At 72.1% G+C, this 230,686-nt stretch carries 197 protein-coding genes and 5 tRNA genes (2 of these 202 running past the window's edge); 135 read left to right on the top strand and 67 right to left on the bottom strand.

What is annotated here, in order from left to right; translation table 11 throughout:
• Window positions 1-494: the 5' portion of a hypothetical protein gene (locus tag DEJ43_RS12405; RefSeq protein WP_015033707.1), read on the bottom strand. The gene continues 151 nt to the left of window position 1, outside the view; 494 of the gene's 645 nt are visible here — the first part of the coding sequence; the start codon lies at window positions 492-494; its stop codon lies beyond the left edge, outside the window.
• 220 nt (window positions 495-714) lie between these two features.
• Between DEJ43_RS12405 and DEJ43_RS12400 the strand changes: the two genes are divergently transcribed.
• Window positions 715-1,416: a 2-phosphosulfolactate phosphatase gene (locus tag DEJ43_RS12400; RefSeq protein ID WP_015033706.1), complete on the top strand. Its 702-nt coding sequence runs from the start codon at window positions 715-717 to the stop codon at window positions 1,414-1,416.
• 4 nt (window positions 1,417-1,420) lie between these two features.
• Window positions 1,421-1,585 (top strand): 50S ribosomal protein L33, encoded by a 165-nt coding sequence (gene rpmG / locus DEJ43_RS12395; protein ID WP_015033705.1) that lies wholly within the window; start codon window positions 1,421-1,423, stop codon window positions 1,583-1,585.
• 115 nt (window positions 1,586-1,700) lie between these two features.
• On the opposite strand, the gene DEJ43_RS12390 is transcribed toward rpmG, so the two are convergent.
• A complete protein-coding gene (locus tag DEJ43_RS12390; RefSeq protein WP_106433709.1) occupies window positions 1,701-2,954 on the bottom strand; it encodes an MFS transporter in 1,254 nt (417 codons plus the stop codon).
• A 103-nt stretch (window positions 2,955-3,057) separates the two neighbouring features.
• Window positions 3,058-3,639 carry a hypothetical protein gene (locus DEJ43_RS12385; RefSeq protein ID WP_015033703.1) on the bottom strand — a complete coding sequence of 194 codons (582 nt, stop codon included), beginning with the start codon at window positions 3,637-3,639 and terminating at the stop codon, window positions 3,058-3,060.
• Between the two features lie 346 nt (window positions 3,640-3,985).
• Between DEJ43_RS12385 and DEJ43_RS12375 the strand changes: the two genes are divergently transcribed.
• Entirely contained in the window at window positions 3,986-4,582 is a 597-nt protein-coding gene (locus DEJ43_RS12375; RefSeq protein ID WP_041662408.1) for a hypothetical protein, read from the top strand.
• 223 nt (window positions 4,583-4,805) lie between these two features.
• Here DEJ43_RS12375 and DEJ43_RS38525 read toward each other — a convergent pair whose 3' ends face one another.
• Window positions 4,806-5,039 (bottom strand): DUF4265 domain-containing protein, encoded by a 234-nt coding sequence (locus DEJ43_RS38525; protein ID WP_250637962.1) that lies wholly within the window; start codon window positions 5,037-5,039, stop codon window positions 4,806-4,808.
• Entirely contained in the window at window positions 5,029-5,175 is a 147-nt protein-coding gene (locus DEJ43_RS38520) for a hypothetical protein (protein ID WP_202490750.1), read from the bottom strand. The genes DEJ43_RS38525 and DEJ43_RS38520 overlap by 11 nt, the downstream gene beginning before the upstream one ends.
• Window positions 5,176-5,348: 173 nt before the next feature.
• On the opposite strand from DEJ43_RS38520, the gene DEJ43_RS12365 reads away from it, so the two are divergent.
• The gene (locus DEJ43_RS12365; protein ID WP_015033698.1) at window positions 5,349-6,134 is read left to right on the top strand and encodes a hypothetical protein; all 786 of its coding nucleotides are present in this window, start codon (window positions 5,349-5,351) and stop codon (window positions 6,132-6,134) included.
• Between the two features lie 76 nt (window positions 6,135-6,210).
• Here DEJ43_RS12365 and DEJ43_RS12360 read toward each other — a convergent pair whose 3' ends face one another.
• Together DEJ43_RS12360 and DEJ43_RS12355 are read right to left on the bottom strand one after the other, a co-directional pair.
• Entirely contained in the window at window positions 6,211-6,555 is a 345-nt protein-coding gene (locus tag DEJ43_RS12360; protein WP_015033697.1) for a hypothetical protein, read from the bottom strand.
• Between the two features lie 35 nt (window positions 6,556-6,590).
• On the bottom strand, window positions 6,591-7,184 hold the full coding sequence (locus DEJ43_RS12355; protein WP_015033696.1) for a hypothetical protein: 594 nt from the start codon (window positions 7,182-7,184) through the stop codon (window positions 6,591-6,593).
• Window positions 7,185-7,919: 735 nt separating this feature from the next.
• On the opposite strand from DEJ43_RS12355, the gene DEJ43_RS12350 reads away from it, so the two are divergent.
• The 3 genes from DEJ43_RS12350 (at window position 7,920) to DEJ43_RS12340 (ending at window position 10,444) form a co-directional block, all read left to right on the top strand.
• Window positions 7,920-9,323, top strand: a complete 1,404-nt coding sequence (locus DEJ43_RS12350; protein ID WP_145953703.1) for a hypothetical protein — start codon at window positions 7,920-7,922, stop codon at window positions 9,321-9,323.
• Between the two features lie 96 nt (window positions 9,324-9,419).
• Entirely contained in the window at window positions 9,420-9,863 is a 444-nt protein-coding gene (locus tag DEJ43_RS12345) for a GntR family transcriptional regulator (protein ID WP_041662406.1), read from the top strand.
• Window positions 9,864-9,874: 11 nt separating this feature from the next.
• Window positions 9,875-10,444, top strand: coding sequence for an HD domain-containing protein (locus tag DEJ43_RS12340; protein ID WP_186102822.1), 570 nt, complete (start codon window positions 9,875-9,877; stop codon window positions 10,442-10,444).
• On the opposite strand, the gene DEJ43_RS12335 is transcribed toward DEJ43_RS12340, so the two are convergent.
• Entirely contained in the window at window positions 10,432-10,905 is a 474-nt protein-coding gene (locus tag DEJ43_RS12335; RefSeq protein WP_015033692.1) for an NUDIX domain-containing protein, read from the bottom strand. The two genes, DEJ43_RS12340 and DEJ43_RS12335, sit on opposite strands and share 13 nt — an antisense overlap.
• On the bottom strand, window positions 10,902-11,672 hold the full coding sequence (locus tag DEJ43_RS12330; protein ID WP_015033691.1) for a helix-turn-helix domain-containing protein: 771 nt from the start codon (window positions 11,670-11,672) through the stop codon (window positions 10,902-10,904). Before DEJ43_RS12330 ends, DEJ43_RS12335 begins: the two co-directional genes overlap by 4 nt.
• A gap of 651 nt (window positions 11,673-12,323) precedes the next feature.
• On the opposite strand from DEJ43_RS12330, the gene DEJ43_RS12325 reads away from it, so the two are divergent.
• From DEJ43_RS12325 to DEJ43_RS12265, 13 genes are all read left to right on the top strand, one after another.
• On the top strand, window positions 12,324-12,590 hold the full coding sequence (locus tag DEJ43_RS12325) for a DUF6284 family protein (protein ID WP_015033689.1): 267 nt from the start codon (window positions 12,324-12,326) through the stop codon (window positions 12,588-12,590).
• The gene (locus DEJ43_RS12320) at window positions 12,587-12,925 is read left to right on the top strand and encodes a hypothetical protein (protein WP_015033688.1); all 339 of its coding nucleotides are present in this window, start codon (window positions 12,587-12,589) and stop codon (window positions 12,923-12,925) included. The genes DEJ43_RS12325 and DEJ43_RS12320 overlap by 4 nt, the downstream gene beginning before the upstream one ends.
• The gene (locus DEJ43_RS12315) at window positions 12,922-13,893 is read left to right on the top strand and encodes a hypothetical protein (RefSeq protein ID WP_015033687.1); all 972 of its coding nucleotides are present in this window, start codon (window positions 12,922-12,924) and stop codon (window positions 13,891-13,893) included. The genes DEJ43_RS12320 and DEJ43_RS12315 overlap by 4 nt, the downstream gene beginning before the upstream one ends.
• A complete protein-coding gene (locus DEJ43_RS12310; RefSeq protein WP_015033686.1) occupies window positions 13,890-14,219 on the top strand; it encodes an RRQRL motif-containing zinc-binding protein in 330 nt (109 codons plus the stop codon). Before DEJ43_RS12315 ends, DEJ43_RS12310 begins: the two co-directional genes overlap by 4 nt.
• A 14-nt stretch (window positions 14,220-14,233) precedes the next feature.
• Complete coding sequence (locus tag DEJ43_RS12305) at window positions 14,234-14,467, top strand: hypothetical protein (RefSeq protein ID WP_015033685.1); 234 nt, start codon at window positions 14,234-14,236, stop codon at window positions 14,465-14,467.
• Window positions 14,464-16,047, top strand: a complete 1,584-nt coding sequence (locus DEJ43_RS38065; RefSeq protein WP_015033684.1) for a hypothetical protein — start codon at window positions 14,464-14,466, stop codon at window positions 16,045-16,047. Before DEJ43_RS12305 ends, DEJ43_RS38065 begins: the two co-directional genes overlap by 4 nt.
• The gene (locus DEJ43_RS12295) at window positions 16,047-18,176 is read left to right on the top strand and encodes a hypothetical protein (protein ID WP_071891293.1); all 2,130 of its coding nucleotides are present in this window, start codon (window positions 16,047-16,049) and stop codon (window positions 18,174-18,176) included. Before DEJ43_RS38065 ends, DEJ43_RS12295 begins: the two co-directional genes overlap by 1 nt.
• Before the next feature lie 211 nt (window positions 18,177-18,387).
• Window positions 18,388-18,891, top strand: coding sequence for a hypothetical protein (locus tag DEJ43_RS12290; protein ID WP_015033682.1), 504 nt, complete (start codon window positions 18,388-18,390; stop codon window positions 18,889-18,891).
• Window positions 18,892-18,902: 11 nt separating this feature from the next.
• Window positions 18,903-19,307 carry a RapZ C-terminal domain-containing protein gene (locus DEJ43_RS12285; RefSeq protein ID WP_015033681.1) on the top strand — a complete coding sequence of 135 codons (405 nt, stop codon included), beginning with the start codon at window positions 18,903-18,905 and terminating at the stop codon, window positions 19,305-19,307.
• An 86-nt stretch (window positions 19,308-19,393) separates the two neighbouring features.
• Window positions 19,394-20,359 (top strand): bifunctional DNA primase/polymerase, encoded by a 966-nt coding sequence (locus tag DEJ43_RS12280; RefSeq protein WP_015033680.1) that lies wholly within the window; start codon window positions 19,394-19,396, stop codon window positions 20,357-20,359.
• Window positions 20,360-20,540: 181 nt separating this feature from the next.
• Window positions 20,541-21,734: a DUF3631 domain-containing protein gene (locus DEJ43_RS12275; protein ID WP_015033679.1), complete on the top strand. Its 1,194-nt coding sequence runs from the start codon at window positions 20,541-20,543 to the stop codon at window positions 21,732-21,734.
• A 185-nt stretch (window positions 21,735-21,919) separates the two neighbouring features.
• A complete protein-coding gene (locus DEJ43_RS12270) occupies window positions 21,920-22,117 on the top strand; it encodes a helix-turn-helix transcriptional regulator (RefSeq protein WP_015033678.1) in 198 nt (65 codons plus the stop codon).
• On the top strand, window positions 22,117-23,517 hold the full coding sequence (locus DEJ43_RS12265; protein WP_015033677.1) for a tyrosine-type recombinase/integrase: 1,401 nt from the start codon (window positions 22,117-22,119) through the stop codon (window positions 23,515-23,517). Before DEJ43_RS12270 ends, DEJ43_RS12265 begins: the two co-directional genes overlap by 1 nt.
• Before the next feature lie 168 nt (window positions 23,518-23,685).
• Here DEJ43_RS12265 and DEJ43_RS12260 read toward each other — a convergent pair.
• A tRNA-Arg gene (locus DEJ43_RS12260) sits at window positions 23,686-23,758 on the bottom strand.
• A 302-nt stretch (window positions 23,759-24,060) separates the two neighbouring features.
• Here DEJ43_RS12260 and DEJ43_RS12255 point away from each other — a divergent pair.
• The 4 genes from DEJ43_RS12255 to DEJ43_RS12240 all read left to right on the top strand — a co-directional run bounded on the left by DEJ43_RS12255 (window position 24,061) and on the right by DEJ43_RS12240 (window position 30,019).
• Window positions 24,061-25,686, top strand: coding sequence for a dynamin family protein (locus tag DEJ43_RS12255; protein ID WP_041662405.1), 1,626 nt, complete (start codon window positions 24,061-24,063; stop codon window positions 25,684-25,686).
• A gap of 4 nt (window positions 25,687-25,690) precedes the next feature.
• Window positions 25,691-27,547 carry a GTPase gene (locus DEJ43_RS12250; protein ID WP_015033675.1) on the top strand — a complete coding sequence of 619 codons (1,857 nt, stop codon included), beginning with the start codon at window positions 25,691-25,693 and terminating at the stop codon, window positions 27,545-27,547.
• A gap of 223 nt (window positions 27,548-27,770) precedes the next feature.
• Window positions 27,771-28,325, top strand: coding sequence for a single-stranded DNA-binding protein (locus tag DEJ43_RS12245; protein ID WP_015033674.1), 555 nt, complete (start codon window positions 27,771-27,773; stop codon window positions 28,323-28,325).
• A gap of 224 nt (window positions 28,326-28,549) precedes the next feature.
• Window positions 28,550-30,019 carry a Cys-Gln thioester bond-forming surface protein gene (locus DEJ43_RS12240; protein WP_015033673.1) on the top strand — a complete coding sequence of 490 codons (1,470 nt, stop codon included), beginning with the start codon at window positions 28,550-28,552 and terminating at the stop codon, window positions 30,017-30,019.
• Between the two features lie 177 nt (window positions 30,020-30,196).
• On the opposite strand, the gene DEJ43_RS12235 is transcribed toward DEJ43_RS12240, so the two are convergent.
• The gene (locus DEJ43_RS12235) at window positions 30,197-30,772 is read right to left on the bottom strand and encodes a hypothetical protein (protein ID WP_015033672.1); all 576 of its coding nucleotides are present in this window, start codon (window positions 30,770-30,772) and stop codon (window positions 30,197-30,199) included.
• A 72-nt stretch (window positions 30,773-30,844) separates the two neighbouring features.
• On the opposite strand from DEJ43_RS12235, the gene DEJ43_RS12230 reads away from it, so the two are divergent.
• The 3 genes from DEJ43_RS12230 (at window position 30,845) to DEJ43_RS12220 (ending at window position 32,274) form a co-directional block, all read left to right on the top strand.
• Window positions 30,845-31,168: a hypothetical protein gene (locus DEJ43_RS12230; RefSeq protein WP_145953702.1), complete on the top strand. Its 324-nt coding sequence runs from the start codon at window positions 30,845-30,847 to the stop codon at window positions 31,166-31,168.
• A gap of 196 nt (window positions 31,169-31,364) precedes the next feature.
• Window positions 31,365-31,673 (top strand): hypothetical protein, encoded by a 309-nt coding sequence (locus DEJ43_RS12225; protein ID WP_015033670.1) that lies wholly within the window; start codon window positions 31,365-31,367, stop codon window positions 31,671-31,673.
• 355 nt (window positions 31,674-32,028) lie between these two features.
• Complete coding sequence (locus DEJ43_RS12220) at window positions 32,029-32,274, top strand: hypothetical protein (RefSeq protein WP_041663874.1); 246 nt, start codon at window positions 32,029-32,031, stop codon at window positions 32,272-32,274.
• 202 nt (window positions 32,275-32,476) lie between these two features.
• Here DEJ43_RS12220 and DEJ43_RS12215 read toward each other — a convergent pair whose 3' ends face one another.
• Window positions 32,477-33,664, bottom strand: a complete 1,188-nt coding sequence (locus tag DEJ43_RS12215) for an alpha/beta fold hydrolase (protein WP_015033668.1) — start codon at window positions 33,662-33,664, stop codon at window positions 32,477-32,479.
• A gap of 391 nt (window positions 33,665-34,055) precedes the next feature.
• Here DEJ43_RS12215 and DEJ43_RS12210 point away from each other — a divergent pair, with 391 nt between their 5' ends.
• The 4 genes from DEJ43_RS12210 (at window position 34,056) to DEJ43_RS12195 (ending at window position 37,321) form a co-directional block, all read left to right on the top strand.
• A complete protein-coding gene (locus tag DEJ43_RS12210; RefSeq protein ID WP_181399426.1) occupies window positions 34,056-34,346 on the top strand; it encodes an Imm32 family immunity protein in 291 nt (96 codons plus the stop codon).
• 214 nt (window positions 34,347-34,560) lie between these two features.
• Window positions 34,561-36,225 carry an energy-dependent translational throttle protein EttA gene (gene ettA / locus DEJ43_RS12205; RefSeq protein WP_041662404.1) on the top strand — a complete coding sequence of 555 codons (1,665 nt, stop codon included), beginning with the start codon at window positions 34,561-34,563 and terminating at the stop codon, window positions 36,223-36,225.
• Window positions 36,226-36,227: 2 nt separating this feature from the next.
• Window positions 36,228-36,650, top strand: a complete 423-nt coding sequence (locus tag DEJ43_RS12200; RefSeq protein WP_015033665.1) for an acyl-CoA thioesterase — start codon at window positions 36,228-36,230, stop codon at window positions 36,648-36,650.
• Window positions 36,647-37,321 (top strand): DUF8185 domain-containing protein, encoded by a 675-nt coding sequence (locus tag DEJ43_RS12195; RefSeq protein WP_015033664.1) that lies wholly within the window; start codon window positions 36,647-36,649, stop codon window positions 37,319-37,321. The genes DEJ43_RS12200 and DEJ43_RS12195 overlap by 4 nt, the downstream gene beginning before the upstream one ends.
• 129 nt (window positions 37,322-37,450) lie before the next feature.
• Here DEJ43_RS12195 and DEJ43_RS12190 read toward each other — a convergent pair whose 3' ends face one another.
• The 5 genes from DEJ43_RS12190 to DEJ43_RS12170 all read right to left on the bottom strand — a co-directional run bounded on the left by DEJ43_RS12190 (window position 37,451) and on the right by DEJ43_RS12170 (window position 46,113).
• Window positions 37,451-38,233 (bottom strand): hypothetical protein, encoded by a 783-nt coding sequence (locus DEJ43_RS12190; RefSeq protein ID WP_015033663.1) that lies wholly within the window; start codon window positions 38,231-38,233, stop codon window positions 37,451-37,453.
• Window positions 38,234-38,283: 50 nt separating this feature from the next.
• The gene (locus DEJ43_RS12185; RefSeq protein ID WP_015033662.1) at window positions 38,284-39,270 is read right to left on the bottom strand and encodes an ABC transporter ATP-binding protein; all 987 of its coding nucleotides are present in this window, start codon (window positions 39,268-39,270) and stop codon (window positions 38,284-38,286) included.
• Window positions 39,267-42,104 carry an FtsX-like permease family protein gene (locus tag DEJ43_RS12180; protein ID WP_041662402.1) on the bottom strand — a complete coding sequence of 946 codons (2,838 nt, stop codon included), beginning with the start codon at window positions 42,102-42,104 and terminating at the stop codon, window positions 39,267-39,269. Before DEJ43_RS12180 ends, DEJ43_RS12185 begins: the two co-directional genes overlap by 4 nt.
• Window positions 42,105-42,142: 38 nt before the next feature.
• Window positions 42,143-45,490: an ABC transporter permease gene (locus tag DEJ43_RS12175; RefSeq protein ID WP_015033660.1), complete on the bottom strand. Its 3,348-nt coding sequence runs from the start codon at window positions 45,488-45,490 to the stop codon at window positions 42,143-42,145.
• A 218-nt stretch (window positions 45,491-45,708) separates the two neighbouring features.
• Entirely contained in the window at window positions 45,709-46,113 is a 405-nt protein-coding gene (locus DEJ43_RS12170) for a globin (protein ID WP_015033659.1), read from the bottom strand.
• A gap of 85 nt (window positions 46,114-46,198) precedes the next feature.
• Between DEJ43_RS12170 and DEJ43_RS12165 the strand changes: the two genes are divergently transcribed.
• The gene (locus tag DEJ43_RS12165) at window positions 46,199-47,152 is read left to right on the top strand and encodes a methyltransferase domain-containing protein (RefSeq protein WP_015033658.1); all 954 of its coding nucleotides are present in this window, start codon (window positions 46,199-46,201) and stop codon (window positions 47,150-47,152) included.
• A gap of 50 nt (window positions 47,153-47,202) precedes the next feature.
• On the opposite strand, the gene DEJ43_RS12160 is transcribed toward DEJ43_RS12165, so the two are convergent.
• The 14 genes from DEJ43_RS12160 to DEJ43_RS12095 form a co-directional block, all read right to left on the bottom strand.
• Window positions 47,203-48,540: an FHA domain-containing protein gene (locus tag DEJ43_RS12160; RefSeq protein WP_041662401.1), complete on the bottom strand. Its 1,338-nt coding sequence runs from the start codon at window positions 48,538-48,540 to the stop codon at window positions 47,203-47,205.
• Between the two features lie 41 nt (window positions 48,541-48,581).
• Window positions 48,582-49,910 carry a vWA domain-containing protein gene (locus tag DEJ43_RS12155; RefSeq protein ID WP_015033656.1) on the bottom strand — a complete coding sequence of 443 codons (1,329 nt, stop codon included), beginning with the start codon at window positions 49,908-49,910 and terminating at the stop codon, window positions 48,582-48,584.
• Between the two features lie 53 nt (window positions 49,911-49,963).
• On the bottom strand, window positions 49,964-51,517 hold the full coding sequence (locus tag DEJ43_RS12150) for a PP2C family protein-serine/threonine phosphatase (RefSeq protein WP_041662400.1): 1,554 nt from the start codon (window positions 51,515-51,517) through the stop codon (window positions 49,964-49,966).
• 2 nt (window positions 51,518-51,519) lie between these two features.
• Window positions 51,520-54,063, bottom strand: a complete 2,544-nt coding sequence (locus tag DEJ43_RS12145) for a serine/threonine-protein kinase (RefSeq protein ID WP_071891290.1) — start codon at window positions 54,061-54,063, stop codon at window positions 51,520-51,522.
• A gap of 59 nt (window positions 54,064-54,122) precedes the next feature.
• Complete coding sequence (locus DEJ43_RS12140) at window positions 54,123-55,400, bottom strand: coiled-coil domain-containing protein (RefSeq protein ID WP_015033653.1); 1,278 nt, start codon at window positions 55,398-55,400, stop codon at window positions 54,123-54,125.
• A 54-nt stretch (window positions 55,401-55,454) separates the two neighbouring features.
• A complete protein-coding gene (locus DEJ43_RS12135; RefSeq protein WP_051025868.1) occupies window positions 55,455-56,492 on the bottom strand; it encodes a glutamate ABC transporter substrate-binding protein in 1,038 nt (345 codons plus the stop codon).
• A gap of 11 nt (window positions 56,493-56,503) precedes the next feature.
• The gene (locus DEJ43_RS12130) at window positions 56,504-57,931 is read right to left on the bottom strand and encodes a hypothetical protein (protein ID WP_015033651.1); all 1,428 of its coding nucleotides are present in this window, start codon (window positions 57,929-57,931) and stop codon (window positions 56,504-56,506) included.
• Window positions 57,932-58,193: 262 nt separating this feature from the next.
• Window positions 58,194-59,183: an N-acetylglucosamine kinase gene (locus DEJ43_RS12125; protein WP_015033650.1), complete on the bottom strand. Its 990-nt coding sequence runs from the start codon at window positions 59,181-59,183 to the stop codon at window positions 58,194-58,196.
• Complete coding sequence (locus tag DEJ43_RS12120) at window positions 59,174-60,439, bottom strand: 6-phospho-beta-glucosidase (protein ID WP_015033649.1); 1,266 nt, start codon at window positions 60,437-60,439, stop codon at window positions 59,174-59,176. Before DEJ43_RS12120 ends, DEJ43_RS12125 begins: the two co-directional genes overlap by 10 nt.
• 8 nt (window positions 60,440-60,447) lie before the next feature.
• Complete coding sequence (locus DEJ43_RS12115) at window positions 60,448-61,344, bottom strand: carbohydrate ABC transporter permease (protein WP_015033648.1); 897 nt, start codon at window positions 61,342-61,344, stop codon at window positions 60,448-60,450.
• Window positions 61,345-61,347: 3 nt separating this feature from the next.
• Complete coding sequence (locus DEJ43_RS12110) at window positions 61,348-62,346, bottom strand: carbohydrate ABC transporter permease (RefSeq protein ID WP_015033647.1); 999 nt, start codon at window positions 62,344-62,346, stop codon at window positions 61,348-61,350.
• A gap of 16 nt (window positions 62,347-62,362) precedes the next feature.
• Window positions 62,363-63,709 (bottom strand): ABC transporter substrate-binding protein, encoded by a 1,347-nt coding sequence (locus tag DEJ43_RS12105; RefSeq protein WP_015033646.1) that lies wholly within the window; start codon window positions 63,707-63,709, stop codon window positions 62,363-62,365.
• Between the two features lie 67 nt (window positions 63,710-63,776).
• Window positions 63,777-64,991 carry an ROK family transcriptional regulator gene (locus DEJ43_RS12100; RefSeq protein ID WP_015033645.1) on the bottom strand — a complete coding sequence of 405 codons (1,215 nt, stop codon included), beginning with the start codon at window positions 64,989-64,991 and terminating at the stop codon, window positions 63,777-63,779.
• Window positions 64,992-65,277: 286 nt separating this feature from the next.
• Complete coding sequence (locus DEJ43_RS12095; protein ID WP_051025867.1) at window positions 65,278-66,357, bottom strand: mechanosensitive ion channel family protein; 1,080 nt, start codon at window positions 66,355-66,357, stop codon at window positions 65,278-65,280.
• Between the two features lie 238 nt (window positions 66,358-66,595).
• Between DEJ43_RS12095 and DEJ43_RS12090 the strand changes: the two genes are divergently transcribed.
• Window positions 66,596-67,159: an HNH endonuclease gene (locus tag DEJ43_RS12090; RefSeq protein WP_015033643.1), complete on the top strand. Its 564-nt coding sequence runs from the start codon at window positions 66,596-66,598 to the stop codon at window positions 67,157-67,159.
• 59 nt (window positions 67,160-67,218) lie between these two features.
• On the opposite strand, the gene DEJ43_RS12085 is transcribed toward DEJ43_RS12090, so the two are convergent.
• Entirely contained in the window at window positions 67,219-70,422 is a 3,204-nt protein-coding gene (locus DEJ43_RS12085) for a glycoside hydrolase family 84 protein (RefSeq protein ID WP_106433840.1), read from the bottom strand.
• Between the two features lie 273 nt (window positions 70,423-70,695).
• On the opposite strand from DEJ43_RS12085, the gene DEJ43_RS12080 reads away from it, so the two are divergent.
• Genes DEJ43_RS12080 through DEJ43_RS12070 form a run of 3 tightly spaced genes read left to right on the top strand, consistent with a single transcriptional unit; the run spans window position 70,696 to window position 73,257 of the window.
• Entirely contained in the window at window positions 70,696-70,887 is a 192-nt protein-coding gene (locus DEJ43_RS12080; protein WP_015033641.1) for a hypothetical protein, read from the top strand.
• Window position 70,888: 1 nt separating this feature from the next.
• The gene (gene malQ, locus DEJ43_RS12075; protein ID WP_015033640.1) at window positions 70,889-73,009 is read left to right on the top strand and encodes a 4-alpha-glucanotransferase; all 2,121 of its coding nucleotides are present in this window, start codon (window positions 70,889-70,891) and stop codon (window positions 73,007-73,009) included.
• A 20-nt stretch (window positions 73,010-73,029) separates the two neighbouring features.
• A complete protein-coding gene (locus DEJ43_RS12070) occupies window positions 73,030-73,257 on the top strand; it encodes a hypothetical protein (protein ID WP_015033639.1) in 228 nt (75 codons plus the stop codon).
• Between the two features lie 102 nt (window positions 73,258-73,359).
• On the opposite strand, the gene DEJ43_RS12065 is transcribed toward DEJ43_RS12070, so the two are convergent.
• Window positions 73,360-73,872, bottom strand: a complete 513-nt coding sequence (locus DEJ43_RS12065; RefSeq protein ID WP_015033638.1) for a MarR family winged helix-turn-helix transcriptional regulator — start codon at window positions 73,870-73,872, stop codon at window positions 73,360-73,362.
• Between the two features lie 144 nt (window positions 73,873-74,016).
• Here DEJ43_RS12065 and DEJ43_RS12060 point away from each other — a divergent pair, with 144 nt between their 5' ends.
• The 5 genes from DEJ43_RS12060 (at window position 74,017) to DEJ43_RS12040 (ending at window position 79,940) form a co-directional block, all read left to right on the top strand.
• Window positions 74,017-74,979, top strand: a complete 963-nt coding sequence (locus DEJ43_RS12060; RefSeq protein ID WP_015033637.1) for an EamA family transporter — start codon at window positions 74,017-74,019, stop codon at window positions 74,977-74,979.
• 5 nt (window positions 74,980-74,984) lie between these two features.
• Window positions 74,985-75,968, top strand: coding sequence for a DMT family transporter (locus DEJ43_RS12055; RefSeq protein ID WP_041662396.1), 984 nt, complete (start codon window positions 74,985-74,987; stop codon window positions 75,966-75,968).
• A gap of 10 nt (window positions 75,969-75,978) precedes the next feature.
• Window positions 75,979-76,899, top strand: coding sequence for a LysR family transcriptional regulator (locus tag DEJ43_RS12050; protein WP_015033635.1), 921 nt, complete (start codon window positions 75,979-75,981; stop codon window positions 76,897-76,899).
• A gap of 59 nt (window positions 76,900-76,958) precedes the next feature.
• A complete protein-coding gene (alc, locus tag DEJ43_RS12045; RefSeq protein ID WP_015033634.1) occupies window positions 76,959-78,092 on the top strand; it encodes an allantoicase in 1,134 nt (377 codons plus the stop codon).
• A gap of 129 nt (window positions 78,093-78,221) precedes the next feature.
• Entirely contained in the window at window positions 78,222-79,940 is a 1,719-nt protein-coding gene (locus DEJ43_RS12040; protein ID WP_015033633.1) for an FG-GAP repeat domain-containing protein, read from the top strand.
• Window positions 79,941-80,015: 75 nt separating this feature from the next.
• Here DEJ43_RS12040 and pepN (DEJ43_RS12035) read toward each other — a convergent pair whose 3' ends face one another.
• From pepN (DEJ43_RS12035) to DEJ43_RS12020, 4 genes are all read right to left on the bottom strand, one after another.
• On the bottom strand, window positions 80,016-82,598 hold the full coding sequence (pepN, locus tag DEJ43_RS12035) for an aminopeptidase N (protein WP_041662395.1): 2,583 nt from the start codon (window positions 82,596-82,598) through the stop codon (window positions 80,016-80,018).
• Between the two features lie 138 nt (window positions 82,599-82,736).
• Window positions 82,737-83,756 carry an aspartate-semialdehyde dehydrogenase gene (locus tag DEJ43_RS12030; protein WP_015033631.1) on the bottom strand — a complete coding sequence of 340 codons (1,020 nt, stop codon included), beginning with the start codon at window positions 83,754-83,756 and terminating at the stop codon, window positions 82,737-82,739.
• A gap of 165 nt (window positions 83,757-83,921) precedes the next feature.
• On the bottom strand, window positions 83,922-87,242 hold the full coding sequence (locus tag DEJ43_RS12025) for a S8 family serine peptidase (RefSeq protein WP_015033630.1): 3,321 nt from the start codon (window positions 87,240-87,242) through the stop codon (window positions 83,922-83,924).
• Window positions 87,243-87,434: 192 nt separating this feature from the next.
• Entirely contained in the window at window positions 87,435-87,977 is a 543-nt protein-coding gene (locus tag DEJ43_RS12020; protein WP_015033629.1) for a CGNR zinc finger domain-containing protein, read from the bottom strand.
• Between the two features lie 131 nt (window positions 87,978-88,108).
• On the opposite strand from DEJ43_RS12020, the gene DEJ43_RS12015 reads away from it, so the two are divergent.
• From DEJ43_RS12015 to DEJ43_RS11995, 5 genes are all read left to right on the top strand, one after another.
• Entirely contained in the window at window positions 88,109-88,564 is a 456-nt protein-coding gene (locus tag DEJ43_RS12015; RefSeq protein WP_015033628.1) for a VOC family protein, read from the top strand.
• A gap of 35 nt (window positions 88,565-88,599) precedes the next feature.
• Window positions 88,600-89,514 carry a PNPOx family protein gene (locus DEJ43_RS12010; RefSeq protein WP_015033627.1) on the top strand — a complete coding sequence of 305 codons (915 nt, stop codon included), beginning with the start codon at window positions 88,600-88,602 and terminating at the stop codon, window positions 89,512-89,514.
• A gap of 37 nt (window positions 89,515-89,551) precedes the next feature.
• Window positions 89,552-90,100, top strand: coding sequence for an HPP family protein (locus tag DEJ43_RS12005; protein ID WP_015033626.1), 549 nt, complete (start codon window positions 89,552-89,554; stop codon window positions 90,098-90,100).
• 9 nt (window positions 90,101-90,109) lie between these two features.
• Window positions 90,110-90,577, top strand: coding sequence for an NUDIX hydrolase (locus DEJ43_RS12000; protein ID WP_015033625.1), 468 nt, complete (start codon window positions 90,110-90,112; stop codon window positions 90,575-90,577).
• Window positions 90,578-90,693: 116 nt separating this feature from the next.
• Window positions 90,694-91,839, top strand: a complete 1,146-nt coding sequence (locus DEJ43_RS11995; RefSeq protein WP_015033624.1) for a serine hydrolase domain-containing protein — start codon at window positions 90,694-90,696, stop codon at window positions 91,837-91,839.
• A 4-nt stretch (window positions 91,840-91,843) separates the two neighbouring features.
• Here the strand turns inward: DEJ43_RS11995 and DEJ43_RS11990 are convergent, their stop codons facing one another.
• Both DEJ43_RS11990 and pepN (DEJ43_RS11985) read right to left on the bottom strand, forming a co-directional pair.
• A complete protein-coding gene (locus tag DEJ43_RS11990; protein ID WP_071891287.1) occupies window positions 91,844-92,848 on the bottom strand; it encodes a hypothetical protein in 1,005 nt (334 codons plus the stop codon).
• Between the two features lie 175 nt (window positions 92,849-93,023).
• Window positions 93,024-95,573 carry an aminopeptidase N gene (gene pepN, locus DEJ43_RS11985; RefSeq protein ID WP_015033621.1) on the bottom strand — a complete coding sequence of 850 codons (2,550 nt, stop codon included), beginning with the start codon at window positions 95,571-95,573 and terminating at the stop codon, window positions 93,024-93,026.
• A gap of 147 nt (window positions 95,574-95,720) precedes the next feature.
• Here pepN (DEJ43_RS11985) and DEJ43_RS11980 point away from each other — a divergent pair, with 147 nt between their 5' ends.
• A complete protein-coding gene (locus DEJ43_RS11980) occupies window positions 95,721-96,353 on the top strand; it encodes a mycothiol-dependent nitroreductase Rv2466c family protein (RefSeq protein WP_015033620.1) in 633 nt (210 codons plus the stop codon).
• A 115-nt stretch (window positions 96,354-96,468) separates the two neighbouring features.
• Here DEJ43_RS11980 and DEJ43_RS11975 read toward each other — a convergent pair whose 3' ends face one another.
• The 3 genes from DEJ43_RS11975 to DEJ43_RS11965 all read right to left on the bottom strand — a co-directional run bounded on the left by DEJ43_RS11975 (window position 96,469) and on the right by DEJ43_RS11965 (window position 100,210).
• Window positions 96,469-97,113 (bottom strand): superoxide dismutase, encoded by a 645-nt coding sequence (locus DEJ43_RS11975; RefSeq protein WP_015033619.1) that lies wholly within the window; start codon window positions 97,111-97,113, stop codon window positions 96,469-96,471.
• Between the two features lie 176 nt (window positions 97,114-97,289).
• Entirely contained in the window at window positions 97,290-98,708 is a 1,419-nt protein-coding gene (locus DEJ43_RS11970; protein WP_041662393.1) for an amino acid permease, read from the bottom strand.
• Window positions 98,709-98,824: 116 nt separating this feature from the next.
• Window positions 98,825-100,210, bottom strand: a complete 1,386-nt coding sequence (locus tag DEJ43_RS11965) for an amino acid permease (RefSeq protein WP_041662392.1) — start codon at window positions 100,208-100,210, stop codon at window positions 98,825-98,827.
• A gap of 263 nt (window positions 100,211-100,473) precedes the next feature.
• Between DEJ43_RS11965 and DEJ43_RS11960 the strand changes: the two genes are divergently transcribed.
• A complete protein-coding gene (locus DEJ43_RS11960; protein WP_015033616.1) occupies window positions 100,474-101,067 on the top strand; it encodes a biotin transporter BioY in 594 nt (197 codons plus the stop codon).
• A gap of 77 nt (window positions 101,068-101,144) precedes the next feature.
• Here DEJ43_RS11960 and DEJ43_RS11955 read toward each other — a convergent pair whose 3' ends face one another.
• Window positions 101,145-102,602 (bottom strand): amino acid permease, encoded by a 1,458-nt coding sequence (locus DEJ43_RS11955; RefSeq protein ID WP_015033615.1) that lies wholly within the window; start codon window positions 102,600-102,602, stop codon window positions 101,145-101,147.
• Window positions 102,603-102,799: 197 nt separating this feature from the next.
• Here DEJ43_RS11955 and DEJ43_RS11950 point away from each other — a divergent pair, with 197 nt between their 5' ends.
• Window positions 102,800-103,294 carry a ribose-5-phosphate isomerase gene (locus tag DEJ43_RS11950; RefSeq protein WP_015033614.1) on the top strand — a complete coding sequence of 165 codons (495 nt, stop codon included), beginning with the start codon at window positions 102,800-102,802 and terminating at the stop codon, window positions 103,292-103,294.
• Complete coding sequence (locus DEJ43_RS11945) at window positions 103,294-104,103, top strand: Fpg/Nei family DNA glycosylase (RefSeq protein WP_015033613.1); 810 nt, start codon at window positions 103,294-103,296, stop codon at window positions 104,101-104,103. Before DEJ43_RS11950 ends, DEJ43_RS11945 begins: the two co-directional genes overlap by 1 nt.
• Window positions 104,104-104,113: 10 nt before the next feature.
• Here the strand turns inward: DEJ43_RS11945 and DEJ43_RS11940 are convergent, their stop codons facing one another.
• Window positions 104,114-105,343, bottom strand: a complete 1,230-nt coding sequence (locus DEJ43_RS11940; protein ID WP_041662391.1) for a GNAT family N-acetyltransferase — start codon at window positions 105,341-105,343, stop codon at window positions 104,114-104,116.
• Between the two features lie 107 nt (window positions 105,344-105,450).
• On the opposite strand from DEJ43_RS11940, the gene DEJ43_RS11935 reads away from it, so the two are divergent.
• Together DEJ43_RS11935 and DEJ43_RS11930 are read left to right on the top strand one after the other, a co-directional pair.
• Window positions 105,451-106,596, top strand: coding sequence for a PP2C family protein-serine/threonine phosphatase (locus DEJ43_RS11935; protein ID WP_015033611.1), 1,146 nt, complete (start codon window positions 105,451-105,453; stop codon window positions 106,594-106,596).
• A 156-nt stretch (window positions 106,597-106,752) separates the two neighbouring features.
• Window positions 106,753-106,947 carry a hypothetical protein gene (locus DEJ43_RS11930; RefSeq protein ID WP_015033610.1) on the top strand — a complete coding sequence of 65 codons (195 nt, stop codon included), beginning with the start codon at window positions 106,753-106,755 and terminating at the stop codon, window positions 106,945-106,947.
• Window positions 106,948-107,013: 66 nt separating this feature from the next.
• On the opposite strand, the gene DEJ43_RS11925 is transcribed toward DEJ43_RS11930, so the two are convergent.
• Window positions 107,014-107,087 (bottom strand) — tRNA-Gly (locus tag DEJ43_RS11925).
• A 132-nt stretch (window positions 107,088-107,219) separates the two neighbouring features.
• On the opposite strand from DEJ43_RS11925, the gene DEJ43_RS11920 reads away from it, so the two are divergent.
• The 5 genes from DEJ43_RS11920 (at window position 107,220) to clpX (ending at window position 111,889) form a co-directional block, all read left to right on the top strand.
• A tRNA-Pro gene (locus tag DEJ43_RS11920) sits at window positions 107,220-107,296 on the top strand.
• Window positions 107,297-107,467: 171 nt separating this feature from the next.
• Window positions 107,468-108,853 carry a trigger factor gene (gene tig, locus DEJ43_RS11915; protein WP_015033608.1) on the top strand — a complete coding sequence of 462 codons (1,386 nt, stop codon included), beginning with the start codon at window positions 107,468-107,470 and terminating at the stop codon, window positions 108,851-108,853.
• 240 nt (window positions 108,854-109,093) lie between these two features.
• Window positions 109,094-109,711: an ATP-dependent Clp protease proteolytic subunit gene (locus DEJ43_RS11910; protein WP_015033607.1), complete on the top strand. Its 618-nt coding sequence runs from the start codon at window positions 109,094-109,096 to the stop codon at window positions 109,709-109,711.
• A gap of 63 nt (window positions 109,712-109,774) precedes the next feature.
• On the top strand, window positions 109,775-110,437 hold the full coding sequence (locus tag DEJ43_RS11905; protein ID WP_041663865.1) for an ATP-dependent Clp protease proteolytic subunit: 663 nt from the start codon (window positions 109,775-109,777) through the stop codon (window positions 110,435-110,437).
• A gap of 168 nt (window positions 110,438-110,605) precedes the next feature.
• Entirely contained in the window at window positions 110,606-111,889 is a 1,284-nt protein-coding gene (gene clpX / locus DEJ43_RS11900) for an ATP-dependent Clp protease ATP-binding subunit ClpX (protein ID WP_015033605.1), read from the top strand.
• Between the two features lie 65 nt (window positions 111,890-111,954).
• Here the strand turns inward: clpX and DEJ43_RS11895 are convergent, their stop codons facing one another.
• Window positions 111,955-112,917 (bottom strand): hypothetical protein, encoded by a 963-nt coding sequence (locus tag DEJ43_RS11895; protein WP_015033604.1) that lies wholly within the window; start codon window positions 112,915-112,917, stop codon window positions 111,955-111,957.
• Window positions 112,918-113,055: 138 nt separating this feature from the next.
• Between DEJ43_RS11895 and DEJ43_RS11890 the strand changes: the two genes are divergently transcribed.
• A complete protein-coding gene (locus tag DEJ43_RS11890) occupies window positions 113,056-115,683 on the top strand; it encodes a valine--tRNA ligase (RefSeq protein WP_015033603.1) in 2,628 nt (875 codons plus the stop codon).
• Between the two features lie 58 nt (window positions 115,684-115,741).
• Here the strand turns inward: DEJ43_RS11890 and DEJ43_RS11885 are convergent, their stop codons facing one another.
• From DEJ43_RS11885 to DEJ43_RS11870, 4 genes are all read right to left on the bottom strand, one after another.
• Window positions 115,742-117,088 (bottom strand): XrtP-associated glycosyltransferase, encoded by a 1,347-nt coding sequence (locus DEJ43_RS11885; RefSeq protein WP_015033602.1) that lies wholly within the window; start codon window positions 117,086-117,088, stop codon window positions 115,742-115,744.
• Window positions 117,089-117,102: 14 nt separating this feature from the next.
• Window positions 117,103-118,278, bottom strand: coding sequence for a non-hydrolyzing UDP-N-acetylglucosamine 2-epimerase (gene wecB / locus DEJ43_RS11880; protein ID WP_051026051.1), 1,176 nt, complete (start codon window positions 118,276-118,278; stop codon window positions 117,103-117,105).
• A gap of 149 nt (window positions 118,279-118,427) precedes the next feature.
• On the bottom strand, window positions 118,428-119,132 hold the full coding sequence (locus tag DEJ43_RS11875; protein WP_015033600.1) for a response regulator transcription factor: 705 nt from the start codon (window positions 119,130-119,132) through the stop codon (window positions 118,428-118,430).
• Window positions 119,129-120,256 carry a sensor histidine kinase gene (locus DEJ43_RS11870; RefSeq protein ID WP_015033599.1) on the bottom strand — a complete coding sequence of 376 codons (1,128 nt, stop codon included), beginning with the start codon at window positions 120,254-120,256 and terminating at the stop codon, window positions 119,129-119,131. Before DEJ43_RS11870 ends, DEJ43_RS11875 begins: the two co-directional genes overlap by 4 nt.
• A 102-nt stretch (window positions 120,257-120,358) precedes the next feature.
• Between DEJ43_RS11870 and DEJ43_RS11865 the strand changes: the two genes are divergently transcribed.
• Complete coding sequence (locus DEJ43_RS11865) at window positions 120,359-121,498, top strand: sensor histidine kinase (protein WP_015033598.1); 1,140 nt, start codon at window positions 120,359-120,361, stop codon at window positions 121,496-121,498.
• Window position 121,499: 1 nt separating this feature from the next.
• Here DEJ43_RS11865 and DEJ43_RS11860 read toward each other — a convergent pair whose 3' ends face one another.
• A complete protein-coding gene (locus DEJ43_RS11860) occupies window positions 121,500-122,522 on the bottom strand; it encodes a rod shape-determining protein (RefSeq protein WP_015033597.1) in 1,023 nt (340 codons plus the stop codon).
• A gap of 100 nt (window positions 122,523-122,622) precedes the next feature.
• Between DEJ43_RS11860 and folC the strand changes: the two genes are divergently transcribed.
• From folC to galE, 20 genes are all read left to right on the top strand, one after another.
• On the top strand, window positions 122,623-124,125 hold the full coding sequence (gene folC, locus DEJ43_RS11855) for a bifunctional tetrahydrofolate synthase/dihydrofolate synthase (protein ID WP_015033596.1): 1,503 nt from the start codon (window positions 122,623-122,625) through the stop codon (window positions 124,123-124,125).
• 5 nt (window positions 124,126-124,130) lie between these two features.
• On the top strand, window positions 124,131-124,496 hold the full coding sequence (locus DEJ43_RS11850) for a DUF4233 domain-containing protein (RefSeq protein WP_015033595.1): 366 nt from the start codon (window positions 124,131-124,133) through the stop codon (window positions 124,494-124,496).
• Window positions 124,497-124,562: 66 nt separating this feature from the next.
• Window positions 124,563-124,976: a nucleoside-diphosphate kinase gene (gene ndk / locus DEJ43_RS11845; protein WP_015033594.1), complete on the top strand. Its 414-nt coding sequence runs from the start codon at window positions 124,563-124,565 to the stop codon at window positions 124,974-124,976.
• Window positions 124,977-125,228: 252 nt separating this feature from the next.
• The gene (locus DEJ43_RS11840; RefSeq protein ID WP_015033593.1) at window positions 125,229-126,248 is read left to right on the top strand and encodes a rod shape-determining protein; all 1,020 of its coding nucleotides are present in this window, start codon (window positions 125,229-125,231) and stop codon (window positions 126,246-126,248) included.
• A 78-nt stretch (window positions 126,249-126,326) separates the two neighbouring features.
• The gene (mreC, locus tag DEJ43_RS11835) at window positions 126,327-127,337 is read left to right on the top strand and encodes a rod shape-determining protein MreC (RefSeq protein ID WP_015033592.1); all 1,011 of its coding nucleotides are present in this window, start codon (window positions 126,327-126,329) and stop codon (window positions 127,335-127,337) included.
• Entirely contained in the window at window positions 127,334-128,002 is a 669-nt protein-coding gene (gene mreD / locus DEJ43_RS11830; RefSeq protein ID WP_015033591.1) for a rod shape-determining protein MreD, read from the top strand. Before mreC ends, mreD begins: the two co-directional genes overlap by 4 nt.
• Window positions 128,003-128,021: 19 nt before the next feature.
• Window positions 128,022-130,247, top strand: a complete 2,226-nt coding sequence (gene mrdA, locus DEJ43_RS11825; protein WP_015033590.1) for a penicillin-binding protein 2 — start codon at window positions 128,022-128,024, stop codon at window positions 130,245-130,247.
• A 4-nt stretch (window positions 130,248-130,251) separates the two neighbouring features.
• Window positions 130,252-131,451 carry a rod shape-determining protein RodA gene (rodA, locus tag DEJ43_RS11820; RefSeq protein WP_015033589.1) on the top strand — a complete coding sequence of 400 codons (1,200 nt, stop codon included), beginning with the start codon at window positions 130,252-130,254 and terminating at the stop codon, window positions 131,449-131,451.
• Between the two features lie 42 nt (window positions 131,452-131,493).
• On the top strand, window positions 131,494-133,011 hold the full coding sequence (locus DEJ43_RS11815) for a CYTH and CHAD domain-containing protein (RefSeq protein WP_015033588.1): 1,518 nt from the start codon (window positions 131,494-131,496) through the stop codon (window positions 133,009-133,011).
• 52 nt (window positions 133,012-133,063) lie between these two features.
• The gene (locus DEJ43_RS11810; protein ID WP_015033587.1) at window positions 133,064-134,995 is read left to right on the top strand and encodes a TIGR03960 family B12-binding radical SAM protein; all 1,932 of its coding nucleotides are present in this window, start codon (window positions 133,064-133,066) and stop codon (window positions 134,993-134,995) included.
• Between the two features lie 61 nt (window positions 134,996-135,056).
• Window positions 135,057-135,719 (top strand): hypothetical protein, encoded by a 663-nt coding sequence (locus DEJ43_RS11805; RefSeq protein WP_015033586.1) that lies wholly within the window; start codon window positions 135,057-135,059, stop codon window positions 135,717-135,719.
• A 229-nt stretch (window positions 135,720-135,948) separates the two neighbouring features.
• Entirely contained in the window at window positions 135,949-136,740 is a 792-nt protein-coding gene (locus DEJ43_RS11800; protein ID WP_041662388.1) for a TIGR03936 family radical SAM-associated protein, read from the top strand.
• A 233-nt stretch (window positions 136,741-136,973) separates the two neighbouring features.
• A complete protein-coding gene (locus DEJ43_RS11795; protein WP_071891283.1) occupies window positions 136,974-140,849 on the top strand; it encodes an Rne/Rng family ribonuclease in 3,876 nt (1,291 codons plus the stop codon).
• Window positions 140,850-141,090: 241 nt separating this feature from the next.
• A complete protein-coding gene (gene rplU / locus DEJ43_RS11790) occupies window positions 141,091-141,411 on the top strand; it encodes a 50S ribosomal protein L21 (protein ID WP_015033583.1) in 321 nt (106 codons plus the stop codon).
• 13 nt (window positions 141,412-141,424) lie between these two features.
• Window positions 141,425-141,679, top strand: a complete 255-nt coding sequence (gene rpmA / locus DEJ43_RS11785; protein ID WP_015033582.1) for a 50S ribosomal protein L27 — start codon at window positions 141,425-141,427, stop codon at window positions 141,677-141,679.
• Between the two features lie 105 nt (window positions 141,680-141,784).
• Window positions 141,785-143,224 (top strand): GTPase ObgE, encoded by a 1,440-nt coding sequence (obgE, locus tag DEJ43_RS11780; protein WP_015033581.1) that lies wholly within the window; start codon window positions 141,785-141,787, stop codon window positions 143,222-143,224.
• Window positions 143,225-143,389: 165 nt separating this feature from the next.
• Window positions 143,390-145,063 carry a glycosyltransferase family 2 protein gene (locus DEJ43_RS11775; protein WP_015033580.1) on the top strand — a complete coding sequence of 558 codons (1,674 nt, stop codon included), beginning with the start codon at window positions 143,390-143,392 and terminating at the stop codon, window positions 145,061-145,063.
• Window positions 145,064-145,271: 208 nt separating this feature from the next.
• Window positions 145,272-148,055: a CDP-glycerol:glycerophosphate glycerophosphotransferase gene (locus DEJ43_RS11770; protein WP_041662385.1), complete on the top strand. Its 2,784-nt coding sequence runs from the start codon at window positions 145,272-145,274 to the stop codon at window positions 148,053-148,055.
• Window positions 148,048-149,202, top strand: a complete 1,155-nt coding sequence (locus DEJ43_RS11765) for a glycosyltransferase (RefSeq protein WP_015033578.1) — start codon at window positions 148,048-148,050, stop codon at window positions 149,200-149,202. The genes DEJ43_RS11770 and DEJ43_RS11765 overlap by 8 nt, the downstream gene beginning before the upstream one ends.
• A 99-nt stretch (window positions 149,203-149,301) precedes the next feature.
• The gene (galE, locus tag DEJ43_RS11760; protein ID WP_015033577.1) at window positions 149,302-150,285 is read left to right on the top strand and encodes a UDP-glucose 4-epimerase GalE; all 984 of its coding nucleotides are present in this window, start codon (window positions 149,302-149,304) and stop codon (window positions 150,283-150,285) included.
• A 125-nt stretch (window positions 150,286-150,410) separates the two neighbouring features.
• On the opposite strand, the gene DEJ43_RS11755 is transcribed toward galE, so the two are convergent.
• Entirely contained in the window at window positions 150,411-151,964 is a 1,554-nt protein-coding gene (locus DEJ43_RS11755) for a DUF6056 family protein (protein WP_015033576.1), read from the bottom strand.
• Window positions 151,965-152,203: 239 nt separating this feature from the next.
• Between DEJ43_RS11755 and DEJ43_RS11750 the strand changes: the two genes are divergently transcribed.
• From DEJ43_RS11750 to DEJ43_RS11720, 7 genes are all read left to right on the top strand, one after another.
• Window positions 152,204-153,199: a glycosyltransferase family 2 protein gene (locus DEJ43_RS11750; RefSeq protein ID WP_015033575.1), complete on the top strand. Its 996-nt coding sequence runs from the start codon at window positions 152,204-152,206 to the stop codon at window positions 153,197-153,199.
• Entirely contained in the window at window positions 153,199-153,666 is a 468-nt protein-coding gene (locus DEJ43_RS11745; protein WP_015033574.1) for a GtrA family protein, read from the top strand. Before DEJ43_RS11750 ends, DEJ43_RS11745 begins: the two co-directional genes overlap by 1 nt.
• A gap of 87 nt (window positions 153,667-153,753) precedes the next feature.
• A complete protein-coding gene (gene proB, locus DEJ43_RS11740; RefSeq protein WP_051026049.1) occupies window positions 153,754-154,890 on the top strand; it encodes a glutamate 5-kinase in 1,137 nt (378 codons plus the stop codon).
• 157 nt (window positions 154,891-155,047) lie between these two features.
• Window positions 155,048-155,569, top strand: coding sequence for a hypothetical protein (locus DEJ43_RS11735; RefSeq protein WP_015033572.1), 522 nt, complete (start codon window positions 155,048-155,050; stop codon window positions 155,567-155,569).
• Window positions 155,570-155,735: 166 nt separating this feature from the next.
• Window positions 155,736-157,019: a glutamate-5-semialdehyde dehydrogenase gene (locus DEJ43_RS11730; RefSeq protein WP_015033571.1), complete on the top strand. Its 1,284-nt coding sequence runs from the start codon at window positions 155,736-155,738 to the stop codon at window positions 157,017-157,019.
• Window positions 157,020-157,125: 106 nt separating this feature from the next.
• Window positions 157,126-157,686 (top strand): SCO2584 family spore wall biosynthesis protein, encoded by a 561-nt coding sequence (locus DEJ43_RS11725; RefSeq protein ID WP_041662384.1) that lies wholly within the window; start codon window positions 157,126-157,128, stop codon window positions 157,684-157,686.
• A 90-nt stretch (window positions 157,687-157,776) separates the two neighbouring features.
• Complete coding sequence (locus DEJ43_RS11720) at window positions 157,777-158,862, top strand: SCO2583 family membrane protein (protein WP_015033569.1); 1,086 nt, start codon at window positions 157,777-157,779, stop codon at window positions 158,860-158,862.
• Here the strand turns inward: DEJ43_RS11720 and DEJ43_RS11715 are convergent.
• Window positions 158,847-159,977, bottom strand: coding sequence for a M48 family metallopeptidase (locus tag DEJ43_RS11715; RefSeq protein WP_015033568.1), 1,131 nt, complete (start codon window positions 159,975-159,977; stop codon window positions 158,847-158,849). The genes DEJ43_RS11720 and DEJ43_RS11715 overlap by 16 nt on opposite strands.
• 128 nt (window positions 159,978-160,105) lie before the next feature.
• Here DEJ43_RS11715 and DEJ43_RS11710 point away from each other — a divergent pair, with 128 nt between their 5' ends.
• The 7 genes from DEJ43_RS11710 to DEJ43_RS11685 all read left to right on the top strand — a co-directional run bounded on the left by DEJ43_RS11710 (window position 160,106) and on the right by DEJ43_RS11685 (window position 164,375).
• Window positions 160,106-160,345, top strand: a complete 240-nt coding sequence (locus DEJ43_RS11710; protein ID WP_015033567.1) for a hypothetical protein — start codon at window positions 160,106-160,108, stop codon at window positions 160,343-160,345.
• Window positions 160,346-160,428: 83 nt separating this feature from the next.
• Window positions 160,429-160,590 (top strand): hypothetical protein, encoded by a 162-nt coding sequence (locus DEJ43_RS37425; RefSeq protein WP_015033566.1) that lies wholly within the window; start codon window positions 160,429-160,431, stop codon window positions 160,588-160,590.
• Between the two features lie 51 nt (window positions 160,591-160,641).
• Window positions 160,642-161,262 (top strand): nicotinate-nucleotide adenylyltransferase, encoded by a 621-nt coding sequence (gene nadD, locus DEJ43_RS11705; RefSeq protein WP_051025864.1) that lies wholly within the window; start codon window positions 160,642-160,644, stop codon window positions 161,260-161,262.
• Window positions 161,263-161,281: 19 nt separating this feature from the next.
• Entirely contained in the window at window positions 161,282-163,006 is a 1,725-nt protein-coding gene (locus DEJ43_RS11700; protein WP_015033564.1) for an LCP family protein, read from the top strand.
• 83 nt (window positions 163,007-163,089) lie between these two features.
• Complete coding sequence (gene rsfS, locus DEJ43_RS11695) at window positions 163,090-163,557, top strand: ribosome silencing factor (protein WP_041663860.1); 468 nt, start codon at window positions 163,090-163,092, stop codon at window positions 163,555-163,557.
• Complete coding sequence (locus DEJ43_RS11690) at window positions 163,554-164,207, top strand: histidine phosphatase family protein (protein ID WP_015033562.1); 654 nt, start codon at window positions 163,554-163,556, stop codon at window positions 164,205-164,207. Before rsfS ends, DEJ43_RS11690 begins: the two co-directional genes overlap by 4 nt.
• Window positions 164,208-164,302: 95 nt before the next feature.
• Window positions 164,303-164,375 (top strand) — tRNA-Ala (locus DEJ43_RS11685).
• A 59-nt stretch (window positions 164,376-164,434) separates the two neighbouring features.
• Here the strand turns inward: DEJ43_RS11685 and DEJ43_RS11680 are convergent.
• On the bottom strand, window positions 164,435-165,298 hold the full coding sequence (locus tag DEJ43_RS11680) for a helix-turn-helix transcriptional regulator (protein WP_015033561.1): 864 nt from the start codon (window positions 165,296-165,298) through the stop codon (window positions 164,435-164,437).
• A gap of 101 nt (window positions 165,299-165,399) precedes the next feature.
• Between DEJ43_RS11680 and DEJ43_RS11675 the strand changes: the two genes are divergently transcribed.
• Both DEJ43_RS11675 and DEJ43_RS11670 read left to right on the top strand, forming a co-directional pair.
• A complete protein-coding gene (locus DEJ43_RS11675; protein ID WP_015033560.1) occupies window positions 165,400-166,833 on the top strand; it encodes an MFS transporter in 1,434 nt (477 codons plus the stop codon).
• A gap of 137 nt (window positions 166,834-166,970) precedes the next feature.
• Window positions 166,971-167,204, top strand: coding sequence for a hypothetical protein (locus DEJ43_RS11670; protein WP_015033559.1), 234 nt, complete (start codon window positions 166,971-166,973; stop codon window positions 167,202-167,204).
• Here DEJ43_RS11670 and DEJ43_RS11665 read toward each other — a convergent pair.
• A complete protein-coding gene (locus DEJ43_RS11665) occupies window positions 167,183-168,523 on the bottom strand; it encodes a glycosyltransferase 87 family protein (RefSeq protein ID WP_015033558.1) in 1,341 nt (446 codons plus the stop codon). The two genes, DEJ43_RS11670 and DEJ43_RS11665, sit on opposite strands and share 22 nt — an antisense overlap.
• 124 nt (window positions 168,524-168,647) lie before the next feature.
• Here DEJ43_RS11665 and DEJ43_RS11660 point away from each other — a divergent pair.
• The 10 genes from DEJ43_RS11660 to DEJ43_RS11615 all read left to right on the top strand — a co-directional run bounded on the left by DEJ43_RS11660 (window position 168,648) and on the right by DEJ43_RS11615 (window position 181,405).
• A tRNA-Ala gene (locus DEJ43_RS11660) sits at window positions 168,648-168,720 on the top strand.
• A 252-nt stretch (window positions 168,721-168,972) separates the two neighbouring features.
• On the top strand, window positions 168,973-171,858 hold the full coding sequence (gene leuS, locus DEJ43_RS11655; RefSeq protein ID WP_015033557.1) for a leucine--tRNA ligase: 2,886 nt from the start codon (window positions 168,973-168,975) through the stop codon (window positions 171,856-171,858).
• A 135-nt stretch (window positions 171,859-171,993) separates the two neighbouring features.
• Entirely contained in the window at window positions 171,994-172,740 is a 747-nt protein-coding gene (locus tag DEJ43_RS11650; protein ID WP_041662380.1) for a hypothetical protein, read from the top strand.
• A 79-nt stretch (window positions 172,741-172,819) separates the two neighbouring features.
• The gene (locus DEJ43_RS11645) at window positions 172,820-173,665 is read left to right on the top strand and encodes a DegV family protein (RefSeq protein WP_015033555.1); all 846 of its coding nucleotides are present in this window, start codon (window positions 172,820-172,822) and stop codon (window positions 173,663-173,665) included.
• Between the two features lie 109 nt (window positions 173,666-173,774).
• Window positions 173,775-174,803, top strand: coding sequence for a ComEA family DNA-binding protein (locus tag DEJ43_RS11640; RefSeq protein WP_069202198.1), 1,029 nt, complete (start codon window positions 173,775-173,777; stop codon window positions 174,801-174,803).
• A gap of 149 nt (window positions 174,804-174,952) precedes the next feature.
• Window positions 174,953-177,562, top strand: a complete 2,610-nt coding sequence (locus tag DEJ43_RS11635) for a ComEC/Rec2 family competence protein (protein ID WP_078508874.1) — start codon at window positions 174,953-174,955, stop codon at window positions 177,560-177,562.
• 57 nt (window positions 177,563-177,619) lie between these two features.
• A complete protein-coding gene (locus DEJ43_RS11630; protein WP_015033552.1) occupies window positions 177,620-178,243 on the top strand; it encodes a winged helix-turn-helix domain-containing protein in 624 nt (207 codons plus the stop codon).
• Window positions 178,244-178,248: 5 nt separating this feature from the next.
• Window positions 178,249-179,511 (top strand): MFS transporter, encoded by a 1,263-nt coding sequence (locus DEJ43_RS11625; protein ID WP_233447944.1) that lies wholly within the window; start codon window positions 178,249-178,251, stop codon window positions 179,509-179,511.
• A gap of 38 nt (window positions 179,512-179,549) precedes the next feature.
• Window positions 179,550-180,395 (top strand): arylamine N-acetyltransferase family protein, encoded by an 846-nt coding sequence (locus DEJ43_RS11620; RefSeq protein ID WP_015033550.1) that lies wholly within the window; start codon window positions 179,550-179,552, stop codon window positions 180,393-180,395.
• 119 nt (window positions 180,396-180,514) lie between these two features.
• Window positions 180,515-181,405, top strand: coding sequence for a YceI family protein (locus DEJ43_RS11615; protein WP_015033549.1), 891 nt, complete (start codon window positions 180,515-180,517; stop codon window positions 181,403-181,405).
• Window positions 181,406-181,458: 53 nt separating this feature from the next.
• Here DEJ43_RS11615 and DEJ43_RS11610 read toward each other — a convergent pair whose 3' ends face one another.
• On the bottom strand, window positions 181,459-181,719 hold the full coding sequence (locus tag DEJ43_RS11610; RefSeq protein WP_202490746.1) for a hypothetical protein: 261 nt from the start codon (window positions 181,717-181,719) through the stop codon (window positions 181,459-181,461).
• Between the two features lie 58 nt (window positions 181,720-181,777).
• Between DEJ43_RS11610 and holA the strand changes: the two genes are divergently transcribed.
• On the top strand, window positions 181,778-182,767 hold the full coding sequence (holA, locus tag DEJ43_RS11605; protein ID WP_015033547.1) for a DNA polymerase III subunit delta: 990 nt from the start codon (window positions 181,778-181,780) through the stop codon (window positions 182,765-182,767).
• 1,232 nt (window positions 182,768-183,999) lie between these two features.
• On the opposite strand, the gene rpsT is transcribed toward holA, so the two are convergent.
• Window positions 184,000-184,266, bottom strand: a complete 267-nt coding sequence (gene rpsT / locus DEJ43_RS11600) for a 30S ribosomal protein S20 (RefSeq protein ID WP_030317512.1) — start codon at window positions 184,264-184,266, stop codon at window positions 184,000-184,002.
• A 182-nt stretch (window positions 184,267-184,448) separates the two neighbouring features.
• Here rpsT and lepA point away from each other — a divergent pair, with 182 nt between their 5' ends.
• From lepA to hemW, 3 genes are all read left to right on the top strand, one after another.
• Complete coding sequence (gene lepA, locus DEJ43_RS11595; protein ID WP_015033545.1) at window positions 184,449-186,314, top strand: translation elongation factor 4; 1,866 nt, start codon at window positions 184,449-184,451, stop codon at window positions 186,312-186,314.
• A gap of 195 nt (window positions 186,315-186,509) precedes the next feature.
• The gene (locus DEJ43_RS11590; protein ID WP_015033544.1) at window positions 186,510-188,387 is read left to right on the top strand and encodes an AMP-dependent synthetase/ligase; all 1,878 of its coding nucleotides are present in this window, start codon (window positions 186,510-186,512) and stop codon (window positions 188,385-188,387) included.
• Window positions 188,388-188,477: 90 nt separating this feature from the next.
• Window positions 188,478-189,710: a radical SAM family heme chaperone HemW gene (hemW, locus tag DEJ43_RS11585; RefSeq protein WP_015033543.1), complete on the top strand. Its 1,233-nt coding sequence runs from the start codon at window positions 188,478-188,480 to the stop codon at window positions 189,708-189,710.
• A 145-nt stretch (window positions 189,711-189,855) separates the two neighbouring features.
• Here hemW and fxsT read toward each other — a convergent pair whose 3' ends face one another.
• From fxsT to DEJ43_RS11570, 3 genes are all read right to left on the bottom strand, one after another.
• Window positions 189,856-193,974, bottom strand: coding sequence for an FxSxx-COOH system tetratricopeptide repeat protein (fxsT, locus tag DEJ43_RS11580; protein WP_015033542.1), 4,119 nt, complete (start codon window positions 193,972-193,974; stop codon window positions 189,856-189,858).
• A 273-nt stretch (window positions 193,975-194,247) separates the two neighbouring features.
• Window positions 194,248-195,048, bottom strand: a complete 801-nt coding sequence (locus tag DEJ43_RS11575; RefSeq protein ID WP_015033540.1) for a DUF3097 domain-containing protein — start codon at window positions 195,046-195,048, stop codon at window positions 194,248-194,250.
• Between the two features lie 10 nt (window positions 195,049-195,058).
• Window positions 195,059-195,787: an MBL fold metallo-hydrolase gene (locus DEJ43_RS11570; protein ID WP_015033539.1), complete on the bottom strand. Its 729-nt coding sequence runs from the start codon at window positions 195,785-195,787 to the stop codon at window positions 195,059-195,061.
• A gap of 150 nt (window positions 195,788-195,937) precedes the next feature.
• Between DEJ43_RS11570 and hrcA the strand changes: the two genes are divergently transcribed.
• The 9 genes from hrcA (at window position 195,938) to DEJ43_RS11525 (ending at window position 204,933) form a co-directional block, all read left to right on the top strand.
• On the top strand, window positions 195,938-196,957 hold the full coding sequence (gene hrcA / locus DEJ43_RS11565; protein ID WP_015033538.1) for a heat-inducible transcriptional repressor HrcA: 1,020 nt from the start codon (window positions 195,938-195,940) through the stop codon (window positions 196,955-196,957).
• Window positions 196,958-198,094, top strand: coding sequence for a molecular chaperone DnaJ (gene dnaJ / locus DEJ43_RS11560; protein WP_015033537.1), 1,137 nt, complete (start codon window positions 196,958-196,960; stop codon window positions 198,092-198,094). It abuts the gene before it with no gap.
• Between the two features lie 134 nt (window positions 198,095-198,228).
• Window positions 198,229-199,308, top strand: a complete 1,080-nt coding sequence (locus tag DEJ43_RS11555; protein WP_015033536.1) for a nitronate monooxygenase — start codon at window positions 198,229-198,231, stop codon at window positions 199,306-199,308.
• Window positions 199,305-200,048 carry a 16S rRNA (uracil(1498)-N(3))-methyltransferase gene (locus DEJ43_RS11550; protein ID WP_015033535.1) on the top strand — a complete coding sequence of 248 codons (744 nt, stop codon included), beginning with the start codon at window positions 199,305-199,307 and terminating at the stop codon, window positions 200,046-200,048. Before DEJ43_RS11555 ends, DEJ43_RS11550 begins: the two co-directional genes overlap by 4 nt.
• Before the next feature lie 118 nt (window positions 200,049-200,166).
• A complete protein-coding gene (locus tag DEJ43_RS11545; protein ID WP_041662375.1) occupies window positions 200,167-201,483 on the top strand; it encodes an ATP-binding protein in 1,317 nt (438 codons plus the stop codon).
• Entirely contained in the window at window positions 201,480-202,574 is a 1,095-nt protein-coding gene (locus DEJ43_RS11540) for a tetratricopeptide repeat protein (RefSeq protein WP_015033533.1), read from the top strand. The genes DEJ43_RS11545 and DEJ43_RS11540 overlap by 4 nt, the downstream gene beginning before the upstream one ends.
• A gap of 80 nt (window positions 202,575-202,654) precedes the next feature.
• Window positions 202,655-203,014 carry a histidine triad nucleotide-binding protein gene (locus tag DEJ43_RS11535; RefSeq protein ID WP_041662374.1) on the top strand — a complete coding sequence of 120 codons (360 nt, stop codon included), beginning with the start codon at window positions 202,655-202,657 and terminating at the stop codon, window positions 203,012-203,014.
• A 12-nt stretch (window positions 203,015-203,026) separates the two neighbouring features.
• Window positions 203,027-203,932 (top strand): ribonuclease Z, encoded by a 906-nt coding sequence (locus DEJ43_RS11530; protein ID WP_015033531.1) that lies wholly within the window; start codon window positions 203,027-203,029, stop codon window positions 203,930-203,932.
• A 2-nt stretch (window positions 203,933-203,934) separates the two neighbouring features.
• A complete protein-coding gene (locus tag DEJ43_RS11525; protein ID WP_041662373.1) occupies window positions 203,935-204,933 on the top strand; it encodes an adenosine deaminase in 999 nt (332 codons plus the stop codon).
• Window positions 204,934-204,975: 42 nt separating this feature from the next.
• Here DEJ43_RS11525 and DEJ43_RS11520 read toward each other — a convergent pair whose 3' ends face one another.
• On the bottom strand, window positions 204,976-206,304 hold the full coding sequence (locus tag DEJ43_RS11520) for an MFS transporter (RefSeq protein WP_015033529.1): 1,329 nt from the start codon (window positions 206,302-206,304) through the stop codon (window positions 204,976-204,978).
• 278 nt (window positions 206,305-206,582) lie between these two features.
• On the opposite strand from DEJ43_RS11520, the gene DEJ43_RS11515 reads away from it, so the two are divergent.
• From DEJ43_RS11515 to DEJ43_RS11495, 5 genes are all read left to right on the top strand, one after another.
• Window positions 206,583-207,701: a carbohydrate kinase family protein gene (locus DEJ43_RS11515; protein WP_015033528.1), complete on the top strand. Its 1,119-nt coding sequence runs from the start codon at window positions 206,583-206,585 to the stop codon at window positions 207,699-207,701.
• A 164-nt stretch (window positions 207,702-207,865) separates the two neighbouring features.
• The gene (locus tag DEJ43_RS11510; protein ID WP_041662371.1) at window positions 207,866-208,906 is read left to right on the top strand and encodes a PhoH family protein; all 1,041 of its coding nucleotides are present in this window, start codon (window positions 207,866-207,868) and stop codon (window positions 208,904-208,906) included.
• A gap of 22 nt (window positions 208,907-208,928) precedes the next feature.
• Complete coding sequence (gene ybeY, locus DEJ43_RS11505; protein ID WP_015033526.1) at window positions 208,929-209,426, top strand: rRNA maturation RNase YbeY; 498 nt, start codon at window positions 208,929-208,931, stop codon at window positions 209,424-209,426.
• Between the two features lie 5 nt (window positions 209,427-209,431).
• A complete protein-coding gene (locus DEJ43_RS11500) occupies window positions 209,432-210,727 on the top strand; it encodes a hemolysin family protein (RefSeq protein WP_015033525.1) in 1,296 nt (431 codons plus the stop codon).
• Window positions 210,724-211,077: an MmcQ/YjbR family DNA-binding protein gene (locus DEJ43_RS11495; RefSeq protein WP_015033524.1), complete on the top strand. Its 354-nt coding sequence runs from the start codon at window positions 210,724-210,726 to the stop codon at window positions 211,075-211,077. The genes DEJ43_RS11500 and DEJ43_RS11495 overlap by 4 nt, the downstream gene beginning before the upstream one ends.
• 1 nt (window position 211,078) lies before the next feature.
• Here DEJ43_RS11495 and DEJ43_RS11490 read toward each other — a convergent pair whose 3' ends face one another.
• Window positions 211,079-212,482 (bottom strand): MFS transporter, encoded by a 1,404-nt coding sequence (locus DEJ43_RS11490; protein WP_015033523.1) that lies wholly within the window; start codon window positions 212,480-212,482, stop codon window positions 211,079-211,081.
• A 211-nt stretch (window positions 212,483-212,693) separates the two neighbouring features.
• Here DEJ43_RS11490 and DEJ43_RS11485 point away from each other — a divergent pair, with 211 nt between their 5' ends.
• The 6 genes from DEJ43_RS11485 (at window position 212,694) to era (ending at window position 218,180) form a co-directional block, all read left to right on the top strand.
• The gene (locus DEJ43_RS11485) at window positions 212,694-213,515 is read left to right on the top strand and encodes a helix-turn-helix transcriptional regulator (protein WP_086024681.1); all 822 of its coding nucleotides are present in this window, start codon (window positions 212,694-212,696) and stop codon (window positions 213,513-213,515) included.
• A 27-nt stretch (window positions 213,516-213,542) separates the two neighbouring features.
• Window positions 213,543-213,905: a cytidine/deoxycytidylate deaminase family protein gene (locus DEJ43_RS11480; RefSeq protein WP_015033521.1), complete on the top strand. Its 363-nt coding sequence runs from the start codon at window positions 213,543-213,545 to the stop codon at window positions 213,903-213,905.
• 222 nt (window positions 213,906-214,127) lie between these two features.
• Entirely contained in the window at window positions 214,128-214,607 is a 480-nt protein-coding gene (locus DEJ43_RS11475) for a hypothetical protein (RefSeq protein ID WP_015033520.1), read from the top strand.
• Between the two features lie 202 nt (window positions 214,608-214,809).
• On the top strand, window positions 214,810-216,141 hold the full coding sequence (locus DEJ43_RS11470) for a hypothetical protein (RefSeq protein ID WP_015033519.1): 1,332 nt from the start codon (window positions 214,810-214,812) through the stop codon (window positions 216,139-216,141).
• A 62-nt stretch (window positions 216,142-216,203) separates the two neighbouring features.
• On the top strand, window positions 216,204-217,208 hold the full coding sequence (locus tag DEJ43_RS11465; RefSeq protein ID WP_051025863.1) for a WxL protein peptidoglycan domain-containing protein: 1,005 nt from the start codon (window positions 216,204-216,206) through the stop codon (window positions 217,206-217,208).
• A gap of 21 nt (window positions 217,209-217,229) precedes the next feature.
• The gene (gene era, locus DEJ43_RS11460; RefSeq protein WP_015033517.1) at window positions 217,230-218,180 is read left to right on the top strand and encodes a GTPase Era; all 951 of its coding nucleotides are present in this window, start codon (window positions 217,230-217,232) and stop codon (window positions 218,178-218,180) included.
• A gap of 19 nt (window positions 218,181-218,199) precedes the next feature.
• On the opposite strand, the gene DEJ43_RS11455 is transcribed toward era, so the two are convergent.
• Both DEJ43_RS11455 and DEJ43_RS11450 read right to left on the bottom strand, forming a co-directional pair.
• Window positions 218,200-218,466, bottom strand: coding sequence for a protealysin inhibitor emfourin (locus tag DEJ43_RS11455; RefSeq protein WP_015033516.1), 267 nt, complete (start codon window positions 218,464-218,466; stop codon window positions 218,200-218,202).
• 21 nt (window positions 218,467-218,487) lie between these two features.
• Window positions 218,488-219,546, bottom strand: coding sequence for a M4 family metallopeptidase (locus tag DEJ43_RS11450; protein ID WP_015033515.1), 1,059 nt, complete (start codon window positions 219,544-219,546; stop codon window positions 218,488-218,490).
• 293 nt (window positions 219,547-219,839) lie between these two features.
• On the opposite strand from DEJ43_RS11450, the gene leuA reads away from it, so the two are divergent.
• The 3 genes from leuA to DEJ43_RS11435 all read left to right on the top strand — a co-directional run bounded on the left by leuA (window position 219,840) and on the right by DEJ43_RS11435 (window position 223,996).
• Entirely contained in the window at window positions 219,840-221,612 is a 1,773-nt protein-coding gene (gene leuA / locus DEJ43_RS11445; protein WP_015033513.1) for a 2-isopropylmalate synthase, read from the top strand.
• 229 nt (window positions 221,613-221,841) lie between these two features.
• Entirely contained in the window at window positions 221,842-223,182 is a 1,341-nt protein-coding gene (locus DEJ43_RS11440) for a choice-of-anchor A family protein (RefSeq protein WP_041662369.1), read from the top strand.
• Window positions 223,183-223,303: 121 nt separating this feature from the next.
• Window positions 223,304-223,996 carry a TerB family tellurite resistance protein gene (locus DEJ43_RS11435; protein ID WP_015033511.1) on the top strand — a complete coding sequence of 231 codons (693 nt, stop codon included), beginning with the start codon at window positions 223,304-223,306 and terminating at the stop codon, window positions 223,994-223,996.
• A gap of 12 nt (window positions 223,997-224,008) precedes the next feature.
• Here DEJ43_RS11435 and DEJ43_RS11430 read toward each other — a convergent pair whose 3' ends face one another.
• The 3 genes from DEJ43_RS11430 to DEJ43_RS11420 form a co-directional block, all read right to left on the bottom strand.
• Complete coding sequence (locus tag DEJ43_RS11430; protein WP_015033510.1) at window positions 224,009-225,379, bottom strand: FAD-binding oxidoreductase; 1,371 nt, start codon at window positions 225,377-225,379, stop codon at window positions 224,009-224,011.
• Between the two features lie 79 nt (window positions 225,380-225,458).
• Complete coding sequence (locus DEJ43_RS11425) at window positions 225,459-227,255, bottom strand: LuxR family transcriptional regulator (protein WP_015033509.1); 1,797 nt, start codon at window positions 227,253-227,255, stop codon at window positions 225,459-225,461.
• Window positions 227,256-227,347: 92 nt separating this feature from the next.
• Window positions 227,348-228,718, bottom strand: a complete 1,371-nt coding sequence (locus tag DEJ43_RS11420) for an FAD-dependent oxidoreductase (RefSeq protein WP_015033508.1) — start codon at window positions 228,716-228,718, stop codon at window positions 227,348-227,350.
• 254 nt (window positions 228,719-228,972) lie between these two features.
• Between DEJ43_RS11420 and DEJ43_RS11415 the strand changes: the two genes are divergently transcribed.
• From DEJ43_RS11415 to recO, 3 genes are all read left to right on the top strand, one after another.
• Window positions 228,973-229,278, top strand: a complete 306-nt coding sequence (locus DEJ43_RS11415; protein WP_015033507.1) for a hypothetical protein — start codon at window positions 228,973-228,975, stop codon at window positions 229,276-229,278.
• 463 nt (window positions 229,279-229,741) lie between these two features.
• Complete coding sequence (locus tag DEJ43_RS11410; protein WP_015033506.1) at window positions 229,742-229,957, top strand: hypothetical protein; 216 nt, start codon at window positions 229,742-229,744, stop codon at window positions 229,955-229,957.
• Window positions 229,958-230,048: 91 nt separating this feature from the next.
• Window positions 230,049-230,686, top strand: the 5' portion of a protein-coding gene (gene recO, locus DEJ43_RS11405) for a DNA repair protein RecO (protein WP_015033505.1). 112 nt of this gene lie beyond the right edge of the window; the window shows 638 of its 750 coding nt (coding positions 1-638); the start codon lies at window positions 230,049-230,051; the stop codon falls past the right edge of the window.

The following is a 230,686-nucleotide window of genomic DNA, read 5'->3' as shown; positions in this document are numbered from 1 at the left end:
AGGGACCGCTCGTCGAAGTACGGGCGCAGCTCCGGCCAGACGGCCTGCGCCTCACGGCAGAAGATGCCGGCGCCGACGGGCCCGATCCGGGGCACCTCGCGGAGGAGCCCGCGCAGGGCGTCCGGATCGCCCGCGGCCTCCTCGCGGAGCTGCCGCAGGTCACCCCGGTAGCGGTCGAGGACGAGCCGCGCGCCCTCGCCGAGGGCGGTGGCCGTGCTCTCGTCGTACCGGACGTAATGGGCCCGCCCGAGGGCGTCCACCCGTTGTTGCCACGAGGAGTCCGCCATGGCGGAGGGGGTCCGCAGCCCGTCGGAGAAGAGTTCGCGGGCGGCGGCGGTGGCGATGTCGGCCCGGATGCGGACGGAGCAGAGGACGGTCAGGACGAGCAGCTGGTAGAGCGGGGCGGGCTTGTCGTGCAGCACGATCCCCGCCTCGTCGGCGTACGTCCGGCCGTGCTCCCGCAGCAGCCGGCCGATCACTGCGTCGGTGTCCATGGGCGGTCCTGGGGGCTCCGGGTTTCCGGGGGCGCTCGCGGCGCGGGCATCGGCGACCGCGCGCCTCGTACGCGAGGCGCCCCGCGTACGAGGGGCGCCTTCCCGCCCGCCCACGGACCATGCACGCGGTGCGTACGGGACATGCTCCGGATCGACCTACTCCGCGTGACGTGGGTCACTCTCCCGTGGCCGCGGTCCGGACGGGCGTGATCATGACCGTATGGACGCCCGATTCCTCGGCACAGCCGAAGTCACCCGACACGCAGACCTCGCCGAAGCCCCCGCCGTGGCGGTCGTGGTCGACGTCATGCGCGCCTTCACCGTGGCCGCCTGGGCCTTCGCCCAGGGGGCGGAGAAGATCGTGCTCGCCGAGTCGCTGGACGAGGCGCTGGCGCTCAAGGCCCGCCACCCGGACTGGGTGACGCTCAAGGACGGCCCGGCGGCGCCCGGGTTCGACGCCGTCAACTCACCCGGCCTGCTGCGGTCCGTCGACCTCCGTGGCAGGACCGTCGTGCAGAAGACCACGGCGGGAACCGTGGGGGCCCTCGCGGTCAAGGAGGCGGGGCTCGTCCTGTGCGCGAGCTTCGTGGTGGCGGAGGCGACGGCCCGCGTGCTGCGGACCCGCGGCGGCGAACCCGTCACGTTCGTGGTGACCGGCGAGGACGGGCGGGCCGACGAGGACCTGGCGTGCGCCCAGTACATAGCCCGCCGGGCGGCGGGGGAGGAGGCGGACGCGGGCGAGTTCCTCCGCCGCGCCGCCGGGTCGCGCGCCGCCGCCGAGCTGACGGAGGGGATACGGCAAGGGACCCACCCCGACGACGTCGAGCTCTGCCTTGAGCTGGACCGTTTCCCCTTCGCCATGGCGGCGGCCCTGGAGGGCCCGAGCAGCCTAATGGTAATGAAAACCATTCCGGTACACTGACGTCATGGCACGCAACGAACTCCGCCCCGTCATCAAGCTCCGCTCCACCGAGGGCACGGGCTTCACCTACGTCACCCGCAAGAACCGGCGCAACGACCCGGACCGTCTGGTGCTGCGCAAGTACGACCCGATGGCCGGCCGCCACGTCGACTTCCGAGAAGAGCGCTGAGACCGCGCACCGCGCACCACCCCGGCGGGGAGGCACGTCTCGCCGGGGTCCGGCAGCCACTCGCCGCGGGCGGCTGCCACCCACCCCCGGGTCAGCCGGCGGCGGCCGCCTCCGCTCAGGCGGCGGCCGCCTCCGCGACGACTGCCTGCCCCGGCCGGGTCCGTACGCCCCAACGGGCGAGGGCGGGGCCGGCGGCGCCCACCGCCGCGAAGAAGACGGCGAGGAGCAGCCAGCCCGTCACGCCGAGGCCGAGCACCACCGTGGTGAGGATCGCGGGGGCGACGGCCTGACCCGCGCTGAACCCGAGGCCGAGGAGACCCTGGTACTGGCCCTGGGCGTGGTCGGGGGCGAGGCCGAAACCGAGGGCGAAGCCGGCGGAGGACTCCCAGATCTCCCCGAGGCTGTGGACGAAGATCGCCGCGATGAGGAGCCCCGCCGCCGACCACACCGGGGTGTACGCGGCGAGCGCCATCATCGGACAGCTGACGAGGAAGAGCAGCCCGGCGGTGCGGAACGCCCTGCCGCCGTCGTGCGGAGTCTCGATGCGGGAACCGATCCGGGTCTGCAGGAGGACACAGAAGGCGGCGTTGACGGCGAACACCGCGGCCGCGGTCCACCGCGGCGCCTCGGTGTGCTGGGCGATCCAGATCGGCAGGAGCAGGGACACCGTGGAGTACTGCAGCCCCATGGCCCCGTAGAGGGCGGTGAACACCAGGTACGGCCGGTCGGCGAACGCGGGCAGGCGACGCTCGCGCGGGGGTGCTTTCAGTACGGGGTAGTGCGGCAGCAGGAGAAGAAGGGCCGCGCACAGGGCGAAGCTCGCCGCGTTGCCCAGGATGAGCGTGACGTAGGCACCGCGGGTGCCCGCCGCCAACGCGAGCCCGGACCCGACGGTCCCGAGCACCACGCCCAGATTGACGAAGGTCCGCAACTTCGCCCGGAACGCCGCCGGACGCTCGCCCCCGACCCGGGCCACCAGCGCGCCCGAGGCCGCCCCGCCGACAGCGGCGGCGACCTGGTCGACCGTGGCGACGACCGTGAACGCGAGCCAGCTCTCGACGAGGACGAGCGCCGCCATCGACACCGCCTGAACGACGAGGGCCCCCATCATGACCGCGCGCGCCCCGCGCCGGTCGGCGAGATGCCCACCCGGAATCCCGGCGGAAAGCCCGACGAGCCCGGCAATGGTCAGCGCCGCACCGACATGAGCGGCGGGCAGGCCCACGATCAAGGTGAAGTACATCGCCGACGCGGCGTTGAACAACCCGTTGCCGACCCGATTGACAAAACTGGCAGCAACAAGCACCCGCTCGGGCCCACTGCCCCCCACCACACCCGCTATCCGCCCACCCAACCCGCCCTCGACCATGCCGAGCAGGCTAACAAGGCAGTGGGAAGCGCCCTGGCAAGGGAGTTGGCGAGACCGCCCAGCCACCACGGGGAGATGTCTCGACACTCGATCCCGGGCAACATCAGAACGGTTCGAAGCTCGGCTGGAACGGCCCGATCTCTCCGCGTTCCACCAGCTCGTTCAGGTCTTCCGGCTCAAGGAACTCCAAGGCGGCCGGGTCGATTCCATGGTGCGGGTCGACATCGCGCAGTTGCCGGACGAAGGAAACCACAAAGTGGGTGAACGATCCGTCGAAGACGTGGGGGTCCGCCCCGTTGATGTTGGTGACCACCTTCCAATGGTCCGGGTCCGGGTCGCACGGCCAGAAGAAGTGCTCATCGCCGGAGTAGTCGTATCCCCACGAGATGAGCCCGCCCGGCTCGGGGTGGAACCGGAAGGGGTACGCGCCCGGGTCGCGTCGCCACGACTGCCCGAACGACTCGCTGATCTGCTGCATCCGCGCGAGCAGCGGACTGGACCCTCGGGGGTGGAAGACCACCAGCTCTCCGCTGATCACCCCGGTGCCATAGGCGTCAAGGAACTTCTTGAAGTCGCCGGGCAGCGCCGAACCGACGTAGTCCTCGACCTCGGTCCAGTCGCCGGGGGACAGCTCTCGTGCCGGCGGCGGCCCGAACAGCTGCACCAGCTCGTCCCATGCGGTCATCCGCCCCACCTGCCTGTTCGTCCGTTGCCGGCGGCAAACCTATTCATCCCCGGTCGCGCCGATCAAGGGTGGGGTGGGCTGGTGCTCCTTGGTGTCTGCGACGCCCGTCATCGGTGACGCCGTTGAGGGCGATGTACCCGCCGTCCCCGCGCTCACGGGGATGGTCTGCTTCACCTTGGCCAGCTGCCGTGCCGGCAAGAGGCGGCCGTCGAGCAGGGCGGGGATACCCCCCAACGCGGGTGCGGGCGTGGGGTCCCATGGACACGCCGTACGACGTGAAGTTCTGGAAGACCTCTGTGGGCGAGGGAAGACGAAGACCACGCAACTCGTCCGGTACAAGCAGGCCATGGCCAACCCCGCGAACAGCGAGATCCGGGGCGGGGAGATCGTGACCAACGGGCGGAACAACGCCGTCTACGTGGCAGTCCATGATGGCGATGACGGGCACGCCCCGCTCGACGCGGTAGGTCCCCTGAGAACGAGGAAGACCATGGCCACGGAACGGAACATCCGGACGAACTTCGCCTTCTATCCACCCGAGGGGAACGGAGGAGCCTGGCACGCCACGCTGGACTCCCTGGAGCGGGCGCTGCGCGAGGCGTTTCCCGACCCCACCATCGGGCACCGCCGTTCCAGCGTTCACGAGACGACGGTGCTGGACTTCGAGGTCGAGCTGGCGCCGGACGTGTGGCTGGACGGCACCGCGGCCATCACCGAGCCCGACTACGCCTACATCACCCTCACCGACGCGACGGCGGGCGAAGCCGGCACCTTCGCCGTCTGGCTGCGCGACTCCTTCGCTCCGGCACCCGACCTCGTCCGCTTCGCCAGCAGCCTCGCCATGACGAACGGCGAGGACACCCCCTCGCCCCTACCAACCGAAGGCGACCACAAGTCCATCGGCGACCTCCTACGCCGCCACCTCGAGCAGTTCGACCACTGACCGGGACCACCACCAACAGCCGACTGGGTGACGCTACTTCCCGTCCGTCTGATCGGCCGACGGAATGTAAAACCGCAGTGCCACAGGCCCGGACACCTCCCGCCGAGCCCAGGATCGGGGCCCGGCTCGAAGAGGCGGCCCGGCGGATGCAACGCAGACCGCTCTGCCTCCGCCCGGACGGGACTTCTGCTGGCACTGTCGGCTGGTGACCGGAGCGCGCATCTCATCGGGTCCGTGCTGTCCGCCAGGCGTCGGTGATGCAGCCCTCTTCCATGTCCCACCACTCTTGGGCCACGCCGTGATCGAGGAGCCGCTGGACCTTTGCGAGGTCTACCTCCGGCGGCACATCCAGAGCGACCATGCCGAACCGCTCGATCCCCTCTCCGCCCACTCCCAGTTCCGCGAAGGCGTTCAGAACGCTTTGCCGCGCCGCGCTAGATCCCTTGTCACACAGCACGAGCAGCCGGATCGGCGTTCTGCGACGGCGATACCACCTGGCCCGGCCGGTGAACGCCGTCCTCGTCGGGGTGGGTGGTGAGGACGTCTCCGCACGCCACGCCGCGTACGAACCAAGGAGTGTTGTCGAGTCGCACGGTGCCATCGCCCCGGTCGAAAGCCCACAGACTCTCTACTGAGGCGGGCGGCCAATCACCGTCCGTCTCAAGGCGGAAGTGCACCTTCACATGTCCGAATTCGGCCGCGTCATCCGGTCAGGACGCACGATCTCGCCGGTTCGGACCCATGCGGCCCGTGCTTGAATCGGCGAATGATCGAATGGCGCTTGCCGAGGTACGGGCGCGGGCCGTACGACGAGGTCCCGCCCGTTCTCGAGCGGGTTCTGCGATCGCCGTCCCACGATGAGGAAGCGTGGCGGGAACTCTGGCATCTCTTGGCCACCGAGGGGCTCACCGTCTCGGCCGCGAGCTTTGCCGCGCTCCCGCATCTGCGGGATATCGCCCGCGCCGGAGAGACGACCGCCGGGGACCGGGCGTTGGACCTGGCCGGTGCAATCATGGCGGGAGTCCATCAGGACCACGGCGCCGACGATCTCATCAGGACCTTGGCTCCGGTGATCGTCGAACTGAAACGGATGGTTTCCCGGCGCCTCAACGACAATGACCTGTCGGCGACGACCGCGATGGCCCTCTTCCGCGCTCATCTCGCAATCGCCGGGGCGAGCGTGTGGAGCCTGGCCGAGTTCGACTTCGAAGACGGCTTCTACGGGGTCGGCTGCCCTCACTGCCACCTCAGCGTCACCGTCGCGATCGGTATCTACGGCCGCTACTCGGCCCATCGCGACTGGGACCAGGGAGACATCCGCCGCCGCCCGCTCCAGCAAGCCGACCCGAGCGATCTCGACGGCTTGGCCGCATGGATGCACGAAACAGCCTGTGGCCTCGGCTTTGTCCAGTTGGCTGAGGGAATCACCTGGCTGTTCGGCCGCGCCGAATGCCCCGAATGCGCGAGCACTTTCGTCATCGGTGACCAGTACGCGGCCGAGAACGAACCCCACCACTCACCTGACGGGCCCGTACCTGCTGGAGGCTGGTGACGGTTTTCCTTGTACGCGAGCTATCCCTCGTCAGGTGACAGACGCGATCCCTCACCACCGACGGACACGCGGGCTGTCAGGAGTTGGCTTGGCGGACTCCCGTGCAGGCCAGGACGACGCTGGCATCGTCGGTGAGGAAGAGCATGAAGGCCCAGGTTCTGTCGCGCGTGGAGATGCAGCCGAGTCGCAGCGGCGCGGTGCCGTACCGGGTGAGGATGTCGACGGTGGCTGACAGGGCGAGTGTCTCGGTGCCCCGTCTCCTCGCGCGCCGGAGGCGAGCGGCGTAGATGCCGGCAAGTTGCTGAGCGGGGACGTTGCCGTCCCAGATGACGAAGTCGCCTCCGCCGAGAAGCACTGCCTTCGCTGGTTCGCAGGCTGTGGTCTGTCCGTTGAGCATCTCGGCCAGGGCTGCCCGGTTCATACTCCCCTTCCCGCCCCTGGGTGTCGGAGCCGCGCTCAGTTGTCGTAGTGGAGCTGCCGGCGGGTCCAGAGAGTGAGGTCGCTGCTGGTGGCGACGGCCAGGGTAAGCCCGGAGGGCGAGAATCCGGCGGTGCGAAGTTCTGAGTGCTCCGAGTGGAAGACGTGCCACCATGCCTCTCCTGCTGGGCCTTTGTGGGCCCCACCGTCTGCGGAGAGGATGACGCGGTCGTGGGGCCACTCTGGGCTGACGACGTCCAGGGTCCAGCCGTCGGGGGTGGTGCTGTGGAGGCCGCCGCCGAAGATGCCGGCGATGCGGACCTGGGTGCCTTCGATCGGGCCGAGACCGGGGCAGGCGAGGTCTGGGTGGGCGTCGGGGGTGCTGGTGTCGGGGTGGGGGTCCCGGTCGCGGGCGATCTTCTCGCCGGTGACCGTGTCGAAGAGCCCGTGGCCGTCGCTGGAGACGACCATGACGAGGTCGTGCCCGCTGTCGGGGTGGACGGCGAAGCCGATGCCGAGCAGGCCGCCGATGGGGGTTCCGCGGTCACGTACCGGCTGCCATGGCTCCGGGGCCGACATGACGGGGGCGGCGAGGTAGCGCTCGCGCAGCTTCTGCTGGTACTCCGTGATCAACGCGTCTCCTCGGTGAGATTCACGTCGAGGGTCTCTCGCACAGCGGCCCAGGTCGACTCATATTCATGCCGGGCGCTCGCGGTAGGGCCGTCGAAGTCTTGGCACCCGTGCGGACTGCCCCCCCTGCGAGGACTCCATACTTCCGCCCGTCCCGCCCTGCCCGGCCGCACGACCTGACCGCCGTCCGCGCCACCCGTGGTAGTCCGCAGAGAGCCCCGCGAGGTCCTCGGTGACCGGGATGACCAGGGCGAAGCGGGGCTCGGCTAGGGCTTCGCCATCGGTGTTCACCCGCCGCGGGACGTGGATGTGCGGGCCCTCGACCCGCCCCCCCCAGCCACCCCGCCCCCACTCCCGGACCTTCCCTTTCCTGGCCGAAAACCACCCCCGACCAGCAAAAAGACCCTCCCGAAGGAGGGTCGTTCTCGGAGCGCCCCCGGCAGGACTCGAACCTGCGGCCAAGTGCTTAGAAGAGACCGGGCCGCACGGCTTGGCGCGGCGCGCTGACCTGCGGCTTCCCCCTGTTCGCGGGCGGCGCCGGTGATCTCTTCTCGTGTATTTACCGGAGGCTTCGATTCCGTTCTCTAGTTGGGCATGGCTCGTTCGACTCGGGGATGAGAGCTTCATGCTTCCAGTCGGCCGGCCTTGTGCCTCAGTCGGCCAACTTGCCTCACGCCATGGGCACATGACCCCTGGGGTGATGCCGTACATGCATCGGCTGAGGGTGAGGCGGAAGGCATGAAAATCTTCAAAACGGTGGCCCTTGCTGAGGCGAGCAGCGACACTACGGTCATGCTGAAACTCTCTGTCTGGCGAGCCAACCTTGATGCAGAGCAGGCCGATAAGTTCTGGATGATAGTCCATGCCCTTCCGGCCTCCTATGTGCGTGCCCTTGCTTCTTCCAGAGAGGCTATGGCGAGCGCTCTTGGCCTCTCATCGCCGGGAGAGGTATCAATAGGCCCTGATCAACTTGGTCGCGTCACTTCTATCTCTAAGGCAGAGATCTTTAGAAGAGGTGGCGAGGTTTTTATCCTCGCATTTCGGAGGCGTCGAGATCAATCTCGCACGTGGGTCCTGGGTGAAGACTTGGAGGCAACCGAAGAGGTGATTCCTTCAGCTCCAGGGCACCTCTACCTCTACGCCCTCTCTGGAGCGCGAGGAATTCCCGACGTTTCCGAGTTTATTGATGCCGTAGAAGGTGCCTGTGGGGCATCCCTGAAGAAATGGGAGTTTCAAGCTAGGCAATTTATGGAGCTGAAGCAGGAGGGTAGGCAGGAGTCTCTAGAGATTACCTCTGCGAAAGTTTCCGCCTCGCAGCTCCTCGCGGAAAAGCAGTCGCGTGTTCTTGCGACCCTTATCAAGTCTGCGCCTGGCGGGCTGATTCTTGCGGATATCGAGAAGCAGCTGAAGCGTGACAAGGTGGACGATGTTGATGGGCATTTGACAGCCCTTCAGGAGTGCGGCCTGATCAGCTCTGAGTATGCGGTTGTCTGTGCGAAGAATCAGCAACAGATGGCCAGATTTGCTGATGCTGAGATTGTTCGGGAGATGTCCCAGAAAGGGGTTCGTTGTGGCTGCGGGCGAAAATTGGAGGATGAGCGTATAGAGGAGGCAGTCGCTATCACAGACCTCGGTAGAGAGTTGCTAGATAAGAGCACGTGGATGTCGGTCCTACTTACTGAAGAACTTCGCAACTTGGGGGTCCCGGAGGATCGAATCATGATGGAATACTCTACCGGCGGTGACGAGATGGACTGCATTGCGGATATCAATGGAGAGGTGATTCTGTTTGAGTTGAAGGATAAAGAATTTAGCCTTCGCGAGGCGTACTCATTCGCTGCGAAGGTCGGCTTGGTGCAGCCTAGGCACCCGGTGATTGTGACCACAGAGAAGGTAGGGGGGGATGCTAAAGAGCATTTCCAGAAGGCTGAAGTTGCTGGCAGGCGTAGCCAAGTTAGGCGGCATCCGCAAGGAACCTTGCCCACTCTCTTTATTGAAGGAATGGAGAATCTCCGCCCGCAGCTGGAGGAGCTTGCTTCGTCGGTTCACAGGGGTTACGCCGTGCAGGTTTTGCGGGAAGTGATGCCTTTGGCATTCATCTCGCCAGCGCACGTGCTCGATGGAATCGTAATGGAACCTTAGGATGGCAGGCACGGCTACCAAGTGGGTAGGTGATGCTCTCTTCGCCGGCGCCTCATGCGACCCTGGCAGCAGTCAATGCTCTCGGAAGGAGGTGCCGTGCCGGAGGCCAGCCCGCGCGGAACCTATCTGATCATCGCTGCCGCGCTGCGGAAGGACATCGAGAAAGGCTCTCACGGGGACGCGCTGCCGTCCGAGGCTGCTCTCATGCGGAAGCATGACGTCTCCCGGAACACCATCCGGCGTGCGCTCAAGACCCTGGAGGCCGAGAGGCTGATCACCTCCGTTCCAGGGACGGGATGGCGGATCTCGGCCCGGCTCATCCGACCGCTCGTCGACCGCATGACTGACTTGATCAAGGAAGATGTATTGGCGGTGGGCGACGCCTACCCGTCGGAAATGAAGCTGTGCGCGCGGTTCGGAGTCTCCCGCACGGCGGTACGGCGCGCCCTTGCTCAGATGGAGGGGACCGGGCTGCTCGCCACCGTCCACGGCAAGGGCCGAACCGTTCGCGCCCTCCCGATCGACCCGGAGGAGTCCTAGCCTTGGCACTCATGGGGCTTACCGAGTGGGCGTACGCGCTCTCCGAAACGATGTTGTCCGAGCAGTTGCCGCGCCGCTGGTCGCACTCCCTCGGCGTTGCCAAGCGGGCCCGGTCCCTCAGCCCGATCCTCGGTGCCGACGCCGAACTGCTGGAAGCCGCGGCCGTTCTTCACGACGTCGGCTATTCCCCCACCATCGCCGCCACGGGCTTCCACCCGCTCGACGGGGCACGGTTCCTTCGTGACCAGGAAGGGGCCGACGAGCGGGTCGTCCGGCTCGTGGCCCATCACTCCTGCGCGCTCCTGGAAGCCGAGGAGCGCGGGCTTCGGCGTGAGCTGGAGACCGAGTTCGAGTTGGAGCGGCCTGAGCTGGTGGACGCGCTCATCGTGTCCGACATGACGACGACGCCGACCGGCGAGCACACGACGCCGGCGGCCCGGCTGGACGAGATCGTTCAGCGGTACGGACCGAACACCATCGTGGGCCGGTTCATCCAGCGGGCTGCGCCGGAGATCCATGCCGCCAACGAGCGGGTGGAACGGCGGATGGCCTCAGCCGCCGCCGGCGCTCAGCCGATGTAGGGCTCCCGGCCCGACTCGTCCAGGCCGTGCCGGATGCGCAGCCGCATGGACGGGTGGATGTCCAAGTCGTCGAGGTCCGCTGGGTCAACCCAGCGGACCTCTTTCGATTCGCTGCTCGTGCGGAGGGAGCCACCGACCGGGTGGGCTCGGAAGCAGATCGAGAACTGCTGTCGGACCTCGCCGTCGTCGTACGCGAGGACGTGTTCAGGGTCGGTGTAGAGCCCGACGATGCTCTCCACCTCTACCTCGATCCCGGTCTCCTCCACGACCTCGCGCACGGCCGTATCGCCGATGCGCTCGCCGATGTCGTGGCCACCCCCGGGCAGCGCCCACAGGCCGTTGTCGGTCTTGTGGATCAGCAGTAGCCGCCCGTCACCGTCACGCACGACGACCGTGACCGAAGGCACCACCGAGTTAGCCCTGGGAGCCTTCGGGTCGCGGAAGTAGTCGATCCGGCTCATGCGTCTGAACCTCCGAGGTCCGTGGGCGAGGAGATACGCCGGGCGCTCTCCCAGACCCGCTCGACGCTCTCAGCGTAGGCGTCGAACAGCTCGCCCCCGGGGACGCGCTGGATGTGGAGCACCGGAGCCATGTACGCGCCCACGCCGTACAGGTGGCCGTTTGCGAGCATCTCGTCGTCAGCCCGATAGATGGAGTTGTAGAGCGTGGTGGCGTGGAGCCGGAACTCGACGCCCGGCAGCCCGAATAACGGCGCGTAGTTGATCAGCGCGTTGCGAATCTTGCTCGCCATCGCACCACCGATGCCTTCGTCGGTTCCACGGACGGCGACGGCCGCCGAGTCGGGGTCCCCGAGCATGAAGCGGACCGGGACGCCGGCCGCCGACTTCTCCTTGACCACCTGGTGGAAGGCCGCGTCCTCGGTGAGCCAGAACCCTGAGTACACGAGGACGTCGAACTGCCGCGTCGCCCCCGCGTAGAGCTGCGGCCAGAGCCGATTCGGTACGACGGATCGGTGTGGGTAGAGCTTGACCAGTTCCGCGCCACCCGCTTCGGTGACCTCGGCCGACGTCCGCTCCTCCGGCCACAGGTACGACATCTCACGCTGGAGGAGCGAGGCCGCGGCGTACTTGAAGCGGCGGTACGGCTGACGCTTGGGCTCGTTGATCCAGCGCTCCACCGTCTTGGCGGAGATCCCGAGCCGCTCCGCGACCTGATCTAGGGTCAGGCCGCTCTCGATGATGGCGCCGCGCAGCCGTTCATTGGCCATGTCGTGCTCTCCCCCCAGCGGGACGACTTGGGACGACTTTCACCGTAGCGAGTCGTCTCGGAGCCGTACATCCACGGAGTCCAGCGTCTGCCCTGTTCAGGCCACGCTTGAGGCATCAAGCGGAGCGGACTCGCGAAGCCCCAAAGAACCAAGGGACTTGACGATGCGAATCCTCCTCCCCATGATGAGGAACAGGTAACACATGTACCTCATCGGATTCCGGTCCGGTGAGGGGTGCTGCCCACGAGCAGAGGGCGGGGACGCTGCAATCCCGCTAAAGGCCAGGTGGAACAGGGTTTCGGCCCGTACTGGCGAGGTGGCCCGGCGACCGCGAGCAACGGCCGGAGAGTGGGGACACGGGTCCCCCTTGCAGTGCTTGTTCTCGTCCAGCCGACCTGAGGGGGTCTCGATGTACCGACGAAGTACCTGGGCGCCGCTCGTGCTGGACCGGCACGCCGGCCGCGCCCACCGCGTCTCCTGACCTCCGCAGCTCACGGCTGCGGCCGGTTGCCTCCCCTGCCCGTCCTGCCCCGTTCGCGGGTTCCGTACGGGCGGGGTTGAGGGGAGCCGGATGGTTCCAACGGCGAGAGGCCCCGGTGCTGGAACACCGGGGCCTCGTTCGGGCCGTTCCTCTCAGGAAGGAACACACCCATGCAGTCCATCATCACACTCCCTGTGACCAGCGCGGCTCTGTCGTTCGACGGTGAGCCGTCGGACGCTGAGCTGGACGCGATCGAGACCGAGATGCCGCTCGTCCTGGCGGACGTCGAGCTGCTCGACGCGGTGATCAAGACGCTGGACCGTCCGGTGAGCAAGCTGGACGAGCGGCGGATCCGACGGGCCCGCAACCGGGTCGTGGCGGCCCGCCGGGGCCTCACCAACCGCGTCACCGCCGTGCAGTCGGGCGGTGCGGCGTGAGGGCCCGGACGCTGGCGGACCTGTCCGCCCCGCTGCTCGCGCTGCGGCTGCTCGGCGCGGAGTTCGGGCACCTGCCGGCGCCGACGGTGGAGGTCTCGCCGATCTACCCGGAGCGGCTGGAGCTGACGTTCCACGACGACTTCGCCGCCTTCGAGGCGTGGCGCGAGGCGCTGAACATCGCCCCCAAGTCGGTCGTTCACCGTGTTCAGTGCGACGGCCGGACCGGCGTCCTGCGCGTTCACGCGACGTTCGCCGGGGCCCAGTTGCAGTTGACCGGCTTCGCGAACGTCCCGGCCGTTGAGCCGGTTCTGGCGGGTTCGGGGGTCGGGTCGTGAACGGTGTTCAGATCCGTTCAGCGGAGCGTGCTCTGTCGGTCGGTACGTGGCTGATCGTGTCCGGAGCGATGCTCTACTCGGTGCTGACCGTCACCCCGCTCATGCGGGCCCACACCCCTGAGGACTGGCGGTGGACGGCGCCGATTCTGCCGCTGGTGGTGGACGCGGCGGTCGTCATCGTGGTCCGTCTCGACTCGGTCCTGGCCCGGCTCGGCGGGCACGGCGGCCGGTGGCCCATCGCGCTGCGGTGGATGACCGGGATCATGACGCTGGCCCTGAACGTCGCCGACTCCGCCTTGAAGAAGGACCTGGTCGGGGTGGCGGTTCACGCGGTGGCGCCGCTGCTGCTGATCGTCACGGCCGAGACCGGCCTGGCCTACCGCCGCGCCATCACGGACGCGCTCACCGCCCTGCAGGAGCGTGAACGCACCGAGCGGGCCGAGCGCGAGCGGGCCGCCGCTGAGCGGGCTGACGCGGCCGTACAGCGGGTTCGCGAGGAGCGGGAGTTCGAGGCCCGGATGGCGCGTGAACAGCGTGAGCACGAAGCGTCCCTGGCCCGTGAACAGACTGAGCGGGCCGAGGCCGCCGAGAGGGCGGAGCGGGCCGAGCATGAACGCCGTGAACACGAGCGTGAACAGCAGCGGCTGGAGCGTGAACGCCGTGAACGCGAGGCTGCCGCGCGGGCCGAGAAGGACCGTCGGGAGCGCGAGGAGCGGGCCCGTCGTGAACAGCGTGAGCAGGCCGAGCGCGCCGAGCGTGAACGCGCCGCGCTCCTGGCCGCCGGTCCTGCGCCGGTGAAGCAGGGTGAGGAGCAGGCCCGTAAGACGGTGGCTGCCGCCTTCCACGCCAACGTTCCGGTGCGGCAGGCGGCCGAGTTGTGCGGCTGGTCGGTGGGCTGGGTCTCCACCCGCTACCAGGAACTCCGCGACCAGGCCCCGGCCCGGCCGCTTGAGGGAGCCGCGCAGTGATCCCCGTCTACCGCTGGCGTCTCGCCCCCGAGGGTCTGGCCACCTTCCGGCAGCTGCGCGCCCTGGGGCTGCGGCCGGGTGGTCAGCCGGTCGTGGCCCAGGTCGAACGCCCCCGCCGTCGGCGCGGCCCGCTGGTCGCCTTCCTCTACCGGATCGACCTCGCCCTTCCCGTCCGGCCGATGACTCCGGCCCGGCGGGCGGCCCTCGCCAAGGCGAACGTGGCCCGGCAGATCTGCCCCACCTGCAGGCGGGATGCCGGGTATCGCATCCCGCCCTCGCTCGGCATGTGTGTCCCGTGTGCGGACGCCCCTCAACTCGCTGCTTGACCTGGAGGTTCACCATGCACAGCAACACCCCGCAGGGCACGCACGTGTATGTGCTGACCCTGGAGAACCAGCGGAAGAGCGCGTGCACCCTCTCCGGCACCTACACCCCGCCGCCCGGGGCCACCCGGTGGGACGTCCTCAGCCAGCTTCGGTTCGACGCGGTGCGCCAGTACCCGTCGATGGAGAGCGCGATCGTCCTGTACTTCGCCCTGGAGGCCAACCGCCTGGACCAGGGGGTGACCCCGTGACGGACATCAGCACCAAGCCCGTCACCCTCCCCTCCACCCCGCTTTCGGCTGCTCCGCTCACGCCGGCCGCGACCTCGCCTGCCGCGTCGTCGGCGGTGCAGGAAGCCCCCGTGGTGGAGCACACGGCGGGTGGGTGGCCGGTGGTGCCGCTGGCCACGACCGGCGCGAACAGCGCGGTGTCCGGTCTGGCCGCCGCCGCGCTGGCCGGCGGCCCGGCCGGTATCGCCACGGCGGTGGCCGGTCTGGCGGTCGTCGGCGGCACGGTCCTGGCCCGCCGCGCGGTCCGTAACCGCAGCGCCAGGACCACCGCCCGCGCCGGAACCACGACCATGCCCACGCCCCGGACCGCCCGACAGAACACCAGCGGCACCCGGAGCGCGAGCGGCATGGGCGCGAAGCGGGGCGGCTCCGGCTCCCCGTCGCGGTCCGGCAAGCCGTCCCTGGGCAAGGGCCGGTCCTCCGGTTCGACCGCGTCGGGTGCCTCCTCGGCCCGTACGGGTCGGCCGTCGGGGCGTCTGGGGCAGGTGAAAGCGCTGCGGCAGGCGGCAAGCATCTCGGCGCCGACCCGGGCCGAGCGCCGCGCCCAGACCACGGCGGCGCGTCGGCTCGCCGCCGACACCCGCCGCAACACCCCCTCCACTCGCCTCACCAGTGGGGGCATTGGTGACCGTGCCGGGCGGGACTCTGGCCGGCCGGGTCCGAAGGGCCGGGGTGCCGGTGCGGGGCTGGGTGGCCGGGTGCGGGCCGGTCGTGACGCTGCCGTGCAGCGGGCGCGAGCGGTGCGTGACCGGCAGGCCGCGAAGGCGGTGGAAGCTTCCCGCGGGAAGGTCCGCGCCGCCGCCACCGCGAAGCAGGCCCGCGCAGCCAAGCGCGCCGTACGCAAGGAAGCCCGACGGCAGCTGTGGCGGTCCGCGCTGCGCAAGCAGGGCCGTCGTCTGGCCGCCGCGCTCCTCGCGGCCCCGGTCGGGGCGCTCGGCATGCTGACCACCCCGCTCGGCCGCAAGCTCGGCATCGCCGCGCTCCAGCATCCCGGGCGCCGCCTCTACCGGCGGCTCATGCGCACGGCCGAGGAGCAGCAGGCCGTCCGTGATGCCGCGATCCGCGAGCGGCGTCAGGCCGCTGAAGCGGCGATCGACGCCGAACTGGCCGACGCCGCCCCGCAGATCGGCGGGACGGCCGAACGCCCCTTCCACCTCACCCCTGCTTCCCCTACCGCGCCTGTGGAGGTTGTGAACGTGTCCGGTTTTAAGTTCGAGGAGGCCGCCGCCGAGATGGAGAACGCGGCCCGCACCTACGAGCCCGACAACGCCATGGAGATCCTCGCCATGGTCGAGAACCTCCCCGACGCCCTCACCAGCGTCGCGAACACCTTCCGCATCCTCGCCGAGCGCTCCGACTCCGAGTTCCCGCTGGAGAAGGACATCGCCGCCGCGTTCGACGAGATCTACGGCGCGCTGATGCGCGCGGTCGACTCCTCCGGCGACCTCGGTCCGCTGTTCCAGCAGGTCCACGAGCACGACATCGCCCGCCACACCGACCCCCGCAACGGCCCCGAGGCCGAGAAGGGCTGGAACGTCTGATGAAGCCCACCACCGACACCCGCGCGTCGGGGCCGGTGTGGGACTGGGCGGCCGGTCACGGACCCGTGACCGGCGCCCTGTCCGCCACCACCGGAGCCCTCGCCCTGGCCACCACCGGCGCCGCCACCGGCATGCCCCCGAGCTGGGCGCTGGCCGTCGGTGCGGCCGGCGCGATCGGTCACACCGTCTCCACCCTCCGCGAACGCCTCTCAGCCCGCACCCTCACCCTGCGCGCCTCCTCCTGGCTCCTCGGGGCGGGGTGGACGACGTGGGCGATGGCCACGGGCCCGCTGACGTGGACGGCGATCGGCTCGCTGGCCGTCCTCGGCGTCGGGATCGGCACGGCCGCCCGCTCCACCGCCCTGTTCGAGGACGCCCGCGAGCTGGAGCTGATCGCGATCGCCGACCGGCAGGTCGACGCCGCCATCCAGGCCGAACGCCGCACCCTCGCCGCCGAGTGGGTCGAGCGCGTCCAGCGGGTCTGCGGCGTCACGGTGACGGTGCTGGCGATCGAGAAGTGGCCCACCGCGACCGGCTTCACGATCGACGCCGAACTCCCCGGCGCCACCACCTACGACCAGATCGCCAAAGACTCCGCCCGTCTCTCCGCCGACGCCCGGCTCCCGCACGGCTGCACGGTGGCCGCCACCCCTGGCATCCACCAGGGCCGGGTTCTCATCGACGTCTCCACCGTCAACGTCCTGGAAGGCGAGGTCGGCTACCCGGCCGACTACTCGCCGCTGTCGATCAACACCGGTATCCCGTGGGGCATCCGCTCGGACGGCCGCGAGGTCCCCGTGTTCCTGCGCGAGCAGTGCGCGCTGGTCGTCGGTCCGACCGGCTCGGGCAAGACGAACTTCTCCCACACCGTCCTCGCCGGGTTCGCCCGTGCCACTGACGTCCTGACCTGGGTCATCGACCTGAACGCCGGTTCCGCCGGCCTGCCCTGGGTCCGCCCCGCCCTCGCCGCGTCCGGCGCGGACGGGGGGTCGGGGCAGGGGACGCGGCCGGGGATCGACTGGCTCGCCGCCACCTACGACGAGGCCATGCTGATGCTGGAGACGGCCGTGAAGGTCGGCAAGCACCGCAAGGTCGCCTACCAGGACCTCATGGCCCGCGCGAACACCGATCTCCTCCCGGTGTCGGCGCAGATCCCGCAGATCATGATCGTGGTCGATGAGGGCGCCGAGATCCTCGCCAGCAACGACCCGGCCATGCGGAAACTCGCCGCGAAGATCCTGGAAGTGATCCGGCTCCTGCGGTCCATGGGCCTGCGGACCGTCCTGACCGCGCTCGGCGCCACCGGCTCCGTGCTTGGCAACCTGATGATCCGCCGCGAGGCCAAGGCCCGCGTCTGCCTGACCGGCGGCGAAGTCGAAGGCATGGACCTGTCGAAGATCTTCCCCGGCGCGAGGGGACTGCGGGTCGACCAGGCCCCCTACAAGGGCGCCGGGTTCATCGGCACCCCCGAGTCCGCCCCGGCCCTGTTCAAGTCCTGGCGGATCAAGCCCCACCAGATCGCCGACATCGTCACCGCCACCTCCCCGCTCCACCCCCGGCTCGACGAGCCGTCCGCGAAGGCCGCCGGGCCGGACTACGCCCGCCGCTGGGACGCCGCCCGCACCGCCTGGATGCACGACACCCTCACCACCAAGACGGACCACCGCCCCGTGAACGGGACCACGGCCGAGGGCCCGGCCCGCTCGGGCGGACTGAACCTGTCCGCGCTCCGCGACACCCCCACCCCGGCGACCCCGGCGCCGACCGATGAGGATGCGCTCGCGGCCGAGTTCATGGCCCAGATCGACGCCCAGTTCGGCACCACCCCCGAACCCTCCCCGCGCAGCGGGCCGGACGAGGAGCGGCCCGCCGGGCTGAACCTGTCCGCGTTCCGGATCGAGCGCGAGGACAACGAAGCCCGTCAGGCCGCACTCGCCCTGCTGCTCGCCGCCGGACCGGAGGGGACCGGGGCGTCCGCGATCGCCCGCGCCCTCACCGACGCCCACGGCACGACCCGGCAGACCGTCGTCGGCTGGCTCAAGACCTGGACCGAGGAGGGCATCGCGGTCCGCGTCGGCACCGGCACCAAGACCCGCTACGTCCACCACCGCCACACCCCCGGAACCTGAGCCATGGCGCCTGTCGCGCATTCGTGCCGGGAAAGGCCCTGGGCGGCCTGCTGAGGGTCGAATCTGGCTTGTGACCTGCAAGGCGACAAGCGACAAGACAAGACAAGCGACAAGCCGTACGACAAGTCAGACGACAAGCGACACGACAAGCAAGGCACCGGCCGGACCCCCGCACGCGGGGCCCGGCCGCCGTCGTTGAAGGGACCGCGTTGTGCACTCCGAGACCCCGTACGAGATCACCCCCGCCACCCGCTACGGCGACCTGTACTACCGCCCGGCCACCGTCCGGCAGCCGGTGATCCTGCCCGCCGACATCCCGCCCGGCGTCGACTGGGTCACCCTCCCGGGCGGCGTCCGCACTCTCGCCTACACCCAGCCCACCCCCACGCCGCAGATTCCGGTTACAGCCGCGCAGCCGATCCCGGCGTGGGCGAAGACCACCGCCCTGCTCGCGCCCACGGTCGGCGGCGGGATCGCCGCCGCCGGCATCGGACTCTCCTACGCCGCCCCGGGACTCATCGCCATGAGCCACGCCCTCTGGTCCGCCGCCGCCCTCGTCGTCGCCGCCGTCATCGCCGTCCCCGTCCTCCTGCGCACCGCCCGCCGCGCCGTCACCGGCGCCGACAGCGGGGGCAGGTCGACGACGCACATCACGCAGAACATCACCGCGACCGGCCTGTTCGGCCGCGCCAACGGCACCATCAACCACCACTAGGAGCCCACCCGATGGCCAGCATCCGGATCACCTCCTACGGCACCGGACACCACGACGACCCCACCGCCCACGACCCCGTCGTCGTCGACACCACCACCCTGCACAACCCGCCCGACGACCCCAACGTCCGCGCCGCCCTCACCCAGCTCACCGGCCGGCACCCCGACGTCGCCGCCTACGTCCTGGCCACCCCCGGCGCCCACGACGTCCTCGACGCCGCCCGCCGCGCCGTCGAGCAGCGCATCGCGAGGGGCGAGCAGCACATCGACGTCCACGTCCACTGCTACGGCGGCCGCCACCGCTCCGTCGCCGTCGCCGAACTCCTCGCCGCCGACCTCTCCGCCCTCGACGACTACGTCCACACCCACCACCGCCACATCAACCACCCGATCCTCCCCACCCGCACCCCCGCGTAGCAGCAGGAAGGGCGGCCCCCGTCTCGCCAAAGTCCGGGGCCGCCCTCATCTCCCAGTCCATCAACAGACCTGTGGAGGTCTCCAGCATGACCCAACCCGCCCCCTTCGGGCGAGAGGACAGTGGCCCGCCCGCCATCGACCTGCCGGGCTTGGGCCTCCTCGCCCATGCCGTCGCCGCCGCCGAACGCGGCTGGCACGTCTTCCCTCTCCGCCCCCACGACAAGCGGCCCGCCGGTCACTCCACCGCCCGCTGCCCCGCCACCGGCAGGTGCACGGCCGGCCACAAGACGCCCGAGCAGCGGGCCACCACCGACGTCGACCTCCTCGCCGCCGCGTGGACGCACGCCCCGTACAACATCGGCATCGCCACCGGCCCGAGCGGGCTGCTCGTGGTCGACCTCGACACCCTCAAGCCGACAGACGAAGAAGGAACGCCTGACGGCGTGACCACCTTTGAGGCGCTCTGCGAGCGCGCCGGACAGGCCGTCCCCCTCACCCACCGGGTGCGGACCGCGCGCGGAGGGCAGCACCTGTACTTCACCCAGCCCACCGGGCACCGGCTCGGCAACACCGCCGGACGGCTCGGCAAGCACATCGACACCCGGGGCTGGGGCGGATACGTCGTCGCCCCCGGCTCCACCACGGCGGACGGCGCGTACGAGGTCCTCGACAGCCGCCCCCCGGCGCCGCTGCCCCCATGGATCCTGGACGCCCTCACCGCCCGCCCCCAGCCCGCCCAGACGGCCACGGTGCCCCCGGCGCCGCTGACCGTCCGGGCCTCCCGGTACGCCGCCGCCGCGCTGCGCAACGAGGTCGGCAACGTCGCGCGCGCCGCCGACGGCACCCGCAACGCCACCCTGCTCGCCGCTGCACGGGCCCTGGGGCGGCTGGTCGCGTCCGGCGACCTCACCCGCCAGGAAGTTCAGGAGGCTCTTAGTAGGGCGGCGGCGGGCAACGCCACGCAGTCCCAGCGCTACTACGACGACGTCATCGCCCGTGGTCTCGATTGGTCGATCGCCCACAACCCCGCCGGCACCCGGGGTGCGGCATGAACCGCCACCTCCCCCCGCCTCCTAAGAGCCAACCGGCTCCGCGATCGCCCATGGCCGCCGAACCGCCTTCGCTCCGGACGGCGTTGGGCGCCCGAAGGGTCGTCGCCGAAGGCGTCCTCATTGGCTCTGACCCGCGCCCTGCCCACTGCCTCCACCCGCTCCTGACCCAAGGGGAAGCCGCATGACCCAGCAGCCCATCGACGGCGCCGCCCTGCTCGCCGAAGTCGAGGCCTTCCACCGCCGGTTCAACGTCTTCCCCCGCGAGGCCGTCTACGTCGCCGTCGCCCTGTGGGACGCCCACGCCCACCTCCTCGACGCCTTCGACTCCACGCCCCGGCTCGCGTTCCTCTCCCCGGAGCCCGGCTCCGGCAAGTCCCGCGCCCTGGAGGTCGTCGAGACCCTCGTGCCCCGGCCGATGCTGGCGGTGAACGCGCGGGCCGCCGCCCTGTTCCGGTCGGTCTCCGACCCGGCCGGACGGCCCACGATCCTCTTCGACGAGATCGACACCGTCTTCGGCCCCAAGGCCGGAGACAACGAGGAACTCCGCGGCTTCCTCAACGCCGGCCACCGCCGCTCCGGCGTCACCTACCGCTGCATCGGCGACGGCGGCAACCAGACCGTCGTGGAGTTCCCCTCCTACACCGCCGTCGCCGTCGCCGGACTCGGCGGACTGCCCGACACCATCACCACCCGCTCCGTCATCATCCGCATGCGCCGCCGCGCCCGAAACGAGCACGTCGAACCCTTCCGCGCCCGCCTGCACGAGGCCGAGGGCAACGCCCTGCGCGACCGGCTCGCCGAGTGGGCCGACCAGGTCCGCGAGGACATCGCCGGACGGTGGCCCGAGATGCCCGAGGGCGTCACCGACCGGCCCGCCGACGTGTGGGAGCCCCTGCTGTCCGTCGCGGACGCCGCCGGGGGCGACTGGCCCGAGCGAGCCCGCGCCGCGTGCGTCGAGCTGGTCAACGCCGCCCGCGCCGACGACAAGGGCTCGATCGGCATCCGCCTGCTCACCGACCTCCGCGACCACGTCATGGTGGGCATCGACCGACTGCCCACCGTCGCCGTCCTCGACCGGCTCTGCTCCCTCGACGAAGCGCCCTGGGCCGACATGGCCGGGCGTCCGCTCGACTCCCGGGGACTGGCCAAGATGCTGGGGGAGTACATGACCAGCGACAACACCCCGGTCAAGGCCCGCAACATCAAGACCGCCGGATCCGTCCTCAAGGGCTACTACGCCGCCGATCTCCAGGACGCGTGGGACCGCTACTGCCCCCCACCCCTCCTGAGGGCCGCTACTTCCGCTACCTCCGCTACCCCGCAGGTCAGCGAGCCGGAAACGGTAGCGGAAGGGCTCTTCGCGTCCGCTACCTGAGCGCTACCCCGCTACCGGCCCCGCGCTCCCAAAGCCGGGGCCGGTAGCGGATCCATCCGCTACCGCTACCTCCATCCGCTACCTCGATCATGCCCCTGACCAGGGCGGTAGCGGAGGTAGCGGAGGTAGCGGACCTGACAGGAAGGGGCCCGGGGCCCCGCTCCACCGCGATGAGGAGTCCGGTCATGGCCAGCACGCTCAAGACCCGCGCGATGCTCACCGTCCCCGAACTGTGCGACGAACTCGGTATCACCCGCTCCACCTTCTACGACTGGCGCCAGAAGCAGCGGGCTCCCCGCTGCATCAAGCTCCCGAACGGCAACCTCCGCGTGCGCCGCATCGACCTTGAGATCTGGCTGGACGAGCACGAGGACGCTGCTTGATGGACACGACGTACGACGTGAAGTTCTGGAAGACCTCCGTGTACGAGGGCAAGACGAAGACCACGTACACGGTCCGCTGGGAGCTGGAGGGGAAGGAGTGGCGGAAGCCGTTCGCCAAGAGCGCTCTCGCCGACTCCTTCCGCGCGGGGCTCGTCTCCGCAGCCAGCAAGGGGGAGGCCTTCAGCCTGTCCTCCGGTCTGCCCGTCTCGCACATGTCCCGGGCGGCCGGCATGAAGTGGTACGACTTCGCGATCCAGTTCGTGGACCAGCTCTGGGAGCGGACGTCCGCGAACAACCGACGGAACGTGGCCAAGGCGCTCACGCCCGTCACGATCGCCTTGCTCCGGTCTCAGCCGACGACCTTCAAGGGGGTCGACGTGCGCCGGGCGCTCCGCGAGTACGCCTTCAACACCAAGCGACGGAGCGAGGCCCCGCCCGAGGTCGCGGTGATCCTGCGCTGGGTGCAGCGCAACTCGCTCTCCATGGCCGCCTGGGAGGACGAGGGCCACGTGGAGACGGCGCTCAGGGCAGCCGCGGTGAAGCTGGACGGTACGCCGGTGGCCGCCAGCTCCGCCCGGCGGACGAAGCGCGTGCTGAACGTCCTCTTCGAGTACGCGCTCAAGAAGAAGGTGCTCAAGGAGAACCCGCTCCCGAAGGGGAAGGGATCCGCCACAACGGCGGCCAAGACCTCCTCCACAGTCGACAAGCGGTCGCTGCTCAACCAGGAGCAGGCCGCCGCGCTGCTCGGCTGGATCCACGCCCGCCCTCGCGGCGGCCGGCGGCTGCACACCTTCTTCGCCGTGATGTACTACGCCGGCGCCCGCCCGGAAGAGGTCGTCGCGATCGATGTCGGCGACGTGCGGCTGCCCGACGCGGAGGCCGACGACCAGTGGGGAGAGTTGCTGCTCCACACCGCGCACCCGGAGGTCGGGAAGCAGTGGACGACCACGGGGGAGGTGCGCGAACAGCGGGGGCTCAAGGGGCGGGCCGCCGACGACACGCGCACGGTGCCCTGCCGCCCCGCCCTCACGCGGATTCTTCGGGCTCATATCGAGAAGGAGGGGCTGAAGCCTGGAGATCTCCTGATGAAGGGAGAGAAAGGCGGGGATCTCGCCGGGTCGGTGATCCGGCGCGCGTGGCGGCGGGCCCGAAAGGAAGTGCTAACCCCCTACGAATTCGGGACCCCGCTCGGCCGCCGCGTCTACGACCTTCGCCACACCTGCCTGACGAACTGGCTCAACGCCGGCGTCCCGGCCGCGACCGTCGCCGAGTGGGCAGGCAACAGCGTCCCCGTCCTGCTCGCCACCTACGCCCGGTGCATCGACGGGCAGCTTGACGACCTCAAGCACCGCATCGAGCAGGCGGGGGAGCTGCCGGACCCGGCCGCCGACCGGGGCTGAAAACTTCTCCGCGTATTCTCCGCAGCCACCCGCAGAAACCCGGAACCAGCCGGACACAGCCGGACGCACCCAGACACCCCCGCAGGGCGCGTCCGGCCGCTCCACCGTCCACTCGAAACCGCCCCTGAGCAGCAAAAAGACCCCTCCCGAAGGAGGGGCCTCGCTGTGCGCCCCCGGCAGGACTCGAACCTGCGGCCAAGTGCTTAGAAGGCACCTGCTCTATCCACTGAGCTACGGGGGCCGGGTGGTGGCCGTGTGGCCAGGAGCCCCTTGTGGGTGGGGTGTGGCCTGCCGGGACAAGGATAGGGCTCCGATCGCCTTGGCCCGGTTGCTTCACCTGCGTGGCACGATGTGGAGGTTCGGTGAAGCGGAACGATAATCGCAGGCAGGTGCGATTCGCGCAGCGCTTTTCGCGTCGCTCGGGGCGGGTGTTGTGCACTCGTTATGCCTGAGGTTCCGGCCACCGCCCTTCTCTTCGGCGCGCAGGGCCGCAATAGGCTTCAAAAACACTCATAAATTGGGCATTCTTCGCATGTGGTGACCTTGGACGAACGGCCTCAGCTGATCGACGCACTCTCCGCCCTGCGCGACCGTGTCGCCGCCGTGCGTCTCCCCCTCCCCCTCCCGGACACGCCACGCGCCCGGCAGACCAGAGCCGAGTTGCTCGCCCAGCTCGACGACTATCTGGTGCCCCGGCTGAAAGATCCCGACGCCCCGCTCCTCGCCGTCGTCGGCGGCTCCACCGGAGCCGGCAAGTCCACGCTCGTCAACTCCCTTGTCGGGCGGCGCGTCAGCGAGTCCGGTGTGCTCCGGCCCACCACCCGCACCCCCGTACTCGTCTGCCACCCCGAGGACCACCACTGGTTCGCCGGGATGCGGGTCCTCCCGCAGCTCACCCGTGTCTGGCTGCCCCAGGCCGACGACGAACACGCCGACGACGCCCCGCCCCCCGAGGAGAACGCGCTCCGCGTGGAGACCGCCGCCTCCATGCCCCGCGGCCTCGCCCTCCTCGACGCGCCCGACATCGACTCCCTCGTCGTCGAGAACCGGCTCCTCGCCGCCGAATTGATCTGCGCCGCCGACATCTGGGTGATGGTCACCACCGCCTCGCGGTACGCCGACGCCGTGCCCTGGCATCTGCTCCGTACCGCCAAGGAGTACGACGCCACCCTCGTCACCGTCCTCGACCGCGTCCCCCACCAGGTCATCGGCGAGGTCTCCCGCCAGTACGAGGCCCTGCTCGACAAGGCCGGCCTCGGGGACGTGCCCCGCTTCACCATCCCCGAACTCCCCGAGTCCGCCGACGGCGGCAGCGGACTGCTCCCCGACTCGGCCGTCGCCGCCCTCCGCGGCTGGCTCGCCCACCGGGCCGAGGACCCCGCCGCCCGGCAGCAGGCCGCCGACCGCACCGCCACCGGCGTCATCGACTCCCTCGACACCCGGCTCCCCGAGCTGGCCGCGGCCGTCGCCGCGCAGTACGCCGCCGCCGTCCGGCTCGGCGGTGTCGTCGAGGCCGCGTACGGCGAGCAGGGCAAGCGGGTCCGCGAGCAGCTCGGCCGCGGCGCCGTCCTCGCCGGCGACGCCCGCACCCGCTGGCGCGCCTACCCCCGCGACAGCACCGCCGACGAACTCCTCGACGCCCTCGCCGAGTCCCTCGCCGCGCTCCTCCACTGCGCCGCCTCCGCCGCCGAGGAGCGCGTCCGGGACGCCTGGCGCCGCGAACCAGCCGCCGAGGCCCTCGGCCCCGACCGGGCAGGCCCCGCCCGGGCCGGCGGCGACCGCGACATGGCCGAGCGGATCGGCGTGGAGGTACGGCGCTGGCGCCGCGTCCTCGAAGAACTGGCCGAGGAGGAGGTACGTACCGTCGAGCGGCCCTCCGCCCCTCGCACGGCCGCTCCCGAGGCCGACACCGTCGCCGCCCTGCTCGCCGCCGCCCTCCTCGGCGGCCGGCGCACCCGGGCCGCCGGCGAACGCCTCGCCGAACTCCTCGGCGCCCAGGCCGCCCTGCGTCTGCGCGACAAGGGCGGCGAACTGGTCCTCTCGTACGTCGACCGTGTCCTGCACGCCGAGCGCGACCGGCGCCTCGCGCCCCTCGACGCCCTCGACGTGACCCCCGAGCCGCAGGCGGAGCTGATCGCCGCGCTCTCCGTACTGCAGAAGGAGAAGTGACGTCGTGGTGGATGTGGACGTGGAAGCGGGCGGGGGCCGGGGCGGGGGCGGCGAGGACGGGCGCGAAGCCCGCTGGGACGACGGGCTGATCGCGCGGCGGGCCGCCAAGCGAGCCGCCACCACCGGCGCGCAGCCCGGCCCGAAGGACGGGGAGGCGAAGGGCGAAGAGGCGGAGGAGGAGGACACGCTGCCACCCCTCGGCGGGCACTACAGCGGCCCCCTCCGCGGCCGCCTCGACGCCCTCCACGAACTCGTCGGGCTCTCCCGTACGCGGGTCGAGAGCGAGGCCCTCGCCGAAGCCGGGCGCGTCCTCGACGAGGCCGCCGCACGGCAGCGGCTCTCCTCCCGGCACACCGTCATCGCGATCGCCGGCGCCACCGGCAGCGGCAAGTCCACCCTCTTCAACGCCCTGGCCGGCGTCCCCGTCTCCGAGACCGGCCTGCGCCGCCCCACCACCTCCGCGCCCATCGCGCTCAGCTGGTCCGAAGGTGCCGCCGGACTCCTCGACCGGCTCGCCGTGCCCGGGCGGCTGCGCCGCAAGCCCCTCGCAGGCGGCGCGGCCGACACCGGCCTCCAGGGGCTCGTCCTCATCGACCTCCCCGACCACGACTCGGCGGTCACCGCCCACCGCGACCAGGTCGACCGGGTCCTCGGGCTCGTCGACGGCGTCATCTGGGTCGTCGACCCCGAGAAGTACGCCGACGCGGCCCTCCACGAGCGCTACCTGCGCCCCCTCGCCGGGCACGCCGAGGTCACCTTCGTCGTCCTCAACCAGATCGACCGCCTCGGCACGGAGGCCGCCGACCTCGTCCTCGACGACCTGCGCCGGCTCCTCGACGAGGACGGCGTGGCACTCGGCGAGCACGGCGAACCCGGCGCCACCGTCCTCGCCGTCTCCGCGCTCACCGGCGACGGCGTACCCGAACTCCGCGACATGATCGCCGGATTCGTCCAGGAACGCACCGCTCCCGAACGCCGGCTCGCCGCCGACGTCGACGCCGCCGCCGCCCGGCTGCGCCCCGCCTACCTCGCCGACGGACGGGCCGGCCTCGACGAACGGGCCCGCGACGCCTTCACCGACCGGCTCGCGGTCGCCGTCGGCGCCCAGGCCGCGGGCGAGGCCGCCGAACGGGTCTGGCGGCGGGGCGCCATCCGCGCCTGCGGAACCCCCTGGCTACGGCTCTACCGCTGGTACGAGCGGCTGCGCGCGCACGGCTCCACCGACCCGCACCTCGACAGCCCCGTCGAGGACGAACTGACGGCCCGCCAACGCGTCGAGCAGGCCGTGCGGATCGTCGCCGACGAGGCCTCCCGCGGGCTGCCGACCCCCTGGGCGCAGGCCGTGCGCGAGGCCGCCGCGCGGGGGGCGGAGGGGCTGCCCGAGGCGCTCGACGAGCTGACGGTCACCCTCGGCGACCCGGCGGCCCGGCCGCCACGGCCCGCCTGGTGGCCCGCGGCGGTCCTCGCCCAGGTGGTGATGACGCTCCTGCAGATCTTCGGCGCGCTGTGGCTGGTGGGCCAGATCGTCGGCGTCGTGGAACCGGGGCTGCTCCCACCGGTCCTCGTGATGGTCGGCGGGATCGTCGGCGGTCCGCTCGTCGAATGGGCCTGCGAGGGGGCGGTGAAGGGGCCTGCCAAGCGGTACGGGCAGGAGGCCGAACGCCGCCTGCGGGAAGCGGCGGCGGCCTGCGGCCGGGCCCGGGTCCTCGACCCGGTGGCGGCGGAACTGGTGCGCTACCGCGAGGTGCGCGAGCAGTACGCGACGGTGGTGGGCAGCCGCCCGTCGACGCGGATTGTCGGCGGCGGCCGCGGGGGTGCGGGGCGGCTGGGGGCGACGCGGACGGGGGTACGGGGCAGGTAGCCGGCCTCGCACCTCCGGTACGGGGCAGGTTGCCCCCCCGGCTGTCTCTTTGGCCTCCGTCTCCCCACTCCCAACTCCCCCTCCGGTTCACCCTCCCGGGTGGGGGAGTTGTCCACATTTCCCTCCCCGTCCACAGCCCCCGGCGGGATCTTCACCGCGGTCCCACGATGGTGAGCGACCGGAGAAGAGACAGCAGGGTGAACACAGGGTGGGGGACCGGAGCATGAACGACACGACCGTGACGCTCGTCGGCAACGTGGCGACGGCGGTGGAGTACCGGGACACGGCCACGGGAGGGGTGGCGAGGTTCCGTTTCGCGGTGACGGCGCGGCGCTGGGACCGTGAGAAGGAGCTGTGGACCGACGGGCCGACCAGCTTTTACACGGTGTCCGCCTGGCGTTCGCTCGGCGCCAACCTGGCGGCCTCGGTGTCCGTCGGGGAACCGCTCGTGGTGCACGGACGGTTGAGGGTCCGTGAGGACGAGCGGGACGGGCAGCGCAAGACCTTCGTGGACGTGGCCGCGCTCGCCGTGGGCCATGATCTGAGCCGGGGTACGGCCGCCTTCCGGCGGTCGGTACGGACGGAGCCCAGGTCAGAGGCCCTTTCGGGCCATGGAGCGGCGCCCGGCGGGCCGTTCGGACCGGAGCACGGGCAGGAGCGCGGGGCGGGGTCGGAGCGGGCGCCGGTGCTCGGTCCCGCACCGGAGCGGGACCCGTGGGCGGACGCGGCGGCGGACGCCGTGGCGGGGGAGGCAACTCGGTTGGTGACCGTGTCCTGACCTTGCGTTGTGTGGATTTGTCGACCAACTCGCCCTGCATGATAACGATTCCGAGTCGGAATGGTTATCGGACCGTATGGCAGGGCACCGGGGGGTTCCGCATCCCTAGGATTCCCGGGTACTCATGTGGCACGTGAGCCCATCGGGTCTGTGAATCTGCTGGCGTGCGCTCCCCCCACGCGAATCGACGTGTTCGCGGAGCGACTCGCCCGGAGGGGAAAGCAATGTATTCAGTTCGTGGGCGAGGCGCTGCTCGTCTCGCCGCAGCCACCCTGGTCTCGGGGCTCGTCGCCGCCAGTGCGATAGCCGTCGCGGGTCCGGCCTCGGCCGAAGAGGCACCGGGGGGCAACGGCGGAGCCACCGCCACGCTGGGCCAGCTGAAGATCGCCGCCAAGGTGACCATCACCGAGAAGGTCCCGAACCAGGAGAAGCCCTGGGTCTACGAGGAGGACGGCGGCCTCTTCGAGATGAAGGTCGAGAACGGGGGGCGACTGCAGACCTACTGCATCGACTTCCGGACCGGCGCTCGTGAGGGCAAGAAGTACAAGGAGGTCGGCTGGGGAGAGTCGTCCCTCCACAACAACCCTGACGCGGGCAAGATCCTCTGGATCCTCGAGAACTCCTTCCCGAACGTCTCGGTCTCCGCGCTCGCGGAGAAGGCCCACGTCAAGGGTCTGAGCAAGGAGACCGCGGCCGCCGCCACGCAGGCCGCGATCTGGCGCTACTCGGACAAGGTCGACGCCACGCCGGTCAACAAGCAGGCCGCCAAGGTGACCGAGTACCTCTTCAACAGCGCCACGAAGGTGGAGGAGCCCAAGGCCTCCCTCAGCCTCTCCCCGGCCGCCGTCTCGGGCAAGGCGGGAGACCGCCTCGGCCCGATCAAGGTCGGCACCAACCCCGGCGCCAAGGCCGCCCTGTCCGTGGTTCCGGGCGCCCCGGCCGGCATCGGTGTCGTCGACAAGGACGGCAAGGCGGTCACCAAGGCCGGCGACGGTGACGAGATCTTCGTCGACGTCCCGGCCGGCACCGCCGACGGCACGGCCCAGGTCAAGGCCGAGGTCTCCACGAAGGTCCCGCTCGGCCGCGCCTTCGTCAGCATCAAGGGCAAGAGCCAGACCATGATCCTGGCCGGCTCCAGCGACTCCACCGTCACCGCCCTGTCCACCGCCACGTGGGCGAAGAAGGGTGCCGTCCCGGCCGTCACGGTCGCCAAGGACTGCGCCAAGGGCGGCCTCGAGGTCATCGCGTCCAACAAGGGTGACGAGCCCTGGACCTTCGACCTGAAGGGCACCTCGCACACCGTCGCCCCGGGCGAGACGAAGACCATCCCGGTCCCGCTCGCCGAGGACGAGGCGTACAAGTTCACCATCACCGGCCCGAACGGCTTCGAGCAGACCTTCGAGGGCGTCCTGGACTGCAAGACGGCCACCCCCGGCCCGAAGCCGTCCGAGACCCCCACCACGGAGCCCTCGACGGAGCCCTCGCCGTCGACCCCCGGTGCCACGACCGGTGACACCACGGGCGGCACGACCGGCTCCACCACCGGCGGCTCCACCACGACCGGTGGCGGCGACCTCGCCGAGACCGGCAGCTCCAACGCCACCCCGATGATCGCCGGCATCGCCGCCGCGCTCGTCGTGATCGGCGGCGGCGCGGTGTTCTTCCTCCGCAAGAAGAAGACCGCCGGCCACTGAGCCCAGGCCCCCGGTGCCGGCCCCGCCGGCACCGGGACACCGCCTGAGCCCACAGGGTGATCCGCGTCACACCGGACACGCCCCGTGACCCCCGCACGACCCCGGACCGCACCAGCGTCCGGGGTCGTCGCACGTCCGGGCCCCTGTTTCCGCCCGGGGGTGGCGTGGGGAGAGCTGTCAGGTCCCGACTGCCAGCCGTTCACCGGCGCTGTCCCCGACACCCAGGTCAGCGCGCATCACACCCCGCATGGTCTCCCATTGCTCCCATAGCCGAACGAACTCGGTCCTTATGTCGTCAAAGGATCCATCGGGGTCGGGATTCCCTTCCTCCAGGCACATGGTCCGCCGGTAGACCTCGGACAGCGCCGTCGTCATCTCATCCAACTCGGCTAGAACTGCTGCGGACGCGATGAGCTGAGCCTCAGCGAAGACTGAGTGGTGATCGCGTCGGGCTTCTTCGAGCACCTCCCGGGCCTCCGGCGTGACAACTCCCTTGTGCACGGTCCACAGGAAGTTCATGAGATGCGTCCAATAGCGCCGGAACGACGCATTGACCTGCATGTAGCTCTCACGCCGTCGGTTCAGTTCGGCCACCTGCTGCTCGCGGCGCCAGTGGGCTGCAGCGACCTGCTGTTGGCGCTCGAACTGTTCCGATTGAACCCGGCCTAGCAGGCGCTGCGACAGGACGGATGCGATGAGCGTGCCTGTCACACCGACCACCGCAGCGGCTAACCCGATGAGTGCGCTTCCCATGGAACCCCCTGACTGACCGTGAGAGACATCGGTGGCATCCTGCCCGCCGTGCGCGATTGGTACTGTCCGGCCGTGACGTTGACTGACCTAAGGGATGGCTTTCGCGATGATGACCAGCGGCGGTGCGTCCAAGCCGTGGTTCACAGCCGCCTCGCGGACGACCGGGAGCCGCAGGAGTGCCGCTACCTGATGCGCTTCTGGTGGCAGCTGAGCATGCCGTACCAGGAAGTTTCGCTTGAGGAACTGCGCCAGAACGTCGGCAGGCAGAAGCTGGACGCGCTCTTGGAACTGATCAGCGCCATCCGGTCCTCCCACGATGAGATCGATGCCTGGCTTGCCGCTGCACAGCAAGCCTTCCCAGTGATTCAGGACCGCGGCTTCAACTTGAACGTTTGACGGGGCGGATGTCGAGTCGGGTGCCCCAGCGGAGACGGCGGGAGGAGTGGTCGCCAGCAGACGACCCTTCATCAGCGGGAAAGCTGCTAGCGAGAGGCTGTTCTGTGCTCTCATACGGCGAGCCTCAACCGTAGCCAAACGAAGGCGGTCCCTACGTCCGCAGCCACGACGGCCAGCACCTCCTGGAGCGGTCCGTATGACGATGCCGAAGCCGCTGAGTGAGTCCGAGAACGTCTACGACTTCCTGGAGCGGGTCCGCCGCAATGGCTCCCTTCCCTCCCTGGGCCGGGCGGGAGAGATCGAGCGCGAAGCCGAGACCACCAACACGCCAGCCATTGAGCTGTTCTTCGCCTTGCTTGATCAGTTCCGAAGCGAGCCCAGCCAGCCGAGCGGTGAGAGTACTTCTACTTCATCAAGGCACCCCCCGCGCACGGCGCGGCGCGCGGCCCGTCCCTGTGCTCCTGTCTACGCTCCGCTCCAGCCCGAGCGCCGTCCGCACGCCTGACAGCTCGGGTTGATAGGCGGCAGAAGCAGGCCTTCAAGCACGGCAATCGTCACATGGCACGCGTAGCCACGAGCGTTGCCGACTGCGGCCGGGACGGGCGACCCAAAGACGGCCAGCGGCGAGGGAGGAGTGGCCTCTTGCGCATGGCCGACCGACTGCCGGGCCTGAGTAGGGCGGGGCGCCGTGCCCCCGCCGTCACGGATGCCGGGAGCGTGAGGCGACCGCAGCTCCGGGGAGGGGCAGGCGGGGAGCAGCTGCTGCCGCGAAGTGGTGCCAGCCGGTGTGGTCGCTCAGCGTCGGTGCGGGCCTCGCTGTGGTTGAGGAGCGCGTCGTCAACATCGCGTACCGTGACCGCGTGGACGAAGAGCCGGTGCTCATCAAGCTCACACGCGGCCAGGCGTTCGTCCTGTCCGACTGGCTCTACGAGGTCACGATCGAGTCCGGCAAGCTCGTGCCCGACCGCGCGGTCTGGTCTGCGATCGATGCAATCTCAAGGCCCCTGGAAACGACGCTGCCTGAAGTCTTCATGCCGGACTATCTCGGTCGCCTGGACCAGACACGGCAACGTTTGCTCCATGCCATGGGTGGTGGCGAGGGGTAGACCAGAGCTGGTCACGGCTGCCGTCCGGCGATGGCATCAGCGGCTGACACCAACGAGTGCGAATCTCGGCGATCGACGCCGAGCCTCAGCGGCAGGCCAGACGACATGCGGATCACGTTGGGCGAGGTCCCAGAGTCCCCATGATCGGCCCGATCAGGATGAGGGCGAATTGCAAACCTTGTTCGCCGGCGTGCATGCCTTCCTAGGTTGCTTTCCCGTATTCGACCTTGGCGACCTCGGGCCAGATCAATTCAGGGACTGAATGGGCTTCCCAGACTTTGGGGTCATGAGTACTTGCATGGTCGTAAAATATTGAGAGCGGTTCCAGCTCTTCGATGCGCGAATCTGTAAATCTTTGCCTAACCTTCTGACCCCAAGGACCATGCACGATGGCGTCCGCAAGAAGTGCAACATCCCACTTGAGTCGCAGAGATTTGCAGAAACCAACATTTGACCACTCGGGATCATATTGGCGGGCAGGCGTACTGAGTAGTATCACGGCGTCCGCCTCAACCCCATACTGGGTTGCGTAAAGAATCACAGCACCACCGTAGCTGTGGCCAATCAATGCGTCATATCTCCTAACCCCCTTTTCTTTTATTGACCATTCCGCAAAACGCCGAGCTGCCGTCCTGCGGTCACGGTCGCGAATTGATCCACTCCAGTCCCAGGGGCTGTGATCATTGTAGATATTAGGCTTGGGTCCATCCAGGAGGTATTGGTGAAATTCGCCACCCCGCCGCCACCAGTCATTCGAGTAGGCGGCAGTGCCATGAACGATAAAAGAGACGCTCGGCACGCCGAGCTGCTTCGGAGCCGCTCCCGCCATAGACGGTGGAGGTGTGATCCCCGTCGCGGCTACACCCAGCTCACGGACCCCTGGGTCACTGCTAGCCCCTGCCGAGCCTAGAATAGACGAAATAGCTTGAGTCTCGATTCCGGTGACATGGAAGCGTGTTTCTTCTTCTTGAGTGAGTGGCAGCAGGGAAATGGCAGCCGCAGTACGCACTGCGGGGTTTCTGTGCCGAAGGCAAGATCTGAGCAAGGCGAGCGCTGCCGGGATATCTTGGTCCTTGGTGGCGTCCCACAATTTTCGGGAGCTTGCGGCAATATCAGCCGGGGAAGCCGATTTATCCCTAAGGTGCAGGTAGTCAAGCAGATATGCGCTTTCCTGTAGGGCTGTCGCCACTTCATTGATGGAGTCCACCTTAAGATGCGGCAATTCCATCATCTCGGCTTCCTCGGCGATATCGTCCAGAGTGGAAGCTCCACCATTCACTTGGATACCTAGGCCCAACAGGCGACCCGCGAACGTCCAGATTGCCGGAGGGTTATCCTCAAGGAAGGGATCGTACCCTCGTGCTGGCTCTGTAATCAGGGAGAGCACCACCGCGAACCTCCAGTGGGGACTAGTCTCAGTCTAAGCCTGGAGGTGGTTGGATGCGCGCGGGGATTAGGGGCTGAGCGTTCACCACCCCTGAATCAGGTCGAAGCTGGGTGCGACCTCTCTGAACGCGTCCTCGGAACGTGAGGTCGACGGGGTGGACGTGATTCCAAGGGATTCTGGGCGACCGCAGGGGGCGGTGTACCCGGCGGGAATCAGCCGGGCAGCCTCTGTTCCACGTCACCACCGAGTCAGGCCAAGCAACGCCTACCGCGAGATGCGACCAATTCGTGGACGGACAAGGCTCGGCGTCCCCCTCGTGGACTCCGCCCTGAGCAGACTTCTGATCCACACGGGGCCTCCGGAGTCGTGTGCGGTCGGCGTCATCATGGGCGGTATGAACCCTGAATCCAGTAGTGCCCCGACGGAGAGCACCCACGTCACAGTCGTGGCGAAGGGTGCCGGGCTGGTCTTCACGTGGGACGCGGACGCGCGGATCGAGGTGCGGGACCTCGGGGGCGAGGTTGTCATCGAGGCGAACGCGGCCGGCCTCCGGACGCTGGCTGGGCATCTGCTGGTGCTGGCCGGTGATGGCGTCCCCGATGGGGCTCACCTCCACCTCGAAGACAGCAACGGGCTGGAGGACGGGTCCGTCGGCTTGGTGCTGGAGCGTAGCGACGCGGAGTAGTGCTGCCGGCGTGCGGGCTGCCGGGCGGCCGTCGCTGGGCCGTGGGAGGGGGCTCAGGGGTGACCGCTGGCGACCAACGGTGACAGGTCGGCTACGAGGGTGATCCGGGAACGTGCAGGTCAGCGGGCTCCCCGCCTACTGGTTCGCACCCGGGGGTGGCGGTCAGGCAAGATGGGGTGTATCTGCCCACTCACTCTTTGCCGGACGGTTTCTCTTGGCTGAGTACATCTACACGATGCGCAAGGCGCGCAAGGCGCACGGCGACAAGGTCATCCTCGATGACGTGACGCTGAGCTTCCTGCCGGGCGCGAAGATCGGTGTGGTCGGCCCGAACGGTGCCGGTAAGTCCACCGTTCTGAAGATCATGGCGGGCCTCGAGCAGCCGTCCAACGGTGACGCGTTCCTGTCGCCCGGCTTCACCGTCGGCATGCTCCTCCAGGAGCCGCCGCTCGACGAGTCGAAGACCGTCCTGGAGAACGTGCAGGACGGCGCCGCCGAGATCATGGGGAAGCTGAAGCGCTTCAACGAGGTCGCGGAGCTCATGGCGACCGACTACTCGGACGCGCTCATGGAGGAGATGGGCAAGCTCCAGGAGGACCTGGACCACGCCAACGCCTGGGACCTCGACGCCCAGCTGGAGCAGGCCATGGACGCCCTGGGCTGCCCGCCCGGCGACTGGCCCGTCACCAACCTCTCCGGTGGTGAGAAGCGCCGCGTCGCGCTCTGCAAGCTCCTCCTCGAGGCGCCCGACCTGCTCCTCCTCGACGAGCCCACCAACCACCTGGACGCCGAGTCCGTGCAGTGGCTGGAGCAGCACCTCGCCAAGTACCCCGGCACCGTCGTCGCCGTCACCCACGACCGGTACTTCCTCGACAACGTCGCCGAGTGGATCCTGGAGCTCGACCGCGGTCGCGCCCACCCGTACGAGGGCAACTACTCCACCTACCTCGACACCAAGGCCACCCGCCTCAAGGTCGAGGGCCAGAAGGACGCCAAGCGTGCGAAGCGTCTGAAGGAGGAGCTGGAGTGGGTGCGGTCCAACGCCAAGGGGCGTCAGGCCAAGTCCAAGGCCCGTCTCGCGCGCTACGAGGAGATGGCGGCCGAGGCCGACAAGATGCGGAAGCTGGACTTCGAGGAGATCCAGATCCCGCCGGGCCCGCGTCTGGGCTCCATCGTCGTCGAGGTCGAGAACCTCTCGAAGGCCTTCGGCGACAAGGTCCTCATCGACGACCTCTCCTTCACGCTGCCGCGTAACGGCATCGTCGGCGTCATCGGCCCGAACGGCGCCGGCAAGACCACGCTCTTCAAGATGATCCAGGGTCTGGAGACCCCGGACTCCGGCTCCATCAAGGTCGGCGAGACCGTCAAGATCTCGTACGTCGACCAGAGCCGCTCCAACATCGACCCGAAGAAGACGCTGTGGGCCGTCGTCTCCGACGAGCTCGACTACATCAACGTCGGTCACGTCGAGATGCCCTCCCGCGCGTACGTCTCCGCGTTCGGCTTCAAGGGCCCGGACCAGCAGAAGCCGGCCGGCGTGCTCTCCGGCGGTGAGCGCAACCGCCTGAACCTCGCGCTCACCCTCAAGCAGGGCGGCAACCTGCTGCTCCTCGACGAGCCGACCAACGACCTCGACGTCGAGACCCTGTCCTCCCTGGAGAACGCGCTCCTCGAGTTCCCGGGCGCCGCGGTGGTCGTCTCCCACGACCGCTGGTTCCTGGACCGGGTGGCCACCCACATCCTCGCGTACGAGGGTGAGTCGAAGTGGTTCTGGTTCGAGGGCAACTTCGAGTCGTACGAGAAGAACAAGGTCGAGCGGCTCGGCCCGGACGCGGCCCGTCCGCACCGTGCCACGTACAAGAAGCTGACCCGAGGCTGAGCGTGCGCCACATCTACAGCTGTCCCCTGCGCTGGTCGGACATGGACGCCTTCGGGCACGTCAACAACGTCGTCTTTCTGCGGTACCTGGAAGAGGCGCGGATCGACTTCATGTTCCGGCTGGCGCCGGGGGACGGTTCCCCTTCGTTCTCCGGCGGGTCCGTCGTGGCCCGGCACGAGATCGACTACGTGCGACCGCTGGTCCACCGGCACGCCCCGGTGACCGTGGAGTCCTGGGTGACGAAGATAGGCGCGGCGTCGCTGACGATCGCGTACGAGATCAAGGACCCGGACGTGACCTACGTACGGGCCTCGACGGTCGTCGTCCCGTTCGACTTGGAGGAGCAGCGGCCCCGGCGGATCTCCGCCGAGGAGCGCGCCTTCCTGGAGGAGTACGTCGACGACGGGATGACGTCCGCCGCATGACCGTGCTCGCGCCGCTGCACTTCGCCGACGCCCGGGAGGCGGCGGCCCTCGCCGCCTTCCTGACCCGGCTCGTCCACTACGACCGGGCCGCCGCCGTCCGCCTCCAGGCGGGCGGCGGGGCGCTGGCCGTGTTCGGCCGGCCGGCCTCCTTCGAGGTGCTGGCCGTCCGAACGGCCCGCCTCGTCGACGACGTCGAGCTCGACGTCACCGTCTCCGCCGGTGAACTCCTCGAAGGCATCGAGGAGTCGGCGGGGAAGGCCGTCGTCCCCGACTCCGTGACCGGGCCCCCGTGGACCGGTGTCCTCCCGCCGCGCTCCGGCTGGCGGCCCGTCGCCGGGCTGCCTGACGCCGCCGGGATGCGGGGCGCGGTCGCCGCCGCCGTCGCCGAATTCCGCTCGCGCGACGAGGAGTTGCCCGAGGAGCGGCGCACCAGGAGCGAGCGCGACCGCATCGGGCGCGAGATCTGGTCCCGGACCCTCGGCACCACCGGACTGCCGCTGCGAGCCGTGCACGCCGCCCAGTCCCTGGGCTTCCTGCCGCCCGTCGCGACGGACGCCCCGGTCGCCCTGTTCGCCTCCGGGTCCTGGCTGCGCCTCCGTACGCCCTACGGCTCCATCGCCCTCCGCACGGCCCCCCTCACGCTGACCGTCACCCCTGGGACCCACGGGTGACCCTGGGGGCCGATAGATGACCCTGGGGATCCGCGGATGACCTCCGCCACCCCCGGGACCCCCGGGACCCTCGGATGACCCCCGGCCGGCGACCATCGGCCCGCGCCTGGGTCGCCGCCCGCGCCTGGGTCACCAGCCGCGCCTGGGTCGCCGGCCCCCGCTAGGTCGCCGCCCGCGCCTGAGCCACCACCCCCGCCCACGCCCCCGCACCGACCACCCCTCCTCACCGCCCGCCCCGCGGCCCCCGCCCGGCGGGCGGCGGCTCGACGGGCCGTGGCGGGCCTCCCGTTCCTCGCGCTCTCGGCGTTCCCGGCGCGCCTGGCGGTCCGCTCTGCTGAAGCGCCACGCCCCGGCCGTCGCCGCCGCGAGCAGCGGTGCCGCCAGGAGCGCCGGGCGCCAGGGGGACGTGGAGCCCTCCACCGCCGGGCCCACCCGGCGGCGTGGGTCGTAGGCCACCCGTACGGTCCCGCCGTCCGGGGCGACCCGGCGGTCCTCCGCGAGGGTGGCCGGGTATCCGCCGGGGCAGCGCAGGGTGTGGTGGTGCAGGGTCTTCTCGGCGCCGCCCTCGCCGAACGACTCCCGGGTCTCGGCCCAGACCCGTACGACCACGCAGTCGGCGACCGCGCTTCGGCCGGCCGACTGGTCGGCGGAGGCCACCGCGAGCAGCAGCCCGCCGGTGAGCGCGAGCGCGCCCCAGAAGCCCACGACGCCGTCGACGAGCAGGTAGTACGCCACTGCCGCGACGAGGATCGCCGCCGCGCCGACGGCGACCGCGACCGGGGTGGACGGCGCGGCCGGGGACCCGAAGCACCAGACCGCCCAGGCGTAGACCGCCACCGTGCAGGCGGCGGGCAGGATCGTGGCCGTCCACTTTCCCGTACGCGTCGAACTCCCCGTATCCGTGGCCGACATGGACATCACCCCCTGGCCGTGGGGACGTCCGGCGCGCGGTGTTCGGTTGCTCAGCGCTCGGCGTCGTCCGGCCACACCCCGATGTGGTCCTGTTCGAGCTCCAGGGCCACCCGGTGTTCCATGCCCAGCGCCTCGGTGTACTCGGCGGGGAGCTGGAGCCGGCCGGCGCGGTCGAGCATCGCGTACTCGCGGGCCACCAGGGACTCCTTGCCCTGGTCGTCGACCTCGGTGCGGCGCAGCACCTCGGAGGAGGTGCGGCCGTCGCGGATGGCGACCGTGCGGCGGACCTCGGTGGCGACGGCCTGGTCGTGGGTGACGATCACGATCGTCGTGCCGAGTTCCTCGTTGGCGCGGCGGAAGGCCGCGAAGACCTGCTCGCCGGTGGCGGAGTCCAGCTCGCCGGTCGGCTCGTCGGCGAGGAGCACGGCGGGGTTGTTGGCGAGGGCGACGGCGATGGCCACCCGCTGCTGCTGGCCGCCGGAGAGCTGGTGGGGCCGCCGGTCGCGGATCTCCGCGATGCCGAGCATCGCGAGGAGTTCCTCGGCCCGCTCGGTCTTCTGCTTGGCGCGGCCTTTCAACTGCATGGGCAGGGCCACGTTCTGGGCGGCCGTCAGGTAGGGGAGGAGGTTGCGGGCGGTCTGCTGCCAGACGAAGCCGACGACCTCGCGGCGGTAGCGGAGCCGGGCCTTGCCGTCCATGGCGAGCAGGTCGCAGCCCGCGACGCGGGCCGCGCCGGCGGTCGGCACGTCCAGGCCCGCGAGGATGTTCATCAGCGTCGACTTGCCCGAGCCGGACGCGCCGACCAGGGCCATCAACTCGCCTTCCTTGACGAGGAGGTCGAGCCCCTGGAGGGCCTGCACCTCCACCCCGTCGGTGGTGAAGATCCGGACGAGCCGGTCGCAGGCGATGAGCGCGTCATGGCCGTACGAGGGCCGGTCGCGGTGCGCGGTCACGCGCCGCTCCAGCTCCTCCAGGGTGGTGGGGCCTGCGGCGGGCCCCGCCGCGGCGGCCCGGCTCGACGTGTCGGTCTTCGTCATCGTGCGTCTCCTGCCCTGAGTTCCTTGATCGAGCCCCTGCGCCCCGCCCACCAGGCCTGTCCGGCCGCCGCCGCCCCCGTGATGAGGACGACCGCGACGGCGGGGACGAGCAGCGACCACGGGTCGGCCCGCAGTGGCGCGCTGTCCAGCGGGGCGAGGCCCGGGGCCGTCGCCAGCGCGAGCCGGAACAGGTCGATGCCGGGGGCGAGCAGCGGCACCGTCGCCCAGCCGACCAGGGTGCCGCCGAGCGCGGCGAGGACCGCCTGCGGCAGTGCTTCGAGGCCGAGCAGCCGCCGTCCCTGCTTCCGGGTCAGGCCCATCGTCCGCAGCCGGGCGAGGAGCGTGGTGCGCTCCGGCGCGTTCTGCATCAGGGAGAGGAGCACGGCCACCACGGCGAACCCGGCGCCCGCGCCGATCGCCCCGAGGTACATCCGCTCGGCGCCCGACTGGAGCGGCGAGTCCACGTAGGTGGCGCGTTCCTCGGTGCGCAGGGAGACCAGGAGGGCGTCGGACTTCGCCTTGACGGTGGCCCGCAGCGCGGCGCCGTCGGTGGGTCCTGTGACCAGCATCGCGGTGGACGCGCGGTGGGTGAGGTCGGCGGCGTTGACGAGGAGGAAGTCGGCGCCGGAGAGGGCCGGGGTGGTCGGCCGGACGGCGACGACCTTCACCCGGAAGACTCCGGCCGCGGTCACGACCTCCTGCGGTGCGCTGCCGAGCCGCGCGGCGACCGACGGCGAGGCGACGGCGGGCAGCACCCGCTCGGTGTCGGCGGCGGCCTCCTTGCCGCCCTTGCCGGTCGAGGCGAGCAGTGCGGCGGGGAAGGGCCCGAAGCCGGTGCGTGCCGCGAGCCGGGTGTACGAGTCGGGTTCGACGCCCACCAGCGGGGAGCTCATCGGCTGGGCGGAGGTGCCCTGGTGGGACGGCAGCGACACGCCGTACTCGATCTGCAGCGGCGTCACGTCCCGGACGCCCGGCGTGCCGCGTACCGCCTCGGCGAGGCCGGCGGGCAGCGGGGTCCATTCGACGGAGCCGTCGATCCGGGCGTCCGCGCCGGTCGACAGGAGCGCGGCCCGGTCGCGGGCGTCGGCGACGCCGGCCAGGACGGATCCGCCGAAGGCGGCCGTGGTCAGCGCGAGGACGAGCGCGAGCAGCGGCAGGGTGCCGGCCGAGGACGAGCGTCCGGCGCGGGCCAGGGCCAGCGGGCCGACGGCGCCGCGCAGCCGGCGGGCCGGGCGGGCGGCCCATCGCAGCGGCAGCGGATAGATCCGTACGAGGAGCGTGGCGGCGATCAGGCCGACGAGCACCGGGGCGGCGCTCACCAGGTGGTCCCCGGCGTCGTCGGTGCCGCGCAGCCGCAGGGAGGCGACGGCGCCCACGGCGAGGACGATCAGGGTGAGTTCGAGGACGGTGCGCCGCCGGGAGGGGCGGGCGGTGAGCAGGTCGTCGCGGCCGCCGTGCAGCCGGGGGCGCCGGTGCAGGACGACGGCCCGCAGGGGCAGGACGAGGGCGGCGAGCAGGGCGACGAGGGCGGCGGCGAGCACCGAGGGGAGCAGCGGGATGCCGCTCGACGCGGCGGCGCCCGCCACGGCGTCCGGTGCCGTTTCTCCGTCGCCGGGTCCCCGTACCGTCAGCACGGCCAGGGCCAGGGCGGCCGCGGCGGCCGGGAGGACCACGGCCGTCGTCTCGCCGAGCAGCCGGAGCCCGATGCCGGTGAGCGAGGCGCCGCGGGAGCGGATCAGGGAGAGTTCGCCGTCCCGGCGGGCGACGAACAGGCCGCCGGTCATGGCGAGGACGACGGCGGCGACGGCGCCGATCCCGAAGACGGCGACGGCGACGACCGGGGTGATCGCGTCGCGCATCGAACGGTACGAGTCGACGATTCCGTCCAGGCCGGTGTTCAGCGCGCCGGTCGGGCCCACGACTTCGCGCAGCTTGACCAGGTCGGGTCCGCCGGACGCGGAGGAGAGGGCGGCGGAGAGCTGTTCGGCGTCGCGGCCGGTGAGGTGCCCGGTGGTGGGCATGTACCGGAAGAAGACCTCCGGTTCACCTGTGGTGGAGAGCGTGGCGGGGGCCGAGGTGGGGGAGAGGAGGAGGGCCGCTTGCCAGTAGTACTTGACCTCCTGGGAGACGAGGGCGGCGAGCGCGGGGGTGCGGAGCAGCGGTTCCACGGCCCAGTAGGCGCCTTCGGGGCCGCGTGGTTCCACGATCCCGGTGACCGTGACGGCGATCGGCTCCGCCCTGACCCTGCCGGGCACGTGGACGACGGAGCCGGGCTTGAGACGCAGCTTCTCGGCGGTCTGCGCGGTCACCACGGCCTCCGGCCGCCCGGCCGTGCCGGCGGCGGCCCGGCCCTTGGTCAGGGTGGAGTGGGCGGGCAGGTCGGACGGGGCGGAGAGCACGAACTGGGGGTCGATTCCGTCCGGCCGCGGCAGCCACGGGTCGGTGCCCTCGACCCGCTTGACCGTACGGACGCCGTGGACGCTCTGCCGGGCGTCGGTCCGCAGCGGGTCGGGCAGCAGGGCGCGGGCCTCGTCGCGCTGTTTGCGCAGGACGGCCGGGGCGAGGCCCGCCTCCCGCGTGGCGGGGGGGAGTTCGAGGCCGGGCGGTTCGGCGGTCAGTTCGAGGACGCTGTCGCGGGGCGCGGCGGTCCGGATGTCGTGCCGCAGGCCCTCCGTCTCGTACGCGTCCACGGCACGCGGCAGCGCGGCGGCGAGGTAGGCGGTGACGAGGGTGAGCAGCGCGAGGAAGGCCGCGGCCCGGGGCGCGGTCCGCAGCCGGGTCCGCACCCAGGGCGCCACGGCGCGGGCGGGCTTGTCGGACCGGGACCGGGGCATGTCGGGTGCCTTCCTGCGTACGGCGGGTGTGCCGGGCATCAGTTGTCCCCCTGGTGGCGCAGGGTCACGGCCGGATCGGTGCGGCGCAGGGCGATCGCGGCGACCATGGCGAGCGGCAGCGCGGCGACGCCGGCGAGCAGCAGGGCCACCTGGCCGAGGGGGAGTTCGACCAGGACCGGGGGGACGGGCCGGGTGGCCTGGCCGGTCAGGACGACGAGCGGGACGACGGCGCGGGCCAGGACCGTGCCGAGTCCGATGCCGACGAGCAGGCCGATGGCGATGAGCAGTCCCTGTTCGGCGGCGATCAGCCGGGCGAGCCGGCGGCGCGGCGCGCCGAGCGCCCGCAGCACCCCGAACTCGGCGGAGCGTTCCCGCATCGCGCCGGCCGAGCCGACGGCGAATCCGACGGCGGCGAGTGCGGCGGCCGCGGCGGCGACCGCCATGAGGGCGGCGTTGGGGCCGGCGCCGAGCGGGTCGCCGAGGAGCTCGGCGGCGACCTCGTCGCGTACGAGGACCTGGGCGGGGTCGGCGTTGGGGCGGGCCCGCAGGGCGGCGGCGACCTCGTCGGACCGGCCGGGGGCGACGGTCAGCCACCACTCGGTGGGCGGGACGGTCGAGGCCTCGTCGGTGGCGAGGTACTGGTTGACGGTGGCCAGGTCGAGGAGGATCGTGCCGCCGTCGTCGGGGGTGGCGGCGCCGCCGGTCGGGGAGGGCGCCTGGGCGCCGGGTCCGGTGCCGGGCAGTTCGTCGACGACGCGGTCGACGACGGCGTTGACGCGGCGGCCGCCGACGGAGACCTCGACCCGGTCGCCGGGCTTCGCGCCCGCCGCGTGCAGGAAGCTCTCGGTGACGACCGCCGGGACGCGGGTGGGGAGCGGCGGTCCGGGGGCGGTCATCCGGAGGGTGAACTCCTCGGTGACCGCGAACGGGTCGTCCGCGGGGGCGCCGGTCAGGGCGAACGCGAGGGCGTACGGCGCGGGGCGGCCGCCCGCCCCGGGGGCGCCGGGCACGCCGGACGTGGGCACGGGCTCCCGCGGTTCGCCGTGTGCGGTCTGCTGGAACGATCCGGCCCAGGACGCGAGGACCTTGCCGGGGGCGTGGGTCTGCTCGCCGCCGTCCGCCCGGACGGTGGTGAGGCGCTCGACGTGGAGGGTCTGGCCGCCGCCGCCGCCGTCGACGGAGCCGGTGAGCTCGAGGCCGGTGAGGGTGAGGAGCCCGGCGGAGCCGCGGTTCCCCTCGGTGCCGGGTGCGGCGGCCAGTGAGCCGAGGTCCAGGCTCAGCCGGTGCGTCCGCCCGTCGGCGGGGACCTTCCCGAGGGCCTGCCGGTACGGGACGCCGTTCGGGTCCTGGAGGACGGCGGTGACCCGGGCGTCGCCCTTCGGCTCGGCGAGCCGGAAGTCGGCGGCGAGGGTGCGGGTGCCGGCCGGCAGCGGGAGGCCGGGGCGCGTGACGGCCTTGGGGGCGAGCGGCGCGAGCAGGGAGCGGACGGGGACGTCGGCGAGGTCGGAGCGGAGCCGCAGTCCGGCGGCGTTGCGGGTGTCCACGGCCAGGACGGTGGTGTTCTTCCCGGCGGTGTCCATGGAGGTGCGGTGCACCGGGGCGACCGCGCGGACCCCGGGGACGGCGCCGAACTGTTCGGTCTGGGTGGGCTCGCCGGGTCCCGCGCTCAGCACCCGCAGGTCCGCACCGACCCGGAAGTCCGCCTGGTCGCGCTGTGAGCGGTCCCAGGAGTTGCTCTGGCCGACGGCCAGCATGCCCATGGCCACGGCCAGGACGAGCAGCAGGACGGGGCCCGCGCCGCGCAGCGGCCGGCGGCTGAACTGCCAGCCGGCCAGCGCGGCGGAGAGACCGCGGCCGCTCGCCGCGCGCCGCTCGGCCAGCTTGGCGGCGGGCGGCAGCAGACGCAGCGTCAGGACGGTGCCGGCGAGCAGCGCGAGGGCGGGCGCGGCGACGAGCACCGGGTCGACGGAGCCGCCGCCGGGCTCGTCCGCGCCGAGGGCGCCGCCCGCTGCTGCCGGTCGCTGCAACTGCCAGTACGCGACGGCGGCGACGGCCAGCAGACCGAGGTCCGCCCCGGCCCGCACGGGCCCGGGCAGGGCGGCCGAGCGGGCCTTGCGCAGCGAGACGGCCGAGCCGTCCCCGGCGGCGAGCGCGGGTGCGACGACGGCCCCGGCGCAGCACAGGGCGACGGCGGCGGCGACCAGCCACACCTGGAGCGACGGGGTGGCGTCGAGCCGTACGCCGAGGGAGGAGAGTTCGGTGCGGGCGGCGAAGAGCCGGGTGAGCGGTCCGGTCAGGAGCGGGGCGGCGAGCGCGGCGGGCAGCGCGAGCAGCAGCGCCTCGACGGCGGCGAGACCGGCGATCCGGCGCCGCGAACCGCCGCGGGCCCGCAGCAGCGCGGTCTCGCCGGAGCGTTCGGTGCTGAGCAACCGGGCGACGAGCAGCAGCGCGTACGCGGCGAGCAGCACCAGCTGTACGGCGACGATCAGCAGGGTGGAGCGGGAGACGAGCAGGGCCCGCTGGGTCTGTTCGAGGACGGTCGGCAGGGCCGTGGCGGCCGAGATGGTCGTACCGAAGCGGGTGGTGTCGGCGGCCAGCGCCTTGGGGCCCTCCGTCGCCGCGGCGCGCACGGCGTCGATGCGGTCGGTGGTGAAGCCGGTGAAGTCGGCGGTGCCGAGCCAGGACGTCTCGCCGGAGGTCAGGGCCCCGGAGGTGAGGACGGCGGGGTCGGCGAGCAGCGGACCGTAGGTGGTGAAGGCGACCGTCCGGACGCCGCGGCCGCCCGCCGGGTCCAGCTGCCAGTACGGGTCGGCGGTGTCGACGGGCCGGTAGACGCCGGTGATCCGGGCCTTCACCGTGCGGTTGTCGAGCCGGTCGGTCAGGTCGAGTACGGTGCCGGGGCCGACCCGCAGCCGGCGCGCGGCCTCCTCGGGCAGCGCGGTCTCGATCAGGCCGGGGGTCCGGGCGGCGGAGGGCCAGGCGCCGCGGACGAGGGAGAGCCGCGAGCGGTCGAGCGCGGCGAAGTGGGTCAGGTCGGGGTCACCGCCGCGCGCGGCGGCGGCCTTGAGGCTCCGGGGCAGCGCGTACGGGCCGGAGCGTTCCAGCCGTCGTACGGTGACCGGCAGTCCGTCGAAGGACTTCCGCATCCCCTCCTGGACGGCCTCCTCGGCGTCGGCCCGCTTGGCGGCGGGCACCTGCCCGCTCACCAGGAGCGAGGAGGCGGCCGCGGACCGGCCGCGCAGGCCGGCCTGGAGCGCCGCGTCCCCGATCGCCCCGGAGAACGAGGCGAGGGTGGCGAGCACCGAGGTGGTCAGGAGCACGGCGAGCAGCGCCGCGGCGAGCAGCAGCCGGTGCGCCCTGACGCGCAGAAATACGAACCCCGTCACCCGTCCCCCTGGCCACCCTGATCGCGGTGCGCACGTCGAACATCTGCCGAACGCTCCCGAAACTTCTCTCGGATGCTTTCAGAGTGCATGTGCCGCTGGAAACCGCTTGCGGGCCGACCTTGATGCGATCGTGACCGTTATTCGGGGTTCGGACTCCGGAATGTGTCCCTCCGTGCCCCGATCCGGGCACGGGGGGCGGGTACGGGGGTGAGGGGGCGTCAGCCGGCCGAGTTCACCATCGAGGCCGCCGCGTAGGTCAGGTAGCGCCACAGCTCGCGCTCGTGCTCGGGGGCCAGGCCGAGGTCGTCCAGGGCCGCCCGCATGTGACGGAGCCAGGCGTCGTGGGCGGCCTGGTCCACGGTGAACGGCGCGTGCCGCATCCTCAGCCGGGGGTGGCCGCGGTGGTCGCTGTAGGTGCGGGGACCGCCCCAGTACTGCATCAGGAAGAGCGCGAGACGCTCCTCCGCCGGGCCGAGGTCCTCCTCGGGGTACATCGGACGCAGCAGCGGGTCCGCCGCGACGCCCTCGTAGAAGCGGCGGACCAGACGGCGGAACGTCTCCTCGCCGCCGACCTGCTCGTAGAAGGTCTGCTCCTGCACTGTTTCCCCGGGAATCTCGTTCACCGTTCCATCGTCTCAGATGGCCGGCCCTAGGACGTGAGGTCCAGGACCGCTCGCCGGGGCCCCCGGGCGGCGCGAGAGTGGAGTCATGGGTGAGCGGCGGGACGAGTTCGCCGAGGCCGGCGCGCGGGCGCGACGGGCGCTCGTGCGGGAGGTCGAGGCGGCGGGCGAGCTGACCGATCCCGCCTGGCGGGCGGCCTTCGCCGAGGTCCCGCGCCATCTCTTCGTGCCCTATTACTACGTCCCCGGCACCAGTGGCTACGAGCGGCTCTGGTCCGGCGACCCCGATCCCGCCCGCCGGGCCCGCTGGCTGCGCGGGGCGTACGAGGACACGGCGATCGCCACCCGGGTACGGGACGGGGAACTGGTCTCCTCCGCCAGCCAGCCCTCCCTCATGGCGCTGATGCTCCGCGCCCTGGACGTCCGCGACGGGGACGACGTCCTGGAGATCGGCGCCGGGACCGGCTACCACGCGGCGCTGCTCTGCCACCGCCTCGGCGAGGAGCACGTCACCACCGTCGACCTGGACGAGGAGATCGCCGAGTCCGCCAGGACCCATCTGGCCGCCGCCGGGTACCGGCCGGCCGTCGTGGCCGTCGACGGCGCCCGGGGCTGCCCCGAGCGCGCGCCCTACGACCGGATCGTGGCGACCTGCGCGGTGCCCTCGGTGCCGTACGCCTGGCTCGCCCAGTGCGCCCCCGGCGCCCTGGTGCTCGCGCCGCTCTCCACCGGGCTCCTGCTGCTGCGCGTCGAGGACGGCGGCCGCGCCGAGGGACGGTTCCTCGCGACCTCGGCGTACTTCGTGGCGCTCCGGGGCGCCGCCGCCCGCGCCCCGCGCCACGGCCCCGCGGGGGACGAACGCTTCCGCTTCTTCCAGGGCCTCGTCGATCCGGCCCTGGACAGGAGCGAAGCGCTCTCGCTCTGGCTGCGCGAGGGGCGGCCGGGGCGGGAGCGCTTCGGTGTGACGGTCAGCGGCGACCGGCAGTGGGCCTGGCTGGACGACCCCGGAGGGCCGTACGCCTGGCCCCTGCCCGACGCGTGAGGGGCGTGGACCGGCCCCGGCGGGTCCGGCTCAGCCCCGGCGGGTCCGGCTCAGCCCCGGCGGACGGTGATCGTCGTCCAGGCGCCGACGTGCACCCGGTCGCCCTCCTGGAGCTGGACGGGGACGTAGGGCTGGATCGGTTCCTCACCGCCGTTGATCGTGGTGCCGTTGGTGGAGTTCTGGTCCACCACCGCCCACGAGCCGTCCGGCTGCTGCACGAGCACGGCGTGCTGGTGCGAGACGCCCGGGTCCTCCGGCGGCACCGACAGGTCGATGTCGGGGGACTCGCCGGTGGAGTGCCGGCGGCGGCCGATGGAGATCTGGTTGCCCTGGAGCGGCAGGTGCTTGTCCGGGGCGTACGCCGGCAGGTTCAGGCCCGTCGCCTCCGGGCCGCTGCGCTGCATCATCGCCAGGAAGTACTCGCGGTCAGGGCCGATGACCGCGGTCCAGGACAGCGGCTGCTGGGGCTGCTGGGGCTGCTGGAACGACTGCGGCGGGCCCTGGAACTGCTGCTGGGGCGCGGGCGGTCCCTGGTGCTGCGGGGGTCCCTGGTGCTGCGGAGGCGCCTGGTGCTGGGGCTGCTGCGGCGGCTGGTGCTGCGAGGGCGGCGACAGCACCCAGTCGTCGTCCGCGCGCGGCTGCGGCGGCGCGGGCGGCGCCGAGGCCTGGGCCGGGGCCCCGGGCGGCGCGGGCGGAGCCTGGAGGAAGGCCGGGGGCTGCTGCCCGGGCGGGCCGGACGGCTGCTGCCCCTGCGGGCGCTGCGGCGGGGCCTGGTGGTGCGTCGGGTCGCTGCCCAGCGGCTCGGCGGGACGGTTCACCTGCGAGGGCCGCGAACCCTGGTAGCCGAAGGGGTCCGGCTGCTGCCCGGGCGGGGGGCCCTGCGGCGGTCCCTGCGGGGGGCCCTGCGGCTGGTTCTGCGCGGGCGGCGGCGTGGACTGGAAGCCGGGCGGCAGGTTCAGACCGGGCGGCGGGCCCTGCGGGCGCTGCGCCGACGGGACGTTCTGCGGGGCCAGCGGCGTGTAGGAGGTCGCCGTGTTCGTGAGGAAGTTCCAGCGGCACTCCTCGCAGAACGGCGCCATGTGCTCGCGCGGGGTCCGGCACTGCGGGCAGAGCTCCGCCTGGGCCGTCGCGTTCGGGTCGCCACCGGGGCCGAAGCCGCCGGGGGCGGCGGGCGGAGCGCCCTGGCCGCCGGGACCGCCGGGGCCGCCGTAGCCACCGGGGGCCGGGGCGCCGGGGCCGTCGGGGCCGGGATATCCGTACGCGGGGGGCGGCGGCGGGGGAGGCGGCGGTACGGCACCCGTCGGCGCACCCGCCCCGGCCATGCGATGGCCGCAGACCTCGCACCAGTCGTCGGAGACCGACTGGTGTCCGTTCGGGCAGGTCGGCATGTCGGTGCTTCCCCCTCTCGTCGTCCGGCCCGGTGGCCGGGCTACCTCTTGACGCGAACGGTCTTGGTGGAGCGGGTCTCGAGTGTCATCTCGTCCGCTTCCGCGACCTTCGCCTTCAAACGCACAGTACCGGTCGCCGCGTCGACGACGTCGACCACCTTCGAAAGGAGTTTCGCCGTATCCGCGTTGCCGGAGGCCGCCGCGAGCTGCACCGCGCGGCCCAGTTTCGCCGTCGCGCCGTCGTGATCGCCCGATTTGCGGGCATCGAGACCCTGCTGGATGACGTCCGCCAGCTCGGCCTGGCCCGTGTAGTGCGCGACCTGCGGATTGATCGACGTCGACATGGCCAGGTCGTCCGTCCACACCGCCCGTACCAGTCCTTGGGACAGCGGCCGCGGATCGCCGCCCAGCGGGTCCGGGGCGATCAGCGAGACCCGGGCGGCGAGCATCTCCTGGCCGACCGCGGCCTGCGGGACCCGGACGCTCACGTGGTAGTCACGGGACTCGTCGCCCCACGAGCCCGTCGGGTAGTCCCCGGCGCGCGGTCCCGCCTCCGTGCGCCGCCCGGTCAGGTCCTCGACCGTCGGCGCCACCTGCTTCACGAAGGCGATCTCCACCCCGACCGGGGTCCACAGGCGCAGGGCGACGTCGGCGACGCCCTTGCCCATCGCGTGCTCCATCATCGCCGTGAAGTCGGCGGCGAGGGCGGCCGGGTCCGCGACGATGTCGGCGGTGCCGAGGAGCGCCGAGGCGATCCCGGTGACCTCCTTGACCTCCCAGTCGGTGCCCACCCCGCGGGCGTCACAGGTGAAGCGGCCCGCGCAGGCGTCGAGCGCGGCGCGCAGCTCCTCGGGCGACTCGTGCTCGTTGCGGCCGTCGGTGAGCAGGATGCCGTGCCGGATGGTGAGGGCGGCGGAGGACAGCAGCCGGTCCGCGAGCCGCAGCCAGGTGCCGATGGCGGTGCCGCCGCCCGCGCTCAGCCGGCGCAGCGACTCCTTGGCCTCGGCCCGGGTCCTGGCGTCCGCGATCGCGAGGCCGCCGTTCCCGGGGTAGACCTCCTTCGCCAGGTGCGTCCCTGCGACGACGGCGAAGGCGGTGCCGTCCCGCAGGGTGTCGACGGCGGCGGCGGTCGCCTCCCGGGCGCCGCGCATCTTGGTGGCGGGGTAGTCCATGGAGCCGGAGCAGTCGACCATGATCACGACGCCGGCCCCGCCGTCCGCCGGTGCGGACAGCTGCCGGCCGCTGGTGCCGCCCCCGGTCGAGGTGACCGTGACGATGGCGCTGACGTCCCGGCCTCCCTCGGGCAGGAACTCGTTCTGGTAGACGTCCACCGAGAACTGCGGCACGGTCGACTTGGAGAAGTTCGCCATCTGTTACGGCTCCTCGGACAACGGCGGTGAAGGGGACGGGGATCGGCGACCGCTCAGGCGGATCCTGCCCCTTGGGGTGCGACGGTGAACGGCACGAGCGCGACCGTGATGTTGTCGTGGCCTCCGCCGTCCAGGGCGTGGCCCACGAGGACCTGGGCGCTGTGCAGCGGGCGGTCGGCCGCGTCGGGCGGAGTGACCCTGGCCATCTCCTCGGCGCCCTCGGCGTAGTTCCAGAGGCCGTCCGTGCAGACCACGACGACGCCGGACCGGTCCGGCTTGAACGCGACCGTGTGCGGGTCGAGTTCGTACGCGTCGGCGCCCAGCCAGCCGGTGATCGCGTGGGCCCGCTCGTCCGCGTACGCCTCGGCCTCGTTCATCAGGCCCGCCGCGACCATCTGCGCGGCCCACGAGTCGTCCTCGGTGAGCCGGGCGGCCGGGGTGGCCCGGTCGTCCGGCACCCAGTAGGCGCGGCTGTCGCCGACCCAGCCCACCACGAGCAGTCCGTCGGCGACGACGGAACCCACGATGGTGCAGGCCGGGGCGTTGCGGTGGCGGTGCGGATCGTGCTCCGCGCCGTCCTGACCCGGCTCGTCCGCGAGGGAGTTGACGGCCTCGGCGGCGGCGACGATCGCCTCGTGCATGGCCTGCTGCGGGTGGGTGCCCCGGGGCAGCGCGGCGAGCAGCGAGGCGCCGGCCGCCTCCGCGGCGGCGGCGGAGGCCTCGTCGGGCCGGGTCGCCGAGGACACGCCGTCGCAGACGATCGCGACGGTGGCGGGGGAGCCGTCGGGGAGCGTGGTCGCCGAGACGGCGAACGCGTCCTCGTTACGGTGATGGCGCAGCCCGCGGTCGGTGACCGCGGCGACGCTGTCGAGTTCGCGCTCCATGTGGTCGCGCTCGCGGGGCTGGGCGTGCCCGCAGTTCTCGCAGTACCCGTCGGTGTCGACCCGGCCCGCCCGGCAGGCCACGCACAGGCCGGCACCGGCGGCCTCCGGAGCGGCGGGGACCGGCGGCACGGCCGGAGCGGCGGTGACCGGTGGGGCGGCGGGCGGCACGGCCGGAGCGGCCGGCGGCATGGGCGGCGCGGCCGGGACCGACGGTGTGGCGGGCGGCACGGCCGGTGCCGCGGGTGCGGCCGGCGCCGGCGCGTGGTTCGGCTGCGGGGGCGGGGTCGGGCTCGGGTTCCGCGGGTGGCTCGCGTCCGGCGCGGGGTGCGGGGCCGCCCGTACCGCCGCGCGCGGGTCCGGCGCGGCGAGCTCGAAGTCCCCGCTGCCCGCCGTGGTCTCCCCGGCGGGGTCGGCGCCGGCCGGAACCGGGCCGTCCGTGCGCACCGCCAGCGTGGGCAGGTCACGGCCACCGGAGTCGGTACCGGGCAGGTCGCCCGGGTGCTGGGTCGCGGTCGACAGCGAACCGGGGTCACGGGGCGGGGCGGCCGGCCAGGTCACGGGGGTCCCGATGGCCACGGTCGGGCGGTCCGGCTCGACCCCGGCGACCGCCACGGCCGTCAGGTCGTGGCCGCAGGCCCCGCAGAACAGGTCACCCGGCTCCAGGGGCTCCGCGCAGTCCGGGCAGGCGGTGAGTCCGTGTGACGGCTTCGGCTTCTGGGACATCCTCACACCCACGTCCGGGGGCGGAAGCGGTTGGCCCGCTCCACCAGTTCGATCCTCTCCTCGCCCTGCTGGGCGAGCCGGGCCAGCACCCGGTACGAGCGTTCGAGGCCGAAGCGCAGTCCGCGCTCGTCCAGTTCACTTCCGAGCAGCAGCGTTCCGCCGCCCGGTTCCGCACCGGGACTCCCGGAGAGTACCCAGTCGAGGGCCGTCCCGAGGACCTCGGTCGACAACCGCTCCCGGCGCACCGCGTCCAGACCGAAGCCCTGGAGCGCCGAGACCTGCGCCGCGGCCGCCGTCAGATCGGCGCCGAGCGGCTCCCACGCGGGACGCCGCCGCAGCCGCGCCCGTACGGTCGCCACCCGGGCCGCCGTGTAGTGGATCGAGGCCTCCGGCACGGACTCGAGGGTACGTACGGCTCCGGCGCGGTCGCCCGCCGCGAGCCGCACCCGGGCGAGCCCGAAGGCCGCGCTGACGAAGCTCGGGTCGGTGGCCCACACCAGGCGGTAGTACTCGGCGGCGTTGTCCAGCTGGCCGAGCACCTCGGCGCAGATCCCGAGGGCCAGCTTCGGCGACGGCTCGCCGGGGAAGGCGTCGTAGACGGCGTCGAAGGCGAGCGCCGCGTGCTCGTGGTCCCCGGTCACCAGGGAGGTGACGCCCCGGTACCAGACGACCCGCCAGTCGTCCGGGTCCCGCTGCTCGAGGCCGGCCAGGGTGTGGGCGGCGGCCGGCAGGTCGCCCAGCTCCAGCTGGGCCCGGAGGGTGCGCAGCAGCAGCTCGGCGGAGGGTGCGGGGGCGGCCTGGAGCGCGGCGAGCAGTTCGCCGGGCGCGGCGGCGGCGAGACCGGCGAGGAATCCGGCGTTGGGGTCGCCCGGGTCGACGCGCGGCACGGGCAGCGCGAGCGCGGTGGCGGGCGCGTCCAGCGGCGCGAGCGACTCCGCGAGCCCGGCGGGCTGTCCGGCGGCCGGGACGGCGGGCTGCCCGGCGGGCGGGACGGCGGGCTGTCCGGTGGCCGGGACGGCGGGCGGGACGGCCGGTGGTCCGGCCGGTGGTGCGGTCTGCTTGCGGCCCCGGCGTCGGGCGCCGAGGAGCGACACGTCCTCCGTCAGTTCGGCGAACAGCGTGGTGTCCGTGACCCGCACCTCGGTGCCGAACAGCGTCGAGAGCGCCGGCCGCGGCCGCCCCGACTGCAGCGCCACGACCTCCCGCAGCACACCCGTCAGCTGCTCGGCCATCTCCTGCGCGGAGGCGAACCGGCGCGCCGGGTCCGGGTCCGTGGCACGGACCAGGAAGCGGTAGAACGACTCGTACGTCCGGAAGACCTCGATGTTGTCCGGGTCGGGCAGCGAGTCCACGAAGACGTTCGTGTAGCCCTGGAAGTCGAAGGTCATCACCGCGAGCGTGCGCGCCACCGTGTACAGGTCGCTCGCCACCGAAGGCCCCACCTCGGCCACCTCGGGCGCCTGGTAGCCGACCGTGCCGTAGATCGCGGACTCCTCGTCGTCCATCCGCCGGACCGCGCCCATGTCGATGAGCTTGAGCTGGTCCTCGCTCTGGATGGCGTTGTCGACCTTGAAGTCGCAGTACAGCAGGTTCCTGCTGTGCAGGTGTCCGAGCGCCTCCAGGGCCTCGATCCCGTACGCGCAGGCCTGCTCGACCGGCAGCGGGTCGCGCCGGCCGTCCGGGGTGCGCCGGTCGTTGGCGATCTCCTTGAGCGACTTGCCGCCGACGTACTCCATGACGATGTACCCGTCGAGGGAGCCGGTGCGCTGGTCGAGGTGCTCGACGAAGTTGTAGATGCGGACGATGTTGGAGTGCTCGATCTCGGCGAGGAAGCGGCGCTCCGAGATCGCCGCGGCCATGGCGTCCTGGTCCCCGGTGTCGAGCAGGCCCTTGAGGACCACCCACCGGTCGGAGACGGCCCGGTCGACGGCGAGGTAGATCCAGCCGAGGCCGCCGTGCGCGAGGCAGCCCGCGACCTCGTACTGGCCGTGGACGATGTCCCCGCCGCGCAGCTTCGGCACGAAGGAGTACGGGTGCCCGCACTTGGTGCAGAAGCCCTCGGTGCGGCCCGGCCGCTCACCGCGCGAACGGCCCACCGGGGCACCGCAGTCGGAGCGCGAGCAGAAACGCTTCCGCTCGGGCACCTCGGGGTTCTCCATGACCGCCGCCCGAGGGTCCGGACGCGGCACCTCGGGGATCGTGACCAGACCGGCGCCCAGCCGGTTCCTGGCGGACTGGCCGGACGACGAACCCGAGCTGCGCACCGACACCGAGCGGGACGTGGACGCCCCGGAGAGCGAGCGGGAGAGCCGCCCCGAGACCGAACGGCGCGAGGTCGAGGAACGCGACGACGCCCGCGACGACGCCCGCGAACCGCTCCGCGCGGAACCGGAGTCGGGCCCGCCGACACCGCTGCCCCTGCCCGTACCCGTACCCGTGCCCCGGCCCGGGACCGCCACCCCCGTCGGCGCCCCGCCGATGAGACCTCCGGGCGCGACCACCGGGGCCAGCCCGCAGGTGTCGCAGTACAGCTCGCCGCCTCCCATGTCCTCGTACGAACCCTCGCACGAAGGACGCTGACAGCTCACCACACCCGTCTCCCCGCTCACCACTGTCGTCCTCCCGCGTCTCTCGGGCCGGACAGTACGTCCGCCGCCGCCTGCTGGTAGCGCAGCACGGCCTGCTCCGCGACCCGCAGGTCGCAGGGCGCGCTCCACAGCATCCGCCGGGCCGCGTCGTACCGCTCCACGAGCAGCGGGTCCTCCGCCGCGCCCAGCCGCGCCACCTTCGCCTTGTACGCGTCGAGCCGGCCGCGCAGCTCGGCGCGGACCGCGAGCGGGGCCGTGACCGCCGTCAGCGACTCCCGGGCCCGCATCAACTCGTCCTCCGCCTCCCGCTCCAGGGACTCCAGGAGCGGCGAGAGCCGGTGCCACTGGGCGTGCCTGCGGTACTCGGCGGCCGCCGCGAGCCGCTCCTGGAGCACGATCGGCGGCCCGCTGACGGCCGGCACCTCGGAGGCGGCGATCTTCGCGAGGACCTCGCCGCGCGCGGCTCGCGCCTCCGCCAGTGTGCGGTCCGCCCGCGAGAGCACGTCCCGCAGCCGCAGCAGCCGCTCCTCGGAGTCCTGCCGGACCGCGAGCACCGCCTCGATCTCCCGCCGGATGTCCTCCAGGGCCAGCGCCGCCCGGTCGTACCGCTCGGTGTCGGGACGGCCCCCGCCGGGCGCCGAACTCCCCGCCGCCGGACGCCAGAAGGCCAGCGGATCGGTCACCACCTGGGAACGCAGCGCGGTCAGCTCGGCGGTGATGTCCTCCAGCTCGTCCCCGGCCGGGTGCTCCCCCGGCCGCACCCCCACCGAGTGCGCGAGGGAGCGCGTCCGGCCCAGTTCGGCGGCGAGCAGATCTATCCGGGCGGGCAGCGCCGACCAGACGGCGTCGGCGGCGACCACGAGATCGAGGGAGGACGCGTACAGCTCGTTCATCCGGCGGACCAGGCCCTCCAGGGTGAACCGCTCGGCGAGCAGCCCCTGTTCGCCCGCCCCGCCCGCCACGTGCACGCTCTCGCCGCGCAGCCGGTCCGTCAGCTCCACGAGCTCCTCACGGCCGGGCCAGCGGCGCCGGGCGCGCACCTCACGGGCCTCCCGCAGCGCGTCGGTGTACACCTCGAAGCAGGTCCAGAGCAGGGTGATGGTCCGCTCGGCGGCCGCCCAGCGGTCCCGGGTCGTGCCGGTGAGTCCGGCCCCTTCGAGCAGCCTGCGGCCCGCGTGGTCCTGGAGCGCGAGCAGCGAGTCCTCGATCGCCTTGTGCTCGGCGCCGAGGCGCGCCAGCGCACGGTCCACCTCGTCCCGGTCCATCACCGGCCCGGGGGGTCCCGTGACGCCCATCGATCACCTCTTCCTCTCCGTGTACGGGGCTGCTCGTACGGCTGGTGCGCGGTGCTATCTGTACAGCGGGGCGGGCGGCCCGGTGATCCCGGGCAGGTCCTTCTCCAGCCAGGTCCGGTACGCCTGCTGCCAGGGGCCCTGCCGGTAGCCCACGAGTACCTGGTTGACCCGGCGGACCAGGTCGTCGTTGCCGAGCTTGGCGGCCACCCCGTAGAACTCGGTGGTGAACGGGCGGCCCTTGAGCTCGACCGCCGGGTCCTGGGCGGCCTGACCGGCCGCCAGGGCGTTGTCCGTGACGACCGCGTCGACCTGGCCCAGCTGGAGCCTGGCCAGGCAGTCCAGCTGGTTGGGGACGGTCAGCAGGTCCTTGTCGTCCTTGGTGCCGTCGCCCTCGTCCTTGAACACCGCGCCGAAGGACTTCTCCTCCAGCGCCTCGTAGGCCGTGGAACCCTCGGCGGTGCAGACCCGCTTGCCGTTCAGCGAGGCGTCGTAGCCGGTGATGTCCTGGGCGAGCTTCGGCGCCAGGACCTGCTGCCCGGCCTGGAAGTAGGCGGTGGAGAAGGCGACCTGCTGGATGCGCTTGCAGTTGATCGTCATGGTGCGCACGACGAGGTCGACCTTGCCGCTGTCGAGGGCGGCGATCCGCTGGTTCGTGGGGATCGCCCGGAAGATGACGGCGTCCTCGCTGCCCAGGATGTCCTTGGCGATGGCCCGGGCCAGGTCGATGTCGAAGCCTTCGAGGGAGCGGGTCTCCGGGTTCCGGTAGCCCCAGCGGTAGCTGGACTGGTCGACGCCGACGACGAGCTTCCCGCGCTGCTTGATCGCCGCGATCGACGGGCCGTCCGCCGTCGAGGGGGTGAGGGAGGCCTCCGGCTTCTCGCAGGTGTCCGCCTTGACCTGGACTCCGGTGGCCACGCCGGGTCCGGGGCCCGCCGTCCCGGGCACGGCGGCCGCGTCGGAGCCGTCGTGGGCCAGCGGGAGCAGGGTGAGGGAGGCGGTGAGCCCGCAGGCCACGGCCATGCCGGCCACCCCGCCCCAGCCCCGGAACCGCCGCGCCGTCCGCCGCGCCAGCGGGTACGTGCCGTTCGGCATCCCGCCCCCTCTCACCGGTACTCCGACAGTCTGCGGTTGATGCCGAGCACGGCGCCCGCCGCGCCCAGTATCCCGAGGGCCGCCGCGCCCAGGGGCAGCGCCGTCAGCGCGTCCCTGGCGTCCCCGGCGGAGCGGGTGAACTCGGCCTGTTCGTGCGCGAGGGCCCGCTCGAGGGCGGCGTCGACCTGATCGAAGGACTGGCCCGTCGACTCCTTCGCGCCGACGATCCGGCCGAGGGCGCCGTCGAAGTCGCCGGCCTCGTCCTTGGCGCGGGCGTCCTTGTGGCGGGTCTGCCACTCGGCCGTACGGGAGGCGGCCTCGTCGACCGGGGCGCGGCCCGTGTCGTCGTCGGCCAGCTCCCGCGCGCTCGCGAGGGATTCGGTCAGGGTGTCCATGCTCGACGCGTACTCGGCCTCGTACTTGTCGTTCTTGCCGTCCTCGGTGAGGACGGCGCCCCGGGCGACCAGGGTGAGGTTCTCGTTGGCCCGGGCGGTGAGCGAGCCGATCCGGGCGGAGTTGAGGACGCGCAGCGAGTCCTGGCCGTGCGCCCGGGCGCTGTCGAGCCCGGCGCGGACCATCGTGTGGGCGGCGAGCAGCCAGAGGACGGCGATCACGGTGGCGGCGCTGGCGGCGAGCAGGCCGTGGTTGAAGACCCGGTGGGTCTTCGCGTAGTTGCGGCGCTGGGCCCAGACGAGGACGGCGAGGGTGAGCAGGCCGAGGCCGAGGGAGAGGAAGGGCCAGGTGCGGGCCGCCGTGTCGTCCTCCTGGAGCCGTGCCGTCTCGGCCTCGTACAGCCGCTCGGCGGCGGGCAGCAGGGTGCTGGTCATCTGCTGGTTGGCGTACCGCAGATAGGCCCCGCCGAGCGGGAGTCCCTGCCGGTTGGCGGCCCGGGCGCGCTCGATCAGGCCCGTGTAGCGGGGGAGCTGTTCGTTCAGCGTGGCGATCTCGCGGGCCGAGGCGCTCGAACCGTCGGTGCTCGCGGCGGCCTTGACGAGGAGCCGGGCGGCGGTGGCGATGTCCCGGTCGTACCGCGCGCGGGAGTCCGCCGGTTCCAGGGTGCCCGCGAGGAAGCCGCTCGCGGCGGTGGTGTCCGCGTCGGCCAGGGAGCGGTAGATGGCGGCGGCGTCGGCGGACAGCGGCTGGCTGCGGCTGACGACGTCGTCGGCGGCGGTGGCCCGGTCGTCGACCTGGAGGGCGGTGACGGCGCCGAAGGCGACGACGAGCAGCGCGAGGACGGCACCGAGGATCTGGAGCCTGCCGGGCTCGGTCGTCGTGGCGACCCGCAGCCGCTCGCGTCCCACGGCCCAGGCGGTACGCCCCGCGGGCGGGGCGGCGCCGGGCGCGGGCGACGGCTGCGCGGGCACGCCGGCCGGGCGTGCGGGCGCGGGCGCCGTGCTCCGCGCCGCCGGGGCGGCGGGCGCGGTCGGCGGGTGTGTCACGTGACCTCCCCCTGTGGTCGCTGACTTCGGCCGGTCCGGCATGCAGTATGGCCGCAGGGGGCCGTCCGCACACCGGGATTGACTGGATCTTGTTGTTATCGTGCCGCATGCCCCCGGCACATCCGCGGGCGAACCCCCTCACTCTGAATACGTCGCCCGGCCCTGATCGGTTCCGTCTCGGACATCGCTCGAACAGGTGAACATGGCTGCGGGGCGCCTCCCCCCACCGAGGAGACGCCCCGCCGACCACCCCGCCACGACCTCAGACCCCGTAGTGCTCCCTCAGCCGGGCCGCCGCGTCCGGGCCCGCCGCCGCCTCGTCCAGGGCGAGCAGCCCCGCCCCCAGGACCGGCGGCGCCGTCACGAAGCCGACGACGGCCTTCGGCGCCCGCTCGGCGAGGAGTTCACGGATCCGCTCCTCCAGCTGCGGGTGCCGCGCGGCGAGCACGCTGCCGCCCAGCATCACCGGCACCTCCTCGTCCAGGAGCCCGAGCCGCCCCAGCGCCACCGACGACAGCGCGACGACCTCCTCGGCGAGCCGGTGCACCAGGGACAGCGCGACCGGGTCGCCCCCGGCGCTCACCCGGAAGAGGACGGGCGTCAGTTCGTGCCGCCGCTCCAACGGCACCAGGCCCAGGTGCAGCGCCTCGATCAGCGCGTACATCGAGTCGAGGCCGAAGTGCGCGGGCAGCGCGCGGGACAGCTCGGAGGGCTCGCCGCGGCCGTCCTCGGCGCGCGCCGCGAACCAGAGCGCCTCCTCGGCCATGCCGCCGCCGCCGCCCCAGTCCCCGGAGAGCTTCCCGATCGCGGGGAAGCGCGCGGTCCGCCCGTCCGGCGTCATCCCGACGCAGTTGATCCCCGCCCCGCACACCACCGCGACTCCGCGCGGCTCGTCGAGCCCGGCCCGCAGTACGGCGAAGGTGTCGTTGTGCACCCGCACCGACCGGCTCCAGCCCCGGCCGAGGAGCTCGGCCTGGAGGGCGGTCTCCTCCACGGGCAGGTCGGCATTGGCGAGACAGGCCGTGACATGGGCGAACGCGGGGGAGGACCCGGCGCCGCCGGCCTCCGCCCAGGCCCGCCCGACGATCTCCGCCAGGGTGTCGACGGCGGTCGGCACCCCCACCACCGGCGGCTGGAACCCGCCGCCGCGCGCCGCGCCGAGGACGCTGCCGTCCGGGGCGAGGACCGCGACGTCGGTCTTGCTGTTCCCCGCGTCGACCGCGAGGAGCACGCCGTTCAGGTTCACGCCCACGCGAGGTGCTCCCGGTTGTGGGCGATCAGCCGGTCGGTGAGCCCGTCGGCGTACGCGTACTGCCCGACGAGCGGGTGCGCGAGCAGCGCCTTGAAGACGCGGTCCCGGCCGCCGCGCAGCGCCGCTTCGAGCGCCAGGTCCTCGTAGGCGGTGACGTTCGCGATCAGACCGGCGTACAGCGGGTCGACCGGGGCGACCGGCAGCGGCGCGGCACCGTGGGCGCCGACCGCGGCCTGCGTCTCGATGACGGCGTCGTCCGGCAGGAACGGCAGCGTGCCGTTGTTGTACGTGTTGACCACCTGGTACGGCGAACCGCCGCCGCCCAGCAGCGCGGCCGCCAGGTCCACGGCCGCCTCCGAGTAGTAGGCGCCGCCGCGCTTGGCGAGCAGGGCCGGCTTCTCGTCGAGCGCCGGGTCCCCGTACATCTCCAGGAGTTCCTTCTCCATCGCGGCGACCTCGGCGGCCCGCGAGGGCTTGCTGCCGAGCTCCCTGACCACCTCGTCGTGCGCGTAGAAGTAGCGCAGGTAGTACGAGGGGACGACGCCGAGCCGGTCCAGGACCGGGCGCGGCAGCCGCAGGTCGTCGGCGACCGCGTCGCCGTGCTCGGCGAGCAGCCGGGGCAGCACGTTCTCGCCCTCGGGGCCGCCGAGGCGCACGGCGCGCTCCCACGTCAGGTGGTTGAGTCCGACGTGGTCGAGGTGGACCTCGGACGGGGCGACGTCCAGGAGCGCGGCGAACTTCCGCTGGAAGCCGATGGCCACGTTGCACAGGCCGACGGCCTTGTGTCCGGCCTGGAGCAGCGCGCGGGTGACGATGCCGACGGGGTTGGTGAAGTCGATGATCCAGGCGTCCGGGTTGGCGCGGCGGACCCGTTCGGCGATGTCCAGGACGACCGGGACGGTGCGGAGCGCCTTGGCGAGGCCGCCGGCGCCGGTGGTCTCCTGGCCGACGCAGCCGCACTCCAGCGGCCAGGTCTCGTCCTGTTCGCGGGCGGCCTGTCCGCCGACCCGCAGCTGGAGCAGGACGGCGTCGGCGCCCTCGACCCCGGCGTCGAGGTCGGAGGTGGTGACGACCTTCCCCGCGTGGTCCTGCTTCGCGAAGATGCGCCGGGCGAGCCCGCCGACCAGTTCGAGCCGCTCGGCGGCCGGGTCGACGAGGACGAGTTCGGTGATGGGCAGGGTGTCGCGCAGCCGCGCGAATCCGTCGATCAGTTCGGGGGTGTAAGTGGAACCGCCCCCCACGACAGTGAGCTTCATGGTGTGAGTCAGCCCTTCACTCCGGTCAGTGTGACTCCCTCGACGAACGCCTTCTGGGCGAAGAAGAAGACGAGGATCACAGGGGCCATGACCAGGACGGTCGCGGCCATGGTCAGATTCCAGTCGGTGTGGTGCGCGCCCTTGAAGGACTCGAGGCCGTAGCTGAGCGTCCAGGCGCCCGGGTTCTCCGAGGCGTAGATCTGCGGCCCGAAGTAGTCGTTCCAGCTGTAGAAGAACTGGAAGAGCGCGACGGCGGCGACACCGGGCTTCGCCATCGGCAGCACGATCCGGATCAGGGTGCGGAACTCGCCGCAGCCGTCGATCCTCGCGGCCTCGACGTACTCGTTCGGGATGGTCAGCAGGAACTGGCGCAGCAGGAAGATGGCGAAGGCGTCTCCGAAGGCCATCGGGATGATGAGCGGCCACAGGGTGCCGGAGAGGTCCAGCTGTTTGGCCCAGAACAGGTACATCGGGATGATGATCACCTGGGGCGGCAGCATCATCATCGAGATGACGAGCAGCAGCGACAGGTGCCGGCCGCGGAAGCGGAACTTGGCGAGCGCGTACGCCACCGGGATCGAGGACACCACCACGAGGACGGTGCCGAGGCCCGCGTACAGCAGGGAGTTCCGCCACCAGGTGAGGAAGCCCTCGACCTGGAAGACCTTGACGTAGTTGTCCCAGTGCCAGGAGTTCGGCGTCAGGTCCCGGGTGAGCGCCTGCTGGTCGCTCATCAGGGAGGTCAGGAAGACGAAGACGAACGGGAGCACGAAGAACAGGGCCGCGGCGACGCCGAGCGAGTGCACGGCGATCCAGTGCAGCAGCGCCTTGCGGCCGGCCTGCTTGCGGGCGGGGCTCGGCGTGCGGTTCTCCGCGGCGGGGGCGGGAGCGGTTGTGGTCGTCATGTGTCAGTCACCCGAGCCGATCAGGCCGCCGCGCCGGCGCATCAGGAGCGCGGTGAAGGCCATGGAGAAGGCGAAGAGCACCAGGGCCACGACGCAGGCGGCGCCGTAGTTGAACTGGCTGAAGCCGAGGCTGTAGACGAGCTGGGGGAGGGTCAGCGTGGAGTCGTCCGGGTAGCCCGGCTGGAAGGTCGCGCCGGAGCCGCCCATCACGCCGGAGGCGACCTTCGCCGCCACGATCGGCTGCGTGTAGTACTGCATCGCGCCGATGATCCCGGTGACGACCGCGAACAGCACGATCGGCGAGATGTTCGGCAGCGTGACGTAGCGGAACCGCTGCCACGCGGACACGCCGTCGAGCTCGGCGGCCTCGTACTGCTCCTTCGGTACGTCGAGCAGTGCGGCCATGAAGATGACCATGAGGTCGCCGACGCCCCACACGGCGAGGACGGTGAGGGCGGGCTTGGCCCAGTCCGCGTCGTTGAACCAGGAGGGGGCGGGGATCCCGACCGCCTCCAGGAGCGAGTTGACCGGGCCGGTGCCGGGGTTGAGCAGGAAGACGAAGGCGAGCGTGGCCGCCACGGGCGGGGCCAGGTAGGGCAGGTAGAAGAGGGTGCGGAAGATTCCCGCGCCCGTCTTGATCTTGGTGATCAGCATGCCGATGCCGAGCCCGAAGACCACGCGGCAGGAGACCATCACGACGGCCAGCCAGAGGGTGTTCTGCATCGCGGGCCAGAACTTCGGCAGGTCGGAGAAGACGTACGTCCAATTCTCCACGCCCCGCCAGGTCGGCGGGTTGAGGCCGTCGTACCGCATGAACGAGAAGTACAGCGTGGAGACGAGCGGATAGGCGAAGAAGAAGCCGAATCCGATCAGCCAGGGCGACATGAACGCCAGGGTCCGGAGCGCGTTGCGCCGGCGCTTGGACCGGAGCGTGTTCCGTCCCCCGGGGGAGGCGGCGGCCGGGGCGGCCGCCGCCTTCGCGGGCAGGGTGTCCGTGCTCATGGGTGGGTCCCGGCCGTCACTTCGTCGCGGCGATGTCGCGGTCGATCTGCGCCGCGGTGTCCGCGAGGCCCTTCTTCAGGTCCGGGACCTGGCCCTTCTCGTACTTGTGGGCCAGCGCGGAGAGGGTCTCCTGGTAGCTGGCGCCGTTCACAGCGCCGTCCATGGTGGTGGACTCGGGGTGCTGGGCGATCTCCAGGAAGGTCTTGAAGCGCGGGTCGAACTTCAGGGCCGGGGACTTCAGCGCCTCCAGGGTGGAGGGCACGTTGCCGATGTCGTTGGCGAAGCCGACCACGGCGTCGGTGTCCGTGGTCATGAACTTGAGCAGCTCCCAGGCCGCGTTCTGCTTCTTGCTCTGCGGGGCGATGCCCATGATCGTGCCGGAGAGGTAGCCCTTGCCGTACTCGGCGATCTCGTCGTCGGCGACGGGCAGCGGCGCGACGCCGACGTCGAAGCCCACGTCGGCCTTCTTGATGAAGTTCAGCCGCCATTCGCCGTCCAGCTGCATGGCGACCTGGCCGGTGTGGAAGGGGTGCTTGGCGCCCCACTCGTCACCGAAGGTGGTGCGGTACTTGTCGAGCTTCTGGAACCCGCCGAGGGAGTCCACCAGGGACTTCTGGTACGTCATCATCTCGGCGAACGCCGGGTCCTTGGCGACGGTCGACCGGCCGTCCGCGTCGAAGTACCCGTTGTGCTTCCACTGCGACATGTAGTGCTCGACGACGGTCTCGTAGCCGAGGTAGTTCGGCATGAAGCCGAGCCGCTCGTAGGAGTCCCCCTTGGGCTTGGTGAGCGTCTTGGCGACCTTGGCGAACTCGGACCAGGTCTTCGGCGGGGCCTCGGGGTCGAGACCGGCCGCCTTGAAGGCGTCCTTGTTGTAGTAGAGGCCGTACGCGTCGGAGAGCAGCGGCAGCGAGCAGCGCTTGCCCTCGAACTGCGTGTACTCCTGGAGGACCTTCGGGAAGATCTTGTCGAGGTCCAGCTTGTCCTTCTCGATGAAGGGCTTGAGGTCCGCGAGCGCGCCCGACGAGCAGAACTTGCCGACGTTGGAGGTGGTGAAGGAGGAGACGACGTCGGGCCCGTTCGACCCGCCCGCGCGCAGCGCCTGGCCCAGCTTGTCGTCGTTGATGCCGCCGACGACCTTCACCTTGATGTTCGGGTGCGCCTTCTCGAAGCGGGCGACGTTGTCCGTGATCGCCTTCACCTCGGCGGGGTCCTGCCAGCCGTGCCAGAAGGTGATGGTGGTCTGGGCGTTGGGGTCGTCGGCCGCCGCGTTGTTCGCGGAGCCCGTACAGGCCGAGGCGAAGAGGGCTATCGAGGCGGTGGTGGCGAGCGCTGCGGCTGCTCTGCGCGGGCGTGCGGGCATGACGGTGTCTCCCTGGGGCGAGGGCTGGCGGGGAAGGGCGGGTGATCGGGCCTGGGTGGTCGGTGGGTCAGCGCGAGGTGTCGAAGACCTCGTCGCGGGTGGTGGCGAGGGCGCTTTCGAGGGCGCCGCGCAGGACGGGCCGCCGGGGTACGGCGGTGAGGACGAGCCGGGGCCGGGAGGCCGAGAGGTCGGCGAGTTCGGCCTGCACACGGGCGCGGAGGGGTTCGCCGCCGGCGACCAGGACGGCACCGGAGAGCACGATCAGCTCCGGGTCGAGGACCGCGACGATCGAGGCGAGCCCGGTGGCGAGCCGCTCGGCGTACCGGTCGAGCAGCTCCGCGTACCGGGGGTCCTCGCCGTGTGCCTCGGCGGCGTGGGCGAGCAGTCCGCTCGCGATCCGCACGTACGGCTGCTCGGGGGTGTCGATGCCGATGGCGGCGGCGATCCGGGGCACGGCCTGGACGCCGGCGAGCTCCTGGAAGCCGCCGGAGTTGGCCTTGGTGACCTGCCGTACGAGCGGGGTGCCGGGCACCGGCAGGAAGCCGACCTCGCCGGCGCCGCCGGTGAAGCCGCGGTGCAGCCGCCCGCCGAGGACGAGGGCGCCGCCGAGGCCCTCCTCGTTCCAGAGCAGGGCGAAGTCCGCGTGTCCGCGTGCGGCGCCGACGCGCTGTTCGGCGACGGCGGCGAGGTTGACGTCGTTCTCGTACTCGAACGGCATCGGCAGTACGGCGGCCAGCTCGTCCAGCAGGGTCGGGGAGTGCCAGCCGGGCAGGTGGGAGGCGTACCGGAGGCGGCCGGTGGCCGGGTCGAACGCGCCGGGGGTGCCGATGACCAGGCGCCGGACGTCCCCGCGGGTGATTCCGGCGGCCTCGGCGGCCCCGTCGAGGGCGTCGGTGACCTGGCGGACGACGCCGGAGGCGGCGCGGCCGGGGGTGCGGAGCTCGTACTCGCCGACGATCTCGCCGGTGATGTCGGCGACGGCGGCGTGGATGCGGTTCGGGGTGACGTCGAGTCCGGCGGCGTACGCGGCCCGCGCGTTCATCGCGTAGAGCTGGGCGTTCGGTCCGGGGCGGCCCGCGGTGGTGCCGGTGGCGACGACGAGCCCGGCGGCTTCGAGGCGGGCGAGCAGCTGGGAGGCGGTCGGCTTGGACAGGCCGGTGAGCTTGCCGATCCGGGTCCGGGAGAGGGGGCCGTGCTCCAGGAGCAGGTCCAGGGCGGCACGGTCGTTCATGGCGCGCAGCACGCGCGGCGTGCCGGGGGTTCCCGGGGTCGTACCGGCCATGAGGTCGCACCTGCCCTTCGGATGTCGCACTGTGACCGGGCCATTCTGCTGCCTCTCGGCGGCCCGCCTTCCCCACTCCACTGTTAGGAAAGTTTCCTATTCAGTGGGAGGAAAATACGGCGGCTGTCACGGGGGCGTCAATACCCGGGCACGCGAGACGCCCCCGAAGGCAACCAAAGCGTTACCTGCGGGGGCGTCGTGTTCCGTGAGGCCTCCTCCTCGGGGAGGGCCGGCCTCGGCGGCGGGGTCGTCTCCTTGCGGAGGTCCGGTTTCCGCGGCGGGTCGTCTACTTGTTGAGGTCCGGCTTCGGCAGCGGGGTCGCCGCCGCCGACTGCGGCGAGGTCGCCGAGGCGAAGGCCGACGGGGCCGACATGCCGGCCGTCGGATCGGCCGCCGCCTCCTCCGGCTGCGCCGGGAGCCCGCCCACGATCCGGATGCCGGCCTCGTCGAGGCCCCGCTTGATGCGCCAGCGCAGCTCGCGCTCCACGCCCAGCGCCTTCCCCGGCATCGTCTTCGCCGACACCCGGACGGTCATCGAGTCGAGCAGCACCTCGCTCAGACCGAGCACCTCCACCGGTCCCCAGAGGCGCTCGTTCCACGGCTCCTCCTTGGCCATGGCCTCCGCCGCCTCGACGATCACGGACCGCACCTGGTCCAGGTCCTCCGTCGGCCGGACGGTCACGTCCACGCCCGCCGTCGCCCAGCCCTGGCTCAGGTTCCCTATCCGCTTGATCTCGCCGTTGCGCACGTACCAGATCTCGCCGTCCACGCCCCGCAGCTTCGTCACCCGCAGGCCGACCTCCACGACCTCGCCGGACGCGACGCCCGCGTCGACCGAGTCACCGACGCCGTACTGGTCCTCAAGGATCATGAAGACACCCGAGAGGAAGTCCGTCACCAGGTTCCGGGCGCCGAAACCGATCGCCACACCGGCCACACCGGCCGAGGCGAGCAGCGGGGCCAGGTCGATCTTGAAGGCGCCCAGGATCATCAGCCCGGCGGTGCCGAGGATCAGGAACGACGCCACCGAACGCAGCACCGAACCGATCGCCTCGGAGCGCTGCCGCCTGCGCTCGGTGTTGACCAGGAGACCGCCCAGGGCCGTCCCCTCCACCGCCTGCGCCGAGCGGTTCATCCGCTCGATCAGCTTCGTCAGGGCGCGCCGCACGGCCATCCGGAGGAGCAGCGCGACCACCAGGATCAGCAGGATGCGCAGACCGGTGTTCAGCCAGGTGGACCAGTTCTCCTCGACCCAGCTCGCCGCGTTCGTGGCCTTCTCCGCCGCCTCGTCGAGGGTCGCAGGCAGGGGCTCGGGATCGGTTGCGGCCGCTAGGGCGGACCAAGACACGGGACAACCTCCAGGCATCGCGGAACCGAAGCATCCACAGTAACGGGGCGTCGGACCTGCTCCCGTAGCCCTGTTCGAGGGAGAGACCCACCTCACCTGGGCAAAGAGAAGGGAGACATGCCGATGTGGTCGAGAACACGCCGGGCCGGTCACCCCGATCCCGGTACGTGGTGGCGTTCCGGCCAGGCATGAGGAGAGACTGAGAGCAGTTCGTCCCGGCGCGAGCCACGCGCCGCCGGCGTCATAGGAGGCATCCGTGCCGCATGTCCTGGTCCTCAACGCGTCGTACGAGCCGCTCGGCGTCGTACCGCTCCGCCGCGCACTCGTCCTCGTCCTGGAGAACAAGGCTCTCTGCCTCGAGGAATCCGGCGCCTTCCTGCACAGCGAGACCCAAGTCGTCCCCGCGCCCAGCGTGGTGCGACTGAAGCGCTTCGTGCGGGTCCCCTACCGGGGGCCCGTTCCCTTGACCCGCAGAGCCCTCTTCGCCCGTGACGGCGGGCGCTGCATGTACTGCGGGGCGGTCGCGACCAGCGTCGACCACGTCATCCCCCGCAGCCGCGGGGGCACCCACGCCTGGGAGAACGTGGTGGCGGCCTGCCGCCGCTGCAACCACGTCAAGGCCGACCGGCACCTGCGCGAGATCGGCTGGCGGCTGCGCCACCAACCGGCCCCGCCGACCGGCCTGGCCTGGCGGATCATCGGGACCGGACACCGGGACCCCCGCTGGCTGCCGTACCTCCAGCCGTACGGAGCCGAAGACGTGATGGCCCGGATCGACTCCGTCGCCGACGCCCCCGTGAGGGCGCTGACGACGGGTTGAGCCGGGCCTTTCGCGTACGTACCCGGGGGGCCGGGTAGGGCACGGGAGCGGTGCGCCCCTCAGGGGGCGGGCCGCTCCTCCGTCGCGCCCTCGGCCGTGCCCGGCGGCGTGCCGCCCGTCACGCCGTCCGTCGGGCCCTGCGCCGCGCCCTCCGTCTTCGGCGGCCCGTCCGCGGCCTTCGGCGCGGGGGCCACGGCGTACGTCTCCACCGACCAGAGCGAGTAGCCGTACGGGGTCGCCCGCGTCTCGCCCTGCACCCGCAGGAAGCGGGTGTCCGCCGCGTCCATCCGGACCGACTCCCGGCCGCCCCGGCCCTCCGCGACCGTCGCCGCCGTACGCCAGACCCGCCCGTCCGCCGAGACCTGCACCCGGTACCGGGACGCGTGGGCGTCCTGCCAGTGCAGCACCACCTGCCCTATCCGGGCCGGCTCCGGCAGCTCCAGCTGCCACCAGGCGCCGTCCTCCGCGGGGGAGGACCAGCGGGTGGCCGGATCGCCGTCCACCGCGAAGGAGGCCGGGAAGTCCGGGGTCTCGTCGCCCGAGGAGGAGGCCTTCGCTCCGCGCGCGAGGTCCGGCCCCGTCGTACGGGGGAAGGCCCGCACGGTCAGCACCCGCTCCTCGCCCGCGAAGGACACCGGCACCCGGTAGGTGCCGGCCGGCGCGTCCGGCGCCACCGACACCTCCAGCGGAACCGTCGACCGCGCGCCCCGCTCGACCACCACCTGCTCCGGCACCCGGACCGTGAGCCCCTTCGGAGCCCTCGCCGTCAACGGCCCGCGCACCTCGCCCGCGCGCCGCCCCGCCAGCTCCACGTCCACCCGCTGGGCCGGACCGCCGATCTCCGCGTCGATCTCCGCCCGCGCCAGGTCCAGCACCGCCGACGGCCCGTCCGCGAACCACGGCACCAGCGAACGCACCTCGGGGGCCGGCCCCGCGCCGCTCCACACCACCCGCAGCGCCTCGGCCCGCAGCCCCTTCAGTTCGGCCTGCGTCCAGCCCGACGCCGACAGCGGGCCCAGCGCCCGCCAGCCCTCGCCCGGGACGTACGCCTCCACGCGCGCGTCCCCGGCCGCCCCCGAACCCGCCGCGGCCGGCTCCGTCATCACCGTCAGGGCCTCCACGGGCCGCGCCCGGTCGAGCCGCACCGTGTACGAGCCGGTGGCGCGGTCCGCCCGGGCCGCCGGGGTCCGGTCGGCGCCGGTCCACGCCTTCGCCCGCTCCACCGCGCGCGTGAGGAACGGGTCGAGCACACCCGCGCCGACCGTCACCCGGCTCGCCCCGATGTCCTCGCGCAGCGCTTCGAGGCGCAGCTGCGCCCGCCAGGCCGCCGCGCCGTCACCGGCCGCCTGGGCGACCAGCATGTCGACCGCCGTCTCGCCCGCCAGGCCGTACCGGGAGAGCTGCTCGAGCCAGGGGCCGGTCTCCTCGCCGAAGGTGCCGTCGGCGGTGCCCGCGAGCCGCTCGGGGGCCTCGCGCATCACGGTGAACGCGGCCCGCAGCTCGCGCGCCGCCCGCTCCCGCTCCGCGCCGCCGGCGGCGGGGGTGCCGGCCGTCGTGCGGGAGGCCCAGAAGGCCGCCAGGAGCGGCTTCAGATAGGCCGACTCGCCCGCCGGGTCGAGGACCGAAGAGGCGCCGTTCCCGGCGAGCGCGCGCAGCGCCTCGCGGGCGGCGGGCGCCGGGCCCGCGAGGTCGTCGACGGCCGCCTGCCAGGACTCCCGCGGCCGGTAACCGCGCGGGTTCCAGGCGTAGTCGGCGGCGGTGAAGAGCGGGACCCGGGAGGCCGCGGGCTGTTCCATGGCGTGCGCGAGGTACGCGGCGGAACCGGCGGCCACGGCGGGCTCCCGGCCCGTCGCGGGGCCGAGGAACAGCCGGTCCTGCGCGTAGTCGTTGACCGGGTAGTTGTCCATGGTGACCAGCGGGTGCCGCAGCGCGGTCCGGGCCTCCGCCAGCTCGCCACCGGTGATCACCCGCGGCACGACGCCGACGCCGGTCCAGGCCACCCGCACGCCGGCGTCGAGCGTCTCGCCGAGCCTCGTGCGGTAGGCGGTCGCGCCGTCCTGGTAGTACTCGGTCGGCATCACCGTCAGCGGCTCGGCGTCCGGGTGCCGTTCGGCGAGGTGACGGGCGACGGCGTTCGCCACGCGCGCGTGGGCGGCGGCCGCGGCCTCCGGCCCGCGCCCGAAGGTGTCGGCGTCCCGGTCGCAGTGCCACTCGTCGTAGGAGGCGTCCTGGAACTGGAGCTGGAAGGACCGCACCCCCAGCTCCCACATCGCGTCGAGCTTCCGGGTCAGCGCCGCCATGTCGCCCGCCGAGGACAGGCACATGGACTGGGCGGGCGCCACGGCCCAGCCGAGCGTCACGTGCTGGGCGCGGGCCCGCTCCGCGAGCTCGCGGAAGGCCGTCCGCTGCGCCGCCGGGTACGGCTCGCGCCACTGCGCCGCCCGGTAGGGGTCGTCGCCGGGCGCGTACAGATAGCGGTTCTGCTTGGTCCGGCCCAGGAAGTCGATCTGGGCGAGCCGCTGCGCCGGGGTCCAGGGGGTGCCGTAGAAGCCCTCGGTGATGCCCCGCTCGGCCGTCCCAGGCCAGTCGCGCACGACGACCCCGGGGACCTTCCGGCCGTCGCCGACGAGTTGACGCAGCGTCTGCACGGCGTGGAACAGGCCGTCCTCCCCGACCCCGTCCAGGACGACCGTGTCCCGGCCCTGGAGGCGGCCCGTGGCGAGCCGGTAGCCCCCGCGCGGCAGATCCAGCCGCGCCGGCACCCGCAGGGCGTCCAGGGCCGCCTCGGCGGCCCCGCCGGAGGGCCCCGCGACCCGGAAGAGCGGCCCCCGCCCCGGGAGTCCGGTGTGCACGGTCCGCACCCCGGCGCCCCGCAGCAGCTCGCGCAGCGCGGCGAGGGCGTACGGGTCGGCGTCCGCGTCGGCGAGGAGCGTCACCTCGTCCCCGAGGGGTACGGCGGGCCCGGCGCCGGTCAGTGACTGCGGGCGCGGCCAGACGGCGGGCACGCCCGGGACGTCCTGCCGGGAGGCCCCGGCCGACGGCCCCGCGGGGACACCCGGGGCGGACGGGGCCGCCTTGCCCGCGCCCGGGGCGAACGCGCCCGGGGTGAACGCGCCCGGGGTGAACGGAGCCGCCTTCGGGCCCGCGCCCGGCGCCGTCTCCGGGAGCGCCTGCGCCGAGCCCGGCACCGCGCCGCCGAGGAGCCCGCCGATCACGGCGGCGGCGACGGCCGTCGCGGTGCGCTTCCTGCGCCCGGGGTGCACGCGGTGCACGGGGTCTCCCTTCGGCCGAGCCCGGCCGCTGCGCCGGTGTGGTCACGAGTGGGTTTCGGTCACGAGTGGGTCACGAGCCCACCACCCGTCGCACGGAGGTGTCAATGCGCGTGGCCGTTGTGTCGGCTTTGCCCGGCGAGCCGTCGGCGAGGTGACGTCACTTCGCCACGTTCCGCCGGTAAAACGAGGTGCGGTGGGTAGGGCTCAGTCATTACCCAGGTCCTCACCCAGGTCCCACTAGTCGAGACGAACCGGGAGACCCCCGTGACCACGACCGCCCACCAGCGCATACGGATTCCGCAGCAGTCGGCCCCGACGGGCGAGCCGCTGACCAGCGAACCGCCGCTCCCCGACGCCGCGCCCCTCACCAGCGAGCCGCCGCTGACCCCGGCCGCCCCCCTCACCAGCGAAGCCACCGCCCCAGGAAGTGCGGGCACGGAGTCCCCCGGAGTGTGAAGTGACCCTGGCCCGCCTCGCCGCCCGTCACGGCGTCGCCACCGACCACAGCCCCTCCGCGGGCGTCACCGTGCCCGTGCCGGACGCGACCGTGGTGGCCGTCCTCGGCGCCCTCGGCGTGGACGCGGCCACGCCGGAAGCGGTCGCCGCCGCCCTGGACGCGGCGGAACGGGCCGACCGGGAGCGCCTGTTGCCCCCGACCCTGGTCCGGCGCCAGGGGGTGGAGCCCGCCGGACCGCCGGCGGACCTGCCGCCGGGCACCCGGCTCCGGGTCACCACCGAGGACGGCGCCGTCGTCACCGGCCGGGACTGGGAGCGGCTGCCCCTCGGCGTCCACACCGTCGAGGCCGAGTCCCCCGACGGGCGCGCCGCCACCGCCACCCTGATCGTCAGCCCCGCGCGCGTACCCGGGCCCGGGCGGCGCGCGTACGGGCTGCTCGTCCAGCTCTACTCGCTGCTCTCCAGCCGCTCCTGGGGCATGGGCGACCTGGGGGACCTGCGCGAACTCGCCAGTTGGGCGGGCCGCACGCACGGCGCCGGCTTCGTCCAGGTCAACCCGCTCCACGCGGGCGTGCCCGGGTCGCCGAGCGACCCCTCCCCGTACCGCCCCTCCTCGCGCCGCTTCCCGGACCCGGTCCATCTGCGGATCGAGGAGATCCCCGAGTACGCCCTGGTCGGCCCCGAGCGCCGCGAGGAGCTCGACCGCGTCCTGGCCGAGGCCGCGGAACTGCGCGAGCGGGTCCTCGGCAAGGGCGCGGCCATCGACCGGGACGCGGTGTGGGAGGTCAAGCGGCGCGCCCTCGAACTCGTCGTCGGGAGCGTCGAGCTCGGCCCCGGGCGGCGCGCCGACTTCCACGACTTCCTCGCCGCGCGCGGCCGTGCCCTGGAGGACCACGCCACCTACCAGGCTCTCGCCGAGCGGCACGGACCGCACTGGCGCGGCTGGCCCGAGGAGCTCCGCAGCCCGCGCGGCGCGGAGGCCGTCGTCCGCGACGACCCCGCCCTCGCCGCCCGGGTCGACTTCCACTGCCGGCTCGCCTGGCTGACGGACCGGCAGCTCGCCGCCGCCGCCGCGGCCGCCCGCGAGGCCGGGATGGAGGTCGGGATCGTCCACGACCTGGCGGTCGGCGTCCACCCGGAGGGCTCCGACACCTGGGCCCAGCAGGAGGCCTTCGCCGCGGGCATGTCGGTCGGCGCCCCGCCCGACGCCTTCAACTCCCGCGGCCAGGACTGGGGCCTGCCGCCCTGGCGGCCCGACGCGCTCGCCGCCGCGGGCTACGCCCCGTACCGCGGTCTCCTGCGTGAACTCCTGCGGCACGCGGGCGCGCTGCGCATCGACCACGTGATGGGCCTGTTCCGGCTCTGGTGGGTGCCGGAGGGCCGCGAGCCCACCGAGGGCACCTACGTCCGCTACGACGCCGAGGCGATGCTCGCCGTCCTCGTCCTGGAGGCGCACCGGGCCGGGGCGCTCGTCATCGGCGAGGACCTCGGCACGGTCGAGCCGGGCGTCCGGGAGGAGCTGGCCGGGCGCGGGGTGTTCGGCACCTCCGTGCTCTGGTTCGAGCGGGACTGGGAGGGCACCGGCCGCCCGCTGTCCCCGGACGCCTGGCGCGCCGACTGCGTGGCCACCGCCACCACCCACGACCTGCCCCCGACCGCCGCCCGGCTCGCCGGGGACCACGTCACGCTGCGGCACCGGCTCGGGCTGCTCTCCGGCGACCTGGAGCGCGAGCGGGCGGCGGACGCGGCGGGGACCGCCGAGTGGCTGGGCCTGTTCCAGCGGCGCGGGCTGCTGCCGGAGGGGCCGGGGGAGGAGGAGGCGGAGATCAGGGCGGTCCACCGGTTCCTGCTCGACACCCCGGCCCGCATGGTGGGGGTGTGGCTGCCGGACGCGGTGGGCGACCGCAGACCGCAGAACCTGCCGGGCACCTGGGACGAGTACCCCAACTGGCGGCTTCCGCTGGCGGACGCGGAGGGGCAGCCGCTGACCCTGGAGGGCCTCGCGGCCTCGCCCCGGGCGCACGCGCTGCTGCGCGAACTGCACGCGCGGACGGCGGCCCCGGAGGGGCCCGGCACCCCCGCGGACGCCCGTACGGCACCCCCGGGCGCGCGGTCCGATTAGGTGTTCGCTACGTTTGCACCGTGGACAAGAAGAACGCACTGCGCGCCGGCTCGCTCGCGGCCGGTACGACGCTGATGATGCTGCTCATGTCGTCCCCCGCGCTCGCGCTCACCCGCGACGACGGCGACGACCCGGCCCCCAAGCTGGAGGTCATCGAGACCCTCGGCCTGTTCGTGGCCGCACCGCTGGTGCTGTTCCTGGTCATCGCCGGTCTGGTGATGCTGCTCGACAAGTCCAAGAAGGCCTGACCGCCTCCTCCTCCGTTTCGCCGAGGGCGCCGCACGGTACCGACGTACCGCGCGGCGCCCTCGCGTGCGTCCGGGCGGACCCCGTACGGGCCCTGAGCGGGCCTACGCCGTGGTCGCGAGCAGCTTCCGCAGCAGCCCGGCCAGCTGCTCCGCCTCCTCCGCGTCGAGCGCGCCCTCCAGGGCCGCCCGCTGCTGCGCGAGACCGGCCGTGACCGACTGGTCCACCAGCTCCCTGCCGTGCTCGGTGAGGGTGACCCGCAGTCCGCGCCGGTCGTGCGGATCGGGGCTGCGGGTGACGAGCCCCGCCTTCTCCAGCTTGTCCAGCCGGCCGGTCATCCCGCCGGTGGTGATCATCAGCGTCGCCGTCAGCTCGCGCGGCGAGAGCGTGTACGGCTCGCCCGAGCGGCGCAGGGTCGCGAGCACGTCGAACTCCCCGAGCGCCAGGCCGTAGGGCGCGTATGCCTTGTCCACCCGGCCGCGCATGGCGTTGGCGAGCCGGTAGATCCGCCCGAACACGGCCATCGGCACGGTGTCCAGGTCGGGGCGGACGGCCGCCCACTGGTCGGTGATGGCGTCGACGGCGTCGCGGGCGGGGCCGGGGGTCTTGGTGTCCATGCGAGCAGTCTCCTCTTCCTCGTGAGTCGATGGCAAGAAAGCCACTTGCAAGTGAGTAGCTTAGTGGTAAGTTAATTACCGCCAAGCCAGACCGGGAGGGTCTGGGGTCCTCGGACCGGCATCCGCAGCAAGGGGGAGACCGTCATGTCCCGCAAGGCAGCCGTCGTCGCACTCACCGCCCTGGCCCCGATCTCCTGGGGCTCCACCTACTTCGTCACCACCGAGTTCCTGCCGCCCGACCGGCCGCTCTTCACCGGCCTGATGCGGGCCCTGCCCGCCGGTCTGATGCTCCTGGCGCTCACCCGCAAGCTCCCGCAGGGCGCCTGGTGGTGGAAGTCGGCCGTCCTCGGGGCCCTGAACATCGGCGCCTTCTTCCCGCTGCTCTTCCTCGCCGCCTACCGGCTCCCCGGCGGCGTCGCCGCCGTCGTCGGCTCGGTCGGCCCGCTCTTCGTCGTCGGTCTCGCCGCCCTCTTCCTCGGTGAGAAGCCCACGGTGAAGACCCTGCTCACCGCCATCGCCGCCGCCTTCGGCGTCAGCCTCGTGGTCCTCAAGGCCGGAGCGGCCTTCGACACGGTCGGCGTGCTCGCCGGACTGCTCTCCTCGCTCTCGATGTCGGCGGGCGTCGTCTTCGCCAAGCGCTGGGGCCGCCCCGAGGGCGTCGGCGCCCTCGCCCTCACCGGCTGGCAGCTCACCGCGGGCGGCCTGGTCATCCTGCCGATCGCCTTTCTGATCGAGGGTGCCCCGCCGGCCCTCACCGGCACCAACCTGGCCGGCTACGCCTACCTCGCCTTCGGCAACACCGCGATCTCCTACTTCCTCTGGTTCCGCGGCATCGAGCGGCTCAGCGCCTCCTCGGCCACCCTGCTCGGCCCGCTGTCGCCGATCACCGCCGCGATCATCGGCTGGGCGGCGCTCGGCCAGGCGCTCGGCGCGGTGCAGCTGCTCGGCATGGCGATCGCCTTCGGTGCCACCCTGGCGGGCCAGCTGAGCCCCCGTACGCCGAAGGTCCCCGCCCCGGAGGGCCAGATCGTCGAATCGTTCAGCACAACTGAAAAGAACGGTCAGGAAGTTTCGATGGACCTGGAAGGTTCGGGAGTGCGACGGTAGGCCGCATGAGCCTGATCACCGCCCGCCACCCGACGCCCACCCCCACCGAGACCCCCACCCCCACCGAGACCACCACTCCCACCGCGACTCCCACCCCCACCGCCACCCGGAAGCCGGCGCCCGCCCGAGGCGCCGGCTTCGGCGTGCTCCTCGCCCTGCTCGCCACCGTCGTCTGGTCCGGCAGCTTCGTCGCCACCCGCGGCATGGCCGACTCGGTCCCACCCGTCCAGGCCGTCTTCTGGCGCTGGGTCATCGCCCTCGTCGCCGTCGCCCCGTTCGCCGCCCGCCCGTTCTGGCGGCAGCGGAAGGCCATCCGCCGGCACCTCGGATTCGTCGCGCTCGCCTCGCTCCTCGGCGTCGCGCTCTACAACACCCTGGTGCACCAGGCCGGACTGACCACCTCCGCCACCAACATGGGCATGATCATGGCCGCCTCCCCGGTGATCATGGCGGTCTGGTCCCGGCTCGGCGGCGAACGCCTCGGCACCCGCCGCGTCCTCGGCATGGCGGCCGCCGTCATCGGCGTCCTGCTCCTCGTCGGCAAGGGCTCCCTCGCCCTCGACCTCGGCGCCGGCGACCTGTGGATGTTCGCCGCGGCCCTCTCCTTCGCCTCCTACAGCGCCCTGCTGAAGCGCAGGCCGGCCGAGATCGGCGGACTCGCCTTCCTCTTCGTCACCTTCCTCCTCGGCGCGCTGATGCTCGCCCCCGTGTACGCCGTGTCCCTCGCCGTCCAGGGCGGGTTCACCGTCGGCGCCGGCACGGTCGGCCCGCTGCTCTACGTCGGCGTCGCGTCCTCGGCCGTCGCCTTCTTCGCCTGGAACAAGGCCGTCTCCCTCATCGGCGCCGCCCGCGCGGGGATCGTCTACTACCTCCAGCCGGTCTGCGTCGCCCTCCTCTCGTACGCCCTGCTCGGTGAGCGGCTCGGCGCCCTCGGCGCGGCCTGCATGGCGCTCATCCTCGGCGGAGTGGCGCTCAGCTCGGCCCGGTAGGTTGCGCCCCATGACCGAGTGGGACATCAAGAAGCTCCAGATCCTCCGCACCCTCCGCGACCGCGGCACCGTCACCGCGACCGCGGAGGCGCTGCTCATGACCCCCTCGGCCGTCTCGCAGCAGCTCACCAACCTCGCCAAGCAGCTCGGCGTGCGGCTCCTGGAGGCGCAGGGCCGCCGGGTCCGCCTCACCGACGCCGCCCACCTCGTGCTGCGGCACGCGGAGGTGGTCTTCGCCCAGCTGGAGCGCGCCGACGCCGAACTCGACGGCTATCTGCGGGGCGAGGCGGGACAGGTGCGGGTCGCGGCGTTCTCGACGTCCGTGCCCGCCCTCGTCGTCCCCGCCGTCCGGCAGCTGCGCACCGCGCACCCCGGCCTCGACGTCCGGATCCGGGAGGCCGAGGCGGCGGAGGCGTACGAACTGCTCGCAGCCGGCGAGGTCGATCTGGCGCTCTCGCTCGCCGCCCACGCGCCCGCCGTGAACGACCCGAAGTTCAGCCGGGTCCCGCTGCTCGCCGACCCGCTCGACGTGGCGCTGCCCGCCGGGCACCCGCACGCCGACGCCCCCGGTCTGCGGCTCGCCGACCTCGCCGCCGAGCCGTGGATCTTCGGCGGCTCGGGCCCCTGGTCGGAGATCACCACCGCCGCCTGCGAGGCCGCGGGGTTCGTGCCCGAGCAGGCCCACAGCGCCTCCGGCTGGACCGCGATCCTCGCCATGGTCGAGGCCGGGATGGGGGTGGCCCTGGTGCCCCGGATGGCCGCCGCCGAGCGGCGTACCGGGGTGGTCATGCGGGTGCTGGCGGCCGACCAGCCGCGCCGTCATGTCGTCGCGGCGGTGCGGCGCGGGGCGGAGGGGGGTCCGGCGGTGGCCCGGGTGCTCGCCGCGCTGCGGCAGGCGGCCGCCCAGCGGGAGACCGTTCAGCAGAACTGAACGGCATCGTCGAAAACATTCGATGGACCGACCAGGTCCTCCGGGCGCACAGTCGAGGCATGACCTTCGAGACGAGCCAGGACCAGGACCCGCACGCCAACGACGCCGCCCCGTACTCCGGCGGCGACCCGTACGCCGACTACCGCACCGGTGACTTCCCCTTCACCGAACTGGTCGACCTCGCCGACCGCCGGCTCGGCGGCGGCGTCGTCGCGGCGAACGACGAGTTCTTCGCCGAGCGGGAGAACCTCCTCGTCCGCGAGCGGGCCGTCTTCGACCCGGAGCACTTCGGCCACAAGGGCAAGATCATGGACGGCTGGGAGACCCGCCGCCGCCGCGGCGCCGACGCCGAGAACGTCTTCCCCGCCCCCGAGGACCACGACTGGGCGATCGTCCGGCTCGGCGCCCCCGGCGTGATCCGCGGGATCATCGTCGACACCGCCCACTTCCGCGGCAACTACCCGCAGCGCGTGAGCATCCAGGCCACCGCGGTGGAGGGGTCGCCCAGCCCCGAGCAGCTGCTCGCCGACGACGTGAAGTGGGAGGAGCTCGTCCCGCCCACCCCCGTCCGCGGCCACGCCGCCAACGGCTTCGAGATCGACGCCGAGCGCCGCTTCACCCACGTGCGGGTCTGCCAGCACCCCGACGGCGGCATCGCCCGCCTCCGCGTCCACGGCGAGGTCGTGCCCGACCCCGAGTGGCTGGAGCTGCTCGGCACCCTCGACCTGATCTCCGTGCTCAACGGCGGTGCGTACGAGGACGCCTCGGACAGGTTCTACTCCTCGCCGACCCAGATCATCCTGCCCGGCACCTCCCGCAAGATGGACGACGGCTGGGAGAACCGCCGCCGCCGGGTGCGCGGCACCAACGACTGGGTGCGCTTCCGGCTCGCCGCGCAGGGTGCCGTTCGCGCCGTCGAGATCGACACCGCCTACCTCAAGGGCAACTCGGCCGGCTGGATCGCCCTCCAGGGCCGCAACGGCGAGTCGGGCGAGTGGTTCGAGATCATCCCCCGCACCAAGCTCCAGCCCGACACCCTGCACCGCTTCAAACTGCCCGCCCAGGCCGTCGTCACCCACGTCCGCCTCGACGCCTTCCCCGACGGCGGCGTCGCCCGGATGCGGCTCCACGGAGCCCTGACCGAGCAGGGCGCGGCCGAGCTGCGCGCCCGGTTCACCGCGCTCGGCGGCTGACCCCGGCCCGGAGCCCGCACAACTTCCGCCCGGCGGCGCGGCAGCGCGCCGACGCCCGCCCGCCGGGCGGACCTCACGGCCGGTTTCTCGTGATCGGTACGCGTCAGAATGATCAGTAGGCTGATCCGAATGACCACCCTCCGAAGAATCGCCCTGCGCTGGGGAGTTCGGCTCACCGCCGCCCTGGCGCTGCTCGCCGGCACGGTGACCGTGGCCGCGGCCGACACCGTGGACCCGGCCACCGCGCCGCCGGTGCGCACGATCACGTACAACGTCTGCGGCGCGCACACCTGCCGGAGCGACCTCGACCCGGCCGCCTGGACGGCCGAACTCCGCGAGGAGGTCCTGGCCTGGGACACCGACGCCCTCATGCTCCAGGAGCTGTGCATCGGCCAGTGGGCCGCCCTGCGCGACTCCCTCCCCGGCTACAAGGGCGTGTGGACCTCCACCACGACCGACCCCGACTGCGCGAAGTGGTCCGCCACCGGCGACGCCCGGTTCGGCCTCGGCGTCTTCGTCAAGGCCCCGGCCGTGGAGCGGTACGTGGCGAACCTGACCGTCCCGGCGAACGAGGAGGCCCGCTCGGTGCTCTGCGCGCGCGGCCCGGTCGACGGCCGCACCACGCTCGCCTGCACCACCCACCTCGCCCAGTACATCAAGCCGGACAACGGCTCCTCGCAGGTCATGGCGCACATCGAGACCTGGGCCGCCGGAGCCCCGGTGATCCTCGGCACCGACCTCAACGCGGGCATGGAAGCCGTCTACGACCCCGCCCTGAACCCGATCCGCACCGGCCTGCCCGGCACCGGACCCTTCGTCGAGGCCGACGAGAACGACCGCGACTTCTTCACCGAGAACTGCCTCACCAGCGGCGCCACTTCCTGCCACTCCGGTGAGCCGACCGTCGCGAGCGGCAGGAAGTTCGACCACGTCTTCCTCAGCGCACGCGACTTCCACACCGTCCGGGCCGACGCCTTCGAGCCCGAGTCGCCGGGCACCAAGCCGCTCTCCGACCACAAGCTGCTCCGCGCCGCCGCCCGCCTGGGCTCCGGCGTCGACACGGACCTCACCGGCGACGGCCGCCCCGACGTCCTCGCGGTGAAGGACGACGGCAACCTGCGGCTGTACCCGGGCACGGGCGACGGCGGCCTCGGCACCCCGCGCCTGATCGGCACCGGAGGCTGGTCCGGCGCCGTCGTCAGCCACCGCGGCGACTGGACCGGCGACGGCCATCCGGACGTGCTCGCCCGCATCGGCAACGACCTGTGGGTCTACCCCGGCACCGGCGGCGGCGAGCTCGGCCCGCGCCTCGCCATGGGTGGCCGGCCCACCGGCTGGAGCGGCCTCACCCCCCTCGCGGCGGGCGACGTGGACGGCGACGGGCTGCCCGACGTCCTCGTCCGCAGCGGCACCGGCCTGTGGCTGCACCGCGGCGGCGAACCGAAGGCGGGACAGCCCACCTTCGCCCCCAGGGCGGCTCTCCAGATCGGCGACGCGGAGTGGGCCGGGTACGACGTGCTGACGCCCGGCGACGTCGACGGCGACAAGAAGGCCGACGTGTGGGCCAGGGACCGCGCGACCGGCGCGGTCAAGCAGTACCCGAGCCGGGGAACCCAGCACCTCGGCACCGACCCGGCCACCCTCGGCGGCGCCACGGCGGCCGTCGCCGACCGCCGCCTCCTGCTGTCGGCCGGCGACGTGAACGGCGACAAGGTCCCCGACCTGTGGTCGACCCGTAGCGAGGGGACCGCCGAGAACCTGGAGTTCCTGCCGGGCACGCCCACCGGCTTCGGCCCGGCCGTGACCGTCGGCACCGGCGGCTGGCAGTGGATCGACTCCCTGGGCTGACCCCGCCGTCCCGTGCGTGAAAGGGCCCCCGGACCGTCAGCGGTCCGGGGGCCCTTCCTCATCTCACGGGAGCCGTCAGACGGTCGCCGCGGCCGCGTCCGCCGCCTGCGCCCGCAGGGCGCGCTCGACGCCCGCGCGGCACTCCGTCACCAGACGCCGCAGCGCCGGCGCCGGGTCGTGCTCGGCGATCCACGCGTCCGTCGCGTCCAGGGTCTGCTGCGAGACCTGGAGCGTCGGGTAGAGGCCGACCACGATCTGCTGGATCATCTCGTGGCTGCGGGTCTCCGAGACGCCCTTGATCGACGCGAAGTACTTCGCCGCGTACGGGGCGAGCAGCTCACGCTGGTCGGACTGGACGAAGCCGCCGATGACCGCCTCCTGCACGGCGTTCGCCAGCTTGTCGTCCTCGACGACCGACGCCCAGGCCTCCGCCTTCGCCGCCTCCGTCGGACGGGCCGCGCGCGCGGTGGCCGCGTGCCGCTCGCCCGCCGCCGTGCGGTCGCGGTCCAGCTCGCCGGCGATCTCGGTCTCGTCGTAGACGCCGGTGGCCGCGAGCCGCTGGACGAACGCCCAGCGCAGCTCGGTGTCGACCGCCAGGCCCTCGATGGTCTCGCGGCCCTCCAGGAGGGCGGCGAGCAGGTCCAGCTGCTGCGGGGTGCGGGCGGTCGCCGCGAAGGCGCGCGCCCACGCCAGCTGGTGGTCGCTCGCGGGCGCGGCCGCCTGGAGGTGGGCGAGGGTGGCCTCGGTCCAGCGGGCCAGACCGGCCTCGCGCCACTCCGGCGCCGCGTACAGGTCGAGGGCCGCCTTGACCTGGCCCTGGAGCGACTGGACCACGCCGATGTCGGACTCCTTGGCGACTCCGGAGAGCACGAGCTCCAGGTAGTCACGGGTGGCCAGCTCGCCGTCGCGGGTCATGTCCCAGGCGGAGGCCCAGCACAGGGCGCGCGGCAGGGACTCGGCGAAGTCGCCGAGGTGCGCGGTGACGTTCTTCAGGGACACCTCGTCGAGGCGGACCTTGGCGTACGACAGGTCGTCGTCGTTGAGCAGGACGACCGCCGGGCGGGCCTTGCCCACGAGCTGCGGTACGGCGGTGAGACCGGCGGCCTCGATGTCGAGTTCGAGGCGCTCGGTGCGGACCAGCTTGCCGGCCGCGTCGAGGTCGTAGAAGCCGATCGCGATCCGGTGCGGGCGCAGCACGGCCTCGCCCTTGGCGCCGGCGGGCAGCGCCGGGGCCTCCTGCTTGACGGCGAAGGAGGTGATCGAGCCGTTCTCGTCGGTCTCGATCTCCGGGCGGAGGATGTTGATGCCGGCGGTCTCGAGCCACGCCTTCGACCAGGTCTTCAGGTCGCGTCCGGAGGTCTCCTCCAGCGCGCCGAGGAGGTCGGACAGGCGGGTGTTGCCGAAGGCGTGCGCCTGGAAGTAGGCCTGCACGCCCTTGAAGAACTCGTCCTGGCCGACGTAGGCGACGAGCTGCTTGAGGACCGAGGCGCCCTTGGCGTACGTGATCCCGTCGAAGTTGACGAGCACGTCCTCCAGGTCGTTGATCTCGGCCATGATCGGGTGGGTAGACGGCAGCTGGTCCTGGCGGTAGGCCCAGGTCTTCTCCGCGTTGGCGAAGGTGGTCCAGGCGTTCGGCCAGCGGGTGCCGGGCACCGAGGCCTGGCAGGCGACGGAGGTGTAGGTGGCGAACGACTCGTTCAGCCAGAGGTCGTTCCACCACTCCATGGTGACGAGGTCGCCGAACCACATGTGGGCGAGCTCGTGCAGGATCGTCTCGGCGCGCCGCTCGTACGCCGCGTCCGTGACCTTCGAGCGGAAGACGTACTGGTCGCGGATGGTGACCGCGCCCGCGTTCTCCATCGCGCCCGCGTTGAACTCCGGCACGAAGAGCTGGTCGTACTTGGCGAACGGGTAGTCGTACGCGAACTTCTCCTGGAACCAGTCGAAGCCCTGGCGCGTGACGTCGAAGATGTGGTCGGCGTCGAGGAACTCGGCGAGCGACGGCCGGCAGTAGATGCCGAGCGGGACGCTCTGGCCGTCCTTGCCCTCGTACGTCGAGTGCACCGAGTGGTACGGGCCGACGATGAGCGCCGTGATGTAGGTGGAGATCCGCGGGGTCGGCTCGAAGACCCAGACGTCGCCCTCGGGCTTCGGCGTCGGCGAGTTCGAGATGACCGACCAGCCGCTCGGCGCCTTCACGGTGAACTGGAAGGTCGCCTTGAGGTCGGGCTGCTCGAACGAGGCGAAGACGCGACGGGCGTCCGGCACCTCGAACTGCGTGTACAGATAGGCCTGGTCGTCGACCGGGTCGACGAAGCGGTGCAGACCCTCGCCGGTGTTGGTGTACGCGCAGTCCGCGACGACCTTGAGCTCGTTGCGGCCGGCGACCAGGTGGGCCAGCGCGATCCGCGAGTCGCGGAAGACGGCGGCGACGTCCAGCGCGTGGCCGTTCAGCACGACCTCGTGGACGGCGGGCGCGACGAGGTCGATGAAGGTCGAGGCACCGGCCTCGGCGGAATCGAAGCGGACGGTGGTGACGGACCGGTAGGTGCCGCCCTCCTGCGCACCGGAGAGGTCGAGTTCGACCTCGTACGCGTCCACGGTCAGCAGCGCCGCCCGCTGCTGGGCCTCTTCACGGGTCAGGTTCGTGCCAGGCACCCGGTCAACTCCTCGGTTTTGTGATGTTTGGCCCATCCTTCCACGGGGTGTGTCGGCAGCGCACGGAACATTTCCCAGGGCGAACGCGCGAGGGCGGCCATCCGTCCCCGGATGGCCGCCCTCGTACGCTTGCGGGCGTCAGGCGCCCTTGAGCTCGGCCGCGACCAGCTCCGCGATCTGCACGGCGTTCAGCGCCGCGCCCTTGCGCAGGTTGTCGTTGGAGAGGAAGAGCGCCAGACCGTTCTCGACGGTCTCGTCCACCCGGATCCGGCCGACGTACGAGACGTCCTTGCCGGCCGCCTGGAGCGGGGTGGGGATCTCGGAGAGCTCGACGCCCTCGGCGTCCTTCAGCAGCTCGTAGGCGCGCTCGACGCTGATCGGGCGGTCGAAGCGGACGTTCACCTGGAGGGAGTGGCCGGAGAAGACCGGGACGCGCACACAGGTGCCGGAGACCTTCAGGTCGGGGATCTCCAGGATCTTGCGGGACTCGTTGCGGAGCTTCTGCTCCTCGTCGGTCTCGAAGGAGCCGTCGTCGACGATCGAGCCGGCCAGCGGGACCACGTTGAACGCGATCGGGCGCTTGTAGACGGCGGGCTCGGGGAACTCGACGGCCTCGCCGTCGAAGGCCAGCTGGTCGGCGGTCTCGGCCACGGCGCAGGCCTGGCCGCGCAGCTCGGCGACACCGGCCACGCCCGAGCCGGAGACGGCCTGGTAGGTGGTGGCGATCAGCGCGGTGAGGCCGGCCTCCTGGTGGAGCGGCTTGAGGACCGGCATGGCGGCCATCGTGGTGCAGTTCGGGTTGGCGATGATGCCCTTGGGGCGGTCCTTGATCGCGTGCGGGTTGACCTCGGAGACCACCAGCGGGACCTCGGGGTCGCGGCGCCAGGCGGAGGAGTTGTCGATCACGACGGCGCCCTGGGAGGCGACCTTCTCGGCGAGGGCCTTGGAGGTGGCGCCGCCCGCGGAGAACAGGACGATGTCGAGACCGGTGTAGTCGGCGGTGGAGGCGTCCTCGACCGTGACGCCGTCCACGACGGTCCCGGCGGAACGGGCGGAGGCGAAGAGCCGCAGCTCGTCGACCGGGAACGCGCGCTCGGTCAGGATCTTCCGCATGACTGTGCCGACCTGACCGGTGGCTCCGACGATTCCGACCTTCACGGGGACTCCTCCGTACGTGTGTGCAGGGTGCTGCCGGTCCATGATGCGTGTGTCCCGGGCCGCCTTGTCCAATCCATTGTCCAAGGGACGGGACGGGTAGGGGGACACGGAAGGGGCGGGCCCCGGTTCCGGGACCCGCCCCTCACTCACCCGCTGTGACGCGTGTTACGGGGTGACGGCGCCGATCAGGACGCTGCCGGTGCCCGCGACGGTGCCGCGGCCGTTGACCAGCCGCACCTCGCCGAAGAACTGGCGTCCCTCGGGAGCGGCGCCGGCGACCAGCACCTCGGCGGCCACGGTCGCGGAAGCGCCGTTCGCCAGGTCGACCGGCTTCGTGCCGTCGACCTTCACGGTGCCGAGCGCGGACGAGTAGTACACGTCCTTGTAGTCGTACGTGGTGCCGCCCGCGGCCTGGACCGAGTAGCCGTCGATGACGACGGTGTACGTGCCCGGGGCCGGCTTCTCCAGGGAGACGGACTCCTCCGAGTCGCCGTCCGCCGACTGGCCGACCTGCTTGCCGTCGAGTGTGACCGTGAGGTCGAGGTCGGCGGCCTTGTCGGAGGTGTTGCCGATGGCGATGTCGAGCCGCTCGACGCCCTCGCCGATGGTGACGGTCCGGGTCTGCGTCTCGTGGTGCTGGATGGTCGGCGTCTCGGACTTCTGCGAGCCGAGCGAGCCGCCCTTCAGCGTGCCCTGGATGGCCGCGAAGCGGTTGGTGACCTGCCATTGGACGGCGGCCGGGGTGCCGATCTTCGCCTCCGGGACCGTCTGGACGGCCGGGTCGAAGTCGGCGCCGAGGACGGAGACGCCCAGGGTGTACGGGTTGTCCAGGTCCGGCGACGTGCGGCGGGCCTCGACCTCGACCTCCCAGACGCCGGGCGTCGGGTCGGCGTACGAGCGCAGGTCCGGACGGCAGGTGTTCGCCGGGTTGTAGTGCGGGTAGCACATGGTGGTCGCGCTGTCCTCGACGGCGACGCCGTACGGGTGGACGGAGATGAACCGGGTCTGGCTCTTCTCCTTCAGACCGCCGAGCGCGACCTCCAGCGTCTTGGCGCCCTCGGGCACGGTGACGAAGTAGGACGTGCTGCTGTTGCGCTGCACCGAGCCCCTGGCGGTGTAGCCGTAGCCCGGGGCGGTCAGGTCGTTCGCGACGATCGAGGTGGCGAGGATCTGCTTGTCGACGCCCTCGGTGCGCTCGTCGTCGGCCTCCAGGATGACGCTGTGCGCACCGGCGGTGGCGGCGCGGGCCTGGAGCTTGACGGTGACCGGCTTGTTCAGCGGCAGGTCGATCTCGTCGTCGCCGAGGATGCGGAAGGTGCCGTCGTTGTACTTGAGGTCCAGCTCGTGCTCGATCGGCCGGTTCGGGCCGCTCGTGCGGGTGAGGGTGACGTCGTAGACGCGCTTCTCGCCGACCTTGAGGCCGCCCTCGCGGTCGTACACACCGGTGCCGGTGTGCGGGGCCGGGAAGATCACGGTGTCGACCGGGGCCTCGACCTTGTAGTCGTGCGCCGTGGCGCCGTCCTTGATCGACTCCCAGGCCTCCTCGATGTCCATGAGGCCCGAGCCCTGCTCGTGCGCCGCGACACCGGGGATGCGCTGCGCGGTGGACGTCAGCGCGGTGCGCAGGGTGAGCGGGGAGAGCTTGATGCCCCGCTGCTTGGCGGCCGAGATCAGCAGCGCGCTCGCGCCCGCCGCCTGCGGCGAGGACATCGAGGTGCCGTTGAGCATGCCGTAGCCGGCGGGCAGGGTGTAGCCCGACTCGGGGACGCCGGCGCCCGGCAGCCAGGTCGGGATGGTGTTCACGGCCGAGCCGGGGGCGGTGATCGTCGGGGTGAAGCCGCCGTCCTCACGCGGGCCGCGCGAGGAGAAGGGGAACATGGCGTACTTCTTGGTGACGGCCGAACCGTAGTTGGCGGCCCAGGTCTCCTTGGAGACGGCCGCGCCGACCGAGAGGACCTTGTCGGCCAGGCCGGGGTCGCCGATGGTGTTGATGCCGGGGCCCTCGTTGCCGGCCGAGATGACCAGCTGGACGCCGTACTGGTCGATCAGGCGGGTGTAGAGGCGCGAGCGGACGTTGTCGCCGTCGTTCTGCTGCGGCAGGCCGCCGATCGACATGTTGACGATGTCGACTCCGCGGTTGACGACGAGGTCCGTCATGCCCTCGGTGAGGGCGGTGTTGGTGCAGCCGCCGCTCCAGGTGCACGCGCGCGAGGAGACGATCTTCGCGCCGGGCGCGGCGCCGTTCATCCGGCCGCCGAAGAGGCTGTTGGCGGCGGTGATGCCGGCGACGTGGGTGCCGTGGGAGGACTCGACGAGACCGATGTTGACGAAGTCGCGCTTCTGGCCGACCCAGGTCCCGCCCAGCGGGTCCATGGCGACGTCCTTGCGGATCTCCACGACGAACGGGGTGCGCTCGGCGACCTCGGTGGCCGGGTTGTCGGTACCGAAGTAGCCGACCTGGTTCCCGTCCTTGTACGGCTTCATCGGCGCGTTGTCCGTGAAGTCGTTGTTCTGGTCGGTGTCCACGCGGACGGTGCCGGCGGCGGGGTCGTACAGCATGCCGAAGACGTCGGTGGTGTCGCCGTCCCGGTTGATGTCGCCCTTCGGGTCGCCGCCCGCGGTGACCGCCTCGGAGAAGCGGCTGAACTGGTACGAGCCCGCCGGGGCCGTCCAGCTCTGCGCGGCGGCGGTGAAGACCGGGCCGGTGACCGGGGTGATCTGCGCGCGCCAGGTGGCGTCGCCCTCGGTCAGCGGGTCGGTGGCGGTGACCCAGTCGACGATCTTGCGCTCGCCGGTGGTGGTCTTCTGCAGCGCCGGGTGACCGAGGTCGACACCGGAGTCCAGGATGCCGATGGTCACACCGCGGCCGTCGGCCTTGGGGTGCTCCTTGACGAAGTCGACCGCGCCCGTCTCGTGGGACGGGTTGTACGGGTTCTTCGCCGGGGTGTCGCGGCCCGGGGCCGGGTACGTCCGCGTGACGGTGGTGCCGGTGACGGCACCCGTCGCGGCGCCCGCGTCCGGCGTCGGGTCGTCCAGCGGGATCTCGGCCTGGAGGTCGACCGACTGGACGGAGGAGAGCTTCGTGGCGGCCCGGATGGCGGCCTCGGCCTTGGCGGTCGGCAGGGTGGCGCGGACGTAGCCGAGGGCGTCCTGCTGCTTGCCGACCGAGGCGCCGGCGACGGCGTCCAGCTGGGCGGCGACCTGCTCGGTGGCGCCGGGGACGGTGGCGACGAGGACGGTGACGTTCTTCTCGCCGCTGACCTGGGCCTCGGTGAGGCGCTGGGCGTCGATGGCGCCGAGCTTGTCCGCGGGGTCGGAGGACTTGACCGGGGGAGTGACCGCCGGGTCGTCGGCGGCGAGCACGGGGGCGGCGCCGGTCGCGACGAGCGCGGCGACGAGTCCGGCGGCGGCCGCGATGCGCGCCGCACGTCTGGGCCCGTGCGCGGAGCGGCCGGCTATGGCGCTCCCGTTTTCGGGTGTGGTCATGTGCATCCCTGCTTGTGAAAGAGAGGGTCCGGTTATCGGTGCCGGATGACCGCTCAGCCTTTCGCAAGTGACAGGGGTTTGTGGAGGGTTGGCGGGGGCCGGGTTTGCGTCGCGGCGCAAACCCGCCAGGGCGCGGCTTGCGTCAGCGCGGACGAACCGGTCGCAACCGGGCGTCCGTTCCCCCCTCTCGGCTCAGCTCTCCTTGGTCCGGGCGTAGTGGCGGGAGGCCTTGGCCCGATTGCCGCAGATCGCCATCGAGCACCAGCGGCGGGTGCCGTTCCGCGAGGTGTCGAAGAAGTGCAGGATGCACGCCTCGTGGGCGCAGGCCCGGATGCGGTCGGGGGCGCCGCGCAGCAGATCGAGGTAGTCGCGGGCGGCGGTCCAGCCGGGACCCCAGGCCGCGTCCGCGAACTCGGGCCGCTCGCCGGGGCCTTCGGCGGTCAGGGTGGCCCGGATGCGGCCGTGACCGAGGACGGCGTCGACGCGGGCGGTGGCGGCGGGGTCGCCGGGGTTGTCGACGAGCGCGGCGAGCGCGTCCCGGGCGGTGAGGGTGTGCCGCAGGGTGGCGGCGTCGGCGGTGAACCGATCCGCCAGGCCGTTGGCGGCGAGCCAGACGGCGAGTCCCTCGACCCCGGTGAGCAGGTCCTGGCGGACGCCCTCCTCGTTCCAGCGGGTGTTGAGGAGGTCCAGGGAGACGGGCTCGCCGGTGAGCGGCCGGGGGTCGGTGGCGGTCATGGCGGGAGCCCTCCTCGGTGAACTAACCCCTCAAGAGTACGTGAGCGGTTGACGCGCCTCGTTTCTAACCTCTAAAGTCGAGTTAAGAGGTTAGCCCGAGAGGGGCCGGCCACACCAGAGGGGGAACCGCCATGTCCGCGATCGGCACACTCACCACCCACCACGTCGGCCTCAACGTCACCGACCTCGACCGCTCCCTCGCCTTCTACGGGGACGTCCTCGGCTTCGAGACGCTCGGCAAGGGCGCCGAGGGCGAGAGCCGCTTCGCCTTCCTCGGCCAGGACGACCGCCTGGTCCTCACGCTCTGGGAGCAGGCCGGCGAGGCCTACGCCCCCGCCCGCGCCGGCCTCCACCACCTGGCCTTCGAGGCCGCCTCCCTCGACCACGTCCGCGCCGCGGAGGCCGCGCTGACCGCCCGCGGCGCGACCTTCGCGTACGAGGGCGTCGTGGCCCACCGCGAGGGCGCCGCCTCGGGCGGCATCTTCTTCCACGACCCGGACGGCACCCGCCTGGAGATCTCGGTCCCCCAGGGGGCCCAGGACGCGGAGGCCCCGAACGCCACGGCCCCCACCTGCGGCTTCTTCTAGACCCGGCACCCGACCCGCACTCCGAGGAGGACCCCATGCGCGGCGCCCAGACCCCCGGCCCCGTGGAGACGCCCGCCTACCACCAGGGCTCCCGAACCGTCCAGGCCCGCGTCGGCGTCGCGGACCTCGCCGCCCACGTGGGCCGCTCCATCACCCCCGGCATCCGCCCCGTCGCCGCCGCGTTCCTGGAGGCTCAGCCCATGCTGATGGTCGGCGCGGCGGACCGCGCGGGCCGGGTGTGGAGCAGCCTCCTCACGGGCACGCCCGGCTTCGCCCGCGCCACGGGCCCGCACACCGTCTCCGTGGCCGGCGGCATCCCCGCCCACGACCCGCTCGCGGGGGTGATCACCCCCGAGGGCACCCCCGTCGGGACCCTCGCCCTCGACCCCCGCACCCGCCGCCGCATGCGACTCAACGGCACCGTCCGCCCCAGCGCGCGCGGGTTCACGATCGAGGCCGAGCAGGTCTTCTCCAACTGCCCGAAATACCTCCAGAAGCGGGAGTGGTACGGCTCCGAAGCCGGCCGCTCCGAGAGCGGTGCCGTGCGGTACGGCGAGGTGCTGAGCCCCGACCAGGTGCGCCGCGTCCGTGCCGCCGACACCTTCTTCGTGGCCACGGTCGCGCCGGACGGCGTGGACACCAGCCATCGCGGCGGCAACCCCGGCTTCGTCCGGGTGGACGCGCCGAGGGAGCTCAGCTGGCGGGACTACCCGGGCAACGCGATGTTCCTGACCCTGGGGAACCTGGAGGCGGACGGCCGGGCGGGCCTGCTGTTCCTCGACTGGGAGACGGGGACGACCCTACAGCTCAGCGGGCTCGCGCACACCGAGTACGGCCCCGAGGGGCGCGTGGTCCGCTTCCGCGTCGAGCGCACCGCCGAGACCCCGTCCGGCAGCCCCCTGCGCTGGTCGCCCCCGGAGTACTCCCCGGCCAACCCACCCACACCCTGACCCGGCCCCGTACCCCATCGACCCCGAGGACCGCTCCGTGACCATTACCCCGGCCCCCGACGCGACCCTGCCCACCATCCCGGCCCCCGCCCCCGTCCCCGCCGCCCGGCGGCCCGGGCCGCCCCCGCGGCCCCGGCCCCGCGTGCTGCTGCTCTCCACCGCGGGGAGCGTCGCCGCGCTGCTGCTCCTGGTCGCCGTCGGGACCGTGCTCGACCAGCCGCTGCTCATCCCGCCGCTCGCCGCGAGCATGGCCCTGGTCGCCGGCGCCCCCGACCTGCCGCTGTCCCAGCCGCGTTCGGTCGTCGGCGGGCAGCTGCTCTCCGCCCTGACCGGCTTCGCGGTGCTCACCGTGGCGAGCCCCGGCCTGTGGGCCGCCGCCGTCGCGGGCGGACTCGCGCTGGGCGTGATGATGCTGGCCCGCACCCCGCACTCGCCCGCCGCGGCCACCGCCGTGATCGTCGCCCTCCAGTCCCCGCCCTTCTGGTCGTTTCTCGGCCTTCTCGCCCTCGCCTGCCTCCTCCTCGTGGCCGTCGGTCTCGGCTCGGCTCGCGCCACCGGCCGGACGTACCCCGTGTACTGGTTCTAACCTCGGTGCATGAAGCAGGAGTTGCGGGTGGCGGCCTACGCCGTGTGCGTACGGGACGGACAGCTGCTCCTCGCCCGCTGGGTGGCGAGCGACGGCACCAAGCGGTGGACCCTGCCGGGCGGCGGCATGGACCACGGCGAGGAACCGGTGCGGACCGTGGTCCGCGAGGTGGAGGAGGAGACGGGCTATGTCGCCGAGCCCACCGCCCTCCTGGGCATCGACTCGATCCGCCGCTCCTGGCTGCGCCGCCTCGCCGCCCCCGGCGACTTCCAGGGGCTGCGGATCATCTACGAGGTGCAGGTCACCGGGGGTGAGCTGCGCAACGAGACCGGTGGCTCGACCGACCTCGCCGCCTGGCACCCGCTGGCGGACGTACCCGGTCTGACCCGGGTCGGACTCGTCGACATCGGCCTCGACCTGTGGCGCGAGCGGCCCCCCGTCGGACGCTCCCGGCTCGCCGATCCGGCGAACAGCTGACGATCGGCCGAAAACCGCTCAACCGGCCCCACCCCGCTCAACCGTCCCCCGGCCCCCGTGGTCCTCCCCGCCGACCGCGGTACACGCACCGCCGAAGACGCTCAGGGGAGCCCGCCATGTCAGTCGTCCGCACGACCCGCACCGTCCTCGCCGCCGCCCTGGTCGCGGGGCTCACCGCCACCGCGCTCGCCACTCCCGCCCTGGCGGCCCCCGCCCCGGCGAAGGGCGACCACGCGGCCGCCCAGGAGGCGCTCCGGGCCGCCGTCGAGGCCGGGGTGCCCGGTGCCGTCGCCCAGGCGAAGGACGGGCGGGGCACCTGGACCGGCACGGCCGGCGAGCGCCGGGGCCACGACCGCTTCCGCGTCGGCTCCATCACCAAGACCTTCACCGCCACCGTCCTGCTCCAGCTCCAGGCGGAGCACCGCATCGACCTCGACGACCCGGTCGAGAAGTGGCTGCCCGGTGTCGTCCGGGGCAACGGTCACGACGGCCGCAGGATCACCGTCCGCCAGCTGCTCAACCACACCAGCGGCATCTACAGCTACACCAACGACCCCGCCTTCCAGGAGAAGGTCTTCGGCCCCGGCTTCCTGGAGCACCGCTACGACACCTGGAGCCCCGAGCAGCTCGTCGCGGTCGCGCTGGCCCATCCCGCGGAGTTCGAGCCGGGCACCGACTGGAACTACTCCAACACCAACTTCGTGCTCGCCGGTATGGTGATCGAGAAGGTCACCGGCCGCCCGTACGGCAAGGAGGTCCAGAACCGGATCATCAAGCCGCTGGGGCTGCGCGCCACCAGCGTCCCCGGGACCCGCGTCACCGTGCCGAAGCCCAACTCCCCGGCCTGGTCCAAGCTTTCCCGGGACCCGAACGCCCCCGTCCACGACGTCACCGCGCTCAACCCGAGCATCGCGGGCGCCGCCGGCGAGATGATCTCCGACGCCAACGACCTCCAGACCTTCTACCGGGCCCTCCTCAAGGGCCGGCTCCTCCCGAAGGCCGAGATGAAGGAGATGACCACCACCGTCGCGGTCTCCCCCGAACTCCCCGGCACGGGATACGGACTCGGGCTGATGAAGCAGAAGCTGAGCTGCGGCAAGGAGATCTGGGGTCACGGCGGCGGCATCCACGGTTCCTCCTCCGAGGCCCAGGCGACCCGCGACGGCGCGCACTCGCTCGCCATGAACTTCAACGCCGACTGGACGGGCGACAGCGCGGCCGTCCTGGAGGCCGAGTTCTGCGGCGTCACGCCGAAGCACTGACCCCTCACCGCGGCAGGACGACGACGTAGGCCGGGGGCTGCCGGTCGGGCGCGGCCATCAGGGCCGTACGCACCACGGTGGCCTGCTGGTCCATCGCCTCGCGCAGCTTGCGCGGGGTCAGGTGGACGACCGTGATGCCGAGCCGCTCCAGGTGCTCCCGCTTGCGGGTGTACTCGGACCACAGCGCGTCCTCGTCCTGCCGCGGGGCCCGGGTGTCCAGCTCGACGGCGACCGCCTGGTCCGGCCAGTAGGCGTCCACCCCGCCCAGGTGCGGGCCGCCCGGGAGCCGCAGGTCCACGTTCCACAGCGGGTCCGGCAGGGCGAACTCGCGCACCATCGCGTACAGCCGGTCCTCGGACAGCGACCGCCCCTCGGCGAGCAGCGCGTCCACCGCGTCCACCACGTGCGACCGGGTGAGCAGCCGGGCGCGGCTCAACTCGCGTACCACCGCGCCCGGTTCACAGTGCCCGCCGCGCACCGCCTCGGTGAGCAGCCGGCGTACCGTCTCGGCGTCCGAGAGCCCGGACACCGCGTCGGCGACGGCGCGGGCGACCGGGGCGACGGGCACGCCCGTCAGCTCGACCGGCTCCGGGGACTCGGGGGTGCGCACCACCCGCACCCAGCCGGTGGACCGCAGCCGCCTGGTGCGCGGCACCAGGACGTCGATCCGCTCCAGGGCGGTGAGCGGGGGAGCGGAGGAGAAGCGGTGCAGGGTGAGCGCCGCGAGCCCGGTGATCATCGCGTCGGGGCCCTGGGTGGGGACGGTCCCGGTCCTGCGGGCGTAGAGCAGCGCCGCGCGCAGCCGGTCCTCGCTGGTGGGCGTCCCCGGCTGGAGCAGGAAGACGCCGGGCAGCAGCTGCTGCCAGCCGCCGGGCCGGCAGCGCGCGGCGACCTCGCCGGCCGGGATGCCCTGGGCCCTCAACTGGTCGGCGGACGCGAGGCGTTCGGGGCGACCGGTGTGGGGGGCGAGGGGGAGGGGGCGGGGGGTGATGGGGGTGTTGTGGTTCATGCCGGGGGTCTTCCGCGCCCGAAGGCCCCCCTAACCCCTGTTACACGCTCGTCGACAATTGGGGACAACCCCGTCCTAAAGTACGCGCGTTCGAGTGCCGATGAGGGGCACGCCGTCCCGAGGACGCCGAAGGGCGGCGCACCCACGAGCGCGCCGCCCCTCGGAGCCGTACCGCCTACCGGCCGGCGCGGGCGTCGCAGGCCTGCGCCCGCAGCGCCCGGGCCAGGTCGTCCCGGGCCTCCAGGACGAGCCGGCGCAGCGCCGGCGCCGCCGAGGCGTGCGCCGAGAGCCAGGCGTCCGTCGCGGCCAGCGTCCCCTCGTCGTCCTGGAGCCCCGGGAACAGGCCCCGGACGACGTCCATGCCGATCTGGATCGACCGCTCGGCCCACAGCCGCTCGATCGACGCGAAGTACTTCTCGGCGTAGGGCGCGATCAGCGCCCGCTGCGAGGGCTGCGTGAAGCCCGCGATCGTCGCCTCGACCAGCGCGTTCGACAGGACGTCCGACTCGACGACCTGCGCCCAGGCCTGCGCCTTGACGGCGGCCGAGGGCCGCGAGGCAAGCAGCCGGGTCTGGTGGCGCTTGCCCGTCGCCGTGTCGTCCCGGGTCAGCTCCTCGCCGATCCGGGTCTCGTCCGCGCGGCCGTGCGCGGCCAGCGGCGAGAGCAGCGCCCAGCGCAGCTCCTGGTCGACGTCGAGACCGTCGATCTTCGCCGTGCCGTCGAGCAGTCCTTCGAGGAGCTGGAAGTCGGCGTCGGCGGCGGCCGTCGCCGCGAAGAACCGGGCCCAGGTCAGCTGGTGCTCGCTGCCCGGCTCGGCCACCCGCAGCTCGCGCAGGCCGCCCTCGGCGAGCAGCCGCCCGCCCTCCTCGCGCCACTCGGGGGCGGCGTAGAGGGTGACGGCCGACCTCGTCCAGGCGTGCACCATCTGGAGGACGCCGATGTCGGTCTCGCGGCCGGCGAAGGCGAGCACGACGGAGACGAAGTCCCGGGCGGGCATGAGCCCGTCGCGGGTCAGGTTCCACAGCGCCGACCAGCACAGGGCGCGGGCCAGCGGGTCGGTGATGTCGCCGAGGTGGGCGCGCAGGGTGGCGAGCGAGTCCGCGTCGAAGCGGATCTTGCAGTACGTGAGGTCGTCGTCGTTGACGAGGACCAGGTCGGGCTTCTCCTCGCCCGCGAGCTCCGCGACGACCGTCCGGGTCCCGGTGATGTCGGCCTCGGCCCGCGCGTACCGGACGAGCTCGCCGCCGGTGAGCCGGTAGAGGCCGACGGCGGCGCGGTGCGGGCGCAGCTCGTCGCCCTCCTGGAGGACGGCGAGTTCGGTGATCCGGCCCTCGGCGTCGTAGGTGACGGCCGGGGTGAGGGCGTTGACGCCGGAGGTCTGGAGCCAGGACTTCGCCCAGGCCTTCATGTCGCGGCCCGAGGTCTCCTCCAGGATGGTGAGGAGGTCGGCGAGCCGGGTGTTCCCGTAGGCGTGCCGCTTGAAGTAGCGGCGGGCGCCCTCGAGGAACGCGTCCCGGCCGGCGTACGCGACGAGCTGCTTGAGCACCGAGGCGCCCTTGGCGTACGTGATGCCGTCGAAGTTGAGCTTGGCGTCCTCCAGGTCACGGATGTCGGCCGTGATCGGGTGCGTGGACGGCAGCTGGTCGGCGCGGTACGCCCAGGACTTGCGGTTGTTGGCGAAGGTCACCCAGCTGTTGGTGAAGCGGGTCGCCTCGGCGTTCACGAACGAGCCCATGAAGTCGGCGAAGGACTCCTTCAGCCACAGGTCGTCCCACCAGACCATGGTGACCAGGTCGCCGAACCACATGTGCGCCATCTCGTGGAGGATGACGTTGGCCCGGCTCTCGTACGCGGCCTGGGTCACCTTGCCCCGGTAGATGTACTCCTCGCGGAAGGTCACCATGCCCGGGTTCTCCATCGCGCCGAGGTTGTACTCGGGGACGAAGGCCTGGTCGTACTTCCCGAAGGGGTACGGGTAGTCGAAGTTGTCGTGGAAGAAGTCGAAGCCCTGCTTGGTGATCAGGAAGACGTCGTCCGCGTCGAAGTGCTTGGCGAGCGACTTCCGGCACATCGCGCCGAGCGGGATCTCCAGCTCGCCGCGCGTGTAGCTGTCGGTCACGTAGTGGTAGGGGCCCGCCACCACACAGGTGATGTACGTGGAGATCGGCGCCGTCTCCGCGAACCGCCACACGCCGTCGGCGTCCTGCTCGCCCGCGCCGTTCGACCAGACCGTCCAGCCCTCGGGCGCGGTCACCGAGAAGCGGTACGGGGCCTTGAGGTCGGGCTGCTCGAAGTTGGCGTACACCCGGCGGGCGTCGGCCGGCTCGTACTGCGTGTAGAGGTAGACCTCGCCGTCCTCCGGGTCGACGAAGCGGTGCATGCCCTCGCCGGTCCGGCTGTAGGCGCAGCGGGCGTCCACCACGAGGACGTTCTCGTCGGCGAGGCCGTCGACCGCGATCCGCGAGCCGTCGAAGACGACGGCCGGGTCCAGGGCACGCCCGTTGAGCGTGACCGAGGTCACGGAAGGGGCGATCAGGTCGACGAACGTGCTCGTGCCCTCACCGGTGCGACGGAAGCGGATCGTCGTCCGCGAGCCGAAGGTGCGCACCGGCTCGTCGGAGTCGCCGACCGCCGAGCGCAGGTCGAGGACGACCTCGTACCCGTCGACGGACAGCAGGGCCGCCCGCTCGTGGGCCTCGTCGCGGGACAGATTCTCACCGGGCACGGTCACTCCTTCGTGGCACGTTCGAAACAGCACCGATCCTCCCATGTGCGGCTGACACCGGTGACCGGGGAATGCCGTCGCGGTTCCTCTGGTTCCCTCCTTTCGGCGCACCACCTTCTTCTTTCCACGGCCGTACCGAGGAGTGACATGTCCGAGAGCAGGACCACCGCCGACTTCTACTTCGACCCGATGTGCCCCTGGGCCTGGATGACCTCCCGCTGGATGCTGGAGGTGGAGCAGGTCCGCCCGGTCGACGTGCGCTGGAAGGTCATGAGCCTGGCCGTCCTCAACGAGAACCGGCTCGACGAGCTCCCCGCCGAGTACCGCGAGCTGCTTACCCAGGCCTGGGGCCCCGTCCGGGTCGTCGTCGCCGCCCAGCAGCTGCACGGCGACGAGGTAGTCGGCAAGCTCTACACGGCCCTCGGCACCCGCTTCCACAACAACGGCGAGGGCGCGACCCGCGAGGCGATCGTCGACGCCCTGGCCGAGGTCGGACTGCCCGCGGAGCTCGTCGAGTACGCCGACAAGGACACCTACGACACCGAGCTGCGCGCCTCCCACGCGGAGGGCATAGACAAGGTCGGCCAGGACGTCGGCACCCCGGTCATCGCGGTGCCCGGCCCGGACGGCGACGAGGTCGCCTTCTTCGGTCCCGTGGTCACCCCGACGCCGCGCGGCGAGGCGGCGGCCCGGCTGTGGGACGGCACGCTGCTCGTGGCGTCCACGCCGGGCTTCTACGAGATCAAGCGCACCCGCACGGCGTCGCCGAGCTTCAACTGACCGTCGGGCGGCGCCCGATGGAAGAACCCCCGCGATTCACGTCATCGCGGGGGTTCTTCTTTCATCCGCCTGCCCGGTGAAGGTTGAGAAGACGATCACGAGCAGGAGCGCGGGGTCAGAACGAGATCAGCGGCACCGAGGCCTTGGCCGACTGGTAGCGCTTGTTCACGTCCTGCCAGTTGACGACCTGCCACATGGCCTCGATGAAGTCGACCTTCTGGTTCTTGTACTGCAGGTAGAAGGCGTGCTCCCAGGCGTCGAAGACCAGGATCGGGACCGAGCCCTGGCCGACGTTGCCCTGGTGGTCGTAGACCTGCTCGACGATGAGCCGGCCGCTGATCGGCTCGTACGCGAGGACGCCCCAGCCGGAGCCCTGGGTGGTCGCCGAGGCCTTGGTCAGCTGGGCCTTGAACTTGGCGAAGGAGCCGAAGGACTCGGTGATCGCGTCCGCGAGCTCACCGACGCCGTCGGCGGCGAGCGGCTCGCCGCCGCCGCCGTCCTTCGGGCTGTCCATGTTGTTCCAGTAGATCGAGTGGAGGATGTGGCCGGAGAGGTGGAACGCGAGGTTCTTCTCCAGGCCGTTGATCGCGCCCCACTGGTCCTTGTCGCGCGCCTCTTCCAGCTGCTCAAGGGTGTCGTTCGCGCCCTTGACGTACGCGGCGTGGTGCTTGTCGTGGTGCAGCTCGATGATCTGCGGATTGATCACCGGCTCCAGCGCCGCGTAGTCGTACGGCAGCTCCGGGAGCGTGTAGATCGCCATGTGACCGAGCCCTTCGATGGCTTATTGCAACCTATATGCAGGTGCAGGCTAACAGTAGGTGAGACTCCTTGTTGATCAGCCCTTCGTCCTAGGTCTCGTGTTCCCGGCATGGCGAAACCCCCGAACCGAGCGTCGGTCCGGGGGTTTCGGGGGAAGGGGCGGGAAGAGGAGAGGGCTCAGGAAGCGCGTCCCGCTGCCGCCTTCTGGCGTACGAAGCCGGCGACGGCGAGCAGCAGCGTCAGACCGCCCGTCGAGTACAGCTGCACCCGGGTGCTCTCCTCGCGGGCCATCAGGACGAAGATCGCCGCCATGCCCGCCAGCGCCACCCACGTCAGCACCGGGAAGGCCCACATCTTCACGACCAGCTTCTCGGGCGCCTCCCGCTCGGTGCGGCGGCGCAGCACCAGCTGCGAGGCGGCGATGAAGAACCAGACGACCAGGATGATCGCGCCGATCGTGTTGAGCAGCCAGATGAAGACGTCGTCCGGACGCCAGTAGCTGAGCAGCACGCAGCCGAAGCCGCAGACGGAGGAGACCAGCACCGCGGGCCGCGGGACTCCGCCGAAGGTGCGGCCGAGCGCCTTCGGGCCCTGGCCGCGCGAGACGAGCGAACCGGCCATCCGGGAGGCGCCGTAGATGTTGGCGTTCATCGCGGACAGCAGGGCGACGAGCACGACGACGTTCATGATCTGGCCGGCCGCCGGGATGCCCAGGTGGTCGAGGGTCGCGACGTACGGGCCCTTCTCGACGACGGCCTTGTCGTCCCACGGGACGAGGGTGACGATGACCGCCATCGAGCCGATGTAGAAGAGCGCGATCCGCCACATCGCCGTACGGACGGCCTTGGCGACGCCCTGCACCGGGTGCTCCGACTCGGCCGCCGCGATGGTGACCGTCTCCAGACCGCCGTACGCGAAGACCGAGGCCAGCAGACCCACGATCAGGCCCTCGGAGCCGTGCGGGAGGAAGCCGCCCGCGCCGGTGAGGTTCGCGGTGCCGGGCGCCGGGGCGTCCGAGCCGGGCAGCACGCCGACGATCGCGAGCACGCCGATGCCGAGGAAGAGGACGATCGCGCCGACCTTGAGCGCCGCGAACCAGAACTCGAACTCGCCGAAGTTCTTCACGGCCGCGAGGTTGGTGGCGCAGAAGACCACCATGAAGAGCGCGACCCAGGCCCACTCGGGGCTGTCGGGGAACCAGCCCGTCATGATCTTCGCGGCGCCGATGCCCTCGAGACCGACGGCGACGCAGAGCAGGAACCAGAAGGCCCAGCCGGCGGTGAAGCCCGCCCACGGGCCGAGCGCCCGCTCGGCGTGGACGGAGAAGGAGCCGGACGCCGGGTTCGCGGCGGACATCTCGCCGAGCATGCGCATCACCAGCATCACGAGGATGCCGGAGAGCGCGTAGGCGATCACGATCGACGGCCCGGCGGCGGCGATGCCGGCACCGGAACCGACGAAGAGCCCGGCGCCGATGACGCCACCGAGGGCGATCATCGACAGGTGGCGCTGCTTGAGGCCGTGGGTGAGACCCTCGGCGGAAGCGGTCGCGCCGTCCTTGCGGTCGTCCGGCGCGGGCGCGGTGGTCCGAGACATGGGCGAGCCCTGTTCACTAGCTGAGACGGGGAGGGAGCCCACAGTCTGTGGGGCGCCCCCGCTCACAGGGAACGGATGTCCGCTATACGAGCACGACCTTCACACAAGGTGAAGATTCAGTCTCGCTTCGTACGCAGCTCCCGGACGCCCGCCACGAGGAGCACCGCCCCGGTGGCCGCGCCCGACCACAGCACCTGCGGCCTGGCCGAGTCGTCGAGGAGCATCAGGACCAGCACCGCGCCCATCGCGGCCAGCGCCACCCAGGTGAGCCACGGGAAGCCCCACATCCGCAGCGTCAGCGTCTGCGGCGCCTCCCGCTCGATCCGGCGCCGCAGCCGCAGCTGCGAGACCGCGATCAGCGCCCAGACGAACAGCAGCACCGCGCCGACCGCGTTGAGCATGTAGAGGAAGACCGAGTCCGGCCACTTCAGATTGAGGAGCACGGAGACGAAGCCGAAGGCCACCGAGGCCAGCACCGCCCGCCGCGGCACCCCACCGCCGGAGACCCGCAGCAGCCCCTTCGGGGCCTCGCCGCGCTCCGCGAGCGAGAACACCATCCGCGAGGAGCCGTACAGGTTCGCGTTGAGCGCCGAGAGCAGCGCCACGAACACCACCACGTTCATGATCTGGCCCGCCGCCGGCACCCCGATCGCGTCCAGCACCGCCACGTAGGGCGACTCGCCGGGCTCCATCGACGTCCACGGCAGCAGCGTCACGATGACCAGCATCGAGCCCACGTAGAAGAGGAGGATGCGCCAGACCGCGCTGCGCACCGCGCGCGCCACGTTCCGCGCCGGGTCGTCGGACTCGGCCGCGGCGATCGTGACGACCTCCAGGCCGCCGAAGGCGAAGACGACCGCCAGCACCCCGGAGATCACCCCGGACCAGCCGTTGGGCAGGAAACCGCCCTGCCCGGTCAGGTTCGCGAGACCCACCGGGTCCGTGTCGGGAAGCCATCCGACGATCGCGAGCACGCCGAGCACCAGGAAGAGCACGATCGCGCCGACCTTGAGCGCGGCGAACCAGAACTCGAACTCGCCGAAGTTCTTCACGGCCGCGAGGTTGGCCACGGTGAACACGATCATGAAGATCAGCACCCAGCCCCACTGCGGCACGTCCGGCACCCAGCCGTGCGCGATCCGCGCCGCGCCCGTCGCCTCCACCGCGAGGACCACGACGAGCAGGAACCAGTACAGCCAGCCCACCGAGAAGCCCGCCCACCGGCCGAGCGCACGCTCGGCGTGGACCGAGAAGGCCCCCGAGGCGGGCATCGCCGCCGACATCTCGCCGAGCATCCGCATCACCAGCATCGCGAGCGCGCCGGCGATCAGATACGAGACCACGATGCCGGGTCCGGCGACGGCGATGCCCGCCCCCGAACCGACGAAGAGTCCGGCACCGATCACCCCGCCGAGACCCAGCATCGTCAGGTGACGCTGCTTCAGACCGTGGGAGAGGGGCTCCGGTTCGGTGACCAGAGGGGACGGCGGGGCGTCGCGCATGGTGGGGGGCTCGCGCTCTCGGGGAGTTGACACTTTATGGAGACTCCACAGTCTCTCTGTTGACCTCCCTCTGACGCAAAAGCGGCATCTCCCGGAGAGTGCCCAGTGACGAGGGTCACGTGGCGCGATGCATGAAATCCATCCTTTGTCAGAACCCGATGAAGTGGCTGGCTCCGGCTTTGTCGGCGGCTGACGGTGATCGGGCGTTCACTCCTGGCATACCGTCAAGCTGTCCCACCCACCCTCACCCTCGCGGAGTACCGATGAGCACCGCCGCCGCCCCCGTCCGTTCCCTCCGTGCGGGCACCGTCCTCGCCGACCTGCTCCCCGCGAGCCGCACCCGTGACATCGCCCTCGTCGTCGGCGGCGCCGCCCTCACCGGCCTCGCCGCGCAGCTCTCCGTCCCGGTCCCCGGCTCCCCGGTCCCGGTCTCCGGCCAGACCTTCGCCGCCCTGCTCGTCGGCACGGCGCTCGGCGCCCGCCGCGGCTTCCTCGCCCTGGCCCTCTACGCGGTGGCCGGCATGGCGGGCGTGCCGTGGTTCGCGCAGGCCTCCTCCGGCTACGCCATGCCGTCCTTCGGCTACGTCCTCGGCATGCTGCTCGCCTCGACCGTCGTCGGCGCCCTGGCCCGCCGCGGCGCCGACCGCTCGGTGCTCCGCACGGCCGGCGTGATGGTCCTCGGCTCCGCGATCATCTACGCGGTCGGCGTCCCCTACCTGGCGCTCGCCACCGGCATGAGCCTCGGCCAGGCCGTCGCGGCCGGCCTCACCCCGTTCCTCATCGGTGACGCGCTCAAGGCGGCGCTCGCCATGGGCGCCCTGCCGACCGCGTGGAAGCTGGTCGGCCGCAAGGGCTGAGCCTCCCGCGCACGCGAAGAGGGCCCGCCGTTCCCCGAGGAACGGCGGGCCCTCTCGTATCAGGGCTCCCCTTGGCGTCAGACGCGCTCGGAGAGCTCCGAGGGCTCCGCCGAGGACTTCGAGAACCGCTCCTTGACCAGCGCGATCACGATCACGAGCGCGGCCACCAGCAGCGAGAGCACGACCTGCTCCCGGGCGCTGCCGCCGTCGTAGAGCATGTAGCCGAGCACGAAGACGATCATGCCGATGGTCGCCCAGGTCAGGTACGGGAAGAGCCACATCCGCACGATGAGCTTCTCCGGCGTCTCGCGCAGGATGATGCCGCGCATCCGCAGCTGGGTCACACAGATGACCAGCCAGACGAAGAGCGCCACCGCGCCGGAGGAGTTCAGCAGGAAGGCGAAGACGGTGTCCGGCCACTTGTAGTTGAAGAAGACCGCGACGAAGCCGAAGACGACCGAGCCGAGGATCGCCGCCGTCGGCACGCCCCGCTTGTTGACCTTGGCGAAGGCCTTGGGCGCGTCACCGCGCCGGCCGAGCGAGAAGGCCATGCGCGAGGCGGTGTAGAGACCCGAGTTCAGGCAGGAGAGCACGGCGGTGAGGACGATCACGTTCATGATCTGACCGGCGTGCGCGATGCCGATGGAGTCGAGGGCGGCGACGTACGAGCCCTTCTCGACGATCGACTTGTCGTTCCACGGCAGCAGGGTGAGGACGACGAAGATCGAGCCCAGGTAGAAGACGCCGATCCGCCAGATCACGCTGTTGGTGGCCTTGGTGACGGCCTTCTGCGGGTCCTCGGACTCGCCGGCGGCCAGCGTGACGATCTCGCTGCCCATGAAGGAGAAGACGACCATCAGCACACCGGTGAGGATCGCTCCCGCACCCATCGGGAAGAAGCCCCCGCTGTCGGTGAGGTGCGCGAAGCCGGCGCCCGGGTTGTCCGAGCCGGGCAGCACGCCGAAGACGGCGAGCATGCCGATGACGACGAAGGCGCCGATGGCGACGACCTTGATGCCGGCGAACCAGAACTCGAACTCGCCGTAGGAGGCCACCGAGCCGAGGTTCGTGGCGGTGAGCACCACCATCACGATGAGCGCCCAGCCCCACTGCGGGACGGCCGGGATCCAGCTCTCCAGGATCTTGGCGCCGGCGGTCGCCTCGACGGCGAGCACGACGACCCAGAAGAACCAGTAGAGCCAGCCGATGCTGAAACCGGCCCAGCGGCCGAGGGCGCGGTCGGCGTAGGCGGAGAACGAGCCGGAGGAGGGCCGGGCGGCGGCCATCTCGCCGAGCATCCGCATCACGAAGACGACCATGGCGCCGACGAGGGCGTAGGACAGCAGGATCGCGGGGCCGGCCGCGGCGATGCCGGAGCCGGAGCCGACGAAGAGACCGGCGCCGATGACGCCGCCGATCGCGATCATCGACAGGTGGCGGTTCTTCAGTCCGGCCTTGAGACCGTCGGAGGAGTGCGATGCCCCGGTGGTACCGGTCTCCTCGCCGTCCTTCGTCAGGGTCGGTTGCGTGTTCATGAACGCTTCCTTGCGTGTGTGGGGGCGCTCGGGTCGCGAGCCTGAGCATTGAACCCCGCGGACAGGGGTGATCGGAAGACCTCGTTCCGGATCGTTGTACGGACCACTCCGCGAGAGTCGAAGGTCCGTACCAGGCCGGGTGAAGGTCCCGACCCCGCTGCCAGCTACCCGGCGCCCGACGTGCCACACTCGGCATCATGCGCGTCTATATCGGTTCCGACCACGCCGGCTTTGAACTAAAGAACCACCTCGTCGAGTGGCTCACGGCACACGGCCACGAGCCCGTCGACTGCGGTCCCCACATCTACGACGCCCTCGACGACTACCCGCCGTTCTGCCTGCGCGCCGCCGAGAAGACGGCCGCGGACCCGGACAGCCTGGGCATCGTCATCGGCGGTTCGGGCAACGGCGAGCAGATCGCCGCGAACAAGGTGAAGGGGGTGCGCGCCGCCCTCGCCTGGAGCGAGCAGACCGCCGCCCTCGGCCGCGAGCACAACAACGCCAACGTGATCTCCGTCGGCGGCCGGATGCACACCCGGGAAGAGGCGACCAAGTTCGTCGAGATCTTCCTGAACACCCCGTACTCCGGTGACGAGCGTCACACCCGCCGGATCGACATGCTCACCGCGTACGAGAACACCGGCGAGCTCCCCCCGATCCCGGCCCACCACCCGCAGGAGCCGACCGCCTGATGCCCGAAGGGCACACGATCCACCGACTGGCCGTCGACCACCGGGAACGGTTCGGCGGCCGGTCCGTGCGGGTGACCAGCCCGCAGGGCAAGTTCGCCGACTCGGCGGCCCTGCTCGACGGCACCGTCCTGGAGACGACCGAGGCCCACGGCAAGCACCTCTTCCTGGGCTTCACCGGCATGGGCTGGGTCCACATCCACCTGGGCCTCTTCGGCAAGGTCGGCTTCGGCGACGCGCCCGCCCCGCCGCCCACCGACACCGTCCGGCTGCGGCTCGCGAACTCCCGGTCGTACGTCGACCTCCGCGGCCCCACCACCTGCGCCCTCATCACGGACGCCGAGAAGCGGGCGATACACGACCGGCTCGGCCCCGACCCGCTCCGCGAGGACGACGACCGGGCGCGCGCCTGGCGCCGGATCTCGGCGTCCCGCACGACGATCGCCGCCCTCCTCATGGACCAGAAGGTCATCGCCGGCGTCGGCAACGTCTACCGCGCCGAGGTCCTCTTCCGGCACGGCATCGACCCGTACCGCGCGGGCCGGGACCTCACGCCGGAGGAGTGGGACGCCCTCTGGGAGGACCTGGTGCTCCTCATGCGCGAAGGCGTCCGCCTCAACCGCATCGACACCGTCCGCCCCGAACACACCCCCGAGGCCATGGGCCGGCCGCCCCGCGTGGACGACCACGGCGGCGAGGTCTACGTCTACCGCCGCGCGAACCAGCCCTGCCACGTCTGCGGCAGCGAGATCCGCACCGCCGACCTCGCCGCCCGCAACCTCTTCTGGTGCCCGGGCTGTCAGACGCGCTGACGGGGCCCCGTCAGAACCCGTGCGGCAGCCACGGAGCGACCGGCGAACCGAAGGCCACCGACGCCTCCACCAGCGCGCCCTCCCGCAGCTCCCGCACCCGCCCGGCGGCGGCCAGCGACACCAGCGACGTACCGCCCAGATAGGCGGCGCCCAACTCCCGCGCGGACAGCGCGAGATCCGCCGGGTCCGAGGTCCGCACACAGACCGCGCCCTTGGCGTCGCCCGTCAACCGCCAACGCCCCTCGTTCCAGGGACAGAAGGCGTCCTCGACCTCGAACACCACGTCCAGCGGCGCCTGGTACGTCCGCGCCTCCAGGGCCGCGCCCACCTCCACGAGCCGCACGTGCAGCGCGTCCCGCACCGTCGGCTCGCACCGCCGCAGATCGCTCACCAGGTGCTGCCACCCGTCGTCCACGGGCCTGCTGCGGAACCGCACCGACGCCGTCAGGTCCACCGAGCAGAGGAACCGCCACAGCGCCGCCTCGGCCACCGGGTCGAGCCCCATCAGCTGGTCCACGTTCACCGACCCGTCGGCCCCCGCGAACGACCAGTCCGGCTTGATCGCGTAATGCGCGAAGCCCACGACCTCCCCGCCCCGCTCCGCCAGCACGCACTGCCGGGGCGACGCGCCCTCCCGATCGCCCGCCGGGTCCATCAGCGGCAGCCGCTCCCACCCCGGCAGCCGCGCGATCATGCCGGGCCGCGACGGCACCAGCTTCGCGAACACCTCCTCGCACACCGCCGAGGACTCCGTCAGGTCGGCGAGACGCAGCGAGACCCCGTCCGTGCCCTCCGGCACCGCCAGCCGCACCCGGTTCGTGTCGATCGCCGCGTGCACCGAGTACGCGCCGATGCCGTACCCGAACCGCCCGTAGATCTCCGGCTCGGAAGCCGTCAGCACGGCCAGGCACTCGCCCGCCGCCCGCAGATCGTCCAGCTGCCGCCGCATCATCGAGGTCAGGATCCCGCGCCGCCGGTGCGTCCCCGCCACGCTCACCATCGTCACGCCGCCCGCCGGGACCGACGCCCCGCCCGGCACCGTGAGCCGGAAGCTGAAGGCCCCCGCCGTCCCCACGCACAGCTCGCCGTCCCAGACCCCCAGGGACCGGTCGAACTCCGTCAGATCACGCCACAGCTGCCGCTCCTCCGGCGCCTCCGGCACACCACCGAAGGCGAGCTCCAGCACCCCGTACCAGCGGTCCCACTCCGACGGGTCGAGAACCCGCAGTTCAGTCGTCATATGCCATCGATACCAGCGGCCCCCCGCCCGGGGCGACCCGATTTCACTCACATTGTCACCGGGGTACCCCTGCACGATGTCGGACGGGATGGATAGGGTCCAGGCCAATGGGACACCGCGCCGGAGTGAACACGTACGCGGCCCGGCTGCGCAGACGCGTCCGCCGGGCCCGCATCGCGCTGCGCAGATCCGCCGTCGACTACTTCCGCGGGGACGGCGCCGACTGGCTCGCCTTCGCCGGACTCCTCCTGATGATTCCGGCCATCGCCTGCGGAACCCTGCTCGACCCCGTCTGGTGCGCGCCCGCCGCACTCGTCCTGCCCATCGTGGCCGGCGGCCTGCTGCTGCGCCCCGCCAGCCTGCTCGGCCTGTACGCGGCCGCGGCGGGCGCCCTCATCGTCGAGTCCGTCGTCCTCGGCCCGTACACCCAGGGCCCCGCCCGCGTCACCCCCGGCACCGTCCTCGTCGTCGCCGCCTGCGGCCTCTTCGGACTGCTCATCGCCCAGTTCCGGGCCCGGGTCGGCGTTCCCTGGCGGCGCGGCGGCACCATGCTCTTCGACCTCCGCGAACGCATCCGCGTCCAGAGCGCCCTGCCCCGGCTCCCGCAGGGCTGGCACCGCGAGATGGCACTGCGCCCGGCCGGCGGCCAGTCCTTCTCCGGCGACTTCGTCGTCGCCGCCCGCACCCACGGCGGCCGCACCCTGGAGGTCGTCCTCACCGACGTCTCCGGCAAGGGCATGGACGCCGCTTCCCGCTCCCTGCTCCTGTCCGGCGCCTTCGGCGGCCTCCTCGGCTCGCTCCCGCCGCACGGCTTCCTCCCGGCGGCCAACGGCTACCTGCTCCGCCAGAACTGGGACGAGGGCTTCGCGACCTCCATCCACCTCGTCCTCGACCTGGAGTCGGGGGACTACGAACTCTTCTCCGCCGGCCACCTCCCCGCCCTCCAGCTCCACGCGGGCACCGGCCGGTGGGAGGAGAAGGCCGCCGAAGGCCCCCTCCTCGGGGTCTACGACGGCGCCGAGTTCCACCCCGTCAAGGGCTCGCTGCGCCCCGGCGACGTCCTCATGCTCTTCACCGACGGCCTGGTCGAGGCCGCCGACCGGGACATCGCCGAGGGCATCGACCGCCTCACCGGCGAGGCCGACCGCTGCGTCGCCGGCGGCTTCGAGGGCGTCGCCTGGCACCTCATCGAGGCCGTCGCCAAGGACGTCAACGACGACCGCGCCCTGCTCCTGCTCTCCCGCCCGGCCTGACGGCCCCCGCCGCGGGCCACGTGATCTTCTCCACGACGATTCGTCACCAGGCAGCGGGGGCAGGGGGGTTGGTGGCACGATGGAGACAGCGGGGGGTGTTCCGGGACACGGGCTCCCTGGTGGGCAAGGCGGGACCGACCAAGGGTGTGATCAGTTGTGGCCATTTCACTGTCTGTGGTGTTGCTGTTGGCAATCATCCTGGTGGTGCTGATCCGCGGGGGAAACCTCAAGGGCGGCCCGGCGGTCGTCGCGGTCCTCTTCGGCTTCTTCCTCGCCTCCACCGGCATGGCCGACGACATCCAGCGCTTCCTCGACTCGATAACGCAGACGGTCGCCTCCATCAAGTTCTGAGGCGCACCCCGTGAGCGCGTACGACCAAGGCCCGAACCGCCGGAGCGGTTCGGGCCTTGGTGTGCGTGGAGCGGGTGACGGGAATCGAACCCGCGTAGCTAGTTTGGAAGACTAGTGCTCTACCATTGAGCTACACCCGCACAGCATCGCGCCGCAGGTCACGAGGACCGCGGCACGAAGAGCATGGTAGCGGTTCGGGAGGGCTTCGTGCACACCCCGAAATCGGGGGGCGCCGCAGCGTCCCCGTCCATGTACCCTACGTGTCGCACCGACGGGGTGTGGCGCAGCTTGGTAGCGCGTCCGCTTTGGGAGCGGAAGGCCGTGGGTTCAAATCCCGCCACCCCGACCATGACGATCACGCGCCCGGCTCGCACGCCCTTGATCACGTTGTGGGCGTCATCCCGCTTGCGGTTACTATGCAAGCTGCGTGCCCGTGTGTCTTTCTGACCGGGCCGACCCGCCGGAACCGCCACACGCGGCGCCGGTGGATTCCAGGAATCAGCCACAAGGAGACCGAACCGTGAAGAGCGCCGTGGAGACCCTGAACCCGACCCGGGTTCGGCTCACTGTCGAGGTGCCCTTCGAGGAGCTCAAGGACAGCCTCGACGCGGCGTACAAGAAGATCAACCAGCAGGTCACGGTCAAGGGCTTCCGTAAGGGCAAGATCCCGGCTCGCGTGATCGACCAGCGGTTCGGCCGCGGCGCCGTGCTGGAAGAGGCCGTCAACGACGCGCTCCCGAAGTTCTACACCGAGGCCGTCAACGAGGCCGAGGTCAACCCGCTCGGCCAGCCCGAGGTCGACATCACCGAGCTGAAGGACGGCGAGCTGCTGGCCTTCACCGCCGAGGTCGACATCCGCCCGACGATCGAGATCCCGGACTACTCCGGCATCGAGGTCACCGTCGACGCGGTCGAGGTCACCGACGAGGACGTCGAGAAGTCCGTGGAGCAGCTCCGCGAGCGCTTCGCCTCGACCTCCCCGGTCGAGCGCGCCGCCGCCGAGGGCGACGTCGTCACCATCGACCTGGAGGCCAAGGTCGACGGCGAGGTGCTGCCCGACGGCGTCGCCAGCGACGTGTCGTACACCATCGGTTCCGGCGAGCTCCTCGACGGCATCGACGAGGCCGTCAAGGGCCTGGAGGCCGGTGGCGAGGCCACCTTCACCTCGCAGCTGAAGGGCGGCTCCGCCGAGGGCAAGGACGCGGAGGTCACCGTCAAGGTCACCACCGTCGCCGCCCGTGAGCTCCCCGAGCTCGACGACGAGTTCGCGCAGATGGCGTCGGAGTTCGACACCCTCGACGAGCTCAAGGCCGACAGCCGCAAGCGCCTCGAGAACATGAAGCAGTTCGACCAGGCCACCCAGGCCCAGGAGCGCGTCCTCGACGAGCTCCTCAAGCTGGTCGAGGTCCCGATGCCCGAGAAGCTTCTCGAGGACGAGATCAACACCCGCAAGCACAACCTGGAGCACCACCAGCTCGGCCAGATGGGCCTCGACCTCGCGAAGTACCTGGAGATCCAGGGCAAGACCGAGGAAGAGTTCCTGGCCGAGACCAAGGAGCAGGCCGAGAAGGGCATCAAGACGCAGTTCATCCTCGATGAGCTCGTCAACAAGGAGAAGCTCGACGTCTCCCGCGAGGAGCTCACCGAGCACCTGTTCCGCCGTGCCGCCTCCTCCGGCATGAGCCCCGACCAGTTCGCCCAGGCCGTCGCCGAGGGTGGCCAGGTGCCGATGCTCGTCGGCGAGGTCGCCCGCGGCAAGGCCCTCGCGGTCGTCGTCGAGGCCGCCAAGGTCGTCGACACCAACGGTGAGGTCGTCGACCTCTCCGACGACGAGGACGACGTCGAGAACGCCGCGGAGGCCGTCGAGGCCGTCACCGGCGAGGCCGAGGTCTCCGAGGACAAGTAAGGGCCCCCGCGCCCCGCGCGGACCCTGTTCCACGGGCCCGTACGCACTCCTGTGCGTGCGGGCCCGTGGACGTACGCGGACCCGTTACACGCCCCCAACTACCTTGCGCTCCCAGCGAACAGTTCGGGAACCGGGATGGCGTTGTCCTACCTGCGCGTTAGGGTCCATGAATACGAGGGCAGTGCCCTCCGAACGAGACGCTGAGACGGCCTTGGCCGTCGGAGACGAGCAGGTGGATACGTGACGAATCTGAAGCCTTACGCCGCGGGTGAGCCGTCCATCGGTGGCGGCCTCGGCGACCATGTCTACAACCGGCTGCTCGGCGAGCGCATCATCTTCCTCGGCCAGCAGGTCGACGACGAGATCGCCAACAAGATCACCGCCCAGATGCTCCTCCTGGCCGCCGACCCGGACAAGGACATCTACCTCTACATCAACAGCCCCGGTGGCTCCGTGACGGCCGGCATGGCCGTCTACGACACCATGCAGTACATCCCCAACGACGTCGTGACCATCGGTATGGGCATGGCGGCCTCGATGGGCCAGTTCCTGCTCACCGGCGGCACCCCCGGCAAGCGCTTCGCCCTGCCGAACACCGACATCCTGATGCACCAGGGCTCCGCCGGCATCGGTGGCACCGCATCCGACATCAAGATCCAGGCCGAGTACCTGCTCCGTACGAAGCAGCGCATGGCCGAGATCACCGCGCACCACTCCGGTCAGACCGTCGAGGCGATCATCCGCGACGGCGACCGTGACCGCTGGTTCACCGCGGACGAGGCCAAGGAGTACGGCCTCATCGACGACATCATCACGCACGCCGCGGGCGTTCCCGGCGGCGGCGGCACGGGCGCCTGAGCCCGGCAGACCGCTGCAGAGCCCCAGCCCCCGCCGAACGCCACCAGGACGGTGAACACCCAGATGCAGAACAACCTCTCCCCGAGCGGCCTCTACACCGGCGCGCCGATGGACAACCGCTACGTCGTGCCGCGCTTCGTGGAGCGCACCTCGCAGGGCGTGCGTGAGTACGACCCGTACGCGAAGCTCTTCGAGGAGCGCGTGATCTTCCTCGGCGTCCAGATCGACGACGCCTCGGCCAACGACGTCATGGCGCAGCTGCTGTGCCTGGAGTCGATGGACCCGGACCGCGACATCTCGATCTACATCAACAGCCCGGGTGGTTCCTTCACCGCCCTCACGGCCATCTACGACACGATGCAGTTCGTGAAGCCGGACATCCAGACGGTCTGCATGGGCCAGGCGGCCTCCGCCGCGGCCGTGCTGCTCGCCGCCGGCACCCCCGGCAAGCGGATGGCCCTGCCGAACGCCCGCGTGCTGATCCACCAGCCGTCCGGCGGCACCGGCCGTGAGCAGCTCTCCGACCTGGAGATCGCGGCCCGTGAGATCCTGCGCATGCGCACCCAGCTGGAGGACATGCTGGCCAAGCACTCCTCCACGCCGATCGAGAAGATCCGCGACGACATCGAGCGCGACAAGATCCTGACGGCCGAGGACGCCCTGGCGTACGGCCTGGTCGACCAGATCGTCTCGACCCGCAAGAGCACGGCCGCCGCGGCACACTGACGCCCGACCTTCCCGTGGCACGGTGAGCATTCCGGGGAGCATGACGCATTCCCGTCCATGTGAACCGTGCCAAGGGGGGCCCGAACGGGGGGCCCGGCAAGGTACCGTCGAATATGAGGCACCAGGAGTCGCTGAACCAAGCACTCCCAGGCGAAGGGGAAGCACCTCGTGGCACGCATCGGTGATGGCGGCGACCTGCTCAAGTGCTCGTTCTGCGGAAAGAGCCAGAAGCAGGTGAAGAAGCTCATCGCAGGACCCGGTGTGTACATCTGCGACGAGTGCATCGACCTCTGCAACGAGATCATCGAGGAAGAACTCGCGGAGACGAGCGAGGTGCGCTGGGAGGAACTCCCCAAGCCCCGCGAGATCTACGAGTTCCTCGAGGGGTACGTCGTCGGGCAGGAGCCCGCGAAGAAGGCCCTGTCGGTCGCGGTGTACAACCATTACAAGCGCGTCCAGGCCGGCGAGAACGGCGGCGCGCAGGGCCGGGACGACGCCATCGAACTGGCGAAGTCCAACATTCTGCTGCTCGGCCCCACGGGCTCGGGGAAGACGCTGCTGGCGCAGACCCTGGCCCGGATGCTCAACGTCCCGTTCGCCATCGCCGACGCGACGGCGCTGACGGAGGCCGGCTATGTCGGCGAGGACGTCGAGAACATCCTGCTCAAGCTGATCCAGGCGGCCGACTACGACGTCAAGAAGGCCGAGACCGGGATCATCTACATCGACGAGATCGACAAGGTCGCCCGTAAGAGCGAAAACCCGTCGATCACCCGCGATGTGTCCGGCGAGGGCGTGCAGCAGGCCCTGTTGAAGATCCTGGAAGGGACGACGGCCTCGGTCCCGCCGCAGGGCGGACGGAAGCACCCCCACCAGGAGTTCATCCAGATCGACACGACGAACGTGCTCTTCATCGTGGGCGGCGCCTTCGCCGGCCTGGAGAAGATCATCGAGTCGCGGGCGGGCGCCAAGGGCATCGGCTTCGGGGCGACCATCCGCTCCAAGCGCGAGATCGAGGCGAGCGACCAGTTCCAGGAGGTCATGCCGGAGGACCTGGTGAAGTTCGGGATGATCCCCGAGTTCATCGGCCGTCTCCCCGTCCTCACCTCCGTCCACAACCTGGACCGCGAGGCGCTCCTCCAGATCCTGGTCGAGCCGCGGAACGCGCTGGTCAAGCAGTACCAGCGGCTCTTCGAACTCGACGGTGTGGAGCTGGACTTCGACCGCCCGGCCCTGGAGGCCATCGCCGACCAGGCGATCCTGCGCGGCACCGGCGCGCGTGGCCTGCGGGCCATCATGGAGGAGGTCCTCCAGTCGGTGATGTACGAGGTCCCGTCCCGCAAGGACGTGGCCCGGGTCGTCATCACGGCCGACGTGGTCCGCAACAACGTCAACCCGACGCTGGTCCCGCGGATCGTGAAGAACGACGGCAGGCACGAGAAGTCGGCGTGACGCACTGAGCACGACGCGACGAGGGGGTCCCACCGGCCGGTGGGACCCCCTCGTCACGTGTCCGGTCAGAGCTTGACGCGGATCTCCTTGCGGAGCTTGGCGGCCTGGGTCGCGGCGTCCTCCATCGTGCCGCCCTTGCCGGCCATCAGGTCCGCGATGTTCATGTGCATGACGTAGCCCAGCGTGCTGTGGTCGCTCCAGACGCAGACCGGCAGGGTGATCTCCTTGGGGCCGAGGCCGCTGGAGTCCGCACCGCTGTCCGTCTTCTGCTTGATCTCCTGGCACTTCAGGAGCGCTCCGTCGAGCCCGTCCGGAGTGAACTCCTTCGGTTCGCCGACCAGCTGGGTCTTGCCGTCCTTCTCCTTGGCCGCCTCGGCCTTCATGTTCTCGAAGATCCCGTCGAGGGTCTTCTCCGGGTCGTCGATCTGCCCGTACGCGCCGCCGAACTGCAGCATCTTGCCCGCCAGCGGGTTGGCGTCGTTCTTGACCTGCCAGCTCGCGTTGACGCGCTGCGGGTTCTTCATGCCGAACTTCTCGGCGTCCTTGGTGAAGTCGTCGTCGTCGGACTGGCCGCCCTTGTCCGGCGACTTCTTGTACTCGCCCAGCACCGTCTCCGGCGTCGTCAGCTTGTGCGGGCCGTCGTTCGCGACGGACGCGCCGCCACCGCCGCCGAAGACGAAGTACGCGCCCACGCCGATCGCCGCGACCACCGCGACCGCGCCGATGATCCAGCCGGCCTTGGACTTCTTCGGGGCCGGGGGGTGGGGGACGTAGCCGCCGGGGCCCTGGGGGGCGCCGTACGGGGGCTGCTGGCCGTAGGGGCCGGGCTGCTGGCCCTGCTGCGGGTAGCCGTACGGCGGCTGCTGCGGCGGGACGCCCTGCGGGGCCTGCTGGGGGTAGCCGTAACCGGGCTGCGCGCCGTACTGGCCCGGCTGCTGCGGCTGCTGCCCGTACGGGCCCGGCTGCTGGCCGTAGGGCCCGGGCTGCTGCGGCTGCTGGCCGTACGGGCCCGGCTGGTTGTAGCTCATCGACAGGTTCCCCTCACAGGATGTTTATGCCTACCGAACATCCTGGCGGAACCGCCGGACGGGAAGTGCGGCGGGGCCCACACCGTTACCGAACCAACGCGTTTCAGGACCGGGCCGTGACACCCCTAAACTGGCCCCGTGACCGAGAACACTCAGCAGCAGACAGCGCCCACCACCGAACTGCCGACCACGTACGCGCCGGCCGAGGTAGAGGGGCCGCTGTACCAGCGCTGGGTAGAGCGCGGATACTTCGAGGCGGACGCGAAGAGCGAGAAGCCGCCGTACACGATCGTCATCCCGCCGCCGAACGTCACCGGCGCCCTGCACCTGGGCCACGCCTTCCAGGTGACGCTCATGGACGCCCTGACCCGCCGCAAGCGCATGCAGGGCTTCGAGACGCTCTGGCTGCCCGGCATGGACCACGCCGGCATCGCCACCCAGAACAAGGTCGAGCAGCAGCTCGCCGAGGAGGGCAAGTCCCGCCACGACCTGGGCCGTGACGCGTTCGTCGAGCGGGTCTGGCAGTGGAAGGACGAGTACGGCGGCCGGATCCTCGGCCAGCTGCGCCGTCTCGGCGCCGGTCTCGACTGGTCCCGTGAGCGCTTCACCATGGACGAGGGCCTCTCCAAGGCCGTCCAGAAGATCTTCAAGGACCTCTACGAGGACGACCTGATCTACCGCGCCGAGCGCATCATCAACTGGTGCCCGCGCTGTCTGACGGCCATCTCCGACATCGAGGTCGAGTACCAGGACGACGCCGGCGAGCTCGTCTCCATCCGGTACGGCGAGGGCGAGGACTCGCTGGTCGTCGCCACGACCCGGGCCGAGACGATGCTCGGTGACACGGCCGTCGCCGTGCACCCCGAGGACGAGCGGTACAAGCACCTGGTCGGCAGGCAGATCAAGCTGCCGCTGACCGACCGTACGATCCCGGTCGTCGCCGACGAGCACGTCGACCCGGAGTTCGGCACCGGCGCCGTCAAGGTGACCCCGGCGCACGACCCGAACGACTTCGAGATCGGCCGCCGCCACGACCTGCCCTCGCTCACCGTCATGGACGAGCACGGCGTCATCACCGTCCATGGCCCGTTCCTCGGCCTGGACCGCTTCGAGGCCCGCTCGGCGATCGTCGGCGCGCTCAAGGAGCAGGGCCGGATCGTCGCCGAGAAGCGCCCGTACATGCACTCCGTCGGCCACTGCTCGCGCTGCAAGACGACCGTCGAGCCGCGTCTTTCGATGCAGTGGTGGGTCAAGGTCGGCCCGCTGGCGCAGGCCGCCGGTGACGCCGTCCGCGACGGCTCCGTCGAGATCCACCCGAAGGAGCTCTCCCGGCGCTACTTCGACTGGGTCGACAACATGCACGACTGGTGCATCTCGCGCCAGCTGTGGTGGGGCCACCGCATCCCGATCTGGTACGGCCCCGAGGGCCAGGTCGTCTGCGTCGGCCCCGACGAGGAGCCGCCCGGCACCGAGGCCGAGGGCTGGACCCAGGACCCCGACGTCCTGGACACCTGGTTCTCCTCCGGCCTGTGGCCGTTCTCCACGCTCGGCTGGCCGGAGAAGACCCCGGACCTGGCGAAGTTCTACTCGACCGACGTCCTGCTCACCGGCCACGACATCATCTTCTTCTGGGTCGCCCGGATGATGATGTTCGGTCTGTACGCGATGGACGGCGAGGTCCCCTTCAAGACCGTCGCCCTCACCGGCCTGGTCCGCGACGAGTTCGGCAAGAAGATGTCGAAGTCGAACCCGAACGCGGTCGACCCGCTGGACTGGATGGACGCGTACGGCTCCGACGCCGTCCGCTTCACCCTGGCCAAGGGCGCCAACCCGGGCGCGGACGTCCCGATCGGCGAGGACTGGGTCCAGGCGTCCCGGAACTTCGCCAACAAGATCTGGAACGCGACCCGTTTCGCGATGATGAACGGCGCCACGATCGAGGGCCCGCTGCCGGACGCCTCCGAGATGTCCGCCACGGACCGCTGGATCCTGTCCCGCCTGAACGAGACGGTCGCCCAGGTCGACGCGTACTACGAGGACTTCCAGTTCGCGAAGCTCAGCGAGTCGCTCTACCACTTCGCGTGGGACGAGGTCTTCGCCTGGTACGTCGAGCTGTCGAAGACCACGTTCTTTGCGGGCGGCGAGGGCGCCAAGGTCTCCGGCCGGGTCCTCGGTGAGGTCCTGGACGTGATGCTGCGGCTGCTGCACCCGATCGTCCCGTTCGTCACGGACACCCTGTGGACCACGCTGACCGGCGGTGAGTCCCTGGTGATCGCGGACTGGCCGAAGGACAGCGGTTTCCGCGACAAGGCCGCCGAGCAGGAGATCGAGCTGGTCCAGCGGGTCGTCACCGAGGTCCGCCGCTTCCGCAAGGAGCAGGGCCTCCAGGACGCCCAGAAGGTGCCGGCCCGGCTCACCGTCGACGGCACCCCGCTGGTCGCCCACGAGGCCGCCATCCGCCAGATCCTGCGCCTCCAGCCGGAGGGCGAGGGCTTCGCCGCCACCGCCACCCTGCCGGTCGCCGGCGCCACGGTCGCGCTCGACCTGTCGGGCACGATCGACGTGGCCGCGGAGCGCAAGCGCCTCGCGAAGGACCTCGCGGCCGCGGAGAAGGAGAAGGCCCAGGCGAACGGCAAGCTCGGCAACGAGGCGTTCCTGGCGAAGGCCCCGGACAACGTGGTCGACAAGATCCGTGGCCGCCTCGCCAAGGCGGACGAGGACATCGCCCGCATCGAGGCCCAGCTGGCGAACCTGCCGCAGCAGTAGGCACGTACGCGGAAGGGCCCGGGACCGGCATGGTCCCGGGCCCTTCCGCGTACGGCGGTCAGGACTCCGTGGCGACCGGGCCGACGCCCGCCGTCTCGGCGTTCCGCCGGGTCTTCGCCCAGCCCGTGCGGCCGCGCAGCAGGCGGACGAAGCCGCGCGCCGAGACCACGAACAGGTGGTACGCGTACAGCCAGAGCGCGAGGCCCCAGAGGAGGCCCTTGATCCGGGAGCGGTCGGGGGCGAACTCCCGCCGGTAGACCGGCCCCCAGAGCACGAAGGGGACGATGGACACGACGGCGAGCGCGAGGGCGAGCGGCCAGGCGGCGAGCAGCACCTCGGCCGCGCCGCCGCCGGTCAGCAGGGCGACGAGCATGACCGCGGTCAGGACGAGGGTGGCCAGGTGGGCGAGGGGCTGGCCGAAGGTGTAGAGGGATTCGAGGACGCCGGCCGCCCGGTAGTGGCGGGATCCGACGATCCGGCCGGTGTAGCGGACGCACTGGATGTTGCCCTGCGCCCAGCGGGTGCGCTGGGTGAGGAAGCGCCGGGTGTACGGCAGGGCCTCCTGGCTGACCCAGGTGTCGGCGACGTGGGTGACGCGGTAGCCGGCGAGCCGCATGTGCAGGCCGAGTTCGTAGTCCTCCAGGAGGGCGTCCCGCTGCCAGGGGCGGCGCTCGGCCGCGGCGATCCGGTCCAGGGCGGTGAGCCGGGTGAACTGGCCGTTGCCGCCGAGGCCTACGGAGCCGGTGCGGCGGCGCAGCAGCTGCATGCCGGTGTTGGAGACGGCGAACTCGGCGTCCTGCATGCGGATGAGGAGCCGGGCGTAGGCGTTGGCGAGCCGGCCCCGGTGTTCCAGCGGACGCTCGTCGTCGACGTTGCGCATGCGGACGCCGATCTGGACGCCGCCCGTCTCGGGGTCGCCGAAGGCGTCGGGGCCGCTGACGTGGGTGAGCGCGTCGGGGGAGACCTGGCCGTCGGCGTCGACGACACAGACGATCACGCGGGCGCGGTCCGGTGCCGCACCGAGGTGCTCGTTCAGGGCGGTGTACGCGGCGTTGAGCGCGGCGCCCTTGCCGATCCGGGCGTCGGGGCGGCGGCGGGAGACGAGGTGGACGGCCGGGTCGCGCTCGGCGAGCGAGGCGACGATCGGGCCGGTGAGGTCGTCGCTCGCGTCGTCGATGACCCAGACGTGGCCGCCGGGGAAGTCGGTGCGGAGCCGGGTGACGGTGGTGGCGATGACGGCCTCCTCGTCCCGGCAGGGCACGAAGAAGTGCCAGTCGTACGCGGCCGGGTCGCCGGCCTCGGAGGGGCGGCGCCGGGCGTAGGAGTGGCGGGCGCCCGCCCAGTACAGCAGGAAGCAGGCGAGCAGGAGGAACGGGAAGGCGTACAGGAGGAGGTGGAGGCTCATGGGGGTGTCCGGGTTCAGGCCGCGACGGCCGGGGCGGTTCGGGGGGCCGGGAGCGCCGGTTCGGCGGGGGCCGGCAGGCCGCCCCGCTCGGCGACGAGGTCACGGAGCAGGCCGGCGATCCGGTGGGAGGCGGTGCCGTCGCCGTACGGGCTGGGGAGGGTGCCGAGGCGGCGCAGCCCGAGCCCGCCCTCGGCGAGGCGGCGGCGGGCCGCCGTGCCGATGCCCGGGCCGGGGGTGACCAGGTCGGCGAAGTCGGTGAGCGATTCGGGGCGTTCGGTGGAGCGGCGGACCACGACGAGGGGGCGGCCGAGGACGGTCGTCTCCTCCTGGATGCCGCCGGAGTCGGAGACGATCAGGGCCGCGTGCCGGGCCAGGGCGAGGAAGGTGCCGTAGCCGGCCGGGGGCAGCACGGTCAGTCCGTCGAGGAGCGGCAGCAGACCGGCCGCCTCGATCCGGGCGCGGGTGCGGGGGTGCAGGGGGAGGACGACGGGGAGGTCGCGGGCGAGCGCGGCGAGCTCCGTCAGGACGGCGGTGAGCGCGGCGGGGTCGTCGGTGTTCTCGGGCCGGTGCACGGTCGCGAGGACGTACCCGTCGGGGGCGAGACCGCTGACGGCGAGGAGCCTGGCGCGCTCCTCGGGCGGCGGGAGGTGGTCCTGGACGGCCTCGACGACGGTGTTGCCGGTGACGGCGATGCGTTCGTCGGCGATGCCTTCGGCGAGCAGCAGCGCGCGGTTGTCGGGGGTGGCGGCGCACAGCACGTCGGCGAGCCGGTCGATGAGGACCCGGTTGTGCTCCTCGGGCATGGCCCGGTCGTGGCTGCGCAGGCCGGCCTCCACGTGGACGAGCGGGAGGTCGCGGGCGTTGGCGGCGAGAGCGCCGGAGAGGGCGGCGTTGGTGTCGCCCTGGACGACGACGGCGAGCGGCGGGTCGGCGGCGAAGCGCTCGTCGAGCGCGGTGAGCGCGGCGGCGACCTGCACGGCCCGGGGCTGCCCGCCGACCCCGGTCAGATACTCGGGCTCGGGGAGCCCCAGTTCGTCGAGGAAGTCGCCGGAGAGCGCGTCGTCGTAGTGCTGACCGGTGTGCACGACCCGGGCGGCGGGGCCGAGGGCCCGGATGAGCTCGGCGAGCTTGACCAGCTCGGGCCGGGTGCCGAGGACGACGGCGACGCTGCGGGCAGGGAGTGTCTTCATGGCATCGACGGTGCCGGGCGACGGTCGCGCGCTCTGGTGGCCCATGGTTGCGGGACGGTTGTCATGGGGTGCGGCGGGGCGGCTCGGGACCTCCGGCCGGGCCGTCCGGCCCGGGGTCCCGGGGACTTTGGTCCCGGGACGGCCGTGGATCAGCGGGCCCGTCGCCCGTCAGGGGAGCTGTCGTAGCGGTAGCCGAGGCCCCGGATCGCCTCCAGCGGGTCCCGGGAGGCGGGGCCGCCCGCCGTGCGGAGCTTGCGGCGGAGCCGGAGGACCGCGAACTTCACCCGGTCGCGGCCGATGGACGTGGGGTCGTCCCAGACCTGGTCGAGGAGCTGTTCGGTGGTGACCACCCGGCCCCGGTTGCGGACCAGGAGCTGGAGGAGGCGGTACTCGATGTCGCTGAGGCGGATCTCGCTGCCCTGCCAGAGCGCGGCCCGGCGCTCCGGGACCAGCCGGAGGTCCTCCCCGACGGATTCGCCGGCCCAGCTCCCGGGGCCCGACCGGCGCAGCAGGGCGTCGACGCGGGCCAGCAGCTCCGGGTGGGCGAACGGCTTGACCAGGTAGTCGTCGGCGCCCGAGCGCAGCCCGCGGACCCGGTCGTCGACGTCGCCGAGGCCGGAGAGGACCAGGACGGGCAGGTCGCTCATGTCCCGGGTGCGGTCCAGCACCTGCCAGCCGTCCAGCTCCGGGAGCAGCAGGTCCAGGATCATCAGGGCCGGGCGCTCGGCGAAGAGGAGCCGCAGGCCCTCGCGGCCGTCCTCGGCGACGGAGACCTCGTAGCCGCGGCGGGCGAGGAGGACCCGCAGGGCCAGGCCGAGGTCGGGGTCGTCCTCGACGACCAGGAGCCGGGTCATGAGGCGCGCCCGGGGAGGGGCAGCCGTACGGTGAACACCGCCCCCGGCCGGCCGTCGTGGTCCCGGACGGTGATCGTCCCGCCGTGCAGCCGTACGGTGTCGAGCGCCCCGGCGAGGCCCAGGCCGGTGCCGGGGTAGCCGCCGCGCCGGGCGTTGGGTGCCCGTACGAAGGGGGTGAAGATCTCCTCGTGGTACTCCAGCGGGACGCCGATGCCGTCGTCCCCGACCTCGATCGTCCAGTGGTCGTCGGCGGCCTTGCCGACCACCTCGACCCGGCCGTCCTCGGGGGTGAAGCGCAGCGCGTTGCCGAGGAGCTCTTCGAGGGCGCCCGTCAGCATGCCCGCGTCGGCGATCAGCGGCGGTCCCGTCACGGGGCACTCGGCGGTGATGTACGGCCCGGCGCCCTCCGCCCGCTGGAGCGCCTCCAGGACCACCCGCTCGATCAGCTCGTGGACGAGGACCTGCCCGAGCCGGGGCTCGGCGACGGGTCCGCCGCCGGCCGTCCTCGGCAGGTTCTCGGCGACCGACCGCATCCGGAGCGCGTTGCGGCGGATGGCGTCCACGTACGAGGCCTGCTCCTGGCTCAGCGGGCCGCCGGCCGGATCGAGGAGCAGTTCGGCGAAGCTGAGGACGGTGGAGAGCGGGGTCCGCAGCTCGTGCAGGGCCCGCCCGGCGAAGGCCGCCCGGTCGTCGGCGAGCGCCGCCAGCTTCCGCACCTGCTCGTACAGGCCCTCCTCGGCCTCGCCGCGCCGGGTGACGTCCTCGATCAGCCACAGATGGCCGAGGAGTTCCTCGCCGTCGAGGACCGGGGCGCGCCGGCGGCGCAGCGTCCTGCCGTCCTTCAGGTGGTAGTCGGTCGTGCGGGTGACGGGCCCGTGGGTCCCGCTCTCCTCCAGGAGCCGCCGCCGCTCCTCCGGCCGGGCGAGCAGCCCGGCCACGTGGTCGACCACGTGGTCGCGGGGGGTGCCGGGGGAGAGGTCGAGGTCGGTCAGCCGGAGGAGCGCGGTGCAGCGGCGGTTGACCCGGACGACCCGCAGATCCCGGTCGAGAAGGAGGGCGGCCTGGGGGAGCGCGTCGAGGAGCGAGGCGGCGAGCGACAACTGCTCCGGGGAGACTTCGTGCACGATCCCGAGTCAAACATCAAAGGGGACGAAGTGCCCGATGTCACATCAGACGGGACTTCAGGTCCACGGCGTCGGGACGAAAGACCTTGGATGATGGAAGGCATGCTCCGCCTCCCCACCGTCCCCGCGCTGCGCCGTTGCGTGGACCGGTGGGCGGGCTCGCCCCGCGCCCTCGACGTCGTCGCCGCGCTCAGCGCCTTCGGCCTCATGGTGCTGGACGTGCCGGGGCTCGCCCGCGCCGACAACTCCCTCACCGGGGTCACCGCGACCCTCGTCCTCGCGGCCGGGGCCGCGACCCTGGTGCTCAGGCGCCGGCTGCCCTGGCTCCCGTACCTGGTGGCACTCGGCCTGATGGGCTGGCTGCACGAACTGACCATGATCCAGTTCGCGCTGTACTCGATCGGCCGGTACCGCGGGCGGCGCGCCGCCACCGCCGCCACCCTCCTCTACATCGCCGTCGCCTACGGGCTCTTCCTGACGCCCGGCTGGCCCGCCCGGCACGGCGACACCCTCAGCGACTTCCTGAGCCTGGTCGTTCCGATCGGCGTCCTCGCCGCAGGCGTCGGCATCGCCGCCTACCGGCAGGACCTCGTACGCGCCCTGGAGGTCCAGCGGCGCGAGGCCGCCGCCCGGCAGGCCGTCCAGGAGGAACGGATCTCCGTCGGCCGGGACGTGCACGACCTGGTCGGACGGGAACTGACCGTCCTCGCGGTCCGCGCCGAGGTGCTCGCCGTACGGGCCAGGGGCGAGGCCCACCGGAAGGACTTCGAGGAGCTCGCCGACACCGCCCGGCGCGCCCACCTCATGCTCAACGAGACGATCGTGCGCCGCGCCGACCGGGACGCGGCCACCCCCGGCCTCGAAGGGCTCGCCGCCCTCGCCGGGGAGAGCGAGCGGATGGGCAGCCCCGTGGAGCTGACGGTCGCCGAGGAGGCGAAGGCGCTCTCGCCGCTGCGGCAGGCGGCGGTCCACCGGGTCGTCCAGGAGTGCCTGACGAACGCCGCCAAGCACGCGCCCGGCCTGCCGGTGACGGTGACGATCACGGTGGAGGGCCCCGATCTGCGGATCGAGGTGCGCAACCCGCTGCCCAAGACCCCGCCGGACCCGGCCCCCGTCTCGACCGGCACCGGCCTGTTCTCCATGGAGGAGCGGGTCACCAGCATGGGCGGCACCCTGAAGGCCCGCCCGGAGGGCGACGGCTACGCGGTGACGGCGCTGCTGCCGACGGGGCTCCCGAGGTAGTTCACCGCACCGTCTCCGCCTTCCCCAGCACCCGCTGGAGCCCGTCGAAGTCCTCCACGCACCGGCCCGAGCCGAGCGCCACGCAGTCCAGCGGCTCGTCCGCGACGAAGACCGGGATGCCGGTCGCCGAGGCCATCCGCAGGTCGAGGCCCGGCAGCAGCGCCCCGCCGCCGGTCAGGACGATGCCGTGCTCCATGACGTCGCCGGACAGCTCGGGCGGGCACTCCTCCAGGGTCACCCGGACCGCCGCGATGATCGCCTCCACCGGCTCGTCGAGCGCCGCCCGCACCTCCGGCACCGTCAGTTCCACCGTGCGGGGCAGCCCGCTGACCTTCTCCCGGCCCCGGACGGTGAACGTCCTGCCTTCCCGCTCCTCCTCGCCCGGCACCGGCCAGGCCGTGCCGATGGCGACCTTGACGTCCTCGGCGGTCCGCTCGCCGATCAGCAGCGAGTGCTCCTTGCGGACGAAGTCCGTGATGGCCGCGTCGAGGCGGTCGCCGCCCACCCGCAGCGACTGGGCCGTGACGATCCCGCCCAGCGAGATCACGGCCACCTCCGTCGTACCGCCGCCGATGTCGACGACCATCGAGCCGCGCGGGTCGGAGACCGGAAGACCGGCGCCGATCGCCGCCGCCATCGGCTCCTCGATGAGGTGCACGGCCCGGGCGCCCGCCGAGAGCGAGGCGTGCACGATGGCCCGCCGCTCGACCTGGGTGACCCCGCTCGGCACGCACACGACCATCCGGGTACGGGGCCGGCGGCGGCCCGGGACGGCCTTGCGCACGAAGTGCCGGATCATCTCCTCGGCCGCCTCGTAGTCGCTGATCACACCGTCCCTGAGCGGGCGGATCGCGGTGATCGAACCCGGCGTCCGTCCGATGGTCTCCTTCGCCTCCGTGCCGACCGCGAGCGCGTGCCGCGAGCCCTCCTGGACCGCCACCACGGACGGTTCGTTGAGCACGATGCCCTGGCCCCGTGCGTAGAGGAGCGTGTTGGCCGTGCCGAGGTCGATCCCTATGTCCATGATCGCCAAGTTTGCCGGGACGGTACGGCGGACGGTGGACCGAAAGTCCCGAATGGGGTGGGTCCATGGTCCTGTCGGTACCCCTCCGTAGACTGGGCCCGTGAGTGAGCCGAGCGACCAGAGCGACGACCAGTTCGACGACATCGTCGACGCCGAGACAGACCGAGACCCCGACCTGGCGGTGATCGAGGCGGGCAGCCGCACCCTGCGCACCCAGGGCGGCCCGCCCCCGGGCGACCCCGTGCCGAGCCGCCCGGAGGACCCCGAGCTCGACAAGGCGCTCCGCGAGGTCGAGACCGAGCTGTCCACCCGCTGGGGCGAGACCAAACTGGAGCCCTCGGTCACCCGCATCGCGGCCCTGATGGACGTCCTCGGCGAGCCGCAGCGCGCGTACCCCTCGATCCACATCACCGGCACCAACGGCAAGACCTCGACCGCCCGCATGATCGAGGCCCTGCTCGGCGCCTTCGACCTGCGCACCGGGCGGTACACCTCGCCGCACGTGCAGACGATCACCGAGCGGATCAGCCTGGACGGCGCCCCGATCTCCGCCGAGCGGTTCATCGAGACCTACCAGGACGTCAAGCCGTACGTGGAGCTGGTCGACGCCCAGCAGGAGTACCGGCTCTCCTTCTTCGAGGTCCTCACCGCGATGGCCTACGCGGCCTTCGCGGACGCCCCGGTCGACGTGGCCGTCGTCGAGGTCGGCATGGGCGGCACCTGGGACGCGACGAACGTCATCGACGGCTCCGTCGCCGTCGTCACCCCGATCGACCTGGACCACACCGACCGGCTCGGCGGGACGACCGCCGAGATCGCCGCCGAGAAGTCCGGGATCATCAAGCAGGACGCGACCGTGATCCTGGCCCAGCAGCCGGTGGACGCGGCGCAGGTCCTGCTGAAGAAGGCCGTCGGGGCGGACGCGACGGTCGCCCGCGAGGGCATGGAGTTCGGCATCGTCTCCCGCGAGGTCGCGGTCGGCGGCCAGCTTCTCACCCTGCGCGGCCTCGGCGGCGAGTACGACAACGTGTTCCTGCCGCTGCACGGCGCCTACCAGGCGCACAACGCGGCGGTGGCGCTCGCCGCGGTCGAGGCCTTCTTCGGGATCGGCGCGGAGCACGCCCGCACGCTGGACCCGGACACCGTCCGCAGGGCCTTCGCGCAGGTGGCCTCGCCGGGCCGGCTGGAGATCGTCCGCTCCTCCCCGACGGTCGTCCTGGACGCCGCGCACAACCCGCACGGCGCGCGGGCGACGGCGGAGGGCATCAGCGAGGCCTTCGGCTTCTCACGGCTCATCGGCGTGGTCTCGACGAGCGGGGACAAGGACGCCAAGGGCTTCCTGGAGGCCTTCGAGCCGATCTTCGCGGAGGTCGTGATCACGGCGAACTCCAACCCCCGGGCCACCGACGTGGACGCGCTCGCCGCGGTCGCGGTCGAGGTCTTCGGCGAGGACCGGGTCGTCGTCGAGCCGCGTCTCGACGACGCGATCGAGGCGGCCATCACCCTCGCGGAGGAAGAGGCCGAGTTCGGCGGCGCGGGTGTCCTGGTGACCGGTTCGATCTTCACGGTCGGCGATGCCCGGCTGCTGCTGCGGAGGGGCTGACTCCCATGCGTACGCTCTGTTCCTCCACGCTCATCGGCGAGTTCTTCGTCATCGGCTTCGCCGGGCTCGTCGCCATGAAGGACGACGGCCTCGCGATGTCCACCGTCTGGTGGGTCTGCGGTGTCGCGATGGTCGTCTCGGTGCTGCTCTGCGGGATGGTCACCCGCCCCGGCGGTGTGCAGCTCGGCTGGGCCCTGCAGATCGGCCTGATCCTCAGCGGTTTCGTCGTGCCGACGATGTTCTTCCTCGGCGCGGTCTTCGCCGGCCTGTGGTGGGCCTCCGTTCACTACGGGCGACGGATCGACGACATCAAGGCACGGTGGGCCGAGGCACAGGCCGCGGGGGCCTCGGCAGGGCCTGACGCTGCGTAATCGAGGGGCGTGCGGGGCCTGTAGCCTCGGAGGTCCCGCACACCGCTTTTCCGAAGGAGTTCCCCCGTGAGCCAGCGCACGCTCGTCCTGCTCAAGCCCGACGCCGTCCGCCGTGGCCTGATCGGCGAGATCATCGGCCGTATCGAGCGCAAGGCCGGCTGGACCCTGGCGGCCCTGGAGCTGCGCGAGCTGGACCAGGAGACCCTGGAGCAGCACTACGGCGAGCACAAGGGCAAGCCCTTCTACGAGCCGCTGATGGGCTTCATGTCCTCCGGCCCCGTCGTCGCGCTCGTCGTCGAGGGCGAGCGGGTCATCGAGGGCGTCCGCCAGCTGGCCGGCCCGACCGACCCGATCGCCGCCGCGCCGGGCTCCATCCGCGGCGACTTCGGCACCATCGTCCGCGAGAACCTGATCCACGCCTCCGACTCCGAGGAGTCGGCCCTGCGCGAGCTGAAGATCTTCTTCCCGGGTCTCGTCTGAGCCGCGTCCCGCCGGTCCGGCTCTCACCCGGCCGCTGCTGACTCCACGTCAGCCGAACGCAGCACCCTGCTGGGGCGACCGAAGGAATTTCGGTCGCCCCCAGGCATATGAACGCCGATCCCGGGAACGGATCGCCGCGTCCTACCGTCACCTGTACAGAGGTGGACCACCGCGCGGTATCCGGGCGGGCGGCACTACGATGGAAAACTCCACGCCGCACCACTCTCAGCCATGGGAAACAAGGGGAACTCTATGTCGTTCATCGGCCGTGACATGGCTGTCGACCTCGGGACCGCCAACACGCTGGTGTACGTCAGGGGTCGAGGCATCGTCCTGAACGAGCCGTCGGTCGTCGCCATCAACACCAACACCGGCGGCATCCTCGCGGTCGGCGCGGAGGCGAAGAAGATGATCGGCCGGACTCCCGGCAACATCGTCGCCGTACGCCCTCTGAAGGACGGCGTGATCGCCGACTTCGAGATCACCGAGCGGATGCTCCGCTACTTCATCCTCAAGATCCACAAGCGCCGCTACCTGGCCCGTCCCCGCGTCGTCGTCTGCGTGCCCTCCGGCATCACCGGAGTCGAGCGCCGCGCCGTCATCGAGGCCTCCACCCAGGCCGGCGCCCGTCAGGTGCACATCATCGAGGAGCCCATGGCGGCGGCCATCGGCTCGGGCCTCCCGGTCCACGAGGCCACCGGCAACATGGTCGTGGACATCGGCGGCGGCACCACCGAGGTCGCCGTGATCTCCCTCGGCGGAATCGTCACGGCACAGTCGATCCGGGTCGCCGGCGACGAGCTGGACAACGCGATCATCCAGCACATCAAGAAGGAGTACTCGCTCCTCCTCGGTGAGCGCACCGCCGAGCAGATCAAGATCACCATCGGCTCCGCGTACGACATGGACAAGGACGAGCACACCGAGATCCGCGGCCGCGACCTCGTCTCCGGTCTGCCCAAGACCGTGGTCATCTCCGCCGCCGAGGTCCGCAAGGCCATCGAGGAGCCGGTCAACGCGATCGTCGACGCCGTGAAGACGACCCTCGACAAGTGCCCGCCGGAGCTCTCCGGTGACGTCATGGACCGCGGCATCGTTCTCACAGGTGGTGGCGCCCTGCTGCGCGGTCTCGACGAGCGCCTCCGCCGCGAGACCGGCATGCCGATCCACATCGCCGAGGACCCGCTGGACTCGGTGGCGCTCGGCTCCGGCAAGTGCGTGGAGGAGTTCGAGGCCCTCCAGCAGGTCCTCGACGCCCAGCCGCGCCGCTAGCACCACCCGTACGGCCCCACGAGAGAACAACCGCACAGCCGAACAACCGAACCACGAGGAAAGGCACGGCCGCCGCACGTGAGGGACACACGAGAGAGCCGGCTGCTCCTGGTGCTGCTGATCGCCATCGCGTTCGCACTGATCACGGTGGACATCCGCGGCGGTCAGGAGTCACCCGTCGACGGTGCCCGGCAGGCCGCAGCGGCGGTCTTCGGGCCGGTCGAGAACGGTGTGGCGGCCGCCGTCGACCCCATCGGCAACGCCATAGGCGCGGTCCGGGACTCCGGCGAGCGGCACACCCGGATCGCCGCCCTGGAGAAGGAGAACGCCGAACTCAAGGCCGAGCTCGGCAGCGACGACCGCAACCGCAACCGGCTGCGGGAGCTCGACGCCATGCTGAAGACCGCGGGCGCCGGGCAGTACGGCATCAAGGGCGCGCAGGTCATCGCCATAGGAGCGGCCCAGGGCTTCTCCTGGACCGTGACCGTCGACGTCGGCGCCCGCGACGGCATCAAGCGGGACATGACCGTCCTCAACGGCTCCGGCCTCGTCGGCCGCGTCACCACCGTCGGCCCGTCCACCTCCACCGTCCTCCTCGCCAACGACCCCGACTTCACCGTCGGCACGCGCATGGAGAAGTCCGACGAACTCGGCTTCGCCACCGGCCAGGGCGACCGTCCGCTGCTCGTGCAGCTGCTCAACGGCAAGGCCAAGGTGAAGCCGGGCGACCGGCTCGTCACCTTCGGCTCGCGCGCCGACAAGCCCTTCGTGCCCGGCGTCCCGGTCGGCGAGGTCGTCCGCGTCGACCCCGCGGGCGGCGGCCTGACCCGCAACATCTACGTTCGCCCGTACGTCGGCTTCACCAAGCTCGACATCGTCGGCGTCGTCGTCCAGGCCCCCCGCTCCGACCCGCGCGACACGGTCCTGCCGCAGAAGCCCAAGCCCGCGCCGACCGTCACCGTGACGGTCACGCCACCCCCACCGGACGGACAGGCAGCTGACGGACGGGCAGCCGACGGACAGCGCGACCAGCAGGGCCAGAACCAGCGGAACCAGCAGGGCCAGGACCAGGGGGACCCGACACCGTGAAGTTCAACCGGATCCTCCTCTCCGCCACCCTGATCGTGGTGGCCCTGGTCGTGCAGGTCTCCGTGCTCGCCCGGCTCCAGCTCCCCGGCGCCGTCCCCGACCTGGTGCTGCTCACCGTGGTCGGCCTGGCCCTGGTGTACGGGCCGGTCAGCGGCTCGCTCATCGGCTTCAGCGCCGGCCTCCTCGCCGACCTGGCCCCGCCCGCCGACCACGCCGCAGGACGCTACGCCCTCGTGCTCTGCGTCATCGGCTACCTCGTCGGCCTGGCCCGCCCGGAGAACGGCCGGCTCACCTCCGCGACCGGCCCCATGGCCGTCGTCGTCGTGGCGGCCGTCGGCTCCACCCTGCTGTACGCGGGGGTGGGCGCCCTCGTCGGCGACACCGCCGCCCGCCATGTCGGCCTCGGCTTCCTGCTGTTCACCGCCGCCGTGTACGACCTGCTCCTCGCGCCGTTCACGGTGCCGCTCATCATGGCCCTCGCCAGACGCGCGGAGAACGACCCGCTCGCCGACGCCGGCGGCGGCAACGGCGCCGACGTCGCGTCCGGCTGGCTCTCCTCCGGCACCGGCCTGAGGATCGGCAACCAGCGCGGCGGCCTGCGCGTGAAGACCGCCCGGAGCCGCGCCTCACGGGCCGGACGCATCAAGGGAGTCAAGCGACTGTGACCGAGGGGGCACCGGCGGTATGAGCAACATCCCCGAGACAGGGCGGACCCCGCGGGTCCAGATCCGGCTCGTCGTCATCCAGATCCTCGTCTTCTCGCTGCTGCTGACCCTGGGGGGCCGGCTCTGGTACCTCCAGATCCGCAACGGCAAGGAGTACACGGACGAGGCCAAGAACAACCACGTCCAGCAGGTCGTGCAGCCCGCCGTGCGCGGCTCGCTCCTCGACGCCCGCGGCGTGCCGCTCGCCGACAACGAGACCCGGCTCGTGGTCTCCGCGTCCCGCACCGAGCTGATGAAGATGAAGGACGACGGCAAGGCCGTCCTCACCAGGCTCGCCGGCGTCCTCGACATGAAGCCCGACGAGGTCATCAACAAGATCCGGCTCTGCGACTCCAAGACCCCCAAGCCCTGCTGGAACGGTTCGCCCTACCAGCCGATCCCGGTCACCGACGAGGCCACCACCCAGCAGGCCCTGCAGATCCGCGAGCGCGCCGAGGACTTCCCCGGCATCACCGCCGAACCCACCGCCGTACGCCGCTACCCGGCCCCCGGCAAGTCCCGCACCTCGCAGGTCCTCGGCTACCTCTCGCCCGTCACCGACGCGGAGATCGAGAAGGCCAAGGACACCGACTCGCCGTTCCTCCGCTCCGACCAGGTCGGCCGCTCCGGCCTCGAACGCACCTACGACAAGGAGTTGCGCGGCAAGGCCGGCGTCACCCGCTACGAGGTCGACAACCTCGGCCGGGTCATCGGCCAGGCCAAGAGCGACCCCGCCGTACCCGGCTCCAACGTCGTCACCTCCATCGACGCCCGCGTACAGGCGGTCGCCGAATGGGAGCTGCACAACGCGATGGTGGAGGCCCGCAAGACGTACGACAAGAACACCAGCGAGAACTACAAGGCGGACGCCGGCGCCGTCGTCGTCATGGAGACGAAGACCGGCCGGGTCGTCGCCATGGCCTCGCAGCCGGACTACGACCCCAACGCCTGGGTCGGCGGCATCTCGGCCAAGGACTACGCGGCCCTCACCGGCAAGGACTCCAACTTCCCGCTGCTCAACCGGGCCATCCAGGGCCAGGCCGCCCCCGGCTCGATCTTCAAGGTCATCCCGACGACCGCCGCCGTCAACGCCGGATACGACTTCAACGGGCGCTACCCGTGCCCCTCCTCGTACTCCATCGGCAACCAGGTCTTCAAGAACTTCGAGTCCCAGGGGCACGGCTCCATCACCCTCGGCCAGGCCCTCGAAGTCTCCTGCGACACCGTCTACTACGCCCTCTCCCACCAGCAGTGGCAGAAGGACGGCGGCATGAAGCCGAAGAAGGACGCCAAGGACTGGTTCTACAAGACGGCCCATCAGTTCGGCCTCGGCGCCGAGACCGGCATCGACCTCCCCAACGAGGTCACCGGCCGCGTCCCCGACCGGAAGTGGAAGCAGGACTTCTGGGCGGCCAACAAGGACTACTGGTGCCGCGTCGGCAAGAAGGGCGGCACGTACGTCCAGCAGCTCTCGTACGAGAACTGCCTCGAAGGCAACCTGATGCGCGCCGGTGACTCCGTCAACTACTCCATCGGCCAGGGCGACACCCTCGTCACCCCCATCCAGATGGCCACCATCTACGCCGCCATCGCCAACGGCGGCACCCTCTTCAACCCCACCGTCGGCAAGGCCATCATCAGCCCCGACGGCAAGAAGGTCACCGAGATCAAGCCCAAGGCGCACGGCAAGCTCCCCATGGACGCCAAGACGCAGGCCTTGATAGAGGAGGCCCTCGCGGGAGTCGCCACCCGCGGTACGGCCGCCTGGCGGTTCGGCGGCTGGCCGCAGGACAAGATCCCGATGCACGCCAAGACGGGTACCGCCGAGGTCTACGGCAAGCAGACGACCTCCTGGTTCGCCACGTACACCAAGGACTACGCGATCGTCATGACGATCTCCCAGGGTGGTACGGGCTCCGGCGCCTCGGGCCCCGCCGTCCGCAACATCTACGACGCGCTCTACGGACTCGACGACGCCGGCAACCAGGACCTCAAGCGGGCCCTGCTGCCGCGGCCGCAGCAGAGCCTCCCCAAGATCGAGGCCGACGGCTCCATCGACGCCCCGAAGATCAAGCCGTACGACCCCGAAGTCGGCAAGATCGACCCGAACGCGCCGAAGACGCCCGACGGCGCCGACCCGGCGAAGAAGCCGGACGACGACGACCAGACGCTCGCGGGCCCGCCCGCCGGCCGCCTGAGGGACTGAGCCCATGACCGCACCCCACGGCTTCTCCGTCTCCCGGTACGCCCCCGAACGCGGCACGCTCGCCAAGCTGACCGCCCGCGACTCGGTGCTCCGCCGCCTCGACTGGCCGATACTGCTCTCCGCGCTCGCGCTCTCCTTCATCGGCGCGCTGCTCGTCTGGTCCGCCACCCGCGGCCGCACCGAGCTCAACCAGGGCGACCCCTACTACTTCCTGTTCCGGCACGCGCTCAACACCGGAATCGGCGTCGCCCTGATGATCGGCACGATCTGGCTCGGCCACCGCACCCTGCGCGGCGCGGTCCCGGTCCTCTACGGCCTGTCCGTCCTGCTGATCCTCGCCGTCCTCACCCCGCTCGGCGCCACCATCAACGGCGCCCACGCGTGGATCGTCATCGGCGGCGGCTTCTCCCTCCAGCCCAGCGAGTTCGTGAAGATCACGATCATCCTGGTGATGGCGATGCTGCTGGCCGCGAAGGTCGACGCCGGCGACCAGCTCCACCCCGACCACCGCACCGTCGCCAAGGCCCTCGCCCTGGCCGCGCTCCCGATGGGCATCGTCATGCTGATGCCCGACCTCGGCTCGGTCATGGTCATGGCCGTCATCGTGCTCGGCGTGCTCCTCGCCTCCGGCGCCTCCAACCGCTGGGTCCTCGGCCTGATCGGCGCCGGCATCGGAGGCGCGGTCCTGGTCACCGCGCTCGGCATGCTCGACGAGTACCAGATCAACCGCTTCGCGGCCTTCGCCAACCCCGACCTCGACCCGGCGGGCGTCGGCTACAACACCAACCAGGCCAGGATCGCGATCGGCTCCGGCGGCCTCCTCGGCGCCGGACTCTTCAAGGGCTCCCAGACCACCGGCCAGTTCGTGCCCGAACAGCAGACCGACTTCGTCTTCACCGTGGCCGGCGAGGAACTCGGCTTCGTCGGCGCCGGCCTGATCCTGGTGCTCCTCGGCGTCGTCCTCTGGCGCGCCTGCCGGATCGCCCGCGAGACCACCGAGCTCTACGGCACGGTCGTCGCGGCCGGCATCATCGCCTGGTTCGCCTTCCAGTCCTTCGAGAACATCGGCATGACCCTCGGCATCATGCCGGTCGCCGGACTGCCGCTGCCGTTCGTCTCCTACGGCGGATCGTCGATGTTCGCCGTATGGGTGGCGATCGGACTGCTCCAGTCGATCAGGGTGCAGCGGCCGATGACGGCCTGAGGCGCACTCCCGCTCCGTTCGCTTCCCGTCTAGATTCGATTCATGGCGGACACGAAGCGAGAGATCGAGCGGAAGTACGAAGCCACTCCCCGGACCGCGCTCCCGGACCTGACCCGGGCGGCCGGGGTGGCCTCCGTCACGGACGAGGGCGTCACCGAACTCGACGCCGTCTACTACGACACCCCCGACCTGCGGCTCGCCGCCGACGCACTCACCCTGCGGCGCCGCACCGGGGGAGCCGACGCCGGCTGGCACCTCAAGTTCCCCGTCGCCTCCGGCATCCGCGACGAGATCAGAGCCCCGCTCTCGGACACGCTCCCGCGGTCCCTGGCGGGGCTCCTGCGTTCCCGGGTCCGCGACGGCGAGGTCGTCCCCGTCGTCCGGCTCCGCTCCGCCCGCGACGTCCGCCACCTCCACGACGCCGACGGCGCCCTCCTCGCCGAACTCTCCGTGGACGCCGTCCACGCCGAACGCCTCACCGGCGGCGGCGAGACCGCCTGGACCGAGATCGAGGTCGAACTCGCCGACGACACCGACCCGGCGATCCTCGACGCCGTCGAGAAACGCCTCAGGAAGGCCGGCATCCGGCCCTCGGACGCGCCGTCGAAACTGGCCCGGGCCCTCGCCGAGACCGGTCCCGAACCCCAGGCGCCCCCGGTCCAGCCCGGGACCCCCGGCACCGCCGGAGCCGCCGTCCTCGCCTACGTACGCGCACAGGTCGACGCGATCGTCGCCCACGACCCCGCCGTACGCCGGGACCTCCCCGACGCCGTCCACCAGCTGCGGGTCGCCTGCCGCCGGCTGCGCAGCGCCTTCAAGACCTACCGCAAGGTCCTCGACCGGGAGGTCACCGACCCGATCGGCGAGGAGCTGAAGTGGCTCGCCGGCGAGCTCGGGGTCGCCCGGGACCAGGAAGTCCTCGACGAACGGCTCCGCGCCCGCCTCGACGACCTGCCCCGCACCCTCCTCCTCGGCCCGGCCCGCGCCCGGCTCCGCCGACGCGACGCCGCCCACGGCCGGAACGCCCGGCGCCAGGTCCTCGCCGCCCTCGACTCCGCCCGCTACCTCGACCTCCTCGGCCGGCTCGACGCGCTCCTCGCCGGCCCGCCCCTGCGCGCGGACGCCGAAGGCACCGCCCACGGCGTCCTCGCCGCCGCCGTCCGCAAGGACCACGACCGCCTCGCCCGCCGGATCGGGCGCGCCGTCGCCCTCGACCCCGGCCACGAGCGCGACCTCGCCCTCCACGAGGCCCGCAAGGCCGCCAAACGCGCCCGGTACGCGGCGGAGGCAGCCCGCCCCACCCTCGGGAAACCCGCCAGGAAACTGGCGAAGCGGGTCAAGGCCGTGCAGAGCCTGCTCGGCGAGCACCAGGACGCCGTGGTCGCCCGCGACGCCCTGCGCGAGCTCGCGATCGTCGCCCACGGGGCCGGCGAATCGGCCTTCACCTGGGGACTTCTGTACGGCCGCGAGGAGGCGGCCGCCGACGCGGCCGAACGCGAGCTCCCCGCGGTCTGGGCCAGGGCGTCGGCCCCGGAACTCACGGCGGCTCTGACCCGCTGAGCACCGGGGTACGCTTGAGAGTCGCCCCCCTGCCAGCTCACGAAGGTTCGAGATGTCTGCTGCCGAGTCTGTCTTCCCGCAGCTCGAAGCTCTGCTCCCGCACGTGCAGAAGCCGATTCAGTACGTCGGTGGAGAGCTGAACTCCACGGTCAAGCCGTGGGAGTCCGCCGATGTCCGCTGGGCGCTGATGTACCCGGACGCGTACGAGGTCGGTCTGCCCAACCAGGGCGTCATGATCCTGTACGAGGTGCTCAACGAGCGCGAGGGCGTCCTCGCCGAGCGCACCTACAGCGTCTGGCCGGACCTCGAGGAGCTGATGCGGGAGCACGGCGTCCCGCAGTTCACGGTCGACTCGCACCGCCCGGTCTCGGCGTTCGACGTCTTCGGCCTGAGCTTCTCCACCGAGCTCGGCTACACGAACATGCTCACCGCCCTCGACCTGGCAGGCATCCCGCTGGAGTCGAAGGACCGCACCGTCGACCACCCGATCGTCCTCGCGGGCGGCCACGCGGCCTTCAACCCGGAGCCGATCGCGGACTTCATCGACGCCGCGATCATCGGCGACGGCGAGCAGGCCGTCCTCGACATGACCGAGATCATCCGCGCCTGGAAGGCCGAGGGCAGGCCGGGCGGCCGCGAGGAGGTCCTCTTCCGCCTCGCGCGGACCGGCTCGGTGTACATCCCGCGGTTCTACGACGTGGAGTACCTGCCGGACGGCCGCATCGGCCGTGTCGTCCCCAACAAGTCGGGCGTCCCCTGGCGCGTGTCCAAGCACACCGTCATGGACCTCGACGAGTGGCCGTACCCCAAGCAGCCCCTCGTGCCGCTCGCGGAGACCGTCCACGAGCGCATGTCCGTCGAGATCTTCCGCGGCTGCACCCGCGGCTGCCGCTTCTGCCAGGCCGGCATGATCACGCGCCCCGTGCGGGAGCGAAGCATCACCGGCATCGGCGAGATGGTCGAGAAGGGCCTCAAGGCGACGGGCTTCGAGGAGGTCGGCCTCCTCTCGCTGTCCTCCGCGGACCACTCCGAGATCGGTGACATCGCGAAGGGCCTGGCGGACCGCTACACGGAGGACAAGGTGGGCCTGTCCCTCCCGTCCACCCGTGTCGACGCGTTCAACGTCGACCTGGCCAACGAGCTGACCCGCAACGGGCGCCGCTCCGGCCTCACCTTCGCCCCCGAGGGCGGCTCCGAGCGCATGCGCAAGGTCATCAACAAGATGGTCTCGGAGGAGGACCTCATCCGGACCGTCTCCACCGCGTACGGCAACGGCTGGCGCCAGGTGAAGCTGTACTTCATGTGCGGCCTGCCGACGGAGACCGACGAGGACGTCCTGCAGATCGCCGACATGGCGATGAACGTGATCGCCGAGGGCCGCAAGGTCTCCGGCCAGAACGACATCCGCTGCACCGTCTCCATCGGCGGCTTCGTGCCCAAGCCGCACACCCCCTTCCAGTGGGCCCCGCAGCTGTCGGCCGAGGAGACGGACGAGCGGCTGCGCAAGCTCCGCGACAAGATCCGCGGCGACAAGAAGTACGGCCGCTCGATCGGCTTCCGCTACCACGACGGCAAGCCCGGCATCGTCGAGGGCCTCCTCTCCCGCGGCGACCGCCGCATCGGCGCGGTCATCCGCGCGGTGTACGAGGACGGCGGCCGCTTCGACGGCTGGCGTGAGCACTTCTCGTACGACCGCTGGATGGCCTGCGCCGAGAAGACGCTGCCCGAGTTCGGCGTCGACGTCGCCTGGTACACCACCCGCGAGCGCACCTACGAGGAGGTCCTGCCCTGGGACCACCTGGACTCCGGTCTCGACAAGGACTGGCTCTGGGAGGACTGGCAGGACTCGCTCGACGAGACCGAGGTCGAGGACTGCCGCTGGACCCCGTGCTTCGACTGCGGCGTCTGCCCGCAGATGGACACCCACATCCAGATCGGCCCCACCGGCAAGAAGCTGCTGCCGCTGACGGTCGTCAACCAGTAACGCTTGAGTGACGGCCCGGCGAAGGGGAAACCCTTCGCCGGGCCGTCGCGTCATTTCCGACATGAACACGGAGAAGACCAGGTCGCAGCCGCCGAACCAGCCCACGGGCTGCCTCACCGGGGTGGCCCGCGTGATCGCCCTCGTGGTGGTCCTGCCCGTCCGGCTGGTGTGGGACGCCCTGGTCTTCTGCCTGGAGCTGCTCTGGCGCTGGGTCCTCGCCCCGGTCGGCCGCGCCCTCGGATGGCTCATCCACCACCTGGTCGTGATCCCGCTGCGGTTCCTGTGGGAGTGGGTGATCGTGCCCGTCGGACGGGCCCTGTGGTGGGCGATGGACCTGCTCGTCGTCACCCCGCTGACATGGCTCTGGCGCTGGGTGCTGCTCCCCGTCCTCAAGGCGCTGTGGTGGGTCGTCGACCTGCTGGTCGTCACCCCCCTCGGCTGGCTCTGGCGTCATGTGCTCGCGCCCGTCGGCCGCGCCGTCGGCGCCGCCCTCGCCTGGGCCTGGGGCGTGGCCGGCCGGATCTCGTCGGCCGTCGCACGGGCCCTCGGCTGGGTGCTGTGGAACGCCGTCGGCCGGCCCCTCGCCTGGACCTACCGGGTCGTCCTCACCCCGCTCGGCCACTGGCTGCGGGCGTGGGTGTGGCGGCCCGCCGCCGCCGTCGCGCGGGCCGTGCGCGCCGCGGCCAGGGAGGTGCGGGTCGCCCTCTTCGGCGGACCCCGCTGACCCCGCCCGGGGAACCGGAGGTGGCCCGGGCGCGTACTCTGGGTAGTACAACGAACGTCCCCGGCGCGGCGCCCGCCCCCGAGATCTCCCTGCGGAAGCGGGGGTGAACCGGGCGGGACCCCCAGGGCCACCCGTACATCTCGTGGTCGGCGCCACCCGCGCCGCCCCGCACCGAGGAGAAGAACCACTGGGCAAGCGACAGCCCGAAGGCCCGCCGCCCGCACCGGCGGTGCAGCGCATCCGACTGCGCTACACCAAGCGCGGCCGCCTCCGGTTCACCAGCCACCGTGACTTCCAGCGCGCTTTCGAGCGTGCGCTGCGCCGTGCCGAGGTGCCCATGGCGTACTCGGCCGGCTTCACCCCGCACCCCAAGGTGTCGTACGCCAACGCCGCCCCCACGGGCACGGGCTCCGAGGCCGAGTACCTGGAGATCGCCCTCACCGAGGCGCGTGACCCGGAGACCCTGCGGGTCCTGCTCGACGAGTCCCTCCCGGCCGGCCTCGACATCACCGACGCCGTCGAGGCCCGCACCTCGGGTCTCGCCGACCGGCTCACCGCCTCCGTGTGGGAGCTGCGGCTCGAAGGCGTCACCGTCGAGGACGCGGAAAAGGCCGCCGAGGCGTTTCTCGCGGCCGAGTCCGTGGAAGTACAGCGCAAGACCAAGAACGGCGTCCGTACCTTCGACGCGCGTTCCGCGGTCACCGAGCTGACGGCAGCCGCTCCCCAGGGCGATCCCCAGGGTGATAGGCCGCTGGACAGCGCCTGTGCGATACTGCGCCTGGTTGTTCGGCACGTGACACCTGCCGTGCGACCCGACGACGTCCTGTCCGGTCTCCGAGCTGTGGCCGACCTGGCGCCGCCGGTCCCCGCTGCGGTGACCAGGCTGGCGCAGGGGCTCTTCGACGAGGAGTCCGGCACGGTGACCGACCCGCTCGCGCCCGACCGCGAGGCAGTCACGGCCGCATCTACCACGGCCGCCGCGACCGCTTCTGCGACGGCGCCGGGTGCCGGCACCGCGTAGGGAGCGGTCGTTGTAGCGCAGCCCTGGTACTCGGGAGCCACCTGGGTCGGGCAGCGCACTGACCAGGAGACTTTCGCCAGGCCGTCCGCACAGGGCGTACGGAACCGGCGAGCCAGACATAGAGCTCCCGTGCGGCGCCCGCGCCCCGGACGGCGGCACCGCGCCTCAGGCGTGACCGTGCCGCCGGACCGGAACCAGACGCGGCGCCCGGGAGCGTGACGGGAGAACCCCGCATGCTCGAGTCCAACGAAGACACCAATGCCCCCGGTGACAAGCTGCCGCCGCGCCGCAGGCGCCGCGCCGCTTCCCGCCCCGCCGGTCCGCCGGTGACCGGCGCCACCGCGGAGCCCACCGAGATCACCGAGACCACGGCGGCCGCCGAGGCTCCCGCCGTGGAGGCCGCCCCGGCCGAGGCCGAGGCCCCCGCGCCGCGGACCCGCCGCCGCGCCACCCGCAAGGCCACCGCACCGGCCGGCGCGCCCGCCGCCGAGGAGACCCCGGAGCCGGTCGTGGAGACCGCCGCCGCTCCGGCCGAGGCCGTCGAGGAGGCCCCCGAGGCCGCCCCGGCCCGTCCGCGCCGCCGTGCCACCCGTAAGGCCACCTCGCCGGTGACCTCCCCGGCCGCCGCCGAGGAGACCGCCGAGACCACGGTGGCCGCCGAGGCCCCCGCCGCCGAGGCCCCCGCCGTGGAGGCCGCCCCGGCCGAGGCCGAGGCCCCCGCGCCGCGGACCCGCCGCCGCGCCACCCGCAAGGCCACCGCACCGGCCGGGGCGCCCGCCGTCGAGGAGACCGTCGTCGAGGCGCCCGCCGCCGCGCCCGTCGCCGAGGCCGTGGAGGAGACCGCCGCGCCCGCGCCGCGGACCCGCCGCCGCGCCACCCGTCAGGCCGCCTCGCCCGAGGCCGCCGCCGAGACCGCCGTCACCGGCGAGTCGCTGCCCTCCTCGACCGTCGCGCAGATCGCCGCCGAGGAGACCGAGGTCACCGCCGCCGAGACCGCCGCCACCCGTGGCCGCGGCCGCCGTCGCGCGACCTCCCCCCAGTTCACCTCCGAGCCGGCCCCGGCCCGCGAGCCGCGCGGCCGTGCCGCGCGTCCCTCCGTCGCCGTCTTCCAGGCACCGGTCTTCACCGAGCCGATGTTCCAGACCCCGGAGACGGCCGCCGCGGCCGCCGCCGCCGCGGTGGAGCCGGAGGACGAGGAGCTCGTCGAGGAGACGGAGGCCGCCCCGGCCGAGGCCGTGGAGGCCCCCGAGCCCGTCGAGACCGGCTCCCGCCGTCGTCGTCGCCGTCGCGGCGAGCCCGTCGCCGTCGAGCCCGTCCCGGCCACCGTCGCCGACGAGCCCGAGGTCGAGGCCGTCGCCGACGAGATCGAGGGCGACGAGGACACCGCGGCCGCCGAGGCCGAGGAGTCGGACGAGTACGAGGACCGCCCGTCCCGCCGTCGCCGTCGTGGCGGCCGTCGCCGCCGTCGCGGTGAGCTCACCGAGGCCGAGGAGTCCGAGGAGGGCGAGGAGCCGCGCTCCGACGACTCCGACGAGACCGAGGAGACCGAGGACGGCGAGGAGGAGCACGAGGAGGCCGAGGCCTTCGGCGGCGGCTCCAGCAGCTCCCGCCGCCGTCGCCGTCGCCGCCGTCGCAGCGGGGACGCCTCCGCCGACGTCGAGGGCGCCGACGAGGAAGGCGTCCGCACGGTCGTCAAGGTCCGCGAGCCCCGCCCGGCCCGCGAGAAGGCCGAGCCCGGCACCGGCGCCGACGAGGTCCAGTCCATCAAGGGCTCGACCCGCCTCGAGGCCAAGAAGCAGCGCCGCCGCGAGGGCCGCGAGCAGGGCCGCCGCCGCGTCCCGATCATCACCGAGGCCGAGTTCCTGGCCCGCCGCGAGGCCGTCGAGCGCGTCATGGTCGTCCGCCAGAGCGGCGAGCGCACCCAGATCGGCGTCCTGGAAGACAACGTGCTCGTCGAGCACTACGTCAACAAGGAGCAGGCCACCTCGTACGTCGGCAACGTCTACCTGGGCAAGGTCCAGAACGTCCTGCCGTCCATGGAGGCCGCCTTCGTCGACATCGGCAAGGGCCGCAACGCCGTCCTGTACGCCGGTGAGGTCAACTTCGAGGCGCTCGGCATGGGCAACGGCCCGCGCCGCATCGAGACCGCCCTCAAGTCCGGCCAGTCGGTCCTCGTCCAGGTGACGAAGGACCCGATCGGCCACAAGGGCGCCCGTCTGACCAGCCAGGTCTCCCTGCCGGGCCGCTACCTCGTGTACGTCCCCGAGGGCTCGATGACCGGCATCAGCCGCAAGCTCCCGGACACCGAGCGCGCCCGTCTCAAGACCATCCTCAAGAAGATCGTCCCCGAGGACGCGGGCGTCATCGTGCGCACCGCCGCCGAGGGCGCGAGCGAGGACGAGCTGCGCCGTGACGTCGAGCGACTGCAGGCGCAGTGGGAGGACATCCAGAAGAAGGCGAAGAGCGGCAACGCCCCGACGCTGCTCTACGGCGAGCCGGACATGACCGTCCGGGTCGTCCGCGACATCTTCAACGAGGACTTCTCCAAGGTCATCGTCAGCGGTGACGAGGCGTGGGAGACCATCCACGGCTACGTCCACCACGTCGCCCCGGACCTGACCGACCGCCTGTCCAAGTGGACGAGCGAGGTCGACGTCTTCGCGACGTACCGGATCGACGAGCAGCTGATGAAGGCGCTCGACCGCAAGGTCTGGCTGCCCAGCGGCGGCTCGCTGGTGATCGACAAGACCGAGGCGATGATCGTCGTCGACGTCAACACCGGCAAGTTCACCGGCCAGGGCGGCAACCTCGAAGAGACCGTGACGAGGAACAACCTCGAAGCGGCCGAGGAGATCGTGCGCCAGCTGCGCCTCCGTGACCTCGGCGGCATCGTCGTCATCGACTTCATCGACATGGTCCTGGAGTCCAACCGCGACCTTGTCCTGCGTCGCCTCCTGGAGTGCCTGGGCCGGGACCGGACCAAGCACCAGGTGGCCGAGGTCACCTCGCTGGGCCTGGTGCAGATGACCCGCAAGCGGGTCGGCCAGGGCCTCCTCGAGTCCTTCTCGGAGACCTGCGTCCACTGCAACGGCCGCGGTGTCATCGTGCACATGGAGCAGCCGACCACCGCCGGTGGCGGTGGCGGCGGCAAGCGCTCGAAGAAGCGCGGCCGCGGCGGCGCCGAGCACGTCCACGAGCACGAGCACGCCGAGGCGCCGGAGGCCCTGGAGGCCGCCGAGACCGAGACCGAGGCCGAGGTCGCCGCCGAACTGGCCGCCCCGGTCGCCCTGCCCGAGCCGATCGGCGCGGACGAGGAGCTGTACGGCTCCGTCGCCGAGGCGGAGGCGGCCGCCACGCGCGGCCGTGGCCGCCGTCGCGCCACCCGCCGGGTGTCCGCGCCGGTCGCCACGCGGCCGGTGGTGGAGACCGAGGCGGTCGACTTCGAGCCGACGCCGAAGGCCGAGCCGACGCCGGAGCCGGTGGCGACGCCGGAGCCGGTCGCCGAGCCGGTCGTCGAGGCGGTCGTCGAGACCGTCACGGCGCCGGTCGCCGAGCCGGTGGCCGAGGAGGCCGCCCCGGCCCCGCGCGGCCGTCGCCGGGCCACCCGCCGGGCGACCTCCCCGGTCGTCTCGACCTCGGAGCCGGCCGCCGCGCCGGTCGTCGTCGAGCCGGTCGTCGAGGCCGCCCCGGAGCCGGAGCCCGTCGTGGCGCCGGAGCCGGCCGCCGAGGCCGTCGCCGAGCCGGTCGCCGAGCCCGTGGTGGAGGACGCCCCCGTGGCCGCCCCGCCGCGTGCCCGCCGCCGGGTGGTCCGTAAGGCCACCGCTCCCGCCGGTTCGCCCTCGGGCGCCGAGGAGGCGGCCGTCGTCGTGGTGACCACGGCCCCGGCCGAGGCTCCCGCGGAGGCCGCCACCGAGGCCGAGGCCGAGGCCGAGCCCGCCCCCGTCAAGAAGACGGCGGCGCGCAAGACCGCGGCGAAGAAGACCACGGCCAAGAAGGCCGCCACCAAGAAGACGGCGGCGACCAAGAAGACCGCGGCGAAGAAGACCACCGCCAAGAAGGCCCCGGCCAAGAAGGCGGCGGAGAAGACCGCCGCCCCGGCCCAGGACTGACCGGCGGGTACGGGCCGCCCCCTGCCGGGGCGGCCCGTACCGCACGGGCGAATTTGACCCTCCCAGGCAGCCGCCCGTAACCTAGACCGTCGGCGTGTCTATCGACGCGCCGCGCCTCTGAGCACCTCCCTCCCGCTCGTCGGGAGAGGCCGCTCGTCCGATTCCGGAACGCCGCGGGCCCTCGGGTCCGTGTGAGCGGCTGGCTTCAGAGGTTTCGATCCCGAGTGAGAGAGAGATCCGCGTGTACGCCATCGTGCGCAGCGGTGGTCGCCAGCACAAGGTTGCTGTCGGCGACATCGTTGAGGTTGACAAGATTTCCACTGCCAAGGTTGGCGACACGGTCGAGCTCTCGACCCTGCTCGTTGTCGACGGCGACGCCGTGACCAGCGACCCGTGGGTCCTGGCCGGCATCAAGGTCACGGCCGAGGTCGTGGACCACCACAAGGGCGCCAAGATCGACATCCTGCGCTACAAGAACAAGACCGGCTACCGCCGTCGCCAGGGTCACCGTCAGCAGTACACGGCGATCAAGGTCACCGGTATCCCCGCGGCTGCGAAGTAAGAGGGACTGAGACATGGCACACAAGAAGGGCGCATCGTCCACCCGGAACGGGCGCGACTCGAATGCCCAGCGGCTCGGCGTGAAGCGCTTCGGCGGTCAGGCCGTCAACGCGGGTGAGATCCTGGTCCGCCAGCGTGGCACCCACTTCCACCCGGGCTCGGGTGTCGGTCGCGGTGGCGACGACACGCTGTTCGCCCTGCAGGCCGGCGCGGTGCAGTTCGGCACCCACCGTGGCCGCAAGGTCGTGAACATCGTTCCGGTCGCCTGATCGGATCTTTGCGGAGGCGGACCTCACTTCCCGGTCGGGAAGCGGGTCCGCCTTTCGCGTGTTACTAGATAGACATTCCGTACGTATTCAGATGGAGGCACCACCATGACCACCTTCGTGGACCGCGTCGAGCTGCATGTCGCCGCGGGTAACGGAGGCCACGGCTGCGCCTCCGTCCACCGGGAGAAGTTCAAGCCGCTCGGCGGGCCCGACGGCGGGAACGGCGGCCGCGGCGGCGATGTGATCCTGGTCGTCGACCAGGCCGTCACCACGCTTCTCGACTACCACCACTCCCCGCACCGCAAGGCCACCAACGGCCAGCCCGGTGCCGGTGACAACCGCTCCGGCAAGGACGGCCAGGACCTCGTCCTGAACGTGCCCGACGGCACCGTCGTCCTCGACAAGCAGGGCAACGTGCTCGCCGACCTCGTCGGCCAGGGCACCACCTTCGTGGCCGGCCAGGGCGGCCGCGGCGGCCTCGGCAACGCCGCGCTGTCCTCCGCGCGCCGCAAGGCCCCCGGCTTCGCGCTCCTCGGCGAGCCCGGTGAGGCGCGGGACATCGTCCTGGAGCTCAAGACCGTCGCCGACGTGGCCCTCGTCGGCTACCCGAGCGCCGGCAAGTCCTCGCTGATCTCGGTCCTCTCGGCCGCCAAGCCGAAGATCGCGGACTACCCCTTCACCACCCTCGTCCCCAACCTGGGCGTCGTCACGGCCGGTTCCACCGTCTACACGATCGCCGACGTGCCGGGCCTCATCCCCGGCGCCAGCCAGGGCCGCGGCCTGGGCCTGGAGTTCCTCCGCCACGTGGAGCGCTGCTCGGTGCTGGTGCACGTCCTGGACACCGCGACGCTCGAATCGGACCGTGACCCGGTCACCGACCTCGACATCATCGAGGAGGAGCTGCGGCAGTACGGCGGCCTGGACGACCGGCCGCGCATCGTCGTGCTCAACAAGGTCGACATCCCCGACGGCCAGGACCTCGCGGACATGATCCGCCCGGAGCTGGAAGAGCGCGGCTACCAGGTGTTCGAGGTCTCCGCCGTGGCCCGCCTCGGCCTCAAGGAGCTCTCCTTCGCCCTCGCGGGCATCGTCGGCGAGGCGCGCGCGTCCAAGCCGAAGGAGGAGGCGACCCGCATCGTCATCCGTCCGAAGGCCGTCGACGACGCGGGCTTCACGGTCACCTACGACGAGGCGGAGGAGGTGTACCGGGTGCGCGGCGAGAAGCCGGAGCGCTGGGTCCGCCAGACCGACTTCAACAACGACGAGGCCGTGGGCTACCTGGCCGACCGCCTCAACCGCCTCGGCGTCGAGGACCAGCTGATGAAGGCGGGCGCCCGCGCGGGCGACGGCGTCGCGATCGGCTCCGAGGAGAACGCGGTCGTCTTCGACTGGGAGCCCTCGATGATGGCGGGCGCCGAAATGCTCGGCCGCCGAGGCGAGGACCACCGCCTTGAGGCCCCCCGCCCCGCGGCCCAGCGCCGCCGCGACCGCGAGGCGGAGCGCGACGACGCGCAGCGCGAGTACGACGAGTTCGACCCGTTCTAGACGAGTTGGACCCGTTCTAACGGGACCGGGCGCAGTCCGTCGGGACCGCCCGGTCCGGGACGGATGAGCCGTGTCGGCCGGTCGGGCGCCTCTGGGTGTCCGGCCGGTTTCGTGTGGGGGGATCGGTCTCCTGGGGGACCGGTGGGGGGCACGTAGGATTCACGGGTGAGTGAGAGCCCCCGGCCGCAGGCCCCCGCGCGTGACGGTGCCGTCAGTCCTGGCAGTGCCGGCAGCGCAGTCAGTGTGGTCGTCATCGCGTACAACGACGCCGCGCACGTCGCCGACGCCATCCGTTCCGCCCTCGCCCAGGGCGAGGCGGTCGGTGAGGTGCTCGTCGTCGACGACGCCTCCGGGGACGCCACGCCCGAGGTGCTCGCCGCGTTCGCCGGTGAGCCGCGGGTCAGGCCGCTGGTCCGGACGGAGAACAGCGGCGGCTGCGGCACCCCCCGCAACGACGGCATCGCCGCGGCCGTCCACCCCTACGTCCTGTTCCTCGACAGCGACGACCTGCTGCTGCCCGGCGCCGTCGACGGCCTGCTCGCCGTCGCCGCCGAGGAGCGCGCGGACGTCGTCGCCGGGATCTGCGTGCGGCGCGAGCTCCCCGAGGGCCGGGAGACCGTCTGGGCACCCTCGCTGTACGACGTGTCCCAGGGCGCCACGCTCCCCGGCACCGTGATCGAGGGCGTCGAGAAGCACCCCGAGTTCGTCCTCGACACCCTCTCCGTCAACAAGCTCTACCGGCGCGACTTCCTCGACCGGCACGCCATCCGCTTCCCCGACGGCGCCTTCCACTACGAGGACTTCGTCTTCAGCGCCCGCGTCCAGGCCGCCGCCCCCCGGCTCGCCGTCACCGACGTGCCGGTCTACGTGTGGCACGTGCGCCGGCAGGCCGCGACCCTGTCGATCTCGCTGCGGCGCGCCTCCCTGGCCAACTGGGAGCACCGCATCGCCGCGCACGCCGCCGTCGTCGACGTGTTCCGCACGGCGGGGCGCCCCGCGCTCGCCGCCGCCGCGCAGACGAAGTTCCTCGACTACGACCTCCCCATGTACCTGCGCGAGCTGCCGCAGCGGACCGCCGCCTACCGGGCCGACTGGTGGACGGTCACCCGTGCCCACCTGGCAGGTTTCGAGGCCGCCGCGGTCTCCGCGGCCCGGGCGCCGTCGCGCTGGCTGCACGCCGCGCTGACGGCGCTGACCGCCGTTCCCGAGGGGCGGGAGCTGACCCGGTTCGTCGAGCTGGCAGCGCCGCTGCCCCGGCTGGTCCCCCCGTACCGGCGCGCCGAGGACGGTGCGCCGGTGCTGGCCGCCGCCCCCGCCGACGTACCCCTGGAGGGTCTCGCGGAGCTGGCGGCCGCCGAGCTGCCCGTGGCGGTCGACGGCTCCGTGGCCGTCGGCGCGTCGACCCGGCTGACCGTGACCGTCCACGATCTGTACGGGCGTGTCGCCGCGCTGGGCCCCACGGGCGTCCGGGTGGTGTTCACCGAGCGGGTGTCGGCGGCCGAGCTGCCGGTCGACGCGCCGCTGCTCCCGGCGGACGAGGGCTGGACGGCCACTGTGACGCTGCCCACCTCGAAGCTGCTGCGGGCGGGCCGGCTCGCGGCCTGGTCGGTCCACGCCGAGCTGCGGTACGCGGACGGATCGACCGGAAACGCCGAGGTCAGGGCCCCGCAGGGGTATGTCGGCCGGCGTGGCGTGGTGCTGGGTCGGCTCGGCCGGGTGCTCCTTGTCCAGGTCGTCGCCTCGGCGCGCCGGGGGCTGGTCCTGCGGTTCGCGGGCGGCGCGGTCGGCGCACGTCAGGTGATGTCCGGGCGTTTCAAGAGGCTGTTTGCCATGCGGTGAACATCACCGAAGGCCCGGGAGAGCAGGTATGGAACAATTCCTCCTGCCGGTATTCTTTCCGGTCGCCGGGTGGCCCTCGCCGAACATCGCGGGGCGGCACCCTTCACCACTGAAGGCAGTACTGCGCCGTTGACCACGGCGCGGACAGCGCCGCGCCCGGCCGGGACGCGTGCCGGATGTTGCCGCCCGCAATTGTGAGAGGACTTGGATGCCGACTAGCGACGTCCCTGATGTGAGCGTCGTCGTCATCGTCTACAACGATGAGGAACGGCTCCCGCGAGCGGTTCGGTCACTTCTCGACCAGACCCTGAACAACCTCGAAGTGATCATCGCCGACGACTGTTCGACCGATGGCACCGAGGGCGTGGCGCGCGCCCTGGAGGCGTCCGACCCGCGCGTGCGCTACGTCCGCCTGGAGCAGAACAGTGGTGGCTGCAGCGCGCCCCGCAACCGCGGCATCGAGGTCGCGCGCGCGCCGTACGTCATGTTCCTGGACAGTGACGACGAGCTGCCGCGGCACGCCTGCAAGAGCCTGCTGCTCGTGGCCGAGGAGACCGGCGTCGACTTCGTCACCGGTGAGGTGACCCGTCTCTTCGAGGAGACGAACACCACCGGCCTCTGGTATCCGCACCTCTTCACCGAGAAGCGGGTCGTGAACGGCATCGCCGAGCGCCCCGAGTACTTCTTCGACCACCTGTCGACGAACAAGCTCTACCGGACCGCCTTCATCCGGGACAACGCGCTCACCTTCCCCGAGGGCATCCACTACGAGGACCAGCTGTTCTCCGCGCAGGCCTTCTCGCTCGCGGAGTCCTTCGCCGTCGTCCCGTGGTCGGTCTACGTCTGGCGTCTCGCGCCGGAGAGCGTCTCCATCTCCTCCAGCCGTCACAAGATCCAGAACGTCGCGGACCGCATCGGCGTGGCCCGGCTCATCGACGCCTGGTTCGAGGAGAACGGCCGCGCGGAGCTGCGCGCGGAGAAGGACTACAAGTTCCTCCGCCACGACTTCCGTCTCTACCTGGGCGACCTGCCCTTCCGTGACCTGGAGTGGATCGCCGAGTTCGCCGAGGTGGTGAACCCGTACCTGGACGAGATCTCCGACGAGACCTTCGCCCGGCTCTCCCGCGAGGAGCGCATCTGCATCCACCTGCTGCGCACCGGCCGCCTGGAGGAGCTCCAGATCGCCGCCCGCCAGCTGGGCCGGCCGCAGCTCGCCCCGCGCTTCGCGACGGACGAGGGCGACGTCACCTACTGGGGCGCGGTCGCCCCCGCCGACGAGGCGAGCCGCAGCGAGCTGGACATCAGCGAGTGGTACCTGCGCGAGCAGGTGCTCGCCACCGGCCGCATCCGGCACGAGCTGACCTCCGTGACGATGCTCGGCCCGGTGCTGCGCCTGGAGATCCACACGTACGACCCGGCGGGTCTGATCGTCGAGGGCACCAAGGCCTCGGTGAAGCTGGCCGCGCACAAGAAGCCGCTCACGGTGCCGCTGACGCTGCGCCCGGAGGGCGAGGGCCAGTACGTCTCCAAGGCCGAGATCGACCTGCGCAAGGTCCCCGTCGGCAAGGCGGGCGTCGCGACGCGCCGCCACCCGGTGGTCGCCCTGGAGCGCGACGGCGCCGGCCGTACGGACATCCTGCTGGCCAAGCACGACCAGCCGGACTTCCGCGCCACGGTCACGTACCACAAGTTCGGCATCCACCACCTGCGCGTCAAGGCGGAGCAGAAGGGTGCCGGCCGTCTTGAGGTGACCTGGCAGCGGTCCGGTTTCCTGAAGTCCCTCGAACCGCTCGGCCCCTACGCCCGCAAGGCCAAGGGCAAGGTCGGCAAGGTCAGGAAGATCCTCGTCGGCAACGAGGGCAAGGCCACCGCGTACGACGCCGTGTCCAAGCTCCCGCGCAAGCGCAGCCTCGCCGTGTTCGAGGCGATGGAGGGCCGCGGTTACGCCGACAGCCCGCGCTACATCTACGAGGAGCTCAAGCGCCGCAACCTCCCGATCGACGTGGTCTGGGCGTACTCCGGCGACCGCTCGTCCTTCCCGGAGGACGTGACGCTCGTCAAGCGCGGCAGCTTCGCCTACGGGCGGGCGCTGGCCCGGGCCACCTTCTGGGTCGACTCGCACAACCTGCCGTACCTGTACCGGAAGCCGAAGGGCACCCGGTACCTGCAGACCTGGCACGGCCAGACCTTCAAGGCGATGGGCTTCGACGTGCCGTCGCTGCGCGGCGCCTCGGAGATCGAGAAGGAGCGATTCCGCGCGGCCGTGGGCCGCTGGGACGCGCTCGTCTGCCCCAGCGCGGAGTTCGAGAAGACCTTCGTCCCGGCCTTCGAGGTCTCCGCGGACCTGATCCGCTCCGGCTACCCGCGCAACGACGTGCTGGTGCGCTGGGCCGAGCCCGAGCAGCAGGCCAGGGCCGCCGAGGTCCGTGAGGCGCTGAACATCCCGGCCGGCAAGAAGGTGCTGCTCTACGCGCCGACGTTCCGCGACGCCGCCCGCCGCACCGGCCAGTCGGTCCGGGTCGACCTGGAGGCGCTGGCCCCGCACCTGTCGGACGAGTGGATCATCGTCGTGCGGACCCACCCGTACGACCGGTTCAAGATCGCCCCGGAGCTGGGTCACTTCCTCCGCGACGGCTCCTCCTACGCCGACATCAACGACGTGATGCTGGCCTCGGACGCCGTCCTCACGGACTACTCGTCGCTGATGTTCGACTACGCCAACACCGGCCGCCCGATCCTGCTCTACACGGACGACTACGAGGCGTACAAGGGCGGCGACCGCGGCACGTACTACGACCTCGAGGAGATCGCGCCCGGTCCGATGCTGACGACGACCGAGGACCTCGCGGCGGCCGTCCGGGACCTGGAGGGCACCCAGGAGCGCCACGCCCAGCGGTACGCGCGCTTCCAGGAAATGTTCTGCTCGTACGAGACCGGCCACGCCAGCAAGATGGTGGTCGATGCTTTTTTCGAAGGCGGCACCCATGACTGAGGCCTCCCCTGTCCGCAACGTGTTCTTCGTCGGTATCGACGTCGACTCGATGGGTGGATCCCAGCGGGTGCTGCACACCCTCGCCCAGGGCATGGGGGAGCGCGGTCACCGCGTCGAGCTGATCGGCATCCGGCCGAGCCCGGAGCCGTTCCCGTACAACGCCACGCGCGCGTACCGGCACTCGACGCTCTACCCGGCCCCCTCCGAGCCCAAGCCGCCGGTGCGCACGGTCGGCGACCGGATCAGCCTGGCGCGGCGCGCCGACGCCCGGCGCGCCCGGGCCGACCGCGACAACGCGCGGGCGGAGTTCGAGCGGAAGCTCGCCGCGGTGAAGGACGGCTACATCGTCTTCGGTTCGCCGTGGGCGGTCGACTGGGTCATGCCGCTGAAGTGGCGTCACCTCAAGGGCATCGGGCAGTACCACGAGTCCTTCGCGCAGGCGAAGCGGAGCGCCAACCTGGGTCTGATCCGGCGTCACTACCCGGAGCTCGAGCAGACCCTGGTGCTCTCCGAGGGCGACGCGGTCGAGTTCGTGAACCAGCGCGTGCCGAACGTGCGGGTCATGCCGAACCCGCTGCCGTTCTTCCCGGACGAGCTCGCCCCGCTCGACACCCGCAAGATCGGCGCGGTCGGCCGGCTCGACCCGATCAAGCGGTACGATCGGATGATCGAGGCCTTCGCGGAGGCCCACAAGGGCCGCGACGGCTGGGAGCTGCACCTCTTCGGCGAGGGACCGCTGGAGGGCGAGCTGCGGATGCGCGCCGAGGACCTCGGCGTCGCCGACCAGGTCGTCTTCCGGGGCACGGCGCAGGACATGGCCGCCGCGTACCGCGAGCTGTCCGTCGTCGCGATCAGCAGTGAGCGCGAGGGCCGCCCGATGGCGCTGGCCGAGGCCGCCGCCTGTGGTGTGCCGTGTGTGAGCTTCGACGTCTCCGGCGGTGTCCGGGAGCTCGTCGCGGACGGCGTGTCGGGCACCCTGGTGCCGCCGGCCGACGTGCCGGCGCTCGCCGCCGCGCTCGGTGAGCTCATGGACGACGACGCGATGCGTCAGCGGTACGGCAGGGCCGGTCGGGAGCACGTCGCCCACCTGGCGCTGCCGCATGTGCTCGACCAGTGGGAGGCGGCGTTCGAGGAGATCGAGCGCTAGCGGCCCTTCCGGAAGCCCCGCCGAGACCTCGGTCACGGCGGGGCTTCCGCGTTCCCCGGGGCCCCGGGGGCGCCTCCGGCGGATGGCTACACTGTCGGAATGACCTGGCTCATCACCGGCGGCGCCGGTTACATCGGCTCCCACGTCGTCAAAGCAATGACCGAGGGCGGCGAGCACGTCGTCGTGGTCGACGACCTCAGCACCGGCAACCCGGCGCGTGTCCCCGAGGGCGTCGTCCTGGAGGAGGGAACGGTCCTCGACCGCGCGTTCCTCGACCGGGTGCTGCGCGAGCACCGGATCACGGGCATCGTCCACCTGGCCGGCAAGAAGCAGGTCGGCGAGTCCGTCGAGAAGCCGCTGTTCTACTACCACGAGAACGTGACGGGTCTGCAGGTCATCCTCGACGCGGCGGTCTCGGCCGGGGTGAAGAGCTTCCTCTTCTCGTCCTCCGCCTCCGTGTACGGCATGCCCGACGTGGACCTCGTCACCGAGGACACGGAGTGCCTGCCCCTCAGCCCGTACGGCGAGACCAAGCTCGTCGGCGAGTGGATGGCGCGCGCCGTCGGCCAGGCCCACGGGCTGTCCACCGCGTGCCTGCGGTACTTCAACGTGGCGGGCGCGGCGAAGCCCGAGCTCGCCGACACCGGTGTCTTCAACCTGGTGCCGATGGTCTTCGAGCGCCTCGACGCCGGCGAGTCCCCGCGCATCTTCGGTGACGACTACCCGACGCCGGACGGCACCTGCATCCGCGACTACATCCACGTCGCCGACATCGCCGACGCCCACCTCGCGGCGGCCCGCGCGCTCGTCGCGGCGGGCGAGCGCGGCGAGACGGCCACCCTGACCCTGAACATCGGGCGCGGCGAGGGCGTGTCGGTGCGCGAGATGGTGAACCTGATCAACGAGGTCACCGGCCACAGCGTCGAGCCCCTGGTCACCCCCCGCCGTCCGGGTGACCCGGCCCGGGTGGTCGCGTCGGCGGAGCGCATCGGGTCGGAGCTCGGCTGGAAGGCGAAGCACGACGTCCGCTCCATGATCAGCTCCGCCTGGGAGGGCTGGAGCGCGAACCGCGTGACGGTCTGATCCCGAACCGTCGTGACGGTCTGATCCCGGCCGTCGTGACGGTCTGATCCCGGACCGCCATGACGGTCTGATTCCACGACGAAGCGGGGTGCCCCAGGTTCTGGGACACCCCGCTTCGTCATGTCTCACGGACGCTTGGGTCCGGGGCGGTGGATGCGCTCCACGCCGTAGTACTTCGACGTGCACTGCGCCGCCCAGTCCCGCTTGTACGAGCGGGCGAACAGCGGCTCGGCCAGGCCGCCGATGAGGATCGGCTGGTACGCCACGTCCCGGTCGCCCGCCTTCACCTCGGCGCGGATCTTCGCGTTCTGGCGGTCCATGGCGATGCTCCGGGCGACCGTGATCCGGGTCATCGAGTAGACCGGCTCCACCAGGGCCATCACGGAGCCGACGGTGAGCGCGCCCACCGCGGCCAGCACGACGGCGCGGACGACGGGGCGGCCGGGGGCCTGGAGTCGCCGGCCCAGCCGGTACCCGGCCCAGGCGCCGTACGCGCAGAGGATGAGGAGCAGCGGGACGACGAAGTTCGTCCAGGTGCGGCCGTAGGTCCAGCCGGTGGGGCCGTAGCCGCTGCGCAGGCCGTAGGCGACGCCCAGGCTCGCGAGGGCGAGCAGCGGCACCGGCAGGATCGCCAGGACCAGCGGCACCCGGCGGGGGCGGCTCTCCCCGGCGGAGGCGTCGCGGTCACCGGACGGGCTGACGAAGGCGAGACCGAGGCCCAGCAGGAGGCCGACGGTCAGGGCACCCACGTACGCCCACTGGTCGATGATCGTCTGCCAGATGCGCCACCAGTCGTGGAACGTCTCGCCCAGCTCGGCGAGCGTCATCGGCTTCTTGGTGTTCTGCGCGCGCCGCCACTGGGCGCCGGGGGAGGTGTAGAGGATGAGGAGGCCGGTGCCGAGTCCGACGCAGGCGGCGGCGCACCAGGTGGTGACGTACCAGTCCTTCGCCAGGCGGAGGCGGGGCAGGCAGACGAGGCCGACGACGGCCGCGAAGAGTCCGGCCACGATGGTGAACGGCTCGCTGAGCATGCCGATCGCCAGGCCGACGAGGACCACGCCGACCACGGCGGCCTTACGGGCCCGGGGGCGCGGCGAGCGGGCGGCGAGGACGGCCCAGAGGACGGCCCAGAGCCCGATCACGCTCGGCAGGGTGTGGGAGATCGTCGCCGGGGCCCAGAGCAGCACCTGGTACGAACGGGTGCCGGCGAAGAACAGCAGCGCCTCCAGGAGACCGACGGCGGCCACGAGCAGCACCGCGGGGGGCTGGGGCCGGCCGAGGGCGCGCAGCGTGGCGCGGGCGAGGAAGAAGAGGACGACACCGAGCGCCACGACGAGGAAGGCGGGCAGCAGCTTGGGCCCGGTCATGTCGTCGGAGTAGAGCAGGCCGGTGAGGAAGGCGTTGGTGACGCGGCCGTTCTGGGTGTTGTAGAAGTCCGCGGTGATCCCCAGGGGACCCATGTCACGGGCCTTCCAGAGGGCACACCAGTCGTCGGACGTGGGGCGTACGTAGAGGCCGAGGAAGGCCCCGACCGCGAGCAGCGCTCCCGAACCGACGGCGACGAGGAGCCCGACCCCGCTCAGGGCGCGCCGGAAGCGGTTCCCGCCGGTGGTGTCCGTCCGTCTTTGTTCCTCCGGAGCCGGTATCTCACCGCGCTCCGAGATGGTGGTCCTGCTCACCGGTGGTAGCTCCCCTGGCCCAAGGCCGTCTCTCCGGGTGGCAGATGCGTGGAAATGCCACCTATATTCAAGGTCTTCACTGATGCTTTATTGTATGGACGGCATGCCGACCGGGACGGCCACGCGGCGCTCGCCCGACGGCCATCACCCGCCTTGAGCCGCACCGTGCGGTTCAAGGAAGAGTCTGCTGGTCGCCGCTCAGGGCGCGCCCTCGCTCATCCCGATGGAGTGAACGTTCCATGACCAAACTTTCCGTCGTCGTTCCCTGCTTTAACGAGGAGGACGTCGTCGAGCTGTTCGACGCGAGGATGCGTCAGGTGCTCGACGCCCTCCCGGTCGACTACGAAATCTGCTACGTGGACGACGGCAGCTCCGACGGAACGCTGGGCAAGCTCCGTGACATAGCGGCCCTGCACCCGAGCCGCACACAGTATGCCTCCTTCAGCCGGAACTTCGGCAAGGAGGCCGCCATGCTGGCCGGGCTGCGCAAGTCCACCGGTGACGCCATCGTCATCATGGACGCCGACCTCCAGCACCCGCCGGAGCTCCTCGCGCGCATGCTGGACCTCCACCACCAGGGCCACGACCAGGTCATCGCGCGGCGGACCCGCGAGGGCGACAAGAAGCTCCGCTCCGCGTTGAGCCGTATGTACTACCGGGCCGTCAACCGCTGGGTCGACGTCGAGCTCACCGACGGCGTCGGCGACTTCCGGCTGCTCTCCCGCCCCGCCGTCGACGCGCTGCTCTCGCTGCCCGAGTACAACCGCTTCTCCAAGGGCCTGTTCTCCTGGATCGGCTTCGACACCGTCACCTTCGACTACCAGAACGCCGCGCGCGAAGGCGGTGAGACGAAGTGGAAGTTCAGCTCCCTGGTCAACTACGGCATGGACGGGCTGATCTCCTTCAACAACCGTCCGCTGCGCATCGCCCTCTGGCTGGGCATGATGCTGACCGGCCTCGCCGCCGTCTACGTGGTCTGGGTGGCCGTCGCCGCCATCGCCCACGGCGTCACCGCCCCCGGTTACGTCACCCTCGTCGCGATCATCGTCGGCCTCGGCGGCGTGCAGATGATGATGCTCGGCCTGATCGGCGAGTACATCGGCCGCATCTACTACGAGACCAAGCGCCGCCCGCACTTCCTCGTCAAGGAGACCCACCGCTCCTTCGGGCGCGGCGCCGCCGAGCACGCCGCCGCCGAGCGCATCCGGGTCGCGGCCGCCGACGGAGAGCGCTGATGGAGGACGGCACGCCCAGGGCGGGGCGTGCACGGCTCGCCGAGATCTTCCGCTTCGGGCTCGTCGGCGGCGTCAACACCGGCACCTTCTTCGGCTGCTACCTGCTGCTCCATCCGTGGATGCCGTACTTCGCCGCGTACTCCCTCGCCTTCGTGCTCAGCATGATCGGCTCCTTCTTCCTCAACACCTACTTCACCTACCGCACCCGGCCGACGTGGAAGAAGTTCGCCCTCTTCCCGCTCACCAACGTCACCAACTACCTGGTGCAGAGCGTCGGCCTGTACGCGCTCGTCACCTGGGCGGGAATGGACGACAGGATCGCGCCACTCGTCGCGGCCGTCGTCGCCATCCCCTTCACCTATGTGATCTCCCAGCGGATCCTGGTGCCCCGGAACACCGGACAGGCCCAGGAGACCGCCGGTCCAGGGACCGAAACGGACGAGCGGCAGCACTCCAAGCTCGCGTAGATTGCCTGGCAGCCGCGGCGGGGCGCACGCGGCGCGCAGGACAGCCGAGTGAGGACGACGCAGGTGGCGGCACAGGTGACGACGCAGATGACCGGAGAGACGGACGCGGCGAGGCAGTACGTGACGGAGGCCCGGAGGATCGTCGTCAAGGTCGGCTCCTCCTCCCTCACGACCGCCTCGGGAGGCCTCGACGCCGACCGGGTCGACGCCCTGGTCGACGTGCTCGCCAAGGTCCGCAGCGGTGGCGAGAAGGAGATCGTCCTGGTCTCCTCCGGCGCCATCGCCGCGGGCCTCGCGCCGCTCGGCCTCACCCGCCGCCCCAAGGACCTGGCCCGCCAGCAGGCCGCCGCCAGCGTCGGCCAGGGCCTCCTGGTCGCCCGGTACACCGCCTCCTTCGCCCGCTACGGCGTCCGGGTCGGGCAGGTCCTCCTCACCACCGACGACACCAGCAGGCGCGCCCACTACCGCAACGCCTACCGGACCCTCGACCAGCTCCTCGCCATGGGCGCGCTGCCGGTCGTCAACGAGAACGACACCGTCGCCACCGACGAGATCCGCTTCGGCGACAACGACCGGCTCGCCGCCCTCGTCGCCCACCTCGTCCGCGCCGACCTCCTCGTCCTGCTCTCCGACGTCGACGGCCTCTACGACGGCGACCCCGCCAAGCCCGGCACGTCGCGGATCGCTCAGGTCACCGGGCCCGCCGACATCGCCCACGTCGAGATCGGCACGGCCGGCAAGGCGGGCGTCGGCACCGGCGGGATGGTCACCAAGGTCGAGGCGGCCCGGATCGCCGCCGCCGCCGGCATCCCGGTGGTCCTCACCTCCGCCAGCCGGGCCGCCGACGCCCTCGCGGGCCGTGACACCGGCACGTACTTCCACCGCACCGGCCGCCGCTCCGCCGACCGGCTCCTCTGGCTCGCCCACGCCTCCACCCCGCAGGGCTCCCTCACCCTGGACGACGGAGCCGTACGAGCCGTCGTCGAGGGCAAGAAGTCCCTGCTCGCGGCCGGGGTCGCAGGCGTCGAGGGCGACTTCGTGGCCGGTGACCCCGTCGAACTGCGCGACACCACCGGCCGGGCCGTCGCCCGCGGCCTGGTCAACTTCGACGCCAAGGAGATGCCCCGGATGCTCGGGCGCTCCACCCACGCGCTCGCCAGGGAACTCGGACCCGAGTACGAGCGGGAGGTCGTCCACCGGGACGACCTGGTCGTCATCCGCTGACCCTCACGCCCCTCCCGAAACGGCTGAAAGTGCGGCCATCCGGAAGGGACGTTTACCAAAACCGCCCCAAGTACCGCCCCGGGCTGGTCAACTTTGTCTCGGGGGTAAGAGAGCAGGGCGGGGTACAGCACCACACGCATCACACAGGAGGCCGCCGGTGAGACGAGCGCGCCCAGGGGCACCGCCCCGAGGGACTGCCGAACGCGCCCTGACCAGTGTCGAGGCCGGAGCCGACTTCGACGAGGCACGGGACAGGTCCACGGACAGGAAGACCGACACCACCACCGAGACACGCGAGGTCCGCGAGCCACGTGAGGCACGCGCCAAGGAACAGCCCGTGTCCAAACTCTGGCACATCACCCTCAGCGTGTCGGGTGTGGAGTCGCCGCTGAAGGAGGTGCGGCGCGGTCTCGAACAACTGGCCCACGACCACCCCTTCCTGCTGACCAGCCGCTATGCGAACGATCACGCCGAGATCCGCTACTGGGAGGAGGCCCGCGACCTGCACGACGCCGCGGCCGTCGCCCTGCGGCTGTGGGGCGAGCACCGGCAGACCGCCAAGCTGCCGCCGTGGGAGATCGTCGGCCTCGAGGTCATCGACCGCGAGACCTACCACCAGCGGATCGCGGAGGGCTACGGCCCACCGCCGGCCGCCCCGGTCGGCGTCCACCCCTACTGAGCGGGGCCGCCCGAGCGGGACGAGGCCTGCTCAGGACGCCTGCCCGGTCGGGACGACGCCTGCTCAGGACGCCTGCCCGTTTCGGGGCGTCTCGGAACGGCCGGGGTACGTCTCGCAGTGCGGGATACGTGAGGGATGTCCGCAGGGCTGCCAGTACCCTGCGGACATGACCTCGCTCACGCCCCTCGACAACCTCTCCCCGGTCACCAGGGCCGCCTATCGGGCCCGCGCCGCCGCCGCCGAAATCGCGCCACTCCCGCGCGCGGCCAAGGACGACGCCCTGCTGGCGATCGCGGACGCCCTCGAAGTGCGCACCGCCGAGATCGTCGAGGCCAACGCCGAGGACATCGCCAAGGCCCGCGAAGCCGGGACCAGCGAGGCGATCATCGACCGGCTCACCCTCACCCCCGAGCGTGTCCGGGCCATCGCCGCCGACGTCCGCGACGTCGCCGCCCTGCCCGACCCGGTCGGCGAGGTCGTCCGCGGCTCCACCCTTCCCAACGGCATCGACCTGCGCCAGGTCCGCGTGCCCCTCGGCGTCGTCGGCATCATCTACGAGGCCCGGCCCAACGTCACCGTCGACGCCGCCGCACTCTGCCTCAAGTCCGGCAACGCCGTCCTGCTCCGCGGCTCCTCCTCCGCGTACGCCTCCAACACCGCCCTGGTCACCGTCCTGCGCGACGCCGTCGGCGGCGCCGGACTGCCCGCCGACGCCATCCAGCTCGTCCCCGGCGAGTCCCGCGACTCGGTCCGCGAGCTGATGCGCGCCCGCGGCCTCGTCGACGTCCTCATCCCGCGCGGCGGCGCCTCCCTGATCCGGACGGTCGTCGAGGAGTCCACCGTCCCGGTCATCGAGACCGGCACCGGCAACTGCCACGTCTACGTCGACGCCCAGACCGACCTCGACATGGCCGTCGACATCCTGATCAACTCCAAGGCCCACCGGGTCAGCGTCTGCAACGCCGCCGAGACCCTCCTCGTCCACCAGGACGTCGCCGCGGCCTTCCTGCCCAGGGCCCTCGACGCCCTCGCCGAAGCCGGCGTCACCGTCCACGCCGACGAGCGGGTCCTCGCCCACGCGGAGGGCTCCAAGGCCACCGTCGTACCGGCCACGCCCGAGGACTGGGAGACCGAGTACCTCTCGTACGACATCGCCGCCGCCGTCGTCGACTCCCTCGACAAGGCCGTCGAACACATCCGGATGTGGTCCTCCGGCCACACCGAGGCGATCGTCACCACCTCGCAGGCCGCGGCGCGCCGTTTCACCCAGCTGGTCGACTCCACCACGGTGGCCGTGAACGCCTCCACCCGCTTCACGGACGGCGGGCAGTTCGGCTTCGGCGCGGAGATCGGCATCTCCACCCAGAAGCTGCACGCCCGCGGCCCCATGGGCCTTCCGGAGCTCACCTCGACCAAGTACATCGTCACCGGTGACGGTCACGTGCGGTAATCCCTCCTTTCGGGACGGGGCGGTACGGGGCGGGACGGGGCGGTACGGGCGGGGAGGCTTCGCACTCTCCCTGCCCAAAACCACCTCGCGGGTCTACTCTGAATCCGTGCCGGACGACGTGGGGGGCATGCCGTTCCAGGACGGCGGGGACCCCGAGGACTCTGTCGACCGCGGAGGCGCCGACGAGGTCTACGCCGACGTGGTGTTCGACGAGGACTTCGTACGGGCCGCGGCCATCCACGAGCCGACCGCGGTCGAGCGGCTCCTCGCCGCCGCGCAGGCCCGTGCCGAGGCCGAGGCGGCCCGCGCCCGTGCCGGTGGGGGACCGGCCGACGACGACCCCTACGAGGATTTCCACGACGCCCCGGGCCTCACCTACGAGCCGGACGACGTCGGCGACGACGCCAGCCCCTACGGACGCCACGGCGGCGCCCTGCGCCCCTACCGGGGCAGCGCCCGCTGGCACCGGCCCGTCGCCTGGCTCCTCGCCCTCGTCATGGGCGTCGGCATGGTCGCCCTGGCCTTCAGCGCCGTCTACCGGGGTGCGGCCGCCAACCGCCAGGACCAGGTCCCGCCGCCCGCCACCACGGGCGTCGACACGCCCAAGCCGAACCCGGCTCCGCCCGCCGCCCACGCGCCCGCGGCGCGCTCCGCCTCCCCCCGTTGACCCCGACGGCTCACCCCGACGGCGGAATTCTTCCGAACTTGTCGTGTACCTGGGCGTTTACCGAAGCCCCCGCCGACCTACCCTGAAGGTATGGCAGGGCGTGGCGACCCGCCTGAGGGGACGCCCGAGGGCCTCCCCGGCGGTGAGGACGAATACCGATCCGTCGTCTTCGACGAGGCGTTCGTCCGTGCTGCCCACCTCCAGGAGTTCTCCGCCAGGGAACGGATGGGCGAGCACGCCCAGGCCGTCCGCAACCGCCCCTCCTCCTGGGAGGGCAGGAGCGGCTCCCGGCAGGCCCTGATGCTGGTCCTGCTGATCCTCCTGGCCTTCGGCACCGCCATCTACCTGGGCGTCCGCAACCCCTACCAGCCCCCGGTCGACCAGCGGGCCGAGCCGCTGCGGACCACCGTCGTCCCGCTCGCCCCCCGGGGCCAGGTCGCCGGCGGTACGCCCGCCCGGCTCTTCGACCACAGCCCGGCCGCCGAGTACCGCACCGGGGCCGCCGGCATCAACCTGCCCGTCGCCGGGCGCACCACCCACTTCGCCGAGAGCCAGGTCGTCACCGCCCTCGGCATCGCCAAGGACTACCTGGTGGCCTCCTCCCTGGAGCCCGACGTCCTGTCCGGCGTCACCGTGCGGCCCGCGCGCCTGCTGCTCGACCCCGACCTGCTGGAACAGTTCGACCGGAGCGTCGAGTCACCCGCCGACGACGGCCGGCACGCCCTGGCCGGCTGGCTCGTCCGCTTCGACCCGCGTCAGGTCGTCCTCGCCGACCCGGCCGCCCGCGTCCAGGGCACCCTGCGCTACGAGGAGACCAGCCCCGACACCCTGGACGTCATCGCGGACCACACGTACACCTACGCCGTCCGCCCGGCGGCTCAGGGACCGGGGCCGGCCGGTGAGGCCTCGCTGTTCACCGTCCACCGCGAGGTGCACTTCCGCTTCGACCGCGAGGACCTGCGGATGCACCGGGCCGAGCTGGTGATCAGTACCGTCGAGGCGGGCCCCCAGGCGTGCGGCGCGGACAACACCGGCTCCCTGAAGCCGCTCCTGGCGGGAGCCAGGGCCCCCGGGGCGGGCGAGGGACCGGCGGTCACCGACCCGTACGCCACCGGCCGGCCCGCCGCCCCCGCGCTCTGCGGAGCCCTGGCGCCGAGCGCTCAGCCCTCGCTCTGACCGGTCCCGGAGCCGGTCTCCGGGCCGGGCTTGCCGTCTCCGGCCGTCCCGCCCGCGTCCGGCTTCCGCGTGCCCTGGCCGCTGCCGCCGCCGAAGGCGCTGCGGAGCTTCCCGCCCAGGTCGCCCGCCAGGTCCCCGGCGCCCCCTGCTATGTCGCCGACCAGCTTCATCAGCGGATCCTTGCTGGTCCGCACGGTGTCGGCGTAGTGCCCCGCCGACTCGCGGAATGAGTCCGTGACCGAGGTGTCCTTGTCCTCCGAGCGCTTCGGGTAGTGGCCGTCCATGATCCGCTGGAAGTCGCGGCTCTCCGACCACTTCCTCAGCTCCGCGGCCCGCACGGTGGTGAAGGGGTGCGTGCGCGGCAGCACGTTGAGGATCTTCAGGACGGAGTCCCGCAGGTCGCCGGACTTCTCGTACTCGTCGGCCTGGGCGAGGAACGCGTCCACGTTCATCTCGTGGAGGTGGTTGCCGCCGGCGATCTTCATCAGACCGCGCATGGAGGCCTGGACGTCCTGTCCGACGAGCAGCCCGGCCCGGTCGGCGGAGAGCTCCGACTTGCGGAACCACTCGCGCAGCGCCGTCACGATGGCCATGATCGCCACGTTCCCCAGCGGGATCCAGGCGATCTTGAGCGCCAGGCCGGTGAGGAAGAGCAGCACCGTGCGGTACACCGAGTGACCCGACAGGGCGTGCCCGACCTCGTGGCCGACGACCGCCCGCATCTCCTCCTCGTCGAGGAGCTCCACGAGACCGGTGGTGACGACGATGATCGGCTCGTCCAGGCCGATGCACATCGCGTTGGGCTTCGGGTCCTGCGTCACGTACATCGGCGGGACCTTCTCCAGGTCCAGGATGTAGCAGGCGTCCCTCAGCATGTCGTTGAGATGGCTGAACTGCGCGTCGCTCACCCGGACGGAGTCCGAGAGGAAGAGCAGTCGCAGGCTGCGCTCCGGGAGGAGTCCGCTGAGCGCCTTGAAGACCGTGTCGAAGCCGCTGAGCTTGCGCAGCGCCACCAGCGCCGAGCGGTCGGCCGGATGCTCGTAGGCCCGCGAGGAGATGCCGGGGAAGCGCTTCCGCTGCCTGCTCGGCACGTTCCCCTGGTCGTTCTCGGTCATGGATGCCCCCTGTTCGTACGAGTCGGTGCTCGTCCCCCTGACGCACCCCAGACTAGGTGCTGGCGCTACCGTGTGCCGGGGCCTGTGGATAACTCGGGCACCGAGGACGACGGAGGAGCACGACCGACATGCCGGACACCGCCGAGACCACCGATTTCCTGCTCGCGGCCGCCGCGCAGGAGGGACTGGGTGACACGCTCCGCCTCGTGCTGCTCGTCTCGATCGTGGGCGGCGTGCTGGTCGCCTGGTTCCTGCTGCGCGGCTACCGCGCCGACGACACCGGGGCCGACGGCAGGGGCGGCGGCGACGGCCGCGACGGAGCGGACGGCACCGCCGGCATCGACACGGACCGCGACGCCAACGCCTGAGTCGGCGTGAGCCCGTCCGGACCGCCCGCATACGATGTGCGCGAAGTCTCCGCTCCCATCCCCGATCGATAGGTCTGCCGAAGATGAGCCTCCACAGCACCGCCGCCAACCTGGTCACTCTCGCCGAGGGCGCCGAGCACGGCGGCAACCACGACAGCCTCAGCCCCTACCTCACCGGCTTCGGCGCCTTCGGTGCCCTGCTCCTGCTGCTGTGGATCACCACGCGCTTCAACCGCGACCGCTGAACCGGCGACCCTGATCAGGCGTCCGCTGCCGTGCCAGTAGGCTCTGCACGCATGGGAGAGCAGGAAGTGCCTACTGGCGGGCGCGGGAAGCGCCGACTGGGCGTGATGGGCGGAACCTTCGACCCGATCCACCACGGACACCTGGTGGCGGCCAGCGAGGTCGCCGCCCTGTTCCACCTCGACGAGGTGGTGTTCGTACCGACCGGGCAGCCGTGGCAGAAGAGCGACACGACCGTGTCGGCGGCCGAGGACCGCTATCTGATGACGGTCATCGCGACGGCGTCCAACCCGCAGTTCTCGGTCAGCCGGATCGACATCGACCGCGGCGGCGCCACGTACACCATCGACACCCTGCGGGACCTGCGCTCTCTCAACAGCGACTCGGACCTCTTCTTCATCACCGGGGCCGACGCGCTGTCGCAGATCCTCACCTGGCGCGACGCCGAGGAGCTCTTCTCGCTCGCGCACTTCATCGGCGTCACCCGGCCGGGCCACGACCTCACCGACGACGGACTGCCCAAGGGCGGGGTGTCGCTCGTCGAGATCCCCGCGCTCGCCATCTCCTCCACGGACTGCCGGGCGAGGGTCGCGCAGGGGGACCCCGTCTGGTACCTGGTCCCGGACGGCGTGGTGCGCTACATCGACAAGCGCCAGCTGTACCGCGGCGAGTGAGCTTCGGGGAGGGCCACCGGTGAACGACCAGCAGCATCCTTACGACCCGTACTATCCGCAGCCGCAGATCATCGGCTACGACGCGTACGGGCAGCCGGTGTACCAGCAGCCGCAGCAGCCGCAGCAGGGGTACGGCTACGACCCGTACGCCCCACAGCCGTACCAGGAACAGCAGCCTCAGCAGCCGTACCAGGAACAGCAGCCTCAACAGCCGTACCAGGGACAGCAGCCGCAGGGGCAGCAGTACGACCCGTACGGGCAGCAGGGCTACGCCTACCCCTCGTACGACACGGGGCAGCAGTGGGCGACCCAGCCCGAACCCGCCGCCCCGCCCGCCGCTCCGGCACCGCCCGTCGCCCCGGCCGCTCCCGCCGCCTCAGCCCCGTCGGCCCCGGCCGCCCCGGTCGCCGCGCCGCCCGGAGTCCCCGGACAGCGCCCGGCGTCCGAGCGGCCCGCGCGGGCCCGGCAGGCGGACGACGACCGTGAGTACCGCACCGAGCAGTTCTCGTTCATCGAGGAGCCGGACGAGGACTCCGAGGACGTCATCGACTGGCTGAAGTTCACCGAGAGCCGCTCGGAACGCCGCGAGGAGGCCAGGCGGCGCGGCCGCAACCGCGTCGTCGCCCTCGTCGTCGTCCTCGCCCTCGCGGTCGTGGGCGGCGTCGGCTACCTCTGGTCGGCGGGCATGCTCCCCGGCGCGTCCAAGGAAGAGCAGAAGGGGCCCACGGCCACCGGCCCGCAGAAGCGCGACACGATCGTCGTCCACCTGCACAACACCGCGGCCGGCGGCACCTCCACCCTCCTCCTCGTCAACAACGCCACCACGGGCCAGGGAAGCACCATCCTGCTCCCCAACTCCCTCGTCGTCGCCAACGACGACGGCGCCGCGACCACGCTCGGCAAGTCCGTCGAGGACGACGGATCCAGCGGTACGCGGGAGGCGATCGGCAACCTCCTCGGGGCCCCGATCGCCGGCACCTGGCGCCTCGACACGCCGTACCTGGACACCCTCGTCGAGCTCGTCAGCGGCATCGAGACGGACACCGACACCGAGGTGCCCGACACCAAGAAGGGCGCTCCGCCGCTCGTCCGCAAGGGCGAGAAGCAGACCCTGAACGGCAAGGCCGCCGTCGCGTACGCGACCTACCGCGCCCCCGGCGAGGCCGAGACCAAGCAGCTCCAGCGCTTCGGCCAGGTCATGTACGGGGTGCTGCGCAAGATCTCCAGCAGCCCGGCCTCCGCCACGATGACCGTCGAGAGCCTCACCCAGATCTTCGACCCGTCCCTCACCGAGAAGGACCTCGGCGCCGCCCTGGCGAAGCTCGCCGAGCACGCCAAGGTCGGCGACCACAAGACGGCGCTGCTCCCGGTGACCGAGGACGGCGCTCTCACCGCGGAGGCGAGCGACAGTGTGGTGAAGGACATCCTGGGTGGAAAGATCACCGCACCGGAGGCGGGCGACGTGGCCCGGGTCTCGTTGCGGGACGCGTCCGGCAAGAAGGCGACCGAGGCGGCCAGGATCGTCCTGGTCAACGGCGGCTTCGTCCTCGCGGGCAGCTCCGAGGCGGACACCCAGGAGAAATCGCAGGTCGTCTACGGTGACGACCTCCACAAGGCGACCGCCGCCGAGGTGGCCAAGACCCTGGGTCTGCCGGCCGGCTCCGTCACCAAGGGCAAGCCCTCGGGAGCGGCCGCGGTGACCGTGATCCTGGGCCAGGACTACAAGGCGCCGACCGCCCGGTAGCGGCGCCCGGGAAAACGTTGGCGGGGGCGTCGGCGGTCCGTGAGACCCTGGAGGGGTACTGGACCGCCGACGAAAGCCTGCTTGTGACCGCCACGGATCGTTCCATCGAGCTCGTCAACGCCGCCGCTCAGGCGGCCGCCGACCGGCTCGCGCACGACATCATCGCGTACGACGTCAGCGACGTGCTGTCGATCACCGACGCCTTCCTGCTCGCCTCCGCGCCCAACGACCGCCAGGTCAAGTCGATCGTCGACGAGATCGAGGAGCGCCTGAACAAAGACCTCGGCGCGAAGCCGGTCCGCCGCGAGGGCGACCGCGACGCCCGCTGGATCCTCCTGGACTACGTCGACATCGTCGTCCACGTCCAGCACAGCGAGGAGCGCGTGTTCTACGCGCTCGAGCGCCTGTGGAAGGACTGCCCCGAGCTCCCGCTCCCCGAGGACGCGGCGAAGACCCGCGGCAAGGGCGCCGAGCACGCCGCCCTGACCGGTGTCGACCTCTCCGAGCACGCCGCCGGCCTGCCCGACGAAGTGGACGGTGAGCTGCGCTGAGCACCACCAAGGGCGGCAGCGGCCGCCGCATCGTCCTCTGGCGGCACGGCCAGACCTCCTGGAACCTGGAGCGCCGCTTCCAGGGCTCGACCGACATCGAGCTGACGGAGACCGGCGTCGCCCAGGCGCGCCGGGCCGCCCGGCTGCTCGCCGCGCTGAAGCCGGACGCCATCGTGGCCTCCGACCTGAAGCGGGCGGCGGCCACCGCCGCCGAGCTCGCCGTCCTCACCGGCCACACCGTCGCCCACGACTCCGCACTGCGCGAGACGTACGCGGGGGAGTGGCAGGGGCTGACGCACGACGAGATCGTGGCGCGGTACGGCGAGCAGTACGCCGCGTGGAAGCGCGGCGAGCCGGTGCGCCGGGGCGGCGGCGAGCTGGAGACCGAGGTGGCCGACCGGGCCGCTCCGGTGGTCCTTGAGCACGCCGACAAGCTTCCCGTGGACGGCACGCTCGTCGTGGTCAGCCATGGCGGCACCATCCGCACCACCATCGGCCGGCTCCTCGGTCTGGAGTCCCCGCACTGGGAGAGCCTGGGTGGCCTCTCGAACTGCTGCTGGTCGGTCCTCGGCGAGGGCGCCCGCGGCTGGCGGCTGATGGAGCACAACGCGGGCACGCTGCCCGAGCCGGTCCTCGGCGACGACGACTGAGCCCCCCGACCGGCCTGCCGGACCCGGATTTCACTTTCCGGCAGGTCACAGGCTAGAGTTCTTCTTGTTCGCAGCGCGGAGCGCGAAGAACACGAGGGGCTATAGCTCAGTTGGTAGAGCGCCTGCATGGCATGCAGGAGGTCAGGAGTTCAATTCTCCTTAGCTCCACAGTCACCGAATCCCGTCCCCAACAGGGGGCGGGATTCGTCGTTTCGTTCGTCGTTTCGTCACTCGTGCAGGGTCGCGAGGCTGTTGCGGCTCTCCTCGTCGTTCGGCGTGTAGGCCACGATCCGGCACTCCGGCAGCCCGTTCACCGAGAGGGAGACCGAGGTCAACCGGACCTGGCCCACCCGCGCGTGACGGAAGACCTTCACCCGCGTCCCCGGCGGCACCACGTCGCCGCTGCGCCACAGCCGGACGAACTCCGGACTGGCCTCCGCCAGCGCCCGTACGTACTCCTCCCAGGCGGGCTCGCCCACATGGCGTCCGTACGCGCCCCGCAGCTGGGCCACCATCAGCGGCAGCTCCCGCTTCCGGTCGACCACCGGGCAGGTGGGGCCGGGCATGCTGAACAGCGTCCACAGCACGTTGCGCACGCCGAACGGGCCGGTGTCCAGGTCGTCGCGCCCCTCCGGGAAGAAGAGCCGCTCGTACATGGTGTTGGTCGCGAGCACGTCGTACCGCGCGTTGTAGAGCACCGCCGGGTGCGGGTCCAGGGCGTCGAGGATGCCCTGGATCTCCGGGCTCACCACCGCGACGTCCGCGGCCGATCTCTCCGGCTCGAACGGCACCTCGGCCAGGTGGTACAGGTGCTCGCGCTCGGGCCGGTCGAGCCGGAGCGTGCGGGCGACGGCGTCGAGCACCTGCGCCGAGGCGTTGATCGGGCGCCCCTGCTCCAGCCAGGTGTACCAGGTGACGCCGACACCGGAGAGCTGGGCGACCTCCTCGCGGCGGAGCCCCGGCGTGCGGCGACGGAGCCCCGGCGGCATCCCCACGTCCTCCGGTGTCACCCTGGCGCGGCGGCTGCGCAGGAACGCGGCCAGTTCCGGTCGTCGGCGCCGCTGCGCCGGTACTGCTGCCACGATCGTCACACCCCCATGGTCGAGTCCCCGTGCCGCCGTTGCCAGGTGGTGTCAGTACCAGCATCAGCGGGCTCTCGTTACCCGTATCCGATCGAGGTCACGCTCGACGCATGACCTCGACCACAACACGTCCCGCACTCAGTAAAGACGGTGGCACCGACAATCGCCCCGGACTGTTGCTGGGCGTGGTCCTCGCCGCCCAGTTCATGGCGCTCCTCGACGTCTTCATCGTCAACGTCGCCGCACCCACGATCCGCGCCGAACTCTCCGCCTCCGGCGCCGCGCTCCAGCTCGTGGTCGCCGGATACACCATCGCCTACGCCGTGTTGCTGATCACCGGAGCCCGCCTCGGCGACCTGCTCGGACACCGCCGGATGTACCTCGCCGGCCTCGCCCTCTTCACCGCCGCGTCGCTCGCCTGCGGACTCGCCGCGGACACCGGCCAGTTGATCGCCTTCCGGCTCGTCCAGGGCGCCGGCTCCGCCCTGATGATCCCTCAGGTCCTCAGCCTCATCCAGCGCAACTTCACCGGCGAGCACCGGGTGAAGGCCCTCAGCGCCTACTCCGCCGTCCTCGCCACCGGAGCCGCCGCCGGACAGGTCGTCGGCGGCGTCCTGGTGAGCGCCGACCTCTTCGGCACCGGCTGGCGCCCGGTCTTCCTCGTCAACGTCCCGATCGGCGTCGCCCTGCTCGCCCTCGGCGCGCGGATCCTGCCCCGCGACGCCCGGACCGGCCCCACGCGCGCGCGTGCCCTCGACCTGCCGGGCCTCGTGCTCCTCGCCGCCGCCGTGTCCCTGCTGACCGTCCCCCTGGTCCTCGGCCAGGAACAGGACTGGCCGCTGTGGTCCTGGCTCTCGCTGGGCGGCTCCGTGGTCCTCCTCGCGCTCTTCGGCGCGTACGAGTCCCGGCTCGCCCGGCGCGGCGGCGCGCCGCTCATCGCGCCCCGGGTGCTGCGGCTCCCCGGCATGGGCCGGGCCATCCTGTGGATCACCGTGTCGATGGGCGTCAACGCCGGGTTCCTGTTCACCCTCACCCTGCACCTCCAGGGCGGGCTCGGGCACAGCGCCCTGCGCGCCGGACTGACCTTCGGCCCCGCCGCCGTGGTCTTCGGCGCCATCGGCCTGACCTGGCGGCGCTGGCCCGCCCGGCTGCACCGCGCGCTGATCCCCGGCGGGTTCCTCCTCGGCGCCGCGGGCGCCCTCGCCATCGGAGGGCTGCTCGCGGACGGCGGCACCGGCGGCTGGGGGCTCTACCCGGCCCTCGGTGTCTTCGGAGCGGGCGTCTCACTGGCCTTCAGCCCCGCCCTGACCGGCGCGCTGGCCACCGTACGGCCCGAGGACGCGGCCGACGCGAGCGGACTGCTCGCCACCGTCACCCAGCTCGGTCAGCTCATCGGGGTCGCCGCCTTCGGCACGCTCTTCCTCGGCGCGGTGACCGCACCCGGGGCGCAGAACTCCGCCGACGCGCTGCGGACGACCATGCTCGGCCTGGCCGTCGCCGCGGTCGCCGGCGCGCTGGCCGGGCTGCCGCGCCGAGCACGCTGACCCTCTTGCGGGGCCATGGCAGAATCGGACGGCCGGAGGGGGACGAAGATCCGGACGGGAGGGTGGCCCTAGTGCTCGGCGAAAACGGCGGGGTGTCCTATGGGTGCACGGCCTGCGGCCACAGCTGGAGCTGACTGATGGGTGCACACAGGCGGAAGTGCGACTGGTGCGGCAGCGGCACGCCCATCGTGCGCGACATGGATCCCGTCAACCCGGGGTTCCAGTACTGGTGCGAGGAGTGCGCGCGGGCGCTGATCATAAAAGGCGACCCCATCGAGACCTACCGCGAGCTCGAAGGGGAGCCGATCTACGGCCGGCTCCTCGACGAGCACTGCACCCTCAAGCGCTTCTACTCCTTCGCCACGGCCTGAGCCTTCACGGCCGCCCGGTCCGTCGCCACGGCGTGATCCTCGCCCTGACCCGGCGCCACGACCTGATCCTTCGCCTCGGCCCCATCCTGCGCCTCAGCCCGGTCCTTGGCCGCCGCCCCACGCCGCAGCGTCCACGCGTACCCCACGAGCAGCGCCGTCGCCGTCAGCGGATAGATCGCGGACAGCACCATCTGACCCGCGTTCTGGTCCAGTTCGGGCCGCCCCGGGTCGTGCGGAACCCACCACAGCGCGAACGAGGCGAAGGCCAGCGCCACCGCCCCCGTCGCCGGCCACGCGCGCGTGGCGCGGTCCGCGAGCAGGATCAGCAGCGGCACGCACCAGACCCAGTGGTGGGACCAGGAGATCGGGCTGATCATCAGCGCCGTGAACGCGCAGACGATCACCGCGACCGCCTTGTCGCCGCGCACCGCCGCCCGTACCGCGAGGACCATCGCCGCCCCGCCCAGGACGGCCGCCGTCACCGCCCACCACATGCCCGGGTCGTCGGTGTGCATCAGCCGGGCCAGGACCCCGCGGATCGACTGGTTGGCGGTCTCCTCGGCGAAGCCGACCCGGCCGGTCTCGAACAGCGTCTGCGTCCAGAACCGCTTCGAGTCCGCCGGCAGCGCGAGCGCCACCGCCAGCGTCGTCCCCAGGAAGACCCCGGTCGCGGTCGCGGCCGTGCGCAGCCAGGTGTTCCCGGTCCGGTCGCGGCGCCACAGCAGCAGACCCGCGACGAGCAGCAGGACCACGAAGAGCCCCGGTGTGAGCTTCACCGCGGTCGCCAGGCCGATCCCGAGACCGGCCCAGCGGCTGTCCCGGCGGCGGGTGAGGTCCCAGAGCACGGCCACGGCTATGAGCAGGTTGATCTGGCCGTACCGCAGCGTCGTCCAGACCGGCTCGCACCAGACCACGACCGCGGCGACCCACAGTGTCGTACGCCACAGGTCCGCACGGGACAGCGACGGGCGGACGAGCCGCAGCGACAGCTGGACCAGCGCCACGACCAGCAGCAGGTTCCCCGCGGTGGTGAGCGTCCGCATCAGCGGCACGCCCACCAGGGTCAGCGGGACGAACAGCAGGGCCGCGAAGGGCGGGTACGTCATGCCGAGGTTCGCCGAGGTGGCGCGCATCGCGTACAGGTCGCCGCCGGCCCGGACCGTCTCGCCCTCGGCCCGGTAGACCATGACGTCGAGCATGTTCACGTGGGCGAGGCGTTGCGCCACCCAGAAGGCCGTGAACGAGAGCAGGCAGACCGCCGCGGCGGTGACCAGGGGCCACGGCCGGGCGCGGGTTTTGGAGAGCACGGAGACGGACACAGTCGGCGACCCTACCCGGCAGGTCAGGAGGGCTCCGAGAATCGATTTGGAGATCTGCCGGGGAGCCGGTTAATGTTCTGTCTGTCGCCGCGAGGGAAACCGAAACGGAGACGGAAACAAGCAAGGGGCTATAGCTCAGTTGGTAGAGCGCCTGCATGGCATGCAGGAGGTCAGGAGTTCAATTCTCCTTAGCTCCACAGAAAAGAAGCGGGTCACCCGGATCGGGTGGCCCGCTTCTTCGTATACGGCTTCTTGGCACGCCGTGCCCTGCGGTACCCTGACGCCATGCGTGCCGTACGCCTTCTGCTTACCGAGCCGCGCTGATCAGTCCCGGCGGACGACAGACATCCGCCGGAGTCGGCGCGGCGTCCCCTCCTGTGCGAGGGGATTTTTCATTTCACGGCAGTCCGTGGCAGTGGGCAGAGACGATCGATGGAGCTTCAAGGACCATGACCGAGATCAATACGGCCGCCGAGACGGCGGCCCCGCATCGCTACACGGCGGCCATGGCCGCCGACATCGAGGCACGCTGGCAGGACTTCTGGGACGCGGAGGGCACCTACGAGGCCCCGAACCCCGCCGGAGACCTGGCGGGCGACCCCGCGGTCGCCGCCCGGCCCAAGAAGTTCATCATGGACATGTTCCCGTACCCCTCGGGTGCGGGCCTGCACGTCGGCCACCCGCTCGGCTACATCGCCACGGACGTCTTCGCCCGCCACGCGCGCATGACCGGCCACAACGTGCTGCACACCCTCGGCTTCGACGCCTTCGGCCTGCCGGCCGAGCAGTACGCCGTGCAGACGGGCACGCACCCGCGCGTGTCCACCGAGGCCAACATGGAGAACATGAAGGTCCAGCTGCGCCGGCTGGGCCTGGGCCACGACAAGCGCCGGTCGTTCGCCACGATCGACCCGGACTACTACAAGTGGACCCAGTGGATCTTCCTGCAGATCTACAACTCCTGGTACGACGACGAGGCCAAGAAGGCCCGGCCGATCGCCGAGCTGGTCGAGCAGTTCGAGAACGGCACCCGCGAGATCCCCGGCACCACGCGCGCGTGGAGCGAGCTGAGCCCCGCCGAGCGCTCCGACGTCCTGGGCGAGTACCGCCTGGCGTACGCCTCCGACGCGCCCGTCAACTGGTGCCCCGGCCTGGGCACGGTCCTGGCCAACGAGGAGGTCACCGCCGACGGCCGTTCCGAGCGCGGCAACTTCCCCGTCTTCAAGTCCAAGCTGCGCCAGTGGAACATGCGGATCACCGCCTACGCGGACCGCCTGCTGGACGATCTGGACGCGCTGGACTGGCCCGAGGCCATCAAGCTCCAGCAGCGGAACTGGATCGGCCGCTCCGAGGGCGCCCGCGTCGACTTCCAGGTCGGCGACACCGGCGCCATCACCGTCTTCACCACCCGCCAGGACACCCTGTTCGGCGCCACCTACATGGTGCTGGCCCCGGAGCACCCCCTGGTCGACGGCGCCGCGAAGATCGTCCCGGCGGCCTGGCCCGAGGGCACCCACGACGTGTGGACCGGCGGACACGCCACCCCGTCCGAGGCCGTCGACGCCTACCGCAAGCAGGCCGCCTCCAAGTCCGACGTCGAGCGGCAGGCCGACGCCAAGGAGAAGACCGGCGTCTTCACCGGCGCCTACGCGACCAACCCGGTCAGCGGCGAGCAGATCCCCGTCTTCATCGCCGACTACGTCCTGATGGGCTACGGCACCGGCGCCATCATGGCCGTCCCCGCGCACGACAGCCGCGACTTCGCCTTCGCGCGCGCCTTCGAGCTGCCGATGCGCTGCGTCGTGCAGCCCGCCGACGACCGTGGCACCGACCCGTCGACCTGGGACGAGGCCTTCTCCTCGTACGAGGCCGAGCTGGTCAACTCCTCCAACGAGGACATCACGCTCGACGGCCTGGGCGTCGTCGAGGCCAAGGCGAAGATCACCGCCTGGCTGGCCGACCGCGGCATCGGCGAGGGCACCGTCAACTTCCGGCTGCGCGACTGGCTGTTCAGCCGCCAGCGCTACTGGGGCGAGCCCTTCCCGATCGTCTACGACGAGGACGGCGTCGCCCACTCGCTGCCCGAGTCGATGCTGCCGCTGGAGCTGCCGGAGGTCGAGGACTACTCGCCGCGCACCTTCGACCCGAACGACGCGGACACCCAGCCGGAGACCCCGCTCTCCCGCAACGAGGACTGGGTCAACGTCACCCTGGACCTGGGCGACGGCGCCGGTCCGCGCCGCTACCGCCGCGAGACCAACACCATGCCCAACTGGGCCGGTTCCTGCTGGTACGAGCTGCGCTACCTGGACCCGCACAACGCCGAGAAGCTGGTCGACCCGGCCGTCGAGCAGTACTGGATGGGCCCCCGCGAGGGCATGCCGACCGGCGGTGTCGACCTGTACGTCGGCGGCGCCGAGCACGCCGTGCTGCACCTGCTGTACGCGCGCTTCTGGTCCAAGATGCTGTTCGACCTGGGCCACATCTCGTCGGCCGAGCCGTTCCACAAGCTGTACAACCAGGGCATGATCCAGGCCTTCGTCTACCGGGACGCGCGCGGCATCGCCGTGCCGGCGGCCGAGGTCGAGGAGCGGGACGGCGCCTTCTGGTACGAGGGCGAGAAGGTCAGCCGCGTCCTCGGCAAGATGGGCAAGTCCCTGAAGAACGCCGTGACGCCGGACGAGATCTGCTCCGAGTACGGCGCCGACACCCTGCGCCTGTACGAGATGGCGATGGGTCCGCTGGACGTGTCGCGCCCCTGGGACACGCGCGCGGTGATCGGCCAGTACCGGCTGCTGCAGCGGCTCTGGCGCAACATCGTCGACGAGTCGACCGGCGAGGTCACCGTCGTCGACACCCCGGCCGACGAGGACACCCTGCGTGCCCTGCACAAGGCCATCGACGGGGTCGCGCAGGACATGGTCGCGATGCGCTTCAACACCGCCATCGCCAAGATCACCGAGCTGAACAACCACCTGACGAAGTCGGGCGGCGCGATCTCCCGGCAGGTCGCCGAGCAGCTGGTGCTGCTGGTCGCCCCGCTGGCCCCGCACATCTCCGAGGAGCTGTGGCGCAAGCTGGGCCACACCGACTCGGTCGTCCACCAGGACTTCCCGGTCGCCGACCCGGCGTACGTCGTCGACGAGACCGTGACCTGCGTCGTGCAGATCAAGGGCAAGGTCAAGGCACGCCTGGAGGTCTCCCCGTCCATCACCGACGCGGACCTGGAGGCGCTGGCGCTGGCCGACCCGCACGTGGTCGCGGCGCTCGGCGGCGCGGAGATCCGCAAGGTCGTCGTGCGGGCCCCGAAGCTGGTCAACATCGTCGCCGGCTGACGGCCCGGTCACCCCGGCATAGGGGTTTCCCCTACGGGCAGGTTGGGGGTTCCGATGGAACCCCCGGCCTGCCCGTTCCGTTTACCGTGGAGGAACCACATCCGTGGGGACAGGACGGACGCCGGAGGGGCGCACATGGAAGCCGCGATTATCACGATCATGGCCCTGCTCTTCTTGTCGTTCGTGGCGCTCGGGGTCTTCGTCACGGTGAAGGCGGTCAAGGCCGCCAAGCGAGGCGTCGACCGCACCATCGACCAGGCACGGCGCACGGTCGAGGACACCACACTGCGGGCCAAGAGCTTCGGCCAGGCCGGAGTCACCGGCGAGCTGGCCAGACTGCGGCTCTCGCTGCGCACCTCGATGCGCGCCACGCAGGAGGCGCTGCACGCCGGGGTCGGCGAGGACGCCTCGCTGAAGGAGTCGCTCGACCTGTTCCACCGGCTCAGCGCCCACGGGCTCGAACTGGACGAGGACCTCAAGCGCCTCGAGCGGGAGCCCGACCGCGCCTGGGTGGCCGCGCAGCTCCCCGAACTCACCGCGCGGACCGAGCGGATCACCGGCTCCGCCGACGCGCTGCGGCGCGCCGCCCGGGACCGGGCCCTGAAGTTCGCCGAGGACGACCTGTCGGCACTCAGTGCCCAGATCGACGTCGAAGCCGGCGCGCTGCGGCACTGGACGACGGGCCCGGAGACCACGCCGGAAGCCACGGGTACGGGTCCTGGGACGTCCCGGCCTTCCTCCTCGGGGAACCACCGGCCGGCCGCCGCCCCCGGGAACGCGGGTCCCGCGACGGGCGGCGAGCCGTCCGCGATCACCGCGCCCGACCCGCGGCGGACCGCGTACCCGTGGGAGAAGTCGGCCCGCCCGGAGACCACCACCTGACGGACCGACGGACGCCCGGCCGTGCCCCGCTGGGGGGCCGGGCTGCCGTGCGGCCGTCTCGGCGGGTAACCTCCCGCTCATGTCCCGGCATGTCGCGATCGTCACCGATTCCACGGCCTATCTGCCACGCCAGACGAGGGAGCGGCACGCGATCACCACGGTCCCGCTGACCGTCGTCATCGGCGACCGAGCCCTTGAGGAGGGCACCGAGATCTCGGCCAAGGCCCTTGCCGAGGCCTTGCAGAAGAAGCGGTCCGTCACCACCTCGCGGCCCAGCCCGGAGGTCTTCGCCGAGGCCTACCGCGAGGCAGCCGAGGCCGGGGCGAGGAGCATCGTCTCCCTCCATCTGTCCGCCGAGGTCTCCGGGACCTACGACGCGGCGGTGCTCGCGGCGAAGGACGCCCCTGTTCCCGTGCGGGTGGTGGACACCCGGATGATGGGCATGGCCCTGGGTTTCTGCGCCCTCGCGGCGGCCCAGGTCGCCGAGGCGGGCGGCTCGCTCGACGAGGCCGTCGCCGCCGCCGAGAAGCGCGCGGCGGGAACCTCCGCGTTCTTCTACGTCGACACCCTGGACTATCTGCGCCGCGGCGGGCGCATCGGCGCCGCGCAGGCGCTGCTCGGCTCCGCGCTCGCGGTCAAGCCGCTCCTCGAACTCGACGGCGGACGGATCGAACTGCGGGAGAAGGTGCGGACGGCCTCGAAGGCCATCGCACGCCTTGAGGAGATCGCCGTGGAGCGGGCGGGCTCCGGCGCCGTCGACATTGCCGTCCACCACCTCTCCGCGCCCGAGCGGGCCGGCGTCCTCGCGGACCGGCTCAGGGAGCGGCTGCCGGGCATGGCGGAACTGCACGTCAGCGAGGTGGGCGCGGTCATCGGCGCGCACACGGGACCCGGGCTGCTCGCGGTCGTCGTCTCACCGCGCTGAGCCCCGGCGGTCGCTCGTGAGGGTGACGGGGTTCTCCACAGGCGGGGCCCTGTCCACAGAACGAGGATGAGTCCCGCACGGGGTGGCGCTGATTCCTACCGTCATCCGCATGACTCTTCGTACACGCATCGCATCGACCACCCCCGGCGCTCCGTCCAGCGGTCCCGGGAGGGCGCCCGGATCAGACGGGCGAAGCCGCCCAGGAGCCCGTGGTGCGCCGCCCGGGCGGGCCAGGAGGCGGTCCCGGGCGCGGCGGGCCGGCACGGCTCCCGAGACCCTTGTACGGGGTCGTGGGGACGCGCTTTTCCCCGCGGCCGCTGGGACCGCGGCGGCCTCGCCGGGTGAGGTGCAGGGGGAGGTGACCGCGCGGGATGGGGCGCCGGGAGCGGTGGGGCGGGTGTCCGCGCCGCCCGGGGCGCGGGAGCGGCTGGCGGTGGCGCTGCGGGAGCGGACGCCGGTGTGGCTGCAGACTCGGTGCGGACTCGAACCGAGGGCGCTGGCCGCGCTGACGGTCGTCCTGGTCGTGGCCGCGGTTCTCGCGGCCGGCTACTTCTGGACGGGGCGGCCGGAGCCGGTGCGCGCCCCCGAACTCGTCCGCGCCGCCGTCCCCGCAGGCCCCGCCGCCACGCCCGCCGCGCGCACCGGCCCGCTTACCGGACCGGCGCCGGGGCCCGCCGCGACGGGCGCGCCGAAGGTGATCGTCGACGTCGGCGGAAAGGTGCGCAGGCCCGGGGTCCTCACCCTGCCCGCGGGCTCGCGGGTGGCGGACGCCCTGCATGCGGCGGGCGGGGTGAAGCCAGGCGCCGATCTCACCGGACTCAACCGGGCCCGCGTCCTGTTCGACGGGGAGCAGGTGCTCGTCGGCCTGCCGGGGGCGCCGGTCGGCGGCTCCGGCGGTGCCTCGGGGGCGGGCGCGGGGAGCGGGGCCGGGGGCGGTGGACCCGGGGTGCCGCTGAGCCTCAACACGGCCACGGTGGAGCAGCTCGACACCCTTCCGGGGGTCGGCCCGGTCCTCGCCCGGCACATCGTCGACCATCGCACCGAGCGGGGCGGCTTCCGGTCGGTGGGGGAACTGCGTGAGGTCAACGGCATCGGTGAGCGCAGGTTCGCCGATCTCCGACCGCTGGTCCGGCCGTGACGCGGTACGAGGCGGCGGCGGGGGTCGATCCCCCGGCCGACCCGGCGGCCGGGGCGTGGGCTGGGGCGCCAGCCGGGGCCGGGGGCGCGGCTGGTGCCGGGCGACCGGGGACTCAGGGGGCTGTCCGCGACGACGGGCGGGGCGATGGGCTGTACGGCGGACGTGGTGACGGGCCCTTCCGTGACGAGGGGCCCACGGATCTCAGGCTGGTGCCGCTCGCGGTCGCTGCCTGGGTGGCGGCGGCCTGTGCCCTCGGTGCCCCAGGGTGGTGGTCAGTGGCCGGAGTGACGGTCGCTCTGGTCGGAGCCGCCGTCCTGTGGGCGCCGGCCGCGGCCCGGTGGTTCGCCGGCCCGGATCGGCCGGGTGAGCCGCGCCCGACGGAGGGCGGGGCGGAGGCCGGGACGCTACGGCGGGGCACGCCGGGCGGACGGCTGCGGGCGACCGCCTGCGCCGGGGTCCTGCTGTGCGCGGCCGCCGGGGCGACCTCTGCGGGCCTGCACGCGGCGGACCTGCGCCGCGGCCCCGTCCCCGCCCTGGCGCGGGAGTACGCGCGGGCGCAGCTCGAGGTGACGGTGACCTCCGACCCGCGGCTCACCCGGCCCCGTGTGAGCGGCAGCGCGACCGTACCCGTGTCCGTCGTCCTCGACGGTGAGGTGACCAGGGCCGAGCGGCCGGGCGGTGCGGCCCACCGGACCAGGGCGCCGGTGCTGCTGATCGTGCCGCCCGGAGCGGCGAGGGACGCGTGGCTGCGGCTGCTGCCCTCCACCCGGCTGGAGGTCGACGCCCGGCTGGTGCCGCCCACGCAGCCCGGCGACCCCTTCGCGGCCGTGCTCAAGGTGGACCGGGGGCCGCCCCGGATCGTCGGCCGTCCCAGCGCGCTGCAACGGACGGCGGGGGAGCTGCGCGCCGGGCTGCGGCGGGTCACCGACGGTCTCGATCCGGACGCGCGGGCCCTGTTGCCCGGTCTGGTCGTGGGGGACACCTCCCGGATCGGGACCGAGCTGCGGGACGCCTTCCAGGCGACCGATCTCACTCATCTGCTCGCCGTGAGCGGAAGCAACCTGTCCGTCGTGCTGCTCCTGCTGGTCGGCCGCCCCGGGCGGGCGCACGAGGTGGAGCGGGGCGGGCTCGCGCCCCGGATCGGGCTCTCGCTGCGGGGCTCGGCGCTGGCCGGGGGAGCGTTGACGCTCGCCTTCGTGGTCGTCTGCAGGCCCGATCCGAGCGTGCTGCGTGCCGCGGCCTGTGGGCTGGTGGTGCTGCTCGCGATCGGGACCGGTCGGCGGAGGTCGCTGATCCCCGCGCTGGCCACCGTCGTTCTCGTCCTGGTGCTCTACGACCCCTGGCTCGCCCGGAGTTACGGCTTCCTGCTCTCGGTGCTCGCCACCGGGGCCCTGCTCACGGTGGCCCCGCGGTGGAGTGAGGCGCTGCGGATGCGCGGGGTGCCCGATCGGTTGGCGGAGGCGCTGGCGGCGTGTCTGGCGGCGCAGGCGGTGTGCGCTCCCGTCGTGGTGGTCTTCGCCGGCCGGGTGAGCCTGGTCGCGATCCCGGCGAACCTGTGCGCGGAGCTCGCGGTGGCGCCCGCGACGGTCTTCGGCTTCGCCGCGCTGGCCCTGGCGCCGGTGTGGACTCCGGCCGGGGAGGGCCTGGCGTGGGTGGCGGGCTGGCCCGCCGGGTGGATCGCGCGGGTGGCCCGTGCGGGTGCGGCGCTGCCGGGGGCGGAGATGAGCTGGCCGGGCGGGTGGTGGGGCGGGGCGGCCCTCGCGTTGATCACGGTCGTGGTGGTGCTCGGGGCGCGCAGACTGCCGTACCGGGGGCCGATGGCCCTGCTGGTCGCCGTGCTGCTCCTGCTCGTGGTGGCCCGACCGGCGCCCCTGACCCGGTGGGTCGGCGGATGGCCGCCGCCGGGCTGGGTGTTCGCGATGTGCCAGGTGGGGCAGGGGGATGCGACGGTGCTCGCGGCGGGCGGGGACGCCGCCGTCGTGGTGGACGCGGGCCCCGACCCCGTACCGGTGGACCGTTGTCTGCGGGAACTCGGGGTGCGGCGGGTGCCGTTGCTGCTCCTGACCCACTTCCACGCGGACCATGTGGCCGGCTTGCCGGGGGTGTTGCGGGGCCGGTCGGTCGGGGCGATCCAGGTGACGGGGCTCGAAGAGCCGCCCGCCCAGGCGGCGTTCGCGCGGAGGACGGCGGCCGCCGCGCGGGTGCCGCTGATCCCCGCCGGGCTGGGGGAGCGGCGGCGGGTGGGGGCGTTGGAGTGGCGAGTGCTCTGGCCGATGGCGGGGCCCGGGGCGGCGGCGACCGGCTCGGGGGCTGCCGGTGGCGGTGGCGAGGCCGGTGGCGGTACCGGGGCCGGTGACTCCGGGGGTTCCAGTGGCTTCGGTGGGGGTGACGGGCCGAACGATGCCAGCGTCACCTTGCTGGTCACGGTCGCCGGACGGCTGACGCTGCTGCTCCTCGGTGACTTGGAGCCGCCGGCCCAGCGGGCGTTGCTGCGGGCTCATCCGGATCTCGCGCCGGTGGACGTGCTCAAGGTGGCCCACCACGGCTCCGCCCATCAGGACCCGGGGCTGATGCGGGCCGTGCGGCCGAGGCTCGCGCTGGTCTCGACGGGCAGCGGCAATCCCTACGGGCATCCGTCGCCGAGAACGGTGGAGTCGTTGCGGGCCGGCGGGGCGCGGGTGCTGCGGACCGACCTGGACGGGGCGATCGCGGTCGTGGGGGCCGGGCCCGGGCTGACGGCCGTGGCGGGAGGAGAGTGAGGCAACGGTGTAAAGGAATGCTTGTAAAGAAGTCTTTCTAAAGCTAGCTTTACATACATGCAGGAGGAGAGCAGTGACCAGCGGCCCGAGGGCGAGCAGCCCAGGAGCATTCGACTCACCGACCCGCGAGCCCTGCGGGCCTACGCGCACCCGCTGCGGCTCTCCCTGGTGGGGCTGCTGCGCAGTAGCGGGCCCTTCACGGCTACCCGGGCCGCCGAGCTGACCGGGGAGTCCGTGGCCAGCTGCTCGTACCACCTGCGGATACTCGCCAAGTACGGGCTCGTGGAGGAGGCGCCCGGCGGGCGGGGGCGGGAGAAGCCCTGGCGTGCCACGGCCCGGTACACGGAGTGGCCCGAGTACAGCGAGGACGCCGCCGTCGCGCAGGCGGCGGGGGCGCTGACCGCGGTGGTCGCCGAGCGGTACTTCGAGCGGGTCGTCCGTGCCATGGGGAACCGGCACCGGCTGCCGAAGGAGTGGCAGGAGGCCGAGCAGTTCGGCGACTCCCTGCTCTACCTCACCCCCGAGGAGCTGGCCGATCTCGGGGCACGGATCGAGGCGCTGCTCCGGCCCTACGAGGCCCGCGAGTCCGACCCGTCCCTCCGGCCGGAGGGCGCCGGGCCCGTCAGCGTGCTGCGGGTCGCCTACCTGGACCTGGACGTACCCGACAGAGAGAAGGAGTGAGCAGGGTGGCCCTCGTGGAACGCGTACCGGCGCTGCTGCGCGAGCGGACCTTCCGCCGCTACTGGACCGGGCAGACCGTCTCGCTCGCCGGGGACCAGATATCGCTCATGGCGATCCCGCTCGCCGCCGTCCTCGTCCTCGGGGCCGACGCGGCGGCGATGGGCTGGCTCAAGGCGGCCGAGTTGCTGCCCGCACTCCTGCTCAACCTGCCCTTCGGTGCCTGGGCCGACCGGCAGGCCAGCCGCAGGCGTGCCATGATCGCGACCGATCTGGGACGGGCGGGGCTGGTCCTCAGCCTCCCCGTGGCCTACGCCCTCGACGCGCTGACGCTCACCCAGTTGTACGTGGTGGCGTTCGGGATCGGCGCGCTCACCGTGCTCTTCGAGGTCTGCAACACCACGCTCTTCGTGGCGCTCGTCCCCACCGAGCGGTACGTGCAGGCGAACTCCCTGGTCAACGGCAGCCGGTCGACGGCGTGGCTGGCGGGGCCAGGGGTCGGCGGACTGCTCGTGCAGTTGCTGACCGCGCCCTTCGCCCTGGTCGCGGACGCCCTCACGTATCTGGTGTCGGCCGGGTACCTGGCCCGGATCAAGCCGGTCGAGCCGCCGCCGGCACCAGTGGCCAAGGGGCACTTCACCGAGGGCCTGCGCTGGGTGATCCGGGAGCGGTCGATGCGCGCGCTGTTCGCCGCGTCCGGCACCGTGCAGTTCTTCAACTACATGTTCCACACGCTCTTCGTCATCTACGTGACGACCGAACTCGGCATCAGCCCCGGGCTGCTCGGCCTGGTGCTCGGCACGGGAGCCGTCGGCGGCCTCCTCGGGGCGGTGCTGAGCGGGGCGGTCGTGCGGCGGATCGGCATCGGTGGTTCGCTCGTCGCCGGCTTCCTCGGGTTCACCCTGCCCCTGGTCCTGATACCCCTGGCCGACGGCCCGCTGCCGTTCGTGGTGTCCGTGCTGTTCGTGGCGGAGTTCCTGTCCTGCGTCGGCGTGATGATCGTCGACGTCGCGGCGGGCTCGTTCCAGATGGCGCTGATACCCGACGCCGTGCGGGCCAGGGTCATGGGTGCGTTCCGGACGCTCAACCATGGGTTCCGCCCGCTCGGCGCGCTCGTCGGAGGCTTCCTCGGCACCGTGATCGGGCTGCGTCCGACGCTGTGGATCGCGACCGTCGGGGCCGTCTTCGCCGTGCTGTGGGTGCTGGCCTCGCCGCTGGCCCGGATGAGGGAACTGCCCTCTCCGGAAGAGGAGTCGGCACCGGTCGGATAGCCAGGTCGGCGGGGGGCCGGGCGGTGCAGACTGGCCGTATGACTACGCGACCGACGGCCCCCGTTCCCCCCGAGTCCTTCGTCCCCACGCCGGCGGACGTCGAGGCCTATCTGCGGCGCATCGGCGCGGCGCGACCCGACCGGGAGGACTCCGACGCGCTGCGCGAGCTGCAGCTGCGCCACCTGCGGACCGTGCCCTTCGAGAACCTCTCCATCCACCTCGGCGAAGCCGTCGTCCTGGACGAGAAGGCGCTGCTCGACAAGGTGGTCGGGGCACACAGGGGCGGCTTCTGCTACGAGGTCAACACCGCGTTCGCCGTACTGCTGCGGGGGCTCGGCTACGAGGTCTCGCTGCTCCAGGCACGGGTCTTCGGGGAGGGCGGGAAGCCGGGCATCCCGTACGACCACATGGCGCTGCTCGTGGAGACGGCGGACGGGCGGCGACGGCTCGCCGACGTCGGCTTCGGCGACCACAGCCACTACCCGCTGGACTTCGACGACCGCGGGGAGCAGCAGGACCCGGGCGGTGTGTTCCGGATCGTGGAGGGCGTCGAGGGCGACCTGGACGTGCTGCGCGACGGCAAGCCGCAGTACCGGGTGGAGCGGCGGCCGCGTGAGCTCGCCGACTTCGCGGCGGGCGCCTGGTACCACCAGACCTCGCCCGACTCGCACTTCCCGCGGAGTCTGGTCTGCTCCCTGCTCACCGAGGACGGCCGGATCACCCTCAGCGACCGGAAGCTGATCACCCGCGCCGGGGGCGAGCGCGAGGAGCGGACGCTGGAGAGCGAGGAGGAGGTGCGGGGCGCGTACCGGGAGCTGTTCGGGATCGAGCTCGACGTGCTGCCGGTCGTACGCGGGGGAATTCCCGATTCGAACCCTCGGTAACGCTTGTCGGCACTTGCTTCTCATTGACCGGTAGTCGTCCGGTTTGCCTCGAACGCCCCAACGGTGATCGAATGCGACTTCGTTGCATGATGAACGAGTCGCACGGGGGTGCGTGAACAATGTTCGATCGTCTCTTCGGTAAGAGGCCGGCGGGCGCCGCCCGGGGCGGGCCGCTCGCCGGACTCTCCGTCCCCGCCTCGGCGGGAGTGGTGAGCTGCCGGGTGCTCGACCCCGTACACGAACCGGTCCGGCGGGCCGAGTTCCTGCTCAGCGACACGGTCGGACGCAAGGTGCTCGCCGGGGAGACCGACCCGTACGGCACGGCGCTCGCGACCGTACCGGCGGGCGAGTACCGGCTCGCCGTCACCGCCGAGGGCTACACGCCCCACCACGGCAGTGCCGTCGTCACCGAAGGCGGCCACACCGGCCTCGGGGACGTGCTGCTGCAGATCGCCCCGCAGCCACAGCTCCCCGAGCCCGGCGACTGGGAGATCGACCCGACGCACTCACAGATCGGGTTCACCGCCCGCCACATCGGCCTCGCCCGCATCCACGGGCGGTTCAACAGCTTCGCCGGGGCCGTGCGGATCGCCGACCGGATGGAGCGCTCGGCGATGCACGTCGTCATCGACGCGGCCTCCATCGACACCGGGGTGCAGATGCGCGACGACCACCTGCGGTCCAGTGACTTCCTCGACGTCGGCGCCTACCCCACGCTGGAGTTCTACAGCGAGCGCTTCACGCACAAGGGCGGCAGCCGATGGGCCGTCACCGGCGCGCTCACCCTGCACGGCGTCAGCCGCACGGTGACGCTCGACACCCAGTACCTCGGCATCGGGAGCGGCCTGGAAGGCGAGACCCGGTGCGCCTGCCGGGCCACCACCGAACTGCACCGGGAGGACTTCACCCTCACCTGGCAGACGCTGCTCGCGCGGGGGATCGCGGCGGTGGGGTCCAGCATCAGCATCGATCTGGACGTGCAGATCGTGCCGAAGGTGACGCGGGGCTGAAGTCGTGGCCCGTACGGGCCGTGGTTCAGCCCCCTACGGGCTGCGGCCCCGCCCTACGGAGCCTCCAGCCAGCCCTCGTACTCGGCCGCGAGCTCGTCGAGGGCCGCCGCGTCCAGCCGGCCGTCCGGGTCCTCGACGACCACCAGCCACTGGGCGTCCTCGGCGTCGTCCTCGCCGGCCAGGGAGTCCCGTACGAGCTGGGGTTCCTCGGCGACGCCGAAACGGTCGGGGAGTTCACCGGCGAGCTCCTCGGCGGAGTCGCGGTCGGGGAGTACCAGTACGTGTCGTTCACTCACCCGGCCATTCTCCGGCATGGCGGGGGCGGGCTGTGGCGGGCCTTGTTGTCGGTGGCGCGTGGGATGCTGGATCGCGATGGCCACCAGAAAGACTTCCCCCGACGACCTCCTCGGTCCCGTGACGCTCGCCGTGGGCCAGGAGGACCTGCTCCTCGACCGCGTCGTCCAGTCCGTGGTCGCGGCCGCGCGCGCCGCCGACGCCGACACCGACGTGCGCGACCTCACGCCCGACCAGCTTCAGCCCGGCTCGCTGGCCGAGCTCACCAGCCCCTCGCTCTTCGCCGAGCGCAAGGTGCTGGTCGTGCGGAACGCCCAGGACCTGTCCGCCGACACGATCAAGGACGTCAAGGCCTACCTCGACGACCCGGTCGAGGACATCTCGCTCGTCCTGCTCCACGCGGGCGGCGCCAAGGGCAAGGGCCTGCTCGACGCGGCGCGGAAGGCGGGGGCGCGGGAGGTGGCCTGCCCGAAGACGACGAAGCCGGCGGAACGGCTGACGTTCGTACGGCAGGAGTTCCGGACCCTCGGGCGTTCGGCCACGCCCGAGGCCTGCCAGGCGCTCGTGGACTCGATCGGCAGCGACCTGCGGGAGCTCGCGTCCGCGGTCGCGCAGCTCACGTCCGACGTGGACGGGACGATCGACGAGGCCGTCGTCGGGCGCTACTACACGGGCCGCGCCGAGGCCTCCTCCTTCAACATCGCGGACCGCGCGGTCGAAGGGCGGACGGCCGAGGCGCTGGAAGCCCTGCGCTGGTCCCTCTCGACCGGGGTCGCGCCCGTGCTCGTCACCAGCGCGCTGGCCCAGGGTGTACGGGCGATCGGCAAGCTGTCCTCCGCGAGGGGCGGGCGGCCGGCCGACCTGGCGCGGGAGCTCGGTATGCCGCCCTGGAAGATCGACCGCGTACGGCAGCAGATGCGGGGCTGGACCCCCGACGGGGTGTCGCTGGCGCTGCGGGCGATCGCGGAGGCGGACGCGGGGGTGAAGGGCGGCGGGGACGACCCGGAGTACGCCCTGGAGAAGGCGGTGGTGGCGGTGGCTCGGGCGGCGAGGATGCGGCGGGGGTAGGGGGCGGGGCCTGGGCCGGGGCCGGCGGACGCTGCCGGGCTCGTTGTGGCTGTGGCTGTGGCTGTGGCTGTGGCTGTGGCTGTGGGTGGCGGCGGGGCCGTGGCCGTAGGGCGGGGCGGGGGCTGGGGGCGCGTACGAGGGTGCGGCTGGGTCGTGGCTGATGCCGGAGCGGTTCCCCCACCCCACCCCTTCCCGAAACCCTGCCGGGGGCTGGTGGCAAACGGAGCCGCTCTCCCGGGGCTGCGCCCCGAGCCCGCTTCCGGGGCTGCGCCCCGAGCCCGTTTCCGGGGCTGCGCCCCGAGCCCGTTTCCGGGGCTGCGCCCCGAGCCCGTTTCCGGGGCTGCGCCCCGAGCCCCTTCCCTTGCTGCGGCTGGGGAGGCGAGTTTCCCGGGCGGTGCCCCGGTCGCACCCACCGGGGCGGCGCTTCGACCCTCTTCGGGGGCGGCACATCGAGCCCCTTGTCGGGGCTGTGCCCCGAGCCCCCTTCCGGGGTTGGGGCGGTGAGTTTCCGGGCGGTGCCTTGGTGGCCCCGCCGGGGGCTGCGCCCCGACCCCCTCCCGGGGCTGTGCCCTGACCCCCTTCCGGGGTTGGGGCGGTGAGTTTCCGGGCGGTGCCCTGGTTGCCCCCACCGGGGGCTGCGCCCCGTCCCCCTTCCGGGGCTGCGCCCCATCCCCTCGCTCGGGCTGTGACCTGGCCCCTTCGCTCGGGCTGCGCCCCTGCCCTCTCGCTGGGGCTGAGCCTGTGACTTTTCCCGGGGCGTGCCCCGTGGTCCCCTCCGGGGGGCTGGGCCCCCGGTCGGCCCCCTCCGGGCCCGGGCCCCTCGGCTCCTCCGGGGCCCGCTGGCCCGGCCCCGTCGCGGCGCCGTGCCTTTCCCGGGGCTGCGCCCCCGCCGCCTCCCAGGGGCCGGGGCGCTGGCCCGCCGCCCCCTTCCTCCCACGGGCCGCGCGCCCCTACCGCTTCCCCGGCCCCCTCCGAAGGCCCCCGCCGCCCCCCGGGGCCGCGCCCCCTACCGCCTCCCCGCCCCTGCCCCTCACCCCCCTCCCAAGGCCCCCGCAACCCCCCCACGCCAAAGGCCCCACCGTCCTCCTGGGGAAGGAGGTGTGGTGGGGCCTTGGGTTGAGAAGGGGTGGGCTCGCACCCGCGTGGCGAACGCGTCCGCGTGCGAGTCCGGGGGCCGGGTGGGAGCGGGAGAGAGGGCCCGCTGGGTCCCGTGCGGCCGGTTACATCAGAGCTCAGCCCTGGAGAGCGGCAACCTTGGTGGCCAGCGCCGACTTCTTGTTGGCGGCGGCGTTCTTGTGGATGACGCCCTTCGAGACAGCCTTGTCGAGCGCGCGGGAGGCGGCGCGGGAAGCCACGGTGGCCTTCTCGACGTCACCCGCGGCGACGGCCTCGCGGGCCTTGCGGATCGCGGTCTTGAGCGAGGACTTGACGGCCTTGTTGCGCAGGCGCGCCTTCTCGTTCGTCTTGTTCCGCTTGATCTGGGACTTGATGTTCGCCACGAAAAGACCTTTACAGGTTCGATGTTCCTTCTGGATGTGTCCCGCAGCTGAGAGGGCACACGAGACACAGCTGTCCACAGTATCAGCGACCCTCGTGCCCGCCCAAACCGGGCGCCGGGCGACGGGCATGGGACCATGGAGCCTACGTATCGATCCGACATCGCCCCGAGACGAGACCCTGCGTGCCCGCGACTCCTACCAACGTGCCCGAGCCGAGCCGTACCGACCCGGCTCTGATCCGCAACTTCTGCATCATCGCGCACATCGACCACGGCAAGTCGACGCTTGCCGACCGGATGCTCCAGCTGACCGGTGTGGTCGACCAGCGGCAGATGCGTGCCCAGTATCTCGACCGCATGGACATCGAGCGGGAGCGCGGCATCACGATCAAGTCCCAGGCGGTCCGGCTGCCGTGGGCGCCGACCGAGGGGCCGGCTCAGGGCGACACGCACATCCTGAACATGATCGACACTCCCGGGCACGTCGACTTCACCTATGAGGTGTCCCGGTCGCTCGCCGCCTGTGAGGGCACGATCCTGCTGGTCGACGCCGCCCAGGGCATCGAGGCGCAGACCCTGGCCAACCTCTACCTGGCCATGGAGAACGACCTCACCATCGTTCCCGTACTGAACAAGATCGACCTGCCGGCCGCCCAGCCGGAGAAGTTCTCCGAGGAGCTCGCCAACCTCATCGGCTGCCAGCCGGAGGACGTCCTCAAGGTCTCCGCGAAGACCGGCATGGGCGTCGAGGCCCTGCTCGACCGGGTCGTCCGGGACGTTCCCGCCCCGGTCGGTGTCGCCGACGCCCCCGCCCGCGCGATGATCTTCGACTCGGTCTACGACTCGTACCGCGGCGTCGTGACCTACGTCCGTGTGGTCGACGGCCAGCTCAACAAGCGCGAGCGCATCAGGATGATGTCCACCGGCGCCACGCACGAGCTCCTGGAGATCGGCGTCTCCTCCCCGGAGATGACCTCCTCCGACGGTCTCGGCGTCGGCGAGGTCGGCTACATCATCACCGGTGTGAAGGACGTCCGTCAGTCCAAGGTCGGTGACACGATCACCTCCCTGCACCAGGGCGCCACCGAGGCCCTCGGCGGCTACAAGGACCCGAAGCCGATGGTCTTCTCGGGCCTCTACCCGCTGGACGGCTCGGAGTACCCGGACCTCCGCGAGGCCCTCGACAAGCTGCAGCTCAACGACGCCGCGCTGGTCTACGAGCCGGAGACCTCCGCCGCCCTCGGCTTCGGTTTCCGCGTCGGTTTCCTCGGTCTGCTGCACCTCGACGTGATCCGTGAGCGGCTGGAGCGCGAGTTCGGTCTCGACCTCATCGCCACCGCGCCGAACGTGGTCTACCGCGTGGTGATGGAGGACGGCAGCGAGCACACCGTCACCAACCCGAGCGAGTTCCCCGAGGGCAAGATCAACGACGTGTACGAGCCCGTCGTACGCGCCACGATCCTCGCCCCCAGCGAGTTCATCGGCGCGATCATGGAGCTGTGCCAGACCCGGCGCGGCACCCTGATCGGCATGGACTACCTCTCCGAGGACCGGGTCGAGATCCGCTACACCCTGCCCCTCGCCGAGATCGTCTTCGACTTCTTCGACCAGCTGAAGTCCAAGACGCGGGGTTACGCCTCCCTCGACTACGAGCCCACCGGCGAGCAGGCCTCCAGCCTGGTCAAGGTCGACATCCTGCTGCACGGCGACAAGGTCGACGCCTTCTCCGCCGTCACCCACAAGGACGCCGCGTACGCCTACGGTGTGCGGCTCGTCGCCAAGCTGCGCGAGCTCATCCCCCGGCAGGCCTTCGAGGTGCCGATCCAGGCCGCCATCGGCTCCCGGGTCATCGCCCGCGAGACCATCCGCGCCATCCGGAAGGACGTCCTCGCCAAGTGCTACGGCGGTGACATCTCCCGCAAGCGGAAGCTGCTGGAGAAGCAGAAGGAAGGCAAGAAGCGCATGAAGATGGTCGGCTCGGTGGAGGTGCCGCAGGAGGCCTTCATCGCCGTTCTGTCGAGCGACGAGTCCGGCGGCAAGAAGAAGTAACGCCGGGCGGCGGCCGGAAACGGCGCTTCCGTGTCCACGACGGGTCCACGCGCACATGCGCGTGGGCCCGTTCGTTATGAAGCGACGTCCCGCAGACTCTTACGCGTCGGACCTCGGGCCTTTACTCTGGCCCGAAGGTTACTCGCCAGTTAGTTACGAACCACCAGAAGGCACCGCCGCCGCCCGGAGGACGTCGTGAGCGACACACAGACCCAGATCGAGAACCGGCCGCCCTCCGTGGCGACCCTCTTCCTTGAGCGCGTCGAGCGGACTCCGGACGCGGAGGCCTACCGCTACCCGGTGCCCGCCGCCTCCGGGGCCGGCCCGGACGACTGGAAGTCGCTCAGCTGGGGCCAGGCCGCCGAGCGGGTCTACGCGATCGCCGCCGGCCTCGTCGACCTCGGCGTGGCGTCCGAGGAGCGGGTCGCCCTCGCCTCCGCCACCCGGGTCGAGTGGATCCTCGCCGACCTCGGTGTCATGTGCGCGGGCGCCGCGACGACCACGGTCTACCCGCAGACCAACGCCGAGGAGTCGGCGTTCATCCTCTCCGACTCCGAGTCGCGGGTCCTCATCGCCGAGGACGCCGCCCAGCTCGCCAAGGCCGTCGAGCGCCGCGCCGACCTGCCGAACCTCCGCCACGTCGTGGTCATCGACGCCACCGGCGTGGAGAGCGACGGTGACTTCGTCCTCACGCTCGCCGAGCTGGAGGCGCGCGGCAAGGGCTATCTGGAGAAGCACCCCGAGGCCGTCAAGGAGCGGGTCGCGGCGATCACCGCCACGCAGCTCGCCACCCTCATCTACACCTCCGGCACCACGGGCCGCCCCAAGGGCGTCCGCCTCCCGCACGACAACTGGTCGTACATGGCCAAGGCCATTGCCGCCACCGGGCTCGTCACCCAGGCCGACGTCCAGTACCTGTGGCTGCCGCTCGCGCACGTCTTCGGCAAGGTCCTCACCTCGGGTCAGATCGAGGTCGGGCACGTCACCGCCGTCGACGGCCGCGTCGACAAGATCATCGAGAACCTGCCGGTGGTCCAGCCGACCTACATGGCCGCCGTGCCCCGCATCTTCGAGAAGGTCTACAACGGCGTCGCCGCCAAGGCCCGCGCCGGCGGCGGAGCCAAGTACAAGATCTTCCAGTGGGCGGCCGGCGTCGCCCGCGAGTACGCCAAGGCCACCCAGGACAACTTCCGCCGCACCGGGACCGCCACCGCGCCCTTCGGCCTCACCGCCAAGCACAAGGTCGCCGACGCCCTCGTCTACGCCAAGATCCGCGAGGCCTTCGGCGGCAACCTGCGCGCGTGCATCTCCGGCTCCGCCGCGCTCGCCCCCGAGATCGGCTACTTCTTCGCCGGCGCCGGCATCCACATCCTGGAGGGCTACGGCCTCACCGAGACCTCCGCCGCCTCCTTCGTCAACCCGGGCGAGGCCTACCGCACCGGCACCGTCGGCAAGCCGCTCCCCGGCACCGAGGTCCGGATCGCCGACGACGGCGAGATCCTGCTGCGGGGCCCCGGCATCATGGAGGGCTACCACGGCCTGCCGGAGAAGACGACCGAGGTCCTGGAGTCCGACGGCTGGTTCCACACCGGTGACATCGGCGAACTGTCCGCCGACGGCTACCTCCGGATCACCGACCGCAAGAAGGACCTGATCAAGACGTCCGGCGGCAAGTACATCGCGCCGGCCGAGGTCGAGGGCCAGTTCAAGGCCGTCTGCCCGTTCGTCTCGAACATCCTCGTGCACGGCGCCGACCGGAACTTCTGCACCGCGCTCATCGCCCTCGACGAGCCCACCCTCCTCGGCTGGGCCGCCGAGCACGGCCTCGGGGGCAAGCCGTACGCCGAGATCGTCGCCGCCCCGCAGACCGTGGCGATGGTCCAGGGCTACGTCGACCGGCTCAACGAGGGCCTCCAGCGCTGGCAGACGATCAAGAAGTTCCGGCTGCTGCCGCGCGACCTCGACATCGAGCACGGCGAGCTCACCCCGTCGCTGAAGCTGAAGCGGCCGGTGGTGGAGCGCGAGTACAAGGGGCTCATCGAGGAGATGTACGCGGGGTCGCGGGAGTCCTGACCCCCGCCGCCGCGGACCTGACCCTCGCCCTGTGGAGAGGTTGTCCACAGGCCGGGCGTTCACCTCGGGCAGTACGGGACAATGGGGCTCATGCCTTCCGTACTGCCCGATGGTGAGACCGTTCCCGACGACGGGGCGCTGCCCCCGCACGCCCTCGAAGGGGCGGGGGAGCGGCCGCTCGGGTTCTACCTGCACGTGCCGTACTGCGCGACGCGCTGCGGCTACTGCGACTTCAACACCTACACGGCCAATGAGCTGCGCGGGACCGGCGGCGTGCTCGCCTCCCGGGACAACTACGCCGAGCAGGTCACCGAGGAGATCCGGCTCGCCCGCAAGGTGCTCGGGGACGACCCCCGACCGGTCCGGACCGTGTTCGTCGGCGGCGGCACGCCCACCCTGCTCGCCGCCGGTGACCTCGTACGGATGCTGGCGGCCGTACGGGACGAGTTCGGGCTCGCGGACGACGCCGAGGTGACCACTGAGGCGAACCCGGAGTCCGTGAACCCGGCGTATCTCGCGGAGCTGCGCGAGGGCGGGTTCAACCGGATCTCCTTCGGCATGCAGAGCGCCAAGCAGCACGTCCTGAAGATCCTCGACCGGACCCACACGCCCGGGCGCCCCGAGGCGTGCGTCGCCGAGGCGCGGGCCGCCGGGTTCGAGCACGTCAACCTCGACCTGATCTACGGCACCCCCGGCGAGACCGACGACGACTGGCGGGCCTCGCTCGACGCGGCCATCGGCGCCGGACCCGACCACGTCAGCGCCTACGCCCTGATCGTCGAGGAGGGGACGCAGCTGGCGCGGCGCATCCGGCGCGGCGAGGTCCCGATGACCGACGACGACGTCCACGCCGACCGGTACCTGATCGCCGAGGACGTCCTCTCCCGGTCCGGCTTCGACTGGTACGAGGTGTCCAACTGGGCCACCTCGGAGGCCGGGCGCTGTCTGCACAACGAGCTGTACTGGCGCGGCGCCGACTGGTGGGGAGCAGGGCCCGGAGCCCACTCGCACATGGGCGGCGTCCGCTGGTGGAACGTGAAGCACCCCGGGGCGTACGCGGCCGCGCTGGCCGGTGGGAAGTCGCCGGGCGCCGGGCGCGAGCTGCTGTCCGACGAGGACCGGCGGGTCGAGCGGATCCTCCTCGAACTGCGGCTCAAGGAGGGCGTCGAGCTGTCCCTCCTCAAGCCCGCCGGGCTCGCGGCCGCCGCGAAGGCCCTCACCGACGGGCTCCTCGCCCCCGGACCGTACGAGACCGGGCGCGCCGTGCTGACCCTGCGGGGACGCCTGCTGGCCGACGCGGTGGTCCGGGACCTGGTGGACTAGCCGCCGGAGCCGTACGAGCCTCGCCGGGGCCGCGGAGCTGTCGGAGCCGTACGAGCCCTGCCCAGGCCGCCGGGGCCGTACGAGCCCCGCCCAGGCCGCCGGAACGGCAGCCGTCGGGGCTCGGCGTCGGAGTGGTTCGGGGGCCTCAGTCGACGTACGGCTCGAAGCTCCAGACGGGGCGGACGCGGCGCCGGGCCGCCAGGGTGCGCGGGTGCTGGGGGCCCAGGGCCGCGGCGAGGCGGTTCACCGCGTCCTCCTCCAGGACCAGCGCCTCGTCGTCCTCGCGCAGCGGGAGACCACGCAGGTCGGCGGCGAGTGCGAGCTGGCAGGAGAGGGTCAGCGGGTGCTCGGCGCCGAGTACGGCCTGGGCGCGGCCCAAGGCGTCGCGGCTCAGCGCGACGGCGGAGACCAGGTCTCCCTCCTGGCGGTAGGCGGCGGCCGTGTTGAGGTCGCAGCCCAGGACCCACGGGTGGTCCTGTCCGAGCGCCGGGATCAGCCCGGCGCGCGCCGATTCGAGCATGGCGACGGCCGCCGACTGCTGGCCGGAGTCGAGCAGCACGAGGGCCGTGTTGGCGACCGCGCCGAGGGAGACGGGGTGGGCGGGGCCGAGCAGGGCCCGGTAGCCGGTTTCCGCTTCGGCGCCGAGCGCCCTCGCCCGGCCGAGGTCGCCCTGCTCGCGCAGGGCGTCCGCGTGGAGGCTGAGGCACTGAAGGGTCACAGGGTGCTCGCGCCCGTGGATCTCCACGGACCGGTCGACGAGCCCGGCGATTGAGCTGCCCCCGTCCGGGCCGCCCGGGTCCCCGTGCCGACGGCACAGCGCCAGCTCGATGTCGGCGTCGAGCGTCCGCGGGTGCCGCGCGCCGAGGGCCTCCTCATGGCGGCGGGCGACCTCGGCCTGGCGACTGAGCGCCGCGCCGTACATGCCGAGCAGCCGCTGCCCGCGGGTGACGGCGTTGGCCGAGGCGAGACCGGCGAGGTGGTGTCCGCCCAGGAGTTCCTCGCGCCGGGCGAGCGTCATCAGGTCGTTCTCGTACGCCTCCCGGTAGCGGCCGAGCGCGCGGAGGGTGGCCGCGAGGTCGTGACGGGCGGCCAGGACGAGGGGGTCGTCCGTGCCGACGAGCCGGACCGTCCGGTCGAGCACCTCCCGCTGGATGTGGTGCGCGTCGTGGTACCTGCCCTGGTGGCGCAGGCCGTTGGCCACCGCGCTCCGGGCGGTCAGTTCGGCGAGTTCGTCGTGCGGGTTCGCCTTGAGCTGCCCCAGGGTCCGCTCGCTCTGCTCGTACGCCTCCTGGAAGCGTCCGGCGGCCCGCAGGAGGTCCGCCTCGAGGGAGGCGAGAGCGAGCATCCGCCCGTCGGCCCGGTCCATGAACTCGCCCCAGTTCTGCCGGACCCGCCGGGCCAGCAGCAGCCCCGCCCGGTAGTCGCCGCTGCGGTCGCAGAACCGGAGGCAGTTGAGGACGGCTTCCTGGACGCGGGGCGCGGTGCTGCGGAGGGCGCCGGAGGGTTCCAGGTGGGGCAGGAGCACGGAGTAGCGGGGCCAGTGCCCGCTGTCGGCCGGGTCACCTGGCTCGGCCTCGGCGAGGAGGTCGCGGACGGCCTTGAGTTGGGCGTACCGGACCTCGTCGTCGGTGAGCCGGGCGACGATGTCGTGCACCAGGCGGTGCATGTGGACCGACTCCTCTTCCGGCCCGGCCGCCTTCCCGCCCGCGGAGGGGCCGGGGGTCCGGACGAGCACCGAGTAGTTGACGAGGGTGTCGAGCGCGCGGGTCCAGGCCGCCGGGTCCGTGGTGATCCAGCGCAGGTCCGCCGGCAGGCGCGCCGCGGGTCCGGCGCGGAGCAGGCCGAGCGGGACGGGGCCGGGGGCGAAGGCGCTGCACAGGCTGAGCACCTGTAGGGCCTGCGGGTGGGAACGGCGGAGCCGGTCGATCAGGATCCGCCAGGAGGAGAGCGAGACGTGGAGCGTGGCGTTGTCGGGGGAGGGTTCGTCGACGGTGGAGAGGCGTCCGTCGCGGACCATGCGGAGGTATTCGGCGGCCTCCGTGCCGGACTCGCCGAGCCAGGCGGCGGCCTGCGCGAGGGGCAGGGGTACGTCTCCGAACTCGGCGGCCACCTCGTCGGCCTCGGCCGCGTTGATCTGCGGGGCGCGGCGCATGAGGTAGCCGGTGGACTCGCGCCGGTCGAAGCCGGGGATCTCCAGGACGTCGGTGTGTTCGCGCCAGCCGCGGTTGCGGGAGGTGATCAGGACGTGGCCGGGGCCCTGGGGCAGCATGACGTCGATGCCGTCGGTGTCGTCCCAGCCGTCGAAGACGACCAGCCAGCGGGCGTGCGGGTCGCCCCGGCGCAGGGCCTCGCGGACGGCCCGGACGCGTTCACCGGGCTCGCCGCCGACCCGGAGGCCCAGTTCGACGGCCAGGTCGCCGAGGCGGTCGCGCTGGGAGTTGCGGTCCTCGGAGTGCACCCACCAGATCACGTCGTAGTCCGGGCTGAACCGGTACGCGTACTCGGTGGCGATCTGCGTCTTGCCGATGCCCGACATGCCGATGAGGGCGCAGGCGGCGCTGCCGTGTCCGCCCTCGGCGAGCCGCTGCTGGAGGGCGCCGAGGAGGTCGTCGCGGCCGCTGAACCAGGGGTTGCGGCGGGGGACCGCGCCCCAGACGGCGGGCGGGTCGGCGGGGAAGCGGGCCGGTGTGGCCCCGCGGTGCCGCCGGGCTCCGTCGCGGTTGCCGGCGAGGGCGAGCCGGTGGGTCAGCCGGGCCCCGGCCTCCGCCTCGTCGACGCCCCACAGGCTCACCGGTTCGAGTACCGCCGCGGACGGAGGCAGGGTGCGGCTGCTGAGGTCGACGGCGGCGAAACGGTCGGGGTGGGCGGCGACGAAGCCGCGCAGCACCTCGTTCCATTCCCCGGCCTGCCGGGCCCCCCGGTCGAAGAACCACTCGTCGAGCACGAAGAGGATCTGGCCCCGGGCGAGCAGGAGGTCGCGGAGCACCTGCTCCAGGGGGACCTCGCGGGGCGGGTCCCAGCGCTGGAGCGTGGCGCGGTGGCCGTGCCGCTCCAGCCGGTGCGCGATCCATGTGCCCCAGGGGCGCTGAGGGGCCGCGAAGACGACGGTGACGTGGGACGCGGGGGCCGTCCGGGGCGACGGGAGCGGGGACGGCGGCACATCGGGCTGCGGCACATCGGGCTGCGGCTGCGGCTGCGGCTGGGTTTGCGTTTCAGGGTGGGCCAGGAGCGGGGTCGCGGTCTGCGGTCGCGACCGGGATGGGGGCGGGGTCGCGGTCTGCGGCTGGGCCTCGGGGTCGGTTTCCCGCCGCGATCCGGGTTCAGGTCCCGGTGCGGGGCCGTCCCCCATCCAGTCGTGTCGACCCGGTGGCGTACTCTCCGCCGGCCGGGACCGGAGCGAGGCGACCTCCCGCCGGAGCCTCTCCAGTTCCTCCTGGCTGCGAGCCAGCCTCTCCTCGGTCCTCCGCCGGTCCGCCTCCTCCTCCGCGGCCGCCGCGGCGTCGGCCGCGAGCAGGGTGTGTTCCAGGTCGGCGCAGCGTTGCTCGGCGAGCGCAACACGCTGTTCGGCCGCTTCCAGGGCCGCTTCCAGCTCGGCGACCCGCCGGCGCAGGGCCTCGTGGTCGGTGAGCACGCGGTGTTGCTCCGCGCGCAACAGGGCCAGCTCGATGCCGGCGGTCCGCTGCGCGGCCACCTCCTCGGTGAGCGCCTGCCGTTCGGCCTCCAGCGTCACGACGCGTTCCTGGTGCTCGTGGAGGGCGGTGGCCACCGCGTCGGCCATCGTCCTGGCGACGGCCTTCTCCTGGAGGGCGGCGGCCAGTTGGTCCTCCAGCCGCTGGATCTGCCAGGCGCGGGTGTTGACCGATTTGAGGGCCGCGCGCTGCATGAGGATCACGGCCTGGCGTGCCTGCGGGGACATCGGGCGGCCCAGCTTCTTGCCGACGTCGTCCATCAGGGCGTTGACGAAGTGGTCGGGCGCGGGGGTCTCGCCGCTGAGGTAGCGGCTCAGGCTACTCGCGCTGTAGCTGCGCTGGACGGCGTACCGGCGCAGGGTGCATTCGAGTTCGAAGAAGCAGCGGCGCAGTGCCACGGCGAGTTCGCGGCGCTCGCCCTCGACGTGGTCGGGGATCGGCCGCAGGCCCATGAACCGGGCCTTCGCCACATCGTCCAGCGGCACGAGCTCCGCCGCGACCGGCTCGTCCCCGTCCGCGCGGCCCCGTGCGACCGGCTCGTCCCCTCCGGCGTGTTCCGCCGTGACCTCATCCACCCGTGCCGCTCCTCGGGGTCGCGCTCGGACCGTGTCCCACAGCATCCGCAACGCGTATCGCTTGGCGCAACACCCCGTGGTCCTCGGAGGGTTGGGGCATCAACCGGTCACCCCGAAAGGCGACGACGATGAAGCGGAAGATCTCCCTCAAGGTGGGGCTCGCGCTGGCGGGCGCGGCCGTCTCCGGTGCCGTCCGGGCCGTGGTGGCGTGGCTCCTGACCGGCGGTTCGGAGGGGTCCTAGAGCGGCGCGGGGCGGGTGTGCGGCCCGCCCCCTACGGCGCCGTCACGAAGTCGATCAGCTCCTCCACCCGGCCCAGCAGCTCCGGCTCCAGGTCCTTGTACGACGTCACCTTCGACAGGATGTGCTGCCAGGCCGCGCCCGTGTTCGGCGGCCAGCCCAGGGCCTCGCACACGCCCGTCTTCCAGTCCTGGCCCCTGGGGACCCGGGGCCAGGCCCGGATGCCCACCGAGGAGGGCTTCACCGCCTCCCAGACGTCGATGTACGGGTGTCCCACGACCAGCACGTCCGGCGAGGTCACCCGGGCGGCGATCTTCGACTCCTTCGAACCCGGGACCAGGTGGTCCACCAGGACGCCCAGCCGGGCGTCCGGGCCCGGGGCGAACTCCGCGACGATCGCCGGGAGGTCGTCGACGCCCTCCAGGTACTCCACGACGACGCCCTCGATGCGCAGGTCGTCACCCCAGACCCGCTCCACCAGCTCGGCGTCGTGGCGGCCCTCCACGTAGATGCGGCCCGCTCGCGCCACGCGCGCGCGTGCGCCGGGCACCGCGACCGAGCCGGAGGCCGTACGGGTGGGGCGGGCCGGGCCGGCGGACGGGCGGACCAGGGTCACCACCCGGCCCTCCAGGAGGAAGCCGCGCGGGTCCAGCGGGAACACCCGGTGCTTGCCGAAGCGGTCCTCCAGGGTCACCGTGCCCGCCTCGCAGCGGATCACCGCCCCGCAGAAGCCCGTCGTGACCTCCTCGACGACGAGGTCGCGGTCGGCCGGCACCTCGGGCACGGGCGCCGTCTTCTTCCAAGGGGGCGTCAGATCCGGGTCGTAGCTGCGCATTCGGGCGACGTTATGCGACGGAGAAGCGCCTCGCCAGTTCCTCCCGCTGGAGTCGTACGAACGGGGCGTCCACCACCGCCCCGTGCCCCGGCACGTACACCGCGTCCTCGCCGCCGAGCCCCAGCAGCCGGTCGAGCGCGTCCGGCCAGCGGGCGGGGATCGCGTCCGGGCCGGCCTGCGGCTCGCCCGACTCCTCGACCAGATCGCCGCAGAAGACCACCTCGCGGGAGCCGGGGACCAGCAGCGCCAGGTCGTGGCCCGAGTGGCCGGGGCCGACGTTCGCCAGCAGGACCTGCCGGCCGCCCAGGTCGAGCGTCCACTCCCCGGAGACCACGTGCCGGGGGGCCACCAGGACGTCCGCCGCCTCGGCCGCCGCCGTCGCGTCGAGACCCTGCCGCACGGCGTCCTCGCGCAGCGCCTCGCGCTCCCGCGCCCGGCCGAGCAGCTCGTCGGAGCCCACCGCGCCGAAGACCTCCGCGCCCGCGAACGCCGCCGTGCCGAGCACATGGTCGAAATGCGGATGGCTCAGTGCGATGTGCGTCACTCTCCGGCCGCCCGTGAGCCCCGCGATCTGCGTCCGCAGCTCGGCGCCCTCCGCGAGCGAGGAGCCGGTGTCGTACAGCAGCACGGCCCGTTCCCCCAGTACCAGTCCGACCGTGGCGTCCCAGCCGGGCAGCCGCCGGCGGCCCACCCCGTCCGCGAGCCGCTCCCACCCGTACGCTTCCCAATCCACGTCCATGCCGCGACGCTAGCCGACGGGGGCACCGCCTCCTTGCCAGGAGCGACGCCCGCCGCCGTACACTGGCCGGGGTATCGCTGGCACTCGGGCAGGGCGAGTGCCAAAAGCGGAGCAACCGGAACGACGATGAGAGCTGGAGGTGCACGCACGATGCTCAGCGAACGCAGACTCGAGGTTCTGCGCGCCATCGTCCAGGACTATGTCGGGACGGAGGAGCCCGTCGGCTCCAAGGCGCTCACCGAGCGCCACAAGCTCGGCGTCTCGCCCGCCACCGTGCGCAACGACATGGCGGTGCTGGAGGAGGAGGGCTTCATCGCCCAGCCCCACACCAGCGCCGGCCGCATCCCCACCGACAAGGGCTACCGCCTCTTCGTCGACCGGCTGGCCGGCGTCAAGCCGCTGTCGACGCCCGAGCGCCGGGCCATCCACAACTTCCTCGACGGCGCGGTGGACCTCGACGACGTCGTCGGCCGCACGGTCCGGCTGCTCGCCCAGCTGACCCGCCAGGTCGCCGTCGTCCAGTACCCCTCGCTGACCCGCTCGACCGTCCGGCACGTGGAGCTGCTCTCGCTGGCGCCCGCCCGCCTGATGCTGGTGCTCATCACCGACACCGGCCGGGTCGAGCAGCGCGTCATCGACTGCCCCGCGCCCTTCGGCGAGACCTCGCTCGCCGATCTGCGGGCCCGGCTCAACAGCCGGGTCGTCGGCCGCCGGTTCGCCGACGTGCCGCAGCTGGTGCAGGACCTCCCCGAGTCCTTCGAGGAGACCGAGGACCGCGCGACGGTCACGACCGTGCTCGCGACCCTCCTCGAAACCCTGGTCGAGGAGCACGAGGAGCGGCTGATGATCGGCGGCACCGCCAATCTCACCCGCTTCGGACACGACTTCCCCCTGATGATCAGGCCCGTCCTGGAAGCCCTCGAGGAGCAGGTCGTGCTCCTCAAGCTCCTCGGCGAGGCCAAGGAATCGGGCATGACCGTACGCATCGGGCACGAGAACGCCCACGAGGGGCTGAGCTCCACGTCCGTCGTCTCGGTCGGCTACGGTTCGGGCGGCGAGGCAGTCGCCAAACTCGGCGTGGTCGGACCGACCCGCATGGACTACCCCGGAACGATGGGAGCGGTACGCGCAGTGGCACGTTACGTCGGACAGATCCTGGCGGAGTCGTAAGTGGCCACGGACTACTACGCCGTACTCGGCGTGCGCCGCGACGCGTCCCAGGACGAGATCAAGAAGGCCTTCCGGAGGCTCGCGCGCGAGCTGCACCCGGACGTGAATCCCGATCCGAAGACGCAGGAACGCTTCAAGGAGATCAACGCCGCCTACGAGGTCCTCTCGGACCCGCAGAAGAAGCAGGTCTACGACCTGGGCGGCGACCCCCTCTCGGCCTCCGGCGGAGGCGGCGCGGGCGGCTTCGGAGCCGGTGGCTTCGGCAACTTCTCCGACATCATGGACGCCTTCTTCGGTACGGCTTCGCAGCGCGGCCCGCGCTCGCGGACCCGCCGCGGCCAGGACGCCATGATCCGTCTGGAGATCGACCTCAACGAGGCGGCCTTCGGCACCACCAAGGACATCCAGGTCGACACGGCGGTCGTCTGCACGACCTGCTCCGGTGAGGGCGCCGCGCCCGGCACCTCCGCGCAGACCTGCGACATGTGCCGCGGTCGCGGCGAGGTCTCCCAGGTCACCCGGTCCTTCCTGGGCCAGGTCATGACCTCCCGCCCCTGCCCGCAGTGCCAGGGCTTCGGCACCGTCGTCCCGACCCCGTGCCCCGAGTGCGCGGGCGACGGCCGGGTCCGCTCCCGGCGCACCCTCACGGTCAAGATCCCGGCCGGTGTCGACAACGGCACCCGGATCCAGCTCGCGGGCGAGGGCGAGGTCGGCCCCGGCGGCGGCCCCGCCGGTGACCTGTACGTCGAGATCCACGAGACGCCGCATGAGACCTTCCAGCGGCGCGGGGACGACCTGCACTGCACGGTTACCATCCCGATGACGGCGGGCGCGCTCGGTACGAAGGTGCCGCTGCAGACGCTCGACGGCGTCGAGGAGATCGACATCCGCCCGGGCACCCAGTCCGGCCAGTCGATCCCGCTGCACGGCCGCGGCGTCACCCATCTGCGCGGCAACGGCCGGGGCGACCTGATCGTGCACGTCGAGGTGCAGACCCCGGCGAAGCTCGACGCGGAGCAGGAGCGGCTCCTGCGCGAACTGGCCAAGCTGCGCGGCGAGGAACGGCCGACCGGCCAGTTCCAGCCGGGGCAGCAGGGGCTGTTCTCGCGGTTGAAGGACGCGTTCAACGGGCGGTAGGCGCTCGTGCGCGACTCGTACGTGGGGAAGGGGCGGTGCCCGTGGGCGCCGCCTCTTCCCGTACCCGGAGCCGGTGCTTCCGGGACCTGACGGATGGATTCGGCCCGGAAGCAGGGGCATGACACGATGCCCGTATGTCCAGCACCGCACTGAACGATCTCTCTCGGTTTCCGATCGTGCAGGCCCCCATGGCGGGGGGCGCCTCCGGTCCCGAGCTGGTCGGAGCCGTCTGTTCGGCGGGGGCGCTCGGCTTCCTGGCCGGCGGGTACAAGACGGCCGGCGGGCTGTACCAGGAGATCAAGCAGGTGCGCGGGCTCACGTCACGGCCCTTCGGCGTCAACCTCTTCATGCCGCAGACCGGGCGGCCCGCCGACCCGGCCGCGGTCGAGGTCTACCGCCATCAGCTCGCGGGCGAGGCCACCTGGTACGAGACCCCGCTCGGCGAGACCGACGACGGCCGCGACGACGCCTACGACGCCAAGCTGGCGATCCTCCTGGAGGACCCGGTCCGGGTCGTCTCCTTCACCTTCGGCTGCCCCACGCCCGAGGTCCTCGCCTCCTTCGCGCGGGTGGGAACGTTCACGATCGTGACCGTCACCTCCGCCGAAGAGGCGCTCGCCGCCCAGCAGGCCGGTGCGGACGCCGTCTGCGTCCAGGGCGCCGAGGCCGGCGGCCACCAGGGCACCTACCGCGACGACCCCGCCGACGACGCCCCCGGCACCGGGCTGCTCGCGCTGATCGCCCAGGTCCGCGAGAGCGTCGCCCTGCCGATCGTCGCCACCGGCGGGATCATGCGCGGCGCGCAGATCGCCGCCGTCCTCGCCGCCGGTGCCACCGCCGCCCAGCTCGGCACCGCCTTCCTGTGCTGTCCCGAGTCGGGCGCCCACCCGCTGCACAAGCGGGCCCTGACCGACCCGCTGTTCACCAGGACCGCCTTCACCCGGGCCTTCTCCGGGCGCCCGGCGCGCGGCCTCGTCAACCGCTTCATGCGCGAGCACGGGCCGTACGCCCCCGCCGCGTACCCCGAGATCCACCACCTCACCGCCCCGATCCGCAAGGCCGCCGCGACCGCCGGCGACGCCCAGGGCATGGCCCTGTGGGCCGGCCAGGGCCACCGGCTCGCCCGTGAACTCCCCGCCGGGCAGCTGGTCGAGGTACTGGCCGCCGAACTCGACACCGCACTCTCCGAGCTCGCCCACAGGAGCGCCTCATGACCGCACCCGTCTTCGTCGTCGACGCCGTCCCCGGCCCCGGGAGCTTCCTCCTGGACGGGCCCGAAGGGCGGCACGCCGTCTCCGTGAAGCGGCTGCGGGAGGGCGAGGAGCTCGTCCTCGCCGACGGCGGCGGCCGCTGGGCCGCGTGCGTGGTGCTCGCCGCCGAGGGCAAGGACCAGCTGACCGTACGGGTCGACGAGGTCCACGAGGACCCCGCGGAGGAGCCCCGGATCACCGTCGTCCAGGCGCTTCCCAAGGGCGACCGTGGCGAGCTCGCCGTGGAGACCATGACGGAGACCGGCGTGGACGCGATCGTGCCGTGGGCCGCGTCCCGCTGCATCACGCAGTGGAAGGGCGACCGGGGCCTCAAGGCGCTCGCCAAGTGGCGCTCCACAGCGCGCGAGGCGGGCAAGCAGTCGCGCCGGTCCCGGTTCCCCGAGGTCGCGGAGCCGATGACGACCAAGCAGGTCGCCGCGCTGCTCGCGGGGGCGGACTTCGCGGCCGTCCTGCACGAGGACCGCGACCACCCGAGCGGGGCGCTGGCGACCGCCGAACTCCCGGCGAAGGGCGCGATCGTGCTGGTCGTGGGCCCCGAGGGCGGGGTCTCCCCGGAGGAGCTGGCCGTGTTCGAGGCGGCCGGGGCGAAGCCGTACCGGCTGGGCCGGAGCGTCCTGCGCACCTCCACGGCCGGTACGGCGGCGACGGCGCTCGTCCTGGGCCGCACGGGCCGCTGGAGCTAGCTCCTTCGGCCCGCTCCGAACGGTGCGCGGTCCTGTCCCGTCCGGCGTCGTGTACGAAGTGCGCGACGGCCCGAACCCGGTGGACCGCGGCCGCCCCGCGCTCCTTAGGCTGGGCCGCATGGCCGACGAGTCCCCCCTGATCCGCAGTCTGCGCGCCGCCGTGACCGCCGCCCCCGGTGACGTACCCCTGCGCCTGCACTTCGCCGAACTCCTCCTCGCCGAGGGACGGAACGACGAGGCCGTCGCGGAGGCGGCCGTCGCGCTCCAGCACGCGCCCGGCGACACGGACGCGCGGGCGCTGATGGTCCGGGCCATGGGGATGCCGCCGGCCACGCCCCCCGCCCCGGCCCCGGCTCCGGCCACGCCTCCCGCCCCGGCCCCCACGGAGCGGGCGACCGGGCCGGTCGAGCCTCCGCCGCCGCCCGTCGGCCCCGTCCCCGCCTTCGACTGGGACGCCGCAGAGCAGCAGGTCCGGGACGTCGTCGGGCCCCGCTTCCTCGACGACCCGCAGGCCGCCGAAGGCGAGGGGACGGCGGGGGACGCCGACGCCTGGGACGTCGACGCGCCCGGCTCCGTACGCCTCGCCGACGTCGGCGGCATGGACGAGGTCAAGGAGCGCCTGGAGGCCGCCTTCCTCGCCCCCATGCGCAATCCCGAACTGCGCAAGCTGTACGGCAAGTCGCTGCGCGGCGGGCTGCTGCTGTACGGGCCTCCCGGCTGCGGCAAGACCTTCATCGCACGGGCCGTCGCCGGCGAGCTCGGCGCGAACTTCCTCACCGTCTCGCTCTCCGACGTCCTCGACATGTGGATCGGGGCGTCCGAGAAGAACATCCACGACATCTTCGAGACCGCCCGCCGCCAGGCCCCCTGCGTCGTCTTCCTCGACGAGCTGGACGCCCTCGGCGCCAAACGGTCCCGCACGCACCACAGCGGACTGCGCAACGTCGTCAACCAGCTCCTCACTGAGCTCGACGGCATCGCGTCCGGCGCCGGCAACGAGGGCGTGTTCGTGCTCGCCGCCACCAACGTGCCCTGGGACGTCGACATCGCCCTGCGCCGCCCCGGCCGGCTCGACCGCACCCTCCTCGTGCTGCCGCCGGACGCCACCGCACGCGAGGCGATCCTCCGCTACCACCTGCGCGAGCGGCCCATCGAGGCCGTCGACCTCGGCAAGCTCGTCAAGGCCACCGAGGACTTCTCCGGCGCCGACCTCGCCCACGTCTGCGAGACCGCGGCCGAGGCCGCGCTCCTCGATTCCGCCCGCAGCGGCTCCGTACGCCTGATCGGCACCAAGGACCTGCTGACCGCGGCCAAGCAGATCAAGCCGTCCACGGAGCCGTGGTTCGCCGCCGCGCGGAACGTCGCCATGTTCGCCAACGAGGGCGGCCTGTACGACGACCTCCTCGCCCACCTCAAGCGGAAGCGCAAGCTGTGACCACCCCCGCCGCGCTCCTGCGCGCGGAGGCGCTCTACGACACCGGGCGGTACGCGCAGGCCGGGGAGCTCGTCGCCCAGCACCTGGCGGGCGAACCGGAGGACGCCGAGGCGCTCGTCCTGCTCGCCCGCTGCCACCACCGCGCCGAGGACCAGCCGGCCGCCCTGGACGCCGTGGACCGGGCGCTGCGCGCCGAACCCGAGCTGCTCATGGCCTGGCTGATGCGGGTCCAGATCCTGCTGGCGCTGCGGCGGTTCCAGGACGCGGAGGCCGCCGCCCGGTACGCCGTCCAGCTCGCCCCGCAGTACTGGGGCACCCACTACGCGCTCGGTACCGCCCTCGCCCAGTTCGCGGAGCACGCGCGCACGCCCGCGCGTACCCGCGAGGCGTACGAGGCGGCGCGGGCCGCCGTCAGCCTCGCCCCCGAGGAGGACGCCGCCCACTTCCTGGTGGGGCTCACCGCCCAGCGCCGGGGCGACCACGCCACCGCGCAGCGGGCGTACGAGACGACACTGCGGCTCAACCCGCAGAGCAGCGAGGCCCACAACAACCTGTCGCTGCTGCGGCTGCGGCGCCGCTGGTTCCGCCGCGGCGCCTGGACCCAGGCCGCCGAGGGCTTCGTGGCCTCCGCCGCGCTCGACCTCCAGGACCGCAAGGCCCGCTACAACCTGGAGGCCATGGCCTGGAACACCGCCGCCGGGGCCCGCTGGGTCGCCCTCGTCGGCTTCCTGGCCTCGGCCGTCGCGGGCGCCGCCGTCCCCGACGGCGCGACCTGGGCCGAGGCGGCCGTCCCGCTCCTGGTCGGCCTTGCGGTGCTGCTCGGCGCCTGGACCGGATGGGCGGTGTGGATCGGCCGCCGGGTGCCGCCCCGGCTGCGCCGGCCGATGCTCCTCGTGGCCCGCAACTGCCGGCCCGTGCTGTTCATGGCCGGGGCGGTCGGTCTCCTCGGTCTCTCCTCGTTCGCCTCGCTCGCCCTGTGGTCCTTCGACTCGGGCGTGGTGCGGGCGGTCGGCACGCCGCTGTTCTGGGGTGTGATCATCACGTACTGGGTGAGCCGCTCGTTCCTGAACCGGCGCGCGCCCAAGGACTGAAGACGGCCGGGGACCCGGTCGCGGTGCGCCGGCGGATAGCATGCGCGGGTAGCGACCGACGAGGCGAGGAGGCCCGGGCCATGGCCGGAGAGCCGCAGAGCGACTGCCTGTTCTGCAAGATCGTGGCGGGAGAGGTGCCCGCGACGATCGTGCGCGAGACGGAGACGACGGTCGCGTTCCGCGACATCAACCCGCAGGCGCCCACCCACGTCCTCGTGATCCCGCGCCTCCACTACCCGGACGCCGCGTCGCTCGCCGCCGCCGAGCCGGCCGTGGCCGCCGACATACTGCGCGAGGCCGGCGAGGTCGCCGCCCAGGAGAAGGTCGACGGCAGCGGCTTCCGGATCGTCTTCAACACCGGCGCGGGCGCGGGCCAGACCGTCTTCCACGCGCACGCGCACGTGCTGGGCGGCCGCGGCCTCAACTGGCCCCCCGGCTAGGCCGGACCAGCCATGTCCGTACGCGAACTGGTCGTCCTCGGAACCGCCAGCCAGGTTCCGACCCGGCACCGCAACCACAACGGCTACCTGCTGCGCTGGGACGGACAGGGCATCCTCTTCGACCCCGGCGAGGGCACCCAGCGCCAGATGCTGCGGGCCGGGGTCGCCGCGCACGACATCGACCGGATCTGCGTCACGCACTTCCACGGCGACCACTCGCTCGGCCTGGCCGGGGTGATCCAGCGGATCAACCTCGACCAGGTCCCGCACCCCGTCACCGCGCACTACCCGGCGAGCGGGCAGCACTTCTTCGAGCGGCTGCGGTACGCCACGGCGTACCGCGAGACCGTGCGGCTCACCGAGGGGCCGGTGGCCGCCGACGGGCCGCTCGCCGTCACCGACGCGTACACCCTCGACGCGTGCCGGCTCTCGCATCCGGTCGAGTCGTACGGCTACCGGCTCACCGAGCCCGACGGGCGCCGCATCCTGCCCGAACGGCTCGCCGCGCACGGCATCACCGGCCCCGACGTGGGCCGGATCCAGCGCGAGGGCGTGCTGGACGGGGTGACCCTCGACGAGGTCAGCGAGGTCCGGCGCGGGCAGCGCTTCGCCTTCGTCATGGACACCCGGCTCTGCGACGGCGTGCACGCCCTCGCGGAGGGCGCCGACATGCTGGTCATCGAGTCGACCTTCCTCGACGAGGACGTCCGCCTCGCCACCGACCACGGCCATCTGACGGCCGGCCAGGCCGCCGCTGTCGCGCGGGACGCGGGCGTGCGGCACCTCGTCCTGACCCACTTCTCGCAGCGCTACTCCGACCCGGCCGAGTTCGAGCGGCAGGCGCGGGCGGCCGGGTTCGACGGCGAGCTGAGCATTGCCCAGGACCTCATGAGGGTCCCCGTACCGAAACGAACGTGAACATGCCCGTACCCAAGGCCGAACTGCACCTCCACATCGAAGGCACCCTCGAACCCGAGCTGGCCTTCGCGCTCGCCGCGCGGGGCGGCGTCACCCTGCCGTACGCGGACGCCGCGGCCCTGCGCGAGGCGTACCGCTTCAGCGACCTCCAGTCCTTCCTGGACCTCTACTACGGCCTGATGGCGGTCCTGCGCACCGCCGAGGACTTCACCGAGCTCACCGACGCCTATCTGGAGCGGGCCGCCGCGCAGGGCGTCCGGCACGCCGAGATCTTCTTCGACCCGCAGGCGCACGCCGCCCGCGGCGTCCCCCTCGGCACCGTCGTCGAGGGCATCGGCGCCTCCCTCGAACGCTCCGAGGAGCGGTACGGGATCTCCACCCGGCTCATCATGTGCTTCCTGCGCGACGAGTCGGCCGAGTCCGCGCTCGCGACGCTCGACGCCGCGAAGCCGTACCTGGACCGGATCACCGGCGTCGGGCTCGACTCGGCGGAGGTCGGCAACCCGCCGGCGAAGTTCCGCGAGGTGTACGAGGAGGCGGCCCGGCTCGGGCTGCGCCGCGTCGCGCACGCGGGCGAGGAGGGGCCGGCGGCGTACGTCCGCGAGGCGCTCGACGTCCTCGGCGTCGAGCGCGTCGACCACGGTCTGCGCTGCATGGACGACCCGGAACTCGTCGACCGGCTCGCCCGCGAGCGCGTGCCGCTGACGCTGTGCCCGCTGTCGAACGTACGCCTCCGCGTCATCGACACCCTCGCGGACCATCCGCTGCGGGCGATGATGGAGGCGGGGCTGCTGGTGACCGTGAACTCGGACGACCCGGCGTACTTCGGGGGGTACGTGGGGGAGAACTTCGACGGGGTGCGGGACGCGCTGGGGCTGACGGGGGAGCAGCTGCGGGAGCTGGCGCGGAACTCCTTCGAGGCGTCGTTCCTGGAGGACGACGAGGCGCGGCGGGAGCGGTACTTGGCGGAGGTCGAGGCGTACCAGTTCGACGGGGAGTAGCCCCCCACCCCGCCCCGTTCGAGGGCGCGGCCGCAGGCGCCGTCAGCCGCGGTCGCTCGGGCGGGCCAGGTTGAAGGACGACTTGGACAGGCGGCGGCGGGTGGCCGGGACCGTGACCGGGGTGATCTCCTGCTCCGGTGCTCCCATCTGCGGCACCGTCGGCGGTGTCGCCGCCGCCGTGCCCGCCAGGACCGCGCCCGCCGCGCCGCCCCGTCGTCGTACCGAACCCGGGACCAGCGGGCGGCCCGAGGCGTGGCGGGCCACCGCCGTCATCGGGATCGCCACCAGCGTCAGCAGGGCGCACAGGACCACGCCCATGCCGGGGTAGCCGGCCCCTTCGGACAGGAGGCTGCCGGTCACCGGGCCGCAGGCCACGCCCAGGGAGGAGGCCGCGCCGACCAGGACGGCCCAGCGGCCGCGCGGGTCGAGCGAGGCGGCCAGGCCCAGAAGGTAGGAGAGGACCACGGGGTAGACGGCGTTCCACAGGATCTCGCCGGTCGCGAAGGACGCCAGGTCCCCGGCGGCCGAACTGAGCAGGACGCAGCCGGCGATGAGGACCGTGCCCACGCCGATCGGCACCGCCCGGCCCAGGCGCGAGCCGAGTGCGCCGGCCGCGGTGACGCCGGTGAGCCCGGCCCCGAGCGCCGCCGCGAAGACCGCGCCGACGGTGACCTCGGAGAGCCCGGCCTGGGTGAGGCCGATGCGGCCGCTCACGCCCCACAGCGCGTTCTGGGAGAGGGACCAGAGGAGGATGCCGCCGGCGAGGACGGCTCCGGCCGCGCGGTGCGGGAGCGGGCCGGTCGGTGCCGCCTCGCGGGGCCCCCGGGCGGTGCCCGGGAGGCGGCTGGTGAGCGGCCACACCAGGGCCGCCGCGCAGGCGATCGCGAGCAGCGGCGGGGCGTGGCCGCCGGCCAGGTGCGGAAGGGTCAGGTAGAGCGCGCCGGCCGTGGCCGAGACCGTCAGGAGGCCGAGGGTGGAGGCCCGGTGCGGGTCCCGCTGTCCGGCGATTCCGGCGGCGGCGACGGCCGTCGCCGTACCGGAGCCGAGGCCGCCGAGGACGGCGCCCGCGACCACCAGGGGCACGATGCCGGTGGCGGCGGCGGAGCCGTAGCCGAGGGCCATCGCGAGCAGGCCCGCGCGGGCCGCCCGGCGCGGTCCGATCCGTTCCCCGCGCGCGGCGAGCGTGAAGCCCGCGGTCGAGGAGCCGAGGAGCAGGACCGAGCCGACGAGGCCCGCCTGTGCGGGGGTGAGGCCGAGCCCGGCGGAGAGCCGGCCGACGACGGTCGGCAGCAGGTACGGGGCGAGGTATCCGGCGGTGAAGAGGGGGACGAGGGCGATGAGGGCCCCCGGGCCGCGAGTCCGCGACGGCATGGGCGTTCCCTGGAACGGACGGAGGGAAGGGGTGGAGCGCCCTGGGGTGCGTGGGGCACGGGGTCGCGGAACCATGTGTATCAAGCGGGTGCGCGGCCGGTGAAGGTGTGATTCCGGGAAAGCGCCGAATTGGGCTGTGATCTGGGTCACCATGGGTTTGATGACGGGATTCCTGGGTAAGGGACGGCTTCCTCCTGGCTTACCTGCTGCGTCCCGCCCGTCACCCTGCCCTCATCGGGCACACTGACCTGATCCACACCACGGACGAGGAGCCTGCCGTGAGCACAGCAAGGGGAGACCAGCCGCAACAGGACGCCGGGGTCGACCCGTTGGTGTGCCTGCGTGAACCCACGGACCCGGCCTGCGACGTCTTCCTGACCGGCACGGTCTTCCTCGACATCATCTTCACCGGCCTCGACAGCGCCCCCGTCCGCGGCACCGAGTCCTGGGCCCGCGGCATGGGATCGAGCCCCGGCGGCGTCGCCAACATGGCCACCGCCCTCGCCCGGCTGGGCCTGCGGACCTCGCTCGCCGCCGCCTTCGGCGACGACCACTACGGCGAGTACTGCTGGGACGCCCTGGAGCAGGGCGAGGGCATCGACCTGTCGCTCTCCCGGACCGTCCCCGGCTGGCACTCCCCGGTCACCGTCTCCATGGCCTACGAGGGCGAGCGCACGATGGTCTCCCACGGCCACGAGGCCCCGCCGCCCGACGGCGCCCTGCCCGCCTATCCGCCGCACGCGCGCGCGGCCGTCGCCTCCCTCGTCCCCGGCCGCAGCGAGGAGTGGGTCGCCCAGGCCGCCCGCGGCGGCGCCAAGGTCTTCGCCGACGTCGGCTGGGACGACACCGGCCGCTGGGACCTGGCCGGCCTCACCGACCTCGCGCACTGCGAGGCCTTCCTGCCCAACGCCGCGGAGGCGATGCGCTACACCCGCACCGACTGCCCCCGGGCCGCCGCCCGCGCCCTCGCCGACAAGGTCCGCTACGCCGTCGTCACCCTCGGTTCGGAGGGCGCCTACGCCGTCGACGGCGGCACCGGCGAGACCGCCGAGGTCCCCGCCATCCAGGTCGCCGCGCTCGACCCGACCGGCGCCGGCGACGTCTTCGTCGCCGGGTTCGTCACCGGCACCCTCGCGGACTGGCCGCTCGCCGACCGGCTCGCCTTCGCCGGCCTCACCGCCGCGCTCTCCGTCCAGGAGTTCGGCGGCTCCCTGTCCGCGCCCACCTGGGGCGAGATCGCCGCCTGGTGGCAGCACGTCCAGGGGCACGCCCGGCAGGACCCGGAGGCCCTGCGCGGCCGCTACGCCTTCCTGGACCGGCTCCTGCCGGGCGCCGCCCGGCCCTGGCCGCTGCGCCGGGCCGTGCCCACCATCGGCTTCCGCGCCGCCCACACCTGACGGGCGCCGGGCCCGGACCGTGGGGGCCGCCGCGCGGCCCGGACTCGGCGCCCGGTAAACCGCTACGGCCTTGTCGGTGCCAGGTCGTAGGCTTGGTAGCCGAGAGGTTGTCGAGCAGCGAGAACCCTGCAACGGGAGGTATGTGCAGGCCACAGTGCCGGCCCATGACGCAGACACCCACAGCCCACGACGGATCGCCCCAGGACGGGGCGCCCGGACAGGCCCGCGCCCAGTTCACGGTCCCCGCCAAGCACCCGATGGTCACCCTGCTCGGCTCCGGTGACGCCCTGCTCCGAGTGATCGAGCGGTCGTTCCCGCAGGCGGACATCCACGTCCGGGGCAACCAGGTGAGCGCGGTCGGCGACGCGGCGGAAGTCGCGCTGATCCAGCGCCTGTTCGACGAGATGATGCTGGTGCTCCGCACCGGTCAGCCGATGACGGAGGACGCAGTGGAACGCTCGATCGCCATGCTCAGGGCGAGCGAGACCGGCTCGGAGGGCGGCGAGGAGACTCCCGCCGAGGTGCTCACCCAGAACATCCTGTCCAACCGGGGTCGCACGATCCGTCCGAAGACGCTCAACCAGAAGCGGTACGTCGACGCGATCGACAAGCACACGATCGTCTTCGGCATCGGCCCCGCCGGCACCGGAAAGACCTATCTGGCCATGGCCAAGGCGGTCCAGGCCCTGCAGTCCAAGCAGGTCACCCGGATCATCCTGACCCGCCCGGCCGTCGAGGCCGGCGAGCGCCTCGGCTTCCTGCCCGGCACGCTCTACGAGAAGATCGACCCGTACCTGCGCCCGCTCTACGACGCGCTGCACGACATGCTCGACCCCGACTCGATCCCCAAGCTCATGGCGAGCGGGACGATCGAGGTCGCGCCGCTGGCGTACATGCGCGGCCGGACGCTGAACGACGCGTTCATCATCCTGGACGAGGCGCAGAACACGAACCCCGAGCAGATGAAGATGTTCCTCACCCGACTCGGCTTCGACTCGAAGATCGTCATCACCGGTGACGTCACCCAGGTCGACCTGCCGAACGGGACGAAGAGCGGTCTGCGCCAGGTCCGCGACATCCTGGAAGGGGTCCAGGACGTCCACTTCTCGACGCTCACGTCGCAGGATGTCGTCCGGCACAAGCTCGTCGGCCGTATCGTCGACGCGTACGAGCAGTACGACAGCCGCAACGGGCTGCGCCATTAGACGAGAGAAGTACACACGCACCATGTCGATCGACGTCAACAACGAGTCCGGCATCGAGGTCGACGAGCAGGCGATCCTCGACATCGCCCGCTACGCGCTCGCGCGCATGCGCATCCACCCGCTCTCCGAGCTCTCGGTGATCGTCGTGGACGCGGAGGCGATGGAGCAGCTCCACATCCAGTGGATGGACCTTCCGGGCCCGACGGACGTCATGTCCTTCCCGATGGACGAGCTGCGCCCGCCGGCCAAGGACGACGAGGAGCCCCCGCAGGGGCTCCTCGGCGACATCGTGCTCTGCCCCGAGGTCGCCACCCAGCAGGGCAAGGACGCGCCGACGGAGCACTCCATGGACGAGGAGCTCCAGCTGCTCACCGTCCACGGCGTGCTCCACCTCCTCGGGTACGACCACGAGGAGCCCGAGGAGAAGGCCGAGATGTTCGGCCTCCAGGCGGCGATCGTCGACGGCTGGCGCGAGGAGAAGGGCCTCACCGGCCCGTCCCCCGCGCCGACCGTCTCCTGACCCCGATGGACGTTTCGCTGATCCTCGGCGCCGTGGCCCTGGTCGTCGTGGCCTGGCTCGCCGCCTGCGCCGAGGCCGGTCTCGCGCGCGTCTCCAGCTTCCGCGCCGCCGAGGCCGTACGGTCCGGCCGGCGCGGGGCCGAGAAGCTGGCCCAGGTGGCCTCCGACCCGACCCGCTATCTCAACGTGGCGCTGCTCGTGCGTGTCGCCTGCGAGATGGCGGCCGGCGTCCTCGTCACGTACGCCTGCCTCGAAGCCTTCCCGGAGACCTGGGAGGCGCTGCTCGTCGCCATCGCCGTCATGGTCCTCGTCTCGTACGTGGCCGTCGGCGTCTCGCCGCGCACCATCGGCCGCCAGCACCCGCTGAACACCGCGACGGCCGCCGCGTACGTACTGCTGCCGCTGGCCCGGATCATGGGCCCGATCCCGCAGCTGCTCATCCTCATCGGCAACGCGCTGACGCCCGGCAAGGGCTTCCGGAAGGGCCCGTTCGCCTCCGAGGCGGAGCTGCGGGCCATGGTCGACCTCGCCGAGCAGGAGTCGCTGATCGAGGACGACGAGCGCCGCATGGTGCACTCCGTCTTCGAGCTGGGCGACACGCTCGTGCGGGAGGTGATGGTGCCCCGCACCGACCTCGTCTGCATCGAGCGGTACAAGACGATCCGTCAGGCCCTCACCCTCGCGCTGCGCTCCGGCTTCTCCCGCATCCCGGTCACCGGGGAGAACGAGGACGACATCGTCGGTGTCGTGTACCTGAAGGACCTGGTCCGCAAGACGCACATCAACCGGGAGTCCGAGTCCGACCTGGTGTCGACGGCGATGCGGGCCGCCACCTTCGTGCCGGACACCAAGAACGCCGGTGACCTGCTGCGCGAGATGCAGCAGGAGCGCAACCACGTCGCCGTCGTCATCGACGAGTACGGCGGCACGGCCGGCATCGTCACCATCGAGGACATCCTGGAGGAGATCGTCGGCGAGATCACCGACGAGTACGACCGGGAGCTGCCGCCGGTCCAGGACCTCGGGGAGGGCCGCCACCGGGTGACCGCGCGCCTCGACATCGGCGACCTCGGCGAGCTGTACGGCCTGGGGCCCGACGAGTACGACGACGAGGACGTGGAGACCGTCGGCGGACTGCTCGCCAAGGCGCTCGGCCGGGTGCCGATCGCCGGTGCGAAGGCGGTCGTGGAGCTGCCGGACGGGCGGTCGCTGCGACTGACGGCGGAGTCCCCGGCCGGCCGCCGGAACAAGATCGTCACCGTTCTCGTGGAACCGCTGGAAGCGGAGGAGGAGCCGGCATGACCCCCGACGAGCTGCGCGCCTTCTGCCTGGACTTCAACGACGCGACGGAGGAGTTCCCGTTCGGTCCCGACGTCTCCGTCTTCAAGGTCGCCGGGAAGCTGTTCGCGCTCTCGTGGCTGGAGTCCGAGCCGCTGAGGGTCAACCTCAAATGCGATCCGGACGACGCGGTACGGCTCCGGGAGGAGCACCCGGCGATCGCCCCGGGCTATCACATGAACAAGCGGCACTGGAACACCGTGAGCGTCGGAGAGCTCCCGGACCGGATGGTCCGGGAGCTCGTCGAGGACTCGTACGACCTGGTGGTCGCGGGTCTGCCGAAGGCCGTACGGCTCCGCCTCGACAGGCCGTAGGTCAGGACCGGCGCCGCAGGCCGAGGGCGACCAGGGCCGCGGTGCCGAGGACGATCGCCGCGTCCAGGACGAGGACCGTGCGGACGCCCCCGTACAGGTCGCCGCTGGTGGTGGCGAGCACGCCGAGCAGCGGGATGCCGATGGTGAGGCCGACCTGCTGGGTGGTGGTGACCAGGCCGGTCGCAAGCCCCTGCTCCTCGTCCGGGACGCCGGAGGTGACGGTCAGCCCGTACGAGATGATCGCGCCGAGGTGGCACATCGAGGCCAGCGAGACGGCGACGGTCGCCAGGACCGCGCCCGACTCCTCGCCGAGGCCCAGCAGCGCGGCCGTCAGCAGGCCCTGCCCGACGAGCGAGCCGACCAGGGTGCGGCGGGCGCCGATCCGGCCGATCACCTTCGGCGCGAGCAGGCCGGCCACGACCGACAGCACGCCCTGCACCCCGAAGACGAGGCCGGTCGCGAAGGCCGAGAGGCCGAGGGTCTCCTGCAGGTACAGGGTGAGGGCGAAAATGACCGTCGACATCATCGAGAAGGTGATCAGTCCGCCCAGGTTGCCGAAGGCGACCGTGCCGCGCCGCAGCATCGGCAGCGAGACCACCGGGGCCGCGTGCCGGGACTCGACCCGGACGAAGACCGCCAGCAGCACGACCCCCGCCACCAGGCTGACCAGCACGTCCGTGCCGCCGAAGCCGCGCTCGGCCGCCGTCGACAGGGCGTAGATCAGGGCGAGCAGTCCGCCGGTGACGGTCAGCGCGCCGGGCACGTCGAGCCGGGGCCGCTCGGGGGTGCGGGATTCGGGGAGCAGACCGGGGGCGAGCGGCAGGACGATCACGGCGAAGAGGGCGAGCAGGCCCATGGTGGAGCGCCAGCCGAGGGTGTCCGTCATGACGCCGCCGAGCAGCATGCCGACGGTGAAGCCGAGCGAGAGCAGGGTGCCGGAGATGCCGAGCGCCTTGTCGCGCAGCGGCCCCTCGGGGAACGTCGTGGTCAGCAGGGACATGCCGGTGGGCACGATCGCGGCGGCGCCGATGCCCTGGAGGGCGCGGCCGGTGAGGAAGGAGGCCGGGTTCCAGGCGAAGGTGGCGAGCAGCGAGGCCAGGCCGAAGAGGGCGAGACCGGCGAGGAACAGCTTCTTGCGTCCGTAGAGGTCGCCCATGCGGCCGAAGAGGAGCAGGAAGCCGCCGGAGGGCAGGGCGAAGGCGGTGACGGCCCACTGGAGGGCGGACTGGCCGAGGCCGAGGTCGGCGCCGAGGACGGGCAGCGCCACGTTCAGGACGGAGAAGTCGAGCGCCACCATGAACTGGGCGGCGCAGAGCACGAAGAGGATGAGCCGGGTGCGGCCGGTGAGGGCCGGGGGAGCGGCCTTCGCGTCGGTGTCCGTGGGGGGAGAGGTCAGGGTTGCCATGCCCCCACCATCCGCGCGCGGGAACAACGGTGGGGAGCGGGAACTTATCCTGTTGGTCGCACCACCAGGCAGCACCAGGCACCACCAGGCACCACCAGGCACCACCAGGCACCGTCAGCCATGCGTCCAGGGGGAGGAAGCACACGTGGCCACCGCTCTCGAGAGCACCAGCGCGAAGCAGCACCGACTCGGCGAACTGCGCGAGTTCCTGATGAGCCGTCGGGCCCGGATCAGCCCGGCCGAGGCGGGACTCCCGGACGGCGGCGCGCGCCGCCGCACCCCGGGGCTGCGCCGGGAGGAGGTCGCGGTTCTCGCGGGCGTCGGCGTCTCCTGGTACCAGTGGCTGGAGCAGGGCCGGGACATCACCGTCTCCCCGCACGTCCTCGACTCGGTCGCGCGGGTGCTGCGGCTGAGTCCGGTCGAGCGCCGTCATCTGTACGTCCTGGCGGCGCTGAACCCGCCGGCCCCGGAGACGGCGCCCGAGGACCGGGACATGTGCGACGGCCTGCGGCGGCTCATCGACGCGTGGATGCCGTTCCCGGCGCACATCATGGACCGGTACTGGAACGCGGTCATGTACAACGAGGCGGCGGCGGTCGTGCTCGGGATGCGGGCGGACATCTCCCAGAACTGTCTGATCGACTTCTTCACGGACCCGCTGTACCGCGGGCGGCTGACCCACTGGGAGGAGCTCGCGCCGAGGGTCGTGGCGCAGTACCGGGCGGCGTGCTCGGAGGGCCCGGACGACGACGGCTTCCGCGCGGTCGTCGAGGAGGCGAAGGCCCTGAGTCCGGAGTTCACCGAGCTGTGGGAGCGGCGGGACATCCTGCCGGGCGGCCAGAACCGCAAGGAGGTGGAGCACCCGCTGGTGGGCACGCTGGTGGTGGAGGCCACCCAGCTGAGGGTCCCGGCCCGCCCGGATCTGACGATCGTGCTGCACACCCCGCTGCCGGAGGCCGACACGGCGGAGAAGCTGGAGTGGCTGGTGTCGCCCGAGGGGCGCCGCGGGGCGATGTACCCGGTCGCGGGCTGATCATCCTCACGGATCTATGCTCGCCCCATGACACTCAGCAGCGAGCACGGCGACCTCGGCGCCGAGGACCTCAAGATCATCACCCTGGCGCGGAGCGCCCGCGCCCGTAACGGCGTGCCCGAGGGCGCGGCCGTACGCGACGAGACGGGCCGCACCTATGTGGCCGGGACCGTGGAGCTGGAGTCGCTCAAGCTGAGCGCCCTGCGGACCGCGGTCGCGATGGCGGTGGCGAGCGGCGCACAGTCCCTGGAGGCCGCGGCCGTCGTGTCGAACGCCGAGGCCGCCTCGGACGAGGACCGCGCGGCGGTACGGGACCTCGGCGGGCCGGACACCCCGGTGCTGCTGGCCGGCCCCGACGGGAAGCTGCGCACGGCGGTCACGGCGGGCTGAGCCGAGCGTCGAGAACTGGACATCGAGGGCCCGGCGTACACCGCCGGGCCCTCGCACGTAGACGCCCTTGTGTCTTTGTGAAGGATCACCGCATCTTCTCTTGCCTTCCCATGCCGTCTGCGTCTCAATGAACAGCGGTTCGCCCGACGGACCGTCAGATCTCCACCATTCACGCAGTGTCCGCACCCCTGCGTTCGCCATCGGAAGGGGTTCGAACTCGCCATGAGAAGCAGAAGCACCTTAGGGACCGTCGCGGTTCTCGCCGGAGGGCTCGCCGCCGCCTCGCTCGCCTTCGCGCCGACGGCCGCCGCCGTCTCGCCCGGGTCGGCCACGGCGACGTACGACTGCGGGACGTGGGGCGGCGGCAGCGCCACCCTCGTCGCGACGCAGAGCGGCACGGCCGCGACCATCAAGGTCACCTCGGCGGTGACGACGCCGATCGGAGTCGGCGCCGACCAGATCAACGCCACGCTGACGATGGCCAAGGCCGGCGGCGGGACGCGGGTCTTCACCGGCAAGAAGAACCCGGCGCTCAGCGCCGGGCAGTCCGTGGTCATCGGCCCGCTGAGCGGGACCGTGGCATCCGGCGACAGCCTCAACTCGTACTTCGCGGGTGTCGCCCTCAAGATGGTGATCTTCGGGGTCACGGTGAACTGCGACGCGGTGACCTCGCAGTCGCCGGGCCCGTTCGTCTTCAGCTGAGCCCCGTTCCCTCCGGACCGGTGTCGCCCTGGGCGGCACCGGTCTCCGTCGTGCTCCGGGCCGCTGACCTGGGAAAACGATGGCATCGGGCGATCTTGACAGTACCTGATGGGTCATCAGTCGATGTCTTTCGCTTGCATTGACTTATCGAACCCCGCAGCCGTCAATGGCGCCCACTCAACCCTCAGGAGGGGGCACCCGCATGGCACTCACCCGATCCCGGGCGGCGGCCCGAAGACGGCGCTGGACCGCCGTCCTCGGCGCCACCGCCCTCGCCGTCGCCGGCGGCGCGCTCGCGGCCCCGGCCGGTGCGACCACCGCCTCGCAGCAGGTGGAATTCCAGACCCGCTGCGTCCCGCCGCCGATCGCCGGCATCCCGCCCATCACGGGCACCACCACCGCCGAGGTCACGGTCGACAAGACCAGCCCCAAGGTCGGCGAGACGGTCACGGTGACCTACACGATCACCAAGCCCGCCGCGTCCAACCCGGTCGACCTCGCGCTCCCCGCCGACATCATGACCCCCAGCGGCAAGGTCGTCCTCGGCGGCGCCCAGACCGGCGCGGTCACGGTCAACGGCCCCAAGAAGAACCCGCCGGTCCCCGCGAAGGGCTCCTTCCCGGCCTTCTCGATGACCGGCACCTTCACCGTCACCGCGCCCGGGTCGATCACCCTCTCGCCCGGCGACTACAACATCCACACCAGCTACATCATGGAGCTGGACACCCCCTGCACGGTGCTCAACCCGCCCGCCCCGGTCTCCGAGACGGTCGTCGCGAGCCCCGTGACCAGCCCCAACACCCGCGCCCTCGCACTCGACACGGCGTCCGGTGACCCCGGCGTCCGGGTCACCGTCAACGGCTCCAAATTCACCCCGCTCACCGAGGTCACCGTCGTCGGCCGCGCCGGCGCGGCGGAGACCGCCGACAAGATGACCGTCACCACCGACAGCGACGGCGCCTTCGCCGCCCGCCTGAAGGTGAACGACGTGGCGACCACCGGCATCGTGGCGTACGAGGGCGCGGCCTGGGACCCGGAGAAGGGCGCGGGCCCGGTCGCGTACAAGGTCGTCGTCCCGGCCCCGCCGAACAGCCAGACCATCACCGCGGCGGTCACCGCGGGCGAGCTGTCCATGACCCAGGCCGGGGACGCCGTCGAGCTGTCGTCCGTCGACTTCGGTCAGGGCGGCGCGGCCACCGGCGCCCTGAAGACGGTGACGGTCAAGGACTTCCGCGGCGGCCCCGCCGGCTGGTCCCTGACCGGCAAGGTCACCGACTTCGCCGGCCCCGGCGGCTCCATCGGCGCCGGGAACCTCAGCTGGAGCCCGGCCTGCACCGCGAAGGCCGGCAGCCCCAGCACCTGCGCGGCCGGTTCGTCCGGTCCGGTCGGCAGCGGCGGCGCGACCCTCGCCTCCACCCCGAACGGCGCCCTCACCGGCGGCGAATTCACCGTGGACGCCGGGCTCTCCCTCGACGTCCCGGCGTTCACGGCGCCCGGCTCGTACGCGGGCGTGCTGACGCTCACCCTGTCCTGACCACCGTGCGGGCCGGACGCGCACCCGGCCGGCCCGCTCCGCACCCCGGGGGTTTCCGACTCGTGCGCACGCCCTGTGTACTCCTCCTGAGCGCCCTGCTCCTGCTCCTCGGCGCCACCCCGCCCGCCCAGGCCGCCGAGAACGGCGAATGGGCGGTCTACCCGGCCGCCGCCCAGCTGGGCAGCCGCCCCTACTTCTTCCTCACCGCCGACCCCGGCAGCACGGTCACCGACCGGGTCACCGTCGCCAACAAGACGGCCGCCCCGCTGACCTTCCGGCTCTACGGCGCCGACGCCTACAACACCGACCGGGACGGCGGCTTCGCCGTCCGCACCCAGCAGGAGAAGCAGACCGGCGCCGGGGCCTGGATCACGCCCGAGCGGACCCGGATCACCGTCCCGGCCCGCTCCGCCGTCACCGTCCCGTACACGCTGAGCGTCCCCGCCGACGCCGACCCCGGCGACCACCCCGGGGCCCTCGTCGCGCTCGACGAGCGGATCACCCCCGGCGGGCGGGGCGGCGTCGCCGTCGGCGTCCAGCGGGCCGTCGCCGCCCGCCTCTACCTGCGGGTCAACGGGCCGACCGTGCCCGCCCTCGGCGTCGAGGACGTCACCGTCGACCAGGACCGGCCGCTGGTCCCCGGCACCCGGACGAGCACCGCCGTCATCTCGTACACCCTGCACAACCGCGGCAACGTCACCCTCAACCCCCAGGTCGTCCTCAGGGCGCGGGGGCTCTTCGGCCGCACCCTCCTCGACCGCGACCTCACGAAGGTGCCGGCGGAGCTGCTGCCCCGGCAGAAGATCCGGCTCACCGAGCGGTGGACCGGCTCCCCGCAGTTCGACCGGGCCGACGTCACCCTCACCGCCACCGCGAAGGACGTGAAGGAGAGCGGCACGGCCTCCTTCCTCGCCTTCCCGTGGCTCGCCGCCGCGACCGTGCTCGTCGGAGCCGTGGCCGGCTTCCTCGGCCTGCGGATCCGGCGCCACCGGGCGGCCCGTGCGGAGGCCGGTACGGAGACCTCCACGGAGGCCCGCAGGGAGCCGAGTGCGCACGTGAGTACGTGAGGCGGGCGCTCATCGGGGACAATGGCCCCCATGAGCGCTCGCAACCAAGAAACCGAAGCCGTCCACCGGGCCGGCTTCGCCTGCTTCGTCGGCCGCCCCAACGCGGGCAAGTCCACCCTCACGAACGCTCTGGTCGGCCAGAAGGTGGCCATCACCTCGAACCGGCCGCAGACCACCCGGCACACCGTCCGGGGCATCGTGCACCGCCCGGAGGCGCAGCTGATCCTGGTGGACACCCCCGGTCTCCACAAGCCGCGCACCCTCCTCGGCGAGCGGCTCAACGACGTCGTGCGCACCACCTGGGCCGAGGTCGACGTGATCGGCTTCTGCCTGCCCGCCGACCAGAAGCTCGGCCCCGGCGACAAGTTCATCGCCAAGGAACTCGCCGGGATCAAGAAGACCCCCAAGGTCGCGATCATCACCAAGACCGACCTGGTCGACTCCAAGACCCTCGCCGAGCAGCTCATCGCCGTCGACCAGCTCGGCAAGGAGCTGGGCATCGAGTGGGCGCAGATCGTGCCGGTCTCCGCCGTCGGCGACAAGCAGGTCCAGCTCGTCGCCGACCTGCTGGTCCCGATGCTCCCGGAGTCCCCGCCGCTCTACCCGGAGGGCGACCTCACGGACGAGCCGGAGCAGGTCATGGTCGCGGAGCTGATCCGCGAGGCCGCGCTCGAAGGCGTGCGGGACGAGCTGCCGCACTCGATCGCCGTGGTCGTCGAGGAGATGATCCCGCGCGAGAACCGCCCGGCGGACCGGCCGCTGCTCGACATCCACGCCAACGTGTACATCGAGCGCCCCAGCCAGAAGGGCATCATCATCGGCCCCAAGGGCAGCCGCCTCAAGGAGGTCGGCATGAAGTCCCGCAAGCACATCGAGGCGCTCCTCGGCACCCCGGTCTTCCTCGACCTCCACGTCAAGGTCGCGAAGGACTGGCAGCGCGACCCGAAGCAGCTGCGGAAGCTGGGCTTCTGAGCCGCACCGCCCGGTCGTCCTACGCGCCTTCCTTGAGGACCCTCGTGATGAGGGTCCTCTGGGCTTCCGTGAGGCGGGGGTCGGCGCAGTGGACCGTGTGGTCGTCGACGGTGATCTCGTACGAGAAGCCGTCCGGCACGCCCCGGGCGCCGTCGGCCGTGCCGTCGGCGAGCACCGCGGCCGCCAGGCCGTGCCACTCGGCCGCGTCCGGCCGGCCGGAGGTGTCCACCTCCGCCGACCGCTCGATGCCCGCGAAACCGCCCGTGCGCCGCACTCGAATCCGCATGGGACCTGTGTACCAGCCGGATCAGTCGGTCGGTACGCCCACCGCCGACCAGGCCTTCACGACGGCCTGGATCTCCTCCGCGTCGCCGTAGCGCGCCCGCGCGGCCGCGACCGTGGCCGCCGCGAACTCGGAGAACCGGGCCTCGGGGGTCAGCGTCCCGCCGGTCATCACGTCGTACCAGATCTGCCCGGCCCGCTCCCAGGCGTTCCCGCCGAGCTCGGTCGCGGCCAGGTAGAAGGCGTGGTTGGGGATGCCGGAGTTGATGTGCACGCCGCCGTTGTCGCGGCCGGTGCGGACGTAGTCGTCCATGTGGGCGGGCTGCGGGTCCTTGCCGAGGACGTCGTCGTCGTACGCCGTGCCCGGGGCCTTCATGGAGCGCAGCGCCGTCCCCTGCACGTTCGGGTGGAAGAGGCCCTCGCCGATGAGCCAGTCGGCCCGGTCGGCGCTCTGGCCGAGGGCGTACTGCTTCACGAGCGAGCCGAAGACGTCGGAGACGGACTCGTTGAGCGCGCCGGACTGGCTGAAGTACTCCAGGTTCGCCGAGTACTGGGTGAAGCCGTGGGCCAGCTCGTGGCCGATGACGTCCACCGGGAGGGTGAAGTCGAGGAAGATCTCGTCGTCGCCGTCGCCGAACACCATCTGCTCGCCGTTCCAGAAGGCGTTGCCGTAGTTCTCGTCGTAGTGGACGGAGGCGGTCAGGGGGAGCCCGGAGCCGTCGATCGAGTCGTGGCCGTAGGCGTTCAGGAAGAGGTCGAAGGTGGCGCCGAGGCCCGCGTACGCCCGGTTGACGGTGGCGTCCCCGGTCGCTTCCTCGCCCTCGCCGCGGACCTTCGCCCCGGGCAGGTCGGTGCCGCGCCCGCAGTCGTGGATCGTGCGGTGCGGCCGGCCGCCCTCGGCGGCGGGCGTGGGCGCGCTGCCGGGCAGCGGCAGGACGCGGACGGTGCGGGCCGAGGCGTCGGCGACCAGGGTGCGACGGGCGGCGGCGGCGACGGCCGGGTTCGAGGAGCGCGCCAGGTGCTCCAGGAGGTGCGGGGGGACGATCGAGCAGAAGACGGGCACGGCGGGCCTCAGGGGAGTCATGACCGCAATGTGGCACTGCGTGAGCCCACTGTCACGGGCTGAGACGAGGATTGCCGAAATGGAGTGATGCGTCACTGTTCGGCCTTGACGTCCACGCCGTCCCGCATACTGAAACGGTACGTCCGGCTCCACCGACCCTGGGCTAGGCTGCGGCACATCATGCGTTTCGGGCTGCTTCTCCTTAGCTGCCGCGGCGAGGGCCTGTAGTCGTAGGCCGACCCCCTCCCCGCGGGACCTGGTGTTGCGTTCGACAGTCGGCCGTCTCCCCTGCAGGACCCGAGGAGCCCAACGCCATGACCCAGTCTCCGTTCGTCAGCCGCCCCACGCCGATCACCAACGCGACGCGGCTGCAGAAGCCGTCCGGGATGCCGATCCACAAGTACGGCCGGTACGAGCAGGTACGGATTCCCGACCGCACCTGGCCCGAGCAGCGCATCACCCGGGCCCCGCGCTGGCTGTCCACGGACCTGCGGGACGGCAACCAGGCGCTGATCGACCCGATGTCGCCGGCCCGCAAGCGCGAGATGTTCGACCTGCTGGTCCGCATGGGCTACAAGGAGATCGAGGTCGGCTTCCCGTCCTCCGGCGAGACCGACTTCAACTTCGTGCGCTCCATCATCGAAGAGGGCGCGATCCCGGACGACGTCACCATCTCCGTCCTGACGCAGGCCCGTGAGGACCTGATCGAGCGGACCGTGGAGTCCCTGGTCGGCGCGAAGCGCGCCACCGTCCACCTGTACAACGCGACCGCGCCGACCTTCCGCCGGGTCGTCTTCCGCGGCTCCAAGGAGCAGATCAAGCAGATCGCCGTCGACGGCACCCGCCTGGTCATGGAGTACGCCGAGAAGATCCTGGGCGACGAGACGGTCTTCGGCTACCAGTACAGCCCCGAGATCTTCACCGACACCGAGCTGGACTTCGCCCTGGAGGTCTGCGAGGCGGTCTGTGACGTCTGGCAGCCGGGCCCGGGCCGCGAGATCATCCTCAACCTGCCCGCCACCGTGGAGCGTTCGACGCCGTCCACGCACGCGGACCGGTTCGAGTGGATGTCCCGGAACCTGACCCGCCGCGAGCACGTCTGCCTGTCGGTCCACCCGCACAACGACCGCGGCACGGCCGTCGCGGCGGCCGAGCTGGCGATCATGGCCGGTGCCGACCGCATCGAGGGCTGCCTGTTCGGCCAGGGCGAGCGCACCGGCAACGTCGACCTGGTGACCCTGGGCATGAACCTGTTCAGCCAGGGCGTCGACCCGGAGATCGACTTCTCGCAGATCGACGAGATCCGCCGCACCTCCGAGTACTGCAACCAGATGGAGGTCCACCCGCGCCACCCCTACGCGGGCGACCTGGTCTACACCGCCTTCTCCGGCTCCCACCAGGACGCCATCAAGAAGGGCTTCGACGCCATGGAGGCCGACGCGGCCGCCCAGGGCAAGACCGTCGATGACATCGAGTGGGCGGTGCCCTACCTGCCGATCGACCCGAAGGACGTCGGCCGCTCCTACGAGGCCGTCATCCGGGTCAACTCGCAGTCCGGCAAGGGCGGCATCGCGTACGTCCTGAAGAACGACCACAAGCTGGACCTGCCCCGCCGGATGCAGATCGAGTTCTCGAAGATCATCCAGCAGAAGACCGACTCCGAGGGCGGCGAGGTCACGCCGGCCGCGATCTGGGCCGTCTTCCAGGACGAGTACCTGCCCAACCCGGACAACGCCGGTGCGCGCTGGGGCCGCATCCAGCTGCGTTCCGGCCAGACCACCTCCGATACCGACGGCACGGACACGCTGACCGTCGAGGCGGTCGTGGACGGCGTCGACACCGTCCTGTCCGGCTCCGGCAACGGTCCGATCTCCGCGTTCTTCGCCGCCCTGCAGGCGATCGGCGTGGACGCCCGCCTGCTGGACTACCAGGAGCACACGATGAGCGAGGGCGCCTCCGCGCAGGCCGCCTCGTACATCGAGTGCGCCATCGACGGCAAGGTCCTGTGGGGCATCGGCATCGACGCCAACACGACCCGCGCCTCCCTGAAGGCGGTCATCTCGGCGGTCAACCGCGCCGCCCGCTGACCCCTCGCACCCCGGACCGCCCCGCCCCCTTCCGAGGGGGCGGGGCGGTTTCGCGTGTGAGCTGCGTCACGGTTTCAGGTTCGCTTAAGGAAGATCATGCCGCCATGTCGGAATCGGCGTCATATCAGGTGAGTTGACGGCACATCGGGGAATGGCGGATGGTCGGCGCGTCCCCTCGGGCACCACCCCCCACGCGCCCCCTTCGTACCTCCCTGACCTGGAGTTTCGCATGCGCACGACCGCTGCCGTGGCCGCCGTTCTCGCGGTGACCGGTGCCACCCTCGGCTGGGTCCCCGCCGCCTCCGCCGCCGAGTCCGCCACCACCGAGTGCGCGACCGGGCCGCTCGGCACGGCCGGTCTGTACGCCGAGTTCGTCGAGAAGGACTCCACCCGCCACTCGGACTCCGAGGGCGCGGTCGCGGTCGGCGGCGACGCCACCTTCGGCGACCCGGGGCAGCCCTCCGGCTTCTCCATCGGCCACAAGCTCACCGGCGCCGACCTGGCGAAGCTGCCGGGCGGCCACAGCCTGGTCGTCGGCGGCACGCTGTACGCGAACCAGGTCGTCCTCGACCACGGCACCGGCATAGCGGCCAAGGTCGTCGACCGCTCCACCCCCGGCCAGGGCTTCGGCGTCGACGGCGGCAAGGTCAAGGAGGGCGCCTCCCCGGTCGACTTCGGCAAGGAGTTCACCGAGCTGCGCGCCCTCTCCACCGGCTGGGCGGGCACGACGCCCAACGGGACGGTCGCCGCCGACTCCCAGGGCCTGTTCCTCACGGGCACGGACAAGGAGCTCAACGTCTTCGCCGTGAACGCCGCCGACCTGGAGAAGGCCCGCGCGATCACCTTCAAGGTCCCGGCCGGCTCCACCACCCTCGTGAACGTCCTCGGCGACTCGTACGACATGAACGCCCACGCCACCTACGGCGTGTACTACCAGGGCGCGGACGGCGCGGCCCCCGTCATCGACGACTACGCCCTCGCCTCCGAGGACTTCCGCCAGATCCGCTCCAAGCTGCTGTGGAACTTCCCGCAGGCCGAGAGCGTGAAGAAGAACTACACCTCCTGGCCCGGCACGATCCTCGCCCCGAACGCCACCGTCGAGATGGGCGGCAAGAACGTCGGCCCCGGCCACGTCAACGGCTCCGTGATCGCCGAGTCGCTCCGCACCGTCCCGGGCGCCGAGACCCACCAGATGAACTTCACCGGCTGCCTCCCCAAGGAGACGAAGCCGAACCCGGTCGTCACCCCGAAGCCCCCGACGCCCACCGAGACGTCCGTCCCCACGCCGCCGCCCACCCCGTCGGTCACCCCCTCCGCCACCCCCTCCGAGGGCGGCGCGAGGCCCGGCACCCCGACGGGTTCCGCCTCTCCCTCCACTCCCGCCACTCCGGGTGAGGCCACCACCGCCCCGGCCGGAACGCCCACCCCGGCTCCGTCCGCCACCCCGGAGGGTGATCTCGCGACGACCGGTTCGGCCATCGGCCCCGGCGCGATCGGCGCCGCCGCGGCCGCCGTCGTCGTCGGCGGAGGCTTCCTGGCCTTCGCAAAGCGCCGCCGCCGCGCTTCCTGAACGGTGACGCGTCTCGGCCAACTCCACGGCGAAGTCCTGACGGGGTGCTGACGCCACATCAAGGATGTGGCTAACATCACGCCAACGCCGGCAGTGCAGCCGGGCCGTTGAGGAGGTGCGTGTGCGGTCTGCCCGGAATTCACGTGGTGGGAAAGTGGGCGTCTGCGGAATCCGCACCTCCTGGAACACCGTCGGAGACGGCGAGTTCTTCTGCGAGGAGTGCGGAGGCGACCGCAACTACCGGCGGCGCACCGGCCGCCGCAGGTTCGCCGTCCTCGGGGTCCCGGTCCTGCCCCGGGGCTGTACGGGCCCCGTCGTCGAGTGCGCGGCCTGTCACACGCACTTCGGCACGGAGGTGCTCGACCACCCGACGACCAGCCGGTTCTCGGCGATGCTGCGGGACGCCGTGCACACCGTGGCGCTGGCCGTCCTCGCGGCCGGCGGCACCGGCTCGCGCGAGGTCCTGGACCGGGCCGTGAGCGCGGTCCGGTCCGCCGGCTTCGCCGAGTGCACGGCCGTCCAGCTCGTCGACCTCGTCGAGGCCCTCGAGGCCGACACCGGGCGCTTCATGCCCGAGGTGAACCCCGAGGGCGCGCTCCTCGCGATCGAGCTGCACGAGGCCCTGGAGCCGCTGACCCCGCACCTGGCGCCCTCCGGCCGGGAGTCGATCCTGCTCCAGGCCGCCCGGATCGCCCTCGCCGACGGGGCCTACAGCCCGGCCGAGCGGGAGGTCCTCGGCACGGTGGGGAACGCGCTCGCGCTCGCCCCGGACGAGGTCGTACGGCTGCTGGCCTCGGCGCGGACGGTCTCCTAGGACCCGCCCCGCTCAGGGCACGATGTTCTGGTTGAGCCGGAACACGTTGTCGGGGTCGTAGCGGCGCTTGACCGCGCGCAGCCGATCGTAGTTCTGGCGGTAGTTGACCCGTACGCGGTCCTGGTCGTCGGTGTCCATGAAGTTCACGTAGCCCCCCTCCTGGGTGTGCGGGCGCAGCGCCCTGTCGTAGGCGCGGGTCCAGGCGATGTGGTGCGCCGAGTCCGCCGGGTCGGTCCAGGTGGCGCCGAACGAGTGCGAGAAGTCCGCGTCACGGTAGGCGAACGCGGTGTCCTCCGGGCCCACGCGGTGGCAGGCGCCGTCGATCGGGAAGATCGCCGTGTCCGACTCCATGGACGGCATCGTGGCGCCGAACTCCATGTGGGCCGCGATGGCGCCGTCCGAGAGCCCGCGGCTGAAGTTGCCCTTCCAGTAGTGGAGAAGCCCCGGGGGCAGCTGCTCGTCGAAGAGGGTGTTCACCACGGGGTACGGCATCCGCTCCATGAACCGTCCGACGACCGGGCCGAGCGCGTCCATCCGGGCGAGCACCGCGTCGTCCCGCGCCTCCGGGCCGCTGAAGCAGGTGAACGCGGCGCAGATCGGGCGGCCGTGCCAGCGCTCCGGGAGGAACGGTTCCTCCGGGCCGAGCGCGATGACCAGGATCGAGTTCAGCTCCTCGGGGGCGTCCGCGAGCGTCTCCTGCCAGGCGCGCACCACCGCCCCGTCCAGCGGATAGCAGGTCAGGCCGCCGAAGACGTCCGCGACCGGATGCAGCCGGTACGCGAGGGAGACGGCGACGCCGAAGTTGCCGCCGCCGCCCCGCAGCGCCCAGAACAGGTCCGCGTTCCGCTCGGCGTCGCAGGAGACCAGCGTGCCCTCGGCGGTCACCACGTCGGCCGCGATCAGGTTGTCGCAGCTCAGACCGCAGCGGCGGGCCAGGTGGCCCATGCCGCCGCCGAGCGTGAGCCCGCCGATCCCGGTCGTGGAGACCACCCCGCCGGTGGTGGCGAGCCCGAAGGCGTGGGTGGCGTGGTTGAAGTCGCCCCAGGTGGCGCCGCCCTCGGCCCGGGCCGTACGGGACTCGGGATCGACCCGGACGCCCCGCATCCGGGACAGGTCGACGACCAGGCCGTCGTCGACGGTGCCGAAGCCGGCGACCGCGTGGGAGCCGCCGCGCACCGCCAGCGGGAGGCCGTCGTCCCGGGCGTGGAGCACCGCCGCGATCACGTCGGCGGCGTCCACCGCGTGGACGACGACGGCCGGGTGGCGGTCGTGCAGGGCGTTGTAGACCCGGCGGGACGCGTCGTACGACGGGTCGCCGCGGGTCACGACGGTGCCGCGCACGGCACCGCGGAGCATGTCCAGGGAAGAGGTCGTGGTGGTCATGCCTCCGGTCTAGCCGGGCGCGCCCCCGGCCCGCATCGCCCGAACCGCCCATGCGCCGGGCGTCGGCCGGATGGGCCGTTCAGACCAGGCCGTGCGCGTACGCGTAGGCGGTCGCGGAGGCGCGGGAGCCGACGCCCAGCTTGGCGAAGATGTTGTTCAGGTGTCGGGCGACGGTGTGCTCGCTGATCACCAGGGTCCGGGCGATGTCCTTGTTCGTCCCGCCCTCGGCGACGAGCCGCAGCACCTCCGCCTCCCGCGCGGTGAGCCCGCCCGGCAGCCGCCGCCGGGACCCGCCGGTGAGCAGGGCCGCCGCGCGCCGGGCGTCCGGGACGGCCCCGAGCCGTTCGAAGGCCGCCCGGGCGGCTCCCAGTTCGAGGCGGGCGCCCTCCTCGTCGCCCGCCGCCCGGTCGGCGGCCGCGAGCAGCATCCGTACCTGCGCGGCCTCGTACGGCACGCGCAGCTCCAGCCAGCCGGCGAGCGCCCGCCGCAGCGGCAGCAGCGCGTCGGAGCCCTTCCGCGCGAGCGCCACCGAGCCGACGGCCGTGTCGGCGAGCGCCCGCAGCAGCGGTACGGCTCCGGCCCCGTCCCCGGCGAGGGCGTCGAGCTCCGCCGCCGCCCCGGCGGCCCCGGCCACGTCGCGGACCGCGAGCGCCACCTCCGTACGGGCGGCGAGCAGCCGGGCCCGGCCCAGCACGTCGTGGTCGGGTGCGCCGCGGCAGGCGAGGGCCAGCTCGACGCCGGCGACCGCCGCGTCGGCCCGGCCCTGGGCGAGGCGGAGCAGCGCGAGGCCGGGCTGCGGGATCCTGCCGAGCTCGTGGGCGTGACCGTACGAGACGGCGGCGGCGTCCAGGCGGCCCTGCCGGCGCTGGACGTCCCCGGCGGCGTAGTACGCGGCGGCGGCCGACTCCAGACAGTCCACCGGCACCTCACGGCAGGCCTGCCGGGCCTCCGCCTCGGCGAGCGCCCAGGCCCCGAGGAGGTCGAGCACCTCGACCCGGTGCGCCCGGCAGACGCCCCGGAAGGGGTTCTCGCCGGAGGGGACGGTCATGGGCAGGGAGGCGGGGTTCCCCGGGTCCCGGGCGGCGGCAGGGCCGTCGGGGCCGTCGGGGCTGTCCGGGCCGTCCGGCGGCGGGTGGCCGGTCCACGGCGGGGCGCACCACTCCATCGCCGCGTTCGTCCACTCCACGGCCCGCGCGAAGTCGGCGGCCTCCATGCACTGGGTCAGGGCCAGGCAGTACAGCCAGCCGGTGAACATGCCGCTCAGCTCGCCCGCCGTCACCGCGCACATCGCGTCGTCGAGGCGGGCGAGGCCCTCGGCCCTGCGTCCCGCCGCGAGCAGCACGCGGGACTCGGCCTGGCGGCTGAGGGCGAGCAGGTCGGGGCTGCCGGAGGCGAGGGCGAGGCCGGTCATCCGGTGGACGGCGGCGAGGGCGGCCGCGTGGTCGCCGTGCGCCTCGGCCTCCTCGGCGTCCGTCCAGGCCAGGAAGCACTGCTCCGGGCAGTCGGGGAGGTCCGCCAGGTGGTGCCGGGCCCGGTGGAGCCAGCCGGCCGCCGCGGCGGGGCGGCCGAGGCCGGCGTACTCGTAGTGGAGCCACCAGGAGGCCAGGCCGGCGCCCCGGTGGTCGTCGGCCGCGAGGAAGGCGGCGTGTGCCCGGAGCCGGGCGGTGACGGACTCGTCGAGGTGCCCGGACCACCAGGCGGCGTCCGCGAGGACGGAGAGGTCGTCCGCGGTGAGACCGCGCGAGGGGTGCCGGTCGTGGGCGTGCAGCAGCTCGTACGCCTCGGTCCAGGACTCGCGGGTGGCGGCGTCCCTGGCGCGCTCGACCGCGTCGGCGGCGGCTGCCGTGTGACGGGTGCGGATCGTGGGTGCGGACATGGCTCTCGCCCCTTCCCGGTCCTTTCAGGGTAGGGCCGGGAAGGGGCGGGGGCCTGCGAAGGGGTGGGGACCCGGAGGGGCCCCGAGGGGGTCTACTCGATCGCGCCGCTGGCGCGCAGCATGTCCTCGCGCTCGACGATCTTCACGCGCTCGCGGCCCTGCGGCTCGCCGAGCGCCTTCTCGGCGGCGTCCAGGGCGTACCAGCCCTCCCACGTGGTGTACGTGAGGCCCTTGCCCTCCAGGAAGGACACGACCGCGTCCTCCTCCGGGGTGTCGGGGGTGAGCAGCCGGCCGTGGGCGAAGTCGTCCAGGAGGTTCGCCACGGTCTCGTTGGCGTCGCCCTTGGTGTGGCCGATCAGGCCGACCGGGCCGCGCCGGATCCAGCCGGTGCAGTACGTGGAGGCCATGTGCTCGCCGGTCTCCTCGATGACCCGGCCGCCCTCGTCCGGGACGGTGCCGCTGGCGGTGTCCCAGGGGAGCTTGGGCAGCTCGTCCGAGAGGTAGCCGACGGCGCGGTAGACGGCCTGGACGTCCCAGTCGGTGGTCTGGCCGGTGCCCTTCACGTTCCCCGTGCCGTCCAGCTCGGTGCGCTCGGTGCGCAGGCCGACGACCTGGCCGTCCTCGCCGAGGATCTCGACGGGCGACTCGAAGAAGTGCAGGAAGAGCTTGTGCGGGCGGTCGCCGACGTCACGGATCGCCCAGTTCTCCAGGGTCTTGGCGACCATGTCGGTCTGCTTGTTCTTGCGCCGCTCGGCGATCGAGCCCTCGTCGTAGTCGATGTCCTCGGGGTTGACGATGACCTCGATGGTGGGGGAGTGGTCCAGCTCGCGCAGCTCCATGGGGCTGAACTTGGCCTGGGCCGGGCCACGGCGTCCGAAGACGTGGATCTCGACGGCCTTGTTGGCCTTGAGGCCGTCGTAGACGTTCGGCGGGATCTCGGTCGGCAGCAGCTCGTCGCCGGTCTTGGCGAGGATGCGGGCGATGTCGAGGGCGACGTTGCCGACGCCGAGGACGGCGACCTTCTCCGCGTCGAGCGGCCAGGTGCGCGGGACGTCCGGGTGGCCGTCGTACCAGGACGCGAAGTCGGCGGCGCCGTACGAGCCGTCCAGGTCGACGCCCGGGATGCGGAGTTCGCGGTCGGCCATGGCGCCGGTCGAGAAGATCACCGCGTCGTAGAAGGCGCGCAGGTCGTCGAGGTGGATGTCGGTGCCGTAGTCGATGTTGCCGAAGAGGCGGACCTGCGGCTTGTCGAGGACCTGGTGGAGGGCGGTGATGATGCCCTTGATGCGGGGGTGGTCGGGGGCGACGCCGTAGCGGATGAGGCCGAAGGGGGCGGGCATCCGCTCGAAGAGGTCGATGGACACGCCCGGCTCGGCGGCGGCCTCGGACTTCAGCAGCGCGTCGGCGGCGTAGATGCCGGCGGGGCCGGCGCCGACGATCGCGACCCGGAGGGGGCGGGGCATGACTGGGTTCCCTTCGCAAGCGACATGGCGGCGGAGCCGCCGACACTTAGGTCACCCTAAATAACGCCTCGCGCGGAGTGGTACCCGCCCCCGGTCTATGGACCCATAAGACGAACTTATGACTTCCCAAAGGGAACGCTGGAGTCCACCTCCCCCGAGGGTACGGGCTCGCATTCACTTGACGCCTTGTCCGCCGAAATACAGACTGTCCAGTGAAATAGGACGTGGCAAGCTAGCGGTAGGAAGAGGACGTCATGCGCGTGATGATCTGGTACTCGGTCAAGCCCGAGCTCGTCGACCAGAGCGTGGAGCTGCTCGACGCGGTCTACAAGGACCTGGAGGAGAGCCGCCCGGACGGTCTCACGTACGAGACCTTCCAGCTCGACGGCACGGCCAGCTTCGTCGCCCTCATCGAGACCGAGGGCGACCCGGTCGCCGCCCCGCACCACCGACTGGCCTCGTTCCAGCGCTACCGGGCGGCCCTGAACGCGATCTGCACCCAGCCGCCCCAGGTGGCCTACGTCAACGAGGTCGGCGTCTACCGCTCGGTCCCGGCCTGACCCGAAAGGCATGGAAAGGCCTTCTCCGGGAAAGCGGTGGGGAGCGCGGCTTTCCGCTGATTTCTCTCCACGGGTGTGCGACGACACCGCGGGTTTTCGATGCGCCGGCCCGGTCCGTCGCGCATTTCGAACTTGAGTGCCTCTTCGGTCATGACTAACTCACCAAGCCCACAGCGCAGTTGCACGACCTGCGCGTCTGCCGATTCTACGGATCCCGCCTCACCCTGGTGAGGCGAAGCGGGAAATGGATTCAGAAAGGCATACGTTGGTGAAGGAAGACATCATGAAGACGACCACGGGGGCCATCGAAGCCGCACGAGAGGCAGTGACGGAATTGCGCGAAGCGCTCCTCCGTCGCCCTCGCCGTCGATCCTCCGGGGCCGTTCGTCGCATGGGGACGCCGCACGGCGGAAACGGCACGGCTCCTCGCCGCCGCCGTCCCGCCTGGGGAGGAGGACAGGTCATGACACTGCCCATCGGGTCGTACGTCGTCGAGATCCGCACCGGCCGCGTCGGGAGGGTGATGGGCCACGAGGGGCCCTACGTCCAGATCCGGCCGCTCGGCGGCGGAAGGGAATGGGACGTGGAGCCCGACGGGGTGCGGGAGGCCACCTCGGCCGAGCGGCTGAGCGCGGCCACGGCGCACGTGAACGCGCGGAGCCGCGGCGAGGTCCCCTGACGGCGCACGACACCACGGCCCCCTCGGGAGAGGGGGCGGCCGTGCGACCGAGGCGTTCGGACCTCCGGGCCGCGTACGCGAGAATGGGCGCATGAGTCTGTTCCGCGACGACGGCATCGTGCTGCGCACCCAGAAGCTGGGTGAAGCGGACCGCATCATCACGCTCCTCACCCGCGGCCACGGCCGGGTCCGCGCCGTGGCGCGCGGAGTGCGCCGGACGAAGTCGAAGTTCGGGGCGCGGCTCGAACCGTTCTCGCACGTGGACGTGCAGTTCTTCGCCCGGGGGAGTGAGCTGGTCGGACGCGGGCTGCCGCTCTGCACCCAGAGCGAGACCATCGCCCCGTACGGCGGCGGGATCGTCACCGACTACGCCCGCTACACCGCCGGCACCGCCATGCTGGAGACGGCGGAACGGTTCACCGACCACGAGGGCGAGCCCGCCGTGCAGCAGTACCTGCTGCTCGTCGGCGGCCTGCGGACCCTCGCGCGGGGCGAGCACGCCCCCCATCTGATCCTCGACGCCTTCCTCCTCCGCTCGCTCGCCGTGAACGGCTACGCGCCGAGCTTCGAGGACTGTGCCAAATGTGGCATTCACGGGCCGAACCGGTTCTTTTCGGTCGCGGCGGGCGGTGTCATATGCGGCGACTGCCGGGTGCCCGGAAGCGTCGTACCCTCTCCGGAGGCCATCGGCCTGCTCAGCGCGCTGCTCACCGGCGACTGGGCGACGGC

Source organism: Streptomyces venezuelae ATCC 10712, from assembly GCF_008639165.1.
Lineage (GTDB): Bacteria > Actinomycetota > Actinomycetes > Streptomycetales > Streptomycetaceae > Streptomyces > Streptomyces venezuelae.
Note: the sequence above shows the minus strand (reverse complement) of the source record. Positions and strands in the feature narration are given on the sequence as shown.

Bases quoted from the DNA above. Each gene is read 5' to 3' on its own strand.
- DEJ43_RS12400 (WP_015033706.1), top strand. From the start codon at position 715: ATGGACGCCCGATTCCTCGGCACAGCCGAAGTCACCCGACACGCAGAC.
- rpmG (WP_015033705.1), top strand. From the start codon at position 1,421: ATGGCACGCAACGAACTCCGCCCCGTCATCAAGCTCCGCTCCACCGAG.
- DEJ43_RS12390 (WP_106433709.1), bottom strand. From the start codon at position 2,954: ATGGTCGAGGGCGGGTTGGGTGGGCGGATAGCGGGTGTGGTGGGGGGC.
- DEJ43_RS12385 (WP_015033703.1), bottom strand. From the start codon at position 3,639: ATGACCGCATGGGACGAGCTGGTGCAGCTGTTCGGGCCGCCGCCGGCA.
- DEJ43_RS12375 (WP_041662408.1), top strand. From the start codon at position 3,986: ATGGCCAACCCCGCGAACAGCGAGATCCGGGGCGGGGAGATCGTGACC.
- DEJ43_RS12365 (WP_015033698.1), top strand. From the start codon at position 5,349: ATGATCGAATGGCGCTTGCCGAGGTACGGGCGCGGGCCGTACGACGAG.
- DEJ43_RS12360 (WP_015033697.1), bottom strand. From the start codon at position 6,555: ATGAACCGGGCAGCCCTGGCCGAGATGCTCAACGGACAGACCACAGCC.
- DEJ43_RS12350 (WP_145953703.1), top strand. From the start codon at position 7,920: ATGAAAATCTTCAAAACGGTGGCCCTTGCTGAGGCGAGCAGCGACACT.
- DEJ43_RS12340 (WP_186102822.1), top strand. From the start codon at position 9,875: ATGGGGCTTACCGAGTGGGCGTACGCGCTCTCCGAAACGATGTTGTCC.
- DEJ43_RS12335 (WP_015033692.1), bottom strand. From the start codon at position 10,905: ATGAGCCGGATCGACTACTTCCGCGACCCGAAGGCTCCCAGGGCTAAC.
- DEJ43_RS12330 (WP_015033691.1), bottom strand. From the start codon at position 11,672: ATGGCCAATGAACGGCTGCGCGGCGCCATCATCGAGAGCGGCCTGACC.
- DEJ43_RS12325 (WP_015033689.1), top strand. From the start codon at position 12,324: ATGCAGTCCATCATCACACTCCCTGTGACCAGCGCGGCTCTGTCGTTC.
- DEJ43_RS12305 (WP_015033685.1), top strand. From the start codon at position 14,234: ATGCACAGCAACACCCCGCAGGGCACGCACGTGTATGTGCTGACCCTG.
- DEJ43_RS12295 (WP_071891293.1), top strand. From the start codon at position 16,047: ATGAAGCCCACCACCGACACCCGCGCGTCGGGGCCGGTGTGGGACTGG.
- DEJ43_RS12285 (WP_015033681.1), top strand. From the start codon at position 18,903: ATGGCCAGCATCCGGATCACCTCCTACGGCACCGGACACCACGACGAC.
- DEJ43_RS12280 (WP_015033680.1), top strand. From the start codon at position 19,394: ATGACCCAACCCGCCCCCTTCGGGCGAGAGGACAGTGGCCCGCCCGCC.
- DEJ43_RS12275 (WP_015033679.1), top strand. From the start codon at position 20,541: ATGACCCAGCAGCCCATCGACGGCGCCGCCCTGCTCGCCGAAGTCGAG.
- DEJ43_RS12270 (WP_015033678.1), top strand. From the start codon at position 21,920: ATGGCCAGCACGCTCAAGACCCGCGCGATGCTCACCGTCCCCGAACTG.
- DEJ43_RS12265 (WP_015033677.1), top strand. From the start codon at position 22,117: ATGGACACGACGTACGACGTGAAGTTCTGGAAGACCTCCGTGTACGAG.
- DEJ43_RS12245 (WP_015033674.1), top strand. From the start codon at position 27,771: ATGAACGACACGACCGTGACGCTCGTCGGCAACGTGGCGACGGCGGTG.
- DEJ43_RS12240 (WP_015033673.1), top strand. From the start codon at position 28,550: ATGTATTCAGTTCGTGGGCGAGGCGCTGCTCGTCTCGCCGCAGCCACC.
- DEJ43_RS12235 (WP_015033672.1), bottom strand. From the start codon at position 30,772: ATGGGAAGCGCACTCATCGGGTTAGCCGCTGCGGTGGTCGGTGTGACA.
- DEJ43_RS12225 (WP_015033670.1), top strand. From the start codon at position 31,365: ATGACGATGCCGAAGCCGCTGAGTGAGTCCGAGAACGTCTACGACTTC.
- DEJ43_RS12210 (WP_181399426.1), top strand. From the start codon at position 34,056: ATGAACCCTGAATCCAGTAGTGCCCCGACGGAGAGCACCCACGTCACA.
- DEJ43_RS12195 (WP_015033664.1), top strand. From the start codon at position 36,647: ATGACCGTGCTCGCGCCGCTGCACTTCGCCGACGCCCGGGAGGCGGCG.
- DEJ43_RS12190 (WP_015033663.1), bottom strand. From the start codon at position 38,233: ATGTCGGCCACGGATACGGGGAGTTCGACGCGTACGGGAAAGTGGACG.
- DEJ43_RS12185 (WP_015033662.1), bottom strand. From the start codon at position 39,270: ATGACGAAGACCGACACGTCGAGCCGGGCCGCCGCGGCGGGGCCCGCC.
- DEJ43_RS12180 (WP_041662402.1), bottom strand. From the start codon at position 42,104: ATGCCCCGGTCCCGGTCCGACAAGCCCGCCCGCGCCGTGGCGCCCTGG.
- DEJ43_RS12165 (WP_015033658.1), top strand. From the start codon at position 46,199: ATGGGTGAGCGGCGGGACGAGTTCGCCGAGGCCGGCGCGCGGGCGCGA.
- DEJ43_RS12160 (WP_041662401.1), bottom strand. From the start codon at position 48,540: ATGCCGACCTGCCCGAACGGACACCAGTCGGTCTCCGACGACTGGTGC.
- DEJ43_RS12155 (WP_015033656.1), bottom strand. From the start codon at position 49,910: ATGGCGAACTTCTCCAAGTCGACCGTGCCGCAGTTCTCGGTGGACGTC.
- DEJ43_RS12150 (WP_041662400.1), bottom strand. From the start codon at position 51,517: ATGTCCCAGAAGCCGAAGCCGTCACACGGACTCACCGCCTGCCCGGAC.
- DEJ43_RS12145 (WP_071891290.1), bottom strand. From the start codon at position 54,063: ATGGGAGGCGGCGAGCTGTACTGCGACACCTGCGGGCTGGCCCCGGTG.
- DEJ43_RS12140 (WP_015033653.1), bottom strand. From the start codon at position 55,400: ATGGGCGTCACGGGACCCCCCGGGCCGGTGATGGACCGGGACGAGGTG.
- DEJ43_RS12135 (WP_051025868.1), bottom strand. From the start codon at position 56,492: ATGCCGAACGGCACGTACCCGCTGGCGCGGCGGACGGCGCGGCGGTTC.
- DEJ43_RS12120 (WP_015033649.1), bottom strand. From the start codon at position 60,439: ATGAAGCTCACTGTCGTGGGGGGCGGTTCCACTTACACCCCCGAACTG.
- DEJ43_RS12115 (WP_015033648.1), bottom strand. From the start codon at position 61,344: ATGACGACCACAACCGCTCCCGCCCCCGCCGCGGAGAACCGCACGCCG.
- DEJ43_RS12110 (WP_015033647.1), bottom strand. From the start codon at position 62,346: ATGAGCACGGACACCCTGCCCGCGAAGGCGGCGGCCGCCCCGGCCGCC.
- DEJ43_RS12105 (WP_015033646.1), bottom strand. From the start codon at position 63,709: ATGCCCGCACGCCCGCGCAGAGCAGCCGCAGCGCTCGCCACCACCGCC.
- DEJ43_RS12100 (WP_015033645.1), bottom strand. From the start codon at position 64,991: ATGGCCGGTACGACCCCGGGAACCCCCGGCACGCCGCGCGTGCTGCGC.
- DEJ43_RS12095 (WP_051025867.1), bottom strand. From the start codon at position 66,357: ATGCCTGGAGGTTGTCCCGTGTCTTGGTCCGCCCTAGCGGCCGCAACC.
- DEJ43_RS12065 (WP_015033638.1), bottom strand. From the start codon at position 73,872: ATGGACACCAAGACCCCCGGCCCCGCCCGCGACGCCGTCGACGCCATC.
- DEJ43_RS12060 (WP_015033637.1), top strand. From the start codon at position 74,017: ATGTCCCGCAAGGCAGCCGTCGTCGCACTCACCGCCCTGGCCCCGATC.
- DEJ43_RS12055 (WP_041662396.1), top strand. From the start codon at position 74,985: ATGAGCCTGATCACCGCCCGCCACCCGACGCCCACCCCCACCGAGACC.
- DEJ43_RS12050 (WP_015033635.1), top strand. From the start codon at position 75,979: ATGACCGAGTGGGACATCAAGAAGCTCCAGATCCTCCGCACCCTCCGC.
- alc (WP_015033634.1), top strand. From the start codon at position 76,959: ATGACCTTCGAGACGAGCCAGGACCAGGACCCGCACGCCAACGACGCC.
- DEJ43_RS12040 (WP_015033633.1), top strand. From the start codon at position 78,222: ATGACCACCCTCCGAAGAATCGCCCTGCGCTGGGGAGTTCGGCTCACC.
- DEJ43_RS12025 (WP_015033630.1), bottom strand. From the start codon at position 87,242: ATGACCACACCCGAAAACGGGAGCGCCATAGCCGGCCGCTCCGCGCAC.
- DEJ43_RS12020 (WP_015033629.1), bottom strand. From the start codon at position 87,977: ATGACCGCCACCGACCCCCGGCCGCTCACCGGCGAGCCCGTCTCCCTG.
- DEJ43_RS12015 (WP_015033628.1), top strand. From the start codon at position 88,109: ATGTCCGCGATCGGCACACTCACCACCCACCACGTCGGCCTCAACGTC.
- DEJ43_RS12010 (WP_015033627.1), top strand. From the start codon at position 88,600: ATGCGCGGCGCCCAGACCCCCGGCCCCGTGGAGACGCCCGCCTACCAC.
- DEJ43_RS12000 (WP_015033625.1), top strand. From the start codon at position 90,110: ATGAAGCAGGAGTTGCGGGTGGCGGCCTACGCCGTGTGCGTACGGGAC.
- DEJ43_RS11995 (WP_015033624.1), top strand. From the start codon at position 90,694: ATGTCAGTCGTCCGCACGACCCGCACCGTCCTCGCCGCCGCCCTGGTC.
- DEJ43_RS11990 (WP_071891287.1), bottom strand. From the start codon at position 92,848: ATGAACCACAACACCCCCATCACCCCCCGCCCCCTCCCCCTCGCCCCC.
- DEJ43_RS11980 (WP_015033620.1), top strand. From the start codon at position 95,721: ATGTCCGAGAGCAGGACCACCGCCGACTTCTACTTCGACCCGATGTGC.
- DEJ43_RS11975 (WP_015033619.1), bottom strand. From the start codon at position 97,113: ATGGCGATCTACACGCTCCCGGAGCTGCCGTACGACTACGCGGCGCTG.
- DEJ43_RS11970 (WP_041662393.1), bottom strand. From the start codon at position 98,708: ATGTCTCGGACCACCGCGCCCGCGCCGGACGACCGCAAGGACGGCGCG.
- DEJ43_RS11965 (WP_041662392.1), bottom strand. From the start codon at position 100,210: ATGCGCGACGCCCCGCCGTCCCCTCTGGTCACCGAACCGGAGCCCCTC.
- DEJ43_RS11960 (WP_015033616.1), top strand. From the start codon at position 100,474: ATGAGCACCGCCGCCGCCCCCGTCCGTTCCCTCCGTGCGGGCACCGTC.
- DEJ43_RS11955 (WP_015033615.1), bottom strand. From the start codon at position 102,602: ATGAACACGCAACCGACCCTGACGAAGGACGGCGAGGAGACCGGTACC.
- DEJ43_RS11950 (WP_015033614.1), top strand. From the start codon at position 102,800: ATGCGCGTCTATATCGGTTCCGACCACGCCGGCTTTGAACTAAAGAAC.
- DEJ43_RS11945 (WP_015033613.1), top strand. From the start codon at position 103,294: ATGCCCGAAGGGCACACGATCCACCGACTGGCCGTCGACCACCGGGAA.
- DEJ43_RS11940 (WP_041662391.1), bottom strand. From the start codon at position 105,343: ATGACGACTGAACTGCGGGTTCTCGACCCGTCGGAGTGGGACCGCTGG.
- DEJ43_RS11935 (WP_015033611.1), top strand. From the start codon at position 105,451: ATGGGACACCGCGCCGGAGTGAACACGTACGCGGCCCGGCTGCGCAGA.
- DEJ43_RS11905 (WP_041663865.1), top strand. From the start codon at position 109,775: ATGCAGAACAACCTCTCCCCGAGCGGCCTCTACACCGGCGCGCCGATG.
- DEJ43_RS11895 (WP_015033604.1), bottom strand. From the start codon at position 112,917: ATGAGCTACAACCAGCCGGGCCCGTACGGCCAGCAGCCGCAGCAGCCC.
- DEJ43_RS11885 (WP_015033602.1), bottom strand. From the start codon at position 117,088: ATGAGCCTCCACCTCCTCCTGTACGCCTTCCCGTTCCTCCTGCTCGCC.
- wecB (WP_051026051.1), bottom strand. From the start codon at position 118,278: ATGAAGACACTCCCTGCCCGCAGCGTCGCCGTCGTCCTCGGCACCCGG.
- DEJ43_RS11875 (WP_015033600.1), bottom strand. From the start codon at position 119,132: ATGACCCGGCTCCTGGTCGTCGAGGACGACCCCGACCTCGGCCTGGCC.
- DEJ43_RS11865 (WP_015033598.1), top strand. From the start codon at position 120,359: ATGCTCCGCCTCCCCACCGTCCCCGCGCTGCGCCGTTGCGTGGACCGG.
- DEJ43_RS11860 (WP_015033597.1), bottom strand. From the start codon at position 122,522: ATGGACATAGGGATCGACCTCGGCACGGCCAACACGCTCCTCTACGCA.
- DEJ43_RS11850 (WP_015033595.1), top strand. From the start codon at position 124,131: ATGCGTACGCTCTGTTCCTCCACGCTCATCGGCGAGTTCTTCGTCATC.
- DEJ43_RS11840 (WP_015033593.1), top strand. From the start codon at position 125,229: ATGTCGTTCATCGGCCGTGACATGGCTGTCGACCTCGGGACCGCCAAC.
- mrdA (WP_015033590.1), top strand. From the start codon at position 128,022: ATGAGCAACATCCCCGAGACAGGGCGGACCCCGCGGGTCCAGATCCGG.
- rodA (WP_015033589.1), top strand. From the start codon at position 130,252: ATGACCGCACCCCACGGCTTCTCCGTCTCCCGGTACGCCCCCGAACGC.
- DEJ43_RS11815 (WP_015033588.1), top strand. From the start codon at position 131,494: ATGGCGGACACGAAGCGAGAGATCGAGCGGAAGTACGAAGCCACTCCC.
- DEJ43_RS11810 (WP_015033587.1), top strand. From the start codon at position 133,064: ATGTCTGCTGCCGAGTCTGTCTTCCCGCAGCTCGAAGCTCTGCTCCCG.
- DEJ43_RS11805 (WP_015033586.1), top strand. From the start codon at position 135,057: ATGAACACGGAGAAGACCAGGTCGCAGCCGCCGAACCAGCCCACGGGC.
- DEJ43_RS11795 (WP_071891283.1), top strand. From the start codon at position 136,974: ATGCTCGAGTCCAACGAAGACACCAATGCCCCCGGTGACAAGCTGCCG.
- rpmA (WP_015033582.1), top strand. From the start codon at position 141,425: ATGGCACACAAGAAGGGCGCATCGTCCACCCGGAACGGGCGCGACTCG.
- obgE (WP_015033581.1), top strand. From the start codon at position 141,785: ATGACCACCTTCGTGGACCGCGTCGAGCTGCATGTCGCCGCGGGTAAC.
- DEJ43_RS11770 (WP_041662385.1), top strand. From the start codon at position 145,272: ATGCCGACTAGCGACGTCCCTGATGTGAGCGTCGTCGTCATCGTCTAC.
- DEJ43_RS11765 (WP_015033578.1), top strand. From the start codon at position 148,048: ATGACTGAGGCCTCCCCTGTCCGCAACGTGTTCTTCGTCGGTATCGAC.
- galE (WP_015033577.1), top strand. From the start codon at position 149,302: ATGACCTGGCTCATCACCGGCGGCGCCGGTTACATCGGCTCCCACGTC.
- DEJ43_RS11750 (WP_015033575.1), top strand. From the start codon at position 152,204: ATGACCAAACTTTCCGTCGTCGTTCCCTGCTTTAACGAGGAGGACGTC.
- DEJ43_RS11745 (WP_015033574.1), top strand. From the start codon at position 153,199: ATGGAGGACGGCACGCCCAGGGCGGGGCGTGCACGGCTCGCCGAGATC.
- proB (WP_051026049.1), top strand. From the start codon at position 153,754: ATGACCGGAGAGACGGACGCGGCGAGGCAGTACGTGACGGAGGCCCGG.
- DEJ43_RS11730 (WP_015033571.1), top strand. From the start codon at position 155,736: ATGACCTCGCTCACGCCCCTCGACAACCTCTCCCCGGTCACCAGGGCC.
- DEJ43_RS11720 (WP_015033569.1), top strand. From the start codon at position 157,777: ATGGCAGGGCGTGGCGACCCGCCTGAGGGGACGCCCGAGGGCCTCCCC.
- DEJ43_RS11715 (WP_015033568.1), bottom strand. From the start codon at position 159,977: ATGACCGAGAACGACCAGGGGAACGTGCCGAGCAGGCAGCGGAAGCGC.
- DEJ43_RS11710 (WP_015033567.1), top strand. From the start codon at position 160,106: ATGCCGGACACCGCCGAGACCACCGATTTCCTGCTCGCGGCCGCCGCG.
- DEJ43_RS37425 (WP_015033566.1), top strand. From the start codon at position 160,429: ATGAGCCTCCACAGCACCGCCGCCAACCTGGTCACTCTCGCCGAGGGC.
- nadD (WP_051025864.1), top strand. From the start codon at position 160,642: ATGGGAGAGCAGGAAGTGCCTACTGGCGGGCGCGGGAAGCGCCGACTG.
- DEJ43_RS11675 (WP_015033560.1), top strand. From the start codon at position 165,400: ATGACCTCGACCACAACACGTCCCGCACTCAGTAAAGACGGTGGCACC.
- DEJ43_RS11670 (WP_015033559.1), top strand. From the start codon at position 166,971: ATGGGTGCACACAGGCGGAAGTGCGACTGGTGCGGCAGCGGCACGCCC.
- leuS (WP_015033557.1), top strand. From the start codon at position 168,973: ATGACCGAGATCAATACGGCCGCCGAGACGGCGGCCCCGCATCGCTAC.
- DEJ43_RS11650 (WP_041662380.1), top strand. From the start codon at position 171,994: ATGGAAGCCGCGATTATCACGATCATGGCCCTGCTCTTCTTGTCGTTC.
- DEJ43_RS11645 (WP_015033555.1), top strand. From the start codon at position 172,820: ATGTCCCGGCATGTCGCGATCGTCACCGATTCCACGGCCTATCTGCCA.
- DEJ43_RS11640 (WP_069202198.1), top strand. From the start codon at position 173,775: ATGACTCTTCGTACACGCATCGCATCGACCACCCCCGGCGCTCCGTCC.
- DEJ43_RS11630 (WP_015033552.1), top strand. From the start codon at position 177,620: ATGCAGGAGGAGAGCAGTGACCAGCGGCCCGAGGGCGAGCAGCCCAGG.
- DEJ43_RS11620 (WP_015033550.1), top strand. From the start codon at position 179,550: ATGACTACGCGACCGACGGCCCCCGTTCCCCCCGAGTCCTTCGTCCCC.
- DEJ43_RS11615 (WP_015033549.1), top strand. From the start codon at position 180,515: ATGTTCGATCGTCTCTTCGGTAAGAGGCCGGCGGGCGCCGCCCGGGGC.
- DEJ43_RS11610 (WP_202490746.1), bottom strand. From the start codon at position 181,719: ATGCCGGAGAATGGCCGGGTGAGTGAACGACACGTACTGGTACTCCCC.
- holA (WP_015033547.1), top strand. From the start codon at position 181,778: ATGGCCACCAGAAAGACTTCCCCCGACGACCTCCTCGGTCCCGTGACG.
- hemW (WP_015033543.1), top strand. From the start codon at position 188,478: ATGCCTTCCGTACTGCCCGATGGTGAGACCGTTCCCGACGACGGGGCG.
- DEJ43_RS11575 (WP_015033540.1), bottom strand. From the start codon at position 195,048: ATGCGCAGCTACGACCCGGATCTGACGCCCCCTTGGAAGAAGACGGCG.
- DEJ43_RS11570 (WP_015033539.1), bottom strand. From the start codon at position 195,787: ATGGACGTGGATTGGGAAGCGTACGGGTGGGAGCGGCTCGCGGACGGG.
- hrcA (WP_015033538.1), top strand. From the start codon at position 195,938: ATGCTCAGCGAACGCAGACTCGAGGTTCTGCGCGCCATCGTCCAGGAC.
- DEJ43_RS11555 (WP_015033536.1), top strand. From the start codon at position 198,229: ATGTCCAGCACCGCACTGAACGATCTCTCTCGGTTTCCGATCGTGCAG.
- DEJ43_RS11550 (WP_015033535.1), top strand. From the start codon at position 199,305: ATGACCGCACCCGTCTTCGTCGTCGACGCCGTCCCCGGCCCCGGGAGC.
- DEJ43_RS11545 (WP_041662375.1), top strand. From the start codon at position 200,167: ATGGCCGACGAGTCCCCCCTGATCCGCAGTCTGCGCGCCGCCGTGACC.
- DEJ43_RS11535 (WP_041662374.1), top strand. From the start codon at position 202,655: ATGGCCGGAGAGCCGCAGAGCGACTGCCTGTTCTGCAAGATCGTGGCG.
- DEJ43_RS11530 (WP_015033531.1), top strand. From the start codon at position 203,027: ATGTCCGTACGCGAACTGGTCGTCCTCGGAACCGCCAGCCAGGTTCCG.
- DEJ43_RS11525 (WP_041662373.1), top strand. From the start codon at position 203,935: ATGCCCGTACCCAAGGCCGAACTGCACCTCCACATCGAAGGCACCCTC.
- DEJ43_RS11520 (WP_015033529.1), bottom strand. From the start codon at position 206,304: ATGCCGTCGCGGACTCGCGGCCCGGGGGCCCTCATCGCCCTCGTCCCC.
- DEJ43_RS11510 (WP_041662371.1), top strand. From the start codon at position 207,866: ATGACGCAGACACCCACAGCCCACGACGGATCGCCCCAGGACGGGGCG.
- ybeY (WP_015033526.1), top strand. From the start codon at position 208,929: ATGTCGATCGACGTCAACAACGAGTCCGGCATCGAGGTCGACGAGCAG.
- DEJ43_RS11500 (WP_015033525.1), top strand. From the start codon at position 209,432: ATGGACGTTTCGCTGATCCTCGGCGCCGTGGCCCTGGTCGTCGTGGCC.
- DEJ43_RS11495 (WP_015033524.1), top strand. From the start codon at position 210,724: ATGACCCCCGACGAGCTGCGCGCCTTCTGCCTGGACTTCAACGACGCG.
- DEJ43_RS11490 (WP_015033523.1), bottom strand. From the start codon at position 212,482: ATGGCAACCCTGACCTCTCCCCCCACGGACACCGACGCGAAGGCCGCT.
- DEJ43_RS11485 (WP_086024681.1), top strand. From the start codon at position 212,694: ATGAGCCGTCGGGCCCGGATCAGCCCGGCCGAGGCGGGACTCCCGGAC.
- DEJ43_RS11480 (WP_015033521.1), top strand. From the start codon at position 213,543: ATGACACTCAGCAGCGAGCACGGCGACCTCGGCGCCGAGGACCTCAAG.
- DEJ43_RS11475 (WP_015033520.1), top strand. From the start codon at position 214,128: ATGAGAAGCAGAAGCACCTTAGGGACCGTCGCGGTTCTCGCCGGAGGG.
- DEJ43_RS11470 (WP_015033519.1), top strand. From the start codon at position 214,810: ATGGCACTCACCCGATCCCGGGCGGCGGCCCGAAGACGGCGCTGGACC.
- era (WP_015033517.1), top strand. From the start codon at position 217,230: ATGGCCCCCATGAGCGCTCGCAACCAAGAAACCGAAGCCGTCCACCGG.
- DEJ43_RS11455 (WP_015033516.1), bottom strand. From the start codon at position 218,466: ATGCGGATTCGAGTGCGGCGCACGGGCGGTTTCGCGGGCATCGAGCGG.
- DEJ43_RS11450 (WP_015033515.1), bottom strand. From the start codon at position 219,546: ATGACTCCCCTGAGGCCCGCCGTGCCCGTCTTCTGCTCGATCGTCCCC.
- leuA (WP_015033513.1), top strand. From the start codon at position 219,840: ATGACCCAGTCTCCGTTCGTCAGCCGCCCCACGCCGATCACCAACGCG.
- DEJ43_RS11440 (WP_041662369.1), top strand. From the start codon at position 221,842: ATGCGCACGACCGCTGCCGTGGCCGCCGTTCTCGCGGTGACCGGTGCC.
- DEJ43_RS11430 (WP_015033510.1), bottom strand. From the start codon at position 225,379: ATGACCACCACGACCTCTTCCCTGGACATGCTCCGCGGTGCCGTGCGC.
- DEJ43_RS11425 (WP_015033509.1), bottom strand. From the start codon at position 227,255: ATGTCCGCACCCACGATCCGCACCCGTCACACGGCAGCCGCCGCCGAC.
- DEJ43_RS11420 (WP_015033508.1), bottom strand. From the start codon at position 228,718: ATGCCCCGCCCCCTCCGGGTCGCGATCGTCGGCGCCGGCCCCGCCGGC.
- DEJ43_RS11415 (WP_015033507.1), top strand. From the start codon at position 228,973: ATGCGCGTGATGATCTGGTACTCGGTCAAGCCCGAGCTCGTCGACCAG.
- DEJ43_RS11410 (WP_015033506.1), top strand. From the start codon at position 229,742: ATGACACTGCCCATCGGGTCGTACGTCGTCGAGATCCGCACCGGCCGC.